This is a genomic window from Flavobacterium sp. FlaQc-57 (genome assembly GCF_044007395.1).
GTDB lineage: Bacteria > Bacteroidota > Bacteroidia > Flavobacteriales > Flavobacteriaceae > Flavobacterium.
On record NZ_JBIPDA010000002.1, the window covers coordinates 57,672 to 288,357 of the forward strand.

200 protein-coding genes and 2 tRNA genes (2 of these 202 only partly in view) are annotated in these 230,686 nt (G+C 33.5%); 97 read left to right on the plus strand and 105 right to left on the minus strand.

The window, feature by feature from the left end; all coding sequences use genetic code 11:
* Window positions 1-182: the 5' portion of a DUF3109 family protein gene (locus tag ACHRVZ_RS06215; protein ID WP_395421348.1), read on the minus strand. It extends 388 nt beyond the left edge of the window; only the first 182 of its 570 coding nucleotides appear in the window; the start codon lies at window positions 180-182; its stop codon lies off the left edge, out of view.
* A 362-nt stretch (window positions 183-544) separates the two neighbouring features.
* Here ACHRVZ_RS06215 and ACHRVZ_RS06220 point away from each other — a divergent pair, with 362 nt between their 5' ends.
* The 3 genes from ACHRVZ_RS06220 to ACHRVZ_RS06230 all read left to right on the plus strand — a co-directional run bounded on the left by ACHRVZ_RS06220 (window position 545) and on the right by ACHRVZ_RS06230 (window position 2,040).
* Window positions 545-1,123 carry a MarC family protein gene (locus ACHRVZ_RS06220; protein WP_173971421.1) on the plus strand — a complete coding sequence of 193 codons (579 nt, stop codon included), beginning with the start codon at window positions 545-547 and terminating at the stop codon, window positions 1,121-1,123.
* A 107-nt stretch (window positions 1,124-1,230) separates the two neighbouring features.
* Complete coding sequence (locus ACHRVZ_RS06225; RefSeq protein WP_017496183.1) at window positions 1,231-1,431, plus strand: hypothetical protein; 201 nt, start codon at window positions 1,231-1,233, stop codon at window positions 1,429-1,431.
* Between the two features lie 3 nt (window positions 1,432-1,434).
* The gene (locus ACHRVZ_RS06230) at window positions 1,435-2,040 is read left to right on the plus strand and encodes an FAD-dependent oxidoreductase (RefSeq protein ID WP_395421349.1); all 606 of its coding nucleotides are present in this window, start codon (window positions 1,435-1,437) and stop codon (window positions 2,038-2,040) included.
* A 101-nt stretch (window positions 2,041-2,141) separates the two neighbouring features.
* Here ACHRVZ_RS06230 and ACHRVZ_RS06235 read toward each other — a convergent pair whose 3' ends face one another.
* The 5 genes from ACHRVZ_RS06235 to ACHRVZ_RS06255 all read right to left on the minus strand — a co-directional run bounded on the left by ACHRVZ_RS06235 (window position 2,142) and on the right by ACHRVZ_RS06255 (window position 5,544).
* The gene (locus ACHRVZ_RS06235; protein ID WP_395421351.1) at window positions 2,142-2,453 is read right to left on the minus strand and encodes a hypothetical protein; all 312 of its coding nucleotides are present in this window, start codon (window positions 2,451-2,453) and stop codon (window positions 2,142-2,144) included.
* Window positions 2,454-2,552: 99 nt separating this feature from the next.
* A complete protein-coding gene (locus ACHRVZ_RS06240; protein WP_395421353.1) occupies window positions 2,553-2,918 on the minus strand; it encodes a nuclear transport factor 2 family protein in 366 nt (121 codons plus the stop codon).
* Between the two features lie 18 nt (window positions 2,919-2,936).
* On the minus strand, window positions 2,937-4,514 hold the full coding sequence (locus ACHRVZ_RS06245; protein ID WP_395421354.1) for a S41 family peptidase: 1,578 nt from the start codon (window positions 4,512-4,514) through the stop codon (window positions 2,937-2,939).
* Window positions 4,514-4,945, minus strand: a complete 432-nt coding sequence (locus ACHRVZ_RS06250; RefSeq protein WP_395421355.1) for a deoxycytidylate deaminase — start codon at window positions 4,943-4,945, stop codon at window positions 4,514-4,516. The genes ACHRVZ_RS06245 and ACHRVZ_RS06250 overlap by 1 nt, the downstream gene beginning before the upstream one ends.
* Window positions 4,946-4,950: 5 nt before the next feature.
* Window positions 4,951-5,544 carry a HupE/UreJ family protein gene (locus ACHRVZ_RS06255; RefSeq protein ID WP_395421356.1) on the minus strand — a complete coding sequence of 198 codons (594 nt, stop codon included), beginning with the start codon at window positions 5,542-5,544 and terminating at the stop codon, window positions 4,951-4,953.
* Between the two features lie 170 nt (window positions 5,545-5,714).
* Between ACHRVZ_RS06255 and ACHRVZ_RS06260 the strand changes: the two genes are divergently transcribed.
* Window positions 5,715-6,146 (plus strand): TerB family tellurite resistance protein, encoded by a 432-nt coding sequence (locus ACHRVZ_RS06260; RefSeq protein ID WP_395421357.1) that lies wholly within the window; start codon window positions 5,715-5,717, stop codon window positions 6,144-6,146.
* Between the two features lie 205 nt (window positions 6,147-6,351).
* Here ACHRVZ_RS06260 and ACHRVZ_RS06265 read toward each other — a convergent pair whose 3' ends face one another.
* A complete protein-coding gene (locus tag ACHRVZ_RS06265; RefSeq protein WP_395421358.1) occupies window positions 6,352-6,840 on the minus strand; it encodes a hypothetical protein in 489 nt (162 codons plus the stop codon).
* Window positions 6,841-6,983: 143 nt separating this feature from the next.
* Window positions 6,984-7,997, minus strand: a complete 1,014-nt coding sequence (fbp, locus tag ACHRVZ_RS06270; protein WP_395421359.1) for a class 1 fructose-bisphosphatase — start codon at window positions 7,995-7,997, stop codon at window positions 6,984-6,986.
* Between the two features lie 172 nt (window positions 7,998-8,169).
* Here fbp and ACHRVZ_RS06275 point away from each other — a divergent pair, with 172 nt between their 5' ends.
* Window positions 8,170-8,658 (plus strand): GNAT family N-acetyltransferase, encoded by a 489-nt coding sequence (locus tag ACHRVZ_RS06275; RefSeq protein ID WP_395421360.1) that lies wholly within the window; start codon window positions 8,170-8,172, stop codon window positions 8,656-8,658.
* A gap of 170 nt (window positions 8,659-8,828) precedes the next feature.
* Window positions 8,829-10,088, plus strand: coding sequence for an aspartate kinase (locus ACHRVZ_RS06280; RefSeq protein WP_395421361.1), 1,260 nt, complete (start codon window positions 8,829-8,831; stop codon window positions 10,086-10,088).
* A gap of 595 nt (window positions 10,089-10,683) precedes the next feature.
* Here the strand turns inward: ACHRVZ_RS06280 and ACHRVZ_RS06285 are convergent.
* Window positions 10,684-11,031, minus strand: coding sequence for a helix-turn-helix transcriptional regulator (locus ACHRVZ_RS06285; RefSeq protein WP_395421363.1), 348 nt, complete (start codon window positions 11,029-11,031; stop codon window positions 10,684-10,686).
* 367 nt (window positions 11,032-11,398) lie between these two features.
* Here ACHRVZ_RS06285 and ACHRVZ_RS06290 point away from each other — a divergent pair, with 367 nt between their 5' ends.
* The 4 genes from ACHRVZ_RS06290 to ACHRVZ_RS06305 all read left to right on the plus strand — a co-directional run bounded on the left by ACHRVZ_RS06290 (window position 11,399) and on the right by ACHRVZ_RS06305 (window position 17,280).
* Complete coding sequence (locus ACHRVZ_RS06290; protein ID WP_395421364.1) at window positions 11,399-11,626, plus strand: DUF5808 domain-containing protein; 228 nt, start codon at window positions 11,399-11,401, stop codon at window positions 11,624-11,626.
* 311 nt (window positions 11,627-11,937) lie between these two features.
* Window positions 11,938-15,369 carry a hypothetical protein gene (locus tag ACHRVZ_RS06295; protein WP_395421365.1) on the plus strand — a complete coding sequence of 1,144 codons (3,432 nt, stop codon included), beginning with the start codon at window positions 11,938-11,940 and terminating at the stop codon, window positions 15,367-15,369.
* 63 nt (window positions 15,370-15,432) lie between these two features.
* Window positions 15,433-15,987, plus strand: coding sequence for a hypothetical protein (locus ACHRVZ_RS06300; RefSeq protein ID WP_395421367.1), 555 nt, complete (start codon window positions 15,433-15,435; stop codon window positions 15,985-15,987).
* A gap of 222 nt (window positions 15,988-16,209) precedes the next feature.
* Window positions 16,210-17,280: a glycosyltransferase gene (locus ACHRVZ_RS06305; RefSeq protein ID WP_395421368.1), complete on the plus strand. Its 1,071-nt coding sequence runs from the start codon at window positions 16,210-16,212 to the stop codon at window positions 17,278-17,280.
* 2 nt (window positions 17,281-17,282) lie between these two features.
* On the opposite strand, the gene ACHRVZ_RS06310 is transcribed toward ACHRVZ_RS06305, so the two are convergent.
* The 3 genes from ACHRVZ_RS06310 to ACHRVZ_RS06320 form a co-directional block, all read right to left on the minus strand.
* Window positions 17,283-18,578, minus strand: a complete 1,296-nt coding sequence (locus tag ACHRVZ_RS06310; protein ID WP_395421370.1) for a porin — start codon at window positions 18,576-18,578, stop codon at window positions 17,283-17,285.
* Between the two features lie 169 nt (window positions 18,579-18,747).
* On the minus strand, window positions 18,748-19,827 hold the full coding sequence (locus ACHRVZ_RS06315; RefSeq protein WP_395421371.1) for a sensor histidine kinase: 1,080 nt from the start codon (window positions 19,825-19,827) through the stop codon (window positions 18,748-18,750).
* Window positions 19,828-20,049: 222 nt separating this feature from the next.
* Window positions 20,050-20,733 (minus strand): response regulator transcription factor, encoded by a 684-nt coding sequence (locus ACHRVZ_RS06320; protein WP_041518469.1) that lies wholly within the window; start codon window positions 20,731-20,733, stop codon window positions 20,050-20,052.
* 233 nt (window positions 20,734-20,966) lie between these two features.
* Between ACHRVZ_RS06320 and ACHRVZ_RS06325 the strand changes: the two genes are divergently transcribed.
* From ACHRVZ_RS06325 to ACHRVZ_RS06340, 4 genes are all read left to right on the plus strand, one after another.
* Complete coding sequence (locus ACHRVZ_RS06325; RefSeq protein ID WP_395421373.1) at window positions 20,967-23,765, plus strand: TonB-dependent receptor domain-containing protein; 2,799 nt, start codon at window positions 20,967-20,969, stop codon at window positions 23,763-23,765.
* A 191-nt stretch (window positions 23,766-23,956) separates the two neighbouring features.
* A complete protein-coding gene (locus tag ACHRVZ_RS06330; RefSeq protein WP_395421375.1) occupies window positions 23,957-25,369 on the plus strand; it encodes a hypothetical protein in 1,413 nt (470 codons plus the stop codon).
* Window positions 25,370-25,476: 107 nt separating this feature from the next.
* Window positions 25,477-25,815, plus strand: a complete 339-nt coding sequence (locus ACHRVZ_RS06335) for a T9SS type A sorting domain-containing protein (RefSeq protein WP_395421376.1) — start codon at window positions 25,477-25,479, stop codon at window positions 25,813-25,815.
* 153 nt (window positions 25,816-25,968) lie between these two features.
* Window positions 25,969-26,949 (plus strand): acyl transferase, encoded by a 981-nt coding sequence (locus tag ACHRVZ_RS06340; RefSeq protein WP_395421377.1) that lies wholly within the window; start codon window positions 25,969-25,971, stop codon window positions 26,947-26,949.
* Between the two features lie 56 nt (window positions 26,950-27,005).
* Here ACHRVZ_RS06340 and tyrS read toward each other — a convergent pair whose 3' ends face one another.
* Window positions 27,006-28,301 carry a tyrosine--tRNA ligase gene (tyrS, locus tag ACHRVZ_RS06345; RefSeq protein WP_395421378.1) on the minus strand — a complete coding sequence of 432 codons (1,296 nt, stop codon included), beginning with the start codon at window positions 28,299-28,301 and terminating at the stop codon, window positions 27,006-27,008.
* Between the two features lie 185 nt (window positions 28,302-28,486).
* Between tyrS and ACHRVZ_RS06350 the strand changes: the two genes are divergently transcribed.
* The gene (locus ACHRVZ_RS06350) at window positions 28,487-29,488 is read left to right on the plus strand and encodes an NAD-dependent epimerase/dehydratase family protein (protein WP_395421379.1); all 1,002 of its coding nucleotides are present in this window, start codon (window positions 28,487-28,489) and stop codon (window positions 29,486-29,488) included.
* A 2-nt stretch (window positions 29,489-29,490) separates the two neighbouring features.
* On the opposite strand, the gene ACHRVZ_RS06355 is transcribed toward ACHRVZ_RS06350, so the two are convergent.
* The 3 genes from ACHRVZ_RS06355 to ACHRVZ_RS06365 are packed head-to-tail and all read right to left on the minus strand — an operon-like array spanning window position 29,491 to window position 32,050.
* Window positions 29,491-29,964, minus strand: coding sequence for a DUF4296 domain-containing protein (locus tag ACHRVZ_RS06355; RefSeq protein ID WP_395421380.1), 474 nt, complete (start codon window positions 29,962-29,964; stop codon window positions 29,491-29,493).
* Window positions 29,965-29,973: 9 nt separating this feature from the next.
* The gene (locus ACHRVZ_RS06360; protein ID WP_395421381.1) at window positions 29,974-31,314 is read right to left on the minus strand and encodes a dihydroorotase; all 1,341 of its coding nucleotides are present in this window, start codon (window positions 31,312-31,314) and stop codon (window positions 29,974-29,976) included.
* 10 nt (window positions 31,315-31,324) lie between these two features.
* Window positions 31,325-32,050 carry a polyprenol monophosphomannose synthase gene (locus tag ACHRVZ_RS06365; protein ID WP_395422496.1) on the minus strand — a complete coding sequence of 242 codons (726 nt, stop codon included), beginning with the start codon at window positions 32,048-32,050 and terminating at the stop codon, window positions 31,325-31,327.
* A 105-nt stretch (window positions 32,051-32,155) separates the two neighbouring features.
* Here ACHRVZ_RS06365 and ACHRVZ_RS06370 point away from each other — a divergent pair, with 105 nt between their 5' ends.
* The 3 genes from ACHRVZ_RS06370 (at window position 32,156) to ACHRVZ_RS06380 (ending at window position 34,315) form a co-directional block, all read left to right on the plus strand.
* The gene (locus tag ACHRVZ_RS06370) at window positions 32,156-32,824 is read left to right on the plus strand and encodes a DUF4271 domain-containing protein (RefSeq protein WP_395421382.1); all 669 of its coding nucleotides are present in this window, start codon (window positions 32,156-32,158) and stop codon (window positions 32,822-32,824) included.
* 14 nt (window positions 32,825-32,838) lie between these two features.
* Window positions 32,839-33,588, plus strand: a complete 750-nt coding sequence (locus ACHRVZ_RS06375; protein ID WP_173965978.1) for a uroporphyrinogen-III synthase — start codon at window positions 32,839-32,841, stop codon at window positions 33,586-33,588.
* 256 nt (window positions 33,589-33,844) lie between these two features.
* Window positions 33,845-34,315 (plus strand): Lrp/AsnC family transcriptional regulator, encoded by a 471-nt coding sequence (locus ACHRVZ_RS06380; RefSeq protein ID WP_041518480.1) that lies wholly within the window; start codon window positions 33,845-33,847, stop codon window positions 34,313-34,315.
* A gap of 145 nt (window positions 34,316-34,460) precedes the next feature.
* On the opposite strand, the gene ACHRVZ_RS06385 is transcribed toward ACHRVZ_RS06380, so the two are convergent.
* A complete protein-coding gene (locus tag ACHRVZ_RS06385) occupies window positions 34,461-35,150 on the minus strand; it encodes a zinc metallopeptidase (RefSeq protein ID WP_395421384.1) in 690 nt (229 codons plus the stop codon).
* Between the two features lie 214 nt (window positions 35,151-35,364).
* Window positions 35,365-38,232 (minus strand): leucine--tRNA ligase, encoded by a 2,868-nt coding sequence (gene leuS, locus ACHRVZ_RS06390; RefSeq protein ID WP_395421385.1) that lies wholly within the window; start codon window positions 38,230-38,232, stop codon window positions 35,365-35,367.
* Between the two features lie 216 nt (window positions 38,233-38,448).
* On the opposite strand from leuS, the gene ACHRVZ_RS06395 reads away from it, so the two are divergent.
* The 4 genes from ACHRVZ_RS06395 (at window position 38,449) to truB (ending at window position 41,227) form a co-directional block, all read left to right on the plus strand.
* Entirely contained in the window at window positions 38,449-39,324 is an 876-nt protein-coding gene (locus ACHRVZ_RS06395; protein WP_395421386.1) for a cell division protein FtsX, read from the plus strand.
* A gap of 70 nt (window positions 39,325-39,394) precedes the next feature.
* Window positions 39,395-39,640, plus strand: a complete 246-nt coding sequence (locus ACHRVZ_RS06400; protein WP_395421387.1) for a DUF3098 domain-containing protein — start codon at window positions 39,395-39,397, stop codon at window positions 39,638-39,640.
* A gap of 100 nt (window positions 39,641-39,740) precedes the next feature.
* Complete coding sequence (locus ACHRVZ_RS06405; RefSeq protein WP_395421388.1) at window positions 39,741-40,538, plus strand: undecaprenyl-diphosphate phosphatase; 798 nt, start codon at window positions 39,741-39,743, stop codon at window positions 40,536-40,538.
* The gene (gene truB, locus ACHRVZ_RS06410; protein WP_395421389.1) at window positions 40,538-41,227 is read left to right on the plus strand and encodes a tRNA pseudouridine(55) synthase TruB; all 690 of its coding nucleotides are present in this window, start codon (window positions 40,538-40,540) and stop codon (window positions 41,225-41,227) included. Before ACHRVZ_RS06405 ends, truB begins: the two co-directional genes overlap by 1 nt.
* A gap of 353 nt (window positions 41,228-41,580) precedes the next feature.
* Here truB and ACHRVZ_RS06415 read toward each other — a convergent pair whose 3' ends face one another.
* Window positions 41,581-42,198 carry a thioredoxin family protein gene (locus ACHRVZ_RS06415; protein WP_395421390.1) on the minus strand — a complete coding sequence of 206 codons (618 nt, stop codon included), beginning with the start codon at window positions 42,196-42,198 and terminating at the stop codon, window positions 41,581-41,583.
* A gap of 193 nt (window positions 42,199-42,391) precedes the next feature.
* Between ACHRVZ_RS06415 and pyrH the strand changes: the two genes are divergently transcribed.
* The 3 genes from pyrH to ACHRVZ_RS06430 all read left to right on the plus strand — a co-directional run bounded on the left by pyrH (window position 42,392) and on the right by ACHRVZ_RS06430 (window position 46,460).
* Window positions 42,392-43,099: a UMP kinase gene (gene pyrH, locus ACHRVZ_RS06420; RefSeq protein WP_041518488.1), complete on the plus strand. Its 708-nt coding sequence runs from the start codon at window positions 42,392-42,394 to the stop codon at window positions 43,097-43,099.
* Between the two features lie 181 nt (window positions 43,100-43,280).
* Window positions 43,281-43,844: a ribosome recycling factor gene (frr, locus tag ACHRVZ_RS06425; RefSeq protein WP_395421391.1), complete on the plus strand. Its 564-nt coding sequence runs from the start codon at window positions 43,281-43,283 to the stop codon at window positions 43,842-43,844.
* A gap of 120 nt (window positions 43,845-43,964) precedes the next feature.
* On the plus strand, window positions 43,965-46,460 hold the full coding sequence (locus tag ACHRVZ_RS06430; RefSeq protein ID WP_395421392.1) for a DUF5686 family protein: 2,496 nt from the start codon (window positions 43,965-43,967) through the stop codon (window positions 46,458-46,460).
* A gap of 202 nt (window positions 46,461-46,662) precedes the next feature.
* On the opposite strand, the gene ACHRVZ_RS06435 is transcribed toward ACHRVZ_RS06430, so the two are convergent.
* The 4 genes from ACHRVZ_RS06435 to ACHRVZ_RS06450 form a co-directional block, all read right to left on the minus strand.
* The gene (locus ACHRVZ_RS06435) at window positions 46,663-48,933 is read right to left on the minus strand and encodes a cation:proton antiporter (protein ID WP_395421393.1); all 2,271 of its coding nucleotides are present in this window, start codon (window positions 48,931-48,933) and stop codon (window positions 46,663-46,665) included.
* Between the two features lie 213 nt (window positions 48,934-49,146).
* On the minus strand, window positions 49,147-49,866 hold the full coding sequence (locus tag ACHRVZ_RS06440; RefSeq protein ID WP_395421395.1) for a LytR/AlgR family response regulator transcription factor: 720 nt from the start codon (window positions 49,864-49,866) through the stop codon (window positions 49,147-49,149).
* Window positions 49,829-50,590 carry a sensor histidine kinase gene (locus ACHRVZ_RS06445; protein WP_395421396.1) on the minus strand — a complete coding sequence of 254 codons (762 nt, stop codon included), beginning with the start codon at window positions 50,588-50,590 and terminating at the stop codon, window positions 49,829-49,831. Before ACHRVZ_RS06445 ends, ACHRVZ_RS06440 begins: the two co-directional genes overlap by 38 nt.
* A gap of 119 nt (window positions 50,591-50,709) precedes the next feature.
* Entirely contained in the window at window positions 50,710-51,039 is a 330-nt protein-coding gene (locus ACHRVZ_RS06450) for a multidrug efflux SMR transporter (RefSeq protein WP_041518495.1), read from the minus strand.
* Between the two features lie 177 nt (window positions 51,040-51,216).
* Between ACHRVZ_RS06450 and ACHRVZ_RS06455 the strand changes: the two genes are divergently transcribed.
* From ACHRVZ_RS06455 to rpoN, 3 genes are all read left to right on the plus strand, one after another.
* On the plus strand, window positions 51,217-53,583 hold the full coding sequence (locus ACHRVZ_RS06455; protein WP_395421397.1) for an RND family transporter: 2,367 nt from the start codon (window positions 51,217-51,219) through the stop codon (window positions 53,581-53,583).
* Window positions 53,584-53,979: 396 nt separating this feature from the next.
* Window positions 53,980-55,428, plus strand: coding sequence for an asparagine--tRNA ligase (gene asnS, locus ACHRVZ_RS06460; protein WP_395421399.1), 1,449 nt, complete (start codon window positions 53,980-53,982; stop codon window positions 55,426-55,428).
* 149 nt (window positions 55,429-55,577) lie between these two features.
* Entirely contained in the window at window positions 55,578-57,038 is a 1,461-nt protein-coding gene (rpoN, locus tag ACHRVZ_RS06465) for an RNA polymerase factor sigma-54 (protein WP_395421401.1), read from the plus strand.
* Window positions 57,039-57,237: 199 nt separating this feature from the next.
* Here rpoN and ACHRVZ_RS06470 read toward each other — a convergent pair whose 3' ends face one another.
* A complete protein-coding gene (locus ACHRVZ_RS06470) occupies window positions 57,238-57,675 on the minus strand; it encodes a hypothetical protein (RefSeq protein ID WP_395421403.1) in 438 nt (145 codons plus the stop codon).
* Window positions 57,676-57,705: 30 nt separating this feature from the next.
* A complete protein-coding gene (locus tag ACHRVZ_RS06475) occupies window positions 57,706-58,296 on the minus strand; it encodes a thymidine kinase (protein ID WP_029270718.1) in 591 nt (196 codons plus the stop codon).
* Between the two features lie 236 nt (window positions 58,297-58,532).
* On the opposite strand from ACHRVZ_RS06475, the gene ACHRVZ_RS06480 reads away from it, so the two are divergent.
* From ACHRVZ_RS06480 to ACHRVZ_RS06515, 8 genes are all read left to right on the plus strand, one after another.
* Window positions 58,533-59,594: a hypothetical protein gene (locus tag ACHRVZ_RS06480; protein ID WP_395421404.1), complete on the plus strand. Its 1,062-nt coding sequence runs from the start codon at window positions 58,533-58,535 to the stop codon at window positions 59,592-59,594.
* Window positions 59,595-59,637: 43 nt separating this feature from the next.
* Window positions 59,638-60,372, plus strand: a complete 735-nt coding sequence (rsmI, locus tag ACHRVZ_RS06485) for a 16S rRNA (cytidine(1402)-2'-O)-methyltransferase (RefSeq protein ID WP_395421405.1) — start codon at window positions 59,638-59,640, stop codon at window positions 60,370-60,372.
* Between the two features lie 188 nt (window positions 60,373-60,560).
* Window positions 60,561-60,917, plus strand: a complete 357-nt coding sequence (locus ACHRVZ_RS06490) for a HopJ type III effector protein (RefSeq protein ID WP_395421407.1) — start codon at window positions 60,561-60,563, stop codon at window positions 60,915-60,917.
* A 191-nt stretch (window positions 60,918-61,108) separates the two neighbouring features.
* On the plus strand, window positions 61,109-62,809 hold the full coding sequence (gene recJ, locus ACHRVZ_RS06495) for a single-stranded-DNA-specific exonuclease RecJ (RefSeq protein ID WP_395421408.1): 1,701 nt from the start codon (window positions 61,109-61,111) through the stop codon (window positions 62,807-62,809).
* Window positions 62,799-64,079 carry an MFS transporter gene (locus ACHRVZ_RS06500; RefSeq protein ID WP_395421410.1) on the plus strand — a complete coding sequence of 427 codons (1,281 nt, stop codon included), beginning with the start codon at window positions 62,799-62,801 and terminating at the stop codon, window positions 64,077-64,079. Before recJ ends, ACHRVZ_RS06500 begins: the two co-directional genes overlap by 11 nt.
* On the plus strand, window positions 64,079-64,999 hold the full coding sequence (locus ACHRVZ_RS06505; protein WP_395421412.1) for an alpha/beta fold hydrolase: 921 nt from the start codon (window positions 64,079-64,081) through the stop codon (window positions 64,997-64,999). Before ACHRVZ_RS06500 ends, ACHRVZ_RS06505 begins: the two co-directional genes overlap by 1 nt.
* A gap of 152 nt (window positions 65,000-65,151) precedes the next feature.
* The gene (locus ACHRVZ_RS06510) at window positions 65,152-65,508 is read left to right on the plus strand and encodes a hypothetical protein (RefSeq protein ID WP_395421413.1); all 357 of its coding nucleotides are present in this window, start codon (window positions 65,152-65,154) and stop codon (window positions 65,506-65,508) included.
* Window positions 65,509-65,592: 84 nt separating this feature from the next.
* Window positions 65,593-66,804, plus strand: a complete 1,212-nt coding sequence (locus ACHRVZ_RS06515; protein WP_395421414.1) for a cytochrome c3 family protein — start codon at window positions 65,593-65,595, stop codon at window positions 66,802-66,804.
* Window positions 66,805-66,807: 3 nt separating this feature from the next.
* Here ACHRVZ_RS06515 and ACHRVZ_RS06520 read toward each other — a convergent pair whose 3' ends face one another.
* The 4 genes from ACHRVZ_RS06520 to ACHRVZ_RS06535 form a co-directional block, all read right to left on the minus strand.
* Window positions 66,808-67,548: a UDP-2,3-diacylglucosamine diphosphatase gene (locus tag ACHRVZ_RS06520; protein WP_395421416.1), complete on the minus strand. Its 741-nt coding sequence runs from the start codon at window positions 67,546-67,548 to the stop codon at window positions 66,808-66,810.
* Between the two features lie 64 nt (window positions 67,549-67,612).
* Window positions 67,613-68,065 carry a 6-carboxytetrahydropterin synthase gene (locus ACHRVZ_RS06525; RefSeq protein WP_041518509.1) on the minus strand — a complete coding sequence of 151 codons (453 nt, stop codon included), beginning with the start codon at window positions 68,063-68,065 and terminating at the stop codon, window positions 67,613-67,615.
* A gap of 31 nt (window positions 68,066-68,096) precedes the next feature.
* Window positions 68,097-68,273: a hypothetical protein gene (locus ACHRVZ_RS06530; protein WP_395421417.1), complete on the minus strand. Its 177-nt coding sequence runs from the start codon at window positions 68,271-68,273 to the stop codon at window positions 68,097-68,099.
* Between the two features lie 256 nt (window positions 68,274-68,529).
* Window positions 68,530-69,294: an enoyl-CoA hydratase/isomerase family protein gene (locus tag ACHRVZ_RS06535; protein WP_395421418.1), complete on the minus strand. Its 765-nt coding sequence runs from the start codon at window positions 69,292-69,294 to the stop codon at window positions 68,530-68,532.
* Window positions 69,295-69,398: 104 nt separating this feature from the next.
* Between ACHRVZ_RS06535 and ACHRVZ_RS06540 the strand changes: the two genes are divergently transcribed.
* From ACHRVZ_RS06540 to ACHRVZ_RS06550, 3 genes are all read left to right on the plus strand, one after another.
* Window positions 69,399-69,472 (plus strand) — tRNA-Ala (locus ACHRVZ_RS06540).
* Between the two features lie 227 nt (window positions 69,473-69,699).
* Window positions 69,700-70,839 carry a helix-turn-helix domain-containing protein gene (locus tag ACHRVZ_RS06545; protein WP_395421419.1) on the plus strand — a complete coding sequence of 380 codons (1,140 nt, stop codon included), beginning with the start codon at window positions 69,700-69,702 and terminating at the stop codon, window positions 70,837-70,839.
* Window positions 70,840-70,995: 156 nt separating this feature from the next.
* A complete protein-coding gene (locus ACHRVZ_RS06550) occupies window positions 70,996-72,465 on the plus strand; it encodes a serine hydrolase domain-containing protein (protein WP_395421420.1) in 1,470 nt (489 codons plus the stop codon).
* A gap of 66 nt (window positions 72,466-72,531) precedes the next feature.
* Here ACHRVZ_RS06550 and ACHRVZ_RS06555 read toward each other — a convergent pair whose 3' ends face one another.
* Window positions 72,532-72,711, minus strand: a complete 180-nt coding sequence (locus ACHRVZ_RS06555; protein ID WP_395421421.1) for a hypothetical protein — start codon at window positions 72,709-72,711, stop codon at window positions 72,532-72,534.
* 196 nt (window positions 72,712-72,907) lie between these two features.
* Here ACHRVZ_RS06555 and ACHRVZ_RS06560 point away from each other — a divergent pair, with 196 nt between their 5' ends.
* A complete protein-coding gene (locus tag ACHRVZ_RS06560; protein ID WP_395421423.1) occupies window positions 72,908-73,663 on the plus strand; it encodes a DUF2185 domain-containing protein in 756 nt (251 codons plus the stop codon).
* A 35-nt stretch (window positions 73,664-73,698) separates the two neighbouring features.
* On the opposite strand, the gene ACHRVZ_RS06565 is transcribed toward ACHRVZ_RS06560, so the two are convergent.
* Genes ACHRVZ_RS06565 through ACHRVZ_RS06575 form a run of 3 tightly spaced genes read right to left on the minus strand, consistent with a single transcriptional unit; the run spans window position 73,699 to window position 76,527 of the window.
* The gene (locus ACHRVZ_RS06565) at window positions 73,699-74,655 is read right to left on the minus strand and encodes a lipid A deacylase LpxR family protein (RefSeq protein ID WP_395421424.1); all 957 of its coding nucleotides are present in this window, start codon (window positions 74,653-74,655) and stop codon (window positions 73,699-73,701) included.
* Window positions 74,645-75,415: a monofunctional biosynthetic peptidoglycan transglycosylase gene (gene mtgA / locus ACHRVZ_RS06570; RefSeq protein ID WP_395421426.1), complete on the minus strand. Its 771-nt coding sequence runs from the start codon at window positions 75,413-75,415 to the stop codon at window positions 74,645-74,647. Before mtgA ends, ACHRVZ_RS06565 begins: the two co-directional genes overlap by 11 nt.
* Window positions 75,415-76,527: an NAD(P)/FAD-dependent oxidoreductase gene (locus tag ACHRVZ_RS06575; protein ID WP_395421427.1), complete on the minus strand. Its 1,113-nt coding sequence runs from the start codon at window positions 76,525-76,527 to the stop codon at window positions 75,415-75,417. Before ACHRVZ_RS06575 ends, mtgA begins: the two co-directional genes overlap by 1 nt.
* Window positions 76,528-76,755: 228 nt before the next feature.
* Between ACHRVZ_RS06575 and ACHRVZ_RS06580 the strand changes: the two genes are divergently transcribed.
* Both ACHRVZ_RS06580 and ACHRVZ_RS06585 read left to right on the plus strand, forming a co-directional pair.
* A complete protein-coding gene (locus ACHRVZ_RS06580; protein WP_395421428.1) occupies window positions 76,756-78,657 on the plus strand; it encodes an alpha/beta fold hydrolase in 1,902 nt (633 codons plus the stop codon).
* 176 nt (window positions 78,658-78,833) lie between these two features.
* Entirely contained in the window at window positions 78,834-81,275 is a 2,442-nt protein-coding gene (locus ACHRVZ_RS06585; protein WP_395421429.1) for a hybrid sensor histidine kinase/response regulator, read from the plus strand.
* A gap of 188 nt (window positions 81,276-81,463) precedes the next feature.
* Here ACHRVZ_RS06585 and ACHRVZ_RS06590 read toward each other — a convergent pair whose 3' ends face one another.
* The 12 genes from ACHRVZ_RS06590 to pdxA all read right to left on the minus strand — a co-directional run bounded on the left by ACHRVZ_RS06590 (window position 81,464) and on the right by pdxA (window position 89,883).
* On the minus strand, window positions 81,464-82,813 hold the full coding sequence (locus ACHRVZ_RS06590; protein ID WP_395421431.1) for a sigma-54-dependent transcriptional regulator: 1,350 nt from the start codon (window positions 82,811-82,813) through the stop codon (window positions 81,464-81,466).
* 128 nt (window positions 82,814-82,941) lie between these two features.
* On the minus strand, window positions 82,942-83,238 hold the full coding sequence (locus ACHRVZ_RS06595) for a hypothetical protein (RefSeq protein WP_395421433.1): 297 nt from the start codon (window positions 83,236-83,238) through the stop codon (window positions 82,942-82,944).
* An 18-nt stretch (window positions 83,239-83,256) separates the two neighbouring features.
* On the minus strand, window positions 83,257-83,553 hold the full coding sequence (locus ACHRVZ_RS06600; RefSeq protein ID WP_395421435.1) for a hypothetical protein: 297 nt from the start codon (window positions 83,551-83,553) through the stop codon (window positions 83,257-83,259).
* A gap of 29 nt (window positions 83,554-83,582) precedes the next feature.
* Entirely contained in the window at window positions 83,583-83,873 is a 291-nt protein-coding gene (locus ACHRVZ_RS06605; protein WP_395421437.1) for a hypothetical protein, read from the minus strand.
* 31 nt (window positions 83,874-83,904) lie between these two features.
* Window positions 83,905-84,201: a hypothetical protein gene (locus ACHRVZ_RS06610; RefSeq protein WP_395421438.1), complete on the minus strand. Its 297-nt coding sequence runs from the start codon at window positions 84,199-84,201 to the stop codon at window positions 83,905-83,907.
* 50 nt (window positions 84,202-84,251) lie between these two features.
* Window positions 84,252-84,548 carry a hypothetical protein gene (locus ACHRVZ_RS06615; RefSeq protein ID WP_395421440.1) on the minus strand — a complete coding sequence of 99 codons (297 nt, stop codon included), beginning with the start codon at window positions 84,546-84,548 and terminating at the stop codon, window positions 84,252-84,254.
* A gap of 301 nt (window positions 84,549-84,849) precedes the next feature.
* Window positions 84,850-86,199 carry an acetyl-CoA carboxylase biotin carboxylase subunit gene (gene accC / locus ACHRVZ_RS06620; RefSeq protein WP_395421442.1) on the minus strand — a complete coding sequence of 450 codons (1,350 nt, stop codon included), beginning with the start codon at window positions 86,197-86,199 and terminating at the stop codon, window positions 84,850-84,852.
* Between the two features lie 97 nt (window positions 86,200-86,296).
* Window positions 86,297-86,785, minus strand: coding sequence for an acetyl-CoA carboxylase biotin carboxyl carrier protein (gene accB / locus ACHRVZ_RS06625; protein ID WP_395421443.1), 489 nt, complete (start codon window positions 86,783-86,785; stop codon window positions 86,297-86,299).
* 23 nt (window positions 86,786-86,808) lie between these two features.
* Window positions 86,809-87,807: a beta-ketoacyl-ACP synthase III gene (locus tag ACHRVZ_RS06630; protein ID WP_395421445.1), complete on the minus strand. Its 999-nt coding sequence runs from the start codon at window positions 87,805-87,807 to the stop codon at window positions 86,809-86,811.
* Window positions 87,808-87,980: 173 nt separating this feature from the next.
* Window positions 87,981-88,175, minus strand: coding sequence for a 50S ribosomal protein L32 (gene rpmF, locus ACHRVZ_RS06635; protein WP_007137315.1), 195 nt, complete (start codon window positions 88,173-88,175; stop codon window positions 87,981-87,983).
* A 9-nt stretch (window positions 88,176-88,184) separates the two neighbouring features.
* A complete protein-coding gene (locus ACHRVZ_RS06640) occupies window positions 88,185-88,727 on the minus strand; it encodes a YceD family protein (RefSeq protein WP_395421447.1) in 543 nt (180 codons plus the stop codon).
* Window positions 88,728-88,833: 106 nt separating this feature from the next.
* Window positions 88,834-89,883, minus strand: a complete 1,050-nt coding sequence (pdxA, locus tag ACHRVZ_RS06645; protein WP_395421449.1) for a 4-hydroxythreonine-4-phosphate dehydrogenase PdxA — start codon at window positions 89,881-89,883, stop codon at window positions 88,834-88,836.
* Window positions 89,884-89,940: 57 nt separating this feature from the next.
* Between pdxA and ACHRVZ_RS06650 the strand changes: the two genes are divergently transcribed.
* Entirely contained in the window at window positions 89,941-90,531 is a 591-nt protein-coding gene (locus ACHRVZ_RS06650) for a riboflavin synthase (RefSeq protein ID WP_395421451.1), read from the plus strand.
* Window positions 90,532-90,566: 35 nt separating this feature from the next.
* Here the strand turns inward: ACHRVZ_RS06650 and ACHRVZ_RS06655 are convergent, their stop codons facing one another.
* The 5 genes from ACHRVZ_RS06655 to ACHRVZ_RS06675 all read right to left on the minus strand — a co-directional run bounded on the left by ACHRVZ_RS06655 (window position 90,567) and on the right by ACHRVZ_RS06675 (window position 94,915).
* Window positions 90,567-90,848 carry a hypothetical protein gene (locus ACHRVZ_RS06655; protein ID WP_395421453.1) on the minus strand — a complete coding sequence of 94 codons (282 nt, stop codon included), beginning with the start codon at window positions 90,846-90,848 and terminating at the stop codon, window positions 90,567-90,569.
* Between the two features lie 105 nt (window positions 90,849-90,953).
* Window positions 90,954-91,027 (minus strand) — tRNA-Ile (locus tag ACHRVZ_RS06660).
* 147 nt (window positions 91,028-91,174) lie between these two features.
* Complete coding sequence (mce, locus tag ACHRVZ_RS06665; protein ID WP_395421455.1) at window positions 91,175-91,579, minus strand: methylmalonyl-CoA epimerase; 405 nt, start codon at window positions 91,577-91,579, stop codon at window positions 91,175-91,177.
* A gap of 8 nt (window positions 91,580-91,587) precedes the next feature.
* The gene (locus tag ACHRVZ_RS06670; RefSeq protein ID WP_395421457.1) at window positions 91,588-93,951 is read right to left on the minus strand and encodes a hypothetical protein; all 2,364 of its coding nucleotides are present in this window, start codon (window positions 93,949-93,951) and stop codon (window positions 91,588-91,590) included.
* Window positions 93,911-94,915: a hypothetical protein gene (locus ACHRVZ_RS06675; protein ID WP_395421459.1), complete on the minus strand. Its 1,005-nt coding sequence runs from the start codon at window positions 94,913-94,915 to the stop codon at window positions 93,911-93,913. Before ACHRVZ_RS06675 ends, ACHRVZ_RS06670 begins: the two co-directional genes overlap by 41 nt.
* Window positions 94,916-95,088: 173 nt before the next feature.
* Between ACHRVZ_RS06675 and ACHRVZ_RS06680 the strand changes: the two genes are divergently transcribed.
* The gene (locus ACHRVZ_RS06680; RefSeq protein ID WP_395422497.1) at window positions 95,089-96,786 is read left to right on the plus strand and encodes an Ig-like domain-containing protein; all 1,698 of its coding nucleotides are present in this window, start codon (window positions 95,089-95,091) and stop codon (window positions 96,784-96,786) included.
* Here the strand turns inward: ACHRVZ_RS06680 and ACHRVZ_RS06685 are convergent.
* The 5 genes from ACHRVZ_RS06685 to ACHRVZ_RS06705 form a co-directional block, all read right to left on the minus strand.
* On the minus strand, window positions 96,783-97,550 hold the full coding sequence (locus ACHRVZ_RS06685; protein WP_395421461.1) for an amidohydrolase: 768 nt from the start codon (window positions 97,548-97,550) through the stop codon (window positions 96,783-96,785). The genes ACHRVZ_RS06680 and ACHRVZ_RS06685 overlap by 4 nt on opposite strands.
* A 24-nt stretch (window positions 97,551-97,574) precedes the next feature.
* Window positions 97,575-98,348 carry a DeoR/GlpR family DNA-binding transcription regulator gene (locus tag ACHRVZ_RS06690; protein WP_395421462.1) on the minus strand — a complete coding sequence of 258 codons (774 nt, stop codon included), beginning with the start codon at window positions 98,346-98,348 and terminating at the stop codon, window positions 97,575-97,577.
* 148 nt (window positions 98,349-98,496) lie between these two features.
* Window positions 98,497-99,243, minus strand: coding sequence for a succinate dehydrogenase/fumarate reductase iron-sulfur subunit (locus tag ACHRVZ_RS06695; RefSeq protein WP_140508310.1), 747 nt, complete (start codon window positions 99,241-99,243; stop codon window positions 98,497-98,499).
* A 46-nt stretch (window positions 99,244-99,289) separates the two neighbouring features.
* The gene (locus ACHRVZ_RS06700; RefSeq protein WP_395421464.1) at window positions 99,290-101,290 is read right to left on the minus strand and encodes a fumarate reductase/succinate dehydrogenase flavoprotein subunit; all 2,001 of its coding nucleotides are present in this window, start codon (window positions 101,288-101,290) and stop codon (window positions 99,290-99,292) included.
* 11 nt (window positions 101,291-101,301) lie between these two features.
* Entirely contained in the window at window positions 101,302-101,967 is a 666-nt protein-coding gene (locus ACHRVZ_RS06705) for a succinate dehydrogenase cytochrome b subunit (protein WP_041518550.1), read from the minus strand.
* Window positions 101,968-102,288: 321 nt separating this feature from the next.
* Between ACHRVZ_RS06705 and ACHRVZ_RS06710 the strand changes: the two genes are divergently transcribed.
* On the plus strand, window positions 102,289-103,650 hold the full coding sequence (locus tag ACHRVZ_RS06710) for a hydroxymethylglutaryl-CoA synthase family protein (protein WP_395421466.1): 1,362 nt from the start codon (window positions 102,289-102,291) through the stop codon (window positions 103,648-103,650).
* Between the two features lie 106 nt (window positions 103,651-103,756).
* On the opposite strand, the gene ACHRVZ_RS06715 is transcribed toward ACHRVZ_RS06710, so the two are convergent.
* The 7 genes from ACHRVZ_RS06715 to ACHRVZ_RS06745 all read right to left on the minus strand — a co-directional run bounded on the left by ACHRVZ_RS06715 (window position 103,757) and on the right by ACHRVZ_RS06745 (window position 108,237).
* Entirely contained in the window at window positions 103,757-103,936 is a 180-nt protein-coding gene (locus ACHRVZ_RS06715; protein ID WP_395421468.1) for a hypothetical protein, read from the minus strand.
* Between the two features lie 77 nt (window positions 103,937-104,013).
* Window positions 104,014-104,385 carry a hypothetical protein gene (locus tag ACHRVZ_RS06720; protein ID WP_395421470.1) on the minus strand — a complete coding sequence of 124 codons (372 nt, stop codon included), beginning with the start codon at window positions 104,383-104,385 and terminating at the stop codon, window positions 104,014-104,016.
* 77 nt (window positions 104,386-104,462) lie between these two features.
* Window positions 104,463-105,038, minus strand: a complete 576-nt coding sequence (locus ACHRVZ_RS06725; RefSeq protein ID WP_395421471.1) for a hypothetical protein — start codon at window positions 105,036-105,038, stop codon at window positions 104,463-104,465.
* Between the two features lie 105 nt (window positions 105,039-105,143).
* Window positions 105,144-105,878: a LytTR family DNA-binding domain-containing protein gene (locus tag ACHRVZ_RS06730; RefSeq protein WP_395421472.1), complete on the minus strand. Its 735-nt coding sequence runs from the start codon at window positions 105,876-105,878 to the stop codon at window positions 105,144-105,146.
* An 80-nt stretch (window positions 105,879-105,958) separates the two neighbouring features.
* Window positions 105,959-106,396, minus strand: a complete 438-nt coding sequence (locus tag ACHRVZ_RS06735) for a GNAT family N-acetyltransferase (RefSeq protein ID WP_395421473.1) — start codon at window positions 106,394-106,396, stop codon at window positions 105,959-105,961.
* A 17-nt stretch (window positions 106,397-106,413) separates the two neighbouring features.
* Window positions 106,414-107,769, minus strand: a complete 1,356-nt coding sequence (locus ACHRVZ_RS06740) for a polymer-forming cytoskeletal protein (RefSeq protein ID WP_395421475.1) — start codon at window positions 107,767-107,769, stop codon at window positions 106,414-106,416.
* A 15-nt stretch (window positions 107,770-107,784) separates the two neighbouring features.
* Window positions 107,785-108,237 (minus strand): GNAT family N-acetyltransferase, encoded by a 453-nt coding sequence (locus ACHRVZ_RS06745; RefSeq protein WP_395421476.1) that lies wholly within the window; start codon window positions 108,235-108,237, stop codon window positions 107,785-107,787.
* A 189-nt stretch (window positions 108,238-108,426) separates the two neighbouring features.
* On the opposite strand from ACHRVZ_RS06745, the gene ACHRVZ_RS06750 reads away from it, so the two are divergent.
* From ACHRVZ_RS06750 to ACHRVZ_RS06765, 4 genes are all read left to right on the plus strand, one after another.
* On the plus strand, window positions 108,427-108,834 hold the full coding sequence (locus tag ACHRVZ_RS06750) for a helix-turn-helix domain-containing protein (protein ID WP_395421477.1): 408 nt from the start codon (window positions 108,427-108,429) through the stop codon (window positions 108,832-108,834).
* A gap of 446 nt (window positions 108,835-109,280) precedes the next feature.
* A complete protein-coding gene (locus ACHRVZ_RS06755; protein WP_395421478.1) occupies window positions 109,281-110,573 on the plus strand; it encodes an aminopeptidase P family protein in 1,293 nt (430 codons plus the stop codon).
* Window positions 110,574-110,580: 7 nt separating this feature from the next.
* Window positions 110,581-111,480 carry an alpha/beta fold hydrolase gene (locus ACHRVZ_RS06760; protein WP_395421479.1) on the plus strand — a complete coding sequence of 300 codons (900 nt, stop codon included), beginning with the start codon at window positions 110,581-110,583 and terminating at the stop codon, window positions 111,478-111,480.
* Window positions 111,481-111,688: 208 nt separating this feature from the next.
* A complete protein-coding gene (locus ACHRVZ_RS06765) occupies window positions 111,689-112,465 on the plus strand; it encodes an alpha/beta fold hydrolase (RefSeq protein ID WP_395421480.1) in 777 nt (258 codons plus the stop codon).
* 7 nt (window positions 112,466-112,472) lie between these two features.
* On the opposite strand, the gene ACHRVZ_RS06770 is transcribed toward ACHRVZ_RS06765, so the two are convergent.
* The 7 genes from ACHRVZ_RS06770 to ACHRVZ_RS06800 all read right to left on the minus strand — a co-directional run bounded on the left by ACHRVZ_RS06770 (window position 112,473) and on the right by ACHRVZ_RS06800 (window position 123,349).
* Window positions 112,473-113,147, minus strand: a complete 675-nt coding sequence (locus tag ACHRVZ_RS06770) for an ATP-binding cassette domain-containing protein (protein ID WP_395421481.1) — start codon at window positions 113,145-113,147, stop codon at window positions 112,473-112,475.
* A gap of 285 nt (window positions 113,148-113,432) precedes the next feature.
* Complete coding sequence (locus ACHRVZ_RS06775) at window positions 113,433-116,201, minus strand: PD-(D/E)XK nuclease family protein (RefSeq protein WP_395421482.1); 2,769 nt, start codon at window positions 116,199-116,201, stop codon at window positions 113,433-113,435.
* 63 nt (window positions 116,202-116,264) lie between these two features.
* Window positions 116,265-117,716 carry an OmpA family protein gene (locus tag ACHRVZ_RS06780; protein WP_395421483.1) on the minus strand — a complete coding sequence of 484 codons (1,452 nt, stop codon included), beginning with the start codon at window positions 117,714-117,716 and terminating at the stop codon, window positions 116,265-116,267.
* A 113-nt stretch (window positions 117,717-117,829) separates the two neighbouring features.
* Window positions 117,830-119,023 (minus strand): glycine C-acetyltransferase, encoded by a 1,194-nt coding sequence (gene kbl, locus ACHRVZ_RS06785; protein WP_395421484.1) that lies wholly within the window; start codon window positions 119,021-119,023, stop codon window positions 117,830-117,832.
* An 80-nt stretch (window positions 119,024-119,103) separates the two neighbouring features.
* Entirely contained in the window at window positions 119,104-122,262 is a 3,159-nt protein-coding gene (locus ACHRVZ_RS06790; protein WP_395421486.1) for a UvrD-helicase domain-containing protein, read from the minus strand.
* 143 nt (window positions 122,263-122,405) lie between these two features.
* Window positions 122,406-123,014: a lipoprotein signal peptidase gene (locus ACHRVZ_RS06795; RefSeq protein WP_395421487.1), complete on the minus strand. Its 609-nt coding sequence runs from the start codon at window positions 123,012-123,014 to the stop codon at window positions 122,406-122,408.
* A 119-nt stretch (window positions 123,015-123,133) separates the two neighbouring features.
* Entirely contained in the window at window positions 123,134-123,349 is a 216-nt protein-coding gene (locus tag ACHRVZ_RS06800; protein WP_395421488.1) for a hypothetical protein, read from the minus strand.
* A gap of 180 nt (window positions 123,350-123,529) precedes the next feature.
* Between ACHRVZ_RS06800 and ACHRVZ_RS06805 the strand changes: the two genes are divergently transcribed.
* Both ACHRVZ_RS06805 and ACHRVZ_RS06810 read left to right on the plus strand, forming a co-directional pair.
* A complete protein-coding gene (locus tag ACHRVZ_RS06805) occupies window positions 123,530-123,886 on the plus strand; it encodes a roadblock/LC7 domain-containing protein (RefSeq protein WP_395421489.1) in 357 nt (118 codons plus the stop codon).
* Window positions 123,887-123,918: 32 nt separating this feature from the next.
* Window positions 123,919-124,299, plus strand: coding sequence for a hypothetical protein (locus tag ACHRVZ_RS06810; protein WP_395421490.1), 381 nt, complete (start codon window positions 123,919-123,921; stop codon window positions 124,297-124,299).
* Between the two features lie 244 nt (window positions 124,300-124,543).
* On the opposite strand, the gene ACHRVZ_RS06815 is transcribed toward ACHRVZ_RS06810, so the two are convergent.
* The 5 genes from ACHRVZ_RS06815 to gdhA all read right to left on the minus strand — a co-directional run bounded on the left by ACHRVZ_RS06815 (window position 124,544) and on the right by gdhA (window position 132,986).
* On the minus strand, window positions 124,544-124,924 hold the full coding sequence (locus ACHRVZ_RS06815) for a TraR/DksA C4-type zinc finger protein (RefSeq protein WP_007807070.1): 381 nt from the start codon (window positions 124,922-124,924) through the stop codon (window positions 124,544-124,546).
* Window positions 124,925-124,931: 7 nt separating this feature from the next.
* Entirely contained in the window at window positions 124,932-128,333 is a 3,402-nt protein-coding gene (ileS, locus tag ACHRVZ_RS06820) for an isoleucine--tRNA ligase (protein WP_395421491.1), read from the minus strand.
* 130 nt (window positions 128,334-128,463) lie between these two features.
* Window positions 128,464-129,177, minus strand: a complete 714-nt coding sequence (gene recO / locus ACHRVZ_RS06825; protein ID WP_395421492.1) for a DNA repair protein RecO — start codon at window positions 129,175-129,177, stop codon at window positions 128,464-128,466.
* A 48-nt stretch (window positions 129,178-129,225) separates the two neighbouring features.
* Window positions 129,226-131,508: a T9SS type A sorting domain-containing protein gene (locus tag ACHRVZ_RS06830; protein ID WP_395422498.1), complete on the minus strand. Its 2,283-nt coding sequence runs from the start codon at window positions 131,506-131,508 to the stop codon at window positions 129,226-129,228.
* Between the two features lie 134 nt (window positions 131,509-131,642).
* On the minus strand, window positions 131,643-132,986 hold the full coding sequence (gene gdhA / locus ACHRVZ_RS06835; protein WP_395421494.1) for an NADP-specific glutamate dehydrogenase: 1,344 nt from the start codon (window positions 132,984-132,986) through the stop codon (window positions 131,643-131,645).
* Window positions 132,987-133,268: 282 nt separating this feature from the next.
* On the opposite strand from gdhA, the gene ACHRVZ_RS06840 reads away from it, so the two are divergent.
* The gene (locus ACHRVZ_RS06840; RefSeq protein WP_395421496.1) at window positions 133,269-134,063 is read left to right on the plus strand and encodes a THC0290_0291 family protein; all 795 of its coding nucleotides are present in this window, start codon (window positions 133,269-133,271) and stop codon (window positions 134,061-134,063) included.
* A gap of 56 nt (window positions 134,064-134,119) precedes the next feature.
* Here ACHRVZ_RS06840 and ACHRVZ_RS06845 read toward each other — a convergent pair whose 3' ends face one another.
* Complete coding sequence (locus ACHRVZ_RS06845) at window positions 134,120-135,262, minus strand: cystathionine gamma-synthase (RefSeq protein WP_395421498.1); 1,143 nt, start codon at window positions 135,260-135,262, stop codon at window positions 134,120-134,122.
* Window positions 135,263-135,367: 105 nt separating this feature from the next.
* Here ACHRVZ_RS06845 and ACHRVZ_RS06850 point away from each other — a divergent pair, with 105 nt between their 5' ends.
* Window positions 135,368-136,111 carry a DUF3298 domain-containing protein gene (locus ACHRVZ_RS06850; RefSeq protein WP_395421499.1) on the plus strand — a complete coding sequence of 248 codons (744 nt, stop codon included), beginning with the start codon at window positions 135,368-135,370 and terminating at the stop codon, window positions 136,109-136,111.
* A gap of 174 nt (window positions 136,112-136,285) precedes the next feature.
* On the opposite strand, the gene ACHRVZ_RS06855 is transcribed toward ACHRVZ_RS06850, so the two are convergent.
* The 3 genes from ACHRVZ_RS06855 to ACHRVZ_RS06865 all read right to left on the minus strand — a co-directional run bounded on the left by ACHRVZ_RS06855 (window position 136,286) and on the right by ACHRVZ_RS06865 (window position 139,319).
* Window positions 136,286-137,437: an ATP-binding protein gene (locus ACHRVZ_RS06855; RefSeq protein WP_395421500.1), complete on the minus strand. Its 1,152-nt coding sequence runs from the start codon at window positions 137,435-137,437 to the stop codon at window positions 136,286-136,288.
* 115 nt (window positions 137,438-137,552) lie between these two features.
* Window positions 137,553-138,305 (minus strand): SDR family NAD(P)-dependent oxidoreductase, encoded by a 753-nt coding sequence (locus ACHRVZ_RS06860; protein WP_395421502.1) that lies wholly within the window; start codon window positions 138,303-138,305, stop codon window positions 137,553-137,555.
* Between the two features lie 141 nt (window positions 138,306-138,446).
* Complete coding sequence (locus tag ACHRVZ_RS06865; protein ID WP_395421503.1) at window positions 138,447-139,319, minus strand: aldo/keto reductase family oxidoreductase; 873 nt, start codon at window positions 139,317-139,319, stop codon at window positions 138,447-138,449.
* 224 nt (window positions 139,320-139,543) lie between these two features.
* Between ACHRVZ_RS06865 and ACHRVZ_RS06870 the strand changes: the two genes are divergently transcribed.
* From ACHRVZ_RS06870 to ACHRVZ_RS06905, 8 genes are all read left to right on the plus strand, one after another.
* A complete protein-coding gene (locus tag ACHRVZ_RS06870) occupies window positions 139,544-140,548 on the plus strand; it encodes a MoxR family ATPase (protein WP_072964260.1) in 1,005 nt (334 codons plus the stop codon).
* Window positions 140,549-140,628: 80 nt separating this feature from the next.
* Window positions 140,629-141,492, plus strand: a complete 864-nt coding sequence (locus ACHRVZ_RS06875; RefSeq protein WP_395421504.1) for a DUF58 domain-containing protein — start codon at window positions 140,629-140,631, stop codon at window positions 141,490-141,492.
* Window positions 141,493-141,658: 166 nt separating this feature from the next.
* Window positions 141,659-143,290 carry a hypothetical protein gene (locus tag ACHRVZ_RS06880; RefSeq protein ID WP_395421505.1) on the plus strand — a complete coding sequence of 544 codons (1,632 nt, stop codon included), beginning with the start codon at window positions 141,659-141,661 and terminating at the stop codon, window positions 143,288-143,290.
* Window positions 143,290-144,291: a VWA domain-containing protein gene (locus ACHRVZ_RS06885; protein WP_395421506.1), complete on the plus strand. Its 1,002-nt coding sequence runs from the start codon at window positions 143,290-143,292 to the stop codon at window positions 144,289-144,291. The genes ACHRVZ_RS06880 and ACHRVZ_RS06885 overlap by 1 nt, the downstream gene beginning before the upstream one ends.
* Window positions 144,292-144,367: 76 nt before the next feature.
* A complete protein-coding gene (locus ACHRVZ_RS06890; RefSeq protein WP_395421507.1) occupies window positions 144,368-145,402 on the plus strand; it encodes a VWA domain-containing protein in 1,035 nt (344 codons plus the stop codon).
* A gap of 43 nt (window positions 145,403-145,445) precedes the next feature.
* Entirely contained in the window at window positions 145,446-146,219 is a 774-nt protein-coding gene (locus ACHRVZ_RS06895; RefSeq protein ID WP_395421508.1) for a tetratricopeptide repeat protein, read from the plus strand.
* A 104-nt stretch (window positions 146,220-146,323) separates the two neighbouring features.
* Window positions 146,324-148,066, plus strand: a complete 1,743-nt coding sequence (locus ACHRVZ_RS06900) for a BatD family protein (protein ID WP_395421509.1) — start codon at window positions 146,324-146,326, stop codon at window positions 148,064-148,066.
* A gap of 92 nt (window positions 148,067-148,158) precedes the next feature.
* A complete protein-coding gene (locus ACHRVZ_RS06905) occupies window positions 148,159-148,905 on the plus strand; it encodes a tetratricopeptide repeat protein (RefSeq protein ID WP_395421511.1) in 747 nt (248 codons plus the stop codon).
* Between the two features lie 182 nt (window positions 148,906-149,087).
* Here the strand turns inward: ACHRVZ_RS06905 and ACHRVZ_RS06910 are convergent, their stop codons facing one another.
* Both ACHRVZ_RS06910 and ACHRVZ_RS06915 read right to left on the minus strand, forming a co-directional pair.
* The gene (locus tag ACHRVZ_RS06910; protein WP_395421512.1) at window positions 149,088-149,657 is read right to left on the minus strand and encodes a 5-formyltetrahydrofolate cyclo-ligase; all 570 of its coding nucleotides are present in this window, start codon (window positions 149,655-149,657) and stop codon (window positions 149,088-149,090) included.
* Complete coding sequence (locus ACHRVZ_RS06915) at window positions 149,644-150,624, minus strand: succinylglutamate desuccinylase/aspartoacylase family protein (RefSeq protein ID WP_395421513.1); 981 nt, start codon at window positions 150,622-150,624, stop codon at window positions 149,644-149,646. Before ACHRVZ_RS06915 ends, ACHRVZ_RS06910 begins: the two co-directional genes overlap by 14 nt.
* Window positions 150,625-150,759: 135 nt before the next feature.
* Between ACHRVZ_RS06915 and uvrC the strand changes: the two genes are divergently transcribed.
* From uvrC to ACHRVZ_RS06985, 14 genes are all read left to right on the plus strand, one after another.
* On the plus strand, window positions 150,760-152,553 hold the full coding sequence (gene uvrC / locus ACHRVZ_RS06920; RefSeq protein ID WP_395421515.1) for an excinuclease ABC subunit UvrC: 1,794 nt from the start codon (window positions 150,760-150,762) through the stop codon (window positions 152,551-152,553).
* 8 nt (window positions 152,554-152,561) lie between these two features.
* Window positions 152,562-154,853: a patatin-like phospholipase family protein gene (locus ACHRVZ_RS06925; protein ID WP_395421516.1), complete on the plus strand. Its 2,292-nt coding sequence runs from the start codon at window positions 152,562-152,564 to the stop codon at window positions 154,851-154,853.
* A 313-nt stretch (window positions 154,854-155,166) separates the two neighbouring features.
* Window positions 155,167-156,324: a homogentisate 1,2-dioxygenase gene (locus ACHRVZ_RS06930; protein ID WP_395421517.1), complete on the plus strand. Its 1,158-nt coding sequence runs from the start codon at window positions 155,167-155,169 to the stop codon at window positions 156,322-156,324.
* A 159-nt stretch (window positions 156,325-156,483) separates the two neighbouring features.
* Window positions 156,484-156,843: a four helix bundle protein gene (locus ACHRVZ_RS06935; RefSeq protein ID WP_395421518.1), complete on the plus strand. Its 360-nt coding sequence runs from the start codon at window positions 156,484-156,486 to the stop codon at window positions 156,841-156,843.
* 93 nt (window positions 156,844-156,936) lie between these two features.
* Window positions 156,937-158,097, plus strand: coding sequence for a 4-hydroxyphenylpyruvate dioxygenase (gene hppD, locus ACHRVZ_RS06940; protein ID WP_395421519.1), 1,161 nt, complete (start codon window positions 156,937-156,939; stop codon window positions 158,095-158,097).
* A 298-nt stretch (window positions 158,098-158,395) separates the two neighbouring features.
* Entirely contained in the window at window positions 158,396-159,166 is a 771-nt protein-coding gene (locus tag ACHRVZ_RS06945; RefSeq protein WP_395421520.1) for a DUF3108 domain-containing protein, read from the plus strand.
* On the plus strand, window positions 159,166-160,107 hold the full coding sequence (locus ACHRVZ_RS06950) for a tryptophan 2,3-dioxygenase family protein (RefSeq protein WP_395421521.1): 942 nt from the start codon (window positions 159,166-159,168) through the stop codon (window positions 160,105-160,107). Before ACHRVZ_RS06945 ends, ACHRVZ_RS06950 begins: the two co-directional genes overlap by 1 nt.
* Before the next feature lie 21 nt (window positions 160,108-160,128).
* Window positions 160,129-161,352 carry a peptidoglycan DD-metalloendopeptidase family protein gene (locus ACHRVZ_RS06955; protein WP_395421523.1) on the plus strand — a complete coding sequence of 408 codons (1,224 nt, stop codon included), beginning with the start codon at window positions 160,129-160,131 and terminating at the stop codon, window positions 161,350-161,352.
* 22 nt (window positions 161,353-161,374) lie between these two features.
* Entirely contained in the window at window positions 161,375-161,995 is a 621-nt protein-coding gene (locus tag ACHRVZ_RS06960; RefSeq protein ID WP_395421524.1) for a hypothetical protein, read from the plus strand.
* Between the two features lie 44 nt (window positions 161,996-162,039).
* Window positions 162,040-162,375 carry a hypothetical protein gene (locus ACHRVZ_RS06965; RefSeq protein ID WP_395421526.1) on the plus strand — a complete coding sequence of 112 codons (336 nt, stop codon included), beginning with the start codon at window positions 162,040-162,042 and terminating at the stop codon, window positions 162,373-162,375.
* A gap of 113 nt (window positions 162,376-162,488) precedes the next feature.
* Window positions 162,489-164,132 (plus strand): glucose-6-phosphate isomerase, encoded by a 1,644-nt coding sequence (pgi, locus tag ACHRVZ_RS06970; protein WP_395421527.1) that lies wholly within the window; start codon window positions 162,489-162,491, stop codon window positions 164,130-164,132.
* Between the two features lie 321 nt (window positions 164,133-164,453).
* Window positions 164,454-167,291, plus strand: coding sequence for a TonB-dependent receptor (locus tag ACHRVZ_RS06975; protein WP_395421528.1), 2,838 nt, complete (start codon window positions 164,454-164,456; stop codon window positions 167,289-167,291).
* A gap of 105 nt (window positions 167,292-167,396) precedes the next feature.
* Window positions 167,397-167,819: a hypothetical protein gene (locus ACHRVZ_RS06980; RefSeq protein ID WP_395421529.1), complete on the plus strand. Its 423-nt coding sequence runs from the start codon at window positions 167,397-167,399 to the stop codon at window positions 167,817-167,819.
* A 91-nt stretch (window positions 167,820-167,910) separates the two neighbouring features.
* Window positions 167,911-168,402: a septal ring lytic transglycosylase RlpA family protein gene (locus ACHRVZ_RS06985; RefSeq protein WP_395421531.1), complete on the plus strand. Its 492-nt coding sequence runs from the start codon at window positions 167,911-167,913 to the stop codon at window positions 168,400-168,402.
* A 41-nt stretch (window positions 168,403-168,443) separates the two neighbouring features.
* Here the strand turns inward: ACHRVZ_RS06985 and ACHRVZ_RS06990 are convergent, their stop codons facing one another.
* The gene (locus tag ACHRVZ_RS06990) at window positions 168,444-168,899 is read right to left on the minus strand and encodes a DinB family protein (protein ID WP_395421532.1); all 456 of its coding nucleotides are present in this window, start codon (window positions 168,897-168,899) and stop codon (window positions 168,444-168,446) included.
* A gap of 77 nt (window positions 168,900-168,976) precedes the next feature.
* Between ACHRVZ_RS06990 and ACHRVZ_RS06995 the strand changes: the two genes are divergently transcribed.
* The 6 genes from ACHRVZ_RS06995 to nadD all read left to right on the plus strand — a co-directional run bounded on the left by ACHRVZ_RS06995 (window position 168,977) and on the right by nadD (window position 172,759).
* Complete coding sequence (locus tag ACHRVZ_RS06995) at window positions 168,977-169,330, plus strand: arsenate reductase family protein (RefSeq protein WP_395421534.1); 354 nt, start codon at window positions 168,977-168,979, stop codon at window positions 169,328-169,330.
* Window positions 169,331-169,535: 205 nt separating this feature from the next.
* On the plus strand, window positions 169,536-170,396 hold the full coding sequence (locus ACHRVZ_RS07000; protein ID WP_041518608.1) for a YicC/YloC family endoribonuclease: 861 nt from the start codon (window positions 169,536-169,538) through the stop codon (window positions 170,394-170,396).
* Between the two features lie 16 nt (window positions 170,397-170,412).
* The gene (locus tag ACHRVZ_RS07005) at window positions 170,413-171,009 is read left to right on the plus strand and encodes a hypothetical protein (protein ID WP_395421536.1); all 597 of its coding nucleotides are present in this window, start codon (window positions 170,413-170,415) and stop codon (window positions 171,007-171,009) included.
* 25 nt (window positions 171,010-171,034) lie between these two features.
* Entirely contained in the window at window positions 171,035-171,610 is a 576-nt protein-coding gene (gmk, locus tag ACHRVZ_RS07010; RefSeq protein ID WP_395421537.1) for a guanylate kinase, read from the plus strand.
* A gap of 74 nt (window positions 171,611-171,684) precedes the next feature.
* Complete coding sequence (locus tag ACHRVZ_RS07015; protein WP_395421538.1) at window positions 171,685-172,107, plus strand: DoxX family protein; 423 nt, start codon at window positions 171,685-171,687, stop codon at window positions 172,105-172,107.
* 70 nt (window positions 172,108-172,177) lie between these two features.
* Window positions 172,178-172,759, plus strand: coding sequence for a nicotinate (nicotinamide) nucleotide adenylyltransferase (gene nadD, locus ACHRVZ_RS07020; protein ID WP_395421539.1), 582 nt, complete (start codon window positions 172,178-172,180; stop codon window positions 172,757-172,759).
* A 54-nt stretch (window positions 172,760-172,813) separates the two neighbouring features.
* On the opposite strand, the gene ACHRVZ_RS07025 is transcribed toward nadD, so the two are convergent.
* Window positions 172,814-173,185, minus strand: coding sequence for a PKD domain-containing protein (locus tag ACHRVZ_RS07025; RefSeq protein WP_395421541.1), 372 nt, complete (start codon window positions 173,183-173,185; stop codon window positions 172,814-172,816).
* Between the two features lie 87 nt (window positions 173,186-173,272).
* Window positions 173,273-174,178 (minus strand): LysR family transcriptional regulator, encoded by a 906-nt coding sequence (locus tag ACHRVZ_RS07030; protein ID WP_395421542.1) that lies wholly within the window; start codon window positions 174,176-174,178, stop codon window positions 173,273-173,275.
* An 85-nt stretch (window positions 174,179-174,263) separates the two neighbouring features.
* Here ACHRVZ_RS07030 and ACHRVZ_RS07035 point away from each other — a divergent pair, with 85 nt between their 5' ends.
* The 3 genes from ACHRVZ_RS07035 to ACHRVZ_RS07045 all read left to right on the plus strand — a co-directional run bounded on the left by ACHRVZ_RS07035 (window position 174,264) and on the right by ACHRVZ_RS07045 (window position 177,660).
* Window positions 174,264-175,025 (plus strand): type 1 glutamine amidotransferase domain-containing protein, encoded by a 762-nt coding sequence (locus tag ACHRVZ_RS07035; RefSeq protein ID WP_395421543.1) that lies wholly within the window; start codon window positions 174,264-174,266, stop codon window positions 175,023-175,025.
* Between the two features lie 166 nt (window positions 175,026-175,191).
* Window positions 175,192-176,349, plus strand: coding sequence for an iron-containing alcohol dehydrogenase (locus ACHRVZ_RS07040; RefSeq protein ID WP_395421545.1), 1,158 nt, complete (start codon window positions 175,192-175,194; stop codon window positions 176,347-176,349).
* Window positions 176,350-176,664: 315 nt separating this feature from the next.
* Window positions 176,665-177,660, plus strand: coding sequence for an NAD(P)H-dependent glycerol-3-phosphate dehydrogenase (locus ACHRVZ_RS07045; RefSeq protein ID WP_395421546.1), 996 nt, complete (start codon window positions 176,665-176,667; stop codon window positions 177,658-177,660).
* Window positions 177,661-177,846: 186 nt separating this feature from the next.
* Here the strand turns inward: ACHRVZ_RS07045 and ACHRVZ_RS07050 are convergent, their stop codons facing one another.
* From ACHRVZ_RS07050 to ACHRVZ_RS07060, 3 genes are all read right to left on the minus strand, one after another.
* Window positions 177,847-178,254: a hypothetical protein gene (locus ACHRVZ_RS07050; RefSeq protein WP_395421547.1), complete on the minus strand. Its 408-nt coding sequence runs from the start codon at window positions 178,252-178,254 to the stop codon at window positions 177,847-177,849.
* A gap of 97 nt (window positions 178,255-178,351) precedes the next feature.
* Entirely contained in the window at window positions 178,352-179,371 is a 1,020-nt protein-coding gene (gene pheS, locus ACHRVZ_RS07055; RefSeq protein WP_395421548.1) for a phenylalanine--tRNA ligase subunit alpha, read from the minus strand.
* A gap of 123 nt (window positions 179,372-179,494) precedes the next feature.
* A complete protein-coding gene (locus ACHRVZ_RS07060; protein ID WP_395421549.1) occupies window positions 179,495-179,851 on the minus strand; it encodes a hypothetical protein in 357 nt (118 codons plus the stop codon).
* 277 nt (window positions 179,852-180,128) lie between these two features.
* Between ACHRVZ_RS07060 and ACHRVZ_RS07065 the strand changes: the two genes are divergently transcribed.
* The gene (locus ACHRVZ_RS07065; protein ID WP_395421550.1) at window positions 180,129-180,680 is read left to right on the plus strand and encodes a CvpA family protein; all 552 of its coding nucleotides are present in this window, start codon (window positions 180,129-180,131) and stop codon (window positions 180,678-180,680) included.
* Between the two features lie 91 nt (window positions 180,681-180,771).
* Here the strand turns inward: ACHRVZ_RS07065 and ACHRVZ_RS07070 are convergent, their stop codons facing one another.
* From ACHRVZ_RS07070 to ACHRVZ_RS07120, 11 genes are all read right to left on the minus strand, one after another.
* Entirely contained in the window at window positions 180,772-183,180 is a 2,409-nt protein-coding gene (locus ACHRVZ_RS07070; RefSeq protein WP_395421551.1) for a glycosyl hydrolase family 95 catalytic domain-containing protein, read from the minus strand.
* Window positions 183,181-183,399: 219 nt separating this feature from the next.
* Window positions 183,400-185,349, minus strand: coding sequence for a sialate O-acetylesterase (locus ACHRVZ_RS07075; protein WP_395421552.1), 1,950 nt, complete (start codon window positions 185,347-185,349; stop codon window positions 183,400-183,402).
* A 105-nt stretch (window positions 185,350-185,454) separates the two neighbouring features.
* Window positions 185,455-186,966, minus strand: a complete 1,512-nt coding sequence (locus ACHRVZ_RS07080) for a cellulase family glycosylhydrolase (RefSeq protein ID WP_395421553.1) — start codon at window positions 186,964-186,966, stop codon at window positions 185,455-185,457.
* A 130-nt stretch (window positions 186,967-187,096) separates the two neighbouring features.
* Window positions 187,097-189,331 carry a glycoside hydrolase family 3 C-terminal domain-containing protein gene (locus ACHRVZ_RS07085; protein WP_395421555.1) on the minus strand — a complete coding sequence of 745 codons (2,235 nt, stop codon included), beginning with the start codon at window positions 189,329-189,331 and terminating at the stop codon, window positions 187,097-187,099.
* Window positions 189,332-189,375: 44 nt separating this feature from the next.
* The gene (locus tag ACHRVZ_RS07090) at window positions 189,376-190,956 is read right to left on the minus strand and encodes a glycoside hydrolase (RefSeq protein ID WP_395421556.1); all 1,581 of its coding nucleotides are present in this window, start codon (window positions 190,954-190,956) and stop codon (window positions 189,376-189,378) included.
* A gap of 81 nt (window positions 190,957-191,037) precedes the next feature.
* The gene (locus ACHRVZ_RS07095) at window positions 191,038-193,044 is read right to left on the minus strand and encodes a glycoside hydrolase family 97 protein (RefSeq protein ID WP_395421557.1); all 2,007 of its coding nucleotides are present in this window, start codon (window positions 193,042-193,044) and stop codon (window positions 191,038-191,040) included.
* 340 nt (window positions 193,045-193,384) lie between these two features.
* Window positions 193,385-195,784, minus strand: a complete 2,400-nt coding sequence (locus ACHRVZ_RS07100; RefSeq protein ID WP_395421559.1) for an alpha-xylosidase — start codon at window positions 195,782-195,784, stop codon at window positions 193,385-193,387.
* A 137-nt stretch (window positions 195,785-195,921) separates the two neighbouring features.
* On the minus strand, window positions 195,922-198,417 hold the full coding sequence (locus ACHRVZ_RS07105) for a glycoside hydrolase family 2 TIM barrel-domain containing protein (RefSeq protein ID WP_395421560.1): 2,496 nt from the start codon (window positions 198,415-198,417) through the stop codon (window positions 195,922-195,924).
* Between the two features lie 75 nt (window positions 198,418-198,492).
* A complete protein-coding gene (locus tag ACHRVZ_RS07110; protein WP_395421561.1) occupies window positions 198,493-199,863 on the minus strand; it encodes a hypothetical protein in 1,371 nt (456 codons plus the stop codon).
* Window positions 199,864-199,885: 22 nt separating this feature from the next.
* Complete coding sequence (locus ACHRVZ_RS07115; RefSeq protein ID WP_395421562.1) at window positions 199,886-201,460, minus strand: RagB/SusD family nutrient uptake outer membrane protein; 1,575 nt, start codon at window positions 201,458-201,460, stop codon at window positions 199,886-199,888.
* A gap of 11 nt (window positions 201,461-201,471) precedes the next feature.
* Window positions 201,472-204,603 carry a SusC/RagA family TonB-linked outer membrane protein gene (locus tag ACHRVZ_RS07120; protein ID WP_395421563.1) on the minus strand — a complete coding sequence of 1,044 codons (3,132 nt, stop codon included), beginning with the start codon at window positions 204,601-204,603 and terminating at the stop codon, window positions 201,472-201,474.
* Between the two features lie 530 nt (window positions 204,604-205,133).
* Here ACHRVZ_RS07120 and ACHRVZ_RS07125 point away from each other — a divergent pair.
* From ACHRVZ_RS07125 to ACHRVZ_RS07145, 5 genes are all read left to right on the plus strand, one after another.
* Window positions 205,134-205,850 carry an NUDIX hydrolase gene (locus ACHRVZ_RS07125; protein WP_395421565.1) on the plus strand — a complete coding sequence of 239 codons (717 nt, stop codon included), beginning with the start codon at window positions 205,134-205,136 and terminating at the stop codon, window positions 205,848-205,850.
* Between the two features lie 22 nt (window positions 205,851-205,872).
* Complete coding sequence (locus ACHRVZ_RS07130) at window positions 205,873-206,598, plus strand: NrtR DNA-binding winged helix domain-containing protein (protein ID WP_395421567.1); 726 nt, start codon at window positions 205,873-205,875, stop codon at window positions 206,596-206,598.
* A 163-nt stretch (window positions 206,599-206,761) separates the two neighbouring features.
* Window positions 206,762-208,558: a translation elongation factor 4 gene (lepA, locus tag ACHRVZ_RS07135; RefSeq protein ID WP_395421568.1), complete on the plus strand. Its 1,797-nt coding sequence runs from the start codon at window positions 206,762-206,764 to the stop codon at window positions 208,556-208,558.
* A 286-nt stretch (window positions 208,559-208,844) separates the two neighbouring features.
* The gene (locus ACHRVZ_RS07140; RefSeq protein WP_395421570.1) at window positions 208,845-209,459 is read left to right on the plus strand and encodes an outer membrane beta-barrel protein; all 615 of its coding nucleotides are present in this window, start codon (window positions 208,845-208,847) and stop codon (window positions 209,457-209,459) included.
* Between the two features lie 113 nt (window positions 209,460-209,572).
* Window positions 209,573-210,532: a helix-turn-helix transcriptional regulator gene (locus tag ACHRVZ_RS07145; protein WP_395422499.1), complete on the plus strand. Its 960-nt coding sequence runs from the start codon at window positions 209,573-209,575 to the stop codon at window positions 210,530-210,532.
* 52 nt (window positions 210,533-210,584) lie between these two features.
* Here the strand turns inward: ACHRVZ_RS07145 and ACHRVZ_RS07150 are convergent, their stop codons facing one another.
* On the minus strand, window positions 210,585-211,067 hold the full coding sequence (locus tag ACHRVZ_RS07150; protein WP_395421571.1) for a DinB family protein: 483 nt from the start codon (window positions 211,065-211,067) through the stop codon (window positions 210,585-210,587).
* A gap of 248 nt (window positions 211,068-211,315) precedes the next feature.
* Here ACHRVZ_RS07150 and ACHRVZ_RS07155 point away from each other — a divergent pair, with 248 nt between their 5' ends.
* Entirely contained in the window at window positions 211,316-215,374 is a 4,059-nt protein-coding gene (locus ACHRVZ_RS07155; protein ID WP_395421572.1) for a choice-of-anchor L domain-containing protein, read from the plus strand.
* Window positions 215,375-215,485: 111 nt separating this feature from the next.
* Window positions 215,486-216,532 (plus strand): thiamine-phosphate kinase, encoded by a 1,047-nt coding sequence (gene thiL / locus ACHRVZ_RS07160; protein ID WP_395421573.1) that lies wholly within the window; start codon window positions 215,486-215,488, stop codon window positions 216,530-216,532.
* 80 nt (window positions 216,533-216,612) lie between these two features.
* Here thiL and ACHRVZ_RS07165 read toward each other — a convergent pair whose 3' ends face one another.
* The 5 genes from ACHRVZ_RS07165 to ACHRVZ_RS07185 all read right to left on the minus strand — a co-directional run bounded on the left by ACHRVZ_RS07165 (window position 216,613) and on the right by ACHRVZ_RS07185 (window position 222,789).
* Window positions 216,613-217,311, minus strand: coding sequence for a response regulator transcription factor (locus tag ACHRVZ_RS07165; protein ID WP_395421574.1), 699 nt, complete (start codon window positions 217,309-217,311; stop codon window positions 216,613-216,615).
* On the minus strand, window positions 217,301-219,358 hold the full coding sequence (locus ACHRVZ_RS07170; protein ID WP_395421575.1) for a sensor histidine kinase: 2,058 nt from the start codon (window positions 219,356-219,358) through the stop codon (window positions 217,301-217,303). The genes ACHRVZ_RS07165 and ACHRVZ_RS07170 overlap by 11 nt, the downstream gene beginning before the upstream one ends.
* 159 nt (window positions 219,359-219,517) lie before the next feature.
* Window positions 219,518-219,997, minus strand: a complete 480-nt coding sequence (locus ACHRVZ_RS07175; RefSeq protein WP_395421576.1) for a hypothetical protein — start codon at window positions 219,995-219,997, stop codon at window positions 219,518-219,520.
* A 175-nt stretch (window positions 219,998-220,172) separates the two neighbouring features.
* Window positions 220,173-220,979, minus strand: a complete 807-nt coding sequence (locus ACHRVZ_RS07180; protein ID WP_395421577.1) for a LytR/AlgR family response regulator transcription factor — start codon at window positions 220,977-220,979, stop codon at window positions 220,173-220,175.
* A 271-nt stretch (window positions 220,980-221,250) separates the two neighbouring features.
* Window positions 221,251-222,789 (minus strand): glycine--tRNA ligase, encoded by a 1,539-nt coding sequence (locus ACHRVZ_RS07185; RefSeq protein ID WP_395421578.1) that lies wholly within the window; start codon window positions 222,787-222,789, stop codon window positions 221,251-221,253.
* A gap of 98 nt (window positions 222,790-222,887) precedes the next feature.
* Here ACHRVZ_RS07185 and ACHRVZ_RS07190 point away from each other — a divergent pair, with 98 nt between their 5' ends.
* Complete coding sequence (locus ACHRVZ_RS07190) at window positions 222,888-223,571, plus strand: ComF family protein (protein ID WP_395421579.1); 684 nt, start codon at window positions 222,888-222,890, stop codon at window positions 223,569-223,571.
* An 82-nt stretch (window positions 223,572-223,653) separates the two neighbouring features.
* Here the strand turns inward: ACHRVZ_RS07190 and ACHRVZ_RS07195 are convergent, their stop codons facing one another.
* On the minus strand, window positions 223,654-226,344 hold the full coding sequence (locus ACHRVZ_RS07195; RefSeq protein ID WP_395421580.1) for a reprolysin-like metallopeptidase: 2,691 nt from the start codon (window positions 226,342-226,344) through the stop codon (window positions 223,654-223,656).
* Window positions 226,345-226,540: 196 nt separating this feature from the next.
* On the opposite strand from ACHRVZ_RS07195, the gene ACHRVZ_RS07200 reads away from it, so the two are divergent.
* From ACHRVZ_RS07200 to ACHRVZ_RS07215, 4 genes are all read left to right on the plus strand, one after another.
* A complete protein-coding gene (locus tag ACHRVZ_RS07200) occupies window positions 226,541-227,470 on the plus strand; it encodes a bifunctional riboflavin kinase/FAD synthetase (RefSeq protein ID WP_395421581.1) in 930 nt (309 codons plus the stop codon).
* A 118-nt stretch (window positions 227,471-227,588) separates the two neighbouring features.
* Window positions 227,589-228,026 carry a hypothetical protein gene (locus ACHRVZ_RS07205; protein WP_395421582.1) on the plus strand — a complete coding sequence of 146 codons (438 nt, stop codon included), beginning with the start codon at window positions 227,589-227,591 and terminating at the stop codon, window positions 228,024-228,026.
* A 172-nt stretch (window positions 228,027-228,198) separates the two neighbouring features.
* The gene (gene bioB, locus ACHRVZ_RS07210) at window positions 228,199-229,287 is read left to right on the plus strand and encodes a biotin synthase BioB (RefSeq protein WP_395421583.1); all 1,089 of its coding nucleotides are present in this window, start codon (window positions 228,199-228,201) and stop codon (window positions 229,285-229,287) included.
* 80 nt (window positions 229,288-229,367) lie between these two features.
* Entirely contained in the window at window positions 229,368-230,234 is an 867-nt protein-coding gene (locus tag ACHRVZ_RS07215) for a cupin-like domain-containing protein (protein WP_395421584.1), read from the plus strand.
* A gap of 61 nt (window positions 230,235-230,295) precedes the next feature.
* On the opposite strand, the gene ACHRVZ_RS07220 is transcribed toward ACHRVZ_RS07215, so the two are convergent.
* On the minus strand, window positions 230,296-230,686 hold the end of the coding sequence (locus ACHRVZ_RS07220) for a fibronectin type III domain-containing protein (RefSeq protein ID WP_395421585.1). It continues 4,469 nt past the right edge of the window; the window shows 391 of its 4,860 coding nt (coding positions 4,470-4,860); its start codon lies off the right edge, out of view; its stop codon occupies window positions 230,296-230,298.

Below are 230,686 nucleotides of genomic sequence, written 5' to 3' on the forward strand. Positions count from 1 at the left end.
TCTTTACGTAAAAACGGTTTTACTTTAGGGTAAATTTCTTCCATAATCTTAGTTTCGGCTTCACTCAAAGGCGCACCAGCATCTCCATCAACACAGCAAGCTCCTTTACAAGCTGACAAGTTGCACACAAATTCTTTTTCAAGAATATCTTCCGAAATAATGGTTTTTCCTAATTGAAACATGATACTAAAATACTGTAATTTATAAAGTGCAAAGATAGTCAAAGAAAACAGATGAAATGAGATTAAATTTTACTGTACAGATTTGCAAAGTTTTTTCGCAAAGATTCGCAGAGTTCAACTTTGGATGTTTTTTTCTAAGTTCACAAGCTTTGAGATCTAACATTCATAAAACTGATTAAAAACTTTGTGCAACTCTGTGAAAAAACTTTGCGAATCTCTGTGGCAAAACTATCAATTGTTATAAATATCACTTTTTTAACCACTAAACCATGTTTTTATAACAAAAATACAATGTATTAAAAAAACACCTACCTTTATTATCTACCTTTGCAAAAATTTTAAACGCTTAAAATCAAAGTAATATGCTAGAAATCGACTTCAAAGAAATAATTACTGTTGGAATGGTGCTTTTTGCTGTAATTGATATTGTAGGTTCAATTCCGATCATTGTGAATTTAAGATCGAAAGTGGGACATATTGAATCTGAAAAAGCTTCAATTGTTGCCGGACTTATTATGATTGTTTTTCTTTTTGTTGGAGAAGGATTCCTAAGTCTTATTGGTATCGACGTACATTCTTTTGCAGTTGCAGGGTCTTTCGTTTTATTTTTTCTGGCTTTAGAAATGATTTTAGGAATTCGAATATACCGCGATGAAGAACCAGGATCAGCATCTATTGTACCATTAGCATTCCCGTTGATTGCCGGAGCCGGAACAATGACCACTTTACTATCACTTCGATCTCAATTTCACACTATCAATATTATTATTGCTATTGTACTGAATATCATACTAGTTTACATCGTTTTGAAATCTTCCAAAAAAATCGAAAATTTATTAGGAGAAAACGGACTTGGCGTGGTTCGCAAGACATTTGGAGTCATACTTTTAGCAATTGCTGTTAAATTATTTGCTGCTAATGTTAAAGGTTTGTTTGTCTAACATTTATTTTTATAAATTTACCCCATAAAATTTCTAAAATACAACTTTAAGATATTTTTCACATCTGAGGGTTTTACTTTATTATTTTAGACAAATAAACAACCATTATGAAAATCTTTACTTCAATCTTAGTGCTTCTGGCATTGGCTTTAATTGTTTTTAATATTACATTGCTAGACTTCAAGAATCCTTTTCAAGGAGACAGTGTAGTTGCTTTTATTGGAATCGCAGCTTCATTTTGTGCCGTTTTAATTCTTTTGATTTTTAGAATTTCTAAAAGAATTGAAGAAAAAACAAACGGACGATAATATATGTTTGACGTTTTAATTATCGGTGGAGGCGTTTCAGGCATGTCTTGTGCTCTCGTTTTAGGATCTGCCAAAAACAAAGCTTTTGTTACCGATAAAAAAATAGGAATATTTACACATCAAAAAAATTCTTCTTTACAAGAGGCAATTTTCTACAACGCTTACGGCATTACGCCAGGTAAATTGGGATCTGATTTGCTAATTGAAAGCACTCAGGATTTAGCAATGACTTATCCTCATATCACTCAAATAGCAAATGAAAAAGTAATAAAAGTAGAAGGATCTTTCCCCGAATTTACTGTTACTACAAACAAAAATTCATACAAAGCCAAAAACATTGTTATCGGGATTGGTTCTGCCAATACTTTTGACATTGAAGGTTTAATGCAATTTGTTGAGCCACACAAAAAAGCACTTCCGGAAAAACAGCGCATTCAGCTTAAAAACGACGACCATAAAGTAGCCGACGGTATTTATGTTATTGGAACTTTAGCAGGCTGGAGAAGCCAATTGGCTATTGCTGCAGGAAGCGGCGCAGCTGTCGCAACAGATATTCTCACTTTATGGAATAATGGTGTACAGACACATGCACACGATAGCATTCGATAAAAAATTCATTATAAAATTATTACAACTGCAAGTTATATAAGTATATTTAATTTATGCTTAAAGCTTTTATATTGACTTAGATAACTTATATGTTTTAATTTTTATTTCACAGAAACGATTTCTTTTACTTTTATATGTTTCTCAGTATCGGTTTTCCAGATTTCGCCTTTTAAAGAAACCTCATCGCCTTCTTTTAACTTCTTGTAGTTTTCAGGACCACCAACATTTACAATACTAATTGTCGCAAAATAAACTTCGTTTTTATCTGTTTTGATTTTGGCAGTATAACCATCTTTTCCGTTTTCAATAGACTCTACTTTTCCTGAAATCGCATTTTTATCTTTCATACAAGCACAAGAAATAACAAACATCATTAGAACTGCCAAAAAACTTATTCTTTTTAGATTTTTCATATTTATAGTTTAATTGCAAAGTTCTCAATCCCAAAACCCCGGGACACTCAAGGTTCGCTAATTTATATTTGAGTATATATTTAATTTTACTTTAAAACGCTACACCAGTTGTACACAACTTCCGGCAATTACTTTTAGGCTTTCGTCAAATTGTTTCCAAACTCTTAAATAACGAAACGAATTAGAGACAGTCTTATTGTCATAAACTCCTTTTAATAAAACATTCACACTAACAACAGCCGTATTATCAATTATTCTAATAATTTGATCTGAAGCTTCTAAAACTTCAATTTTGATTTTACCGGAACGATAATTTTCTAAATCAAACTCTTTAGCAATAACTTGTCCGTCTGGTAAATTAAAAAGCAAATCATCGTGCAACATTTTATCCAAAGTCGAAACATCGGCATTTTTAATCGCAGTTAGAAGTTCAATCTCAGCATTAACTATGGCGTCTATTTTCATTTCAATAAGAATTAAGAATTACTTTTTCGGATTCAAAATGGTCTTAATCATAGCGTCATCTTTCAAAATGACATCGTAGTAATAAAGTTCACCAAATAATTGTCTGGCAAATTCTGCAGTTATATAACGGTTCACTAAAGCTTTAGTTTTATCTAACTTTAGATCTAAACCTGTCATTAAAATATAGTTTCTAAACTTTTTAAAGTACACATCAGAGCTTTTCATTTTAACCAAAAATTCATTAAAATGAAGTCCTGCAAAGGCATCTCGATTTTTATCCAATTCTTCAAAAACAAAATGTCCTACAATTCCAGTTTGAAGTAAATAGGCAACATTCTCATTTCCGTGTTCTGCTTCTATCGGCACAAAAACATCCGGAACGATTCCGCCTCCACCATAGACAATTTTACCTTTTGGTGTTTTAAATTTTAATGAATCAGCTACTTTTATACTGTCTTTTGCATAAAGTTCTCCAGATTTTATACGCGCTTCTGATTCTTTAAAATACTCTTCATTACCTTTTTTATAAGGTTTCTGAATCGATCTGCCTGTTGGTGTGTAATAACGCGCTACAGTCAATCTAACCGCAGATCCGTCATTAAAATCCATTTCGCGTTGCACCAGGCCTTTTCCAAAAGAACGACGACCAACAATAGTTCCGCGGTCATTATCCTGAAGAGCTCCCGCCAGAATTTCACTTGCCGAAGCACTATTTTCATTAATTAAAATATAGACTTTTCCGGTTTCAAAACTTCCTGCTTTTGTCGCGTACGTTTTTTCGGTTGTTCCGTTTTTATTTTTTGTAAAAACGATTAATTGTTTGTCTTTCAAAAATTCATCGGCTATAGCAATCGCTTCTTCCATATAACCACCGCCATTATCGCGAAGATCAATTACAAGCGATTCAATGCCTTTTTGTTTCAATCTTGTTAACCCGGTTTTGAACTCATTAAAAGTAGTTTCAGCAAAACGATTGATTTTGATATATCCGGTTTTATTATCAAGCAATAAAGAGGCATCAACGCTTTTTATTGGAATAATATCTCTTTTAACTTTAATCTTTAATTTCTTTTGTTCTGATTTTCTAAAAACGGTTAACTCAATTTCAGAACCTTTTATTCCTTTTAATTTCGAAAATAAACTGTCTGAGGGCAGTTTTCGACCAAATAACTTTGTTTTTCCTGCAAATAAAATTCTATCTCCGGATTTTATTCCTGCTTTCGCCGAAGGTCCGTTTTCAATTGGTTTTATAATTGCAACAGAATCTTTATACATATAAAAATTAATTCCGATTCCAACGAAATCACCTTTCATACTTTCAGCAACTTCTGCTTGTTCGCTTGGCGGAATGTAAACGGAATGCGGGTCTAATTTTGACAGGATATTATCTACTGTAAGGTTCACAATAGAATCGGTATTGATACTATCAACATATTCGTTATTGATAAAATCAATGAGTTTATTCAATTTGGTTTTTGAATAATTTTTAGCCAAAAGCTGATCATCAACGGGAGCATTCATTAAGCTTCCGATGACAATTCCGATAGCTAAAGTAGCTCCGATTACAATTGGCAAATATTTAGAATTAAATTTCATTATTCTTCTAAAACAGGAATATGCTCTACTTCGATACCTGCTTTTATTAAAAATTGAATTCCGGAATCATCACGATATCCATCTTTGTACACCACTCTTTTTATCCCAGATTGATGTATCAATTTACTGCATTCTTTACAAGGCGAAAGTGTAATATATAAAGTAGCTCCTTCGCAGGATTGCGTTGACCTTGCTACTTTCAAAATTGCATTTGCCTCGGCATGAAGAACATCCCAACGGGTTAATCCGTCTTCGTCTTCACAGCAATTCTCAAAACCTGATGGCGTACCGTTGTATCCATCAGAAATAATCATTCGGTCTTTTACGATAATAGCGCCTACTTGTTTGCGTTTACAATAGGAAAGTGCTCCCCATTCTTTCGCAATTCTTAGATAAGCTTTATCATATTTATTTAATTTTTTTTCTTCCATTTATTTTATCTGTTCCAAATTGGGCTTTCAATAATCATAGGAACTACTACTCCAACAATAAAAGCCGACATTACAAGCGCCCAATCGCGTTTTGAAAAACGAAATACGGTCTGTACAATATATGATATAATCAAAACTACAAATACTACAACTAACTGAGCTGCTTCAATTCCGAGCGCAAACTCGCCTAAAGGTAGTAATTTTGAACTAGGTGATCCTCCTAAAATAGTCTTGAAATAATTGGAGAATCCAAGACCGTGTATAATTCCAAAAAATAGGGTTACAAAAAACACCAAATTTAAACCATCGCTTTTCGATGTTTTGCCTGCTGTAAAAAGATTAAAAATCGCCGTTATTAAGATGGTTATCGGGATTAAAAATTCAACTGTATTCACTTTTATTGCAATTATCCCATACACAGAAAGCAATAAAGCCAGCGTATGACCAATTGTAAAAACAGAAACTAACAGCAAAATGCGTTTCCAGTCTTTAAATAAATAAGGGGTTGTTAATGCGATTAAAAAAAGAACGTGATCGTAAGCGTTAATATCTAAAACATGCTTTAATCCTATTTGAAAATAAATCCAAAACTCTGACATACTAGTGGTACTATTAAATGATTAAGGGGTTGTAAACTTACGATTTATTTTGAAAATTAATCAAGTCCCATTTTAAAACAACTAATAAAAATTAAGTTAAATTTTATGAGAACTTTAAAATTAATAATTTAAAATAAAAATTATCTTTGTGAGATAAAAAACTTATAATTATGTCATTTTCAGATTTATTTGATAGCGAATTCAAACAAAGAAATAAAGGTCACTTTTCAGCTATTGTTCGTGTAGCATTAGCAGACGGAATTGTACACCCAGAAGAAAAGAATTTCTTAGATAAATTAGCTTCACGTTTAGAAATTTCAGAAACTGAATACGAAGAAATTCTTAACGATCCATTAAAATACCCAATCAACCCACCTTATTTACATGTTCAGCGTTTAGAGCGTTTATACGATTTAACAAGAATGGTGCATGTTGATCATCATCTTGAAGACCAACAAGAAGTAATGTTAAGAAAATTAGGTGTTGCTTTAGGATTTACACCTAGTAACGTAAACTATATCATTGCAAAAGCATTATCATTAGTAGATAAAAAAGTTGATGGCGATACTTTTGTATACGAAATGCAACACATGCATAAATAGTATTCAGTTTTCGTTGAAAATAGTCTGCAGTCGCAGATTTCAGTTTTCAGACTAAATATTATACAAAAAACAAACCCGACAGATTTTAAAAAATCTGTCGGGTTTTCTATTTTAAAGATAAAATTTAAATTGAATTCAAAATAAACTCAACAGGTTTTTAATAGGTTAACGCAAAACTTAAATAAAAAATCCAGTTGAGGATTTTCTATTTAACTTGTAATTCAAACTTTCCTTCAAGTCCTCCCTTAAAATTCACCTGATAGTTTTTGACAACATCTAAGACTTGCGAACCTACAAATTCAAACTTAAAATTATTACTTCCAAAATCTGTTACTTTTATTGAATGTCCACCAATATAATATCTTGTATTTGGGGTTACTAATTCACAAAATCCTAAAAGTTCGTTAGCAGATCCAGGCCCCAATGAATAAATCCCCGTCAAATTCGTTTGTGCAGAAGGAAACGAAAGATCAATATACAGGTTTTCACTTTTCTTCTCGTTCGTTACCAAAAAACGAACCCTCTTCTGCGAATCAAAACTTGCTGTTTGATTATAGTACACTCCCTTCGTTGGCACAAAGCTTACTCCATCTATAACAATTGACGAATTTAAGCGCGTTCCATTGTCAGAATCTGAAGAACACGAAGTTATAAAACCTAATACTAATAAAAAAATCGAAGCAAATTTCCTCATAAAAATATTTTTCTTAAATGTATAAAAAAATCCGTACAATTTCGATCAAAAAAAAATCGCCTTAAACTTCAAAGCAAAACCCGACAGGTTTTAAAAACCTGTCGGGTTTAACTGTGACTGAAAACCGAGACTGTGACTAAAAACTAAAGTACTTCCGCTTCCGCCATAAACTGCTCAGCTTTTTCTACCATATTATAGCTTCCACAGAAAAAAGGAACTCTTTCATGCAATTCTGTTGGCTGGATTTCCATAATTCTTCCAAAACCATCTGTTGCTTTTCCTCCAGCTTGTTCGGCAATAAAAGCCATCGGATTACATTCATATAATAAACGTAATTTTCCTTTTGGTGCTTTTGAACTGGTCGGATATAAATATATACCGCCTTTGATCATATTTCGATGAAAATCAGAAACCAAACTTCCTATATATCTGGAAGTATAAGGTCTGTCTTCTTCTTCACGTTGACAATATTTAATGTAATTTTTTACTCCTTGCGGAAAATGCACATAATTTCCTTCGTTTACAGAATAGATATGTCCGTCTTTTGGAAACTTCATATTCGGATGTGAAAGATAAAATGTTCCGATCGCCGGATTCAGTGTAAAACCATTTACACCATGACCTGTAGTATAAACCAACATTGTCGAAGTTCCATAAATTACGTAACCTGCTGCCACTTGATTGATTCCCGGTTGTAAAAAATCCTCGCTAGTTACCGGAGTTCCAATTGGTGTTATTCTTCTGAAAACAGAAAAAATAGTCCCTAAAGAAACATTTACATCAATGTTTGAAGATCCGTCAAGCGGATCCATTAAGATCACGTACTTGTTATTATTACTATTGTCGCTCCCTTTGACAGTAATAAATTCGTCGTTTTCTTCTGAAGCAATACCACAGACAATCTCACGGTTAATTAACGTCTGAATAAATACTTCGTTGGCATACACATCTAATTTTTGTTGGTCTTCGCCCTGAATATTCTGTTCGCCTGCGGCGCCAATAATATCCACCAATCCGGCTTTGTTTACCTTATAATTGACGACTTTGGCCGCCAAACGTATAGAGTTGATAATTCGGGAAAGCTCTCCCGACGAATACTGAAATGCTTTTTGGTTCTCAATAATAAACTCTCCCAGTGTTTTATTGCGTTCTTCCATTGCTATATCGTTATAGTTTTTGATTATAAGTCACAAATATCGCTTTTTTTGTGAGAATGATTCAAAAATTATTTTGTTAGTTTGCCACTATTGTATATTTGCTAATTAAAAGCATTAAGCACCGAATAAAAAAATGCTTTATTAAGGAATAAGTAGTTAATAATAAGAATATATGAATATTAGAAAAGGGAATTCTGAAGACATGAAATCGGTTTTAGAATTGATACGGGAATTGGCAATATTCGAAAATGAACCAGATGCAGTTATTATAACTGTTGATGATTTAATACGTGATGGCTTTGGCGAAAAACCATTATTTAATGTTTTTGTGGCAGAGATAGAAAATGATTCAAACGAAAAAGAAATTGTTGGAATTGCTTTATACTATTATCGTTATTCAACCTGGAAAGGAAAAACAATACACCTTGAAGATTTAATTGTAAAAGAAAAAATGCGCGGCACCGGTTTAGGATCTGCACTTTATTCTGAAATAATGAAACAAGGAAAGAGAGATAATGTTCGAAGAGTCGAATGGAATGTTTTGGATTGGAATACTCCGGCAGTTAAATTCTACGAAAATTCGGGAGCAAAAATCCTCAACGGATGGCAAGTTGTACAAATGGACGAAGCGGGAATTAATTCGTTTCTAGAAAAATTATAAGAAGTATAGTTTGCCACAGATTATTAAGATTTTAAAATCTGTGTGGGTTTGCCACGAATTTCACTAATTTTCACTAATTAATTTGCGCTAATTCGTGAAATTCGTAGCTAAAAAAATGTGTAAAAATCCTTTTAATCTGTGGCAGAAAAATTAAAAATCTAAAATTAAAGATGAGAGTATTTAAATTTGGTGGAGCATCAGTTAAAGATGCCGATGGAATTAAAAACGTATACGACGTTTTACAAAAAGTAGGTTATGAAGATGTAATTCTTGTAGTTTCGGCTATGGGAAAAACAACAAATGCTCTTGAAGTTGTAATCAAGAATTATTTTGACAAATCGTCAGAGTTGAATTCTTCTGTACAAGAAATAAAAAAATACCACAATCAAATCTTATTGGATTTGTTTGAAGATGAAAAACATGAAGTTTTTACTGCGGTTAAAGCATTATTCTCAGAATTAGAATATTTCCTTGCGCATAACAAATCACCAAATTACAATTTTGTTTACGATCAGATTGTGAGTTTTGGAGAATTAATTTCGACGACTATTTTAAGTCACTTTATGAATTACAAAGGCATTCAAACGCAATGGCTTGATGTTCGTAATTTTATTAAAACCGATGCGACTTACAGAGATGCAGAAGTAGATTGGGACGCAACTCAACAAAACATCAGCAAAAATGTAAAACGTAAAATATTAAACATCACACAAGGATTTTTAGGTGCTGACGAAAATAACTTTACTACTACATTAGGTCGTGAAGGTTCTGATTATACTGCGGGAATTTTTGCTTATTGCTTAAATGCTGAAAGTGTTACAATCTGGAAAGATGTTCCGGGAGTAATGAACGCCGATCCGCGTTATTTTGAAAATGCGAGTTTATTAAATCAGATTTCATATCGTGAAGCAATCGAATTGGCTTTTTACGGAGCAACGGTTATTCACCCAAAAACATTACAGCCTTTACAGAAAAAGGAAATTCCGTTGTATGTAAAATCGTTTATCAACCCATTATTAAAAGGAACTTGCGTTTCTAAAGGTGTTGACTTAGAGCCACAATATCCTTGTTTTATTGTAAAAAGAAATCAGCTTTTGATCTCGCTTTCGTCAATAGATTTTTCTTTTATAATGGAAGAAAACATCAGCGAGATTTTCGCTTTGTTTCATGAGTTTAAAATCAAAGTGAATTTGATTCAGAATTCAGCTATTAGTTTTTCTGTTTGTGTGGAAGATAAATTCGGAAATTTCAACGAATTGAACGCGATCCTTTCTAAAAAATTCAAAGTAGATTATAACGAGAATGTGACTTTATACACGATTCGTCATTTTACAGAACAAGCTGCTCAAACAGTTGAAGAAAATAAAGAGGTTTTACTAAAACAAGTAAGCCGCGAAACGATGCAAATTGTTACTAAAGAGATTGACTAAATCTTCTTTTTAAAGTTAATTATTTCAATTCAAAAATATCTAAAAAGGGTTTCACCAAAAGTGAAGCCTTTTTTGTTTTTAATTCTTATCCGTATTAAAATGTAAAATAACCGATTACCGAATAAGACTTTTTATTATTATTTAGTATTTTTATCTTTTAACAAAACACATTCAATGTCAAAATCCAGTAAATTATTTATAAGAATATACTTTATCGCTTGTATTTGCTATATAGGTTTTGGTGTTTACCAAGTTATATTTTTAGGAGTTTCTTCTACAAAAGAATTACTTATCAGAACATCTCCAATTATAGTTGGGTTCTGTTCTGCATGGATTGTTTACAACAGATTTTACAGGAGTAAAAGAAACTAAATATGCAAATTAAGACTTAAATACCCGATTTCCGAGTAAGAGCTATCTTGAATAAATATTAATTTTAATTTGAACTTAAAACAAAAAAAGATGACCAACGGATCAATAACAATAACGCTATTAATCATAATTATAGCTCTTGCACATAGGTATAAAGTTTACAAAGAAAAAAAAGGATAATTTTATGATGTTTTAAAATTATCCTACAAAGACGGTTCTTTTCTCATACTTTTAGCTCTTTTTTCAAATCCTTAATGGTTTTCTTTAGTTCTTTTATACGTTCGGCATATTGTTCAATAATTCCCTCAGACAATTGTGAAACATTAACCTCACCAGCTTTTTCTTTTCGAATTACTTTTCCCTGAATAGTATCAATCTTTAATAAATCCTCGGGAATTATATCAAAAATTGCACAGATTTTTAAAATATGATTTGCCCACGAATGACTTTCGCCGCTTTCCATTCGCGCATAAGCCGACTGTGAGATGTCTAAAAAGTCAGCCACTTCTTCTTGAGACATGTCTTTATTTTTTCTAAGAGTTTTGAGCTTATTCCCTACAATGATGTTCATGATCTATAAAGTTTTCCTTATAAAACAACAGAGGACACATTTATAAAAATATACTCACAAAAATTTCATTTATTTTAAAAGATAAAAAAGGCTCCACAAAAGACTATTTAAAATACCCGATAATCACATAATACATATACTTACAAATTGGTAATTTAGGCCTACAAAAAAAACAAACCAATAATTCCTCAAGAAATCAGAAACCAAATCTGATATGACCCCGACTTTAAAACTCAAAATTATGACTAATTCAGTAATATTTTTATCTCGACTTGTAGTAATAGTGGCGCTAGGATATCGATTTAGCAAAAAACGTGCATAAAAATCTTTATTGTGATTCATTAAAAAACAAAGAAAATTTAAACTCATGAATGCTAATATTGAGCCAAACCAGGAAACCCAAAACGAATGGAACAACGATCCTGACAATTGGATTTGGGGAATATTTTACTACAATCCGAAAGACAATAGATTGTTCCCTCCTAAAAGAATAAAAGAACTGGGTTGGACCATTAATTTTGCCAATCCAAATTCTGTATTTCTAGTTATCATTCTCATCACAATTCTTCTTATAATAGGAGAAAGCACAACATAATTAAATCAAAAAAACAAGTCGATACTTCTCGACTACTCCATTTATTACAAACATGAAATTCTTTATATTCAAATACAGTATAGCTATTATTAGCTGTCTTTATTTAGCTTACTTTTTTTACAATCCTGATCATACCGACAAAATGATAAAAACAGGAACATCTATTGTCTTAGCGCTTTTTTTTTCTATCTCGATGTTTACTCAAATAAATGGCCGAAAATAACTCGCGAATAAACATTAACTACCTGATTTACAGAATCAATATTTCCCAATTATAAATACTACTTTTGATTTTTTAGAGTTAAGTATTTATGTTGAAAAAATTACTGTTTTTAACGGTGCTATTTTGGTTTTCCGGGCTTCAGGCTCAGGAAACAGAATCATCGTATAAAACGAAAAAAGTAATTACCAGCCGCGATACTATTCGTCTTGAAGAAGTCAGCATTAACTCGAGTTTTTTTCAAATTTTAAATACTAAAAATGAACCTATTGATTCGAGTTTCTATACCATTAACTTCGAGAAGGGATTTTTACTTTTTAATGAGAAACTAGGTTCAGCTTCAGATACTTTAATTGTAAATTATTTAAAATATCCCGATTTTCTAACCAAAGAATATAGTCGTTACAAATCAGACCAAGTGGTTACAAACGATGTTGGCTCTGAAAAATTATATAAGATCGAAAATACAAACGCTAAAAAAGTGACTCCTTTTGATGGCTTGAATACATCTGGAAGCATCACGCGTGGTGTTACGGTTGGAAACAATCAAAACACGGTTCTAAATTCTAACCTGGATCTTCAGATTACGGGAAAAATATCTGATAAAATTAGTTTACGCGCTTCACTTCAAGACAACAATATTCCGTTGCAAGATGGCGGCTACTCGCAAAAACTGGATCAGTTCGACAATATTTTCATGGAACTTTTTAGTGATGACTGGAATATTCGCGCTGGTGATGTTTTTTTAGAAAATAGAAAAACTCAATTTTTAAATTTCAACAAAAAAGTTCAGGGATTGTCCGCAAGTTTCAATTTTAATACAGAAGAAAGTAAAACGAACATTTTTGCTTCGGTCGCTTTTGTTAAAGGCCAGTATGCGAAAAGTACTTTTACAGGTCAGGAAGGTAATCAGGGACCTTATAAATTAAAAGGTCAAAATGGCGAATTGTATGTTCTGGTCATTTCAGGATCTGAGCGCGTTTATGTTAATGGTGTTTTGCTAAAACGCGGTGAAAACAATGATTATGTGATTGATTATAATGCAGGGGAAATCACTTTTACATCGCTTTTTACGATTACGTCTGAAATGCGAATTAATATCGAATACCAATACTCTGAAAGAAATTACAACCGATTGGTCACTTACGCAGGCGCAACGCACGAAAACAAAAACTGGAGTTTTGGCGGTTATGTTTATTCAGAAAATGACATGAAAAACCAGCCTTTACAGCAAAATCTTTCTACAGAACAGGTTGAAATTTTAAGTCAGGCTGGAGATGATCCTAGTTTAATGAAAGCACCATCAGCGTACGTTGATAAATATGCCGACAACAAAATCTTATACAAAAAAACAATTGCCAATTCGGTCGAAATCTATGAATATTCGAACGACGCCAGCAATGTTTTATACAATGTGAAATTTAGTCTTGTTGGAAATAATCTTGGAAACTACATCATTCAGAACAACAACTCGGTAGAACGAATTTATGAATATGCCGCGCCTGTAAATGGCGTTTTACAGGGTAACTACGAACCCATTGTTCAACTCGTTGCTCCAATTAAACTTCAGGTCGCTACTTTTTTAGGAAAATACAATCCGAATGAAAAAACGCTGGTAGATTTTGAAATTGCTGTAAGTAACAACGATAAAAATTTATTCTCGAAGATTGATGATGGTAATAATGGCGGAATTGCACTTAAAACCAACATCAAAAAACGTCTTTTTACGCGAAATTGGACTTTAGATGCTTTTGCAAATTATCAATTTGTTCAGGAAGATTTTCGTTCTGTTGAGCGTTTGTATAACATTGAATTTAACCGTGATTGGAATTTAAATTCGACTCTTTATGGTAATCAAAGTTTACTGGTTACTGGTTTGAATTTTGATTTATTTGCTAAAAGAGAAACCTCTAACATTGGTTTACTAACCTACCAATTTGAAAAATTAGATTATTCTGAAAGTTATTCAGGATCCAGACATACAACGACAGCTTTGTTCAAATTAAGAAATTGGACTATCGAAAATCAAGGGAGTTTTTTGAATAGTGATGCCACAAATTCGACTTCTAAATTTATTAGAAATCAAACCCGAACTAAATATCATTTTGGTAAAAACTGGATTGGCGCAAGTATGCAAATCGAGGATAATCAGGAAAAAGAGAAAGTTACGAATCAGTTTTCGGCCTTGAGCCAAAGATTCTCAGAATACGGAGCTTTTATTGGTCGCGGAGACAGTACCAAAGTTTTTATTGAAATTGGCTATCTGCAACGTCGAAATGATAGTTTACAAAACGGATTACTGCAGCATGTAAACAACTCGCAAACTTATTTTCTAAAGTCGAAATTGATTCAGAATAAAAAAACAGATTTAGCAGTTTATGCGAGTTATCGTAATTTAGATTTTACAGATTCATCTCGAAAAAGTGAACCTTCGTTAAATTCAAGAATCTTGTACAACGACCGTTTTTTTAATCAATTGATGCAAATTGGAACGGCTTACGAAACCAGTTCAGGAACTATTGCGCAACAAGAATTCACTTATATTGAAGTTCCAACAGGACAAGGTGTTTATACATGGAATGATTATAATGGCAATGGAATTCAGGAATTAGAAGAATTTGAAATTGCTGCTTTTCCTGATCAGGCAAGGTTTATCCGAATCTTTTTGCCCAATCAGATTTATATCAAAACCAATCAAAATAAATTTTCGCAATCTGTAGCGTTGAATCCGCTGCAATGGCAAAACGGTACAGGTTTCAGAAAATTCATTTCTTATTTTTATAATCAAACTTCGTTCATTATGGATCGTAAGGTAAAAAGTAAGGGCGAACGTTTAGAGTTGAATCCGTTTGATTCTTCAGAAGAAAATATTTTAGGACTTAATTCGAGCTTTAGAAACAGTTTGTTTTTCAATAGAGGAAAGCAAAAAAATTCCGTAACTTATAATTATCTTATCAATAAAGGTAAAAATCTACTTTCGTTAGGATCCCAAAATATCAAAAACAGCTCACATCAATTACAATACACGCATTTATATCAAAAAAGCTGGCTGTTTAATTTCTTCACGAAAACTATTAAAACTACATTAGTTTCAGAAGATTTCGTCGAAAAAAATTACGATCTAAAAGGATATCAGGTTGCACCAAAAATCAGTTACTTATTTTCTAAAAACACAAGTTTAGATTTCTTTTATGAATTTCAAAACAAAGAAAACCAAATTGGAAATTTTGAAACTTTGGTTCAAAACAGGCTTGGTACTTCTTTTTCGTTTGCCGGAGAGAAAAAAATCACTCTAAATGGCGAGTTTTCGTTCTATCAAAATAAATTTAACGGAAATGAGTTTTCATCTGTCGGATTTCAAATGCTTGAAGGTCTTCAAGAAGGACAAAATTTAGTCTGGAAATTGCTTTTACAGAAGAATATAACACAATTTTTAGACATTAACCTCAACTATCAGGGCCGAAAAAGTGAGACAGGATCGGTTGTGCATACAGGCAACGTACAACTTCGTGCATATTTTTAACACTTAACGAAAAACATATTCATAAATTGATTAATTTTAATAGAAATTTAAATTTGTAACCTTATGAAAAAATTATTTTTAATCTGTTTTATAGTTGTTTTGTCTTCTAATTTTTATGCTCAGGACGCAACTACAAAAGCAGCAAAGAGCAAAACTGAAGCTGCTGCGAAAAAAGCAAAATCGGACGCTGATAAAGCTAAAGCTGATGCAAAAAAAGAAGCCGCTAAAGCTAAAAAATCTGCAGATAAAGCTAGCGATGTATCTGCTAAAGCAAAAAAAGAATCTGCAAGCGCTAAAAAAACAGCCGATAAAGCAAAAAGCGATGCTAAAAAAGCTACTGATGACGCAGCTAAAAAAACTGCTGACAAAGCCGCAAGCACAAAAGCTGACGTAAAGAAAACAGCAGCAAAAGCAGAGGAAGTCTCAAAAACAGCTAAAAAAGATGCCACAGCTACTAAAAAAACAGCTAGCAAAACATTAAAAGAAACTACTGAAAAGGCTCCAAAAGTTGCTGATAAAGTTACTGGAGAGTACAATGGTAAAAAAGTATATACAGGACCAAAAGGCGGTAAATACTACATCAATAAAAATGGTAACAAAACGTATATTCAGGATTAGGAAAAATACTGAGTCACTAAGATAATAAAGTACTAATATATGAGACTTTGAAGCCGAACTTACGTTCGGCTTTTTTATTTGTTACGCAAAAAAAATCTTAGAACCTAGGTTACTCAACATCTTAGCACCTTAAATAAAATATAGAGTTAATAATTTAGTAATACGTACGAAATAACACAAAAAACATATTTCTTTATCTTCGTTTTTAAAAAGCGTTAAACTATGAGCATTGACTATACTGCAAACAAAACAATTTTAGTTGCTCCATTAAACTGGGGGTTGGGTCACGCCACAAGATGCATCCCAATTATTAAAGCGCTTCAAGAAAATAATTTTATCCCGATAATAGCTTCTGACGGTATTGCGTTGGCATTATTACGAAAAGAGTTTCCATATATTCAAACTTTGGAACTGCCTTCTTATCATATTGAATATGCAAAGAATGCAAAAAACTTTAAGTGGAAGTTAATTAAAAACTTACCCAAAATGATCGTCGCCATTATGGATGAGAAGAAAATGGTAAAAGGATGGATCAAAAAACACGGAATTGACGGAATCATTTCTGACAACCGATTGGGTGTTTTCAGCAAAAAAATCCCTTCTGTTTTTATGACACATCAATTGAACGTAATGACTGGAAACACTACTTGGTTTACGAGTAAATGTCATCAATATATTATAAAAAAATATACAGAATGCTGGGTTCCTGATACCAATGAGAAAACAAATTTAACAGGAGAACTTGGCCATCTTAAAACGAATGATCTTAACATAAAATACATTGGTCCATTAAGCAGAATGCGCAAAAAGGAAACTCCAAAAGTCTATGACTTAATGATTATTCTATCTGGTCCAGAACCTCAACGTACTTTTTTAGATGAAAAATTACAAAAGGAAGTTATCAATTTTAAAGGTAAAGTTGTTTTTGTACAAGGTATTGTAGAAAAAACACAAACCAAATGGCAAGCAGGAAATGTTACTTATTATAATTTCATGAACTCTAAACAACTAGAACAGACTTTTAATGAAAGTGAATTTGTTTTATGTCGTTCCGGTTATACTACTGTAATGGATTTGGCAAAATTGGGTAAAAAAGCCTTTTTCATACCAACTCCCGGACAATATGAGCAAGAATATTTGGCGATAAAGCTTCAGGAAGAAAATTTGGTACCGTACGCAATGCAAGACGACTTTACCATTGAAGATCTTTCAAAAGTAAAGTCGTTTAAAGGTTTAACTCAATTTAACGATAATATAGATTGGGATTCTCTATTTAGTGTTTTTGAGGATTAATTTTAGAAGTTAAACTGCGCTTGCAATCGCAATAAATTTCCTTGTTGTCTATTAATTGGCAGTGCACTGTCTTCAAAAGTACGGTCAGCAATAACGTATTCTGCTGTAAGCTCGAAGGCTTTGATTGGCTGCCATTCTATACCAATTTCGTAATCTCTAACAACATAACTTCTGGCATCTTTTTCATATTTTTTCCCTCCGTCATAATATTGAAATTTTGCAAAAGGGTATATATGTTGCTTTTTTATATCTAATTTATAATTCAATAAAACATAACCTCCGTTTAAATCTGTTTCGTCAACGGTATTGGTTAGAGTATTATAACGAGGTCCTCTACCAATATTATATTCGGTTTGGATTCCAAAAGGTCTTGGATACAGTACAAATGTTGCTCCTACTCTCTGATCTTTTACATATTGCGGATCATCGACTTTTACTCCTGGTGAAATTTCGCCTGTAAAAGCCCATTTTCCTGTATACGCCTGAATTCCTGGTTCTATAATTTGACTACCAATAATGAACGGATATGTTGCTCTGGCTACAACATTTAAGTCTCTGTTTCCGTCTAGTTTATTAGCGATTTGTCCGTTATAAACACCAAAAGCAAAAACTCCATAGTCGCCTGAACCTTTGTAACCATCATTTACTAACATGGCGAAACGCTCTCTAATTTTGGCTGGAGCCCAATAAAAAAACATTCCTAAATCACGTTCGTTTAATATCGCACTATTCATCGCATCGTTACGATCTAATGCCAAACGTTGCGAACTGGATTGCATATTTTCGAAGCCATAAGGTATTTTACTTTGACCAATACGAACGCGATATTCTTTTTTCTTATCAAAAGAAAGATCAAAATACAAATCACGAATTTGAACAAAATTCTGGATTCCTGTACTTGGCGAACTGGCAAAATCCGGCTGAAAATAGAAAAACACATTTGGGTGAACTTGCCCTGAAAATACTAAACGCGCACGTCTTATAAAAAGTCCGTTGTTTGATTTTGCATCTGGCGCAGTTGAAGTTGTTCCCCAAGACTTATCACATTGCTCGCAGGAAACTTTATCGTTTGTCGAAAACAAACCATTATATCTAATTTGTGCATAACCTCTTAAAGAGATTCTATCGTACCAATGTTCGGCGGTACCTGCTCCAGATTGCGTATCTGGTAATTTTGCTTTGTTGATTGAATCAAGAAGACGAACTACTTCTTTTTTCACATCATCTTTACTTAACTCTTGCGCATTTGAAGCGCAAGTTATCAGCAATAAAACGGCTAATATTTTTCTTTTTATCATCCTTTCTGTAATTCCCTTAATTTCAAGGTGCAAAGATGACTCTCCTATGTTAAGAAATCATTAACAGGATGTTACTATAATAAAAATTTAATGTTATGAGGTCTTATCGCAGATTTAGTAATTGTTAAAACGCACTATTTTAAGGGTTTCAACATATGGCTGCTTACAATTATTTAACCTCTGCTTTTACTGTTTTATTTGCTTTTTCAAGCGTAAAAGAGAATTCAGAACCAATTCCGAACTCACTTTCTACATATACTTTCTCTTTATGAGCTTCAATAATATGTTTTACAATTGCTAATCCTAAACCAGAACCACCTTCTGAACGGGTTCCGCTTTTATCAACTCTGTAAAAACGTTCAAAAAGTCTGGGTATGTTTTGTTTTTCAACTCCTTCTCCATTATCGCTAATACGAATCAAGACTTTCTTCTTGGTTAGATTTACAACGCCAACTTCTGTTAATCCGTCTTCTTTACCATATTTAATAGAATTCACTATTAAGTTTTCAAGCACTTGCTGAATTCTGTCCTGATCTCCACGAATGATAACCGACTTAACATTTTTACTTTCAAAAGCCAATTTAATCTTCTTTTTGTCCGCTTTCATCTCAAGCAAATCAAAAACGTTCTGAATTAATTCGACAATATCAAAATCAGTCATATTTAAATCTAAATCACCAGATTCTAATTTGGTAATCATATCTAAATCTTCGACAATATAAATTAAGCGTTCTACACCTTTTTCAGCGCGTTTTAAGTATTTCTTTCTAATGTTTTTATCATCCATTGCTCCATCAAGCAAAGTAGAGACATAGCCCTGAACCGTAAACAAAGGTGTTTTAAGTTCGTGCGAAACGTTTCCTAAAAATTCTCTTCGGTATTGTTCCCGAATTTCCAGCATTTCGATTTCAAGTTTTTTATCAGTCGCAAATTTTTTCACTTCACGCGAAAGCGTTTCCATATCTGTAGTAATAGGCTGATTGATAAGAGTTGTCGATTCTAAAAGCGAAACCTCATCATAGATTTTCTTAACTCTTCTATAAATAAAACGCTCTACTCGATATTGTAAAACCAGAAAAGAGAAAATATAAATTGATATAAGAAAGATTATTCCAAATGCAATTTGATGATTTAATTGATTTTTATAAAATAAAGACATCAATATCAACACAAATCCTGTTGCAAAAAGACTTATATATAATGCCGACTTGACAGCAAATTTGTATGTTTTTTTAAAATTAATTTTCATTGATATAATTCAACCTTTAAAAAATTAAGAAAAATTAAGCTTTAACTCAAAAACCATATGAGAAATTGAAGATCATATAAATGTAATGAACTTCAATTTCTCATATGGTTTAAATCTATTGAATGTTTTTAAAACAATTTGATCTGTTTAAATCTTAACTAAAATACCATTGTGACTAAAGCCTTAGTAGCTCAGAACCTTAGTATATTAGTTACTTTAAAACTAAACTTCAAATTTATAACCAACACCTTTTATTGTTTTAAAAAGGTCTTCTCCTATTTTTTCGCGTAGTTTTCTAATGTGAACATCAATTGTTCTTCCTCCTACTACAACTTCATTACCCCAAACTTTATCCAGGATTTCGTCTCTTTTAAAAACTTTTCCAGGTTTTGAAGCTAATAAGTAAAACAATTCGAATTCTTTTCTCGGTAAAGCAATTTCAACATTGCCTTTGATGATCTTATATTCTTCACGGTTAATCTCTATTCCACCTACATTTAAGGTGTCGCTAACCACTTCTTGTTCTTTTAACCTTCTTAACAGCGCCTTTACTTTACTGACCAATAATTTTGGTTTTATTGGTTTTGTGATATAATCATCTGCACCTGCATCGAAACCAGCAACTTGCGAGTAATCTTCGCTTCTTGCTGTCAGAAATGTTATGATAACATTATTTAATTCCGGGATTTTTCTAATGTGTTCGCAAGCTTCCATACCGTCCATTTCCGCCATCATCACATCCATAATAATTAGGTCCGGCAATTCTTTTTGAGCTTTTGCAATAGCTTCTTTTCCGTTTGAAGCTGTTACAATTTGGTAGCCTTCCTGAGCAAGGTTATAGCCAACGATTTCTAAGATATCTGGTTCATCGTCAACTAATAAAATCTTGGTTTGTGTTTTTTTCATAAATAGCAAAAATTGAGATTTTTACATCAAATTTTATTCATTATACATTCGACGTTTTTTATTTCACTGCGTAAATATACTAACAAAACAGGCGTTAAAAAATGCGGTTAACGGTAATTTAATCTGGTAACAATTTGATAATCTACAAGACACAAAAACATAACAAGTGCCTAACATGAACTTTACACAGCGTTTCTTTCTTTGCACAAAAATAAATCAAACACAACACAAAAATGAAATTCAATTTAAAATTTCTATTTATTACATTATTCATCTGTACGATTTCGATCGCGCAAAACAAAGGTACGATTTCTGGTGTATTAACCGACAAAGAAACCAACAATGAAGTTTTACCTTTCGCAAATGTTTTACTAAAAGGGACTAACACAAGTGCGAACACTGACATTGACGGAAAATATTCGTTGAGCGTAAATCCGGGAGATTATATTATTATTTTTAGTTTCGTTGGATATGAATCTGTAGAAAAACCAGTAACGGTTAAAGCAAATGAAACAATCACAATTAATCAAGTGCTTTCATCAGGAAGTTTTACTCTTAAAGATGTAGTTGTAAAATCTACAGCAAACAGAGAAAAAGAAACCGCCTTATTACTAGACCAAAAAAATGCCGTTGTAATCAAACAAAGTATCGGCGCACAGGAAATGTCAAGAAAAGGTGTTAGCGATGTCGAAGAAGGTTTAACAAAAATTACCGGAATCACTAAGGTAGGATCAAGAGGTTTATTTGTTCGTGGACTGGAAGACAGATACAACAACTTATTGATTAATGATCTTGCCGCTCCAACAAACAATCCGTTTTTAAAAATCATTCCTTTGGATTTATTTTCTACTGACATTGTAGGTGTTATTGAAGTTTACAAAACATTTAGCCCAAATATATATGGTGACTTTGCTGGTGGAACATTTAATATTCAGACTTCAAAAAACACAAAAAGCATCACAAAAATTAACATCGGAACAAGCTATATTGCAAACAGTAACTTTAAAAGATTTTCACTTTCTAAAGATGCTGACTCCGCTGAAGGCTTTTTTGGAATGACTGGAGATAACAGAAAACTTCCTTCATTGCTAGGAGATACACCATCAAGTCATGTTTTTACTCCTGAAGAATCATTAAACAATTTTCAAAGTGGTTTTGATGTTTCATCAATCAGAACTCCACTTAATACAAGTATTGGATTTTTACACTCTGAAAAATTTGATTTGGGTAAAGACCGAAATTTCTCTTACATTTTTTCGATAAATGCTGAAAACAGTTACGGAATACAAGAAGGAGTAGAAAGAACTTTTGCTTATCAAAGTACCGGAATTAGCTACAAAACTGACTTTGTAACTACAGACAATCATTATAAAACTGCACTAACTGGATTGTTAGGTTTAAACTACAGCACTAACAGATTCAAATTATCGTACAACAGTCTTTTTATCAGAACCACAGATAATTTAATTAAAGATCAGTTTGGGGTTGCAAATGCCGAAACAGGAACAGGAACAAATAAAACCCTAATCCGTACGAACCAATTAGACCAATCAGACTATTGGAACAATCAATTGGTAGGGGAATATGCAATAAACGAAGACAAAAGCCAAACTATAAAAGTTGGAATCTCTTACGCAAAAACAAAATACAATCAACCTGACAGAAAAGCATTTTCGGGTGTTAAGACAGAGAATGACGGAATACTTGCTTCTATTGCAGGAAACAATTTTATTAAACAATACTTAGAAATTACCGGAAATTCATATTTCTCTGGTTTAACTGAATACAACTTAAAATTTGGATCAGAAAAAAACCACAGATTAACACTAGGATACAACGGAAATAAATCAGATATGGAGTCTTCTTATCGTTTTATTTCGCCAACTACAGGTCCAAATGTTAATGCTCCATTAAACAGCATTGACGATCAGTTGAACGGTTATATAGCGGGTGGTGCTTTTAACTACAGAGAAAGTTCTAATGCTACTTACAAAGCGATATTAAAAGAAGGTACAAACGCAGGATATGCAAATTTACTTTACAAATTCAATGAAAAACTTGAGGTTAATGGAGGAGTAAGATTAGAAAGCGCAAACAGAGAAACTAAATACAGACAACAAGGTTCTTTTAGTGACCCATTCGTGACTTTAAATTACGATAAAGTTTATGTACTACCTTCGCTTAATGCTAAATACAGTATTACTGAAAAAGCAAATATTCGTTTAGCAGGTGGTGTTACTTACACAAAACCAGTTATAATGGAAGCTTATCCTATCGAATATATTAACGCCGATGGAACTTCTATGAAAGGAAATCCATACTTAGTAAATAGTGATAATTACAATGTTGATTTAAAGTATGAATTTTTCCCAACAGCAAAAGAGATGTTTGCAGTAGGTCTTTTTGGTAAAAAAATGGACAATCCTATCGAGAGAACATTAACAGCAAATGCGGCAGGTTCTACAATCATTACTTATTTAAATTCAGACAATGCAGTTTTATATGGTGCAGAAATCGAATTCATTTATGACTTAGGAAGATTAACGGATAATTTTAAAGATTTCTCATTAGGATTCAATACTTCTTTAATGAGTACAAAGGCAGAAGTGAAACCTTTTATTACTAATCCTGACGGAACTACTACACAATCTATTGAAACTCATAAATCAAGAGAATTACAAGGTGCTTCAAAATGGTTAATCAATTCAGATCTAAAATACCAATTTAATGTCAACAAAAACTGGAGCAATACTGTTTCATTAGTTTACTCCGTATTTGGAAAAAGAATTTATGCCGTAGGAACAAATGGTTTAGATCATATTTATGAGCTACCTGTACAACAATTAGATTTTGTATGGACTAGTAAATTAAACGATCATTTTGATGTAAAATTCTCAGCAGACAACTTATTAGATCCTGCTCGTAAATTTGAAATTGGAGACAATAGTGTAACACCAGTTATTGGAGATCCTTTGACAAGAAGCTACAAAAAAAGCAGAGGATTTTCTTTAAGCCTAGGATACACATTCTAACATTACTCACCACTAAAAACACAAAGCCCTATTTCGATAGGGCTTTTTTTATTTTGCCTTATAAATCATCTTAACATTAAATTCACATTTAAGAGATTTTATAATAACGGTATTGTAATACTGAGCTAACACACAAGAAGGATTACCGCCCTACTTTTGTCTGCAAAGAAATAAACTATTAAAACACAACTATGAAAACTAAATTTTTCGCTTTAGCCCTTTCTATTGGCTTATTATTTTCATCATGTAGTAGCGACAATGATCCAGCTCCATTTACTGTAGCTCCTTTAACAGGAACCGAAAGTATTGTAGTAGGAGGAACTACAACTTTTAGCAGTACAACTACTGGCGGTACATATGTAAGTGCTACCCCAACTGTTGCAACTGTTGTGCCTGCAACTGGAGTTATCACAGCGGTTTCTGTTGGTACTTCTGTTATTACTTATACAGTACAATCTGTTTCTGTTACAAGAACTGTAACTGTAACTGCTTTACCTGTTGCAACTGGAGAAATCACTGGTACAATTACAGCTGATAAAACTTATGTATTAGGAAACTACACTATGAAAGGTATGGTAAAAATTAATGCAGGTGTAACTTTAACTTTCGAAGCTGGTTCAACTATTACTGTTGATAAAACTACTGGAGACAACGCTTTAGTTGTATTAAACGGTGGAAAATTAGTAATCAATGGTACTGCTGACAAACCAGTTGTATTTACTGAAAAATCTAAAATTGCAGGTTCTTGGGGAGGTATCATCATGTATGGTGATGCACCAATCAATGCAATCAACGGTGTAAAAACTTCTACTTCAGAAGATGGAAATGCTTTACCTTACGGTGGAACAAATGCTGCTCATAATGGTGGTTCATTAAAATATGTAAGAGTTGAGTACGCTGGTTCTAAACTAGCTGACGGATCAAAAGAATTAAACGGATTCTCTTTCTACTCTGTAGGATCAGGAACAACTTTAGATCACTTAGTATCTTACAAAGGTGCTGATGACGGATTTGAATTTTACGGAGGAACTGCAAGTTTAACAAATGCAATCTCTTATGACAATACAGATGATTCATTTGACTGGCAAGATGGATGGCAAGGTCAAGCCAATTCAAACTGGTACGCTCATCAAAATGCAAAAGGAAATTTCGGAATCGAAATCGAATCTTCTAAAAACAATAACGCTTATTTCCCTAAAGTTACAAACATTACTTTAAGAAGAATCGCTGGAACTACTCCAGAAGCTACTGGAGATGTACAAGTAGATGCATTCCAATTCAAAAATGAAGGAAATGGTGATTTCAGTAACATTATCATAGATGGTTACGGAGATTATACTGAAGCAGGAAAAGTATACACTGGAGCAGCAGTAAAAATTCAAGATGCTTCAACAAACACAAATCAAGTTAACGGTGGTAAAATTAAAATTACTAAAGTTAAAATCACTAATACTTCTAAAGATATCTTAGGTGTAGTAGTTGCTCCTTGGGATGGTGTTGTTGCATTCCCAGCTGGAAACTTCGTAATCGACGCTACTGCAACAGGAGCTTCATTGACTGGTGGTGCTTGGGCAACAGTAAATGGTGTTGATTTGACTAAATAAAAATTAAAAAGAATAAATGTTAAAAACATCCTAAAATATTAGGATGTTTTTTTTTGGCGTAGTTTTTGTAATTTTTTTTGTATATTTACTGTAATCAAAATCATGCGATGGCAAAAAACTACTTTTATATTACATTCTTATTGGCATTTTTCTTTACTATAAGTGTTTCGGCACAAGATAGTAAGCAACTACCAAAACCTCAAGAGGCAACTACCATTGAGGGTCTAAGCTTGTACCCTAATCCCGTTACTGGCGGAAAAGTATATATTTCGTCTAAAAATGATTTAGAGAAAGAAATCATCGTTTTTGATGTTTTAGGTAAAAAAGTATTACAAACACACATTACATCAAGAGAATTAAACGTTTCAGATTTAGTCCCTGGCGTTTATATCATCAAAATAAGCGAAGAAAATGCTTCCGCAACCCGAAAGCTTATCATTCGATAAAACACACAAAAAAAGCTCCTTTCCGGGAGCTTTTTTAGTTTTCAGTCTCAATTTTCAGTCTCAATTTTCAGTCACAGCTTACTTTGCAACTGAAAACTGAGACTGAGACTAAAAACTATTTACAATTATACTTACCTTTACACAAAAAAAGTTTTGATCACAGCCAACGATATATTTACCATTCCGAGTCAGAAACAATTTGAAAAAATAGCACTAAAAGTGTTTCGCTTTCAGCACGAGAATAATCAGGTATATCACGACTTCTGTGACTTTTTGAAAGTAAATCCGCAACAGGTAAAAACTTTAGAACAAATTCCATTTTTACCTATTCAATTTTTTAAGAGCCATAATGTTGTTTCAAATACAAACCCTGCACAAGTTACTTTTACCAGCAGCGGAACAACAGGAATGATTACAAGTCGTCATTTAGTGACCGATGTTTCCCTATATGAGGAAAGTTACCGCAGTGGGTTTTCTCAGTTTTACGGCAATATCGAAGATTACGTAGTTTTAGCTCTTTTACCATCTTATCTCGAACGCGATGGGTCTTCGCTTATTTATATGGTCGAAGACCTAATAAAACTATCCAATCAACCTGAAAGTGGGTTTTATTTACACAATCACGACGACTTAATTAAAAAACTAACCGAATTAGATCAATCTGGTCAAAATGTCATTTTAATTGGTGTCACATATGCTCTGCTAGATTTAATTGAAAAACATCAATTTCAACTTCAGAATACCATTATTATGGAAACTGGTGGAATGAAAGGCAAACGCAAAGAAATGATTCGTGAGGAATTACACGAACAGCTTTGCAAAGGCTTTGGAGTTTCTGCTATCCATTCAGAATATGGAATGACCGAACTTTTAGGTCAAGCATATTCTTTAGGCGAAGGTATTTTCGAATGTCCATCATGGATGAATATCCTGGTTCGTGATCCGGAAGATGCACTTACATACGTAAAAGACGGAAAAACTGGAGGAATCAACGTTATTGATTTGGCCAATATCAATTCATGCTCGTTTATTGCGACGCAAGATTTAGGCAAAAAATATCCCAACAACTCTTTCGAGGTATTGGGACGTTTTGATAATTCTGATATTCGTGGTTGCAACCTTATGGTTCTTTAGCATTTAATCAAATCGTTTAACCGTAATTTCGATTAAACAATTACACGATTAAACAGTTAAACCACTCTTATCACGAAATAATTCTTCTTTCCACTTTGTAATAACACAAACTGATTATTGATTAAATCATTTGCCGTTAAAACAAAATCTTCTTTTATTTTTTCTCTGTTTACAGAAATTGAATTTGCTGTTAAAGCACGTCTTGCTTCTCCGTTAGATTTAAAGAAACCTGATTTTTCGTTTAAAACAGTTACAATATCCAATCCGTTTTCTAAGTCCGCTTTTGCAATTTCAGCCTGAGGAACACCGTCAAAAACTTCTAAAAAAGTAGTTTCATCTAATTTTTTCAAATCTTCGGCTGTAGAATTTCCAAATAAAATATTCGAAGCCTGAATTGCTTTTTCTAATTCTTCTTCAGAATGTACAAAAATGGTAATTTCTTCAGCTAACTTTTTCTGTAAAACTCTTAAATGCGGAGCAGCTTTATGCTCTTCGATCAAAGCGTCAATGGTTTCTTTATCTAAAAAAGTAAAGATTTTAATATATTTTTCAGCATCAACGTCAGTAGCATTTACCCAAAATTGGTAAAATTTATACACAGATGTTTTATCAGCATCCAACCAAACATTTCCACCTTCAGATTTCCCGAATTTAGAACCGTCTGCTTTTGTAATCAAAGGCGTTGTCAAAGCATACGCTTTAGCATTTTCACCACCCATTCTACGGACTAATTCTGTACCCGTGGTAATGTTTCCCCATTGGTCAGAACCTCCCATTTGCAAAAGGCAGTTATTGTTTTTATATAAATGATAAAAATCGTATCCTTGAATTAATTGGTAGGTAAACTCTGTGAAAGACATTCCTTCACCTTCACCGTTGATTCTCTTTTTTACAGAATCCTTCGCCATCATATAATTTACCGTGATACGTTTTCCAACTTCACGTGCAAAATCAATAAACGAGAATTCTTTCATCCAATCATAGTTATTTACCATAACTGGAGCATTTGCTTCTTTTGAATTAAAGTCTAAGAAACGAGACAGAACACTTTTGATTCCTGCAACGTTTTTAGCCAAAGTTTCTTCGTTCAACAAATTTCTTTCGTCAGACTTTCCAGATGGATCACCAATCATACCGGTTGCACCACCTACTAAAGCAATGGCTTTATGACCGGTTCTATTTAAATGAACCAATAAAATAATCTGAACCATGCTGCCAATATGCAGCGAATCTGCCGTTGGATCAAAACCTATATATGCCGCAGTTACCTCTTTTAGCAATTGTTCTTCCGTTCCTGGCATGCTATCATGGTACAAACCGCGCCACTTTAATTCTTCAACTAGATTCTTCATTTTTAAAATATTTTGTGCAAATATAATCAATGGCAATGGCAATATCAAAAAGCAATTACAATACTAACAAAAAACAATACCTTAAAAATCTGTCGCTTTTAAAACTTGAACCTGTTAGAAAAAACCTTTGCAACTTTGAACCTTTGCTTCTTTGCCACTTTACAACAAAAAGTTATCTTTACAAAATGGTATTAGTAACTGGAGGAACAGGTTTAGTTGGCGCACATTTATTACTTCATTTAATTGAAAATGGACAAACCGTTCGGGCTATTTACCGAAATCAAACTAATATCCAAAAAACAAAATCGGTTTTTGAATTGTATAAAAAAGCTGATTTATTTGATAAAATCGATTGGCTTGAAGCCGACATTCTCGATGTTCCCTCTCTGGAAAGTGCTTTTATCGACATAGAATATGTATATCATTGCGCTGCATTAATTTCATTCGATCCCAAAGAGGAGGAGGCGCTCCGAAAGACAAATATTGAAGGAACTGCCAATATGATCAATTTCTCCATCGCAAAAGGCATCAAGAAATTCTGCTTCATAAGTTCTATTGCTGCATTAGGAGATTTGGCTCCGCACGAAACCTATATTACCGAAGAGACAGATTGGAATCCTGAAAAACCACACAGCGATTATGCCATTTCTAAATATGGTGCCGAAATGGAAGTTTGGCGCGGACTTCAAGAAGGCTTAGATGTAATTATCATAAATCCAGGAGTGATTCTGGGACCAATTCCGAAAACAAAAAAACACGAGCAAGGCAGTGGCGAAATCTATCAAAGAGTAGCCAACGGACTTTCTTTTTATACCTTAGGAAGTACAGGTTTTATTACTATAAACGATGTCGTAAAGATTGCTTTTGAACTAATGAAGAGCGATATTAAAAACGAACGTTTTACCTTAATTGCTGACAATATTGTTTTTAGAGATCTTTTAAACACAATTGCTGATACTCTAAAAGTGAAAAGACCAAGCATACATGCAAAGCCACTGTTCATGAATTTTCTTTGGATTGCCGATTTACTATTCTCTACTATATTCTTTCAGAAAAGAAGCATTACAAAAGCGACTGCAAAAGCATCTTACTCTACAAACTTGTATTCTAATGAAAAAATAAAAACCGCTCTGGGAACGGTTTTTTTAGATGTGCATCAGTACATAAAAGATGTTTCAAAATTATAGAACTATCTTTTAGACTGTATTATTTTTCGAATTGAGTCAACATTAACTTGTTGCTTCAAAGCGGTTTTAAGAGAGTCTTTATTAACCGCTTTTTCTTTTTTAACTTTTACTTTTAAAGCTTTCTTTTCCTCAATCTTTACAATTGAATCGATTGCACGCTGCTTTACTGCCAATCGTTTTCCAATTTGATCAAACATATCTTTATAGTTATCATAATCTGCAGCATAATACATATTGTTTTGCGCAAATTGTAAACTATCCACTTTGTATTTTTTCAAAATAAACTTCGTCGGATCGGTTTCACTAGAATCTACCGAAACCGGATTTTGATACTTCATCGCTTCCAAAAGAGAAAGATCGTACATAATATCAATCATTTTCTCTTTCTCAATAAGTTTTGCAGGTTGTTTGACCAACTCTTTTTTACAACTTACAGAAAGAAACAAAACCAATACTATAAATATCCAATTTTTCATTTCAGCTTTTTATCTATCAAACAATAATCGTTTTCCCGCGCGAATATCTTTTACTTTAAAATTATTGTAAACCATTTGGCCGTTTACAAAAGTATGTGTAATTCTTGATTTAAAAGTATAATTTTCGAAAGGAGACCATCCGCATTTCGCCAAAATATTCTCTGGTTTCACGCTCCATGGCAAACTTGGATTCACGATAACTAAATCAGCAAAATAACCTTCTTTAATAAAACCTCTTTTTTCTATTTTGAAAATTTTTGCCGGATTATGACACATCTTCTCCACAATTTTCTCTACAGAGATTTTTCCTTGATGATGCGCTTCAAACATTGCCACAACAGCATGCTGAACAAGCGGCCCACCAGAAGGCGCTTTTAAATACGACTGCATTTTCTCTTCTTTGGTATGTGGTGCATGATCTGTAGCAATTACATCAATACGTCCATCATTCAAAGCTTCCCAAAGCACTTTTCTATCATTTGCAGTTTTTACCGCAGGATTCCATTTAATGAAATTTCCTTTAGTTTTGTAATCTTCATCAGTAAACCAAAGGTGATGCACACAAACCTCAGCCGTAATTTTTTTATCTTCTAACGGAATTTTGTTAGTAAACAATTCCATTTCTTTCGCTGTCGAAAGATGAAAAATATGCAAACGAGCGCCCGTCTTTTTCGCTAAAGCTACTGCTTTTGAAGAAGACAAATAACACGCTTCTTCGCTACGAATTAAATGATGCGCGGTTACCGGAACATCGTCACCGTACTCTTCTTTAAACTTAGCGAGATTTTCCTGAATTGTACCTTCATCTTCACAGTGAACTGCAATTAACATTGGCGTACTAGAGAATATTTTTTCTAAAGTCGCTTCGTTATCAACCAACATATTTCCGGTTGATGAACCTAGAAAAATTTTGATTCCCGCAACATTCTTAGGGTTTGTTTTTAGAACTTCTTCTAAATTATCATTGGTTGCCCCCATCATAAACGAATAATTCGCAAATGATTTTACGCCTGCTATTTGATATTTATCTTCTAGTATTTCTTGAGTAACAGCATTTGGAACTGTATTTGGCTGTTCAATGAAAGACGTAATTCCTCCCGCAACCGCAGCTCTGGATTCTGACTCGATATCGCCTTTATGTGTTAATCCCGGTTCTCTAAAATGTACCTGATCATCGATTGCACCCGGAATTAAATAACTTCCTTCAGCGTCTATCACTTTACAATCAGATGTTTTTAAACTTATGCTGTCTGCTACTTCGACAATTAAGTCGTTTTCAATCAAAACATCACCTTCAAAAATAGATCCTTCGTTTACTATTTTAGCATTCTTTATTAAAATCCTGTTCATCGCCATGGCTTTATAATGTATTGACTAATTTTTTTAATCGGAGCGAAATCACACCAAGAATAGCTTCTTTAATAATCGCATTGCTCATTTTCGAAACTCCTTTGGTTCTATCTGTAAAGATAATAGGAACCTCTTTAATTTCAAATTTAGCGCAATAAGTCCTGTATTTCATTTCGATTTGAAAAGCGTAACCCACAAATTTTATTTTGTTAAGATTGATTTTTTCTAAAACCTCTCTTTTATAACAAACAAAACCTGCAGTAGCATCATGAATTTTCATCCCGGTAATAAACTTTACATAAACTGATGCAAAATAAGACATTAAAACACGACTTAAAGGCCAGTTTACGACATTTACACCAGTTACATAACGTGATCCAATAGCCAAATCTGCTCCACCAAAATGGCAAGCATCAAATAGTTTTTCAAGATCATTGGGGTTATGTGAAAAATCGGCATCCATTTCAAAAATGAAATCATATTTACGTTCCAAAGCCCATTTAAAACCATGAACATATGCAGTTCCTAAACCTGATTTTTTGGCTCTTTTTTCTAAAAACAACCTATCAGGAAATTCTTCCTGCAACGCAACCACTTTATTTGCGGTATGATCCGGCGAATTATCATCAATAATTAAAAGATGAAAAGGTTTGTGTTGCGAAAGTACAGCTCTAACTATACTTTCTATATTTTCAATTTCGTTATAAGTGGGGATTATGACAATACAATCATTCATTTTTCTGAGTAATTTCATCGCAAAAGTAAACTTTTTATAGCATTTGATTCATAATAAATATATAATAAAAGTATTGAGACAAAAAATTACTAATTTTGCATCGCTATGATTGAACAACTTCATCCCCGAATTCTGGAAAACAAAGACTGGGCTACGCTTTTATTTGTGTTGACCTTTGCTGTTGTTGCTATGACAAAATCAGCTTACGAAACTAGATTTAGCGAATTCAGCAAGCTAATTTTTTCAGACAAATACGCTAAAATTTATCGCGACAACAACCACCTAAAAAGCAGTTTTACTGTTGGTTTATTCTTTGTCCAAATTGTTTCTTATGCTTTTTTCATTCAATTGACAATGCATATTTTTGGATACGCTTCAAAAACTGACTGGGTTCTATTTATTCAGATCGCTACATTTTTGCTTTATTTTATTTTAGGAAAATTTTTAATTGAGAAAATTGTAGCAACTTCTTTTAATATTGATGAATTTGCAGATCTTTTTAACTTACAAAAAGTAACTTATAGAACATATATTGGCGTTTTAATCCTTCCTATTAATGCTGTTTTGTTTTATTATGACAATATTCCAAAAATAATACCCCTAGCAATTATAGGCATTTCGCTGTGTATAAGCCTCTACTCGTATTATATTTCAATAAAAACGTATCAAAATGCAATAATCAGTAAGTTATTTTATTTTATTTTATATCTTTGCGCTCTTGAAATAGCCCCTTATTATTTCATGTATTATTGGATTACAAAAGAGGTGGCTTAGTAAATGTTTATAATATGAAAGTGAAAACAATTTTGGTGTCACAGCCTGAACCTAAAGTGGAAAATTCTCCTTACTTTGAGCTCCAACAAAAACACAAAATAAAAATTGATTTCAGACCATTTATTCATGTGGAAGGGGTTAATGCAAAAGAGATTCGATTACAAAAAATCGACCTTAATCACTATACTGCGATAATTTTGACGAGCCGTAATGCGGTGGATCATTTTTTTAGAGTAGCTGATGAAATGCGTTATAAAGTTCCTGAAGGATTGAAATACTTTTGTCAATCTGAAGCAGTTGCTTTTTACCTGCAAAAATATGTAGTGTACAGAAAGCGTAAAATTTACGTGGGAGCAAAAGATTTTGCAGATTTATCTCCTCTTATCAAAAAATACAAAGACGAAAAATTCTTGTTGCCAGCATCTGATCAATTAAATGCTGACGCACCAATTACTTTAAACAATCTAAAAGTAGACTGGGCTCAAGCTGTTTTTTACAAAACCGTAATGAGTGACTTATCTGATTTAGCTGATGTTTATTATGATGTTTTAGCTTTTTTCAGTCCAACCGGAATAAAATCATTGTTTAAAAACTTCCCTGATTTTAAACAAAACGATACCCGAATTGCTGTTTTCGGAAGCACAACTCAAAAAGAAGCTCTTGATCATGGTTTAAGAATTGATATTCTTGCTCCAACTCCTGAAACTCCTTCGATGACAATGGCTTTAGAAAAATACATTAGCGAAGCTAACAAAGGAAAATAATCCTTTTAAGAAATAAGAATTTAGAAATTCCAAATTCCAACTTTACGGTTGAGATTTGGAATTTTTATTTTTAAATCAAATCCTTCCTCAATCTTTGTCATAGTTTTAAAACTTTGAGAAATCTCACGATGATTTTATCTACAGTTAGGAATTTGGAATTTTTAAAATTGGCATTTTCTTTTTAGCATCATTATCAGTACATTTGATTTCTAACTAAAACCCAATGAGCTAAAATTAGTTTCAAATTACAACTCAAATGAAAATCAACTCCCTAATAATTGAAATTGACGGTATCGATAAAGAAATCCTACGTTACTTAATGGATGATGCCCGAAAACCAATTTTACAAATCGCAAATAAAATAGGCATCTCTGGAGCTGCAATTCATCAGCGCTTAAAGAAATTGGAGCAATCCGGCGTTATTTCAGGCTCTAAATTTACTGTTAATCCAAAAGTTTTAGGATACAATACAATGGCATTCATTGGAGTTTATCTTGACAAAGCTTCCCGAAACTCTGAAGCCGTAAAGGATCTAAAGAAAATCCCCGAAGTTTTAGAATGTCATTATACAACAGGAAACTGGTCGGTTTTAATAAAAATCATCTGTCGCGATAACGAGCATTTAATGCAACTTTTAAACACTAAAATCCAAGCTATTGAAGGCGTTTCAAGAACAGAAACCTTTATTTCGCTAGATCAACAAATTGACAGACAGATTCAACTATAAATTAGAAAATGCGGCAATTTGATAATTAGATAATTTTGTGAATTCTCTAAAACAAAAAAACCCGACAGATTCAAAAAAAACTGTCGGGTTTTGTACAAAATTATCTAATTGACTAATTATCTCATTAACTAATTATCTCATTAAATTAATCTCTCCTACTACTTCCTGAATAAATCGAGATATAGTACAACAACGTTGCAATTGACCCAAGAGCCGCTACAAGATAAGTTCTTGCAGCCCATTTTAAAGCATCTTTTGCTCCAGCCTGCTCTTGTTGTGTTAACATGTGTTTATTTTCTAACCAAGCCAAAGCTCTATTACTTGCATCATATTCTACAGGCAAAGTTATAATTGAGAATAAAGTTGTTACTGCAAAAAGTATTATTCCAATTAACAACAATTGAGGAAATACCTGAATCATTAAGATTCCTGCTAACAAAATCCATTGCATAAAATTTGATGCAACGCTTACAATTGGCACTAGTTTAGAACGCATGATTAGCCACTCGTACCCAAGCGCATGCTGTACAGCGTGACCACACTCATGCGCCGCTACAGCTGCAGCCGCCGCATTACGATGATTATAAACAGCCTCACTTAAGTTAACCGTTTTATCTGCCGGATTATAATGATCCGTTAATCGCCCTGGAGTCGAAATCACACGAACATCTGTAATCCCATTATCGGCAAGCATTTTTTCTGCAATTTCAGCACCACTCATTCCGTTTCTCAATTGCAATTTAGAGTACAATTCAAATTTACTTTTCAGCTTAGCACTAACCATCCAGCTAAATAGCATGATTAGTCCAGCAATAATTATATATCCACTTCCCATATCTTTTGTTTTTTTTGATTGAATTTTAAAGTTACAAAACAAATCGCAATTTCTGAACCAAACTAAAAAAATGTCATTTTGTCACCTTTAAAGACAATTTTACATCAAAACCAGCTAAAAAAACACAGCAACAATTTTATATGAAACAAAAAAAATCCCAAACTCCAATTTTACGATTGGAATTTGGGATGTTTAATATTGGAATTCTATTAGGTTAACCAACCAAATTGATGATTTTTCCAGGAACAATAATTACTTTATTGGGAGTTCTTCCATCTAATTGTTTTTGGGTTCTTTCATCTTTCATAATGATTTCTTCGATTTGTGCTGCGGTTAAATCCAAAGGCAATTCGATTGTGAAACGCATTTTCCCGTTAAAAGAAACTGGATATTCCTTACTGCTTTCGATCAAATGTTTCGCATCAAAAACAGGAAAAGCAACCGTTGCTATAGAAGTTGTGTTTCCTAATTGTAACCATAATTCTTCTGCTATATGAGGCGCATAAGGCGAAACCAAAATTGCTAATGGCTCTAAGATTGCTCTTGAATGACAATTTTGAGCTGACAATTCATTCACACAAATCATAAATTGAGAAACTGATGTATTGAAAGAGAAACTCTCGATATCTTCAGCTACTTTTTTGATTGTTTTATGCAACGATTTCAAGTTGTCTTTTGTTGGCTCATCGTTGTTCACGATCAAACCATTATGCTCATCAAAATACAATCTCCATAATTTTTTCAAGAAACCAAATACTCCCGAAATACCAGCAGTATTCCAAGGTTTAGCTTGCTCTAACGGCCCTAAAAACATTTCGTACAAACGCAATGTATCAGCTCCATATTCATTACAAATATCATCTGGAGTTACTACATTATAATATGATTTAGACATCTTTTCAACCTCACGACCAACAACGTATTTCCCGTTTTCGTCTAAGATAAATTCTGCTGTATTAAAATCTTCTCTCCAGTTTTTAAACTTTTCGAGATCCAATTCATCGGAAGAATTCACGAAATGAACATCAACACGAATTGGCTGTACTTTTTGATCTCCAATTTTATTTTTAGACACAAAAGTGTTTGTACCTTCAAGTCGGTAAACGTAGGCAGTTGTACCCAAAATCATTCCCTGATTGATCAGTTTTTTGAATGGTTCTTCGGTAGGTGCAAAACCTTTGTCTTTAAGGAATTTATTCCAAAAACGAGAATACAGTAAGTGTCCGGTTGCATGCTCGCTTCCTCCAATATACAAATCGACACTTTCCCAATATGCCAAAGCTTCTTTGCTTGCAAATTCGGTTTCGTTGTGCGCGTCCATATAACGCATCCAATACCATGAACTTCCTGCCCAACCTGGCATTGTATTCAATTCTAAAGGAAAAATCGTTGCATGATCTACTAAATTTGTATTGACAACTTTATTATTTCTCGTATCCCAAGCCCAAACTGTTGCATTTCCTAACGGAGGCAAACCTTCTTCGGTTGGTAAATATTTTTCTACTTCAGGTAAAATGATTGGCAAATGCTGTGCATCGATCATTTTTGGCAAACCATTTACATAATATACCGGGAAAGGCTCTCCCCAATAACGCTGACGAGAGAAAACGGCATCGCGCAAACGGTAATTTGTTTTTCCGGTTCCTTGTCCTATTTTCTCTAAAGCTGTAATCGCAGCCTGAGTTGCTGTTTTATAATTTAATCCGTTTAAGAAATCAGAATTAGCAATTTCAACATTGTCTTTCGAACCATAAGCTGCTTCAGAAATATCAACATTTGCAAAAATATTTTTGATTTCCTGCATTCCTTGCGCTCCTTTAAAGAAATTCGCAAAAGCGTAATCTCTTTCGTCTCCGCAAGGAACCGCCATTACAGCACCAGTTCCGTAACCTGCTAAAACATAATCCCCAATCCAAACCGGAATTGCTTCTCTTGTAAAAGGATGCTCAGCATAAGCTCCTGTAAATACACCCGAAATAGTTTTCACATCGGCCATACGCTCACGCTCTGAACGTTTTGCGGTTTTTTCAATATATGCTTCAACAGCTGCTTTTTGTTCCGGAGTTGTAATTTTAGCAACCAAATCATGTTCTGGCGCCAAAGTCATAAAAGTTACTCCAAAAATAGTATCAGGTCTTGTAGTAAAAACGTCAATTACTTCATCGTGATTTTTTACATGAAAAGAAACCATCGCCCCAACTGATTTTCCAATCCAGTTTCTTTGAGATTCTTTTATAGATTCACTCCAATCAATATCATTCAAACCTTGAAGTAAACGTTCTGCATAAGCAGAAATTCGCATACTCCATTGCGTCATTTTTTTACGAATCACAGGATATCCTCCACGCTCAGAAACTCCGTTTACAATCTCATCATTTGCTAAAACAGTTCCTAAACCGGGACACCAGTTCACTTCAGTTTCAGCCAAATAAGTCATTCTGTATTGCAAAAGGATTTTTTCTTTTTGATCTTCAGAATACGAGTTCCATTCTTCTGCAGTAAAAATCGCAACATTATCATCGCAAACTGCTTCAACCAATTTATTCCCTTCTCCTTCAAAAACTTTTACAAGCTCCGAAATCTCAAATGCTTTTCCTTGTTTTTTGCAATACCAAGAATTAAACAATTGAATAAAAATCCATTGTGTATGTTTGTAATAATCAGGATTTGAAGTACGCACTTCACGACTCCAATCAAATGAAAACCCGATTTTATCTAATTGTTTTCTATAACCGGCAATTTGCTTCCCTTCTTTATCTACTCCACCGTCAATATTTACGCGTGTTGTATCTTCCGGACGCTGTCCTGTTTGTATTGCATATTGCTCTGCAGGCAAGCCGAAACTATCATAACCCATTGGATGCAAAACATTAAAACCTTGATGTCTCTTAAAACGAGAATACACATCTGAAGCGATATAACCCAGCGGATGCCCAACGTGTAATCCTGCTCCTGAAGGATAAGGAAACATATCTAAAACATAATGTTTAGGTTTATCAGAATTATTACTTGCTGCAAAAGTTTGGTTTTCAGCCCAATATTTTTGCCATTTTTCTTCGATTTCGTTCGGATTGTATTTCATTCCTTGTTTATATTTTTTCTTTTTAATGGAGTCATGCTTTCGCTTACTCAAGTCATTTTTAAGGTTCAGAGTTGCAAAGTGACAAAGGTTCAAAGATTTTATCACCAAATTAAGTCTGCAAATTTACATTTATTGTACGAAAGTTAAAACTTTGGTCGTTATTAACTTCAAATAAAGAAATTCTTTATTATTTTTACCACATAATTTAAGCAAACTATGAGTTCTAACTTTGATAAATTTCAAAAACGCAGGTTAATTTCTTCTTATTTTTCAGTTGTATTGAGTGTATTTCTGGTTTTATTCCTTTTGGGAGTACTAGGATTATTCATTATCAATTCTAAAAAACTGGCGAATGATTTTAAAGAAAAAATCGCCATGACGGTTTTCTTTAAAAATGAAGCTAATGATAGTGTAATAAAAGCATTCGACACCCAATTAAAAAGAGCTCCTTTTGCAAGATCTTATGTATACGTTACTAAAGAAAAAGCTGCAAAAGAACACACTGACATTATTGGAGAAGACTTTTTGACCTTTTTAGGAGAAAATCCTTTATTGAACTCATACGACATTCACTTAAAAGCTGATTACGTTGAAAGAGACAGCATCTCTAAAATCGAAAGCAGTTTGCGTCAAAACACCATGATCGAAGACATTGTTTACGACAAACAATTGGTGAACCTGGTAAATGACAACATCAAAAAAGTAAGTATGTGGATTTTGATTATCAGTGGTTTCCTTGCGATAATTGCTGTGTTATTAATCAATAGTTCCTTGCGTTTATCAATACATTCAAACCGTTTTATTATTAAAACGATGCAAATGGTTGGTGCAACAAAATCGTTTATTCGTAAACCTTTTGTAATGCGAAGTGTAAAACTAGGAATGTTAGGTGCAGGACTGGCTATTGTAGCTTTGATTGGACTTTTGTTTTATGTTGAAACCAATTTCCCAGGATTAGGCATTTTAGAAGACAAAGCCCTTATTGGATTAGTATTATTAGCCGTTTTTGGATTAGGAGTATTAATCACTTGGGTAAGCACGCATTTTGCAACACAACGTTTCCTGAACCTAAGAACTGACGATCTATACTAATTATTAATTTTAGACTTTAGATTTATAAAAAAACGCCTTCGACTTCGTTCAGGCTGATAAATAAACAAAAATGAAAAACAATACAGACCAACCACAAAAACAAGAATTCCTTTTTGACGGTATTAACTACAAAATTTTATTAATTGGAATTGGCGTTATCGCACTAGGCTTTATCTTAATGTCTGGCGGAGGAAGTAATGATCCTAACGTTTTTAATGAAGATGTTTTTAGTTTTAGACGTATTCGTTTAGCTCCAACGACTGTTTTAATTGGTTTTGGAATCACGATTTATTCAATCTTCAAAAAATCTAAATAGTTTTTTTTAGACTTTTTAGACATCTTAGACCTTAAGACTATTAGATTAAGCTGCAAATGGTCTAAAATCTAAAAAGCCTAACAATACAACAATCTAATAAATGAATACATTACAAGCTATTGTTCTTGCCATAATTGAAGGTATTACAGAATTTCTACCTGTTTCTTCAACTGGCCACATGATTATTGCCTCTTCTTTTTTTGGAATCGCTCATGATGATTTCACCAAACTTTTCACAATCGTAATTCAACTTGGCGCAATACTTTCGGTAGTAGTTCTATACTTTAAACGTTTTTTTCAAACACTTGATTTTTATTTTAAACTTTTAGTCGCTTTTATTCCGGCAGTAGTTTTAGGATTATTGTTGAGCGATTTTATTGACGGTTTATTAGAAAATCCAGTTACAGTAGCTATTTCACTTTTAATTGGAGGATTAATTTTACTGAAAGTTGACGAATGGTTCAACAAACCAAATGCAGCGGAGTCATCTCAAGAAATAACTTACTTACAAGCTTTTAAAATTGGCCTATTTCAATGCTTAGCCATGATTCCTGGAGTTTCACGAAGTGGAGCAAGTATTGTGGGAGGAATGTCTCAGAAACTAAGTAGAACAACAGCGGCCGAATTTTCATTCTTCTTAGCAGTTCCAACGATGCTAGGCGCAACAGTAAAAAAATGCTATGACTATTATAAAGCTGGTTTTGAATTATCACAAGATCAAACCAACTTATTAATTATTGGAAATGTTGTTGCTTTCATTGTAGCACTTTTAGCCATCAAAACCTTTATTGGTTTTTTAACTAAAAACGGCTTTAAAGTTTTTGGTTATTACAGAATTATTGCCGGAATCATTTTATTATTGATTCACTTTTTCATTCATCCTCTTACAATTATATAATGACACCTGAAGAATACCTAAACGGACAAGTTTTATTGATTGACAAACCTTTAAAATGGAGTTCGTTTCAAGCTGTCAATAAATTAAAATATCTTTTAATAAACAAAGTTGGACTTCCTAAAAAGTTCAAAATTGGTCATGCCGGAACTTTAGACCCTTTAGCGACTGGTTTATTATTGATTTGTACCGGAAAGTTCACCAAACGAATTTCTGAGTTACAAGGTCAGGCAAAAGAATATACAGGGACATTTTATATTGGAGCCACTACTCCGTCGTACGATTTAGAAACAGAAATAGACGAAACTTTTCCTACTTCTCATATCGACGAAGCTTTGATTCATGAGACTGTAAAACAATTTCTAGGCGAAATCGACCAAAAACCACCTATCTTCTCTGCTATTAAAAAAGATGGAGTTCGTTTATACGAGCACGCACGCGCTGGAGAAACAGTAGAAATCGCAAGTAGAAAAACTACAATTCACGAATTTGAAATTACAAGAATTGCTTTGCCTGAAATCGATTTTAGAGTAGTTTGCAGCAAAGGAACTTATATTCGTTCATTAGCCTTTGACTTTGGAAAAGCAATGAATTCAGGATCACATTTAACTGTTTTACGCCGAACTAAAATTGGTGATTATGATGTAAAAAATGCAATTGACATTACTTTATTTGAAAACAGCCTGAAGTAAGATAATAAATGAAAAAGCACATTACATTAAAACAATAGTAATGTGCCAACTTCTAAATTAAAGTAGTGCTATTCCATAATTTATCCTTGTGAGTTAATAATGAGGTACATTTTTTCCTCCAAACAATAAACCAGAAAAAAAATCATAAAACCTTTCGAACAACTTTTTCATAATAGTGTATTTTTTAATTGTTAAACATTAAATAAACACCAATAAAAAGAGTAAATCAAAAAGTAAATAATAGAAGTGGGATTACACCACTAATATACAAATTTTTTAATACATTTTAAAACTGTATACTATTTATTTTCAATAGATTACAAATACAAAGTAATCTAAACGACTTTGAAGAGTTAAAGTCTGTTGTACTTTATATTATCCATAATTTGCATGAGTTCTTCCTGAACCGAAATTCCTTTATCTGCCAAATACCATAATTGCAAATCAGTCTTGATCTTATCATCAATTACACCAAATTCTTTTTTATAATTATCCATCAATTCGGTAGCTCCTTTTGGTCTTGGTCCCCAATCGGCACGAACAATTCCGGCTTCTTTACAAATCACAATTACTTTTGGTATTGCTTTTCCGCCATTGGTCAAATATTGATTCATTAATTCCTCATTTTGATCTCTTAGAACAATTCGAAGATCAATCTTTTTATCTGACTCAACTGCCATTTTATTAATTATTGGAAGTATTTGAGCCGCATCGCCACACCAACCTTCAGAAATCACTAACCAGATATAATGGTTGTCTAAGTTTTGCAGTTTCGAAATCACATCTTCAGAAATTTTGATGGTTTTTTCAAGGCGATTCATTCGTGCCTCGTTCAAACGGGTGTAATTTACCAAACTTTCAGATTGTTCGTTACCTGTTGACTTTCCTTCTAACAATAAATCGGCAACTATTTTTCGATATTCGGCATACGAATAACTGTGAAATAATGCTTTGGCTACAGTGCTTTTCATACTTGTTTTGTTTTGAATACCATAAAAATACGAATTTTAGAAAGACGCAATAATGACTTTTATCATATTCAACTTAAATAAGTCATAAAAGTCTTTATAAACTTAAATACACAAAGAGCAATTAATTTTTTGCAAACATTATTTTTAAAAATAAGAATATGTCTATATTTGCACAAATTAACGCAACACACACATGAAATATAAAAGAATTCTTCTAAAACTTAGCGGCGAGGCATTAATGGGTGATTTACAATACGGAATCGACCCAAAAAGATTAGCTGAATATGCCGAAGAAATTAAGCAAATTCACAGTAAAGGAGTAGAAATTGCTATTGTTATTGGAGGAGGAAATATTTTTAGAGGCGTTGCTGGTGCAAGCGCGGGTATGGATAGAGTACAAGGCGATTATATGGGAATGCTTGCAACCGTGATTAACGGTATGGCATTGCAAGGCGCACTTGAAGACAAAGGAATGAAAACACGTTTGCAAACTGCTTTGAAAATGGAATCTATTGCAGAACCATATATCAAAAGAAGAGCAGATCGTCATCTTGAAAAAGGAAGAATTGTAATTTTTGGTGCCGGTACCGGAAATCCATATTTTACAACTGATACTGCAGCTGTTTTGAGAGGAATTGAAATCAATGCTGATGTTATCTTAAAAGGAACTCGCGTTGACGGAGTTTACGATTCTGATCCTGAGAAAAATGCTTCGGCAGTAAAATTTGATTTTATTTCTTTTGATGATGTAATCAAAAAGGGATTAAATGTAATGGATACAACTGCTTTCACTTTAAGTCAGGAAAATAAATTACCAATTCTTGTTTTTGATATGAACAAAATTGGAAATTTATTAAAAATCTGCGAAGGCGAAAACATAGGAACTGTAGTAAGTATCTAGATTATTTGACTTTTGAGTTATTATAGTTTTCTAAAAATTCAATAATTACCAAAAGTAGGATTCAAAAAAAATAAAAAAACCATATTAGTTAGTAAATTAGATGAATCAATTTTTAGAAATCTAAAAATCAATCAACTATCCTGTCCCGAAGTTTCGGGATCGGACAAAAAATCTAAAAAAAATGACGGAAGAAATAGAATTTATATTAGATAGTACGGAAGAATCAATGAATGGTTCGATTGCGCATTTAGAGAAAGAATTTCTTAACATTCGTGCAGGAAAAGCTTCTCCGGCAATGCTAGGAAGTGTTTTTGTAGATTACTACGGATCAGCAACACCGCTTTCGCAAGTAGCAAAAATAAGCGTTCCGGATGCAAGAACAATCACATTGCAGCCTTTCGAAAAAAACATGTTACAAGTTATCGAAAAAGCAATTATGGTTGCTAATATCGGTTTTAACCCAATGAACAACGGTGATGTTATTATTATCAGCGTTCCGCCTTTGACAGAAGATCGTCGTAGAGAATTGGCAAAACAAGCAAAATCTGAAGCAGAAGATGCGAAAATTGGTATTCGTAACGTACGTAAAGACGCTAATACCGATATCAAAAAATTAGAAAAAGAAGGTACTTCTGAAGACATTTGCAAATCTGCAGAAGAACAAGTTCAAAACTTAACAAATGCTTACATCAAAAAAATTGATGAATTATTGGCTGCAAAAGAAGCCGAAATCATGAAGGTGTAATTCTAAGTTTTTATAAAATAAAAAATCCGTTTAGTTAAATTGTACTAGACGGATTTTTTTATTCTTATTTTTGCATACCAAAATCATTTTGTTTACGTTTTTGAAACTATAATTCTCTCTATGAAGCTATTCTGTCTGTTGACTTTGTTTTTCACGCTTACTATTCAAGCGCAATTTCAAATAAACGGAATTGTAACCGATTCAAACAACAAACCGCTTCCTTTTGCTACCATTACAACTTCTGACAATAATAATACAATTACTGATGTTGACGGAAAATTTACACTAAACTCTTCGGTAAAAGCAAATCATTTTTTAGTTTCTTATATTGGTTTTCAAACTAAAACAATTGAAATACTTGATCAAAAAAAATTCTACTCTGTTTCGCTTTCACTAAAAACAGATGATTTAAAGGAAGTTATTGTTTCTAATGAGAATCCGGCTTTAACAATTATTCGAAAAGTAATTGCCAACAAAGACAAAAACAATCCGCAGAAAAAACTAAATAGCTTTCAATACAAAAGCTATAATAAACTGATTGTTACTGCTAATCCAGATTCTATTGACGGAAGAATTGATTCATCAGCAGCTTATAAAGATTTTGACAAAAAAAGAATCAATATTGATTCATCCGATTATAAATTCAAAGAGATAATCAGCAAACAACATTTGTTTCAAACTGAAAAAATTTCGCAGTATCAGTTTGGCAACAACAAACTTAAAGAAACAATTCTAGGTACTAAAATGGCCGGTTTTAAACAGCCAATTTACGAAGTCATTGCATTTAATCTCCAATCGATTTCTATTTATGGTGCTAAATATGAGCTGTTCGAAACTAAATATGAAAATCCAATTTCGAATGGCGCTCCGGCAAGTTACAATTACAAATTATTGGATACTGTAAACATAAAAGGCCGTGACACTTATATGATTTACTTTAAAAATAAGCAAAAAAGAAAATCATCAGGACTTGAAGGCGTCTTATACATTGACCAGGAAAACTTTGCAGTTGCAAAAGCCGTTATGCGCATTAAAGGCGTTTTGGATATTAGCGGAATTCATGAATTTGAATATGTCCCGAGCGAGAAAATATGGTTTCAGAGCAATACAACATTTAGAATTGTAAAAGGAAAAAACGACGATGATATAAAGATCTTAGGCGGAACCATTCAGTTTGACGGAGATGTTGAAGACAATTTTGAACCGAGGAAAAAATCGGCTTCAGATTTCACTTATTTACTTTCTGAAAGCAATAATTTTGACATTCATTACAATACAAAGGAGCCAATAAAAAACCCTGCTCTTTATATCGAAATTAAAGACGATGCCAGCAAAAAACCAGAAGAATTCTGGAATCAGTACAGAAAAGAAAGTCTTGATCTAAAAAGCCAAAAAACCTATCAATTACTGGATAGTATTTCCATTAAGAAAAGAATTGAAAATCGCTTGGGCCTTGGCCGAAAAATCATCAATGGCTACTTCCCTATTGGTCCTGTTGATTTGGATTTGAAGAAAATCATTAGTTTCAATAATTACGAAGGTTTTCGTTTAGGTCTTGGCGGTATTACAAATGATAAATTTTCCAAGAATTTTAGAATTGAAGGATATTCCGCTTACGGGACAAAAGATGGCGAAGTCAAATACAGCTTAGGAACCGGGGTTTTACTGGATAAAAACACCAATACATGGATCAACGGATATTATACAGATGATGTTCGTGAGATTGCGAGTACTGTTTTTGCTGTTGACAAACGTGTTTTTAAAATTTATGATCCGCGTCCAATCAATATTAGTACTTTTTACAAATACATTAGCTGGAAAGCGAATGTCCAGACTAAAATTATTCCTAAAACTGAGGCTGTTCTCGAACTGGCACGAACGTATGTACAACCGGAATTTGATTATCTTTTTAATTATAACGGACAATTGTACTCCAATTATGTAATGACAACAGCAATGGTTTCTATTGTTTGGGCACCTTTTAGCGATTTTATGCAAACGCCTACAGGCAGAAACGAAACTGACAAACAATTCCCTCGATTTACGTTTCAGTACACGCAATCGCTTCCGAATGTTTTAGAAAATGATTTTACTTTTGGAAAAATAGATTTTAAAACAGAGTACGAAAAGAAATATTTAAACGGTCAAAAAACAAGTTTACTTTTACAAGGAGGTTATGCTATGGGCGACGTACCGCTTACGCATCTATACAATACAATGCCTAACAATTTAACTAAAGAAACGGTTGTTCAGCGTATTACTTTTGCAGGAAGAAACAGTTTTGAAACGATGTTCTTTAACGAGTTTTTCTCGAGTCAATATATCTTTTTCCAGATCAAACACGGTTTCGACCGAATTAAAATACTTAAAAAAGTTCGCCCATCTCTTGTTCTTGTTACAAGAATGGCGTGGGGAAACATGGAAAATCCGGAACAACATGTTGGCCCAGCGTACAAAACTCTTGACAAAGGTTTCTTTGAATCCGGAATCGAATTGAACAAAATCTACAAAGGTTTTGGTTTAGGCGGATTCTATCGTTATGGCCCTAATCAATTATTGAAATTTGAAAATAATATAGCAGTTAAGATTTCTTACGTGTTGGATTTGGGATTGTAATATAAATTCTCTTTTTTACAAAGTATGTCATTTCGACGAAGGAGAAATCTCCATAAGCGGCCCGACAAAGATTAGCGATTTTGATTGTGGCTTTTCTAATATGATTTCTCCTTCGTCGAAATGACAAGAAAACGCAAAAAATCCCAAACTCCAATCAGTAAAAATTGGGATTTGAGATTTCTAAATTGTAATTTCTAGAAACTTATGGTTTCAAAATCAAAACAGATGGTGTATTGTTCAACCATGTGCTTTGAGATTCGATTAGCTTTTTCCAACTGTCTAAACTAATAATCATCATATTTTGGTTTTCCAAAAACTCCTTTTTAATTGTTCTGTCGTGCATAATCATAATATGATTTGGTGCAATTTGTTCAATTGACCGAATCGTTTCCTGAATATCGCGTGTACTTTTTACTTCACCGCTCGCATCCAGAACAGTAATTTGCGAACCATTATTGTTGATCAATTTTTTAGCATATTCAATCAGGAAAGCGTCTTCTTTACTAAAAATTGGTATAAAAACCTGATTGACTTCTTCTAAATCTTTATCAATAAAAATTCCGACTGGCATTTTACTTTTTGCAATAATATGTCGCGTTCTTTCGTCAAAAGGAGAATTTTCGAACAAACCTTCTTTTCCGGTAAATTTATCGATCAAACGATCCGGATTTACAATTCGGGTAGTGAAACCAAGAATTTTTCCGAGTAAAGTTCCTTCAAAAATAGATTGTCCCAATCCAACTAACAATAAGTCATATTCACCCTGATTTGCGGTATCAATAATATCGGTATCAATATCGTTTGTAACTTTAAAAACGCTGACCATATTTTGGTTCAATCTTTCTGATTCTTCAATAACCGGCACCAACATTTTACGCTCGTGATCTTTTACATCAAACGAATGTATTTCGGTACTCAATGACAAATGCATCGCGGTTACTATCGAATTATCAGCTTGTTTTTTTACTAAACTATTGGCAATTTTCAATAATTTCTTCCCTCTTTCAGGAGTCGCGAAAGAAAGTAATATTTTGTATTTGCTTTTATTTCCAATTTCCTGCGGAACTACGGTTGCTTTATCTTTAAAAATAAAACCAATAAAATCTAGTGCGGGACCAGTCATAAAAGTGGTTACCAAAGCCATAATTACCATCATGGTAAAAATCTCTGTAGACAAAACACCTAAGTCATAACCAATATTTAAAACCACCAGTTCCATCAAACCACGAGTATTCATAAGTGCTCCAATTGCAAGACTGTCTTTCCAGCTTTGTCCAACAAATTTTGCTGCAAACGCACTTCCTAAAAATTTACCTGCAACTGCAACAGCAATAATTAATCCTGTAATTTTCCATAAATAAGGATCATTTAAAAGACCAATTTGAGTACGTAAACCAGTAAAAACAAAGAACAAAGGCAATAAGACAATAATCGCTACATCTTCGACTTTTTCGATAAAGATATTTCTGAATTTATTGTTTTCCGGCATGATTGCTCCGGCTAAAAACGCACCAAATAAAGCATGAATTCCAATTAATTCAGCTGCATAAGCAGAAAACAAAAGCGTAAGGAAGAAAATGGCAACAACAGGTTTGTTCAAACTTTCTCGTGTTGAATTTAAATCTCCAACTCGTTTTAAGAACGGGCGAACAATTTTCAGCATCACAATTACGTATAAAATGGCCAAACCAATCACGTACAATGAACTTGTAAACGAACCTGCTTTTACAATTGCAATTACAACAGCCAAGATACACCAAGCGGTAATATCATCTGCAGCGGCGCAAGTAATGGCAATAGTTCCGAGTTTTGTTTTTTGCATTCCACGTTCCTGCACAATTCTGGCCAGAACCGGGAAAGCTGTTATACTCATCGCAATTCCCATGAATAAACCAAAAGATGCAAATTCTACGCCAACCGGTGCAAAAGTATGATAGATAAAATAAGCTAATGACAGACCCAGGGCAAAAGGGATAACGATACTTGCATGACTAATAACAACAGCATCATGCGCTTTATTTTTTAATACTTTCAGATCCAATTCCATACCGATAACGAACATGAAAAGAATCAAACCAATTTGACTTAAAAACTGAAGGTTTCCTAAAGATTCTTTTGGAAACAAAGCGGCGGAGAATTCAGGAAAATACATACCAACCAAAGAGGGTCCTAAAACAATACCTGCAATCATTTCTCCAATTACAGATGGCTGTCCTATTTTTCTAAAAACCCATCCAAACAAACGTGCTACCAAGATAATAGTTACAATTTGCGCCAATAAAATAGCTAAGGGATGTTGTAAATTTTCAACCATTGAGTGAAGAAAATCATTCCAATGATTACTTTCAATTTTTTTCTTAATAATTCCACGCCCCACTTCGAGTGATGCACCTTTTGAGATTACCCAATATATTAAAGCAGTGAAACCGCCAATAACAGTAACATAAAATAAGGAGTTTTTAATGTTATTCATAACTCATTTTTTTGATTTATTGCTGCAAATATCAGAACTGAAAACGAAGTGGAAGAGTAAATTTACGTCTAATTTTTAATGTATGTAACAAGTCGGAAAAACTTTGTAATAAGTTATGAAAAAGATTGTCATCCTGAGCAAACTCGAAGGCTTTATTATACAAAAAGGGCTTCGAGTTCGCTCAGGATGACATATGTCAACTTATTTTAAAATCTATAATTTAACCTTTTTTAGAAAGTCAGAACGATAGGTTTCGCTCAAGATTAAGCTTGCATTTTTATTGTTTTCTTCTAAATGATGCAAAACAATTTCGTTATGATTAAAAAACTTAATGGCTTTTACGGCTACAATTTCTTTTTTATTGACACGGCAAAAATCAGCTTCAGGTAATTCATTTAAAAGCGTATCGAATTTAACGTTTTTCAAATTCAAAAGACTTCCGTCTGAAAGTAAAACTGTTTTATCACGACTATCGCTAATCGCGGTTTTTATGTATTGAATTTGATTGAAATACAATAAAGTTTTTCCTTTATCTGTATTTAACTGAATGAATTTTTTAGCTGCGTCCGGTTTATGGAAACGTTCAAAAGCTTTTGAGATCGCTTTTTGTAAACGTTCCAGTTTTACAGGTTTTGTAATATAATCTACAGCATCAATATTAAAAGCGTCTGCAGCATATTCTTTATAAGCAGTGCAAAAAATTACCAATTTATTCTCCAGCATTTCTGCCAAATGCAAACCGTCGATTCCAGGCATTTCGATATCTGAAATTAATAAATCAAACTCGAGATTCGGAATATCGGCAAGGAGTTTTTCAGGATTATTAAATGTCTTTACAATTTCTACTTCGTCAATTTGTTCGCAAAGCATTTTTAAGTACATTAATCCAGGCAACTCATCGTCCAGAAGCAAGCATTTCAGTTTTGTATTCAAGTAGATCTATTTTTAGATGGGCAATATAAACATCATTTTCTATGAATCGATCGAGTTTGAAATTATTCTTATAAATGATTCTCAAACGATGTTCTAAAGTCGCGTGACCAAAACCGCTTCGTTCTTTTTTCAATACCTTTTTATCTGATATTTTATTCGAAACTGTCATAAAAAAAGCATTGTCTCTAAACTCAAAAACGACCGAAATAAAAGCATCGGCACTTTGCAAATCAGCGTGTTTAAAGGCATTTTCGATTAAATCGATCGAAATTAACGGCGCCAATAAAGGCTGATCGTATAATTTGTCTTCTTTATTGATATTGGTTTTTATCTTTAATTCGAAAAGCGGACTGATTTTGATTTTGTTGATTTCGATTAAATTCATCGCAAAATCAATTTCTTCTTTGGCTGTGACGAATTTCTTTTTGCTTTCGTAAAGAATATAATCCAAAACGTTGGCTAATTTATCTAAAGCAAAATAGGTTTGATACGCATGCGACTGAATCGAATTTAGAATATTCTTAAACAAATGCGGATTCAACTTTGATTCTAAAGTCTCTAACTGCAAATCATTCACTTTCATTTCGAGTGCATAAAAACTTTTTTCAGCATCATCTTTTGCTTTTCTTGCCTGCATTAGCTGATAAATCATAAAGCAAATGATAACAATAAGCAGTAATAAAATTGCCAAAAAGATAAAAGTGATGGTGTTGTTTTCTTGCATATTCCGAATGATTAAAGTTATTTTTTGCCACAGATTTTAAAGATTAAAAAAGATTTTTTTCTAAATAATTTAATAAAGAATTAATCTGTGAGAATCCTTAAAATCTGTGGCATCTATTCTTAATGGCTAGAAACAAACTTCAACCCAATAATAGAAGCGATTAAAGTCGAAAGGAAAAATATTCTCCAGAATGTTGCCGGTTCTTTAAAAACTAAAATCCCAACTAAAACAGTCCCAACGGCTCCAATTCCTGTCCAAACAGCATAAGCAGTTCCAATTGGTAAAACCTGAGTCGCTTTATAAAGCAATAACATACTAATTGAAAGACACACAAAAAAACCAACCATCCAATATGTCGAGATCATTCCTGTTGTTTCTTTGGCTTTTCCTAAGCAAGATGCAAATCCTACCTCAAAAAGTCCGGCAATTATTAATAAAATCCAATTCATTCTCTTCTCCTTTTTAAATTAAATGCAAATATGGGAAAAGCTAACGAGTAAATAGCAAAAAGAAAGAATTTTATCACAAATCGAAACTACAAATTGTGTTAACATTGCGTAAATTACAATCGAATATTTATGATTTCGAGCACTTTTCACTACATTTGCATCCATTTTACAAATTTTATGAAAAACGCTGTACAAGTTGGATTTTGGGAAAAACTAGCCCGAATCATACTTAAAAATAGAATTTCAATACTCGTTGGAGTTTCCCTATTAACAATTTTCCTTGGTTACCAATGGAAAAACCTTGCCATGACATATACTGAAGCAAACTTGCTTCCTAAAAATCATATTGCAAATAAAGATTACCAAAAATTCCTTTCAAAATTTGGTGAAGAAGGAAACCTTGTTGTTATTGGTTTTCAGGATCCAAAATTCTTCACTCCAAAAAATTATGCTGCCTGGAGTGAATTAATGACGGGCTTAAAAAACTCGAAAGAAGTGGATCTGGTTGTTTCTTTGAATGATTTAAAAAAATTAGAAAAAGATACTGTTAACGAAAAATTTGTTTTAACTCCTTTTATAGATCAAAAGAAAGCGCTTGACCCTGAATATTTAAAAAAGGTACAATATGATTTATTTCACAACCTGCCTTTTTACGAAGGATTACTTTTTAATAAAGAAAGCGGAAGTATCCGTTCAGCAGTTTATATCAATAAAGCGCTTGTAAACACAGCAGAAAGAAAAACTTTTATCCTTGAGAATCTGGTTCCTAAAATCGATAAATTCGAAAAAACTACCGGAATCGATTTGAAGGTTTCTGGAATGCCATATATCAGAACAATTAATGCCGACAATATGAAAGGCGAAATTGGACTTTTTATTGGCGCAGCTTTATTCACTGTTTCTCTGATTTTCTTTTTCTTTTTCCGTTCGTTCAGAGCAACATTTATTTCGATTTGTATTTTAATTGTTGGTGTAATCTGGTCTTTCGGGACATTAGGATTGTTTCATTATAAAATTACGATTCTAACGGCTATTATTCCGCCACTGATTATCGTTATCGGAATAACGAATTGCATATTCCTGATCAATAAATACCAGCAGGAAATAAAACTACATAATAATCAGGCAAAGGCTTTGCAGCGTATTATTTCGAAAATTGGAGTTTCGACTTTAATGACGAATTTAACAACGGCGATAGGTTTTGCAACATTCATGATTACAGGCAACGACTTACTTTTTGAGTTTGGTTTGGTAACTTCTATTAATGTGATTTCTGTTTATTTACTAACACTTTTAATTGTGCCAATTGTATACAGTTTCATGTCAGTTCCGGGAGAAAAACATTTGTACCATTTGACTAAAACCTACATTTCGACTTTATTAGATTTTGTGGAGAATGTGGTAAAGAACAAACGAAAAGTAATTTACACGATTTACGGATTGCTTTTGGTTTTTAGTGTGATTGGAGTTGCGCAAATGAAAGTTTCAGGAAGTTTGATTGGTGAAATGCCAAAAAGCGCTTCGTTTTTTAAAGATATATTATTCTACGAAAAAGAATTTAACGGTGTAATGCCGCTTGAAATCATGATTGACACCAAACATAAAAAAGGTGTTATGAAATTATCTACAATGAAAAAAATGGACGAATTGCAAAATACAATTGCAAGTCTTCCTGAATTATCAAAACCTGTTTCGGTAGTAAACTTGGTTAAATATTCTAAACAGGCTTACTATAACGGAAATCCTGAATATTATCAGTTACCAACCTCTCAGGAACAGACTTTTATTTTGTCGTATGCTAAAAATGCAACCAAAAACAGCAAAGATAATTTGATGAAAGCTTATGTTGATTCGACCGGACAATATGCCCGAATCACAACTTTTATGAAAGATATTGGTACGGATGAGATGGCAAAAGTGGAGAAAAAATTACATTCAAAAATTGATGAAATTTTCCCGAAAGACCGTTATGAAGTTACTGTTACCGGAAAAGCATTGGTTTTCCAGAAAGGAACCTCTTATTTGGTTGACAACTTAATTGAATCGTTAATCTTTGCAATTTTAGTAATTGCGGTATTGATGCTGTATTTATTCAGATCGTTTAAAATGGTATTTGCATCGGTAATTACTAATATTTTACCACTTTGTATTACTTCCGGATTAATGGGTTATTTCGGAATTCCGTTAAAACCATCTACAATTTTAGTATTTAGTATTGCGTTTGGTATTTCGGTCGATAATGCGATTCAGTTTATGGCAAAATACAAACATGATTTATTACAAAATAACGGGAAGGTCAAAAAATCTGTTTTTAGTGCTTTAAGAGAAACCGGAATCAGTACTTTTTACACCTCTGTAGTTTTGATTTTAGGCTTTGCTACTTTCACGCTTTCTAGCTTTAGCGGAACAATCGCACTGGGTGGATTAATTTCTTGTACATTGGCGTTTGCGATGTTTGCGAATTTATTGGTTTTACCTGCTTTGGTTTTAACTTTTGAGAAGAAGAAGGCGAAGAAAGAGGATTTGGAAAATTTGGAAGGGTAATTTTTTTTTGCCACGAATTTCACGAATGAGCACGAATTTATAGCTCAAAATCTTTGACAAAGTTTACATACAGTTTGTCATTCCAAGGAACGAGGAAGCTCCGCACCGAGAATCGTTAATCTTTGTAGAGCTACTTGCGGAGATTCCTCGTTCCTCGGAATGACAAAAATGAGAGAAATAGTAATTTCACAAGAAATAATTGGTCTTATAAAAACAATTGCCCTAGCCCTGATAACAGCGGTATCCTTTTTAGGCAATCAGGAATATCTTGTTTACCGTAAACGATCTGCCTAAAAGATATAGCGGATAGCAGGAACAGCTTCTAATTTTAATAATTATCGTTTATATTTGCAGTTATTACACAACAAATAATTTAATTTCAATATTATATATAAAATGAAACACACAAAAGTTAAAGACTTATTAAACAGTACGACGACGCTTCAGGAGGTTAATGCAAAAGGATGGGTGAGAACTTTTAGAAATAATCAGTTCATCGCGCTTAATGACGGTTCTACCATTAATAATATACAATGTGTTGTTGATTTTGAAAATACACCTGACGAAACTTTAAAAAGAATCACTACTGGTGCTGCAATTTCTGTAATTGGTACTTTGATCGAAAGTAAAGGTGCTGGTCAGAAATATGAAATTCAGGTGAACAAATTGGAAATCTTAGGTGATTCTGATGCAGAGAAATTCCCGATACAGCCAAAAAACAAACCTAGTTTAGATTTCTTACGTGAAAATGCACATTTACGTGTGCGTACTAATATGTTTGGTGCAATTATGCGTGTGCGTTCGGTATTGTCGTTTGCGGTTCACAACTATTTTCAACAAAAAGGTTTTGTATATGTAAATACACCTATTATTACTGGTTCTGATGCTGAAGGTGCTGGAGAAATGTTTAAAGTTACTGCTTTACCTTTTGACAACACACCAAGAACTGAAGACGGAAAAGTAAATTATAAAGAAGATTTCTTCGAAAAAGAAACCAACTTAACGGTTTCGGGACAATTAGAAGGTGAAACGTATGCGATGGCTTTGGGTCAGATTTATACTTTTGGTCCAACTTTTAGAGCTGAAAACTCAAATACTTCTCGTCACCTTGCAGAATTTTGGATGATCGAGCCGGAAGTTGCTTTCAACAATCTTGATGATAATATGGATTTGGCTGAAGATTTTATTCAGTACGTAATTAAATATGCTTTAGAGAATTGTCAGGATGATTTGAAGTTTTTAGAAGGAAGACTTTTAGACGAAGAAAAATCGAAACCTCAGGCAGAAAGAAGCGAAATGGCTTTGTTAGATAAATTAAACTTCGTATTGGAGAACAACTTCAAACGTGTTTCTTATACTGAAGCAATTGACATTTTGAGAGATTCTACTCCAAACAAAAAGAAAAAATTTCAATATATCATCAACGAATGGGGTGCTGATTTACAATCGGAACACGAGCGTTACCTGGTTGAAAAACACTTTAAATGTCCGGTAATCTTGTTTGATTACCCAGCAAATATTAAAGCGTTTTACATGCGTTTGAACGACAACACTGAACCTGGAAGAGAAACAGTTCGTGCAATGGACATCCTTTTCCCTGGAATTGGAGAAATCGTTGGTGGTTCTGAAAGAGAAGAGCGTTACGATGTTTTGGTTGAAAAAATGAAAGCATTAGAAATCGACGAAGAAGAATTATCTTGGTATTTAGACACCAGAAGATTTGGATCAGCAACTCACGCAGGTTTCGGACTTGGATTTGAGCGTTTGGTATTGTTTGTAACTGGAATGACAAACATTAGAGACGTAATTCCTTTCCCGAGAACTCCTGGAAATGCTGAGTTTTAATCGGCTTAGTTAAAAAAGGTTTCAAGTTTCAGGTTTCAAGTTATTGAAGTTTGAACTAAAATAATAATATTTGTTTCAAGTTTCAAGTTTCAAATTGTGGCACGTTCTGCAACCTGAAACTTGAAACTTGAAACTTTTAACAAAATCAAATGCTAAAGCAATTTTTAAATTTAAAATTATCTCAAAAATTATCTCCACAGCAAATTCAGCTGATGAAGTTAATTCAATTGCCTACGCAAGCTTTTGAACAACGTTTATTAGAAGAAATGAACGAGAATCCGGCTCTGGAAGCTGGAAAGGAAGATGAATACGAAGCGGACGAATTCGCTAATGAAGAATACGACGATTATGATGATGCAGAAGGGGACAGAATCGAAGCGGACGATATTAATATTGACGAATATTTAAGTGACGACGATACTCCTGATTATAAAACTCAGGTGAATAATTATAGTGAAGACGAAGAAAGAGAAACTCCTTTTGCTTCTCCAATTAGTTTTCATCAGGATTTAATCAATCAATTGAATACTTTTATTTTGAATGATGAAGAGCGCGAAATCGCTGAATTCCTTGTTGGAAGTATTGATGATATGGGTTACATCCGCAGGAGCGTTCCGGATATTGTAGACGATATGGCTTTTACTCAGGGTATTTATACTGATGAAGCAATGGTCGAAAAAATGTTGCATGTTATTCATGAACTTGAACCATCTGGAGTTGGAGCGCGTGATTTACAGGAATGTTTATTATTGCAATTGAAACATAAAACACCAACGGAATATGTTGATTTAGCGATTGATATTATCGAAAATCAGTTTGATGCTTTTACAAAAAAACATTACGATAAGTTACTACAAAAATACGGTGTTTCGAACGAGCAGCTTAAAAAAGCGATTCATGAAATTGAAAGACTAAACCCGAAACCGGGCGGATCTTATACCGGAAACAATAAAGTAACAGAAAATGTAGTTCCAGATTTCGCCATCAGAATTATTGATGGAGAACTAGAACTGACTTTAAACGGAAGAAATGCACCGTCATTGCACGTTTCTAAAGATTATCAGGAAATGATGCAGACGTATAAAGATTCTCGTGATAAATCGTCGGCTCAAAAAGATGCTGTTCAGTTTATCAAACAGAAACTGGACTCTGCGAAATGGTTTATCGATGCGATTAGACAACGTCAGGAAACTCTTTTTGTAACCATGAATGCGATTATGCATTATCAGGAAGAATATTTCTTAGATGGTGACGAAACCAAACTAAAACCAATGATCTTAAAAGATATTGCTGATATGGTTGGATTGGACATTTCGACAATTTCGCGTGTTGCCAACAGTAAATATGTTGAAACACCATACGGAACAAAACTAATTAAGGAATTCTTCTCTGAAGCTATGAAAAACGATCAGGGTGAAGATGTTTCGACTTTAGAAATCAAAAAAATTCTTCAGAACACGATTGAAGAAGAAGATAAAAAGAAGCCTCTACCAGATGATCAATTGGCTGAAATCTTAAAAGAAAAAGGATATCCGATTGCCAGAAGAACGATTGCAAAATACCGTGAACAATTAGACATACCGGTTGCGAGAATGAGAAAGAAGATTTAATGTAATAGCAATTCATATTAAACCGGCCTAAAATCCGCCCACACAATATTGTTCGAGCCGAAGACTCATCTATAGTTCCAAAGGAACGAATTATATTGTAGAGCTGGACTTCAGTCCAGTTTAAAAGCGATATATACAAAAACAATAAACCCGACAAATTTAAAATCTGTCGGGTTTTATTTTATCTCACAATATCGAATTATTTATATTGATCCGGCAATATCTTTACCTGAAATAAGAAAGTTTTCTTTTTGTCACTATAACTATAAATCAGCGTATAATCATTATCTCTAAAAACCTGAAGTCCCGGATTTGCTTTAGCGGTACTTATCAGACTTTTTTGAATTTCATCCTGTATTACACTAATCTCTGCCGTTTCGTTTGCGACATTCAATAATGTCAAATTGTACTGAACAACACTGCGTTCAGGTAAACTAACACTATCTAAGCGAATGCCTTCCTGAATTGTCAAAGGGCAATTTTTATTGTATTTCTCAACCAGTTCTTTAATTTCAATTTTTACTTCGCTCGTACTTTTAGAAAGATAAAATTGAAAAAAAACAGCCAAAGCTATCGCAATTCCAATTACAACTAACAATACAATATTTTGTTTTCTTTTACTTTCCTTTTCTTGCATAGCTTACTGAAACTTAAATGAGATTAAAATCTATTTTTCCTGACTCTTTTTCATTGCATTATAATAAGCTGCGCGACTAAGCGGCTCATATTCTTCGGTTTCCCCCAACATCACCAATTTATCGTTATCGGTTTTTCTGAAACTATAATTAGCCAAATTCCCCGTTCTGGTACAAACAGCATGAACTTTAGTTACATATTCTGCAGTTGCCATAAGTGCCGGCATTGGCCCGAAAGGATTCCCTTTAAAATCCATATCAAGTCCTGCAACTATCACACGAATTCCCTGATTAGCCAAATCATTACACACTGTAACAATCTCATCATCAAAAAATTGCGCTTCGTCAATTCCTATTACATCGCAACCTTGAGCCAAGATAGCAATATTAGCAGCAGCAGGAACCGGTGTTGAGCGAATTTCGTTGGCGTCATGCGACACAACCATTTCGTCATGATAGCGGGTATCAATAGCGGGTTTAAAAATTTCGACTCTTTGTTTGGCAAATTGGGCGCGTTTTAATCTGCGGATTAACTCCTCGGTTTTACCCGAAAACATTGATCCACAAATAACTTCAATCCAACCAAATTGTTCTTTGTGATTTACTGTATTTTCGAGAAACATTTTGTATTTTTCTACCTTTAAAAATGAATAGTTTTTATTACTTTGTACTGGTAATAAATCGATGTGAAAAATAGCAATTTTTCAGTTTTTCAAAAGTAGAAAATTTTTATCAAATCGGAGATTCGCAAACGCTTATTAACAGAAATAAAAAAATATCTTTCAGATTTCTACCAGGAATAAAGACATTCAAATACAAAATATATTAAAATACCCTATTCACTATAATTTCAACAGTTATGAAAAAAAAATTGGAAGCCGATTTAATCAGCATTGCACATCGAATTTTAAAGCTTAAAAACAAATCCGATATCAATCAATTGTATCTTGAGACGCAGAAATTATATGAAAAACTAGCGGTTTTAAAGTTTGTAGAGGAGAATTTCGACACTTTAAAGCCAACAATTGGTCACAGCGAGATTACTGCTCAAATTGAATCAATTTTTGATAAAGAAGAAGTAACTCCAACAGAAGCAAAAATTGAAACCCCAATTGCGGCTGAAGAAACTCCAATTGAAACAACAGCTGAACCAGAAATTACGGAGGAAATCAAAACTGAGGAAGCAGAAGAGGAAATCGTTTCAGAAACTACCGAAGTAGAGGAAGAAATTAAAGCAGAAGAAGCTCAGGAAGAAATCATCGCAGAAGTTCCAGAAGAAGTAATTCCGGAACCAATCATTGAAACCATCCCTGAACCTGTTGCTGAAGTTATTGAAGAAACTATTATTGAAAAATCTGAGCAATTATCTTTTACAACAATAAGCGATTTAAACCCAATTGCAGATTTCAAGCCTGCTTTTGAATTAGAAGAAATTGAAGAAGAAAAAGAATCAATAAAAGAAGAACCAAAAGTAGAAACTTCGTCAAAAGCTGCTCCTGTTCATATTTCTTTTGAAGATATTTTAGGCGTAAATTATGCTGATGCTCATTTTGTAAAAGTAGACAGTTTTGAAAATGTAACTTCTACTCCAACTCCTTCAATTAGCGAATTTAAAGAACAAATAATTATTGAAACTGCTGTTTTAGAAACGCCTGCAGAACCAAAAACGGTAACTTTAAATGAAAAACTAGCAAAAGGGTTTCATGTTGATTTGAATGACAGAATTGCTTTTACTAAGAACCTTTTCGGAAATAGTTCTGAAGATTACAGCCGTGTTTTAAATCAGTTATTGACTTTTGACACTTACGGTGAAGCTCAGGAGTTTATAGAAAATATGGTAAAACCAGATTATAATAATTGGGAAGGAAAAGACGATTACGCCGAGCGTTTCTTGGCAATTGTAGAGAAAAAATTTTCTTAATCCTTTTTCACATCTCACATTTTACATTTCACAATACTAAACTATGTCCAAATTATATATCGTTCCAACGCCAATTGGCAATCTTGAAGACATGACTTTTCGTGCCATTCGGATTCTAAAAGAAGTCGATTTGATTTTGGCCGAAGACACCAGAACCAGCGGAAAATTGTTGAAGCATTTTGAAATTGGCACGCACATGCACAGCCATCATATGCACAACGAACACAAAACAACTGAGAATTTGATTGCGCGTTTGAAAGCCGGCGAAACTATCGCTTTAATTTCTGACGCAGGAACTCCGGCGATTTCTGATCCAGGTTTTTTATTGACTCGTGCCTGTGTCGAAAATAAAATCGAAGTGGAATGTTTACCCGGAGCAACAGCTTTTGTTCCAGCACTTGTAAACAGCGGATTACCGAATGATAAATTTATTTTTGAAGGTTTCTTACCTGATAAAAAAGGACGTCAGACTCGATTTTTGGCTTTAGCCGAAGAAACCCGAACAATGATTTTATACGTTTCTCCACATAAACTCGTTAAAACTTTAGCTGAATTTATTCAATATTTTGGAGAAGATAGACAAGTTTGTGTTTCTCGTGAATTATCAAAATTACACGAAGAAAATGTTCGCGGAACTGCAAGAGAAGTTTTAACCCATTTTGAAAAAACTGCACCGCGCGGCGAAATTGTCGTTGTAGTTGCCGGAAAAACGATAATAAAAGAACCTAAGAAAAGTAAGTTTTCGAAGGATGAAACAGAAGAAGACGAAGAAGATTAAAATATTTATGCCACAGATCAAAAAAAGTTCGCCACGACCCGAGCGATAGTGAACAGGCGAAGCAATTACACAAATTTCCACTAATTAAATTTGTGATAATTTGTGTAATTCGTGGCAAAAAAAATCATCCTAATCATTTTAATCTGTGGCAAGAAAACCTAACTGCAAAGTAGAAAACAACACAAATTATGAGCATACATGCCTTTTTAGAAAAACTAAAACAAACTCCAACCGAAATAACATTCCCTGAAACTATTGCAGTAATTGAAGAAAACTACAACTTTACACCAACTGCTTTTCAAAACGGAACACAACATAATGCAGCCGGAGAAAACTCTGGTTCTTGCAAATTATTTTCTTTCGCAAAACTGCAAAATTTAAGCAAAGAAGAAACTTTGGCTTGCTTTGGCGCTTTTTACTTTGAAGAAGTTTTAAAAGATCCAAACGGAACCAATCATCAAAACATTAGAAATTTCATCAACTTAGGCTGGGACGGAATTCAGTTTGAAGGAAATGCTTTGGAATTGAAGGAAACGATTAGCTAAACCTAATCATAAAATATTTTTTGCCACAGATTTCGCAGATTAACACAGATTAAAAAAAAATCCTTTGAAATCATTTAATCTGTGGCATTAGAAAAAAAAATCACCTTTCCGATTAAACGATTTTCGATTTCTACAATCTAAAGTCAATCCCGTCCCGAAGTTTCTGGATCGGACTAAAATCTACGATAAAAATGCGTTGGACAATAAAACCAAAACCTTCCGAAGATAAAATCAAACATTTGGCGCAAGCCTTAAATGTAGAAGATTTTGTAGCAACGCTTTTGATTCAGCGTGGCATTGAAACTTTTGAAGATGCCAAAAATTTCTTTCGCCCTTCGTTAGAGCATCTTCATGATCCGTACTTGATGAAAGATATGGATAAAGCCGTTTCCCGAATCGAATTGGCAATTGAAAATCAGGAAAACATTCTTGTTTTTGGCGATTATGATGTCGACGGAACAACAGCAGTTTCTTTGGTTTCTTCTTATTTAAAATCGCATTATCCAAATATCGCAACTTATATCCCGGATCGTTATGCAGAAGGTTACGGAATTTCTTTTAAAGGAATTGACTTCGCTGATGATAACGGATTTTCGTTAATTATCGCTTTAGATTGTGGAATTAAATCTATTGATCATATCGCTTACGCGAAAGAAAAAAACATCGATTTTATCATTTGCGACCACCACAGACCTGGAGAATTTCTTCCGGACGCTGTTGCAATTCTAGATCCAAAAAGAGAAGATTGTACTTATCCGTACGACGAATTGTGTGGTTGTGGTGTAGGTTTTAAATTGATTCAGGCTTTAGGCCAAAATCGAAATGAGACTATTGAAGATCTTGTTCCATATCTGGATTTGGTCGCTACTGCAATTGCCGCAGATATTGTTCCAATTACGGGAGAAAACAGAGTTTTGGCGTATTTTGGATTACAAGTTATCAACTCAGATCCAAGACCCGGAATAAAAGCTTTGGTTCATCAGGTAAAAAAGAAAACTCTGGACATTACTGATGTTGTTTTTATTGTTTCTCCGAGAATTAATGCTGCCGGAAGAATTAAGCACGGTAATCATGCAGTTGAATTATTAACTGAATTTGATTTTGATCAGGCACAGCAATTTGCCTCAGAAATTGAACAATACAACGCAGATCGAAAAGATCTTGATAAAAAAATCACTAAAGAAGCTTTTCAGCAAATTCATGACAGTAACGAAATCGAAAGATTTTCGACCGTTGTTTTTCAAGAAGACTGGCATAAAGGTGTTATCGGAATTGTCGCTTCAAGATTAATCGAAACGTATTATCGACCAACTTTGGTTTTTACCAAAAGTGGCGACAAATATGCAGCATCTGCAAGATCTGTAAAAGGTTTTGATGTTTATAATGCTCTAGATGCTTGCTCAGAACATTTGGAACAATTTGGAGGACATATGTATGCAGCCGGAATGACTTTGAAAGCCGAAAATTATAAAACTTTTAAAGATGCTTTCGAAAAACAAGTCGAGGAAACGATTTTACCCGAAATGCGAACTCCGGAAATAGAAGTCGATGCTGAAATTGACTTTTCAGACATAACTCCAAAACTAGTCCGAATTTTAAAACAATTCGAACCTTTTGGACCTTTAAACATGACGCCTGTTTTTATGACTAAAAATGTAAAAGACACAGGTTACGCCAAAACTTTAGGCTCAGAAGATGAACATTTGAGACTTTTTGTAAAACAATCAGGAACGGAAGGGATTGCCGCAATTGGTTTTGGTCTTGGAAAAAAAATTGATATCGTAAAAAATCAGAATCCTTTTCAACTAGCTTATTCATTGGCTGAAAATGAGTGGAACGGAACTGTTTCTACTCAACTTATTCTTAAAGATATTAGAACAAATGAAAACTAAAACAACCAAACAAGATCCTTATCAAGCGCTGCGTTACAGAGAATTTAATGTGTTTTTAATATTGCGCTTTGCGATGGTTTTTGCCTGGTCGATGCAATTTATTGTTATTGAATGGGAAGTTTATAGTATAACTAAAAATCCGCTTTCGTTAGGACTAATTGGTTTAATGGAAGTAATACCTGCAGTTGGAATGGCATTATTTGCCGGACACATGGTGGATCAAAGAGAGAAAAAAGGATTATTGGTAAAATGTATTCTTGGATTTTCAGTAATTAGTTTTGGATTGTTTTTGCTTACCTGGCCAAAAGTAGTTGGCGGCTGGTCTACAAATGCAATTTTATACTCTATATACTTTTTAGTTTTTCTTGGCGGATTGGTTCGTGCCTTTCTTGGCCCAACAATATTTTCACTTTTATCTTTAATTGTACCTAAAAAAGCATATCCAAATGCAGCAACCTGGAGCAGTTCGGTTTGGCAAATTGGCTCGGTTTTAGGTCCTGCGATTGCAGGGTTTTCAATTAATTACATTGGCGTTCACTGGTCAATGTGTTCCGTTTTTGCCTGCTCTCTTTTTGCACTAATCGCGTTATCACAAATCAGCAAAAAACCAATATTGAATCCAAAAATTGGCGAGCCGGTAATGGAAAGCCTTAAAGAAGGATTGAAATTTGTTTTTAATAACAGAACTATTTTAGGTGTTCTTTCGCTTGATATGGTTGCAGTACTTTTTGGAGGAGCAGTTGCTTTGCTGCCTGTTTTTGCTCAGGATATTCTAAAAGTTGGTCCTGAAGGTTTTGGAGTTTTAAGAGCTGCTCCGGCAGTTGGAGCTTTCATTACAATGTTAGTATCTGCTTACGTTCCGCTATACAAAAAAGCCGGATTGAAACTTTTGGGAGCAATTTTCGTTTTCGGATTATCAATTATTCTTTTTGGAGTTTCGACTATTTTCTGGGTTTCTGTGGTAGCATTATTTTTAAGCGGCCTTGCTGATGGAATTTCGGTTGTAATTCGTCAAACGATTTTACAACTTAAAACTCCTGATCATATGCGTGGGCGTGTTGCTGCTGTAAACTCAATGTTTGTTGGTTCATCAAACGAATTAGGTGCTTTTGAAAGCGGCTTAACTGCTAAATTGATGGGAACTGTAGTTTCGGTAGTTTTTGGCGGAAGTATGACACTTTTAACCGTTATAGGATTCGGTTTAAAATCACCAACATTTAGAAATTTAGATCTTCGCAAAGACATGGAAGATCATCATAATATGGAGTAATGAAACAATTTTTACTGATTATCTTCTTTGTAACATCCATTCTAGCAAACGGACAAAATCGCTACATCAAAACGTACGGGAACGAAAAGGACAAAACCATCATTTTTATTCATGGCGGCCCAAGTGGTAATGCAACTTTATTTGAAGGTACCACAGCGCAAAAACTGGCTGACTTAGGCTTTTATGTAATTGCTTACGATCGAAGAGGTGAAGGAAGATCTGCAGATCCTAATGCAACATTTACTTATGCTGAAGCTTTTCAGGATCTAAATGACATTTACAAAAAATACCATCTCAAAAAAGCGATACTTCTGTCACACAGTTTTGGTGGTTTGGTAGCAACACTTTATACCGAGAAATATCCTCAAAAAGTCAATGCTCTAGTATTGGCCGGTGCTTTATTTTCGCAACAGGAAACCTACGACTATATTTTAAACTCGGTTACAAAAACAGCTTCGAATAAAGGCGATTCCGTTCAATTAAATAAAATAGCTACAATTGAAAAACTGAATAAAAATTCGGCAGAATATAGAAAAGCATGTTTTGATTTAGCTGGCGAAAATGGATATTTTAAAATGCCCAATCCAACTGAAGCATCAAAAAAATTATATGCTGATTACGAAGCAAGTGACTTTTTCAAAACCAATATCCGAAACAAAAATGCTCCGTTACTTTTCTATCAAAACGAAAAACAAAATAACATAGATACGAGATCATCTTTAAAAAAGATAAAAACCGAAGGCATTTCTATCTATGCAATTTATGGTAAAGAAGATGGTATTTTTTCATCGGCACAAATTACTTCGATCAAAGATTTGGTTGGTAAAAATCACTTTGCACTTCTGAATAACTGTTCTCACTATCTTTTTGTAGATCAGCAAAACGAGTTCCTATCCCAAATTGCAAAATGGCTTAAATAAATATTTTTAAAGTTGTACAAAAAGTTTAAGACTAACTTTATTAAATAAACTTAGCTCACTTAAACGGTAAATAATTTTTCTAAACTTTATGAATTTTTTATTTAGAATTAATATAAATAATATTTATATTTGTTGAAATAAAAGGATTTGTAATGAGAGAAATAGAACAATTATACCATAACAATTTTGGAATCGCTTTTTACTGGAAAAAAGAAAACGAAACAATAACTGATAAAGTACAGTTGGTTTTTAAAGAAACCGGATTTTATTTTACAGTTCAGGAATTAAATCTCTTTTGCGATTTGATCGAAGACAGTATGATTGAAAATGCTTGTTGTGAAGCTTGTGAACTAAAAAACTCATGCCACAAGTTTTTACTAAAAACGCCCTGTGCAGCAATAGATTTAGCCGTTTCTGTAAAAGAATTAAAATCAATAAAAGACTTGGTTGAAGGATCATTATTCCGAATCGAATTAGACGAATATGTGTATGGAGTTGGCCTAAACTAATCAATATTACCATTTATTTAACAACAATTTTTTCATTATCTAAATATATTTTGATTTTCTTTAAAAAAAAGTATATTTACAACAATGAAAAAAAGCCGAATTCTTTTTACTATTGTTGTTTTAGTAGCTTTTTTAACAAGCTGCAAGAACGAATCTGATGAATATTTTGACCCACGAGGAACCGATTATGCTGGTTCTGAGAGCTGTATTCAATGTCATCAAACACAATATGACATGGCTTTAAAAAGTTCGCACTTTAAAGCAACTGCCCCCGCTATTTCAGGAAATGTTTTAGGAGATTTCGACAAAGGAAATCATATTTTCATCTATGACAAAAACACCAAATTAGTCATGGAAAAACGCAACGACAGTTTGTATCAGGTTTTATATAAAAACGGAAAAGAGGTTGAAGCGCACCGATTTGAAATCGTTTTTGGAACCAAACATGCACAAACTTCTGTTTACTGGCGTGATCATAATACTTATGAGTTACCAGTTTCTTACTACAATTCTATACATAATTGGGCAACAAGTCCGGGATTTCCAGCCGACAAACCTTATTTTGACAGAATCGTGGTTAAAGACTGTTATTCGTGTCACAGCTCTAATATTAGCAGTCGAAATATAAACCAAACCTCACAGGATAAAAACTTTCTTTCGATGGAAGTTGAAGATGTTATCGATAAAAAAACAATCGTTTACGGTATTGATTGCGAACGTTGCCATGGGCCTGCCAAGAAACATGCCGAATTTCATTTAAAAAATCCTGACGTTAAAATAGCTAATAGCATAACAAGCTTTAAAACCTTAAACAGACAACAGAAATTAGATGCTTGCGCTTTATGTCATGCTGGAAATGATGGAATGAAAATGAAATCTCGCTTTGATTTTAAACCCGGAGATAATTTATCTGATTTTTACAGAAACACAAGAAGTATAACAGATACAGCACAATTTGACGTTCACGGAAATCAATTCCGCTTAATGTCGCAAAGTAAATGTTTCATTAAGAGTGAGAAAATGGATTGCATTACGTGTCATAATCCTCATGAAAATGCGTCTAAAAATCTAGCTTCCTATTCTAAAATCTGTATGAGTTGTCATCAAGGATTAAAACACAACGAAACTACACTAAAAACAATGTCCGGAAGTTCATTAACAAGTAATTGTGTAGAATGTCATATGCCTAAAAAATCGTCCGGTGCGATTAAATTCCAACTTTCTGACAGTAAACAATTATCTGATTACATTTTGCGCACGCACAAAATTGGAATCTACACGAACAATAAAAAGTAGTTATTATTCGAATTTTTTAAGTTCAAAGGTTTCTCCGTCAAAAACTCCATACGTAAAGTAACCAATCCAGTCTCCAAGATTGACGTATTTAGCATCTTCACCTACAGGAATAATCATTGGTAAATGGCGATGTCCGAAAATAAAATAATTATAATGTTTGGTTTCGAGTTTACGTTTGGCGTATAAAACTAACCATTCGTTTTCCTCACCTAAAAATTTGACATCTTCATCTCCAGAAATCAATTTGTTTTTAACTGATAAATATTGTGCTAAACTTACACCAATATCTGGGTGCAACCATCTGAAAAGCCATTTTGAAAACGGATTTGTAAAAACCTTTTTCATTCGTTTATATCCTTTATCACCAGGACCTTTTCCGTCGCCGTGACCAATTAAGAATGTTTTTCCGTTAAAAGTAAATTCTTTATTATCATGATAAACCGGAATATTTAATTCGGTCTCAAAATAATCATTCATCCATAAATCGTGATTCCCTACAAAAAAGTAAATCGGAATTCCACTATCACGAATTTCAGCTAATTTACCAAGAATTCGAACAAATCCTTTTGGTACAACAGTCTTGTATTCGAACCAAAAATCGAATAAATCTCCCAATAAAAAAATAGCTTCCGCATCTTCTTTTACCTCATCTAACCACGCAACAAATTTCTTTTCACGCGGTAAACTCAACTCAGGCGTTGGAGCACCAAAATGCTGATCAGAAGCGAAATATACTTTTTTCATGTATTGTGAGATGTGATTTGTGAGATGTGAAACGTTTTACATTTCAAAATTTACTTTTTACTATTTACAGATTATCGCTCGCATACCATTCGGCAAACGAAGATTCTGTTTCTTGAAGTTTAAGTGAAAAAAGAGAAATATCAGCTGGCAGGCGCGCAATGATTCTATCTGCAAAATCAACTACCATATTTTCACTGGTTGGCTGATAATCAACTAAAATAACGTGGTGACCACGATTTTTCAGTTCATTTGCCAATTCGATATGTGGAGTTGTTTCGTTAAAAACTGTTGCGTGATCAAATTGATCGACGATTTCTTCTTTTACAATTTTCTTTAGATCCGAAAAATCGATTACCATTCCGAATTTCACATTCGATCGATCCGTAATTGGCGAACCAATAACTGTTACCGATAATTTATAACTGTGTCCGTGAACGTTTTTACATTTTCCGTCATAACCGTACAAAGCGTGTCCGGTTTCGAAACTAAATTGTTTTGTAATTCTGATATTACTCATCGATTTGAATTTTAGGTTGCAAATTTACGAATTAATAACCGTTTTCATCTCTTTTTTTGGCTCTGTTATACATCCAATATGCAATTCCGACAAGAATAACGAACGGAATAAACGATCCTATGATAACTCCAATCTGATAACTGCCATCAGGAGCTGTTTTAATTTTCTCTGCAACATCTACTTGCTGCAATAATGAAATGATATACATTTTACTAAAATTTAAATTATTAGATGTAGAAACACAAAATTCTACATCTTCTATACATTAAACGTTTAAATCATTTAAATCTTTCGAATCGGTGGCAAAAAATTAAACACATAGAAACATAGATTTTATACACCTGAAGAAGAATCAAAAAAAGCTAGCTTTTACGCAAAGTCTATTGTGATTTAATACAAAAGTGAAACGCCTTTTTTAAAACACACCAAATTATGTTTCTATGTGTTTAAATCATTAGCACTTATTACTTTTTAAATTGTGTCAAAGCATTTTTACTAAAATCAGACAAAACTAATTTTCCTGTAATTGCTGCACGTTCGATAAGCAAGGATTCCCAATGTTCTGTTCCTTCCCAAATAATCTTTTTCATTTCTGATAAAGCTTCAGGATTGTATGAACTTAATTTTTGCGCAAAATTTGTTACCGCATTATCCAGATTTTCTGCCGAATGAATCTCAGAAAAAAGTTTATTATTTAAAGCCCATTCTGCCGATTTCCATTCGTGAGCGGCCAAAGTCATTTCGGACATTGCTGCTTTTCCAATTTTACGCGAAACAGCCGGTTCAATCACAAAAGGTCCAATTCCGATTGCTAATTCTGATAATTTCACGGCACTTTCCGGTGTTGCCAAAGCATAATCACAGACCGAAATTATACCAACACCACCGCCAACTGCTTTTCCCTGAATACGACCTATTATAAGTTTAGAACAATTTCGCATTGCATTTAGCAAATGAGCAAAACCTGAGAAAAACTCTGCGCCTTGTTCTTCATTTTCTACCGCCAGAAGCTCATCAAACGAAGCTCCAGAACAAAAAACTTTTGGGCCCTCGCTTTGTAAAACTATAACAGATACCGTTTTATTAAAACTCAAAGAATTGATTTCAGCAGTTAATCGATCCAATAATTCGCGCGGAAAAGAGTTACTCGCCGGATGACCAAATTGCACCGTTGCAACTGTATTATTAAAAATAGTTTGTAATGAACCGTTTTGAATCGTTGTACTCATAAAAATAGATTTGAACGTAAAGTTACGGTTTTGCAACTATTTTCAGTTGATGGCATTTGAAATTTGTTTTTTGTCAATTAATTGACTTTATTTGCTAACGCTTTGGGGGATTAGCTCATTTGGCTAGAGTACTTGCCTGGCAGGCAAGGGGTGACCGGTTCGAATCCGGTATTCTCCACAAAACAAAAAAAGCCTATAAATATGATGTTTATAGGCTTTTTTGTCTCTTCTAAAATCTGCTTTAACAGATTTATTCGATTAATTTTATCGGATATTTTTTAATTCTAAACCTTCCTAAACAATTTTCATAATCAAAAAATATTTTACTATTTTTGATTCGATTACCGTCCCAAAATTTAGGGAGAACCAATTGCAAACCATAACAATACCAAAAGAATATACTGAATGGATAAGATTAATTTATTAATTATTGTGATCGTTATTACTTTATTCATCTCATTATTTCTCGCCTTTTTTCTCTTTACCGTCAAGACAAAACATAAGATAAGTAATTCTCTTTTTGCCATTTTTCTGCTTCTGACTGCATTAGACAGCATTGATCCTTTATTGAGCCTGGTGGTTAAAAACCCTTCAAATCTTGGAATGCTTAGAACCACGTTTGCTTTCTTGCAAATTCCAGTTTTTTACCTTTACGTACTATCTGTTTGTTATTCTGATTTTAAACTTAAACCAAAATACCTCATACACATACTTCCATTTTTGATTGTAAATCTAATTTTATTACCTCGCTTTTACGCAGTAGATCTTGCCTCTAAAATTAGTTTTCTTCAAAATCGTCAAAATATGATAGAGCTTCAGCTTATACATATTCTATTTCATGTTCAAATAGTTGTATATATTACTGCCGTTTTTGTGTTATTAAAAAGAACCAAAAAACTATATCTCGAAAATCACTCTGGCACAAGTATAAATTCTTATAATTGGTTGTTTCAATTTACCACTGTACTGACTATTTTATATTTGATTGCTCTTGTAAAGAATATTTTTAAATTTTCAGATTACCCATACATATCTGAATGGGTAAAAATTGGAATTGTACCATTTCAGCTCATTATTATATGCTGGTATTTATACAAAGCACTAAATCATCCGGATTTATTCAGAAACATAGATTCTAAATTAAAACTCGTACAGGATATTATTTCTGAAGAAAAAAATAGTGAGCAAAAAAACACAAACGAAAAACAATACAATCAGGAGTTAATTAAGTTACAGCAATATATGGTTGAGGAAAAACCTTTCCTTAATCCTTCCTTGACGATTCAAGATGTTTCGGCCGCGATCCAAATTCCTGTTCGTGACTTATCGCTTTTAATTAATCATAAGTTAGAACAGCATTTTTATGACTTCGTGAATACGTATCGTATCGAAAATGCAATGAATATTTTAAAAGATGTTACAAAAAGCAAAGTAACTATTTTAGAAATTTTGTACGATGTAGGTTTTAATTCGAAATCTTCTTTTAATACTGCCTTTAAAAAACACACCGGAAACACACCAACAACTTACCGCAAAAGCCTTTAAAACAAGACTTTGTAATTACTCGTACTTCTAGATTTACGCATTCGTACTAGTTTTTAAAAACAAATGCGTTCGAATATTTTTATTCGGTCGCGTAGGTTTAATTTCTCTCACATCTTTGTATCGAAATAAATTTCTAACCTTAAAATTTACGATACCATGAAAAACGCTATTTATTTATTACTTCTAATAGTAACAGTCGCAAGTGCTCAAACAAACAAAAAAGCAGTATTAAAAGAAAGAGATTATAGCTTTCTTACAGACAGCTTAAATATTGACAAACAATTAGAGAAATATAAACTTGCAGGATTTAGTCTTGTTGTTTTTCAAAACTACGAGATTGTGTACACGAACCAATTTGGTGTAAAATCAATAGATTCAAAAGAGAAAATAGATCAAAACACCGCTTTTTCTACAGCTTCAATTTCAAAACCAATTACAGCGTTACTTTGTTTTATACTTGAAGAAAAAGGATTGATTAATTTAGACGCCCCAATAGATGGTTATCTAAAACGCTGGCATTTACCAAAAAGTAAGTTTACCGAAAATAACAGCCCAACATGGAGACAATTTCTTAATCATACGGCTGGTACAACCCAAAGCGGATTTGCCGATTATTATGAAGGTGATACAATACCAACAATAAAAGAAAGTCTTTTAGGTAAGATTCCGCGATATGATAAAGAAATTGATTTCTTGTTCACACCAGGAACTGGTTGGGCTTACAGTGGCGGTGGTTATGTAATTGTTCAAATGGCATTAGAAGATACTTTTAAAAAACCTATTGGAGAACTTGCCGCAGCGTATATTTTCTCGCCTCTTGGACTAAAAAACACTACAATGATACAACCTGATGAAAAAGGATTCCCAAAAAATGTAGCACTGGTTCACGACGAAAACGAAAAGGTTATTAGAACTGGTTTGCCAATTACACCGCAAGTTGGAGCATCTGGAATGTGGTCTACTCCTACTGATTTAGCCAAAATTGCTATTGAAATGCAAAATGCTTTACGCAATAAAAACAACAAAGTGATTTCTCATAACGTTGCCAAAAAAGTAACAGAAGTTACTGCTCTAAAAGATGCTGTTGGCGGATGGAGCTACGGATGGCAAAAGTCCTTTGGCTATAATAACTACGATTGGTTTATATGCAATGGTTCGAATACAGGAGTTGGCGGAAGTATTTTTGCAACGATGACAGATGGAAATGGCTTTACGTTTTTAACTAATGGCGAAAAACCGAATCGTTTTCCTGTAATGGGAAATACTCAAAAAACGCTATTAAAATTGATGAATTGGGATAACAAGACATCAACTGACGAAACTCAGGAAATGCCTTCAAGCCTAAAAGAAAAACTAGTAGGTACTTATGATGATTTTCTATATGCACAAGGTGTAGAAACCAAAATTGTAGAAAAAAACAATCGCCTTTATGTTCAATCTATGCTATTGGATCATTTTAAAGGGAAAAATGATAATGAGTTGGTATATCTAAAAAGCGGATATTTTAAAATCGTAGATTACCCAAACTTATTAAAATTCGATTTTGTCAATGGGAAAGCAGATTCTGTAACCTTAATGAGAGATAATCTTACTACTAAAGTTGACTTAACGAAAAAAGTAAAATAAACCCAGATTAAAAACAAAAAGCTGTAGTACTCCAATTGTATTACGGCTTTTTGTTTTAAACAAAAACTATAATCGTTCATTTGCGTTATCCTCAAAATCAACTCTTTCTTTCTCCGTTTTTTTGAAGTCATTATTTAGATGATTCGTTAACTTCTTTTTCTCTTTCTGATTTTTTTTAATTGTTAAAACAACCAAAATGATAATCAATAATACTACAACTCCTATTACAACCCAATTAATTCCCATAGCTTTAATTTTTTAAATAAAAATAGAACTTAAAACTATTCAATACATTATCAAAAGGTTAAGTGTTTACATTAAACTTATTATAATACATTCATGACTTTTACATGGCAATTATACTATTCAAAAAGTATTCTTTTGTTATAAATTAAATAAAAAAATCACTTAATTTTATTCACATATAATTAAAACTAACTATATGAAATTTTTCAAAAAGAAAGAAAAAAATTTTGAGGACTTCCCACCAATTGGAGGACTTATGGTTTCTAAAATGGTTGTTGATAAAAATATTAAACCTGGATTTTTATATCGTGAAAAAAGAACAAGACCCGAAGATAGTGGCTGGAGAATTTTTACAGGATTTGAATCAGAAGAATACACTGATAACTCCGCGAATGCAGGAATATATGATCCTTCAACTATTCTAAAAATTGATCCTTCAATTAAAGATATTTTGTTAAAAGGAGTTGGTTCTGTTTACGAACGAACAAAAGATAATTCTGAATGGTATAAAGTCACTGATTTTGATCTGGAAGATGACTATATGACTACTCAAAGACTAACTGAAAAATGGACGATTGAAATCAACAATCTCTTTGAACGAACAATTGAAGAAGATGGAACTTTATATTATACTACAGGAGACAAATCTATTCGATTAATTGTATGGAATTCAGAAAAAAACAAAGAAGAATTATATGAAGAGCATAAACAAGATCTTGATAATCGAGATCAGACAAAATCTAAAACATTAAACAAATTTGAATTTTCTGATAATGAAGCTTCAAGAATAGGTTATTTAATAGAAGAAAATGACGAGCAAAAAGTATATAATGTACTTTTTGGATTTTCTATAATTGATAAAGAAGTTATTCAAGCTGCATTCTACTTTGATGAAAAAGCAGATTTCGACTGGGCAATAAATACTTGGAAAAGCATAAGACTGAAAGCATAAAAACTACGTATCCCATTACTGTCAAAAAAGCTTTCTTACCTTAACAAAAACCCAAATCGGATACTTCCATAAAAATAACCTGAATTGGTATTTGTAAGCGGATCGTTTAATTCTCTTCCTCTATAAATAAAAGAATACGACATATTGAAGTTGTTGTGGCGGTATTTTAAACCAAATTCGGCGTTGAAACGAAGCGGTTCTAAATCGAAAGTTACCGGACTTGTATTGCTAAACATGCTGCCCTCGATCGTTGCATCATAAAATTGATAATTGACGCTTGGCATTGCATAAAAATAAAATTCACGAATATTATATTGCGGTGTTGCACTTATAGAAGCGTCGTGCAAATTAGAATCATAAATAGGAAGTAATTTCTTGAAACCAATTCTAGTTAAGAATCCTGTAGAAACTCCCGTAAAAATAGTCCCTAAATTAGCTTCGGACTGAAAATGAAGATCTATAAAATCATTGTGTTTGGTTGGAAACAATTTCTTCGAATACATTACATGAACTTGCACCGCCAGAGCATTATGCAGTTGATTTTCCCAGCCATAGACTTTTTTATAGCCAATAACATGATGAAAACTTTCCTGCGTTTCTCTACCCAAAGCGTTCAGCCCCATGAAACCCAACTGAAAATCGGTTTTTAAAACAGATTCACTATTATAAAAAAAACTTCGTCCGGCTTCGGCAAAAAGATAACCTGTAAACGGACGATCATTTATATCGACAGCCGTTTCATTTATAAATCTAGGATTATAAATGTATTGTCCAATTCGAAATTCGGTAATCTGTTTGCTTATTTTTTCGTTATTATTTTTCGATAAAAAGCGATAAAAAAACTCTAAGCCGTTGGTATAATACATATCATTTTTAGACGATGTGTATAAATCGTTGTCGGTAATCAAACCAATTTCTGTCATTTTTCCCTGTCCAAAAGCCCAAGCCGATGTCAGTAATAAAAACGCATAAAAGGCTTTTTTACTTCGCATTATAATTTATTTTTCCAACCGCGCGCATTTCACGAACAATTCGTTCTTTACGACGATTGATATAACTTGAAGATCCTGTTGCTTTAAATTTTCTTGGATTGGGCAAAATCGCTGCAATTCCTGCCGCTTGCATTGGCGTTAAACTCGAAGCATCGCGACGGTACCAATGTTCGGTCGCAGCATAAGCGCCATAAACTCCATCACCCATTTCGATACTGTTCAAATACACTTCCATAATGCGTTCTTTACCCCAAATTAGCTCAATTAAAACGGTAAAATAAGCTTCTAAACCTTTACGCAAATAACTTTTCCCTTGCCACAAAAATACATTTTTGGCGGTTTGTTGCGAGATTGTACTTCCGCCACGAATTCTACGTCCGCGTTCGTTACTTTTATATGCTTTTTGAAGTGCTTTAAAATCAAAACCATTGTGCTTTAAAAAAGTTCCGTCTTCACTGGCGATTACAGCCTTTTGCAAATTCATAGAAATCTTTTCAATAGGCTCCCAATCGTGATCAAAATAAACTTCTTTTCCTGCTAATTTGTTTTCAATAGCCCTAATAACCATTAAAGGTGTAAAAGGCACCGGAATATATTTGAAGATAACTACCGATGCAATTGAAACTCCAAAAAACCACAAACACAATTTGATGAAAAACCATTTCACTTTTTCGCCAAAAGAGCGATTGCCCTTTTTGGGTGTCGGTTTTGGTTTATTTGCTGTTGTCTTTTTTGGTGCCGGTTTTTTCGCTACTGCCATTATATTAAATCTGCTAATTCTGTTCCTATTAAACTCCCAATTGCCACGCCCATTCCACCTAAACGCACTCCACAAAACACGTTTTCAGACAGTTGCGCAACAACAGGATTTTTACTATTTCCAATTCCCATAATGCCGCTCCAACGATGTGCAATCTGGAAATCCTGATTCGGTAAAATTACATTTTTAAGTAAATCTTCCAATTTATTTTGTACAATTTTCGTTTGACCAAATTCAGTTGTCGTTTCGGTTTCAAAATCAAGATTTCGTCCGCCGCCCAACAAGATTCTATCGCCTATATTTCTAAAATAATAATAACCGCGATCTAAATGAAAAGTACCTTTTATGGCCAAATTTTCGATTGGCTCTGTAATTAACACTTGCGCTCTTGCTGGCTGCACTGCTCCTTTTGTTATTGCATTTGCAAAACCATTAGTTGCAAAAAGCATTTTTCTTGATTTAAAACTAAAATCATTCAGTACAATTTCGACTTGATTTCTTAAATCAGAATAAGCGGTAACGGTTTGTTGATTTAAGATTAAAATGTTTTCAGAAACCGCTTGTCTCAGTAATTCCTGCATCATATTTCCTGTATCAATTTGAGCCTCAAACGGATTAAAAACCAAATATTCCTGAATGTTTTCAAATCCAAATCGGTCTAAATCTTTAGAAAAAACATCGGCCTTAAAAAGTGGTTTCAAAATTTCATTGACAAAAGGCAATTTCGAAATACAATCATTAAATCCGTTTTCATCTTCTTTCAAAAACAATTCATAACCGCCGTAAGGTTTAAAATCGATTGCCGCATCTCCCAATCTTTTACGGAGTAATTGCAAACCTTTCCAACGTTTTTCGATCAGTTTTATTACATCTTCTTCTGAATGTGTTTTGAGATCTTCCATAATTTCAGAAAGACTTCCGAAGCAGGCAAAACCAGCATTTTTGGTACTGGCACCTTGTGGTAACATTCCTTTTTCTAAAACAAGAATCTTTGCCGTTGGAAATCTATCGCGTAAGCGCAATGCGGCGTGCAAACCAACAATACCACTACCTACGATGGTATAATCAACATTTGTAAACCAATTTTTAAGCTCCCAATAACTTAATTCCATTTGTCAATTTTTTATAAAAATAATGATTTTTTCGAACCATATAATTGATATAAGGTCATTTAATCCGTTTTGTCAAGCTGAGCGATCCTGATGTTTCGGAAGAAGCTATTTTACTGTGCGCTCTTAGACTCCGCTCAGAGTGACAATTGAACATAAATGTCCCAAACTTTAACAAAAATTGGAATTTAAATGTTGTATTTTTAACCCCACGAATATTAGAATTTTATTATGAAAAAAGTATTATTTACAACCTTAATAATGATGAGTTTAAACGCTATCGGACAGAATGTAATGTCTCCGGAATTGTTATGGAAATTAGGAAGAGTGAGTGCGCTTGGTCTTTCAAAAGATGCAAAAAACGTTGTTTTTAAGGTTTCAACTCCTTCAGTTGAAGAAAACAAATCGTCTTCTAAATTTTTTATTGTACCGGTAAATGGTGGAAATGCAACAGAAATTAAAGACACTAAGGAAATTTTGGCAGACAAAAATATTTCGCCTGACGGAAAATTTTTAGTTTACAATGAAGAAGTGAAAATTGACAAAGTTTTAGGTAAAGATTTTTATCCGAAACTTGAAAAATCTGACGCTCAAATTTATGATGGTTTAGATTATCGTCATTGGGACACTTGGAATGAAGGTAAATTCAACCATGTTTTTTACAAAGAAAACAAAGATGGAGCAACAGGAATTGACATCTTAAAAGGTGAAAATTTTGACTCTCCTCAAAAACCTTTTGGCGGTGACGAAGATTATATCTGGTCTCCTGACTCAAAAAGCATTTTGTATGTTTGCAAGAAAAAAGCAGGAACTCAATATGCGATTTCTACTAATACAGATATTTATGAGTACAACTTAGAAACTCAAAAAACAACCAACAGAACTGAAGGTAATTTAGGTTACGACACAGCTCCACAATTTTCTCCAACAGGAAATTTAACTTGGCTGCAAATGAAACGTGACGGCTATGAAGCGGATAAAAACGACATTATTGTTGAATTTAAAGGAATCAAAACCAACTTAACTGCAAATTGGGACGGAACTGTAGATAATTTTATCTGGAGTAAAGATGGTAAGAATGTATTTTTTGTAGCTCCTGTTGATGGAACAAAACAACTTTTTACGGTAAACTTTCCAGGTTTAACCAGAATTGCAATTACAGTTCGTCAATTAACGAATGGTGATTTTGATGTTAATGATTTAGTTGGATTTGCTGGTGACGATATTATCGTAACAAGAAACGACATGAATCATGCTCCGGAGATTTTTTCTTTTAATTTGAAGAAAAATACTTGGAAACAATTGTCTAATGTAAATACTGAAACTTACAAAACATTAACGCTTAGCAAAACTGAGAAACGTTACGTTACGACAACTGACGGTAAAAAAATGTTGGTTTGGGTAATTTTACCTCCAAATTTTGATGCTTCAAAAAAATATCCAACTTTATTATTTTGCCAAGGTGGGCCACAATCGGCGTTGACACAATCGTATTCTTTCCGTTGGAATTTTTCTTTAATGGCTGCAAAAGGTTATGTTGTTGTTGCACCAAACCGTCGCGGAATGCCTGGACATGGTGTTGAATGGAACGAACAAATTAGTAAAGACTGGGGCGGACAAGTTATGGACGATTACCTTTCGGCAATTGACAACGTTTCTAAAGAAAATTATGTTGACAAATCTCGTTTAGGTTGTGTTGGCGCGAGCTACGGAGGATATTCTGTGTTTTACTTGGCTGGAATTCACAAAAACCGTTTCAAAACATTTATTGCTCACGATGGTGTTTTCAATACGGTTAGTATGTTAGGAACGACCGAAGAGGTTTTCTTTAACAACTGGGATTTTGGTGGTGCTTACTGGGAAAAAGACAATGCTGTTGCTCAAAAAGCCTACACTACTTTTAACCCTGCAACTTTGGTTCAAAACTGGAACAAACCAATTTTAATTTTCCAAGGTGGAAAAGATTACCGTGTACCAATTGGACAAGGACAAGAAGCTTTTCAGGCTGCTCAATTAAGAGGAATCAAAAGTAGATTTGTTTATTTTCCAGATGAAAATCACTGGGTTTTAAAACCACAAAATGCTCAGGTTTGGCAAGGTGAATTTTTTAAATGGTTGAAAGAAACACTTTAATCAAATAATTCAAATATAAAAATAGCCGCAGATTACATAAATCTGCGGCTATTTTGTTTTTCAGATCTGTGAATTATGTAAAACATTAGCATTTATTTATATTCCTAAAACAGAAATTTTAAATAAATTGCAGTTATTTCCAATATAAAACCCACAAATCTCAACAACAACATTCTATGGAGAGTAAAAAAAGTTACATGCCTATTAAAGTCCTTTTCAGTTATGTTGCATTACTGGCTTTGGTTGTTACGGTAGGATGGTTTTTATATTCTGAAAATGTAGTTTATAATAAATTAGAAAATAAAATTGCACTCGAAAAAACCAAGATTCTTAAAGTAAGTAAATTGTTTTCGAATGTTTATAAAACAGAAAGTTTAGCCCGAAAAACAATTCAAAACAATTCTGAGGAAGATTTTAAAAATTATCTGATTGAAACAGATTCTTTGAAATCGAGAATTGATACTTTAAAGCAAATTGTTTCAACACAATATCAAAAAACTTTACTCGATAGCGTTACGTATTTGTTGTCTGAAAAGACGAAAAATATCAGACAGTTAAAGACTATAAAAAACAAAGCCGAAGACGAAGTTTCGGTAAATACCGCTATTGACGAAATCACTAAAATGGAGTTTAAACTTCGAAAACTGGAACTTCAGGATTTCAATAAAAACCCAAATCAATTAGGAAGTTATCAGCGAAATGTACTTCAAAAATATGTCGATTATCTTAATCAGAATATCCCGGATGACAGTACAAACACACTTAGTAAACAAGCTTCTGATTCGATTTTAGCCAATTCGAAAAAACTGCTAAGCAATGTAAAACTGAAGGCTGAGAAGAAAAAGGAATCACTGAATTTTGAAGAAAATAAACTGCTAAAAAATGAAATTGCCATTTCAGATCAGCTTAGGAAAGTACTTCGAATTATCGAAAGAGAAATTATTATTAACTCGATAAAAAACAATTCACTTAAAGAAAAATCGCTTAAAAAAGTCAACGAAATTGTAACTGCATCAGCTATTACTGGTTTAATCTTGACATTGTTTTTCTCGATCTTAATTGTGAGCGATTACTCTAAATCGCAAGTCTATAAAAAACAACTTGAAATTGCCAATTTCAAAACTAAGAATCTACTCAAGAGCCGCGAACAATTGATATCAACAGTTAGTCACGATTTAAAAACGCCTTTGAGTACAATTGTTGGCTATTCTGAACTTTTGGGCAATTCTGATGTGAATACCAAACAATCGTATTTCATTAAAAACATTAAAAACTCATCAGAATATATCACGCAATTGGTACAGGATTTATTGGATTTTTCTCAAATTGAAGCGGGAAAAATTACAATAGAAAAAGTTCCGTTTTTGCTGCCTGAAATTATTGATGAAGTTGCTAAAAGTATTCAAACCGTTTACAAACAAAAAGAGATCGACCTTATTATAAATGTTGACGAGAAGCTTAATACCAGAATTGTTGGCGATCCGTTTCGATTGAAACAAATTTTAAGTAATATTATTGGAAATGCTTATAAGTTTACGGCCGAGGGTTTTATTAAAATTAGCGCATATGTATCTGAGAACAACGAAAATTTCGTTATTTCTATTCAGGATTCCGGAATTGGAATTGAAAAAGGAAATCAGAAATTAGTTTTTGAAGAATTTGCTCAAGCAAATGAAAACATCGAAAAACAATATGGAGGAACTGGTTTAGGCTTGTCTATTTGCCAGAAAATAATTTCTATTTTAGGTGGGAATTTAGCTCTTGAAAGCACTTTTGGAAAAGGAAGTACTTTTAAAATTGAACTTCCGTTGTTGTTTGATCACAGCCAAACCTCTACTGTTGAAGTAAAAAAACCAGTGTTTTTTAGCACTAAAAAACAAACTTTTATCGTTATTGATGACGATATTAATCTCCTGAATTTGACTAGTGGCGTTTTAAGGCAGGAAAAACATGAGGTTTTATCTTTCAACAGTGCTGCAAAAGCTTTAGAGGCGATTCAAAACACTAATTTTGATTTTGTGATAACTGATATACAAATGCCGGAAATGGACGGTTTTACGTTTCTGAAAAAACTAAAAAATTCAGGGTATTCAACTTATAAAAACCAACCTGTAATTGCTTTAACCGGACGAACTGATTTGGATTCTAAGGTTTATGCCGATGCCGGTTTTACAACTGTGATTAAAAAGCCTTATTCGCCTAAAATATTATTAGAAACTATTCAGCTTATTTTAGAGAATGATACTTTGCCGAATGTTGAAATTACTGAAGATGAAGAAAAAACATCATCACAATTGTACTCACTGGAAACCTTAAAAGAGTTTTTAGGCAATGACGATGAAGCTTTGAAAGAGGTCTTGAAATCGTTTATTAAAAGTAGTACTGAAAACATGGCTTCTTTAGAAAATGCAATAATCGAAAAGAATACTGCCGAAATTAATTCAATTGCTCACAGAATTGCTCCAATGTTCAAGCAAATTCAGACAGGTGAGATTAGTGAAATTTTAAAATTTTTAGAAACGAAAGATCTCGAAAATTCTGATTTGACAGCGCTTTACAACTCTCTAAAATCAAAAACAGATTTGCTTTTTGAAGCTTTGAACAAAGAAATTGCTTAATCTATAACCGTTTGGTGCAATTAGTAAAAAAAATCTAACACATAGAATCATAGATTTTAGACTGGGTAAAGAATGTAAAAACGAAATTAGTTTCTTACACATAGTTCTATGTTTGTTAATACAAGTGAAACGCCTAATGAGTAGCACAAAACTATGTTTCTATGTGTTTAAAAATTACACTCAGCGAGTTAATCTATATTGTATTGTTTTAGCTTATTGTAAAGTGTTTTTCTAGTGATCTTAAGTAATTTTGCAGCTTCAGATTTATTGTTTTGTGCCTTTGACAAAGCATGAATAATAGCTTCTTTTTCGTTTTCTGATAATGAAAAACTTCCATTGGCAGTTGGTTGTTTTTGAATCTGAAAAAATTCTGCAGGCAACACTTCACTTTCTATAAAATCGCCTTTTGACAAAAGAGTGGCACGTTTAACGCAATTTTGCAATTCACGTAAATTTCCTGGCCAGCTGTAATTTTGAAAAATCGAAACTACTTCTGGCGAAAATCCGATAATGTCTTTATTTAATTGTTGATTGGCTTTCTCCAGAAAAAAATCTGCAAAAACCATTAAATCTTCGTCTCTGTCTTTTAATGATGGCGACTGAATGGAGAATTCATTGATTCTGTGATATAAATCTTCTCTAAAATCACCATTTTTTACTGCTTCACGCAAATCTTCGTTCGTAGCCGTAATAATGCGTATATCGACGTTTATTTCTTTATTACTTCCAACAGGTTTTATTTTTCGTTCCTGAAGCGCTCTCAATAACTGAATTTGATTTTCATACGAAAGATTTCCTATTTCATCCAGAAAAAGAGTTCCTCCATTTGCTGCTTCAAAATAACCCATTTTATCGTTGATTGCACCAGTGAAAGATCCTTTTAAATGTCCGAAGAATTCACTAGCTGCTAATTCTTTAGGAATCGCTCCACAATCGACCGCAATAAAATTATTATTCTTTCGTAAACTTTGCTGATGAATGCTTTTGGCAATAATTTCTTTACCTGTTCCGCTTTCGCCAATAATCAAAACTGACATATCTGTTGGACTCACCAATTGAATATGATCTAGTAATTTTTTAGATGCGACAGAGATTCCTTTTACAAATTCATTATCTGCAGTAGCTTTCTTCTTTACAGTTTTCTTTTCCTTTGCGGGAATTTCTTCTGTTTCAGTTTCTGAAGCCTTTAATGCATTTGTTATTACTAATAAAACCTCGTCAGGATTGAATGGTTTTGAGATGTAATCTGCGGCACCATTTTTAATTGCTTTTACAGCGGTATTCACATCAGAGTAACCCGTCATTAGTATAACAGGAACCTGAGGATAAGATGTTTTTATTTCAGCCATTAATCCAATACCGTCAGAATCAGGCAAACGAAGATCTGTCAAAATCAAATCAAATGATTCTTTTTTGATTGCTAGTCTTGCCTCTGCAGCAGAGAAAGCAATAGTTACATCGTATGCTTTTTTTATTAGAAACTTCTCTAATAATTTACAAAACGAAATATCGTCTTCGATCAATAATATCTTTGGCATTTGTTTTTAGGGACTTTTTTGCTAAAATAAGACTATTAAAATTGTCTTTTCACAAAATTATGCAAAAAAAAAGAGATTGCGTATCGCAATCTCTTTTTCACCAAAAATCTAAATCTAAATTCACCTAATTATATCTTCAACCAGTTGCCATTGACATCTGAAAAAACAGTAGCCTTCTGGTCACCAACCGATATTTCAAGTTTATATTCTTTCTTTTCGTTTACAAACGCTTTGTCCAGTTTTGCACCCGGATAAGCAGTTTGAAGTGCTGTTTTCACAGCAGCTGGTACAGCATCTGCACTAACTTCTGTATATTCAGTTTGAATAGAAACAGTTATTTTAGCCTGTTCCGGAGTTGTCGCATTACTTGCATAAATTGACAAACCGCCCAAAACGATTGCTGCTGATAAGATTAACTTTTTCATAGTGCGCTCTTTTAATAATTATTTTTTAATGATGTTACCCGAAGCATCTGTATAAACAGTATACTTTTTGTCACCACTTGAAATTTCTAGTTTGTATTCATTCTTTTCGCTTTTATAGGCTTTTTCAAGCTTTGTATTTGGAAAAGATTTTTCGATTGTTGATTTTACAGCTGCAGGAACTGCATCTGCGCCAATCTCTGTAAATTCATCCTGAACAATTACAGATTGAATTGTTGAAGTTTTAACTACAGAGTTAGCTGCCTGAACTGACAAACCTACAAGTACAATTGCTGCTGATAAGATTAACTTTTTCATAATAAATAGTTTTTATGGGTTATTAATAGTTATTTTTTAAGAATGTTACCAGAAGCATCTGTATAAACAGTAGATTTTTCGCCTCTTACGGTGATCTCTATTTTATACTCTTTCTTCTCGTTTACATATGCTTTCTCCAATTTTACACCTGGATAAGCATTGTCTAACGCTGTTTTAATTGCAGCCGGAACGGCATCAATTTCTTTATATTCGTCTTGAATGTTTACTGATTGCACCATTGAACTGGTCACGACAACATTTCCTGCTTGCATTGACAACCCTCCTAACAGGATAGCTGCCGATAAAATTAACTTTTTCATAGTGATAGTTTTTATACGGTTATTTGATTAATTATTTTTTTACCCAAGATCCATCTGCATTAGCATAAAGAGCACCAACTTTGTCTCCTACTGTAATCTCTAATTTATATTGAGAAGCAGTGTTTTTGTATGCTTTGTTAAGCACTGCATCTGGATACGCTTTTTTTAGAGCTTCCGTTACCGCACCTGGCACTTCTTCTACTTTAATTTCTGTGTACTCGTCCTGAATTGAAACTGTTTTTACGATTGTATTTGTGATTGGAGAAGTTGAAGCAAATGATGTTAAACTTCCCAAAACGATTGCGGCTGATAAAAATAAATTTTTCATAGTGTGTATATATTTAAAGTTTGAATAATTAATCTTAAACGATTAAAGAATTATTTTTTAATCCAAGTTCCGTCTGCATTAGCAAAAAGATTTCCAACTTTTTCACCAACTGTTACGTCCAACTTGTATTCTGATTTTTCGTTTTTATATGCTTTTGTAATTACCGCATCTGGATATGCTTTTTTCAAAGCTTCAGTAATAGGAGCTGGCAATTCTTCTAATTTTATTTCTGTGTACTCGTCTGCGATAGAAATCGTTTTTACGATTGTATTTGTGATTGGAGAAGTTGAAGCGAATGATGTTAAACTTCCTAAAACAATTGCGGCTGATAAGAATAAATTTTTCATAATGTGTATATTTTAATTATTTAATAGTTGTTTACGCTTTAGATAATGAAATTATTATGCCGTAAACAAAAATCCCTATGCCAAACTATACAAACTCCCATATTTAAAGGGATTACACAAAAAACAACTAAAAACTCAAACTGTAAAAAAGTGTATACTATTCTAAATCAGTGTGTAAAAAGTAAACACAAAAAGTGTTTACTTGCTAAAAAACAGCAAACCCAACAGGCAAAAAAAACATGTCGGGTTAAATATGATAGAAAATAAAAAGGCTGTCAAAAATTGACAGCCTTCATAAATATTATTCTTCTATAGGATTCATTTTAAAAGTATCCATAAATGCAGTTGTATAATCTCCTGCAATATATCTTGGATCATCCATTAATTGTCTATGGAAAGGTATTGTAGTTTTCACACCTTCGATAACAAATTCATCCAAAGCTCTTCGCATTTTGCTAATTGCTTCTTCACGAGATTGTGCAGTTGTAATTAACTTAGCAATCATTGAGTCGTAATTTGGCGGAATAGTATAACCAGAATATACGTGAGTATCTAAACGTACTCCGTGACCTCCCGGCATATGAAGCGTAGTAATTTTTCCTGGTGAAGGGCGGAAATCATTATATGGATCTTCAGCATTAATACGACATTCAATAGCATGTAATTCCGGCAAATAGTTTTTTCCTGAAATTGGAATTCCAGCTGCAACCATAATTTGCTCACGAATTAAATCATAATCAATAACTTGTTCCGTAATTGGGTGCTCTACCTGAATACGAGTATTCATTTCCATGAAGTAGAAGTTTCTGTGTTTGTCCACTAAAAATTCTACTGTTCCAGCTCCTTCGTATTTAATGAATTCAGCAGCTTTTACAGCAGCTTCTCCCATTGCAGCACGCAATTCGTCTGTCATGAATGGTGAAGGCGTTTCTTCAGTTAATTTTTGGTGACGACGTTGAACAGAACAATCTCTTTCAGAAAGGTGACATGCTTTTCCGTATGAATCACCAACAACTTGAATTTCGATATGACGTGGTTCTTCAATAAGTTTCTCCATGTACATTCCGTCATTTCCAAATGCAGCAGCAGCTTCCTGACGTGCACTTTCCCAAGCTTTCAATAACTCATCTTCTTTCCAAACAGCACGCATTCCTTTTCCACCACCACCAGCAGTTGCTTTAAGCATAACTGGGTAACCAAATTCTTTAGCTAATTGTTGTGTTTGTTCGAAAGATTCTAATAATCCGTCAGAACCTGGTACACATGGAACTCCTGCAGCTTTCATTGTAGCTTTAGCAGAAGCTTTATCTCCCATTTTATCAATCATTTCAGGAGCAGCACCAATAAATTTGATTCCGTGCTCTTGACAAATTTTTGAGAATTTAGCATTCTCAGAAAGAAAACCATATCCTGGATGTATTGCGTCTGCGTTAGTAATTTCGGCAGCAGCAATAATATTTGACATTTTTAAATACGATAAGTTACTTGGAGGGGGACCAATACAAACCGCTTCATCAGCAAACTTAACATGTAAACTTTCTGCATCAGCTGTAGAGTAAACTGCTACAGTTTTAATTCCCATTTCCTTACATGTACGAATTACACGAAGTGCAATTTCTCCTCTATTCGCAATTAATATTTTTTTAAACATCTTTTTAAAATTAGATAATTAGACAATTTGATAATTGGATTATTAGATTTCAGTTACTTTTAAGCATTTCAAAATCTAACAATCTAACGATCTAAAATTAAGATGGATCTACTAAGAATAAAGGTTGATCAAATTCTACCGGAGACATATCATCAACAAGAATTTTCACAATTTTACCTGAAACTTCAGATTCGATTTCATTGAACAATTTCATTGCTTCAATTACACAAAGAACATCACCTTTTGCAATAGTGCTTCCAACTTCAGTGAAAACTGGTTTGTCTGGAGATGGCTTTCTGTAAAAAGTTCCAATAATTGGAGATTTAATAGTAATGAATTTAGAATCTTCAGCCGGAGCCGGAGCATCAGTATTTACGTTTACAACTACTGGTGCTGCTTGTTGAGGAGCAACCGCTTGTGGCAATGCCGCCTGAGCAGGTAATTGTTGTACATAAGTAGTCTCAGTTACATTCCCTTCTAAAGTTGTTCTGATGGTGATTTTTACGTCATCCATTTCTAACTTCACTTCTGCAACTCCCGAATTTGCTACAAATTTGATTAGGTTTTGAATTTCTTTTAAATCCATAATGATTCGTTTTTAGTTTTGATTTATTTTTTATCGTAAGCCCATTTTAGGTAAATAGATCCCCAAGTGAATCCACCACCAAAAGCGGCAAAAATAATATTATCTCCTTTTTTGAATAGGTGTTCAAAGTCGTTTATTACTAAAGGCAAAGTTGCTGAAGTTGTATTACCATATTTTTCAATATTCATTAATACTTTCGAATCATCAAGATTCATTCTGCTTGCAGTTGCGTCAATAATACGTTTATTTGCTTGATGCGGTACTAACCAGTTTACATCTTCGTTAGTCAAATTGTTTCTTTGTACAATCAATTCGCTAGCATCAGCCATATTAGTTACAGCATATTTAAAAACGGTTTTTCCGTCTTGAATAATATTATGTTGTCTGTTTTTTACGGTCTCTTCTGTAGTTGGAATTAGAGAACCTCCGGCAGGAATTTTAAGAAAATCGCGTCCTACACCATCGCTTCGTAAGTATTCATCTTGTAAGCCTAGGCCTTCATAATTTGGTTCGAATAAAACAGCTCCTGCTCCATCTCCAAAAATAATACAAGTTGATCTGTCTGTGTAATCTACAATTGATGACATTTTATCTGCACCAATTAACAACACTTTTTTGTAACGCCCTGACTGTACATAAGCTGCAGCAGTTGACATTCCGTATAAAAAACTTGAACACGCTGCTTGCAAATCATATGCAAATGCATTTGTAGCTCCAATTTCTGTTGCAACATAAACTCCTGTAGAAGCCACCGGCATATCTGCAGTAGCTGTTGCCATAATAACCATATCAATTTCTAACGGATCAATATTAGCTTTTGCTATTAAATCTTGTGCTGCTTTTATGGCAAGAAACGAAGTTCCTTTATCAGCATCTTTAAGAATTCTTCTTTCTTTAATTCCGGTACGAGTAGTAATCCACTCATCATTAGTATCGACCATTGTTTCCAGTACTTTGTTCGAAAGTACAAAATCAGGAACATAGGCTCCAACAGCGGTAATTGCGGCTGTGATTGTATTCATTATATTCTATTATTTCGTTTCAAATACAGTGTATTTGAAAAATTTTTAAAAGACTTGAAAATTACAAAAAAAAACGAAATTAATTTGTAGATATTTTCTTAAAAAAAGAAAATTATAACCAACAAAAAAAACTCTCACTATGTGAGAGTTCTAGTATCATTTACGAAAACGTATTAAGCAACCGCTACAGATTTATCGATAACAACTTGCCCTCTGTAATACATTTTACCTTCATGCCAGTAAGCTCTGTGGTATAAATGTGCTTCTCCAGTAATAGGACATGTAGCGATTTGAGCTACAGTAGCTTTATAATGTGTTCTTCTCTTATCTCTTCTTGTTTTCGAGATTTTTCTCTTAGGATGTGCCATTTTACTATATTATTTATCCGTTAATAGTTGCTTTAATTTGTCCCAACGCGGGTCAATATCTTCTTCTTGTTTACTCTCTTTTTTCTCTTCTTTGATAGTTAGTTCATTCAATTTAGTAAGGGCTTCCGTTTGCAAACTTCCATCTTTTACTCCTGGGTGAACTCGTTTTAACGGCACCGAAAGTGCAATCATTTCATAAATATATTGTGCTACATCTACTTCATGCTCTCCGTGCGGCAAGATCAACAACTCTTCATTATCATTATTGAATTCATCTCCAAAACGAACTATTAATTTCATTTTACCCTTTAGAGGCAAATCAAAATCTTCGCTTGTTAGATCACACGGCACATTTACTGTTCCTTTGTGTTTGAACTCCAACTCTAACATGTTGCTCTTCTTATCTAAAACTAAACCTACTTTGATATCCGAACTTTGAAATTCGTCGTAATCAAAGTTCTCAAAGAACGCGTTACTTATTTGATACTCAAAATGGTGTTTTCCTAGTTTTAATCCTATGAAAGGAATTAAAAATTCTTTTGTTTTGCTCATTTCAACATCAATTTGACCAATTCATATCTAAAACTCAGATACCTGAATTGGGGTGCAAAGATATAAAATTATTATAAAACTAATAATCTTATTCACCTTTTTTTGTTTATAACTGTTTTTCTTTTATTTTAAGAGGTTTTTCGGTAATCTCTTCGTACTGATTACGCGAACGAAAAATATCTATTGCTAGATAAACCGCCTCTTTGAATGAGTTGAAATCTGCCATGTCTTTCCCAGCAATATCATATGCTGTACCATGATCTGGCGATGTTCTAACTCTATTTAAACCTGCTGTATAATTCACTCCTTTTCCGAAAGATAATGTTTTGAACGGAATTAATCCCTGATCGTGATATGTCGCCACAATCGCATCATATTTTTCGTATTGACCACTTCCAAAAAAGCCATCAGCAGGAAATGGACCAAAAACCATTGTTCCGGCATCGAAAATTTTCTTTAAAGTCGGCTTTAAAACCAGATCATCTTCCTTCCCTATAACCCCACCATCTCCTGCATGAGGATTTAATCCTAAAACTGCAATTTTTGGCTTTACTATACTAAAATCCTGAATCAAAGACTTTCTGATTGTTTCAATCTTTCTTGTAATTAATTCTTCTGTCAAATGAGAAGAAACCTCACTTAAAGGCACATGATCGGTCAATAAACCTACTCTTAAATTATCCTGTACCATCATCATAAGAGCATTCCCTTCTAATTCCTGATCCAAATAATCTGTATGTCCCGGAAATTTAAAATCTTCTGACTGGATATTATATTTATTTATTGGCGCTGTTACTAAAACATCAATCACACCTTCTTTCAGAGCTTTGGTTGCCGCAACAAATGATTTTATAGCATACTCGCCAATTTTTTCATCATTTGTTCCCAAATTAATATCAACTCCTTCTCTCCATAAATTAAAGACATTTACTTTTCCTGGTAAAACCTGATCTAATTTATCAACTCCATGAAATTGAACTGTAGATGTAAAACTCTTTTTAACGAATGAAAGTATCTTTGCATTAGCAAAAATAACGGGCGTGCACATCTCCAACATGCGAGAATCTTCGAATGTTTTCAATATAACTTCGCTTCCAATACCGTTTAAATCTCCAATTGAAATTCCAACAATTATATTTTCTGCTCTTTTATTCATGTGCTCAGGTTATTTATTACTAATTTTGATGTGCAAATTTAGTAAAATAAAACAACAATGTTTACAGGAATTATAGAAACCCTAGGAAGAATCCACGAAATACGAAAAGACCAAAATAATCTTCACATTACAGTAGACTCTTCAATCACAAATGAATTAAAAATAGATCAAAGTGTTTCACACAACGGTATCTGCTTAACAGTTGTCGCGATAAAAGACTCATTTTACACCGTTACTGCTATTGACGAAACGATTTTAAAAACAAATATTAGCGACTGGAAAGAAGGCGAAATTGTAAATCTTGAAAGAGGAATGAAGCTTGGAGACCGCCTTGACGGACATATTGTTCAAGGCCACGTTGACCAAACCGGAACCTGCATTAAGATCGAGGAAGCACACGGAAGTTGGAATTACACTTTTGAATACGATAAGAATCTAAGCAATATCACCATCGAAAAAGGATCTATTACGGTGAATGGAGTAAGTCTTACAGTTGTAAACTCTAAAACAAATGAATTTAGCGTTTCGATTATCCCGTATACTTTTGAGAATACAAATTTTAAAAATTTCAAAGTTGGAACAAAAATAAACCTGGAATTTGATGTTGTCGGAAAATACATCTCTCGACTTTATTCAATAAACAAATAATTTTTCAAAATCAATTTCATAAAAAAAGCTTCAATTTACATTGAAGCTTTTTTTATTCTATTTCTGTAAATGACTGCAATTCCTAAAACAACAGCTAATACTACTAAAAACACAATTTGATTATCAATTGGCAATTCTTCTCTTGGCGGTAGTAATGGATCATCAATTTCCGGTGGATCCTCCGCAAGAAGAGTTGAAAAATTTAAAAAAGTAAAAATAAACGCAAAAAAAACAGTCTTTAATCTCTTCATAATTTCAACACGCTGCATCACAGCAAGGTAGGTTATTGATTTTACTCGGCTTAATATAATTCTCACAAAAACAAGGCTTTACAGCTGCTTCTCTGACAAATGTATAAGATTTCCACATAAAAACAATTTTTGACATAAAAAAAGCCTCATAAAAAATATGAGGCTTTTCTGTGGTCCCACCTGGGCTCGAACCAGGGACCACCTGATTATGAGTCAGGTGCTCTAACCAGCTGAGCTATAGGACCGGTTTGAGGATGCAATATTACTACTATTTTTTATTCACTCCAAATATTTTGGGATATGATTTCTATTTAATTTCAAATAACTACATCACTCTTTTAAAACTCAATTGATTTTCAATATCTTATTTAAAATAATTAAAAGAGATTTTTTTATTTAATTTCCTGACAAAGCTCTACTAAAACTCCATTTGTGTTTTTGGGATGCAGAAAAACGACCAATTTATTATCCGCTCCTTTCTTCGGAACTTCATTTATCAATACAAAACCTTCATTTTTAAGCCGAATAATTTCTGCATAAATATCTTCTACATCAAAAGCGATATGATGAATTCCCTCTCCTTTTTTGTCGAGAAATTTAGCAATTGGGCTTTCTGGATTCGTCGCCATCAACAGTTCAATCTTATTGGTTCCAGTCTGAAAAAAAGAAGTCAAAACCCCCTCACTTTCTACTGATTCCATTTTGTACGACGCAACACCTAATAACTTCTCAAACAATACATTTGCATCATTCATATCCTTCACCGCAATACCAATATGTTCTATTTTATTTACCATTTCATTAATTATTGGTTGACATATGTATTAAAATAACCACATTCAGCTATTACATCTTGATAGTATTTTGTATCTGAATAGTCTTTTTTCAGAGTTTTAAAACCGTTCCACGCGATAAAATTAATCTTATCATCATTTGCTTCCCACCAATTTTTCAAATTATCGTACTTATAGTTATAGTACTCATTACGTTCACATTTCGCCAACATATAAATACATTTTGCTTTTTGTTCTTTTGTCGTCGCTGCTTCAAAAGCCTTTTGATAATACATTTTTGGCAAACTACAATTAGTAATCATATTTTTCATCGAACCTCTAAATGAATACGGGCTCGAACCATAACCTACTATACTTATTTCATAAAAGGTTCTTCCGTTTCCAAAATGTGTAATATTATAGAATGCATTCCCTAATAATAAACTATTCGTATAAACATCTTCCTTTTGAGCAAGTTTATCTTGCATAGCTTTTATTGTATTAAGAAATTCAATTTGCGAATATTTCTTCTTTTGATATGCTGCATGATCACAATCATGACAATCTTTAATATTTCCGTTAAACGGATTACCTAAAAAAGTATAAGACTGAACTGAATCCGTTTGCTGAATAAAAGCAATTGCATCTGAAATCTTATTCTTGAATGTTGCCTGAACTGCCTGGAAATTATTAATATCTTTTAATTTCAGCCTATAAATCCCCGCTCCAATTTTTTCTATTTCAGTTTTATTTGACTTAGCCAAAAATGCTTTCATATCAAGTAAATTCTTTTCATCATCATAAAAAGCATTTCCACCTCCCCAATAATAAGAATTAGATTGAGAATCTCCCCCAAATAATTCTACCATTACAGGATTGGACTTTGCCCTATAAAGTGTCGCCAAGTAATTTTTACTCCATTGAGCTGCATTTTGATAACGAAATTCTTGCTCTTTATATGTCTTTGGAAGTTCTTGGTACAACCAATTCAAATCAGCCAAAATTGTTTTTTCATTTTTATCTGTAAGCTTATCAATCTTACTCATATTATTCACAAAACGCAGCAATCTTAATTGATAACCTGACAATTCTGTTTTTGGCATTGTCTTTTCAGCTTTATTAAAATTACCGTCTGCAGCAGCATAATCTCCTTTTAAAGTCTGCAAATAACCCAAAGATATATCCCACAAATATGGCTTTTCTGTATTTCCGCCTGCTGCAATTTTAGAAACCAAATCAAAAGCTTTAGCATTAATTTTACTTTGATTTGCCACTTTGTTTTCAGCAACTGTTTGCTTTTTCACAGGAACATTCTCCTTTACATTTTCCTCAAATGAATTATTTATATCCTGTTCTTGTTTATTAACCAATCGAGTTAACAAATAATTCAAATGCTCACTTTTAGGATCCAATTCATAGATTTTGCCTATCGCCTGCGCTTCATCTTTATAAAAACCATGAATCGCCCAAAGCGCCGCTTTATCTTTACTATTCTTTGCCATTGCCAACGATTTATTCCAATCTACATCGTTTTGCGGACGAAAACTGTATGCCGTAACAATTCTTAATTCCGGATATTTATCAAATACTTGCGCATATAAATAATTGGATGTTGCATATTTTTTTTGCTGATGATTTATTCCGGCAACATACGCAAGAGCACGATAATACAACACATTTTTAACAACAGAAGCTTCGGTTTTATTAAAAAATTCGATCGCTTTCTTCTTATTACTACTATAAAAATAAGCTTTCATGGTAAGAAACCAATATCTGTTTTTCAAAAACGAGTCTGAAGTTGTATTATAAACATTTTCTATTGACTGAATCATTTTTAAATCACCAAAAGTCTTAGCAACAACAGGATCATAACTCCAATAATCCTCTCCTATCGATACAGTTTCTATTTTTTGAGCCAAATATAAAAACTCAACAAAGTTTTTAACTTTTGCATCTTTCAAATTTATCTTTTTACCCCATTTTAACGAAGTTTGATTTTCTTTTTTATTCTTATAGAAAACATGAAGCTGCGTAATATCAACTTTATTTTGAGATGTCTTTTTATCAGAAGAATATCGTGGTGTTTCATCACCAATTAAAAAATAATTTACTGTGGCGGCATCTACTTTTCCTTTTAAATAACCTTCCCAATCTGATTTTATATCATTATTGAACCTCGAATTATGTTGCGTATCAAAACCAATTCCGTAAAAAATATCCCCCGACAAAAAAAGAGGCGAATATGATTTATCCGTAAACGTTTCAGGCGTAAAATTTGAATTATAACCAAAATAATCCCAATCATCACCACCGCCACACGCGTAAATTATTCCGTATGCAAAAAGTAAAACAGCACTAGAAACAAGAAACAACTTGTTCAAAAATATTCTTTTCATAGTTTTTAATATTGAATTCGTCTAAATCGTAAAATATAATTTCTCTTGGAGCCTGAGCTAAATTTCCATCTAAATCTTTTGCCATTTCTATTAAATCTCCAGAGGAAATCGCTTCTATTTTAAGCAAATCATTTTTTTCGTAAAAAGTTCCATTTTTATAATTTGACCTTTTTACTTTAAAAAATATAGTTCCGATTTTTTCAAAATTAGCATCATTTTTAAGTTCACTTACATTCAGTTTTGAGCGTAAACCTATTACTTTTTGATTCCTGATATGAACTGCCCACGAATATATTGGCAATGCCAAATCAAGATGCAATGGGTATTTTTTTAAACTTTCCAGATATCTTTCTGCAACTTTTTTGCTGTAAATAGAATTCAATGAGTCTGGCGAAATCGTTCCCATATTATAATACATCAAAACTCCGGAATCGACACTTGGGATTTTTGTTTTCTTAAAATATTTTACTTGATGTAAGCGAATAGTTGCGGAAAGTTTCTTTTTTGAAAGCTTTTTAAATCGTTCAATAAATTTCAAATAATTCTCTTTACTCTTTAATGTCCAATCGCAATCAATTTGAATTTCCTGACAATTGATTTTGTTTTTAGTATTTATTTCTTCTATCAAATGAATTGTTTTTTGAGCCAAATCGTCAATATTTAGATTCGGCATCAACATGACTTTATTTTGTATAAAAACCACAGGAACTATACCAAAATTATTGATGTTTTCTTGAAAATGAATTGGACTAACCGGAATTGGCTCTTGTGATACAGGATTCAAGCCAATATCAAAATACCGAACATAAAGCTTACTAACGTCGTTATCACGAAGAATCTCTTTTTCGGTCTCAGAAAACCGCAAGATGGTTTTCCAATAATAAAAAGCAATTATTGGCTTTTCATTTTTACCGCATGAAAACAGCAAACAAACCAACAAACCAATCAAAAATCTTTTTAGCAAAACTTAAGAAAAATTACAATTTAACCCAAAAGTAAGAAATTATATATTCTTGATGATTTGAAATTCAAAAAAAACAGGAAAAGCTCAAAGTTGCAAATCCTAATAAATGGATAAAAAATTTCAATTAAAGCAAATATAATCGTTATTTTGTGCAATCAAATTCAGAAACCGTTATGTTGAAAAACAACTTCAGATATATTGCATTTTTATTGGTATTTTTAATGTTGAGTTGCGCCAAAAGAGGCAGCATTACCGGCGGACTAAAAGATACTTTGGCCCCAGTTTTAAAATACAGCTCACCCGAAAACTACAGTACTGATTTTAAAGGAAATGAAATCATCTTAGGTTTTGATGAATATGTTAAGCTTAAAAACCTTAACAAGCAGCTTATTATTTCTCCTCCAATGAAACATGAGCCGCTGATTTTACCCACAAATGCAAGTAAAGTAATAACAATAAAAATAAAAGACACTTTACAGCCAAATACAACTTACAGTTTTAATTTCGGGCAAAGTATCGCAGACAACAACGAAGGAAACGCGATTAATCAATTCAAATATATATTTTCGACAGGATCCTACATAGATTCACTTTCAATTAGCGGAAGAATTAAAGATGCTTACGAAAAAAACGTAGATAATTTTGTTTCCGTAATGCTATATGAAGTCAATGACACTTTTAAAGATTCTGTGATTTACAAACAAAATCCAAGATATATCACAAGCACTTTGGATAGTTTACGAACTTTTAAATTAGAGAATTTAAAGGCTGGAAAATACCTTTTAATGGCCCTGAAAGACAAAGGAGCCAATAACCGATTCAACCCAAAAGATGATAAAATAGGTTTTATCAAACATTTTATTACGGTACCTAATGATACTATTTTTGAGATAGAATTATTTAAAGAAACAGTTCCACTAAAAGCATTAAAACCAATTCAGGCATCAGGAAACAGATTATTACTTCCTTATGAAGGGAAACAAAACTTCAAAATTTCTAAACCAAAAATCACACTAAAACACAACGGTGAGACTCTTGAATCTATTGTTACTGCTTTTCCTAAAAAAGACTCTTTACAAGTTTGGTTCAAACCATTTAAAATAGACAAAACCGATTCATTGTCGATGGATGTAAAAGCAGACCATTTTGATAAAAAATTCAATTTTAAGATTAAAGACCAAAAGAAAGATACTTTGAATATTACACCTGTTCAAAGTGGAATTTTGAATTTTAGAGAGCGATTCACATTAGAATCGGCAACTCCATTGGTTAAGTTCGACAAATCAAAAATAAAATTGATCAATAAAGATTCTCTTGCTGTAGCTTTCACCACTGAATACGATGAATTTGAGCAAAAACTCTATTTCGATTTCAAAAAAGAACCAATGGAAAAATATGACATTACCTTTTTCCCAGGCGCTTTGACTGATTTCTACGAAAAATCAAACGATACTTTGTCTTATAAATTAGGCACTAAAGAATATGCTGACTATGGAAATCTGGTCTTGAATTTACAAAATGTAAAACGTTTCCCGATAATTGTTGAAGCTACCAATGCAAAGGGAGATGTTGTATATGCCAGTGATTATTCTGAAGGCAAAACAAAACTTGAATTTAATTTGTTAGTTCCTGACAAATTCACAATTCGAATAATCTATGACGATAACAAAAACAAAGTCTACGACTCAGGAAGTTATTTAAACAAAACCTACGCCGAAGAAGTCTTTTACTATCAAACAAGTGTAGATGTGCGAATGAATTGGGATGTGGATCAAGCAATTGATTTGAGCGTTCCATTTAATCCTGAAGTAGAGAAAAAACAAGAGGAGAAAAAGAGAAAAGAGGATGCGAAAAAGAGTAAAGCGTTCTAAATTTTAATCTCAAAATCGTCTTTATCATTCAAGAAGTTGAGCCTTTTTCGCATTTCTATCATCGCATTTTTGTCGAGCTCAGCCACAAAAACACCTTCAGTTTCTTGTGGCTCTACAATATAATTGCCCCAAAAGTCAATTAATTGTGAGTGTCCAATATGTTCAAAATTATTATCATCAAGACCAATTCTGTTTACAGCGGCAACATAACTTAAATTTTCGATTGCGCGCGCTTTCAACAAAGCATCCCAAGCATTAGTTCGTACTTTGGGCCAATTGGCAACATATAAAATCAAATCGTAATTTTCAACATTTCGTGCAAAAACCGGAAATCGCAAATCGTAACAAATTTGCAAGCAGATTTTCCAATCTAAATAATCTACAATCACTTTTTGTGTTCCTGCAGTATAAAAAAGGTCTTCTCCCGCTAACGAAAACAAATGACGCTTGTCATAATATTGAATTTCGCCTGACGGATAAACAAATAACATTCTGTTATAATATTGGTTATTATCGAAAATAATTAAACTTCCTGTTATAGCACAATCTTTTTGTTTTGCCATTGATTGCATCCACAGAATAGTTTCTCCTTGCATACTTTCAGCAACTGCCGACGCATTCATGGTAAAACCAGTAGAAAACATTTCAGGAAGTACAATCAGATTAACACTCGAATCGATTTGATTTATTTTCGATTCGAAGTTAATTCTATTTTTAAGAGCGTCTTCCCAATACAAATCTGTTTGAATAAGTGCTATTTTCATATTGACAATCTTTTAAACATAAGATTAAATAAGAACTAAATCAGGGAAAGCCGTTTTATAAGACTTTAATTTCGCGTCTTTAGGATCCACTTCTGTAACAATATAATCAACCTCAGACAGGCTCGCAATTTTCATTTTAAGCACCGTATTAAGCTTTTCGGTAATAGTTATAATCGCAGTCTTTTTAGAAGCCTTAATCATCGCTTTTTTCACCTGTACAGTTTCCCAATCAGAATCAGAATATCCACCGTCAATATCTAATGCATTTGTTCCTAAAATCAGCAAATCAGCTTTTATATTCGCCAATTGATGATATACTTCGCCACTTACACACATTTGACTGTAAGACGATATACTGCCACCAATCATAATAACTTTAATATTGGGTTTATCTAAAAGCTGCACCGCCGTTACTACTGTAATAGTAAAAACAGTCAGATTCAAATCATTTGGAATTAATTGGATAAACTCTCTAATAGTTGTTCCTCCATCAAGTAATAAAACCATACCATCATGCAGCAAACTAACCGTTTTCTGAGCAATGATCTTTTTCGATTCGACTTCATAAGTTTGGTTCGACGAAGAATAATGATATGCTTTGGTCATCGCACCGCCTTTGACTTTAATCAATAACGACTCTGATTCGAGCTCATTAATATCTCTTCTTACCGTATCTTCAGAAACGCCTAACTTAGCCGAGAGGGTTTCGAAACTCACACGAGTATGCAGGTTAATCTCTTTTAGAATATGATTTTTTCGTTCTTCCTTGGTATAATTTATTAATTCACTCTCATTCATTAGAATTCATTTTTATAAATACAAATGTAAAACAATTAGCGCAATTTTATAATTAATCAATTTGACAGCAAACCTCCGGACTAGATAAAAAGCAAAAAACGCATTCAACTTAATGAATGCGTTTTTCTATTTAAAACTAAATGTATTACTATCCTTTTAAGCTTGCTGATAAATACTCACGATTCATACGTGCAATATTCTCAAGAGAAATTCCTTTAGGACACTCTACCTCACAAGCTCCAGTATTGGTACAGTTACCAAAACCTTCGTGATCCATTTGATGCACCATGTTTAAAACACGATCAACAGCTTCGATTTGACCTTGTGGCAATAAAGCATATTGAGATACTTTTGCCGCAACGAATAACATTGCCGATGAGTTTTTACAAGTTGCAACACAAGCTCCACAACCAATACAAGCAGCAGCATCAAATGATTTATCTGCATCATGTTTGTTGATCGGAATTGTATTTGCATCGATTGTATTTCCTGAAGTGTTTACAGAAATAAATCCTCCTGCATGTTGAATTCTGTCAAAAGAACTTCTATCAACAACTAAATCTTTAATTACAGGGAAAGCTTTTGCTCTAAATGGCTCGATAAAAATCGTATCACCATCTTTAAACATACGCATGTGTAATTGACAAGTTGTTACTCCTCTGTCTGGTCCGTGCGCTTCTCCGTTGATAAATAATGAACACATACCGCAGATTCCTTCACGACAATCGTGGTCAAATGCAACTGGTTCTTCTCCTTTGTTGATTAATTGTTCGTTAAGAACATCAAGCATTTCAAGGAAAGACATATCTGGTTCGATTCCGTCGATTGGGTAATCAACAATTCCCCCTTTATCTTGGGCGTTTTTCTGACGCCATATTTTTAATGTAAGTTTCATTTTGTATAAGTTTTAAGTATTAAAAAGTATATCAACTTTTTAAATACTATTTGTAGCTTCTTTGAACTAATTTAATATTTTCGTAAACTAGAGGTTCTTTGTGTAATACAGCATCACTTGGTTTTCCTTTGTATTCCCAAGCTGCAACGTATGCAAAGTTTTCATCATCACGAAGTGCTTCTCCTTCTTCTGTTTGGTATTCTTCACGGAAGTGACCTCCACAAGACTCATTACGGTGCAATGCATCTTTCGCGAACAATTCTCCTAACTCTAAGAAATCGGCAACACGTGTCGCTTTCTCTAATTCCTGATTAAATTCGTTAGCGCTTCCAGGAACTTTTACATCTTTATAAAACTCTTCACGTAAAGCAGCAATCTCGACAATAGCCTCAGACAATCCTTTAGCATTACGAGCCATACCTACTTTATCCCACATGATTTTTCCTAATTTCTTGTGGAAATAATCTACAGAATGAGTTCCTTTATTATTGATAAATCTATCGATTTGATCTTTTACTTCTTTTTCTGCTGCTACGAATTCTGGTAAATCTGTAGAAATTTCTCCCATTTTAATATCCGGAGCTAAATAATCTCCAATAGTATAAGGCAATACGAAATATCCATCAGCCAAACCTTGCATTAAAGCAGAAGCTCCAAGTCTGTTTGCTCCGTGATCAGAGAAGTTAGATTCTCCAATTGAGAAACATCCAGGAATTGTAGTCATTAAGTTATAATCAACCCAAGTTCCACCCATTGTGTAGTGAACCGCTGGGTAAATCATCATTGGTGTAGTATAAGGATCTTCGTCAACGATTTTGTAATACATTTGGAATAAGTTTCCGTATTTACTTTTCACGATTTCAGCTCCTAATTTAGTTACCAATGTAGCATCATTAGCATCTAAACCTTTTACAAATGCTTCTTCAGTTCCGTAACGTTTGATCGCTGCTGCGAAATCTAAGTAAACAGCTTCTCCGGTTTTGTTAACACCAAAACCAGCATCACATCTTTCTTTTGCAGCACGAGACGCAACGTCACGAGGTACTAAGTTACCAAAAGCAGGATATCTTCTTTCTAAGAAATAATCTCTCTCAGCTTCAGATAAATCAGTTGCTTTTTTCTTTCCTTCACGGATTGCTTTAGCATCTTCTTGTTTTGCAGGAACCCAAATACGACCATCATTACGTAAAGATTCAGACATCAAAGTCAATTTTGACTGGTGATCTCCTGAAACCGGAATACAAGTTGGGTGAATTTGTGTGTAACAAGGATTTGCGAAAAACGCTCCTTTTTTATGTATTTTCCAAGCTGCTGTTGCGTTACTTCCCATAGCATTTGTTGAAAGGAAAAATACGTTTCCGTATCCTCCAGAACCAACTACTACCGCGTGAGCAGAATGTCTTTCTATTTCTCCAGTGATTAAGTTACGAGCGATAATACCTCTCGCTTTTCCGTTCACGATAACAATGTCCAGCATTTCGTGACGGTTGTACATTTTTACTTTTCCACGACCAATCTGACGGTTCATTGCAGAATAAGCTCCTAACAATAATTGTTGTCCGGTTTGTCCTTGTGCGTAAAAAGTACGAGAAACTAATGTTCCTCCAAAAGAACGGTTATCTAAAAGTCCACCATATTCACGAGCCAATGGCACCCCTTGAGCCACACATTGGTCAATAATATTAGCAGAGACTTCAGCCAAACGGTGAACGTTTGCCTCACGTGCACGGTAGTCACCACCTTTTACAGTATCGTAGAACAATCTGTAAACTGAGTCACCATCACCTTTATAATTTTTTGCTGCATTGATACCACCTTGTGCTGCAATAGAGTGCGCACGACGAGGTGAATCTTGAAAACAGAAAGCTTTTACGTTATACCCTTGCTCAGCCAAAGTAGCCGCAGCTGAACCTCCAGCCAAACCAGTACCAACAATGATAATATCTAAATTACGTTTGTTTGCAGGGTTTACTAAATTAATATGATCTTTATAATCTGTCCATTTGTCCGATATTGGGCCGTGTGGAATTTTTGAATCTAATGCCATTATAATTTATATTAATTATTGAAATGATGAAATAATGCGATTATGACGAAAAGTGCTGGTACTACTACCGCAAAGCCATAACCGATTTTACTTAAAAATCTAGAATATTTATTGTTCATTCCTACTGATTGAAGAGAAGAACTGAATCCGTGCCAAAGGTGAAACCCTAATAACACAAATGAAATACAATAAATACCTGTACGAATTGGATCATGAAATTTATGAACTAATTCTCCATAATACCTTGTGGCATCTGGTGCTGTACCTGCAATATATTTATAGGTAACTTCAGGAAACCAAAAATCATAGAAATGCAATCCTAAGAAAGCCAAAATAACCAACCCAGAAATAATCATATTTCTTGAGCTCCAAGAAGCATTCGCTGCTCCATTGTATTTTGCATAAGCAATTGGTCTTGCAGCGCTATTTTGAGCAGTCAAAACAAATCCCATTACGAAATGGAAAATTACTCCGATTGCTAAAACTGGTTGCATTACATATTGAATCAGCGGATTGTATCCCATAAAGTGAGATGCTTCGTTAAAAACATTTTCACTAATAATAGAAATAAAATTTAAGGAAACATGCAGCGCTAAAAACGTGATTAAGAATATTCCCGAAAGAGCCATAGCCACTTTCTTTAAGATGGAAGCATTCAATAGTGCAGATTGTGCCATAATTGTTTAAGTAGTTTGTTTTAAAAAATTATACAAAAATAAAGCAATTAGACATGAACTACAACCATTTCGTTGTTATTTATAATGATTTTAAAGAGCTTTCTTCGATAATTCTACAAATTATTTAAAAACAATAAACTAGGGTTTATTACAAAGCTATTTTAACAGAATCTTGGTTTTTATATAATTACCAAATTGTTATTTTTTACTGCTTTTTGACTTCTTTTCCTCAAAAATAAAGTCATCATGAATTTTAATGACCGAAAACAAGTGAATTTTAATAGCATAATTTTACCTTTATCGGCTTCAAAAAAAATGAGAATGAAAACAGGAATTGATGCTATCTCTTTTGATGTAGCCAACATACATTTACCCATAAAGACTTTGGCAATTGCCAGAAATATTGAACCCGAAAAACTAGAAAAAGGACTCGGATTAATTAAAATGACTTTGCCTGACGTTCATCAGGATGCTGTAGTTTTTGGAGCAAACGCTTTAACAAAACTAATTCTTGAAAACGAAATAAACCTAAACGAGATAAGCCGGATTTATGTTGGAACTGAAAGCGGAATTGACAGCTCTAAACCAATTAGTTCTTTTTTAATTAGTTTAATGGAACAAAAATTTGGCGAAGATTCTTTAACCGAATGCGATGTGGTTGATTTTACTTTTGCCTGTATTGGCGGTGTTGATGCGCTACAAAACTGCATCGATTTTGTAAAATTAAATCCAACTAAAAAAGCAATTGTCGTTACAACTGATTTTGCCAAATACGACTTAAATTCAACCGGAGAATACACTCAAGGTGCTGGAGCCTTGGCAATGCTTGTAACATCGAATCCTAGAATTATTGCTTTTGATGACAATTGGGCAATAAGCACAAAAGGTGTTTTTGATTTCTTTAAACCTTACAGAAGCATCTCAAAAGCTGCGATTACACAAAACGAAAATAACGATACTTGGTTCGACAATTTAGAAGCCGAGATTGAAATTCATAAAGACCAACCGGTTTTTGACGGACAATATTCGAATCAATGTTATATGGATCGTACGCGTAATGCTTACTTTTCATTCAAGAAATTAAAAAACACTACCGAAACTTTATACAATACCTGGAACAGCATTATCATGCATCTTCCGTATTCTTTTCAGGGACGCAGAATGTTGTCTGAGATCTATGCTTTAGATCACGCTGATAAAATTATTGCAGAAAATATCGAACCAGCAGATTATCAAACTAAAATTAAAGAAGTTGGAAAATCTGATGAGTACAGAAAATTTGTAACCGACAAATTGCAACCTGCAGAATTGGCTTCATCGCTAATTGGGAATCTATATACGGGTTCTATTTTCATGGGATTATTATCGACTTTGGCTCATTATTATGATACAAAACAAGAAGTTGCCGGAACTAAATTTGGATTCCTTGCTTACGGAAGCGGATCGAAATCGAAAGTTTTTGAAGGAACGATTCAACCGGAATGGCAATCGGCTTTAGCCAAAACAAAGCTTTTTGAAAACTTAGAAGAAAGCACAGAAATTGGTTTTGAAGCTTACGAAAGCCTTCATAAAAAAGAACAAAAACAAAGCATTAGAACTCCTAAAAACGAATGGGTTTTAGATCGAATCGAAAAAGAAATTCCTAATTTAATTGGTGCGCGCTATTACAAATGGATCGATTAAATTAATTGAAAACCGAAGCAAATTGCTTCGGTTTTTTTTATGCCAAAGTCTAAAAGTCAAAAGAATTTTCTAATTATATCATTGACTTATTTTCTAATTAGAAAAATCAATCCTTCTTATGCTGTTCAGTATAATTTTGATTTCCTTTTAATGCTTGATCCTGCACATTCATTCCGTTTGCCATACCTAACATAAAGGCCGTCATAATTAAAATTATTTTTCTTTTCAACCAATGAAGTGGTCGCTTAGATTGCTCTAAACGTGTTTTATTTTTGTGTTTATACATTTTGAAAATGATAAATGATTAGACATTATTTTATCATCTTATGCTTTAAATAGCATAAATACTTAGAAAAGAATACTCTAAGCCGTGTATAAACTTTTATAGCAATTATTTGAAGTGATTATTTCATTTACAAAAACAGACTGATTTATAAATGGCTTTATATTTTGACGTAGTACTTTCTGCAATTTGAAAACTATTGCAATTTGAAAACTAAAAACATCTTCAACCTTAAGATAATTTAAAACAATTGAGAATATTGTTTTTACACTAGAAGTTGATTGACTGAATTTGTATAAACGAGAAGTTTTAAAATCTAATTCTCTCTTCGCAATTACATATGAAGACTGATAATAATCGGCTGATTTTGATGGAGAATCTAGCGTACCATCGTTCGCAATCATGGCAAAAACCAGAAAGAGCGAGATTAGGTATTTTAGACGTTTATTCAATTTATTTACTTTGAATTAGTGTTTTTCAGCCAAACGAAAATACAAATTAAATTAAGAGCTTTGATTCTAGCACAATACTATTTACGAACTTCTTCATTAATCAATACTTGTTCACTTTCTTTTCTATAAAGCAACAAAGCTAATCCCGCAACAAAAATTACACAAAATAGCAACATGTAAATTCCGTCTTTCAGTACAAAAAAAGAAAAACCAATTGCAGGCGTGGCAAGAATAACCATTAAAGCACTTGCCAAATTAGTTTTTATAAAGTTTAAAGCGTGCACTGACAAACCAATAAAAAGTAACGACGGACCAACCACAATAAACGGATAAAAAATAGATGCCGTATTACGAATCTGATTACTCAATTCAGCTTTAGCAAAATCATTATTCCCAAAACTCGACATTATTAAGTCGATTGTACAAAGCCCAATATGAGCAATAACTCCTAAAGCAGTAATGAAAGAAGCAACAGAATTTAATCTATTTTCAGGAAATACGCGATTAAATGACAATAATAAACATGCTCCAACTAAGTTAAACCAATGCGCAAAATCGATTGGTTTTTGAAAGTTGGGCAAAACTTTAGAAAAGAATAAATAACTGATCAGGAAAAATAATAATCCGAGGAGACAAATGTGTTTTGTTTTCATAATTAATTTAAAATTGATGAGACAAAACTAAAATGAAAAACCTTCGTAAATCCCTATTTTGTAGGCTTTGGTACAAAACCATCGTTTTTAGGTACGAAATTAAAGCTATAGCAAAGTTGCTTTATAATTTTTAGAAACCGGAAGTTCAATTTGAGTTAAAATAATTGTGTTTTGACTTCTCCACGACTTAAAATGCATCGGATTTATTAAATGAGAACGATGTATTTGTATTAAAAAATCAAAATCTTCCTGAATTTTTTTAAGTGAAGTCCGAATTAACTTTGAAGTGAGTTTTCCGTTTTCAGTATAAAAAATCTCGACATAATTTTGAGCGTTTGAAACACAGACCAAATCAGATTTATTGATTCTCAAAACATCTAATTTATTTTCTCCTCTAATATCTAAAACATCGTCTTTTATAGGAATCAATTTAATCAAATATCTTCTTGCAAGAATAATTACGGGAGCTAAAACAAAACCGACTTTGATAAATATAATAACGAAAAAATCTCCAAAACTGTAACCTCCATTTAAAATTGGACTTTTATAATAGGCGTAAACACTAATTAAATAGATAAAATGAAAGAAAACAATACTTCCTATTTCTAATCCCACATTCCATTTTGATATTTTTTCATAGACGCATTTTTGAATTACAGCAAGAATTGCATAACACAAAAATGCCAATAGACTAAAACCAACGCTAATTAAAAACCAAGATCGAAAATTTACAGTTCCGTCATCAAAAGGTCTTATTATAAAAGCAAAAATAAAAATCCATAAACCAAGAAGCAAACCTACTATTAGATTCTGTTTTATAGATGTGTTTAGTTGTTTCATTTGATCGGGTTTTATTAATCGTAATTTCTTGTCATTTCGACCGAAGGGAGAAATCACAAATCAAACCAATTTGCTTATTATTACTTATAAATAGTAAACTTATTATGCGTTAAATCAAAACCAAGATTTTCATAAATCAACACATTTTCTACTCGCCTTTTATTTGTAGTAACTTCAATACTTTTTAGGTTATTCTGATCTGCATATTGCTTTATCTTTTCGATTAATTGTCTTCCAATTCCTTTTCCTCTATGCTTTTGATGAATAAAAAACTCTTGAATTTCACCCACTAATCCGCAATGATGCAAAAGGTTTTGTGTATGAAAACTAATAAACCCGACACCTTCATTCTCAATTTCTGCCAACAAATAAAGATTCTTAGGATTCGAAATATTTTCGTTGAAAATATCTTTGAAAATTTCGAAATCTAAAGTTTCATTTTCAAGTTCGCATATTGCTTTGTAGACAAAATCCAGGTCTTGTTTTTCGACTTTTCTTATTTCAACTTGTGATTTCATAATCTGATTTAGCAAGTTTAGAAATATTCATTCAACCCAAGACGTTCAAATTTAACCTTATATTTTTGAATGTAATTTTTCCATTCGTTTTTAAATTCTTCATTATCATAAACAAACGCAGCATAATCAACAACTTCTTTACTGAAATGATTCCCAAAAACAGCATCAGTATTTTTTATTCCGGAATCAATAACTCGTTTTAAAACAACCAATTTATCTATTTCATTTTCTTTGCACGCTTTGTCGAGCCATAAACCTTTACCTATTTTTACATATTCTTCGAGTAAACTTTCAGTAATAAATTCAGAAGGAACATCATTTATACTGGGTTCGTGTTTACCGTTTTTGAATGTTATTAAAATCAGTTCTTCAGAATAAAATTTACGTGGAATAAGCGAAATTAATGTTCCACTTTGAGCCGCTTTTAAGCAAAGTTCTTCTGTTATAAATTCGTCTGGTATTTTCTGAATCGCAAATCCATCTTTATCAACCAATCTTTGGCAAAGCTCTCGTGTAATAAACTCCCGATTAACATATTGCAATGCATGAAATGTAGTTTTTAATGCCAGCTCACACAATTCGCGAGTTTTGTATTGTGGCGGAACTACTTTTAAATCTCTATAATTTGAGGACACTCTATTTTCCCAATATTCATAAGGTTTAGAAGGCGGATTATTTTGTTTTAAAACCAATTCTCCATTTTCTAATTCACGTTTAAGCTCTTCAAAAGTTTCTATTAACGGATTTTCAAGATGTTTGCGCAATTCAATTGATAGAATATCTTCGTCAGTTTCGTCGTCAAATTCGCAATCATTTTTAGCCTCAAAGTCATTTGCCCTGTCATTGTAATAAAACAAGTCATTTTTTCGCTCTTTAAAAGTTGTATTATGATCTTCGACCATAAAAACCGGAGCTTCAATAATACCAGAACATTTAAAATTTCCGTGATTATAAGATGTCATTACAACTTCTTTGGCTTTTACATTCCCTTTTATTTCAACATACGAACCGCCTAATAACATACTCTGGCAAGTAACATTCCCGTTAATAAAAACATACGGTCCATAATCGCCTTCGGCATTTATAATAGTTCCGTTTGTAGAGAAATTTCCATTTATTAAAACCCCTTCAATTCGTATTTTTTCAATTTCTTTTATTGACATATTTAGAATGCTCGAAAGCCATTTTTTCTCTTTCACTTCATAAAGGTCCAGATAGAAATCACCTTCAAAACTTACCTCTTGATTTGCTACAAGAAAGAAATCCTGATCTTCCCATTCGTCAAAATAATCAAATCCTTCATGATCTATTAAAAACGGAAATTGCGATTTGACTTCTTTTATTGTTACTAATTTAAAACTTGAATTCTGCATTTTTTATTTCTTCAACTATTTAATTTTCAATTCCATAATTGGCATAAACCTATTTTTTATTGAGGTTTCGAATTCACCAATTTTCACAAATCCCATTTTTGAATAAAAACTTTCAGCATTTGGTTCTGAATCCAGGGTTATTTTTCTGATTTGATTTTCTTTCATTCTATTCAAAAAATCAGTCATTAAATATTTCCCTAATCCTTTTCCAATATAATCCGGCAGTACAAATAAGTTATCAAGTATTACATTCTTTTCTTCTTCAATAATATAAGAGTAGTAACCAACAATTTTATTGTCATTTATTAGTTTAAAAACGTCATTATCTTTTAAGTAATCTTGGGTAATTGTTAGATTATTACTCCATTTTAAAATTTGCTCTTCAGAATATCCCCAATAAGCTTTTGACTTTTTGGTTATTTCAGTAAGTATTTCGTGGTCTTTTGTACTTGCTTTTTCTACTATCATAACTTCTAGTTATTTCTAAAAACAATATTACACAATATTGTCATTACTTCACAATCTTCTTATTTTCGCTATAGTAAGAAAAGTTGTATTTTTACACAATGAAAATAATTTGCAAAATGTATCTCACAAACAAAGACTTGTTTTCTACCAAAACCAAAAAGGTAAAAGAATTTTAAATATCTTTGAACTATGAGCACAGAAATAAAACCAAGACATATCGGTCGCAACATTAGCCGAATTAGAGAATTAAGAGATATGAAACAGGAAGCTCTTGCGCAAGCAATTGGTACTACACAGCAATCTATCTCGATTATTGAAGGAAGCGAAAGTGTTGACGACGAAAAACTAAAAGCAATTGCCGATGCTTTGGGCGTGCCTGCCGAAGTGATAAGAAACTTTTCTGAAGAAGCGGTTTTTAATATTATTGGGAATACTTATCATAATGATTCTGCTTCAATAAAAAATAACAACTGTACTTTTAATCCATTAGATAAACTTCTAGAATCTATCGAACAGAATACTAAACTTTATGAAAGATTGCTTCAGTCTGAAAAAGATAAATCTGCTCTTTTAGAGAAGTTACTTGATAAGAAATAATTTTTTAGAAAGATATATTTATAGAAAAACCGAAGTTTTATGGCTTCGGTTTTTTTGTGGACACAATTTAGCATCGACAGACCTGACAGGTTTACTCAACATTGTCATTTCGACGCAAGGAGAAATCGAACTCGTTGTTCTGCAAAGAGAATCGCCAATCTTTGTCGAGTTTCTAGTGTGATTTCTCCTCCGTCGAAATGACAGAACTTTGCGCTTATCAATCTTTATCAAGCTACTTACAAAGATTTCGATCCCGAAGCTTCGGGATCGAAATGGCAAAGATTACGATTAAAACACAATAAAATAAAAAGAATAAATCTGCTTAATCTGCCTAATCTCCGAGAGAAAAAATCTTGTACAAATAAGAAAACTTTAATAATTCAATTTTGTGTTACTTCTTCAAAAATCACTAATTTTGAAATTCGAAGTTCAAAACTCACATTATTATGAAATATCATCAAATAAACAGCGCTCTTTTTGTAAAAAACCGCAAAAAATTCACGGCAGAAATGAAACCTAATTCTGTTGCCGTTTTCAATTCAAATGACATTTACCCAGTTAGCGCCGACAGTACTTTGCCGTTTGCACAACATAGAGATATTTTTTATCTAAGCGGTGTTGATCAGGAAGAAAGTATTTTGCTTTTATTTCCGGATGCGCCTTATGAGAATCAAAAAGAAATGCTTTTCCTTAAAGAAACCAACGATCATATTGCCGTTTGGGAAGGTGAAAAACTAACTAAAGAACGTGCTTTTCAGGTTTCTGGAATTAGAACTGTTTATTGGTTGCAAGATTTTCATAAAATTTTGAACGAAATGATGACGTATGCAGACACGATGTACATTAATACCAACGAACATTACCGCGCAACTGTTGAAACTGAAACGCGTGAAGCTCGTTTTGTAAAATGGTGGAAAGAGCGTTATCCTGCTCATCAAGTTGCCAAAAGCAACCCAATTTTGCAACGTATTCGTTCTATAAAAGAAAGCGAAGAAATCGATTTGATTCAACAAGCTTGCGATATTACGGAAAAAGGTTTCCGCAGATTATTGTCGTTTGTAAAACCAAATGTTACCGAATATGAAATCGAGGCCGAATTGGCTCACGAATTTATTCGTAACCGTTCTAAAGGTTTTGCTTACACGCCAATTATTGCTTCTGGAAACAATGCAAACGTTTTACATTATATCGAAAACAACCAACAATGTAAAGCTGGAGATTTAATTTTGTTAGATGTTGCTGCCGAATATGCAAATTATTCCAGCGATATGACAAGAACAATTCCGGTTTCAGGAAGATATTCTGACAGACAAAAGGCGGTTTATAATGCTGTTTTAAGAGTGAAAAACGAAGCGACAAAAATGTTGACTCCAGGAACGCTTTGGAAACAATATCATTTTGAAGTGGGTAAAATTATGACTTCTGAATTACTAGGTTTAGGTTTACTTGATAAAGCCGATGTTCAGAACGAAAATCCGGAATGGCCTGCTTACAAAAAATATTTCATGCACGGAACGTCTCACCACATGGGTCTTGACACGCACGATTACGGATTGCTTCACGAACCAATGAAAGCCAATATGGTTTTTACGGTTGAACCAGGAATTTATATTCCAGATGAAAAATTCGGAATTCGTTTAGAAGATAATGTTGTGGTTCAGGAAAAAGGAGAACCTTTTAACTTGATGCGCAATATTCCGGTTGAAGTGGATGAAATCGAAAGTTTAATGAACTCATAATTCTGAGATGAAAAAGATTTTTCTATTGGTCTTTTTGATGGTTTTAGGAAATACTTTCGCTCAAACCGAAGGTTATTCTACAAACAGCGATTCCAGCAAAACCTATTATAAAACATTCGGAAAAGGCGAACCGCTTTTGATCATCAATGGTGGCCCGGGAATGAATAGTAATGGTTTTGAAGATATGGCTAAAACTCTGGCAGAAAATCAAGAAACGATTATCTACGATCAAAGAGGTACCGGAAAATCGAAGTTGAAAGATCTGAATTCTAAAACTATTTCGATGAAAATAATGGCTGATGATATTGAGTCGTTAAGAAAACATCTGAAAATTAAAAAGTGGAATATTCTGGGTCATTCTTTTGGCGGAATGTTAGCGTCTTATTACGCAACGATTTATCCAAATAGTATCGATAAATTAGTTTTTTCATCGTCTGGAGGAATTGATTTGACTTTATTAAAAACAGAAAATCTTATCGAAAGAAACCTAACTAAAGCCGAAAAAGATTCACTGAATTACTGGAATGCTAAAATTGAAAAAGGCGACACTTCGCACGAAACGCGTTTAGGACGCGGAAGAGCCTTGGCGCCAGCCTATGTTTACGATCAAAAATATGTTCCTATAATTGCTGAAAGATTAACTCAGGGAAATTCTAAAATAAACGGATTACTTTGGGATGATATGCAAAAGATTCATTTTGATTGCAAAACCAAATTGAAAACTTTTAAAAATCAGGTTTTAATTATTCAGGGAAAACAGGATGTTATTAGTAATCAAATTGGAGAATTGGCTCATAAAACGCTTCCAAATTCAAAACTAATTCTGCTCGAAAACTGCAGACATTACGGATGGCTGGATGCTAAAGAAAAATATTTCTCGGAAATAAATTCCTTTTTAAAATCATAAAACTAAACGGCTTTCAGAAATGAAGGCCGTTTTTTTTACTAAAAATGTTGCCACAAATTGCACAAATTTTCACTAATTATTCTTTCTGTAAATTGTGCGAATAAGTAAAATTCGTGTAATTCTATTTTTGAAGTTGATTTGATTCGTGTAAATTTGTGAAATTCGTGGCAAAAATTTCAGTTTACGTCAATAAATTTAAAACATCATTTTGAAAACTCTTTTATATAAAAACACCACAATCTCTTATACAGATTCAGGCGCAGGAACTACGATCGTACTGCTTCACGGCTTTCTGGAAAACAAAAAAATGTGGCAGGATTATGTTCCTTTTTTTTCAGAAAAACATCGCATAATCACAATTGATTTATTGGGCCATGGCAAATCTGACTCTCTGGGATATGTGCATTCTATGGAAGAAAATGCAACTGCCGTTCATGAAGTTTTAAAACATTTAAAAATTGAAAAAACTACTATTCTAGGTCATTCTATGGGTGGTTATGTCGGTTTGGCTTTCGCCGAATTATTTCCAAAAAGTATTCAAAAATTAGTTTTACTCAATTCGACTTCCAGAGAAGACAGCGCCGAGAAAAAATTGAATAGAACTCGCGCTATAAAAGCCGTAAAACAAAATTACGTGAGTTTTGTTAGCTTAGCAATTGCCAATTTATTCAGCGAAAACAACAGAGCAAGATTAGCTGATAAAATTGAAAATGTAAAAACAGAAGCTTTAAAAACACCTTTACAAGGAATTATAGCTTCTCTCGAAGGAATGAAAATTAGAAAAGACAGAGAAGAACTTTTACAACAAAATCTATTTCCGGTATTATTAATTTTAGGAAAAAAAGATCCTGTTTTAAACTACGAAGATAGTATCTCACAAATTGAAGACACAACTGCCGAGTTGGTTTCGTTCGAAGATGGACATATGAGTCACATCGAAAACAAAGAAGAACTCAAAACCATTTTATTAGATTTTTTCGAATAAAAAAATGCTATAAAAAAGACAAACTTGTCAAATAGCCCTTCTCAACAAGTTCAGAACTATTTTTAATAGTGTGTGTTCTTCCTTCTTTAATCAGAATAATTCGAGATGAAATCCTAATAACATTTTGATAATTATGATCGGTGATAATAATTCCTTTTTTATTCGAATTGGCTTTAATCATTTCATTTACTTTATCTACCATCAAAGGCGAAAGACCATTGTAAGGCTCATCGAGCAAAACAAACTTTGAGGGATTCGAGAGAACAATTTTAATTTCGAGATAACGTAATTCACCGCCGGAAAGATGACTTATTTTTTTCTTCAAAAGCGGTTTAATAAATTCATCTTCGCAAAAAGCTTCACTATTTTCTTTATCGATCGATAATGAAATCGCTTTTTGTACCGTCAAATAATTCGGAATGAATTGTTCTTGCGACAAATAACTGATTTCATTCAGCAAAACATTTTTATCGTTTTTCGAAACTGAATCAATACGAATACATTTATCCGCCGCTGATTCGATCCCGAAAATAATCCTGAGCAAAGTCGATTTTCCGGAACCATTTCTTCCTAACAAACCAATAATTTCAGACGTTTCACATTTCAGATACACATCAGAAAGTACAACTCTTTCATTAAATTTCTTTCGAATTCCGTCAACTTCCAGAATGTGTTTTTTCAAAATATTTTTTTGATTAAAAATGTAAGTAAACCAATTAAAACCGTCGTACAAAAAGTTAGAAAATAACTTAAAATTAAAAGATTCATTTTTGAAATTCCGTTATTCGAATAAAAAAGATAGTCGTTTTTTCGGTATAATTCTTTAAATCCAATACTCATCAAAAAACCAAAACTTAAAAACATGATAAAGAAATAATCAAAACCACCAAACAACACAGCAATTGCGCAAATTGCCAAATTAACAACCAACGTCGTTTTAAAAAATTCGAATATGTTTGATAGCTTTCTAATCATTTATTTTTTCTTCAAAAGGAATATTTACATCAAAAATTTCGTTTAACAGCAATACAATTTCTTCCAGATAATTTCTTAAAATCTCATTTGTAACTGTAATATCTAATTCTTTATCTTCCTTAAATCCAAAAGGCAAAAAGCCGGATTTTAGATTCTTAAATGAAATAATTCCAACCTCAATCGGAATATCGCCAGCTTCTTTTTCAAACATAAAAGCATATGCTAATACCTGAATGATTTTGTCGTTTTTAAGCTCTTGTGTCAATCCATTCCATGATTTCAGTATAACATTGGCCTTTTCGACTTTTCCGGTCTTATAATCAATAATTCTAATCTTTCCGTTGCGCAATTCAATTCGATCGACATTCCCTTTAATTAAAACAGGAAATGGCAAATTCGGATGATTCAATTCACGTCCGTACGTTTCTTCTAAAGCAATAATTTTAACAGCGTCACCATTTTTAATTAACTCTAATTCCATTCTTAGAAAATTAGAAACATTACGTTTCGCTACTTCAAATGCCAAAAGATTGCGCCCTTTCTTGATTTCACCTTCTTTATAAACCAACTTAAATTGTTTTAAAACCTCGCCGTCTAACAGTTTGAAACAATTTTCAAGATCAGGTTCTGAAATAAATTTACCAATAAACGGTTCGTACAAAGCTTTTAAAGTTTCATGAATTATAGTCCCAAGAGTATTTAATGCGATATTCTCCTCCACTTCTTCAACTTCCCGAATTCGGAGTATTTTTTGAAAATAAAAATCAATTGGATTTCTGATATAACTCGTTAAAGCCGAAGGAGAAAAACCAACAGTAGCAATTTCTCTCAAACGTTCCATTACGGCCTCAGATTTTGGAACCACCATTGGAGCATAAGCGGTCGTTGGTAAAACCGGATTGTAAATATCAAAAGTTAAATTGTGTTTTCTCTGTTTTTCAACTTCTAACTGCGTGATAAAACGACTACGTTCGCCGGCATCCAAACCATCATTTTCTGTATTATATATCAAATAAATATTTTTTGCTCTTTGCAACAAATGATAAAAGTGATAGGTATAAATGGCGTCTTTTTCTTTAAAAGTCGGTAGACCTAATTCTCTTTTAACATCATAAGGAATAAAGGAATTCTGAGATTTTCCAGCCGGAAATTTACCTTCATTCATAGAAGTTACAATTACAGTGTCAAAATCAAGAACACGACTCTCAAGAACTCCCATAATCTGTAATCCTCGCAAAGGCTCACCCTCAAACGAGACTTCTGCAACATCTATAATTTGCTTATAAATTGCATGTAAAGTATCAATATTATCAATATGATTATGTTGTGAGTAATAATTAATCAGCTTATTAATTACTTTGAAAACTGCAAAAACAAAAGCCTTCGCAATTTTCTCTTCTTCATTATCATTACTAAAGTTCTCTTTTATTAAAAGCAAAATCGCCGAAACATTTTCAAGAACTGCAATTGATCCGTTTTCCCATTTCTGAAAAAGCATTTGAAATAATTGTGACGGATTTGAATTAAGCTCTGTAATTCGATTGTGAGTAATAAAAGTATAGTTATTCTCTTTGATAATCCGAACCAATTTATTGGCATTTGCATAAGGCTCAACCAACGGATGGGTTAATATATCTAAAACATCTTTATAATAAAAAACATAACTTTCTCCTTTACGCGAGAGCGCATTGGTGTGCATTTTAAATAATTTGGCAATCAATATCTGAGACGGATTATTCTTTCCTGAATATCCCATCGTGATGTTTAAACTTCCAACTGAAGAAGGTAACGAATACAAAACCGGCATTAGTAAATTTTCTTCACCAAGAACAATAGCCACTTTATCAAGAGCCGTTGTTGGATTTTCTGAAATTATATTTTCAATTATACTACCTGCTAATTTTGCTTGTCCAATAGTTTTAGGAGTTCCTATTACCTGGATATTTTTAGACTGTGAAAAATCGTCTACAATCCACTCAAACGGATTAGTTTTATAGTGCTTCCAGTTTTCTTTAAAACGTCGCACAAAAAGCCCTGCATCATGATATGGATCATTTAAAAAAGTCTGATCTACATCCCAATAGATTTTAGCCTGATCTAAAGCTATAAGATGCTGCACAATCTTTTCTTCGGCGGCATTTAAAGCATTAAATCCAGCAAAAATAAAAGTCCTATTTGAAATTGTATTCGAAAAGTGATTTAGATTATTTACAGCTTCTCTATAAATTAATCCCTGATATCCAATAGATTTATTTAGCAAATGATTGTATAAGGCATCATAATACAATGGCAAAAGTTTCCAAAAATCAATATAATTTTCTAAAAGCTTTGTTTTATTCTCGACTTCAATTCCCCACTTTTTAATGTCTTCAATATCTTTCAAATACGACAACACATGCGATGGATCTAAAAGATAGCGATCAATTTCATTAAAATCTTGCAAAAGTGTTTTTGCCCAATTGGCAAATAATTCAAATGATTGTTGATTCTGCTTTTCAGTCACTGATAAATAAACCTCATAGAACTCAAACAAAAGCTCAATAGAATCTATAGATCTAATTGACGCAACATCTTGTACAAAATCCTCAATACTGATAATTTCCGGACAAAGAATCGTTTCTTTTGTTTCATTCTTCAAAGCTTCAATTAAAAAAACTTTAGCTCTTTTATTAGGTAAGACAATAGTAGTTTCAGCAAGTTTGGCTGAATAATCCTGAATTACAACAGTTGCAATTTTTCCGAGAAAAGAAGTATTTATCATTTGATAAAAATAAAAAAAGCCATTCAATTAAGAATGGCTTTTAGTATTTATTTAGAAAGTAAATTAGATTTTACCTTGGTATTTAGAACCAATGTGTCTAATTTCTGTTCTTCTGTTTTGTGCTTTACCTGCAGCAGTTTTGTTACTTGCAACTGGAACAGAAGCTCCAAATCCTTTAGAAACTAAGTTCTCTGGATTAACTCCTCTTTCAATTAAAGCATTCATTACAGCAGCAGCTCTATCTTCAGAAAGTTTTTGATTCAATTTAGCAGAACCTGTACTATCTGTGTGACCTTCAATAGAGAATTTCGCGTTTGGATAGTTTTTAAGGATTTCTTTAATTGCATCTAATCTAGCTGGAGTTTCTTTGTCTCCTGCTTTGAAAGTAGCTTTACCTGAATTAAAGTAAACTGCTCTTGCTTGAACTTTAAGATCTTCTAAAGCTTCGTTAGTTACTTCAGGACATCCTCTGTTTGAAGCAGGACCGTAAACTGTAGGACAATCGTCATCTTTATCAGCAACACCATCTTTATCAGCGTCTAAGAAAGGACAACCACCATTTTCTCTTGGACCAGCAACAGTAGGACATTTGTCATCTTTGTCAGCAATTCCGTCTCCGTCAGTATCAGGACAACCTTTTAAAGCAGCTAAACCAGCAACATCTGGACAAGCATCATCTTTATCAGCAATTCCGTCTCCGTCAGTATCAGGACATCCGTTTAATGCAGCTAAACCAAATACATCTGGACAAGCATCACTAGCGTCAACGATTCCGTCTCCGTCAGTATCAGGACATCCGTTGAATTGTTTTAAACCAGCAACATCTGGACAAGCATCATCTTTATCGTAGATTCCGTCTCCGTCAGTATCTTTACCTCCGAATTTGAAAACTAGACCAGCAGTGTGTTGAAAAACAGATCTGTCTCCCACTTTAGTTTCGTTAGGAGATACAACCCATTTATATTTTGTACCTAACTCAAGACCAATAGCATCAGTAAACCAAAAAGTTACTCCAGCACCTGGGTTAACTGTTCCGAAACTACTATCTCCAAAGAAAGTGTAACCTCCACCAACAGATAATGAAGGATCAATTACTTTAGATTTGATTAATTCTTGGAAGCTATATTTAATAGTAGCATCAATTCCATAATACATCAAATCTCCAGGATTAGTAACAACGTTACCTCTTGAATCATGTCCAGCCGCAGTTGGAGCGAAAGTAACTAATTTATCAATTTTGTTTACAGAACCTTGTAAACCAACTGAGAATCCACTACCTACATATCTATTCACACCAATGTAAGATAAAGATGGAAGAATGTTCCAGTTGTCTTTTACAGCGAATGGCTGAGAAAAGTGTTGATCAAAGAAACCATTTCCTCCACCAGCACTAGTCCTAGTGTCAACGGCATTAACTCCAAAAGAGATAGCCCATGGATTGTTACTGTCTTGTGCGTGAGAACTTAAACCCATCACCATCATCACAGCAACTAAAAGTTTGTTAAGATGTTTCATACTTAATTTTTTTAATTACAATTTAGTTAATTACAAGCAAAAGTAACACCAAATTTTTTAAATACAAAATGAAATGTTAAAAAAAACCTACAAAAATTTTAGCAAAGTGGGAATTATATAACTTTTAACATTTTTCCAACTGAAATAAACGCCTCTATTGCTATATCTAAGTGCTCTTTAGTATGTGCAGCTGACAATTGAACTCTAATTCTCGCTTTTTCTTTTGGCACAACCGGAAAGAAGAATCCGATTACATAAATCCCTTGTTTTAAAAGCTCATTAGCCATAGTTTGAGATAATTTCGCATCATATAACATTACTGGTACAATTGCAGAATCACCATCTATAATATCAAAACCAGCTTTTTTCATTCCTTCTTTAAAATAGTTAGTATTCCATTCTAATTTATCCCTCAAAGAAGTATCTTTTTCTAACAATTCAAAAACCTTAATAGATGCCCCTACAATAGCAGGCGCTAATGAATTTGAAAACAAATAAGGTCTTGAACGTTGACGTAATAATTCAACAATTTCCTTTTTGGCAGTAGTATAACCTCCCATCGCACCTCCTAAGGCTTTACCCAATGTACCGGTAATAATATCAACTCTTCCCATTACTCCTTTTGCCTCAAGCGTACCTTTACCAGTAGCACCAATAAATCCAGCAGCATGACACTCATCAACCATTACCATTGCATCGTATTTATCGGCCAAGTCACAAATCTTATCTAAAGGCGCAACCAAACCGTCCATAGAGAAAACACCATCTGTAACAATTAATTTAAAGCGGGCTCCGGCTTCGTTTGCCTTAATTAACTGCTGCTCCAAATCTTCCATGTTACTATTCTCATAACGATAACGTGCTGCTTTACACAAACGAACACCATCTATAATAGAAGCATGATTTAAACTGTCTGAAATAATAGCATCATTTTCTCCTAGCAAAGGCTCAAAAACACCACCATTAGCATCAAAAGCTGCTGCATAGAGAATAGTATCTTCAGTTCCATAAAAATCGGCGATTTTTTTCTCTAAAGTTTTATGAATATCCTGAGTCCCACAAATAAAACGCACAGACGACATTCCGAAACCATGTGTGTCCATTGCGTCTTTGGCTGCCTGAACAACTTCAGGATGAGAAGAAAGACCTAAATAATTGTTCGCACAGAAGTTTAAAACTTTTTCCCCTGTCGAAATAGTAATTTCTGCATCTTGCGCTGAAGTAATTATACGTTCTTTTTTAAAAATTCCGTTTTCTTCAATAGTTTGCAACTCACTTTGCAAATGTTCTTTTATTTTACCGTACATTTTTATTTATTTAAAACGTTAAATATTAACATTTTAGATCATTTTAGACCTTGCTAATCCTTAACATCTGATTAATTTTTTCACAAATTTACTACATCGATTTCTGTTCCTATATATACCAATGCCTTTTTTAACACTTTATAACCCAAATCTTCAATTGCATCTTGATATTCCTGAATTTGCTTCGCATATTTCGAATTTATCGCTCCGGTTTTATAATCCAAAAGATACGCTTCTTTATTCTGAGTCAAAACAACGCGATCCGGTTTTAATATTCGCCCTTCTTTCTGAACAATTGTCTGCTCGTTCAAAACATTATATTTTCCATCAAAACAAACACTTAATTCAGGATGATTGACAATTTCCTGTAACGACTTCGAAACCAAATCTACCTGATCAACCTTAATTAAACCATTCTCAATCGCCTTTGTTATCGCCAAACCAACATCTGATTTATCTTTTACAAAAGCTAAAATCTCATGAACTATATTTCCGTAAGCAATTGCCTCTTGTTGATGCGTACCCCACATTAAAGCCTCTCGTTGCGCAATTTTTATATTTTTAGGCTTTAAAACTTCTGCGACAACCGGTATCGTTTTAACCAAATTCACCGACTTAGTTACTTTCGAAAGCCTAACACGATTTCCAAATTCATATTCAAGCTTCTCTACCTCATAAACACCTTCATGAATTAAAAACTTAATAAAAAAAGAGGCCATATTACTAGGGAATTCACCATCTTTTCGCTCTTTTAAAGATTGCGAAATAACATATAATTGTTCTTCTGCACGCGTTAACGCCACATACAAGACATTAATATTATCAAGCAGCTCTTCTTGTTTTTTCGAATTAAAAACTGCAGAAGCATTTTCCCCAAAACCTTCAACTGCACTACTATTATCAATCAAAGCTTTAGGAACACCTAAATCAATATCTTCTCCATCAAGCCATAATTTATCTTTTGGCTTTCGATTATAATCTTCCTCAGCAAAAGGCATAATTACTACCGAAAACTCCAAACCTTTTGATTTATGAATGGTCATAATACGAACTGCATTATTTCCTTCCGGAGACGGAATACTAAATTTATCTCCATTTTTATCCCAGTAACTCAAAAAATCCGCAATTCCTGCTTGATTTCTAATATCTCTCTCTAAGACAATATCCAGAAAAAACTGCACATAAGCATTTCCTTCAGAAGGGAGAACAAATTTTGATATTATAATTTCTACCGCTTCATACAAAGATTTTTTACGAACATCTTCAAAAGAAAGAGAAACATCAAAACTTAAAAGCCATTTTTCAAAATCACTTTCGAGTTTTTGCGCCATTCCCTGCGCGATAAAATCATGAATCGGCATTTCAATTACGGTATTTGAAGCCAAAAAATGCAAGAAATTAGCCTTTGACTCTAAATCAGCACTATTGTTTAAATATTTAAGCAAATGAACAATCAACCGAACTTCTGTAGCATTCTGAATCATCAAGGTTTCTGATGATAACAGAGGAATGTTTTGCTCTGTTAAATAATTTGCAATCGCAATTCCCTGATCTCGTTTTCGAGTCAAAATCACAATATCTTTATATTCAAAACCTTCACCAACTACTTTCCGAATTGTATTTAAGGTGGCTAAAACATACAAATCTGACTTCTCTACAACATCTTCATCATCTGCAAAATCAGATTTTTCAATTATTGGAAGAAAAGAAATATTAACATAACCGCCTTTTTTAGAATTTGAATTTTGAAAACTATGATTCTCATACAAATCTTTATAATCTTCATTTGAAAATTCAGTCGAAATCAATTTAAAAAAAGCATTATTAAAATCAATTACTTCGCTATAACTTCTATAATTCGTATTTAGATGCTTAATTTCCTTATCAGGATTATTAAACGGATTTACATTTTTACTTAATTCTATGAATTGTTCAGCCTTTCCTCCTCTCCAGCGATAAATTGATTGTTTTGGATCACCCACAATCATCAATGTTCCTTTATTTCCATGATCATCCAGACCAGAAAGGGAATTATCGATTAAAGGAATCAGATTTTGCCACTGCATTTCAGAAGTATCCTGAAACTCATCAATAAAAAAATGACGATATCGCTCTCCTAATCTTTCATATATAAAAGGCGCTGGCTGATTCTGAATTTCACGATGAATAATCGCATTGAACTCAGAAATCGACAAAACATTTTGCTCCGATTGAATTTTCGCCAACTCATTACTAACTGTATTCAGTAAAGAAAGTGGCGTAATATTTTTCAAGAATGCTTTATAGAAATCCCTCTTTTCAAAATTCTTATATATCTTCTCTAAAGTTTTAAGCAGATCAGGAATTAAATTTTCGATCAGCGCTTTGTCTTTCGCTGTTTTATTGATTGCAATATCATCAAATTCATGAAAAGTTTTATTTCGAGGATTAAACTTCCCATCACGAATACTTTCCAGATGATTAGGAAAAGTTCCTCTTGAAAAAGATTTTAGATCAATACCATTTTTACCGATTAACTCAAGCACCTCAACAGCCAACTTTTCATTTTCAGATTCAAGCTCTTTACAAAGAACCAACATCTTCTTTTTTATCTCGACGAACTCCTCGATAGATTTATCCTGGAAATGCAAAATCTCATTTCGATTATTTTCATTCAAAACTAATCGCCCTGTTTCAAGAATTTCACGCGAAACATCCCAACTTTTATCGTCGTCAGTCTTTTCCATCGTAAAATCAATCAACAACTTTGTCAGCGTTTCATCTTGACCGGCTTGCGCAATAATCGCATCAACCGCTTCTATCAACAAATTCTCTGTATCTAAAGTAACCTCGAAAGTCATTGGCAAATTCAAGTCATGCGCAAAAGCACGAATTACTTTGTGCGTAAACTTATCAATTGTAGAAATATCAAAAGCAGCATAATTATGAATAAGATGTTTGATAATATTTTGCGATTTTGTTTTGATTTTAATAACCGAAAGCCCCGTTTCCTGCGACAAATCTTCCATCAAATCAAGCGCTTTCGCAGAAGGTTCCTCTTTTGCAAACTCAGACAAACTTCCCACAATACGACTTTTCATTTCATGAACCGCTTTGTTCGTAAAAGTTATAGCCAGAATATTACGATAAGCATCATTTTTAGTAGAAGAAAGAATAATTTTAAGATATTCTTTAACTAAAGTATAGGTCTTTCCTGAACCTGCAGACGCATCATAAATTGAGAAAGACGGACTTTGCATAAGTTTGATTATTTTGTAGGGTAAAAATAACACATTAAATATTAAATCCCAATAATGCAAAAAACCAAATTCCAATACCCGATACGTTTATCACGCACAGTTATTGGAATTTGGCATTTAATTTTTCAGACTTTTTAAAATAGTTATGCGGTTTTAGGAAAAGCTCTCTTATTGAATACAAGTAAAATTCCAACACCTGTAGATATTGCCATATCAGCAACATTAAAAATAGCATTAAAAAAAGAAACCTCTTCACCTCCCCAAATAGGAAACCAGGTTGGCAAAACGCCTTTCCAAATCGGAAAATAGAACATGTCAACTACCAAACCATGAAACCAAGTACCATAAGGCTCCGGTGAAAAAATCGTTGCTAACTTACCGTGACTGTCATCGAATATAACCCCATAAAAAACGGAATCAATTATATTTCCTGCCGCACCTGCAAAAATTAATGCAATTGCTACAATCAGATAAGTAGAATGACGCCTCTTCACTGAATCAGCTAACCAAAATCCGATTCCGACTACAGCAAAAATTCTAAAAACGGTCAGAATCAATTTTCCGTATTCACCCGGTATTTTTGTTCCCCACGCCATTCCTTCATTTTCAATAAAATGAATTCTGAACCAATCAAAAATTTTAACTTCATTACTTCCATAATCTAATGTAAAGTTTGTTTTTACATAGATTTTTGAAAGCTGATCAACAATTAAAACTAAAAATATAAGGAAATACGCTTTTCGTAATGACATTTTAATAAATTTTGATCGCAAAAATAGTAATTTAATCAAAAAAAACGCTCCCTATGGAGCGTTAATTCTATTGTAATTAAACTAAACCAATTATAATTAAGGTTTAAGTTAAACAAAAACTATTTTTTTGCAACCGGCCTGGCAGAATTTTTAGGAGGATCACTAAAAAACTCTGAGATTGACTTAAACAGACCTTTCCCTTCTTTTCCGGGATTTGCCTTTTTCATCTCATTCTTTTTCACATCAGCCTTCAATTTAATACGAATTTTTTCAAAATCTTTCATTCTATTCTCGACATCTGAGTTTACTTCTTTGAACTTCAATACTTTAGCCATTCTGTAAGTTTTTTATAGTAAATAAATAAAATTATTAACGTTTTGGTATTACAATGATACATAATTTAATTTATATTTGTTAATAAAAATTAACACTTGTTTAGACAAAAAACCAAGATTTCCTATCAATACAACACTAAAGTGAAACGATTTTAACAACTTCATCAAATCCTACAAAATATGAATGAAATCACAACTACTCTAAACGACTTTCTGGTTAACACCAAATCTTCCTCGGCATTAATACTAAATGGAAAAGGAAAACTAATTACATCATTACACTTAGACTATGGAGATAGTGTTGCAGCTATGAGTGCTGCGATATTATCAATGAGCGAAAAATTCTTATCAGACTTAGACAAAGGCACCTTAAAACAACTTTTCTTAAAAACCACAGAAGGAGTTGTTATTGGAAATAAAATCAGCGGCTCAAACTTTATAATTGCATTTTCAAAAGACGGCAGCAATTTGGGATTATTAATGCGCTCAACTGACGAAGTTTCTAACGAGCTAAGCAAGAATTCACTATTAAAATAACATAAATCTATTAACACCAAATACCACAAACTATGAGTAATGACTTTTTAAACGTGTTTCTTAACGAAATGAAAACCAACGTAAACGGCTTTATAGCAGTTGCTGTAACTGAAATTGAATCAGGATTAAGCTATGGCAACTTGACAATCGACCCAGGTTTTGACCCCGAACTTGCAGCCGCATACAATCTTGAAGTTGTAAAAGCCAAATTAAGCGCAGTAAAAGCCCTAAATCTAAATCAGGAAATCGAAGATATTTTGATTACTCTTTCAAATCAAATTCACATTATCGACATTTCACCAAACAAAAAATTCATGATCTATCTTGCTGCAGATGCAACTAAAGCAAATTTAGGAATGACGAGAGCCGTTTTAAGAAAACACAAATTAGAGTTAGAAAAAAACCTGGCTTAATCTCAAGGTTATTTAATTAGAACTGTCCTTAATCCGGACAGTTCTAATTAAAATACAATTATCACCGCCCCAAATCAGACTCTTTTACATTCTTACAAAAAATAAAACCCTTTTTACGGGCTCATTTTTAAAAATTATAATCGAATTCTTTCAAAAGAATCCGCGACTACCCAGCTACACTTCAGCAAAACATTAAACAAAAAAAACGCCCCTAAAAGGAGCGCTTATTTAATCAAATATTATCTTATCGTTGCAAGTTCTTCGCTTCAATACTCATTGTTGCATGAGGAACGATTTTTAGCCTTTCTTTGCCAATTAACTTACCTGTTACTTTACAAATACCGTATGTTTTATTCTCAACACGGAATAATGCATTTTTAAGATCGCGTATAAACTTTTCTTGTCTGATAGCCAACTGTGAGTTCGCTTCTTTAGACATCGTTTCGCTTCCTTCTTCAAATGCTTTAAAAGTTGGAGAAGTATCATCTGTTCCATTATTCAAATCGTTCATGTAAGCACTTTTTATTAAGTCCAAATCGGCTTGTGCTTTTTGTATTTTATTTTGAATTATTTCTTTGAACTCTGCTAAATCAGCATCAGAGTATCTTGTAATTTCATCTATCATTTTATACTTATTTTGAAATTAATATCATTGTTTTAATATCATCAAATTCAATTTCTGTGCCGTTTTCTAAAGCATCCACAAAAACCAAATCATCTGTTAATGTCTCAGACTTGATATAGTCTTCATTTTTAAGAATTGCATCTTCTAAAAGACCGCTTCTTTTTATTTGAACTTTAATTTTATCGGTAACTTCAAATCCAGAATCTTTACGGATATTTTGAATTCTGTTTACCAACTCTCTTGCGATTCCTTCGTTTTTTAATTCGTCAGAGATTGTAATATCAAGCGCAACTGTAATTCCGTTTGAGTTTGCAACCAACCAACCTTCGATATCTTGCGATGTTATTTCGACGTCTTCTAGTGATAAAGTTACATTATTTCCAGCAATAACAATATCTAGCGTTCCTTGCTTGTCTAACTGGTTAATCTGATCTGCAGAAAAAGACTGTATTTCTTTGGAAATCAGACCCATATCTTTTCCAAAGCGCGGACCTAAAGCTTTAAAATTAGGCTTTATTTGTTTCACCAAAATACCTGAAGCATCATCTAAAAGTGTAATTTCTTTAACATTTACCTCTGCTTTTATAAGATCAGAAATAGCTTCAATTTCAGCTCTCTGATTCTCGTCAAGTACTGGAATCATTACCTTTTGCAACGGCTGACGCACCTTAATCATTTCCTTTTTACGAAGCGATAAAACCAATGATGAGATGGTTTGCGCTTTCTGCATTTTGCTTTCTAACGTTTTATTAACAAAGTTTTCGACAAATTTTGGAAACTCAGCCAAGTGAACACTGCTATATTGCTCAGATCCTGTAGAACCTGTCAAATCTCGGTACAATTTATCCATGAAAAAAGGAGCAATTGGAGCGCTTAATTTACTTATAGTTAATAGGCAAGTGTAAAGCGTTTGGTAAGCTGCAATTTTATCATGCGCATATTCACCTTTCCAGAAACGGCGACGACATAAACGAACATACCAGTTACTTAAGTTTTCCTGAACGAAGTCAGAAATAGCTCTTGCAGCTTTAGTTGGTTCATAATCTTCATAACATTCATCAACAAATTTTATTAATGTATGTAATTCTGAAATAATCCATTGATCGATTTCCGGTCTTTCGTTTAACGGAATTTCCTCTTCAGCATATTTAAAACCATCAATATTAGCATATAAACTAAAGAATGAATACGTATTATATAATGTACCAAAGAATTTACGACGAACCTCTGCAATTCCTTCAATATCAAATTTCAGGTTATCCCAAGGATTTGCGTTTGAAATCATATACCAACGCGTGGCATCTGGACCGTATTCTGCAATTGTTTCAAAAGGATCTGTTGCATTCCCTAAACGTTTCGACATTTTTTGTCCGTTTTTATCCAAAACCAAACCATTCGAAACTACATTTTTATAGGCTACTTTATCAAAAACTAATGTTCCGATTGCGTGTAAAGTATAAAACCATCCACGAGTCTGATCGACACCTTCGGCGATAAAATTCGCAGGAAAATCTTTATTCTCGTCAATTTTATCTTTATTCTCAAAAGGATAATGCCATTGTGCATAAGGCATTGCTCCAGAATCAAACCAAACATCAATTAAATCGCTTTCACGTTTCATTGGTTGGCCTGAAGCCGAAACTAAAGTAATTTCATCAACTACATTTTTGTGTAAGTCAATTAAATCATAATTAGATTCAGACATATTTCCGATTTCAAAACCTTTAAACGGATTTTCTTTTTGAAAACCTGCTTCAATAGATTTCTCAATCGCATTGTATAATTCTTCTACAGAACCAATAAGAACTTCTTCTTTTTTGTCTTCAGTTCTCCAAATTGGCAACGGAATTCCCCAATATCTAGAACGAGATAAGTTCCAGTCGTTAGCATTTTTAAGCCAATTTCCAAAACGTCCTTCACCAGTAGACTTAGGCTTCCAATTGATAGTTTCGTTCAGGTCGAACATTCTATCTTTTACATCGGTTACTTTTATGAACCAAGAGTCTAGCGGATAATATAATAACGGCTCATCAGTTCTCCAACTGTGTGGATAACTATGTACGTATTTTTCAACCTTAAAGGCTTTATTTTCTTCTTTTAATCGAATAGCAATTTCTACATCCACAGAACGCTCTGGCGCCTGACCTGCATCATAATATTCGTTTTTAACATATTTACCGGCAAATTCACCCATGTGCGAAGTAAATTTCCCTTGTAAATCTACTAAAGGAACTGCTGTTCCGTTTTCGTCCAAAACCAACATTGGCGGAACTTCCGGTTTTGCTTCTTTTGCTACTTTAGCATCATCAGCACCAAAAGTTGGAGCGGTATGTACAACTCCTGTTCCGTCTTCTGTAGTTACGAAATCTCCAGCAATTACTCTAAATGCATTTTCAGGATTTTGATATGGCAATACGTACGGCAATAATTGCTCGTAACGAATCTCAACTAGATCAGCTCCTTTTCCTTCTGTCAAAATTTTATACGGAAGTTCCTTGTCGCCATTTTTAACTTTGTCAAAATCAGCATCATCTTCGCTTGCAAAAAATCCTTTTCCGAATTGTTTTCCAACTAAATTTTTAGCTAAAACAACATTGATTGGTTCAAAAGTATATTGATTGAATGTTTTTACTAAAACGTAATCGATTTTTGGTCCAACTGTCAAAGCTGTATTCGATGGCAATGTCCAAGGAGTTGTTGTCCATGCCAAGATGTGAATATCTCCAAAACCTTGTAAAAAGCTTGGCAAAGTTTCCGGCAAAGTCTTGAATTGTGCTACAATCGTAGTATCTGTAACATCTCGATAAGCTCCAGGCTGATTTACTTCGTGAGAAGATAATCCTGTTCCGGCTTTTGGAGAATACGGCTGAATCGTGTATCCTTTGTACAACAAACCTTTATCGTAGATTTGTTTCAAAAGCCACCAAACAGATTCCATGTATTTTGGTTTATAAGTCACATATGGATCTTCCATATCTACCCAATATCCCATTTTTTCGGTCAAATCATTCCATACGTCTGTATAACGCATAACGGTCTTTTTACACGCTTCGTTATATTCTTCGATAGAAATGGTTTTACCAATATCTTCTTTTGTAATTCCAAGTTCTTTCTCAGTTCCTAATTCTACAGGTAATCCGTGGGTATCCCATCCGGCTTTTCTTTTTACCTGAAAACCTTTTTGAGTTTTATATCTGCAAAAAATATCTTTAATCGCACGCGCCATCACGTGGTGAATTCCAGGTAATCCGTTTGCTGAAGGCGGACCTTCAAAAAATACGTAAGGCTCAGCACCTTCGCGAGTTGTTACACTCTTTTCAAATATATTTTCTTTCTTCCAAAAATCAAGTACTTCAGACGCTACCGTTGGCAAGTCAAGTCCTTTGTATTCAGTAAATTTTGTGCTCATTTTATCCTTTTCTTAAACGAGGTGCGAAAGTAAGGAATTTTGAGGAAAATAGATAAAAGATGACGTAAAAAAGACCGATCTCTGGAAATTTCAAGTATATTCCGCAAAAAATCTTCTTCTTTTTGAAAATTTAAGAGAAAACCTCCTTTAAAACCTCTAAAGATTTAGGCTTTTTAAATCCGTCTAAATGAAAACTATAATAATCTATAAGAATTTTCAGCAGAATTTGTCGTTCAATCACGTGAAAAATCTTCTGATCGTTTTCAAATCTTAAATTAATAAGCTTTTTAAACAGATTTGTTTCATGTTCTGTTAACGCACTTGATCCATGAAAAAGTGTAAAGACGCCTTCATTCATTTCAAAATAAGGCAAATCAATTTCTGATATATCAGGATAAAATCCTAAATATTTTGTGCTTTCTAAAAGTAAAATAAGATGAAAATTAGAGATTTCATCGTGATGATCCAACCAAGTCAACGCCGCTTCTAAAAACACAAAAAATGATTCATTTTTTTCTTCTTCCTGAATCGAATGATGCAGCATTTCAGACAAAAACATTACCATTGTACTTTTTACCAGATCGGTATGAATACTTTGAAACGGAACTGCGGTTTTTATTTCTTTGAAGTTTTCTAAAGTCCCTTTGTTTTTATGAACGGCCTCAATTTCTAAAATCGAAAGAGGTTGAAAGTATGCTATTTTTTGACTTGCTTTTCGACTTGAAAATGCATCGCGGACAAAATAAGATTTCAAGCCGTTTGAAAATGTAAAACATTTTACAATCAAACTCTTCTCCTGAAATTTTAATGCCGAAATTACAATTGCTTTGGTTTTTACTAGCAAAATTGGATTTTTAGATATTTTGACTTCTTAGATATTTTGACTTTCAGACTAACGAATAATCATGACTTTTTTAACCTTGGTTTCGCTTCCGTCTTGGGCTGAAATAAAAATCATATAAACGCCGGAAGCTACTTTATATCTTCCAAATGCTGTTGTATCCCATTCTATTGTTCCGCCTTCTGAAGTTGTTTCATAAACTAAATTACCTTCGATATCTGTAATTTTAATATTAGCCTTATCGATCAATCCAGCCACTTTTACAGTTCCAAAATACGTTGGACGAACGGGATTTGGATAAACATAAACATTATTAAGATTTTCATTCGCATCCGTTGCAATTCCTTTAAAAGAAACCATTCCTTTTGTTGTTGCAATAAAAACTTCTCCGGTTGTGCTATTAATTTTAATTTCATTTATTGCATTACTTGGTAATGGCGAATTGTCTATCGTAAAATGATATTTTGTTTCCTGTCCGTTTGAAGACACCATAAAAACTCCTGAATCTGCGGTTCCAATCCACTTATTATTTGCTCCGTCTACTGCAATTGAAGTTATAAATTGCTCGTACAATAATTCCTGAGCTAAATTATCTTCCATAATAATAATCGGATTTGCTTTTAACTGGCTATCATTCTGAAAACTGCCAACACTCGATAAAACTCGCAACCCTTTTGTTGTTCCAATCCACAATTGATTTTTATTATCTACAACTACAGACCTTACATCTGTAGTGGGCAAATTTCCGACATCAGCGCCAAAAGTCATTTTTTTGAATGTATTAGTACTTTCGTTAAACCCAACAACACCATCTTTATTGGTTGCGATCCATTTTGTTCCATTTTTATCTATTGTAAGATTTGCATAACTGGAAGCTTCCGCGTTATCAAGAATAGTTGTCATGGAATAGCTTCCCCATTCTCCATTCGCTTTCAAGACTTTTAAACCATTTTTAATCCTACTATTGGTAATCCACAAATTTCCTAATTTATCAAAAGCAGTTCCATTGATACGAACATCAATATAATTTGGTCCTTCGTAGGTCAAAGTTTCTAAACCACTATTTTTCTCGTTATATAAAATAGTTGGTACATCTTGTTCTAATTTTAATAAACCCGAAAAAAATGAACTTGCATAAACTTGCTTTTCATTTTTTGGATTCACAATAATTCTGGTCATTGACTGTGCTCCAAAAACATCTTTATAAGGAATATTTGACCATCCGGAAGTAGTATATTTACTCACTCCATAACTATCTAATGGATAGGGATTATAAGAAACATCATAATCTCCATAAACCGCCCAAAGCACATTTGGCGTCACATCAAAAGAAAAAATATTATTACGTGCTGGTCCTGATGGCGTATTATTTTCAAAAATTGACGCATTTAAAAGTGTCGATGTAAACAATCCTTTGTCTTTAGTCCCAATGTATAATAAATCTCCAATAGCTGTCGCGCAAGTAAAACTCAAAGTATTATCTGCAACCTGAGTATTTGCGATTTGACGAATCAAAATCATTTGATTATTATAAATAAAAACTGTATTTGGCGTTGTTACAAACAAATTATGATTGGCCGCACGCATGTCTGTTGATGACTGCGGAAGTTGCGAAAACCCCGCAAATGCATTTCCGTTATATCGATGAATGTTCCCTCCCGAATTTATCGCAATAAGTTCATTATCTAAAGTTTCAACACTAGACCAATCACCGGAATTCACAACAGCCCATTGATTAAAATCGATCAGATTGGCATTTGTAATATTTGCTTTTCTAATTCCGCTTGAAGTAGCAGCATAAATAAAACCATTAAAATAAGCGGTTTGTTTTACACTAATTTCAGCGCCATTATCTCCAATAAAATAGGTGTCTCCAAACTGAGAGGTATTTAAATTGAACTGTACTATTCCGAAATCGCAAGAAACATAAACCAAACCATTATACTCCATAAAATGGTTGATTTTTTTAAGATTTGCCGGCAGTTGTTTATTTATAATATCAACTTTTTTCAGGATACTGCCATCTTTTTCATTAACAACAATCATTAAACCATTTTCGTAACCAATAATTGTTTTCTTAAATGCTTCGGAATGATATAATGACGAAATAGTTTGCCCCGAAAGACCATCAACTGTAGTAATCGTTTTGATGCTATTTGTGGCTGCATCTTTTGAAAACAATGCATTTTCTGAAGCAGTAAATACGGTTGTTGAAGATTGTGAAATATCTTTTATTTCGTTGAACGAAAAATAGCCTTGCCATGACAATTTATTTTGCGCAAAACTAAATTGTATCGATAATAAAAACAATATATACAGAAACCTTCTTTTCATCATTTAATGTATTCGGATAGACAAATATACTACAAACGAAAGTATTTGATTTTGCTTCTTTTCCAAATAAAAAAATGCCTTCGATTCATCTTTTTGAAAGATAAATGAAGACATTCTAAAATTGTAACTAAAAACTATACTACACCTTGTGCAAGCATAGCATCGGCAACTTTCACAAATCCAGCAATATTGGCTCCTTTTACGTAGTCAACAAAACCTGATTTATCTGAACCGTATTGTACACATGAAGTATGAATTGCCAACATGATTCCTTTTAATTTTTCATCAACTTCTTCAGCCGTCCAGCTTAAACGCAATGAATTTTGCGACATTTCAAGACCTGAAGTAGCAACACCTCCTGCATTAGAAGCTTTTCCCGGAGCAAATAATATTTTAGCATTTAAAAAAGCTGTAACTGCTTCTGGTGTAGATGGCATATTAGCTCCTTCGGCAACTGCGATACATCCGTTTGCAACTAAAATTTTTGCTTCTTCACCATCTAATTCGTTCTGAGTCGCACATGGTAAAGCCACATCACATTTCACTTCCCATGGACGTTTCCCTGCTACATACTTAGCATTTGGATATTTCGTCACATATTCACTAATTCTTCCTCTTAGTTCATTTTTCAGTTCCATAACAAAAGCCAATTTCTCCGCGTCGATTCCGTCTGCATCATAAATGTATCCATTAGAATCAGATAAAGTAACCACTTTAGCTCCTAATTGATTTGCTTTTTCAACCGCATATTGTGATACGTTTCCTGAACCAGAAACTACAACTGTCTTACCTTTAAAACTATCACCTTTTGTTTCCAACATACTTTGAGCAAAATAAACCGTTCCGTAACCTGTAGCTTCCGGACGAATTAATGATCCTCCAAAAGAAATTCCTTTTCCGGTTAAAACTCCAGTAAATTCATTTCTTAATCTTTTGTATTGACCAAACATATAACCAACTTCTCTCCCTCCAACACCAATATCTCCGGCAGGAACATCTGTATCTGCACCAATATGTTTTGAAAGTTCAGTCATAAAACTTTGACAGAACTTCATAATTTCGTTATCTGATTTTCCTTTTGGATCAAAATCAGAACCACCTTTTCCACCACCCATTGGCAATGTAGTTAAGCTATTTTTGAATGTTTGCTCGAAAGCTAAAAATTTTAAAATACTTAAATTAACAGAAGGGTGAAAACGTAAACCACCTTTATATGGTCCTATCGCAGAATTCATCTGAATACGATATCCTCTATTAACTTGAATTTCACCTTTATCATTTAGCCAGTTTACTCTAAACATTATAACACGTTCAGGTTCAACCATGCGCTCTAAAAGCATTTTGTTGTGGTATTTTTTATTTTCTTCAATAAAAGGAATTACCGTTTCGGCAACTTCTAAAACTGCTTGTAAAAACTCTGATTCATTCGGGTTTTTTGCGCTAACCGAATCCATAAAAGCGGTAATACTTTGTGACATGATTATTAGATTATTAACATTTAAGAAAACGTTTTCGTTATTCACCACAAAGGTAATCTAATTTGATATTTGTTAAATATATTTTTGAGAAACCGTTAACACTTTTATCTATTATACAGTTAATCTTTAAAAAACATATTTCAACTTTTGCAATTTTCAGTAAATTACTACTCAAATATTCAATATTTTAATATTTTTAACAAATATTCATCAATAGAACCCTATAACCTTTTAAGTTAATCTTGTTTTTATATATTTGCCAAGATTTGAAAGCCCAAAACCATGCTCAAACCCATAATATTCACGATATTCGCCATTTTTGGTATTACTTCAATATCGACTGCACAATCTAGTTTAGCGCAAGAAGTAGGAATAATATTCGGCCCAGTAACATTTCAATCTGATTTTGGCGAAAGAAACAATTTTGACACTAATATAGGCAACACCGGATTTGGCTTAGGAATTGTACATTTTATAAATTTTTCTTCCAACAGTAATAGAGAAAGCTTTTTTACTGAACACTTTAAAGTTAGATCAGAGCTTTCATTTACTAAAACGAACTTAAAGAACTACGGTGAATGGGTTGATAAAAAACCAGCAACACTTGGCGTTTTACAGCTTCAAGCCATGAAAGGAAGTACTACTTTATTAAATCTTGGTTTTCAATTAGAATTTTCACCTTTTATGAAAATCCATGATTATGAGAATACAATTGGTAGTTTTAGTCCGTACGGAAGTTTAGGTTTTCAAGCGAGTTATTATTCTACAAATGTTACCTCTTCACTTGGTCCGTTGGGAACACCAGCCACAACGTTTCCAAAATATTTAACTCCTTCTGATGGTCGCCAACATGGTTTTTCTAGTGAAACCGGCGTGGTTTTATCAGCGGTAGCAGGAGTTGGAGTACATTACAAGTTAAGCGAAATGAGCGATTTAATGTTCGAATGTCGTTATCAAGCTTTTAGCTCTGATTGGGTAGACGGCTTAAATCCGAACAAAGCTTTATATAAAGAAAACAAATCAAAAGATTCGCAAATTTGGTTTAATCTAGGATACATTTTTTACTTGGATTTTTAACCAATTAAAAAAGACAAATAAAAACCCCAATTCTCTCGAGTTGGGGTTTTCTATTTTTAAGCTAAAGCTTGTTCTAAATCTGCAATCAAATCTTCGGCATCTTCGATACCTACGCTTAATCGAACTAAATCATCAGTTATACCAACTTCAGCTCTTTTATCTGCCGGTATAGAAGCGTGTGTCATTAAAGCAGGATGATTTGCCAATGATTCCACTCCTCCTAAAGATTCTGCCAAAGTAAAAACTTTCAGTTTTTCTAAAAACGCAATAGAATCTTCTTTTTTACCTGATTTAAAAGTAAAAGAAACCATTCCGCCAAAAGCCTTCATTTGCTTTTTAGCAATTTCATGAAACGGATGACTTTTTAATCCCGGATAATAAACGGTATTAATTTTTGGGTGATTACTTAAATACTCAACAACTTTTTCTCCGTTTTCGCAGTGTCTTTGTACTCTTAACGAAAGTGTTTTGATTCCTCTTAAAACCAAAAAACTGTCCATTGGTCCTAATGTCGCTCCGGTTGCAAATTGCTGAAAATGCAATTGTTCTCCTAAAGCTTCATCTTTTACGATCAAAGCGCCAGCAATAACATCAGAATGTCCGCCAAGGTATTTTGTCGCCGAATGCATCACGATATCAGCTCCTAAATCAAGAGGCTTTTGCAAATAAGGTGTTGCGAAAGTATTATCTACTGCAAATAAAATTTTATGTTCTTTGGTAATTTTTGCTACTTCTGCAATATCGGCTAATTTCATTAACGGATTTGTTGGTGTTTCAACCCAAATCAGTTTTGTGTTTTCGTTGATTAATGATTTCAATTTCTCGATATCAGTCATATCAACAAAATGAAACTTAATTCCTGAATCTTTATAAATCCTAGAGAACATTCTGTACGTTCCTCCATACAAATCATCCATTGCGATAATTTCATCGCCAGCCTTAAACGATCTTAAAACACAATCAGTAGCTGCCAAACCTGACGAAAATGCTAAACCACGAGTACCATTTTCTATACTTGCCAAAGCATTTTCTAAGGCAGTACGAGTTGGATTTGATGCTCTACTATATTCGTAATCTGCCAAAGGTTTTCCCGGACTAGTTTGAATAAATGTCGAAGTTTGATAAACCGGGGGCATAACTGCTCCTGTACTTGGATCATGATGTTGGCCACCATGTATTACTTTAGTATTGAATTTCATATAGTTACAAATTTTAAATGCTTAATTCTTCTACAAATTTACCTCTAAATTTATTCTAATCCTGATACATCTCCTTACCTTTGTATATAATTAACACTTTTTGATATGAAACATTATACTTTTCTAGTCTTTTTGTTTTTGATATTTACTAGTTGTAACAAAGAGCTCTCTTTTGAAAATGAGACGTTTGAAAAAGAATCTAATATACCCTGCAAAAGTGACTGTCCTAAAATCACGATTGAAGTTCCAATTGCAAAAAATATTGCTATTGTAGCAGATAGTATCAACAAAAAAGTTTTTACGGTAGTTCGAGAGATTGTTTATTTTGATGAAGATCCTCTCAAAGCAACCGATTACAAAACTTTAACTGCAGCTTTCATAACTTCTTATGAAGAAATGCATAAAAAATTTCCTGATGACACTTTTGGCTGGGAAGGAAAAATCAAAGGAAATGTCGAATATGAATCTGATCAGATTATCAATATAAAAATTGATCATTATACATTTACCGGAGGAGCACATGGTTATCAAGGTTTTCGTTCCCTGTTATTTAATCCAAAAACAGGAAAAACCATTTTTAACAATCAATTATTCAAAAACGAGAAAGAGTTTAAGGCTTTCGCCGAAAAAGAATTTCGAGCCAAATATCATATTCCAGCCAAATCAAATATAAATGCAACGGGATTAATGTTCGAAAATGATAAATTTCAATTACCGCAGAATATTTTTTACACTCCAGAAGGACTGCTTTTATATTACAATTCATATGAAGCTGCCTCATATGCAGACGGCCCTAAAGAAATCTTTTTCCCGTATGAAAAGGTTAGTAAATTTTTAAACTTTAAATAATTATTTCCTCAACGAGAGCTAAATAATTTGGCTAAAGCCAATAAAAAAGGCTCCGTGTTAATCTCCAGCTAAAGCTTTAGGCAATTCAAAAAATCTAACTCTTTAAATTAGACGCACTGCTGTGCATCTCTACAGAAAAACCTTTGAACCTTTACAACTCTGAACCTTCGTCCTCTATTTAGCCCCTTCCTGAAAATCATATTTCATTTTACGTAGAATTCGAAGGGCTTCTTTAAAAGATAAATAAATATTTCCGAAAGGCTTTAGAAGTATTTTTGCGTCAATTAATTTTTGTTTGGCATCATCAAAACCATTTAAATAACAAATCATAAAAGTCGACGGGAGATTTTCCAGATCTTTTAGCTCTCGTTCTGACAAAGCAATTCCCCTTTGCAGTTTTTGAAGCAATGCCATATTCGAATTATAAATATGATATAACATTTTACGATTAAACTCTGGAGGCTGAAAGAGCATTTCACGATCAATTTTATAATATCCGTTGTCGAAAAAATGTATTGTTTGCTTCTCTAAAGGATAATAACTCGTTTTATCATTTAACCCGAGCGGAACATATTCTGTAATGGTAAAACTATCATCATCAAAAACAATAGTGACAACATCCTGTGCCGAATAAAAAAGCTTAATCTGTTCATTAATCAACTCAATGTCTACGCGGGACAAAAAGGTTTTATCACGTGATCTTTTAGGAACTCCAGCCCAGCAAATCACAAACAGTTCTTTAAAAACATGATATTTGGGTGACATATCTTTATGGCGGAAATTCATAAAATCAATAACACCGTCTAAAGTATATTGAATACTATTCCGAGAACTGTTTTCGATTCCGATAACGGTCTCTGTATTTTGGTAATTTTTTTCAATTTCACCTTCAACAGGAACCGAATTACTGCCACGTCTCACAAAAACGCTATTTGCAAGAATAGTGTGAATTCCTTTTTTGAAATAGGAGATTTTACTTTTGGGTTTAATAGTAACCAATCCAATTACTTTATCTTTTGGAAGATTAGGAAAAGGTACATTCTCGTATTGAATTTTAGGAGGATTTTCTAAAAAAGCATTGACAAGATTTTGAATTCGGCTGTCATCAAAAAAATCATCACCAACAATTTCGTTATCCTGATCTTCAACTCCAACTACTATATAAGAATTATTTGTTGGATTAGAATTTGATAACGCGCAAATGTGTTTCAGAAACTTTCCTTTTCCTTCACGCGAATGCAAATTCAACTGCCTTTTTTTATCATAAAAACTGCTCTCATCATTATGAGCAAGTAGATTTTTTATTAAAAGGCGCTTGTTAATCATTTGTTTTAGACTTCTTAAATTTTAGATTATTAGATTCCTTAGACATTAGACTCCTTAGACATTAGACTCCTTAGACATTCATTCCAAGAAGTCTAAGTTAGTCTAAAAATCTAAGTTAATCCCTTTTAACAATTGTTGCCGAAGCCTGAGCTGTTGGCAGAACAATTAAATCAGAAACATTTACGTGATATTTTCTTGAAACTACAAAATGAATAATATCTGCAATATCTTCAGCTTGTAATGCATCTAGACCATTATATACAGAAGAGGCTCTTTCAGCATCTCCTTTAAAGCGTACTTCGCTAAACTCCGTTTCTACCATTCCGGGATGAATTGCTCCAACTCTAATTCCAAACGGATTCAAATCCATTCTCATTCCATTACTAATTGCATCAACAGCATGTTTTGAAGCACAGTATACATTTCCGTTTGGGTAAACTTCTTTTGCCGCAATTGAACCAATATTGATAATATGTCCCGATTTTCTTTCGACCATCTGCGGAATTATAGCTTTAGAAACGTACAAAAGTCCTTTTACATTGATGTCAATCATCGCATCCCAATCATCCACATTTCCTGTTTGGATTGGATCTAAACCATGTGCATTTCCTGCATTATTGATTAAAACATCAATTACCGAAAATTCTTCAGGTAAATTATGAATACTATCAAAAGCTGCATTTTTATCGCGAACATCAAAAGACAAAGAATGCACTTCTGTAAAAGCTGAAAGCTCTTTCTCCAGTTCCTGTAAACGATCTATTCTTCTTCCGCAAAGGACAACTTTATAATTGTTTTTTGCCAAAATTTGCGCGGTTGCTTTTCCAATTCCGCTAGTTGCTCCAGTAATTAGGGCTGTTTTTTTCATTCTATATTTTTATTTTTTTAGCCACAGATTAAAAGGATTTAAATGATTTTTCTAATCTATGTGAATTACTTTAATCTGTGGCAAATATTTTTTTGACCATCTTTAGCTGAATACTAAAAACTGTAAACTGAACACTAAAATTTAAAGCACTTCTTCCCCCATACTTTCTGTCCAGATCGCGAACCAGTCTTCTTTGTCCATTTCTAATTCGGCGGCTTTCACCAAAGATTGAATTCTGGCAATATTTACAGTTCCAGCGATCGGAATTACTTTTGCAGGATGTTTCAAAATCCAGGCAAGTAAAAGTGTATCTGATCCAAAGCCATATTTTTTAACCAACTCTGCAAGTAATTTTTTTAAACGACGTGTCTTTCTCGTATCTTCTCTAAAAACAGTCCCCAGCGGATTCCATGACAACGGTCGAATTCCGTGTGTTTGCATATAATCGAAACTTCCGTCAACCATTGGTTCAAAATTGGTTGCCGAAAATTGTACCTGATTAAAGCTTACTTCTGTTTTCTGACGGATTAATTCAGTTTGAGAACTTGTAAAATTCGAAAGTCCAAAATCGATAATTTTTCCTTCAGATTTTAATTTTTCTACCGCTTCAGCAATTTCATCTGCTTGCATTAAAGGACTTGGTCTGTGCAATAAAAAAACATCCACATAATCTGTTTTTAATTTCTTTAATGACTCTTCAACAGACCAAATAATATATTCTTTTGAATATTCGTAATGTTTGACTTTATTTTCGCGGCTTTCAGCAATCATCTGAATTCCGCATTTGGTAATTAATTGTAATTTCTCACGTGAAATTTTGCTGGCCTGAAATGCTTTTCCAAAATCAGCTTCCGTAGTATACGAGCCATAAATGTCGGCGTGATCAAAAGTGGTAATTTTGTTTTCGATACAGATTTGTATCATGTTTTCCATTTCTTTTGGCGTTAAGCTTTTGTCCCAAACACCCCAATTCATAGTACCCGAAATTATAGGCGATAATGTTGTTTTACTCATGGTTTTATTGCGTTATTTTTGGTAATAAATATGCTTTTCTAAAGCATAATCATCAAAGTTCTTAAAAATATAAAAATAGATTCACAATTAGTCCTTAAAATTAGGTCTTTGGTCGAAGTTTTAACCATTCTTTAACATCTTACTTCTCAAAAAATATTCAATTTGCACTACTCAAAAGAAGGGCATAAAAATCAAGGTATTAAAAAGGCATTAAAAATATTTATATGGAAGAAAATACAACAACTTTAGACATTAGAGCGATAAATGAAAAAATTGAAAGAGAAAGTGCTTTTATAGACCTTCTTACAATGGAAATGAACAAAGTTATTGTGGGCCAGAAACATATGGTCGAGCGTTTATTGATTGGTCTTTTAGGACAAGGACATATTTTACTTGAAGGTGTTCCTGGTTTGGCCAAAACTTTAGCGATAAATACTTTGTCGCAAGCAGTGCAAGGTTCGTTCAGCCGTATCCAGTTTACACCCGACTTATTACCTGCCGATGTTGTCGGGACGATGATTTACAACATCAAAGCAAACGAGTTCTCTATTAAAAAAGGACCAATTTTTGCCAATTTCGTACTTGCCGATGAGATTAACCGTGCTCCTGCTAAGGTTCAATCTGCACTTTTAGAGGCGATGCAGGAAAAACAAGTTACTATTGGCGACACCACTTTTAAACTTGATCGTCCGTTTTTAGTACTTGCAACTCAAAACCCGGTTGAGCAAGAAGGAACATACCAACTTCCTGAAGCACAAGTTGACCGTTTTATGCTAAAAACTGTAATTGACTATCCAAAAATTGATGAAGAGCGTTTTGTAATTCGTCAAAACTTAAAAGGAAGTTACGAAAAAGTAAATGCAGTAGTTTCTGTAGAACAAATTTTGCGTGCGCAAGAAGCAGTTCGTGAAGTATACATGGACGAAAAAATCGAAAAATACATCTTAGATATCATCTTTGCTACTCGTTACCCAGAGAAATACAAACTTGCGGACTTAAAACCTCTTATCAGCTTTGGAGCATCTCCACGTGGAAGTATCAATTTAGCTGTTGCAGCAAAATGTTACGCTTTTATCAAACGTCGTGGATATGTAATTCCGGAAGATGTTCGTGCAGTTGTACACGACGTTTTGCGTCACAGAGTTGGGATAACATATGAGGCAGAAGCCGAAAATATTACTTCTGTAGACATTATCAACAAAATCGTAAACGAGATTGAAGTACCTTAAAAATTTGTTTAACGTTTCAAGTTTCAGGTTGTTGTAAAGCAAACTTGAAACTTGAAACTTTTAAACTTTAAACAAATAAAATGGATACAAAAGAGCTTTTAAAAAAAGTACGGAAAATAGAAATCAAAACCAAAAGACTGAGCAATCATATCTTTTCGGGAGAATACCACTCATCATTTAAAGGGCGAGGGATGACTTTTAGCGAAGTTCGTCAATACCAATATGGCGATGATATTCGTAACATCGATTGGAACGTAACCGCGCGCTACAATGAAGCTCACGTAAAAGTTTTTGAAGAAGAACGCGAATTAACCATGGTTTTAATGGTTGACATCTCCGGTTCTGAAGGGTTTGGTTCAAAAAGTCAATTTAAAAAAGACATCGTCACCGAAATTGCGGCAACGATGGCTTTTTCGGCTACACAAAACAACGACAAGATTGGGTTAATACTATTTTCTGACAACGTCGAATTATATATTCCTCCAAAAAAAGGTCGTTCTCACGTTTTAAGAATCATTCGCGAATTGATCGAATTTGAACCAAAAAGCCAAAAAACAGATGTTGGCGCTGCTTTAAAATTTTTATCAGGAACACAGAAAAAGAAAGCCATTGTTTTTATGATTTCAGATTTTATGTCTGAAAATTATGAGCAAACATTAAAAATTGCTTCTAAGAAACATGATATTACAGGCGTTCGGGTTTATGATATTCGTGAAGAAAAAATCCCAAATTTAGGAATGGTAACAATGCTTGATGCCGAAACCGGAAAAATTCAATTGGTCGATACAGGTTCAAAAACAGTAAGAATGAATTACGAAAAACATTATCACGAAAGAGTTAATTATTTCAAAGAAATCTTCAGTAAATCTGGTGCCGGAGTTGTAAACACAAGAGTCGATGAAAATTATGTAACCAAATTGCTTGGTTATTTTAAATCAAGATAATCTTAGATTGTTAGAATATTAGATTTTAAACAAGATTGAAGAACAATAACATCAAATAAAAAATCCGCTTACACGAGCGCTAGCGAACTGGCGAAGCAAATAAGTGTCGTCCGCGTGCCTTAATTAAGCATTCATTTTAGAATAAAATCTGAAATCAAAAAATCAAATGAAATTAAAATTTTACATATTTTTATTTTTACTTTCCTCCTCTATTTTTGCTCAGCAAAAACAAGTAGAGACGAGCATTGATACTACAAAAAATAAAATTGGTGCCGAGTTTAAGTTAACTCTTAAAACGGTTGTCAGCTCAAAATCGAAAGTTGTTTTTCCTAAACTAAAAACGATTGGACCTTTAGAGGTTATTCAATCTTACCCTATTGATACCGTAAAAAAAGATGGCAATTACGAATTAATCAAAAAATACGGACTGACTCAATTTGATTCCGGAAAATATACAATTCCGAGCATCAAAATTTTAATTGATAAAAAAGCTTATTTATCAGATTCTATTCGTGTTGAAGTTGCCAATGTAAAAGTGGATACTTTACAGCAAAAAATGTATGATATAAAAGATATTTCAAGCGCCGAAAGTAATAACGATTGGTGGATTTATCTTTTGATTTTGCTTGTAATTATCGGAATTGGTGCATTTGTATATTGGTTCATTAAAAAACGTCAACAGAAAAAAATTACAGAGGAAGTTTATAAAACGCCTATAGAAAAAGCGACAAGTTTACTTAATAACTTAGAGCAAAAAGAACTTGTTCAGAAAGGCGAAATAAAAGAATATTATAGTGAACTTACTGATATTGCACGTAACTATATTGAAGAAGCTATTCATATTCCAGCAATGGAAAGCACAACTTCTGAATTAATTCAGGCAATCAGAACGGCTTCTACTAAAAAGAAAATGACTTTAACGCCAGAAACTGTTGAGAATTTAGAACGCGTTTTACGTCAGGCGGATTTAGTAAAATTTGCAAAATCTAAACCTCTTGATTTTGAAATTACTGAAGATCGAAATAAAATTCAGAAAGTAATTTTAACCCTTGATAACGCTATTCCAACTGAAGTTCCTGAAGAAGAAGAGGATCAATTACTGAATGAAGCTCAAAAGCAAAAACAAATTAAACTTCAATTACTAAAAAAACGCAACAAACGTATTGCAATAGCAGTAGGAACAGTTTTGTTTTTATTAATTGCTACCACTGCATTTTTTATCGTTACGAAAGGTTTCAAATATGTAAAAGATAATGTTATTGGACATCCAACTAAAGAATTACTGGAAGGTCAATGGGTGAAAAGTGAATACGGTAATCCTGGTGTTTTAATTGAAACTCCAAAAGTTTTAAAACGAATGGATACTCAAAAAGTATTACCTAAAGAAGCAATGGCTTTGATTAAGGAAATGCAGCTTTTTACATACGGTAGTATGATCGATAATTTTTATGTTACGGTCTCAACCAGCAAATTTAAAAACCCTACAGATATTGATTTAGCGAAAGCTTTAGAGGGAACCTTAAAAATAATTGAAGCTCAGGGAGGACAAAATATCATTGTAAAACAAGAAGATTTTCAAACCGGACAAGGTATTCAGGGATTAAAAGGATATGGAACAATGACAGTTCTAAATCCTGTTGATAAGACAAGTGAAAAAGCATATTACGAAATTTTACTTTTCAAACAAGATCAGGGATTACAACAAATTATGATTTTACACGAAGAAGGCGACACGTATTCGAATGATATTACAACTCGAATTTTAAATTCTGTTGAACTTAGAAAAGCAAGCAACTAATGAATAAAATAACTTTTTTAAATCCAGAATTTTTTTGGTTGTTTCTATTGATTCCAATTGCAATTGCTTGGTTTTTCTGGAAACGCAATCAACAAACCGCTACTTTAAAGATGAGTTCAACTCAAGGTTTTAAAAATAGCGAATCGCTGTTGACAAAACTAAAACCTTGTTTGTATGTTTTTAGAATTATTGCTTTGAGTTCATTAATTATTGCTCTGGCAAGACCAAGAACTGTCGATATTAGCAACCAAACCAAAACGACTAAAGGAATTGATATTGTTATGGCAATTGACGTTTCCGGGAGTATGCTTGCTAAGGATTTAAAGCCAAACCGTATGGAAGCTTTAAAGAAAGTTGCTGCTGAATTTGTGGAAGAAAGACCAAATGACAGAGTTGGTTTGGTTTTGTATGCCTCTGAAGCTTATACAAAAACGCCTGTAACAAGTGATAAAGCTATTATTTTAGAAGCTATTAAAGACATTAAATACGATACTGCATTACAAGACGGAACTGGAATTGGAATGGGCTTAGCAACTGCTGTAAATCGTCTTAAAGATAGTAAAGCAAAAAGCAAAGTAATTATTCTAATGACAGACGGTGTTAATAATGCCGGTTTTATTGAGCCTGAAACGGCAGCTGATATTGCAAAACAATATGGAATAAAAGTATACACGATTGGAATTGGGACTAACGGAATGGCACCTTCTCCATATGCGTATGCACCAAACGGTGGGTTTTTATTTAAAATGCAAAAAGTAGAAATCGACGAACAATTAATGAAAAGTATTGCTCGAAAAACTGATGGAACTTATTTTAGAGCAACAAGTAATGATAGATTGTCTGAGATATATAAAGCAATCAACAAGTTAGAAACTACCGAAATTCAGGAATTAAAGTTCTATGATTATGACGAAAAATACAGAGGATTTGTATTACTTGCAGCCTTTTTATTATTGTTAGAAGTAGGTCTGCGAAATACGGTTTACAGAAGCTTTATTTAAAACATTTTAGTATCAGTCTCAGTACTCAGTAAACCACTGAAAACGGTGACCGGAAACTAAAAACTAGAATTAAAAAATGGAATTAGACGAAAAAAAATATTTATACCTTTTATTCTTACTCCCAATCGTGGTGTGTGTTTTTCTATTCAATATGTATTGGAAAAGAAAAAAACAACTTGAATTTGGTGATCTTGAAATGGTAAAAAAACTGAGTCCAGAGCGCTCTGTTTTTAAACCTGTACTAAAAATATCAGTGTTCCTTTTAGCGCTTGCTTTTTTAATAATCGGATTAGTAAATCCGAAGATTGGAACTAAAATGGAAACCGTAAAACGTGAAGGTATTGATATTGTTTTTGCCGTTGACGTTTCTAAAAGTATGCTTGCGGAAGATGTTGCACCAAGCCGTTTGGAGAAAAGTAAACAATTGGTTTCGCAAATCATCAATAACCTAGGAAGTGACCGAATTGGAATTGTGGCTTATGCAGGAAGCGCATTCCCGGTTTTGCCAATTACTTCTGATTATAGTGTTGCTAAAATGTTCTTGCAAAGCATGACTCCGGATATGGTTTCATCACAAGGAACTTCGCTTGACGAAGCCATTCGTTTATCATCGACTTATTTCGATGAAAAGAGCAAAACCAGCAAATTATTGATTTTAATTTCTGATGGAGAAGATCATTCTGAAGGAGCTGCAGCCGCAGCTGAAGAAGCTAACAAAATGGGAATGAAAATCATAACCATTGGTGTTGGAACAGAAAAAGGAGGTACAATTCCGTTAAAAGAAAATGGTGTAGTCAAAAGTTATCAAAAAGACCAAAATGGAGAAACTGTTACTACAAAACTTAATCAAGAAGGGCTAAAAACTATTGCAAAAGCTACAAAAGGAGGTTACGTATATGGCGGAAATACGAAAGAAGTTCTGGAATATGTAAAAAATGCTTTAAACAACATTCAGAAAACTGAATTTGAAGCCACACAAATGGCCGATTTTCAATCACAATTTCAATGGTTCATTGGCTTCGCTTTCTTGTTATTGTTTATTGATATTTTTCTTTTAGAAAGAAAAACAAACTGGATAAAAGAGTTGAATTTATTTAACGAAAAGAAATAATTGTTTCACTAAAGATTCGAAACAAAAAAATAAAAAAATTAGAATGAAAAATTTACTTCTTTATATTTTACTAACGTTTTCTTTAGCAGTTTCAGCTCAGGAAAAAGACAAGACATTGCCTGATGCCAATGAAGAATATAAGCAGAATAAATTTGCAGATGCTGAAGCTAATTACAGAATTTCAGAATCAAAATTTCCAAAACGTGCAACTGCTCCTTATAATTTAGGAAACACAATTTACAAACAAAATCAGACTTCAGAAGCCAAATATGCTTACGCAAAAGCAATAAAAAATGCTAAAACAAGACCTGAAAAACATAAAGCATTTCACAATTTAGGAAATGTTTTCATGAAAGAGAAAGACTATACGCAAGCCGTTGAAGCTTATAAAGAAGCGCTACGCAATGACCCAACTGATGACGAAACGCGTTATAATTATGCTTTAGCAAAACAAAAATTAAAAGAAAATCCTCCGAAAAACGATAAAAACAAAGACAAGGATAAAAAGGACAAAGACAAAGATAAAAACAAAGATAAAGATAAGGACAAGGACAAAAATAAAGATAAAGACAAGGATAAGGACAAGAAAGACGACAAAGGTGATAAGGACAAAGATAAAAAGGATGGAAAAAATGATCCTAAAAAAGATGACAAGTCTGACAACAAAGGAGAACCAAAACCACAGCCTGGAGGGATTTCAAAAGAAAGAGTCCAAAACTTATTAGATGCGGTAAACAACGAAGAAAAGAAAATTCAGGATAAAGTTAACGCTCAAAAAGTAAAAGGGAATCCTAGAAAAACAGAAAAAGACTGGTAAAATAAAGTTGAATCGTTTAATTGTTAATTTGTTTATTTGCACAAAAATTAAACATTCAGAAACGATTGAACAATAAAACATTCAAAACAACGATTAAACATTAAATGAAAAGATATTTAATTCTATTACTATTCACTTTTCAAGGGCTTATGGCTCAAGTTCAATTTGAAGCCAGAGTAAGCAAAAACACGCTTGGAGTAAACGAAAGACTTCGTATTGACTTTATCATGAATGTTGATGGAGACAACTTTGACCAACCTGCATTTGAAGGTTTCAAAATAGTAGCAGGACCTAGCCAGCAGATAAGCCAGTCTTGGGTAAATGGGAGAAGTTCTTTTCAGAAAATTTACTCTTATATTTTACAACCAGACAAAAAGGGAACTGTCACTATTAAGCAGGCAGCAATTGAGTATAATGGTCAGGTTTATAAAACAGCGCCTATAAAAATCGTTGTTACTAATGCAGTTGCGCAAGAAAGAGATCCTAACGACAGACCTCAAGGATCAGGAAATGAGATGCTAAATCTTGTTGCCGAAATTTCAAAAACTTCTCCTTATTTAAATGAGCCAATTACTGTTGTATACAAATTATACTTTAACAATATTAATGTAACAGGTTTCAAAGAACTTGCAAAACCTAAATACAATGATTTCTGGAATCAGAACATTGATATTAAGCAATTATCAGTTGAAGAAGGAAATTACCAAGGGCAAAGATGTTATTTTGTTATCTTAAAAAAGACCATTTTATATCCTCAAAAAGCAGGAAGACTTACGATTGAGCCACTTTCTTTAGACATTGGTGTACAATTGCCTACTAATCGCCGAGATATGTTTGGCCAAATGATTATTACGGATGATAATAAGGTAGTTTCTGCCGGCGCTAAGACAATCAATGTAAGACCGCTTCCGGAATCTAACAAACCTGTAGATTTTAGTGGAGCTGTTGGTAAATTTGATTTTACTGTTACACCTTCTAAAACGACTCTGAAAAACGGAGAAAGTTTAGAATTAATTGTTAGTGCGTCAGGAACCGGAAACATGAAGTTGTTTACTTTGCCAAAACCAGTTGTTCCAAATGCATTAGAAATGTATGATCCTGTTCATGATGAAAACGTAACGACTTCGCTTGCGGGAATGTCCGGAAAAATTACAGACAAGTACACTATAATCCCACAATACAAAGGAAAGTATGCTATAAAACCAATGCAGTTTTCTTATTTCGATTTGAATTCCGGTTCTTATAAAACGATAACTTCTAAGGAAATTATGATTGACGTTTTAGATGGTCCGGTACAAGCAGAAACAAATGCAACTGCCTCTAAAAATGTAATTTCTAAAACGGAGCAATTTAAATACATCAAGCCAAAAACCACTTTAGTTTCGATAGCTAAAAATGATTTTTACGGTTCAAATTTGTATTACACTTTACTTTTCTTGCCTTTCGTAATTCTACCAATTATTATTTTAGCCAAGAAGAAAAAAGAAGCAATTGATGGCGATGTTACAGGAAACCGAATCAGAATGAACAATAAATTGGCGAAGAAATATTTATCTCAAGCCAAGAAACAAATCAACAATAAAGAAGCTTTTTATATTGCATTAGAAAAAGCAATGCACAATTTCTTAAAAGCGAAATTGCACATTGAAACCTCAGAAATGAGTAAAGACAATATTCAAGAATTGTTGCTGTCCAGAAATGCGAATCCGGAACAGGTTCTAAGTTTCATTAATTTGACAGAGAACTGCGAATTTGCTCGTTATGCTCCGGCATCGAGCGCTTCGATTCAACAAGATTACGATAAAGCTGTATTGATTATTTCGGCATTAGAAAAACAAATCGTTTAGTTTTTTAACCGCAAAGTTCGCTAAGTAAGTCGATTTAGATTGCGTTTAAATTTAAGTTCGCAAAGTTGGAAATGTTATTACACATCTAGAAAATGAAAAATATAGTATATCTCTTTTTATTAATCTCTCAGGTTTTCTTTGCTCAAAGCAGCTTTGAGAAAGGAAATGCGTTGTACCAAAAAGGACAATATCAGCAGGCTGTTGATGCATATGAAAGTATTATTAAAGAAGACAAACAACAATCGGCCGAATTGTATTTCAACTTAGGAAACAGTTATTATAAGCTTAATAAAGTTGCTCCTTCGATTTATAATTATGAGAAAGCCTTGGTTTTAAAACCTCACGATCCAGATGTTTTAAATAACTTAAAGTTTGCCAAAAAGCTTACTATTGACGAAATCAAAGAAGTACCGAAAGTAGGTTTTGCAAAACTGATTCAGAACTTTACCGGTATTTTCAATTATAACACTTGGGCAAAGATTTCAGTAGGAATCGCATTTGCCTTTTTATTGGCTTTTATCGGATATTACTTTTCACAACTTACACTTTCAAAAAGAATCTACTTCATTGGAATGTTTGTTCTTTTAGTTGCTTTACTTTTGAGTGTTTCAGCTGGAATGTCTCAGAAAAATCATTTTGACAATGATCGCCCAGCTATCGTTTTTGCCGAATTAAGTGAAGTACACAGTGAACCAAGAAAAGCAGGTTCGGCTATTTTATTACTGCATGAAGGCGCTAAAGTTTACGTTAAAGAAACTATAGGCCAATGGAAGAAAATTGAATTAACAGACGGAACAGAAGGCTGGATTGATGGCTCTACTATTAAGGAAGTGAAATAAAATTTCTATAATTTAAAAATAAAAAAATCCCAAATTCCAATTATCACACTAATTGGGAATTTGGGATTTTCAATTTTATAATTTTGCAAAATTAAGTTTTACGATCATAAATGATATAAGTAAACACCAATTCAATTTGTTTAAAACTTAAATTTACTTATATCATTTATCTATTTTAAAATCTAAAAAGTATAAACTTTCTCAGGTGTAATACAATAATCCAGCTTCACATCAGATTCAAAAACATCTTCAATTTGATCTTCGGCTTCAAAAAAAGAAAGTCCAATTTTGATCGTTTCAGTTTTGCATTCTGATAGAAATTTATCGTAGAAACCTTTTCCGTATCCAACTCGATTTCCTAAAGTATCAAAAGCTAAAAGCGGCACAAAAACAACTTCTATCGTTTCTGATGGAACAGGCAAACCGTTTACAGGTTCAGGAATATTATATTCATTTTTCTTGATTTTGGTATTATCGGTTAACAAAAAATGCGTCATTCCGCGAGTTTCAAAATCACTTTTAGAGATCACAATTTCTTTATCTTTTCCTGAAAGCAAATGCAGAACATATTCCGTGTTTACTTCTTTTTGTTCTTCGATAGGAAGAAAAACATGATAATACAATTTATCCCAAATAGACAATTTGATTAAGTTATTGGCAATCGCTAAACTCTTTTCTTCAATTTGATCTTCTGAAAGTTGTTTTCGAAGATTTTTATATTGCAAGCGTAATTCTTTTTTATTCGTCGGCATGATCTGGGCTATTTTTGGACATATGATAAATCGCATCACCTTCGTAAACAATTGGCGAATGATTGGCATTGATTACAAAGCCATCGTGAGGCGCTTTTACTTTTTGCTCAAATTTACCAAACGGATCTGTAATAATGGCTAAAATCGTTCCTTTGGTTACGAACCTTCCAATCATATTGAAATCGTGTAATAATCCTGAACATTTGGCACGCATCCAAACCGAGTGTTTAATGTAAATAGATGGATCTTCGGCCTCTTCAACTACTTGTTTTGGGTCAAGCATTTTTAAATAATGCAACAAACGCTTCACTCCCATTACACCTTCATTTGCAATTTCGTTATTGATATCTAATGACTTTCCACCTTCAAAAAGCAACATTTTTACATTGGCTTTTTCAGAGGTATTTCTAAAAGATCCATTAATATTTTTAGAATATAATGTAAATGGTGCATTAAAAACATCTGCTAAAAGTTTTAACTCAGGATTATTCTCCGTGATTCTAATTTGCGGCGCATTAAATCGACTTGCACCTCCGGCATGAAAGTCGACTGCATAATCGATAATTGGCAAAACTTCTGCAACGATATGATAGGCGAATCGGCTTGCGAGAGAACCTTTTTTACTTCCTGGGAAAACTCTATTCAAATCTCGTCCATCAGGAAACTCGCGCGACTTGTTTACAAAACCGTACATATTGATAATCGGAATACAAATAATAGTTCCGCGCAAAGGACGATTTATTTTCTTACTGATAATCTGACGAACGATCTCAACCCCATTAATTTCATCACCATGAATTCCGGCAGAAAACAAAACCACAGGACCTTCTATTTTAGAACGTCGCACAATAACAGGAATATTAAGCTTTGTAGTAGTGTGTAACCTCGCAATTTCGACGTTTATCGTTTTACTTTCTCCTGGCAGAATTGACTCGCCAAAAATAACCAAGGGTGTATTATTTTTCATATGAAATTATAAAATCTAAATATAGAAATTATTCTTTTGATTTCGTAAATTTGAAACTAAATCAATGTTAAGCTTTTTCAATAAAATCGAGATGATTTTATTGAAGTGTTTCAAGTACCTTCAGAAAATAACAGAATGCAAAAACCGTCCTTAGATCTTCAAATCCAAACCTTGCCAGACAATCCTGGTGTGTATCAATATTATGATAAAGACGGAAAGATTTTATACGTTGGAAAAGCCAAAAACTTAAAAAAAAGGGTTTCTTCTTATTTCAATAAAATTCACGATACAGCCAAAACCAATGTTTTGGTTAAGAAAATTGTAACTATAAAACACATCGTCGTTCCCACAGAAACCGATGCGCTCTTACTAGAAAACAATCTAATCAAAACATTACAGCCGCGCTATAATGTATTACTTCGTGATGACAAAAGTTATCCATGGATTTGTATTAAAAAAGAACCTTTTTCGCGAATTTTTTCGACTAGACGAATGGTCAAAGACGGCTCAGAGTATTTTGGTCCGTATACCAGTTTTAAAACTGTGCATACAATTTTAGATTTAATCAAAGAATTGTATCCGTTACGAACTTGTAATTACGATTTAAGTAAATCTAATATCGATTCGGGCAAATTTAAAGTTTGTTTAGAATATCACATCGGTAACTGTAAAGGTCCTTGCGAAGGTTTAGAATCTTTAGAAGATTATCAGAAACAAGTTGATGCGATCCGCGAAATCCTTAAAGGGAATTTTAAAGAAAGTATGAAAGATTTTAAACGTTTAATGACGCAATATGCGCAGGATTTACGTTTTGAAGAAGCTCAGAAAATAAAAGAAAAAATAGAAGTTCTTGAAAATTATCAATCGAGATCAACCATCGTAAATCCGAAGATTACCAATATTGATGTTTTCTCCATTGTTTCTGACGAAAGTGCTGCATATGTCAACTTTTTACAAATCTCACACGGATCAATTATTCGTTCGCATACTTTAGAAATAAAGAAAAAGCTAGACGAGTCTGACGAAGAATTATTAGAACTTGCCATTATTGAATTACGTGAACGTTTTCAATTATTATCAAAAGAAATCATAGTTCCGTTCGAAATGGATTTGGGAGAAAATATTAAAACAACAGTTCCTCAACTCGGAGACAAAAAACAAATATTAGAGTTATCGATTCGAAATGCTAAGTTTTATAGAATCGAACAACTCAAGCAATTGCAAATTGTAGATCCGGATCGACATACCAATCGAATTATGGCGCAAATGCAAAAAGATTTGCGATTACCGGTCGAACCCAGACATATAGAATGTTTTGATAACTCGAACATTCAGGGAACAAATCCGGTTGCAGCTTGTGTCGTTTTCAAAGACGGAAAACCAAGCAAAAAAGATTATCGCCATTTTAACGTAAAAACGGTTGAAGGTCCAGACGATTTTGCTTCGATGACTGAAATTGTGTACCGTCGCTATAAAAGATTATTGGACGAAAACGAACCTTTGCCACAATTAATTATTATTGATGGAGGAAAAGGACAATTATCGGCCGCATTAAAAAGCATTGATGCACTAGAATTACGAGGTAAAATTGCCATTATCGGAATCGCAAAACGTCTTGAAGAATTGTTTTATCCCGGAGATTCAATTCCGTTATACTTGGACAAAAAGTCTGAAACATTAAAAGTGATTCAACAATTACGAAACGAAGCGCATAGATTCGGAATCACCTTTCATCGCGACAAACGTAGTAAAGCGGCATTAAATTCTTCAGTAGAAAGCATTCCCGGAATTGGCGAAAAAACGATGCTAACGTTAATACAACATTTCAAAAGTGTTAAAAGATTGAAACTGGCCACTGAAAAAGAAATTTCGGATGTTATCGGAGTATCAAAAGCCAAAAAAATTGTCGACTTTTACAAAACCAACTAGCTACTTTTATGCGCCCTAATCAGCTGTCTATTTTAAACACCCGGTTACAAGGATTTTTCTCCTCCCAGATAACCATTACAAGCTGGAGCATAATTACGCTTCTAATCTTACTTTTGTGTAATCCAGAGAAATCTTTTTCTCAGGAACAAAAAAAAGATAGTGTGAAGCGCCCAAAAATTGGTTTGGTTTTAAGTGGCGGCGGAGCAAAAGGATTCGCACATATTGGAGTTTTAAAAGTTCTGGAAGAAGCCGGAATCAAAATTGACTATATCGGCGGTACAAGTATGGGATCAATTATTGGAGGACTCTATGCTTCCGGATATAATGCCTCACAAATTGATTCGATTTTTAAAAGAACCAACTTCGACGAATTAATAAACGATTACATTCCGCGTTCATCAAAAAACTTTTACGGCAAAAAGAATGATGAATTGTATGCTTTGGTTTTACCCTTCAGTAATTTTAAAGTTGGAATTCCTGAAGCACTTTCAAAAGGAATGTACAATTATAATTTATTGAGCAGTTTAACCAGAAACGTTCGTCATGTTCGTGATTTTAATCAGCTTCCAACTCCGTTTTTATGTATCGGTACAAATATTGAAACTGGCGAAGAAGTACTTTTGAATAAAGGAAACCTCGTTCAGGCAATGATGGCCAGCGCTGCTTTCCCATCCTTATTTACGCCTGTCGAAATTGATGGAAAACTTTTGGTTGATGGCGGAGTTGTCAATAATTATCCTATAAAAGAAGTTCGTAATCTTGGTGCTGATATTATTATTGGAGTCGATGTTCAAGATGATTTACTGAATCGAAAAAGTCTAAAGAATGCCACAAGAATTTTGGTTCAAATTACCAATCTACAATCGATTGATAAAATGAAAAACAAAATAAAGGATACTGATGTTTACATCAAACCAGACATTCGTGATTATGGCGTTATTTCATTTGATAAAGGCGAAGAAATAATCAGAAAAGGGGAAGAAGCTGCTTTTGCTGTTTACGAAAAAATCAAAACACTGAGCAATGAAGATAATTTTTATAAAAAACCAAAATTAAAAATTAGCACTGATACTCTTGAAATACAAAATATTAATAACGATAAACTTGACAATTACACCAAAGAATATATTCGAGGAAAACTTCGTTTTAAACCTGGAAGCACAATAACATACAACGATCTAAAAGCCGGAATAAACAATTTAAATGCCACTCAAAACTTTAGTGCCATTTCTTACTGTCTTGAGCCTGATGAAAAAGGAGATGATCTTGATCTTGTATTGCAAGAAAATCCAACCCAAACTTTTTTAAAGCTTGGTTTACATTACGACGGACTTTACAAAAGCGGCGTTCTGCTGAATCTTACTCATAAAAAAACCTTTCTAAAAAATGATGTTACTTCGATCGATATTATTTTAGGTGATAATTTCAGATACGACTTTAACTATTATGTTGAAAATGGCTTTAATATTAGTTTTGGATTCCGCTCGAGATTAAATCAGTTTAACCGAAATGTTACGACGAACATAAGCACTTTAACTACCCAAAATCCAAATGTAAATTTGATAAACGTTGATTTTCTAGACATTACAAATCAAGCTTATTTTCAAACTATTTTTGTACAAAAGTTTTTAATGGGCGGAGGTCTCGAATACAAATACTTAAAAATAAATTCGCCAACACTTGCTAACACAGAGAATATTATCGAAAAAAGTAATTATTTCAGTCTTTTTGGCTATTTAAAGTATGACTCTTTCGATAACAAAAACTTTCCACATTCAGGATTGTATTTTTCATCAGATTTACAAACGTATCTGGCTTCATCTGATTACACCAATAATTTTAAGCCGTTTTCAATTGCAAAAGCCGAGGTTGCTTTCGCTAAAACTTTATTCAAAAAAGCTACAATAAAAATTGGAGCAGATGCCGGTTTTAATATTGGCAGCGACAGTGTTCCTTTTTTCGATTTTATTTTAGGAGGCTACGGCTACAACAAAATCAACAATTTCAATTACTTCTATGGATATGACTTTTTAAGTATTGCCGGAAATAGTTTTATAAAAACAGAAATCACTTTAGATTATGAAATTTTCAAAAAAAACCACGTTAATCTTTCTGCAAATTTCGCAAACTTAGGCGATGACATATTTACTACAGTCGACTGGATTTCGATGCCTAAATATTCCGGATACGCTGTTGGCTACGGATTAGAAACTATTATTGGCCCAATTGAAGTCAAACAATCGTGGTCACCAGAAATGTCAAAAAGCTTTACATGGTTTAGTATTGGGTTCTCATTTTAATATAGTTTCAATCAATAATTCAATAAAAAGACGCAATTTTTATACTCTCCAAAATTTATATCAAAAAAACTGGAAGATTTCCTGTTTATAAATAATATAATTTATAATTTTACTCAATAAAAATTACGACATTTGTTATAATGAAAACAAAATGGACAGGTTTATTAGAGTATCTTCAATTCCTTATCAAGAGAAATCCTGAATAAAACTACCGAATTGAGATGATTGGTCAATTATAAATTGAGCTGATTATCTGTTCACACAATTCAAATTTTTCGAATTATCTAATTTAAAATTATCTAATTGAAAAGCCATGCCATTATATCATAAACTTGGAGATTTTCCTCAAAAAAGACACACCCAATTCGAAAAGCCAAACGGAGGTTTTTACTACGAACAATTGTTTGGTACCGAAGGTTTTCACGGGCATTCGTCATTATCTTATCATGTTCACAGACCAACTCAGGTAAAAGAAATTATAAAATCTTATTCGGTTGAGCCAAAAATTGCAATCGGAAAAAACATAAAATCATTACTTTTCAAAGGTTTCGAACTAAAACCTGAAAACGACTTTTTAGACAGCCGAAAAGCAATGCTCGTCAATAAAGACTGCATTATAGGATTGGCAGCTCCTAAAGAATCTCTTCGAAATTATTTCTACAAAAATGCCGATGCCGATGAAATGCTTTTCATCCACAGAGGAAAAGGAAAATTAAGAACCATGCTTGGGAATATTCCGTTTGAGTACGGAGATTATTTAATTATTCCGAGAGGTATTATTTATCAAATCGATTTTGAGACTGAAGAAAACCGACTTTTTTATGTCGAATCTTATTCTCCTTTTTATACTCCAAAACGTTACAAAAACCAATCAGGTCAACATTTAGAACATTCTCCATTTTGCGAACGCGATTTCATTTTGCCAAACGAACTGGAAACACATGACGAAAAAGGTGATTTTTTAATTAAAATCAAAAAAGAAGGCATGATACACGAAGTCGTTTATGCCACACATCCTTTTGACGTTGTGGGTTGGGACGGATATAATTTCCCATATGGATTTTCAATTCACAACTTTGAACCTATAACGGGACGCGTTCACCAACCGCCACCGGTACACCAAACATTTGAAACGGCCACTTTTGTCGTTTGTTCATTCTGCCCGAGACTTTACGATTATCATCCAAAAGCAATTCCGGCGCCATACAATCACAGTAATATAGATTCAGACGAAGTACTTTATTATGTTGATGGCGATTTTATGAGCCGTAATAATATCGAGCAAGGTCATATCACTTTACACCCAAAAGGAATTCCGCACGGTCCCGCTCCGGGCGCAATGGAACGCAGTATTGGTCATAAAGAAACCCACGAATTAGCCGTTATGGTTGATACTTTCAGACCATTAATGGTTACGGAAGAAGCAATGGGACTGGATGATGGGCAGTATTATAAATCCTGGACTGAATAATTAGTCAATGTGGCAATTAGATAATTAGAAAATGTTTTTGAAACCGCATAAATTAGTTAATGTGTATTTTATAATCAGACTTCATTTATTAATTTGTAACTTTAAACTTACAGTATAAATTATCTCATTATCATATTTTCTAATTAACTAATTCAAAAAATGACTTTTAACGAAAAATATAAAGACAACGCTCTTTTAATTAAAACATTCAATTTCGCATTAAACATAATTAATTTCACTAGCGAACTTCAAGAACAAAAGAAGTTCGTAATTACAAATCAGCTATTAAAAAGCGGCACATCAATTGGAGCAAACTCAAAAGAATCACAAAACGCAGAAAGCAAAGCAGATTTTATTCATAAATTAAAAATTGCAATTAAAGAAGCAGACGAAACAGAATATTGGTTGTTTTTATGTGATGCCCATAGAGAATATCCTAATTGTACAGGTCTATTAAACGATCTTTCAGAAATTTTAAAAATTCTAAACAAAATAATATCAACATCTAAGAGGAATTAGAAAATTAGAAAATGTGTCAATTAGAAAATTATTTTTAATTATTAGCATTTCAAAAATTATCTCATTTTCTCATTATCAAATTATCTAATTATCATGAGCAAAGAAGTAAAATCAGTAGAATACGGATTAGAAAAAATCTTTGAAGGAGCACAAGATTTCCTTCCATTACTAGGAACTGACTATGTAGAATTCTACGTAGGTAACGCAAAACAATCTGCACATTATTATAAGACGGCTTTCGGATATCAATCATTAGCATACGCCGGATTAGAAACCGGAGTAAAAGACAAAGCATCGTATGTTTTGAAGCAAGACAAAATCAGAATTGTTTTAACAACTCCTTTAACTCAAGATTCTCCAATTCACGCGCATCTTCAAAAACATGGAGACGGTGTAAAAGTTGCAGCACTTTGGGTTGAAGATGCCAGAAGCGCTTATGAAGAAACGATGAAACGCGGCGCTCGTTCATTCATGGAACCAACTGTTGAAAAAGATGAGTTTGGTGAAGTTGTTCGTTCCGGAATTTACACTTACGGAGAAACTGTTCACATTTTTGTAGAGAGAAAAAACTATAATGGTGTTTTCTTGCCAGGCTATAAAGAGTGGAAATCAGACTACAATCCGACACCAACCGGATTAAAATATATCGACCACATGGTTGGAAATGTAGGTTGGAATGAAATGAATACTTGGGTAAAATTCTACGAAGACGTTATGGGATTCGTAAACTTTTTATCATTTGATGACAAACAGATCAATACAGAATATTCGGCTTTGATGAGTAAAGTAATGTCGAACGGAAACGGAAGAATTAAATTCCCAATTAACGAACCAGCCGAAGGAAAGAAAAAATCACAAATCGAAGAATATTTAGATTTTTATGGCGGACCTGGAATTCAGCACATCGCAATTGCAACTGATGATATCATCAAAACTGTATCTGAATTAAAAGCGAGAGGCGTCGATTTTTTATCGGCACCACCGCACACCTATTATCAGGCAATTCCTGAAAGATTAGGCGTTCATATGGATATGATGAAAGAAGATTTAAACGAAATTGAAAAATTAGCCATTATGGTCGATGCCGATGAAGATGGTTACTTATTACAGATATTTACAAAGCCGGTTCAAGACAGACCGACACTGTTTTTTGAAATTATTCAACGAATGGGAGCAAAAGGATTTGGCGCAGGGAACTTTAAAGCACTTTTTGAGTCAATTGAGAGAGAGCAAGAATTGAGAGGAACATTGTAAAATCGCATTATTTTTACATTATACAGAAAAATTCTCTGTAAAACGATGATTTTTATGCAAATGTTATGTTAAACTTGCCTTTTGCTATTTCTTTTTTGAACTTTCTGTATATCTTTGCACTCGCAAATCAAGAAGGGGTGGTTTCCTTCTGAATTGATATAAATTTCATAATTTATAGTTTTTTGGTTAGTTAATAGCATAAAAACTCAGTCATTCCTTGACTGAGTTTTTTTGTTTTGGTACATTTGGAATAGAATTTGCATTTATATATCTTTATCTAAAATGTAAAAATTGTACTATGAAAAAACTAGTCTTTATAATATTAATATTCTCTACACTAAGTTTTGATACTCAAAGAGAAGATGCATTTGACACTGGAGAATACTTTAAGTTCAGAATCCATTACGGAATTATAAATGCAGGTTACGCAACTCTTGAAATTAAGGACGCTACTATAAATAACAAAAAAGTATTTCATGCTGTTGGTAAAGGTTATACTACCGGAATGTCAAAATTCTTTTTCAAAGTAGAAGATTTATACGAAAGTTATTTTGACAAAATAACCGGAAAACCATATCGTTATGTCAGAAAAATTGACGAAGGCGGGTACACCAAAAATCAGGAAGGCATATTTAACCAAAACGAAAACAGGGTTTTAGTAAAAGATTACAAACGAAAAACAGAAAAAACAATTGTCATTACTGATGAAGTGCAGGACATTATATCTTCTTTTTATTATTTAAGAAATCATCCAAATATAGATAAACTCAAAACAGGTGAAGCGATCACAATTGACATGTTTTTTGATGACGAAATCACAAAATTTAAGTTAAAATATGTAGGCCGTCAAGATATTACAACTAAATTTGGAACCGTTTCTACAATGATGTTCAAACCATTGGTACAAACAGGGCGGGTTTTTAAAGAAAAAGAAAGCGTAACTCTTTGGATAACAGACGACGACAACAAAGTTCCGGTTAGAATTAAAGCAGAACTTGCCGTTGGATCACTTAAAGCAGACCTTGACGAATATAAAGGATTAAAAAATCCATTTAAAGTAAAAAAATAATGAACCTTACTGATAATTCAGAATCAATTTTAAAAGAAATTGACCTTAAATACCAAGCTATAAATCAAAAAACTGATGTTCAGTTAGAAGGATTACTTTGGTCAAAACCAATCACATATTGGGATTATATTCAAACAGATGCTCTTTTAAACTTACAGATACAACGTACTACATTACCAGACGAAATGGTTTTTATCATGTATCATCAGGTAAACGAATTAATTTTTAAAATGATTTTGTGGGAAATTGATCAAATTGCTGACACACAAAACATTCAAGTCGATTTTTTCAGCGAAAGATTATCAAGAATTACCCGTTATTTTGACATGCTTACCAATTCATTCAGCATTATGGAGAACGGAATGGAAGTGGATCAATATATGAAATTCAGAAACACTTTGACTCCCGCAAGCGGTTTTCAAAGTGCACAATATAGATTAATTGAATTTGCCTCAACAGATGTTATCAATTTAACAGATCGCAGGTACAAAGCAAACTTTGATGAAAATACAGATTTAGAAACCAGTTTCGAACATTTGTACTGGCAAGCTGCCGGAAAAGATTATCATACCGGAGAGAAATCATATTTACTTCAGGAATTCGAAAACAAATATAAAGATCAGTTTTTGAAACAAATGTCTACTTTTAAGACAAAGAATATCTGGCAAAAATTCACCCAATTACCTCTGGAAGATCAACAAAACAAGGAATTAATTGAAGCAATGCGCCATTATGATAAAACCGTAAATATTACTTGGGTAATGCAGCATCTTAATACTGCAAGAAAATACATACTGGAAAGCGGCAAAGGAAATGGTGAGGCTACAGGCGGCAGCGACTGGCAAAAATATATGCACCCAAAATACCAAAGACGCATCTTTTTTCCTAAATTGTGGACCGAAGATGAATTGTCGAATTGGGGAAATGAAACCATCTCATAATTTCCTTAAAAATTTAAAAGTTTGAAAAAAGCACTCCTAATTATAATAGCATTATTTTCAATAATTTCATGCAATAAAACCAATGAAAAAATTGAAACTAAAATTAGCTCCAAACCAAAAACCAAAAAAGTAGAATTTGGCTTTAATTATGCTGACTTTAATATTGTAAATGACACTATAAAAAAAGGAGATTCTTTTGGATCTATCATTCAAAGGCAAAATATTGGAGACAAAAAGGTCTACGATATTGTTGAACAGGTAAAAGATTCATTTAATGTAAAAACAATTAGATACAACAAACCTTATACACTTCTTCGTTCTAAAAACAAAACAAATAAATTACAAGTTTTTATTTATCAGCCGGATGCACTTTCTTATTATGTAATTGATCTGAGAGACAGCATTGCAAAAGCTTATAAAAAAATAAAACCGGTCACACTTAAACGTAAAATTATTGGCGGTGTTTTAAAAAGCTCATTATCTGAAACTTTAGGAAATGAAAGTGTCGAAACAGCACTTGCCAGCAGAATCACCAAAGTATTCTCTTGGTCAATTGATTTCTTCAAACTTAAAAAAGGAGATCGTTATGGATTAATCTTCACTGAACGATTCATTAACGGAAAAACTTATGATGGCGTTGAAGATCTTGAAGCAGCATTTTTTGAATATAAAGGCAAAATTATTTATGCCTTTCCGTTTGAAAGAGATACTACTTCAGGAAAAGTTGAATATTATGATGATGAAGGAAAAACGTTAAAGAATTTCTTTTTAAAAACACCTATTAAATTCAGCCGAATCACTTCGAGATTTACTGCAAATAGATTTCACCCGGTACAACATACCTGGAAAGCTCATAAAGGAACAGATTATGCGGCCCCTACCGGAACACCAATTTCAACTACTGCTTCCGGAGTTGTGGAGGCAACCGGATATACTGCAGGAAATGGAAATTTTGTAAAGGTAAAACACAACGGAACCTACTCTACTCAATACTTACACATGTCCAGAATTTTGGTTCGCCGCGGGCAACGTGTTACACAAGGACAAACCATTGGATTAGTCGGAAGTACAGGACTTGCAACAGGCCCTCATGTTTGTTACCGTTTCTGGAAAAATGGCGTTCAGGTTGACGCACTTAGACTTAACTTACCAACTGGAGAATCTTTGACCGGAAGTGACAGAACACGTTTCATGAAACAAATTGAACCTTTGAAAAGAGAATTGGATAGTATTGGGAATTTGTAAACATCTGAAATAGAATATCAAAATGAAAAATTCACGTCTTAAAGCGATTTACAATGAAACTTTTTCAGATTTAAAACTATTTTACAGAGATACCAATTTATCAGACGATTTAATTTCAAATTATAAAATTGGACAAATCATTCAGGAAAAAGGCTTCACTGACATGACTTCTATCGGCGGAGGTCTTTCGGGTAATGTGAGATATTTGATCGCTAGTGCTCACCCAAAAGATTTATCAAAATTTAATCCTGACTCAGCAAAAATTGGACACTTTCTTTTGGATTCTATTACTTATTTTAAAGTATTGGATATTCAGAAAATTGAAAACAAAACTCAGGTTTTCCTTTTAAACATTCCGGACAACTCGATTACACTTTTCAAAAATTCATCTTCAAACTTAGAAGAAGAAATCACAGAAAATGCAAGAAAGAAGTTCGTTAAAAAAATCAATTTGCCATTAGTCCCAGAATTACAGACTGAAAACTGGAAAGAACGAACTAAAGCTCCAATTGGAATGAATGATAATGGCGAACTCTTTTTTGATGATTCGAAGATTAAAATTGAATCACCAAAAAGAATAGAAATTAACACCGAAAAGAAAACCATTGCAATTAATAAAAAACCGTGGTGGAAGATTTGGTAAAAACTTTTATTCAAACCAACATTTCAATTCATCTACATCAATTAATGAAACGAGCTTTATTAATCTTTTCGTCAACCTTACTTTTTGGATGCACTAATCCGCATGTTTTTGTTTTGAATGACACCAAGAAAAATAAATACTTTGTCTCAGAAACCATCAACAAAGCTTTTGAGGAAGATCAAATTGACAAATCTCCTTTAATTGTAATAAACGGCATTCCTTTTAAATACAACAAAGAACAAGACACAATCTTATTGCCTCTAAAAAAATCTGACATCATAAGTTTAGACTTTTTAAATAAAAACAGTAGCCGCATCATTTATAATGAGAAAGAAAATGATGGCGCAATTATAATAACTTCAAGAATTCAAAACAAATAATCTTATAAATCGTTTTCGTAACTATTTGTTATATAATTGTGAAGCATTAAGGTATTAAAAGTTATTTCAGTATTTTTGTTTTTTATAACCACATTCTCAATTAAACAAAAAAAATGGCTTTAAACACAACAAACCCAACCGGGACTGAAGCGTGGAAAAATCTGCAAAACCACTATAACGCAATTCACGAAACAACGATACAAGAATTATTTCAGCAAGATAGTACTCGTGTTGAAAAATTCAACTTACAATGGAATGACTTTTTAGTAGATTATTCTAAAAACAATATAAGTCAGGAAACTATTTCTCTTTTATTAGAATTAGCAAATACAATTGGATTAAAAGATGCTATTTCACAATATTTTGGAGGAGAAATCATCAATCAAACTGAAAACCGCGCCGTTTTACATACTGCTTTACGCGCACCAGAATCTGCAATTATTACAGTTGACGGTGAAAATGTTATTCCGGAAGTTTATGAAGTAAAGAATAAAATCAAAAAATTCACAAGCGAAGTAATTTCGGGAGAACGAAAAGGTTTTACAGGAAAAGCTTTTACAGACATTGTAAATATCGGAATTGGAGGTTCAGATCTTGGTCCGGTTATGGCAGTTGAAGCTTTACAGTTTTACAAAAACCACCTTAAAACTCATTTCGTTTCGAATGTTGATGGCGATCACGTAAACGAGGTAATCAAAAAATTAAATCCTGAAACAACATTATTTTTAATCGTTTCTAAAACTTTTACAACTCAGGAAACTTTATCGAACTCTGAAACTATTAAAGAATGGTTTTTGAAATCGGCTTCTCAAGAAGATATTGCAAAACACTTTGTAGCGGTTTCAACAAACATTCAAAAAGTAACTGAATTTGGAATTAATCCTGACAATGTTTTCCCGATGTGGGATTGGGTTGGAGGAAGATTTTCTTTATGGAGTGCTGTTGGTTTGAGTATTGCGTTGGCAATTGGTTTTGATAATTATAATGATTTATTGAAAGGCGCTAATGAAATGGACGAACATTTCAAATCGGCAGAATTTGACGAAAATATTCCGGTGATTTTGGCTTTGCTAAGTGTTTGGTACAACAATTTCTTTGGTGCCGAAAGTGAAGCTTTGATTCCGTACACACAATATTTATCAAAATTAGCTCCTTACTTGCAACAGGCAACTATGGAAAGTAATGGAAAAAGCGTTGGCCGTGACGGAAAACCGGTAAACTATCAAACCGGAACTATTATTTGGGGAGAACCGGGAACAAACTCACAACATGCCTTTTTTCAATTGATTCATCAGGGAACAAAATTAATTCCAACTGATTTTATCGGATTCGTTAAACCATTATACGGAAACGAAGATCATCATGATAAATTGATGTCTAACTTTTTTGCACAAACCGAAGCTTTGATGAACGGAAAAACTGCAGCACAAGTTCAGGCTGAATTTGACAAACAAGGACTTTCTGCAGAAAAAGCTTCTTACTTACTGCCTTTCAAAGTGTTTACCGGAAACAAACCAACCAATACAATTTTAATTGAAAAATTAACTCCAAAGTCTTTAGGTTCGTTAATTGCATTGTATGAGCACAAAATATTTGTTCAGGGAGTCATCTGGAATATTTTTAGTTTTGATCAATGGGGAGTAGAATTAGGAAAGCAATTAGCAAATTCTATTTTAGATGAAATTAACACCAAAACTGTAAAAAATCACGACAGTTCAACCTCATTTTTGTTAAATCACTTTTTGAAGAACAAATAGATTCATAGATTTTAAAAATCACAACTAACTGAAACGCCTTAATTTAATAAAAATTAAGGCGTTTTTTCGTATGAAAATAGCCTAAAAACACCCTAAACGCCTGATTATTGCAAGTTTAGCATTACAAGACAATGAGAATCATTACGATTTTAACAAAATATGTGCTCAAAAATTCAAAAAAATGTTATTTTATTTAACGAAATAAGAAAAAATCATTTTAATGCGCAACACATTAGATAAAACTTATTTTTCTTAACATTTTGATAACACTATCTGATTTAATTGTTATAATTTTGCCAAAAACAATAAACTAAATAACAAATGAAGACAATGAAAAATTGGTTACTCACTGGACTATTGTTCATGATAGTTTCAACCGCATTTTCTCAAGGAAAAATTACAGGTACAATTACCGACGGTAGTGGTTCATTACCGGGAGCAAACGTAGTGATCAAAGGATCTACAACTGCTACTTCTACAGATTTTGACGGTAAATTCATTCTGAATGCAACAACAAGTACAGGAGAAATCGTTATTTCTTTTTTAGGTTACGAAAACAAAACTGTAAAATTTTCAGTTTCTGGTGGTTCAACTACCAACTTAGGAACAATCGTTTTAACTTCTAATTCAAACGAATTAAGCGAAATTGTTGTAAAAAGTTCAGTTGTCGATATTGCAAAGGACAGAAAAACTCCTGTAGCAGTTTCTACAATTAAAGCTGCTGAAATTCAGGAAAAATTAGGAACTCAGGAATTTCCGGAGATCTTAAGAAACACTCCTTCAGTATATGTTACTAAATCAGGTGGTGGTTTTGGAGATTCAAGAATTAACATTCGTGGATTCAACCAAAACAACATCGCAGTTATGATCAACGGTATGCCGGTAAACGACATGGAAAACGGCTCTGTTTACTGGAGTAACTGGGCAGGTTTATCTGATGTAACATCTGCTATGCAGGTTCAAAGAGGTTTAGGAGCATCTAAACTTGCAACTCCATCAGTTGGAGGAACCATTAACATTGTAACAAAATCTTCTGACAAAAAAGAAGGTGGATCTTTCTCTTCTGGTTTTGGAAACGGTAGAAACTTCAAAATTCAAGGTTCATACAATACTGGAAAATTAGCTAATGGTCTTTCTGCTTCTGTTTTATTATCTCAAACAATGGGAGATGGTTACGTTGACGGAACTCAATTTGAAGGTTCTAACTATTATGTAGCTTTAGGATACGCTAACAAAAGTGGTAAACATGACTTTCAACTTACTGTAACAGGTGCTCCACAATGGCACAACCAAAGATCTACAATATCTACAATTGCTACTTACCAACAATATGGACATAATGGAGATCCAAATATCAAATACAATGCTGATAATGGTTATTTGAATGGTGCAGAATATAACATCAAGAAAAATTATTACCATAAACCTGTTGCTTCTTTCAACTGGGATTATAAAATCAACGAAACAACAAAACTTTCTTCTGTTCTTTATGCTTCTATGGGGCGTGGTGCTGGAACTAGTGGAACTGGAGGAATTAAAGGAAAAGGATACAATGATCTTGTAGCTTTCAGAACTGCTGATGGTGCAGTTGATTACGACAAAATCGTAGCTTACAACTCAGGTCAGCCAGTTACTATCGCTGGTTTGAATGGACTACAAACAAGACAAAAAATTGGTGGAGTTTACCAAAACAGTTCTTACTTTAATGCAAATTCAGCTATAGTTGACTACAACCCACAAACAAATATCAATACTTCTGGTATCTCACAAACTTCATCTATCAACTCTCATGACTGGTTTGGTGCAGTAATCAACTTGAACAAAAAACTATCTAATACATTGACTTTAGATTTTGGTTTTGACGGAAGAACTTACAAAGGGTATCACTATACAGTTTTAAATAACTTATTAGGTGGAAATGAGTATTATGATAATTTTATTGCTGACCAAAAACCAACTGGTAGACATTTAACAACTACTTACGACACAAATGTTCAATGGAATGTTTTTCAAAACAAAGACTATGAAAAAATCTCTTTTAATAGTACTGGTAACGTAAAATGGTATGGTTTATTTACTCAATTAGAATACTCTAAAGATAATTTAACAGCATTCGTTCAAGGAGCTGTATCACAACAAGGATACAAAAGAGAAGATGATTTTGTTTACAAAACGACTGATCCGTTATCTTCTACTCCTTACAAAAATCTAACTGGTGGAAACGTAAAAGGTGGAGCTAACTACAATATCAACGAGAAACACAATGTTTATATTAATGCTGGATACTACTCAAGACAACCGTTCTTTAACTCAGTTTATCCAAACAACAAATCTACAGTAAACCCTAACCTTACTAATGAGAAAATCACTGGATTTGAAGCTGGTTATGGTTTCCGTTCTAGATTCTTTAATGCTACGGTAAACCTTTACAATACAACTTGGAATGACAGATACTTAAAAGGTAATGCACTTACTGCAACACCAACTATTCCTGCAAACTCAACTTATACAGAATTCGTAGGTCTTAATGAGGTTCACTCTGGAATTGAATTTGAAGGTAGCTCAAATATTACTGACAGGTTCAAAGTTACAGGTATGTTCTCTTACGGAATCTGGGAATATAAAGGAAATGCTACTGTAAATGCTTACAATCAATCAGACAACACACCAGTTGTTGGATACACTGCTGCAACTGTATACATGGATAAAGTAAAAGTAGGTGATGCTGCACAGCTTACTGCATCTTTAGGAGCTTCTTACGAAGTTGTTACGAGAGTAACGCTTGATGCTAACTACAATTACAATGGTAATTTATACGCTGGATTAAACCCTGTAAACTTTACATCTCCAACAAACAAAGGAGCCTTAGAATTACCTTCTTACGGATTGATGGATGCTGGTTTCTCTTACAAAATGTTAACTGGTAAAAACAAAGACAAATCTGTAAACTTTAGATTAAACGTAAATAACGTTCTTGACAAAATCTACATTGCTGAGGCAAGAACTAATATTTTCGCTAGTGATAACGTAAGTTCAACAAATCCTGCTTTAGGAACTTATGCTTCTAATAACAGACTTTACAATGGAGTTGCTAACGCAAACACTGTATTCTTCGGATTTGGAAGAACATGGAACTTTACATTACGTTACGATTTCTAATATTTAGAATCTAAATAAATACCAAAAACGGCATTGACTTTTAGTCTAATGCCGTTTTTTTTATGCCGTTTTTTGCTATATTTGTTTTAACAAAAAATATTATTTATGTACCATTTTTTACAAAAATTCCATTCGGGCTGGGCGTATTTAGCGCTATTGCTTTTATTTATTGCAGTTATAAATGCCATCATTGGCTTCAATTCTAAAAAAGATTTCACAGCTAAAGATCGTAAAATTGCATTATTTGCCTTAATCGGAACTCATACTCAATTATTGATTGGTTTAATTCTTTATTTTGTTTCTCCATTAGGAAAAGCAGCATTCGGACAGATGTCGAATGCAGAACTAAGATTAACTTCATTAGAACACCCACTAATAAACATTATAGCGATCATTCTAATTACTATTGGATGGTCTAAACATAAAAAATTAATTAATAGTGAAGCAAAATTTAAAACATTTGCTATTTTTTACGGATTAGGATTGCTGCTTATATTAAGTAGAATTCCTTGGAACCTTTGGTTCTAAAAAACCCATTAAAAGCCCTTTCGAAATAGGGCTTTTTTTATCTCGGCATATTATTTGTACAAACTCCCCCAAGTCTGAAAAAAAATAAAAAATGAGAAATAAAAAACATATTATACTCACAACACTTACTATAACTTTTTTAAGTTGTTTCACTTACGTTATAAGTCAAACAAAACCAGTAATTGAATCTAAAATCACACAAGATACTGTCAAAAGCAACAGGCCAAATCTAATTGCAATTCCAACTGACTCTGTTTTTACAGACAAAGGCTTAAAATTAAAACCTTACAAGAAAAACGCACACGCCTCTTATTATGCTGATCGTTTTAATGGTAAAAAAACAGCCAATGGAAGCAGATTCAGTAACAGCGCATATACTGCAGCACATAAAAAACTTCCATTTGGAACAAGAATAAAAGTAACAAATGAAGCTAATGGAAAATTCGTAATCGTAAAAGTAACAGATCGAGGTCCGTTTGTAAGAACAAGAGAACTTGATTTATCTAAAAGAGCTTTTATGGAAATTACCAAAAACAAAGGAAGCGGTGCTATGAAGGTAACAATTGAAACTATAGTAGAATAAAAAAATCCCGTCAGGCAAATGTGTCAGACGGGATTTCTTTTTTAAACGAATTTTCGAATACTCATTATAATTCCGGTATGAATACCCTCGTGATAATTATTAAAACTTAACGCACCATCTATATTTTTAAGCACGAAGCCTAAACTCGTTGGATACTCTGTATAATTAACAAAGATATTATTGGCAAAATCTTTCTGAACCTGATCTAATGTTGATGAAAGCAAAATTCTAATTTCATCTACTTCAGCTTGCGAAACATCGCCCTCCGGCTTAGTCCCTTTTTTGTATTTCGTAATAAATTCATCAGAAGCCATAGTTGGTAATCCTGATAATTTATAAATCAAAACTTGTTGTGATGAAACACAATGCGCAATATTCCAAATCAAATTATTACTAAATCCCTGAGGGATTTTATTCAACTGTTCTAAAGAATGATTATCTAAAACCTTCAATAGAATTTCTCTAATGGTCTTTTGTACTTCAAAAACTGAATTCATAATTTTATTTTTTTTCTAAAATTAGGCATTTTTCAGTTTTAAATGAATTTTCTTTGTAGTCTCTTAAATTATAAATCATGAACAAAATATATTACCTCGCTTCTTGTGACACTTGTCGAAAAATCATTAAAAGTTTACCAAAAGACAACAATCTTGTTTTTCACGACATAAAACAAAACCCGATTACCGAAGAAGAGCTTGAAGAAATGCACAAGCTTGCTGGTAGTTATGAAGCTTTATTCAGCAAAAAAGCACAGTTATACAAATCAATGGATTTGAAAAATAAGTCTTTGACTGAGGCCGATTATAAAAAATACATTTTAGAACATTATACATTCATCAGTCGTCCGGTTTTTATTATTGATGAAAAGATTTATATTGGTAATACACAACCTGTAACATTGCAGGTTCAGAAAGCTTTAGAGAAATAACAAACTTAAAGTTGTAATGAATCTGGGTTCGCGTTAGGGACAGAAGTGGAAATCCTTTTTTTGAGCTTTTTCTGCTCAAAAAAAGATTGAAACGGATAGCCCGGCCGAAGGCAACGCCCAAAAAAATATTAAAATTTTGGCGCTAAAAAACTAGAAACCATCACTGTGAAATTTTTAGTATCTTTGCGCCTTTATACTCAATTATATGATACAATCTATGACAGGGTTTGGCAAAGCTTCTTTGCAATTGCCTACAAAAAAAATTACCGTTGAAGTAAAATCCTTAAATAGTAAAGGTTTAGATCTAAACGTAAGAATGCCGTCGCTTTATCGCGAAATGGAATTAGGTTTAAGAACTCAAATCTCAACAAAACTAGAAAGAGGAAAGATTGATTTCGGGATTTACATCGAAAGCACTTCTGAACAAACTTCAACTAAAGTAAATGTTCCTGTTGTAAAAAATTATATCGCTCAGCTGAAAGAGGTTTATCCTGATGCTGATGAAACCGAGTTGATGAAAATGGCCGTTCGTATGCCTGATACGTTAAAAACGGAACGTGAAGAAATCGACGAAAACGACTGGGAGCAAATCCAGGTTATCATCGAAGAAGCTTTACAAAACATCCTGACTTTTAGAAAAGACGAAGGGGAATCTCTTGAAAAAGAATTCAACTTAAGAATTGGAAATATTCGTCAATACATGAACGATGCTTTAGCTCTTGATCCAGAACGTGTTCAAGCAATAAAAGACCGTTTGCAAACTGCAATCTCAGAATTGAAAGTTAATGTAGACGAAAATCGTTTTGAGCAAGAATTGATTTACTATTTAGAGAAACTTGATATTACCGAGGAAAAGGTTCGCTTAACAAACCATTTAGACTACTTTTTAGAAACAATAAAAGGAACTGAAGCAAATGGTCGCAAATTAGGTTTTATTACTCAGGAAATGGGTCGTGAAATCAATACAATGGGTTCTAAGTCGAATCATGCGCAAATGCAGAAATTGGTCGTGATGATGAAGGATGAATTGGAAAAGATTAAAGAGCAGGTTTTGAATGTTTTGTAAATTGCAATAATCAATTATGAAATATTATTTCATTTTTTTCTTTTTCATAATTTTCAATTGTTTTGGACAACAAGTATCTGAAATAAATAAAATTTTAAGAATACCAAACGCATTAGAATTTGAAAAAGAAATTCGTATCTATAAAGATTATTCTACATCAGAAACGATCAAAATATTGCGAATGTATGACGAAGGAAAAAACAATTGGATTGTACAAATATTTTGGTATTCGAAAAGTTTTAACAGCGTAACCAAGATTGATCAAATACAATTTCCTAAAGAGAATCTAGGAAAATTAATAGCAAAAGATGCAAACTTAATATGGTTGAATTTACTTTTGACCAATATTGAATTTCTTCCAAGTATGGAAAGTATAGAATACAAATTAAATACTCCATATATAGATTTAGAAAAGGGAGAACAAATAATTGCCAGAAGAAAGACGAGTATTATTGACGGAAATGGATATCAGGTTTATATCAGAAACGGAAAAATTAAGAATAACTTTTCTTTTGATAACGCTGAATCTTATTTAAAATATTTTCCAAAAGTTGATGAATTAGTCTCATATAATGAATTATTATCAATCTTTAAAAAAGAGTTTAACCTCTAGAAGATTGATCACATATAAATAAAGAATGAACAAAGGAAAATTAATTGTTTTCTCTGCACCCTCAGGATCAGGAAAAACAACTATAGTAAGACATTTACTCGGGAAAGAAGATTTAAATTTAGAATTTTCGATCTCAGCAGCCTCACGCGAGCCACGCGGAGAAGAAGTTAACGGAAAAGATTATTATTTTATTTCGTTAGAAGAATTCAAAAAACACATTAAAGCCGAAGATTTCCTGGAATGGGAAGAAGTTTATCGCGATAATTTTTACGGTACTTTAAAATCAGAAATTGAAAGAATCTGGGCTCTAGGAAAAAATGTAATTTTTGATATTGATGTTGCTGGAGGATTGCGTATCAAACACAAATTTCCGGAACAAACTTTGGCTGTTTTTGTTAAACCTCCAAGTGTCGACGAACTGAAACGTCGATTAAAGCAACGCTCTACCGAAAGTGATGACAAAATAAACATGCGAATTGCAAAAGCTTCGGTTGAGTTAGCAACTGCTCCTCAATTTGATACCATCATCAAAAATTACGATTTAGATACCGCCAAAGAAGAAGCGTATCAATTGGTTAAAGCTTTTGTAAACAAAGACTAGAAACTTCGTAAACCAATACTTTTTTACAATAAGAGCCGTTAGCATTGATGTAAACCGCTATTAATATTTGTATTATGATTAATTTATTTGAAATAAAAAGAAACGAGAATTATCTGAGCATTATTATTCTTATCATTAGAATAGCTATTGCAACATTGATGATTTCACATGGATTATCTAAACTGAATATGCTTTTAGCCGGAGGAGAAATTCAATTTCCTGATCCGCTTGGAGTAGGAAAAACAGCATCTTTAACTCTTGCTGTTTTTGCAGAAGTAATATGTTCTTCCTTTATTTTTATTGGCCTTGCCACAAGACTAGCTACTTTACCACTAATTATTACCATGTTGGTCGCTGTATTTGTTATTCATGGCACTGACCCAATTGATGTTAAAGAAATGGGAATTCTATATTTGTTGTTTTATGTACTTCTTTTAGTAACCGGAAGCGGTAAATTCTCTGTTGACTATTTAATTTCAAAAAAGAATCGTTACTAAGCTATTTTTAAATACCACAGATTAATTTGAATGTAATAATTACTATTTAAATTATGAAAAAAACTCTTTTATGAAGATAGGCCTTTATTTCGGAACTTATAATCCCATTCATGTTGGCCATTTAATCATTGCCAACCATATGGCTGAGTTTGCCGATTTAGATCAAATTTGGATGGTCGTTACGCCACATAATCCATTAAAGAAGAAAGCTACTTTATTAGACGATCATCAACGTTTAGAAATGGTTTTTTTGGCAACAGAAGATTATCCAAAAATTAAACCTTCGGATATTGAATTCAAATTGCCGCAGCCTAATTATACCGTAAATACATTGGTTCATTTGCATGAAAAATATCCAACTCATGACTTTTCATTAATTATGGGCGAAGACAATTTGAAAACGCTTCATAAATGGAAAAACTACGAAGTACTTTTAGATCATTATGATATTTATGTATATCCAAGAATTTCTGACGAAGAGGAAAACATAGAATTAAAATCGCATCCTAAAGTTCATGTTATTGATGCACCAATTGTTGAAATTTCATCTACTTTTATCCGAAACAGTATTAAAGAAGGCAAAAACATTCAACCTCTTTTACCTCCAAAAGTCTGGGATTATATCGATCATAATAATTTCTATAAGAAATAAAAAAAGCCTGAATTATTAAATTCAGGCTTTTTTTATTTCTTATAATTTTCCATTTTAATTCACCGTAATACTTTTCTTCGGGCTAACCGTACAACTACTTCCAGATTTAGAAATAGATACTTCGGCTTTTACTTCAAATGTTCCTGCAGCAGCATAAGTATGCGATACGGCGCCAGTCGCAGTACTTATTGTTTGAGAAGGAGTTCCGTCGCCAAAAGTCCATTTTACAGCAGTCACAGTATTACTTCCACTATATTGAATGGAATAATTAATAACTTTAGAATTAGTTCCATCAACCGAATGTTTTAATTCTGTCAAAATCGAATCTCCAAAACAATCCACTATTGCTTCATCATCATGTTTACTACAAGATACGCCAATAAAAACTGCAGTAAATAGCACTAAAATTCTCAAAACATTCCTCATAACTTGCTAATTTTATGTTCATTAAACAAATATAAAATTTAATATTTACGCAAAAAATTAAAAAAACAAGAATTTACATCTAAATTATTACAATCTATTACCAAAAAACAATTTCAGTTCTTTAGAAATAATCTCAAAAAATGAATTTAAATTATTGTTTTTAGAAGACAACAAATAAACAAACTCTTCAGGAACATGAAAACTATTCCACAGCAATTGCAATTTATTTTCTTTGATATAATTTCTGGCATTACAATTCCAGGTTACAGCTACTCCTTGATTTTTAGACAAAAGCCTGAGCATTTCAGATTCTGAAGGAATGATATAGTTAGGAACCATCGAGGGTCTTTTTTTATTAAAAGCGTACAGCCAAAATAGTTTTATATGTGGAATTCGGGCATCATGACTGTACCACTTTTGCTCGTTGAGCCATTTTTCAATTTCGGTAAAATTATCAGCTTTTAGTATCTGGCGAAAATCTGTTGCATCTAAACTTGTTGGAGCGACCATTATCAGTTTGATCTTCCCTACAATTTCATAAGTCGTGTCAAAAGTATCAAACCTCTTGGTAGTAATTGCAAAATCAAGTTTTTTTGAATCGACTAATTCAAAAAGCTCATCATTTTCTGCGAAAGTAAAATCGATTAAATCAAACTTAGTAATTAAAAGATTTCCAATGCAATCAAAAAGATGTTTCGAAATTCCAACAGAAATTAATCGATTGGCATCTTGCGCTTTTGCACGAAAACCTGCTTCGACACTTTCGAGCCGATCAAGTGCGTCAATAATTAAATTATTGAGTAACTTGGCGTATTCAGTTGGTTCAACACCTTTTGATTTTCGATTAAATAATTTATTACCTACATGTGCCTCCAACATTGATATTTGCTGACTAACAGCAGGTTGACTCATAAATAACTCTTTTGCCGCGATCGAAAAATTACCATTTTTATAAACCGCTTTAAATGTTCTGTACCATTCGAGATTTACCATGACATAAATTTATTTATAACAAACATAGTTTATTTTATTTTTACTAATATCACTTTAGCCGTAAATTTGATCAAAATTAAAACTTATGAAAAAAATAGCATTACTTACGATTATAGCATTCACAGCTTTTAGCACATCAGCTTCAGCTCAAAAATCAACTAAAAAAGGTATGAAAAAAGTATTATTTGTTGTTACCAGTAACGATAAACTGGGCAATACAGGAGAAAAAACAGGATTCTGGTCAGAAGAATTTGCTGCACCATATTATGAGTTATTAGATCAGGGAGTCGAAATTACAATTGCTTCTCCGCTTGGAGGTCAGCCGCCAATTGACCCAAAAAGTGCTGATCCTGCTTCTGCGACTGAAGACACAAAACGTTTTGACGCCGATAAAACATTACAGGAAAAATTAAAAAACACTCTTAAACTTTCGACCATCAATCAAAAAGATTACGATGCCGTTTTTTATCCTGGAGGCCATGGTCCGCTTTGGGATTTAGTTGAAGATAAAAACTCAATTGCTTTAATTGAATCTTTTTACAACCATAAAAAACCAGTCGCTTTTGTTTGTCACGCTCCGGCGGTTTTGAAAAACGTGAAAGTGAACGGTGAATATTTAGTAAAAGGTAAAAAGGTAACCGGTTTTACAAATGATGAAGAAGAAGCGGTGGGTTTAACCAAAGTCGTTCCATTTTTATTACAAGATGCATTAACTCAAAACGGAGGTTTGTTTTCAAAAGGTCCAAACTGGCAACCATATGCTGTTGAAGACGGACTTTTAATTACAGGACAAAACCCAGCTTCATCTAAATTGGTAGCCAGTAAATTATTGCAAAAATTGAAATAAAAAAGGCTCTAAGGCACTGAGTTATTAAGTTACTAAGATTGGAATATCTTTAAAGAAAACTTAAAACTTAGTATACCAATAAATATTAATAAAAAGATATCGAGTTGCCAGGATCAAAAAAACTTAGAACCTTAGCAACTTAGTATCTCAGAAACTTAAAAAAATCATGTTAAACTTTGAATTATACAATCCGACGAATTTAATCTTCGGAAAAGGACAAATAGAAAAACTTTCGACATTAGTTCCAAAAGATGCTAAAATTCTTTTGGCTTATGGCGGCGGAAGTATCTTTAAAAACGGAATTCACGAACAAGTAATCAACAACTTAAAAGGTTTTTATATTGTAGAATTTGGTGGAATTGAACCCAATCCACATTTTGAAACTTTAATGAAAGCTGTTGAAGTTATTAAAGCTGAGAAAATCGATTTCATCTTAGCTGTTGGCGGCGGATCTGTAATTGATGGTGTGAAGTTTATTTCGGCTGCAGTAAACTTTGAAGGAAATCCGATTGACATTTTACAAAAACGTTTGCTGATCAAAGAAAACGCAATGCCTTTTGGAACTGTTTTGACTTTACCTGCGACAGGAAGCGAAATGAATTCGGGAGCTGTTGTCACGATTCAATCAACACAGGAAAAACTGGCATTTGGCGGAAGCGCAATGTTTCCAAAATTCTCAATTTGCGATCCTACAGTAATTGCATCTTTACCCAAAAGACAACTGCAAAATGGTGTTGTAGACGCTTACACACACGTAATGGAACAATATCTTACTTATCCGCATGAAGGTTATTTACAAGACCGAATTGCCGAAGGAATTTTACAGACTTTAATTGAAGTGGGGCCAAAAGTTGTAGAAAACCCAACAGATTACGCTTTGGCTTCGAATTTTATGTGGAGTTGTACAATGGCGCTAAACGGATTGATTCAAAAAGGAGTTCCATCAGATTGGGCAACACATATGATTGGTCATGAATTAACAGCATTATACGGCATCGATCACGCCAGAACTTTAGCCATTATTGGCCCAAGTCTATACAATGTGATGTTTGATACTAAAAAAGAGAAGTTAGCACAATACGGAAGACGTATTTTTAATTTATCAGGTTCTGACGATGAAGTCGCTAAAGAAGCAATTAACAAAACTGTTGAATTTTTCCATACAATGGGAATGGACACAAAATTATCTCAATATACCGATGATTACAGCAAAACAGCCGATTTTATAGTAAAACGTTTTGATGAAAGAGGATGGAAAGGTTTAGGTGAAAAACAACTTATTACTTTAGACAAAGTAAAATCTATTGTTGAAATGAGTTATTAATACACAGTTTCAGTATTTAGTCTCAGTTAAAAACTGAAAACTAAAAAAAAGGCGTTCTTATCTATTTAGGAACGCCTTTTTACAATACTAAAACAAAACTAACTAACTCAATTCTTGCTAAACTCATTAAATTCTAATTTATAAGTAGTTACAACGTAACGATTCAATTTTTATTGTGTAAATAGTAAAATATTTTTATTTTATTTTCAAACCTCCTGAAAACCATTGCTTTTAAAGGCGATTTCTAAATTTCTTAAATCAGTTTTTGTATTATTACTACATTATTAAGTACTTTTGTTTTAAATTATTAAAATAATGAGCGAAAATTTAAAATTTGCAGTAATTGGAGGCGGAAGCTGGGCAACGGCAATTGCAAAAATGCTATGCGTAAATAAACCTGAAATTGCGTGGTATATGCGTAACGATGCTGCAATCGAGCACATTCAAAAATACAAACACAATCCAAATTATTTAAGTTCGGTAGAATTTGACACCCAAAAACTTAAATTAACCAACAATATAAACGAAGCAATTGAATATGCGGATTATGTAATATTTGCTATTCCATCAGCCTTTTTAGACGCTGAATTAAAAAACTTAACGGTTTCTTTAGCTGATAAAATCATCTTCTCAGCCATTAAAGGAATTGTCCCGGAAACGAGTTTAATCGTTGGAGAACACTTCCATATTCAATACGACATTCCATATTACAATATTGGAGTTATTACAGGTCCATGTCACGCAGAAGAAGTTGCTTTAGAAAGACTTTCGTACCTAACAATCGCTTGCGGAGATCCTGAAAAGGCATGTATTGTAGCTAAATCTCTTTCAGGCAATTATATTAAAGCAAAAATATCTGATGATATTATTGGTACTGAATATGCTGCTATGCTTAAAAACATTTACGCAATTGCTGCCGGAATTGCTCACGGTTTAGGTTACGGAGACAATTTTCAATCGGTTATGATGAGTAACGGAATTCGTGAGATGAAAAAATTCATCAGAAAAGTACACAAAATGAAACGTAACATTAATGATTCGGCTTATTTGGGCGATTTATTAGTTACAGGATATTCCGTTTTTTCGAGAAACAGGATGTTCGGAAACATGATTGGAAAAGGTTACACGGTAAAAAGCGCGATGATGGAAATGAGCATGGTTGCCGAAGGTTATTATGCCACAAAAAGCGCTTATAAACTAAATCAGGGTTATGGTGCTAAAACGCCAATTATTGATGCCGTTTATGCAGTTTTATACGAAGGAAAAGATGCTAAATCGGTTTTCAAAAAATTAACTGAATATTTAGATTAGTTTTTTTGAAGGAAGAAATAAGAGGAAAGAAGCTAGAGAATAGACTTTCTCATACATGACATAAAAAAAAGAGTAAAGACGAAATAGATTAGTCTTTACTCTTTTTTTTTATGTCCTATTCTCTAATATCTTGCTTCTTTCCTCTTGCCTCTATTCTCTAGCTTCTATTCTCTAGCTTCTCACCACCTATTTCACCATAACTCCTTCAACAAAAAGAATCGGAACTTCTTCAGTATCATTTTCGTTGATTAGGTTTGATTTGAAGATGAATTTCTTGTCGTATAAAGTATTCCCTATGAAGAAAGTCACTGAAAATTCATTATTTAAAACCAATAGACTCTTTTCGATCATTTCAATTTTCACAACCGAAACAGAAGGAACCTCAACAAATGCGTGACGCAAAATCGATGTTTTTTTCATTTCACCATCAATAGTTCCAAATGCTTTTGAAACGACCATAACGCTGTCTATATTAAAATCGCTGTCATTTACAAGATAAGCGTACCACACTTTTTCCATAAAATCGTCGCTCCATTCCTGAACAGCAGCTAGAAATACATTTTCTACTTCTGGTATTGTTATATCTTTTTTCATATGTATCAAAAATTAAAAGTAAAAGTCATAAAATCGAAAGTTATAAAGCCATTAAAATGGGACCTTCAACTTTCGATTTTATGACTTTCGACTTAAATTAAATATTTGCTTTGAATTGCTCTAAGAAACGAACATCATTTTCGTAAAACATACGGATATCTCCAATTTGATACAGTAACATCGCAATACGCTCTACTCCCATTCCGAAAGCAAAACCATTGAAATCATCAGGATTAATGTCACAGTTTTTAAGAACATTTGGGTCTACCATTCCGCAACCTCCAATTTCTAACCAACCAGTTCCTTTTGTGATACGATAATCTGTTTCGGTTTTTAAACCCCAGTAGATATCAATCTCAGCACTTGGTTCTGTAAACGGGAAATATGACGGACGCAAACGAATCTTAGATTTACCGAACATTTCTTTGGTGAAATAAAGCAATGTTTGTTTTAAATCTGCGAACGATACGTCTTTGTCAATGTATAATCCTTCCACTTGATGAAAAATACAGTGTGAACGAGACGAAATAGCTTCATTACGAAACACACGTCCTGGAGAAATAGTACGAATTGGCGGTTTATGATTTTCCATGTAACGCACCTGAACAGATGATGTATGCGTACGCAATAACACATCAGGATTGGTCTGAATGAAAAATGTATCCTGCATATCACGTGCCGGATGGTATTCTGGCAAATTCAATGCAGTAAAATTATGCCAGTCGTCTTCGATTTCAGGCCCTTCAGAAACGTTGAAACCGATGTTAGCAAAAATATCTATAATTTGATTTTTAACGATCGAAATCGGGTGACGCGAACCAATAATAACCGGTTCTGCCGCACGCGTTAAATCACCAAAAATCCCTTTTGTTTCTTGTTTACTTTCTAATGCTTCGACAATTGTTTTTACTTTATCTTCAGCAGCTGTTTTTAAAGCATTTATAACTTGTCCGAATTCTTTTTTCTGATCGTTTGGTACGTTTTTAAACTCAGCGAAAAAATCATTTAAAACTCCTTTTTTACCTAAGAATTTTATACGAAATGCTTCTAACTCCGATGCGTTTTCTGTTGAAAAAGCTTGCGCTTCACCAATATAATCTTTTATCTTATCTATCATTTTCATTCAATAATTGAGAATACAAATTTACATATTTTAGTTGAAATTCTTTAGTCGCAGTCGCAGTTTTCAGTGCTCAATTAAGTTAATTCTGAAAACTCTGACTCTAACTGGAACTAAAAACTACTCTATAAGTTCTCTTTCTAAAAAATAACTCACAATGGCTTCTTTCATTAAAACCGATTGTTCTCCCGCTTTTAATGACGGTAATTCTTCTTTTACTTTGTAATGTGGCCATCCTTCAGCATCGAAAAAGTCGAATTCATAAAAACCGTAAGGCTCTAATAATCGGCAAATAGCGATGTGCATCAGGTTTAATTTTTCGTCTTTTTTGAATTCACGGTGTACTTTTCCAAGTTCCTGAACTCCAATAAGGTAAATTATGGCATCTAAATCTAAGTCTTCTCCTTGCGAGAACTGATTAGATAATATATCGACGAGCTTTTCCCAGCGCTCTTTTAGTTGTGTATCTCTTGACATTTTTATATTAGATTTTAAATTTTAGACTTTAGATTGAACAATGATTTAACGATTATTTAAATCTAAAATCAACAATCTGAACTCTAAAATTTTTATTGCAAAGATACGGACTTCAAATACAAAGACCTTAAAAAATATAGACATAGAAAAGTTGCTAAGATACGGAGGAACTAAGGGACTATTTTTTTTACCTAAAAAAACCTCTGAACCTTCGCAACTCTGAACCTCTGAACCTAAAAAAGATATATATTTGCGCCTCAATAAAACAGTAGAAAACATGAGTTTTTTAGATATTATTTTGGGAGCACTTCTAGCTTTTAGTTTGTACAAAGGTGTTAAAAATGGTCTTTTTGTCGAAGTTGCTTCTTTTGTTTCTTTATTGCTGGGAATTTATTTAGCGATAAAATTTTCTTCTTTAATGAAAGATATCATTATGAAACACGTTTCCTGGAATCCAAATACAATTCAGGTTACTGCTTTTATTCTGACCTTTATTTTAGTTGTAATAGGCGTTTATTTCTTAGCAAAAATCCTCACCGGAATTGCCGATTTTGCTTTCTTGGGTTGGGCGAATAAGCTTGGTGGAGGTTTTTTCAGGGTTCTGAAAACAATTTTGATCTTAAGCGTTATTATTGTTCTTTTTGAGAAAATAAACTTCAACAATATGCTGGCAAAAAAGGAAACACTAGACAAATCTATTTTCTACAATCCGATAAAAAAAGTAGCTGCATTTGTTTATCCTTCTATTGAGAAATGGTACGAGAACTTTAAAGAAGAACACGCTAAAGTTTCTGAAGAAAAGACTAAAGAGACTTCTGAAAAAGAGTAGCTCCTGCAACGAATAAACCCGACAGGTTTTAGTCCCGAGGCTTCGGGACTAAAACCTGTCGGGTTTGACAAAGATTGCGTTTAGAACTATTCTACCAATTTATTTCCAGCGTTTCTCCCTTTTTCAAAGTTATATTTTGCTTTTTATCTCCGAAAATCAATGTTGTTTTTCCTTCTATTTTAGAATAAACTACAACTTTCCCTAACTTTTTATTGTTCCAATTCATTTCAATTTCAAATCCTCCTCTGGCACAAATTCCTTTTACATTTCCTGTTTCCCAAGCATCTGGTAAAGCTGGCAATAATCTGATTTCATTTTCATTAGATTGAACTAACATCTCGGCAACGGCCGCAGCTCCACCAAAATTCCCATCGATTTGAAATGGCGGATGCGCATCAAACAAATTCGGATAGGTTCCTCCGCCTCTTCTTGGCTTTTCGGTCTTTTTTCCGTCCGGATCAACATATCTTAATAATTCCCTGTACATTTTGTAGGCACGATTTCCGTCCCAAAGTCTCGCCCAAAGATTTATGCGCCACCCTTTTGACCAACCTGTTGTTTCATCTCCCTTTATTTCGAGTGTTTTCTTAGCTGCTACGGCTAAATCCGGAGTTTTCAATGGCGTTATTTGGTCGCCGGGAAACAACCCAAACAAATGCGATTGATGACGATGCTGTGACTCTTCATCATTCCAGTCAAAATACCATTCTTGTAAATTTCCTTTTTTACCAATTTGATACGGATGGAATTTAGAAAGCGCGTTTTCGAGCTTTCCTCTAAATTCAGTATCAATATTTAAAACTTTTGAAGCTTTAATTGTATTCTCGAAACACTCTCTAATCATGGCTAGATCTGCAGTTCCGCCGTACATTGTTGCTCCAATAAAACCATCTGGTGTAATGTATTTATTTTCTGGAGAGGTTGATGGCGATGTAATTAAATTTCCCTTTTTATCTGTAACCATCCATCCTAAAAAGAATTGTGATGCGCCTTTCATAATTGGGTAACCTTCCTTTTTTAGGTAATTTTTATCTTGTGTAAAAACATAATGTTCCCAAATATGCGTACTTAACCAAGCTCCAGACAATGGCCAGCAGGCCCAACTCGGATCTTCTTTTCCGAAGTTTCCAACAGGATTTGTCATTGCCCAAATATCTGAATTGTGTGCCGATGCCCAGCCTTGATTTACTCCATAGAAGGTTTTTGCAGTTACTTTTCCGGTAACAGAAAGATTTTTAATAAAGCTTAAAAGAGGCAAATGCATTTCTGAAAGATTGGTGTTTTCGGCCAACCAGTAATTTTCTTCCAAATTGATATTCATAGTGTAATTACTACTCCAGGGCGGATTTAGATATGGATTCCAAAGTCCTTGCAAGTTGGCTGGAACTCCTAAAGTTCTTGAACTGCTTATCAATAAATATCGTCCGAAATTGAAGTACAGAATCTCTAAATTTTTATCTTCTTTTCCATCAGCATATCTCAATAAACGCTCATCTGTTGGTAAATCTGGTGCGGTTGTTTTTCCTAAATCTAAAGTTACTCTGTTGTAAAATTTCTGATAATCGGCAACGTGAGTTTCTTTTAATTCATTGAATGGTTTTGCATAAGCTTTATTCAGGTTTTGCAATGCAATTGATACGTCATCTAGCCCTTCAATTGCCGGATTTTTATCAAATCCGTTAAAACTTGTAGCAACTGACACATAAACAATGGCTTCCGTGGCATCTTTTAAGATTAACGATTCTCTGGAACTTGTAACTTTTCCATCTGTTTTTTTAATTTGGATTAAAGTTGTAAATCTTGTTCCTCTTTCTTTTACTACCACGTATTTTGGCAAAACTGTATATCCAGGGTTTTCATGAATTGGAGCAACTCCGGTCATTACCAAAATATTATTTCTTACTTCAACATTTGATTTTAATAAGCTTTTTAAATTAATATCAAAATTTAAACCTCCTTTTACGTTACTTGTCATTTTGATTGCCATAATTTGATCTGGTGCCGACACAAAATATTCACGGGTAAATTTTATACCGTTCATTTCGTAACTCACCTTTGATACTGCATTCGAAATGTCTAATTCTCTATGGTAATTGACTGCTTTTCCTTTCTCGGAATTATTGATCTCTAATGTTCCCAGAGGCGAATACGATTCGGAGTTTTTACCTTCAAGTTTTTTATTTAATTCTTCGGCTAGTTTGTAGTTTTCGTTTTTAAGGGCTTCACGAATTGCCGGAAGATTTTTGTATGCTTCTGGGTTCATATTGGCATTTACGGGTTCACCCGACCAAAGCGTAATGTCATTCAGATAAATTTTATCTGAGTTTGCACCGCCAAAAACGGTTGCTCCCATTTTTCCGTTTCCTAAAACCAGACTTTCTTCAAAAAATTCTGCTGGTTGATTGTACCACAAAACCTGCTTAGATTGAGCAGTTATGTTTGCGTAGAAAAAGGAGAAAACAAAAACAAAAAGTGCTTTTTTTATGAAGTTTGAATTCATATCGATATGTTGTTTTTAAATTTTGAACTAACCCAGAAACTTGGGATATTTCCACAATATTAATTTGTTATTGCGAAACATAACACAAATACCCTCCAGTTTTTTTTTCACGAGATTAAAATTGATAGTTAAAATATAATCCTGATTTACATCTTTGTCATTAACGGTTTTTATCCTAACAGGTTTTTTCAACCTGTTAGAAAATCTAATCTCTTACTATTATTTACTCACTTTGTATTTTTCGTTGGCTGTAATCATTTCCCAGTTATCGGTTCTGAAAGGCGATGCTGGAAATTTTTCTTTGTTATAAAGATTAATCTCTGTGTCATCGTCTGCCCAACCATAATGTACCGCGACTGGATTTTTTACGTTTTCGCTTGAAACTATAATTGTGTTGTTCTTGATTATCGCTTTCGCGGAATGAAAAACTTTATCGGCTCCTGCTATTTCAAATCCTTTTACGTTTTCTGAATTATCTGAGGTTGATAATCCGCTACCAATATTATCAAAAGTCAGAATAATTTTATCTCCTTCTACTTTCTGAGCTTTATAAGTTGGTCCGCTGTAGATTTGCTTTTTACCGTAAACATTATTCAGCGCAATTGCAGCCAAACGTAAACCAACGTCTTGTTTGTTTGTTGGATGAATGTCTTTGGCATTACCTATATCTGTGGTAACGGCCATTCCTGTATTTGGCAATTTTAGGGTTTCGGCTTGTGCTTCTCGAAGTTCTGCCCAACGGCTTCCTACCTTACTGTTTCCGTTCTGTTCATTGAAAGTTGATAGTTGAACGAAATAAAAAGGGAAATCGCCTTGCTTGAATTTTGTTCGCCAATCTGTAATCATCAACGGAAATGCTTTTTTGTATTGATTAGCTCTCCAAACATTTGCTTCGCCCTGATACCATAAAACGCCTTGAATTGCATATGGAACTAACGGATTTACCATGGCATTGTACAATAATGACGGATAGCTATTTGGCGATAATGACGTTTTTACTACAATAACTTTGTATTTCCATTTTCCGTCAAGCGGAATTATTTTTGTTCCTAGAGTTAATTTTAAATCGGCTACATCGCCATAAATTCCGCCGCCGCCGCTGTTGTCAACAATTCTTATTGCAATTGTATTTGTTCCTTCTTTTAGGATATTTGCTGGAATTTCATAAACTCGTTTGGCATCCCATTGTATATTTTTACCTACTTCGATTCCGTTTACATACGTTATGTCTTCGTCGTCAATTTTTGAAAGGCTTAAAACCGCTTTGTTTTTAATGTCTTCTGCCGAAAGGTTTATTGTTTTTCGCATCCAGACTACGCCATCTAAATCGTCCAAAGATTGATTTTCCCATAATCCGGGAACATTGAGTTCGCCCCAAGAGGAATCATTAAATGATGATTCTTTAAACGAAATTTCATTTGCTGTACTTACTGGTGTTCCCTGAATTTTTTCGACTCTTTCTTTCATTGATTTTGCATACAATTTTGAAATAGAATCGATATTTAATGTTGGAACTTCGGCAATCATGGTTTTAAAATCATCGCTTTTTTGAAATGCTTCTCGGCTTGTCCAGGTTTCTACATTGGTTCCGCCCCAAGATGTGTTGATGATTCCAATTGGAATTTTTAATTCGGCATATAATTTCTTAGCAAAAAAATACCCGACTGCTGTAAAATTTCCAACAGTTTCTTTACTTGAAATTTCCCATTTTCCCGCTTTTAAATCGTCTTTTGGTTTTCCGTTTAAATCCTGAGCCACTCCAAAATGACGAATCATTGGGTAATTAGAATCGGCTATCTCTTTTTCGGCATTTTTCGTTTTAAAAACCTGAAATTCCATATTAGATTGTCCGCTACAAATCCAGACTTCACCAACCAAAACATCTTTTATAATGATTTTATTTGTTCCTGTAATGATTAATTCAAAAGGTCCTCCGGCTTTTTCGGGAGCTAATTTAATTATCCACTTTCCGGTTTTATCAGCCTGTACAGTTTTAATTTGTTTGTTAAAATGAATCTCAACTTTTTCATTGGCATCGGCCCAACCCCAAACCGGAATTTCTTTGTTGCGTTGCAAAACCATTCCGTCAGCAAAGATTAAAGGCATTTTGACATTAGCATTTGACATTATGCTAACCATCAAAAAAAGAAAGATTAGATTTTTCTTCATTTTGTTTATGGTTTAAACCACATAAGTGATATAAGAAAATTTAAGCTTTGAACATCCTCTGTACTTATTTTTTCTTATATCACTTATATGGTAAATTTATTTATTTTACAGTAATCCGTCTTTTAAAGCATTTAATGCCTGAGTATCAAAAACTGTATTATCACTTCGTTTAAAAATTCCGAAACCTTCGTTTCCAAGATTTCCTTCGTCCCAATAAAAAGGCAATAAACCGTTTGCTTTAGCTGTTTTAACAACTGTTTTTAAATAATAGGCTCTTGATGCTAAATGTAAAGTTAAAGCATCTCCGGTTAATGCAGTACGACGAATTGCACCAAACTCTCCTAACAAAACTGGAATTCCTTTATCGACAAATTGGGTTTTCATTAATTTGAAACTTTTCTCTAAATCTGTTTCTTCACCATAAGTTGCATTTCGGTCTGTATCTGTTGTTGAGTGGTAATTTGCTCCCCAGTAATAAAACATTTTCCCCCAAGATTCATCTTTGGTTAATCCGCCAAAATTCCATGGTGAATAATAATGTACTTCGACCATCATACGGTTTGTTGCTGTATCTGTTGGTAAAGTAGTCATCAATTTATTTGTTTTATCAATATCAGTCGTTGGTCCCTGAACCACTAATGTACGATATGCATTTTTTCCTCCTGTAGAACGAACTGCATCGATAAATGTTTGGTGATAAGAGGTTAAAACTGCCATTTGTGCCGCATCTTCAACTGCTGGTTCGTTGGCACTTGCAAAAAGTAAATGCTCGTCGAAACCGCGTAAACTTGTTGCAATTTGCTCCCAAAAAGCTTTTTGTTTTGCATTTACTTCTACTTTTTTGGCTTCGGTAATATTGTTTTCCAGCCAACCGCCGTCCCAGTGAATATTTACTACTACATACATATCATTATCTACACAATATTGTACCACTTCTTTTACGCGATTCAACCATGCGGTTTGAATTTGTGCTGTAGCTGCGTTTGCCAAATTTTGATTCCATGAACAAGGAATTCTAACGGCATTGAATCCATTTGCTTTTACAGCATCGATTAAGACTTTGGTAACTTTTGGATTTCCCCAAGCGGTTTCGCCACCTGTTGCTTCTAAAGTATTCCCAATGTTCCATCCTAATTTTATTTTTGCAGCTAATTGCACAGCTGTGCTCGACATTCCGGACTGATCTGCTGCAATTGGGTTTGTATTGTAACTTGGATATAATCCTGTACTTACTGCGCCTACTTGAGAAACGGTTATTTTTACCGAAGCTCCTTCGCTTGAACTAATTGTAACTACGGCTGTTCTTGTTACAGCAGTTGTGTTTTCTAAAGCTGTAATTGTTACTGTTGTTCTCCCTGAAACTCCTGTAATTGGCGTAAATTTTAGCCAAGCTGCATCTGCTGCACTAACTGTCCATGCTGTGGTATTTGTTCCAACAATAACATCTGCGCTGTTTCCTTTGTTTTGAAAATCAATTTTATTGATGTCAACCGTAAGGTTTTTAACGATCGGATCTGTGGGATCTATAATTTCTTTATCAGAACTGCAGGCCCAAATACTAATACATGATAAACACAAAAGTGCTCTTAAAATGTAATGGTCAATTATTTTCTTCATTTCATTTGGTTGTTTTGGTTAGTGTAAGTTGTTTTATTTTAAACATCATTAAATGTGTCTGAGAAAATAACTCGTCAAGTAGTACTTGCCATTCTAAAGTCATTAAAAACACCTACAGTTAATGTGAAATTTATTTGATTGTCACTGTAATTTCTTTTTTAATATCTCTTGAAGAATTTCCTAATTTCAACGTATACTTTCCTGGTTCTACTGTCCATTTTTTTGTAGCTACATCATAATAAGCTAATTCTTTTACCGGAACTTTAATTGTAATTGTACTTGAACCGCCTGCTTTTACCAATGTTTTTTGGAAGCCTTTTAATTCTTGTGCAGCTCGAGTTATTTTTGAATCTGATTTAGATGCATATAACTGAACTACTTCTTTACCGTCAACTTTTCCAGTGTTCTTAACTTCTACAGAAACTGAGATTGTTTCGTTTTGTGCGTATGAAGTTTTATCGGTTTTTGCATTATCGAAAGCAAAAGTGGTGTACGACAATCCGTACCCGAAAGGATATAATGGTGTTATTTTTTTAGTGTCAAACCAACGGTATCCAACCAAAATTCCTTCAGCATAATTAACGGTTTTTCCACCTGGAAAACTGTTTGTTGCATGTGCTGGAGAATCCATGATTTGTTTTGGCATAGTCCAAGGTAACTTTCCTGACGGATTTACTTTTCCTAAGATTACATCGGCCAAAGCGTTTCCTCCTTCTGAACCATTAAACCAACTCCAAACTAATGCTGAAGTTTTTTTGCTCACTGCATCGATATCAAAAGGTGCTCCTGCGATCATTACGACAATTGTTCTTGGATTTACGGCCAATACTTTCTGAATTAATTCTTCTTGTCCGAATGGTAAATGTAAATCTCTACGATCTGATGCTTCTGTTTCGTAATCACGGTTTGAACCTGCAAATATGATGGCAACATCTGATTTTTTAGCTGCTTCGACTGCTTCTAATACTTTTGCAGGATCTAATTGATCGATTGTTACAGGACCATTTGAGGTTATGTTTCCTAAATTCCCTTTGTTTTTTTCATCATAACGCTCTAAGTATCCTTCGGCATAATTGATTTTTATTGAAGATGGCAATCTGTTTTTTAAACCTTCAAGTGGCGTAATTTCTCTTTTGGTTTTTACTCCTGCGCCAAATCCGCCAAGAGCGTTTTTCTTAGTTGCATTGTTTCCAATTACGGCGATTGATTTTACTCCGTCTAATTTTAATGGTAATGCATTGTTTTCATTTTTCAATAAAACGATATCTTCTGCTGCAATTTTATAAGCGTCCTGGTAATGTGCTTCGGTTGCTATGCTTCCTTTTACACGATCTTTTGCGCCCATTGCTTTTACTTGAAATAAAGTACGCAGGATTCTTTTTACGTGAACATCTATTTCTGCTTCTGAAATCTCTTTGTTTTTTGCAGCAGCGACTAATTTATCGGCAAGGAAAAATTCATTGAATGGTTTTGGTGTTCCCATTTCAATATCTAATCCGCTTTTAAGTGATTTTACTGTTGAATGAACCGCAGCCCAATCTGACACTACAACTCCTTTAAATCCCCATTCGTCACGAAGAATTTTATTCAACATATAATCATTCTCACACAAATATTCTCCTCTAAATTTATTGTAAGCGCCCATTACACTATAAGCGTGACCTTCTTTTATTGAAGCTTCGAATGCTGGTAAGTAAATTTCGCGAAGTGTACGTTCGTCAATTTGCACATCGACAAAATCTCGGTTGGTTTCCTGATTGTTTGCTGCAAAGTGTTTTACGCAAGCCATAACATCGTTGTCTTGTAAACCAACAATTAACGGCACAGCTATTTTTTTATTCAAAAATGGATCTTCAGACATGTATTCGTATGTTCTTCCTCCAAGTGGTGTTCTGACGATATTTATAGCAGGCGAAAGTAACATGTCTTTATCTCTGGCGCGTAATTCTTGTCCAACACTGTTTCCAAATGTATACGCCATTTCCTGATTCCAGGTTGCAGCAAGACCACCTCCGGCTGGATAATAAGTTGCAAAATCATTGGTTAATCCTGCGGGAGCCCAATTGTCACGCGAAATTTCTTCACGAACTCCAAGTGGACCATCTGCCATTTTTAATTCTGGAATTCCTAAACGTTTTACGCCACCAGAAGTAAACATACTGTTACCGTGCAGCATTCCAATTTTTTCCTCAAGCGTCATTTGAGAAACCAACTTATCGATTTCTGCATCGTGCTCCGAGCTTATTTCTTTTCCTGTATATTCTTTCTGAACTTCAGCCGAATCAGAACTTTTTGCGTCGTTTTTACATGATGTAAATATTGCTAAAGTCAATGCCACTGAGAGGTATATGATTTTATTTTTCATGCTTAATAAATTTATTTTTAGTTTTTAGATAGTTTTTTTGACAATTATTGTTTGACCAAATTCAATAAGAAAACATCATTTTCGTTTATTTTTATACTCTTAGTGAATGTCCCATTTGAATCAATTGTAACTTTTTCTGATGCGATCAAAGCTCCATTATTTTTCTTTTTGAGGATTTCAACTTGTTGTTTTGAAAGTTGAGAAGGTTTTCCCATCGCTAAATAATCTGCGTAAGCGTCGTTCGTTTTATAACCAACTTTATAGGTTTCTAAAGTGTAATTTCCTTTTTGCAAACCGTCAACTTCAACTTTTACGGTTCCTTTTGATTTTGATGGTAAATCTTTTATATAATAGGTTTGATTGTTCATCGAATCTCCGGGATGTGTATTGGTAAAATCCCAAAACAATACTTGAACATTTCCTTTTGAATTTTTAGTTACCCATGAAGAGGTATCTTTATTTTGAAGCTCTGTTTCACCTAATTTATTTAAAAAGGAATAGGAAAAATAAGCCGGTTTTTTGATTCCTTGCGTATTCAACAATCCGAAACCGCCATGAAAAGGTGTAAATCTTGGTCCTGCTTCTTCAAAAATATCGGTAAAAACCCAATACGACATGGAGTTTGCGGCATTACCAACTTGTTTTAGTTTTTGAAGTATGTAGGCTGCCGAATGATAACTGTCATGAACGGGATCTGCGGGAGTATATGATGTGCTCCATTCTGTATAATGTAATTCGAGATTTGGCTTAGCCGAATTTGTAATTTGTTTTCGTGAGTTTATCACATCTCCACTTATACTTGATTCGTCTTTATTCAATATCGTCCCCGATGTTCCAAATTCATCCAGAAATCCTTGTTTTACTCCGTAAGTATGTGTTGAAATAAAATCTAACGGAACATTATTTTTAGTACAAAACTCAATTGTTTCCGGAACCCAAGCTGCTCCTGCTGTTGCGGGACCTCCAACTTTGTATGCCGGATTTACACTTTTTATTCCGCGAGCGGCGTAATCGTATAACTTAAAGTATTCTTGTTGCGTTCCTGTCCAGAATCCGGGTGATAAATTGGGTTCGTTCCACACTTCAAAATACCATGTTTTTACTTCTTCGTCTCCATAACGTTCTTTGAAATGTTGAGTTAGGTTTCGAATTAAATCTTCCCACTTTTTATAATCTTTTGGAGGTGTTACATTGCCGCGCCACCAAAAAATGGTTTCTTTTCCGCTCGCTAAAGCCGATGGCATAAAACCTAATTCTACAAAAGGTTTCATTTTAATACTCAATATAAAATCATACAAAGCATCGATATATTGGTAATTGTATTCGGGATTTCCTTTTGAATCTTCTCGATAAACTGCCATATCATCAGACAATAAACCGTGCATTCGGATGTATTTAAAATCGCATTCTTTTTTGGTCATTGCCAATTGTTGTTGCCAGTCGGCGCGTAAACCTTCGTTTGCTCTTCCTGCTCCAATGCATTCTTTGAACATGGTGTTCAGTTTTCCTGCTGTTTTGTTGTAATTGACTTTTATGATTCTGTTTTCAGCAGTAGCATTTTGTCCAAACAAATTAATATTGATTAGAAGTAAGGAAAGAAATAGTATTGCTGATTTTATTTTCATCTGGAAATTTTTCAATTGTTTCGTTAAGTAAACCCGACAGGTTTTAATCCCGATGCATCGGGAGACAATCTGTCTCTATAATTACAATTTTTTAAACCTAACTGCTGCTCCGCCAGCGCCTCCTAAATGTAATTTTAGAGAATCTGACGCTTTTACGGTTTTCTTAGAAATTGCTATTTCTGCCGGATTATGGGTTTCATCTGTTCCAACGGCATCTGCATAAATCTGAGCTTCGTAGGTTGCTTTTGGATCTAAAAATGATAGTGAAACATTTACGTCTCTTTCATTTTCGTTTGTAATTGTTCCTAAAAACCAATCGTTACTGTTTCTGTCTTTACGAGCTGTTGTAATATATGCTCCAATTTTTCCTTCTAATACCTTAGTGTCTTCCCAATCTGTTGGAACATCTTTTAAGAACTGTAATGCTGGTTTTCCTTCGTAATTTTCAGGAAGATCTGCCATCATTTGTATTGGTGCGTAAATGGTTACGTACAATGCTAATTGTTGCGCTGCTGTTCCGTGAACTCTTTTTCCAGGATAACCTTGTTTTACCTCAACATCAAAAATTCCCGGGGTATAATCCATAGGTCCTGATAGCAATCTTGTAAACGGAAGAATCGTTAAGTGATTTGGCGGATTTCCTTCGCTCCAAGCGTTATATTCTTGTCCACGCGCCGCTTCTCTCGAAACCATGTTTGGGAAAGTTCTACGCTCTCCTGTATCTTTTATTGATTCGTGGTATAAAACTGCTAAATCATATTGTGCAGCTTTTTCAAGAATGTATCTGAAATAATTTACTCCAAATTGTCCGAAGTGCATTTCTTTCATGTTCAGTTTAGAACCTACGTGACCAATTTTAACGGAATGAATTCCTAGTTTTTTGTACAATGCAAAACCTTCATCAACTTGTTTTAAATAGTTAATTAAGTTTGAGCCTGTTTCGTGGTATCCAATAAGTTCTACGTCTTTTTTCTTTCCGTATTCCACTACTTTTTCTAAGTCGAAATTATCTGCACTTTTAGTGAAGCTAAACATGTGCATATGGTTTTCGTACCAAGCAGGTGTCCAACCTTTGTTCCAGCCTTCGATCAATAAATGATGAAATCCTTCTTTGGCTGTAAAGTCGATATATTCTTCAGCGTGTTTGGTCGTTGCGCCTTGTTTGTCGCTTTCCCAAAAAGTATATTTACCAATGTGCATTCCCCACCAAATTCCGAAGTATTTGTATGGTTTAAAATAACTTGCGGTATTTTTTAATTTGTTTGGATCGTTTAGATTTAAAATTAAATAAGACGTAATTAAATCTGATGGATTTTCACCAATCTGTAATGTTCTCCATGAAGAGGTAAACGTATCTTTTACACGAACTTTTACTCCATCTGCCCACGGCACTAAATCTGATTTAAGCTGTGTTCCGGTTGTGTTTACCAAAGTCATACTAGCAAAATCAACTAAGTTTGCTTCGTGAAAACTTAAGGCTAATCCGCTTTTACTTTCGATTGTAAGTGGCGTTAAAACGGTATCTAAAGTACTTACGGGAGCATCTTTAAAAAGATACTCGTCGCGGTTTTCTCTGTTGGCAGGAATCCACCATGCTTTTCCATCTTCTTTCAAGTTAAAAGTCGTTTTTTCATCCATAATGAAAATACTGTCTTTTACATTTTGTTTTGGATATACATATCTAAAAGCAATTCCGTCATCGAAAGCGCGAAACTGAATTTCCAATTTTCGTTTGTTTCCGCTTTTTTGCTGTAATTCAACTGAAAGCTGATTGTAATGATTTCTTATATTTTTCTTTTCTCCCCAAACTTGTGTCCAAGTTTCATCGAAAATGGTGTTTTTTACGTTTTTGATTTCAAAATCAGTACTTAAGTTTTCGTTTCCTTTTAATAAAAATCCCATATCTGATGGTGTTATCACTTCGGTTTTTCCGTGCGAAACAGCATATTTTGGAGCATTTTTTACTAACTCGAATTTGATTTTGTTTTGCCCGTTTGGCGATGCCAGTTCGTAAGCATTTTTGTTTTTCTGACTGTATCCAATCGAAATTGAAAGTAATAAAGCGGGAAGAATGAGGTAATTTTTCATGATATTTTTCTTAATTCATTTTTTAATAAATCGGGTGTCGCGCGGGCTTCACCCGATTTAAAAACTCAACAAAAACTTATTTTTTATCCTCGTTAGGATTATTTTTTTGCCACAGATTTAAAGGATTATATGGATTTTAAATCTGTGGCAATATTTTTTAAACACATAGAATCATAGCTTATTGGAAAACTTAAAAAGGCGTTTCACTAGCTTAAACAAACATAGTTTCTATGTGTTTATTTTTTTGCCACGAATTGCACGAATTATCGCGAATTTAATTGGTGTAAATTAGTATAATTGCTTCGCCTGTTCGCTATCGCTCGAGTCGTGGCAAACTTTTTTATTTTATCCACTCGGTTTTAAAAGTGGTTTTTCCGTTTAATGCATTTGGTGCAACTTCAAAATTATTTCCTTTTTTAGTCACTGTTATTTCCTGAACGGAATCTCCATCAGGTAAAAAGACTTTGGCTGTAGCCGATGTTGTTTTATCACTTGCGTAAACTTTCAACGTCAATTTACTCCAATCCATATCTTTTGTAGATTGTGCTAATGCGATGTGAGGCAAAGCGGTTCCGTCTTTAACTAAAACTATGATTGGAACTTCGCCCGCTTTAATTTTATGCCATCCGGATTGGTATACTTTTTTGGTTTGGTAATCAATCCAGGTTCCTTCCGGAAGATAAACGTCTCTTTCTGTAACTTCTTCAAAAAGCGGAGCAACCAACATACTTGAACCAAATAAATATTCATTGTCTACCAACCAAGCACCCGGATCATTTGGATATTCTACAAATAAAGCACGCATCATTGGTAATCCTTTTTGTGAACTTTCTTTTGCCTGAGCGTAGATGTAAGGCATTAATTCGTAACGCATATTGTCTGCTTTTCTAAATCCTTCCAAGAAATCTTTGCTGTACAACCAAGGTTCACGCGGAGGTTCTCCGTGGCTTCTTACGTGTGAAGTAAACATTCCGAAAGGCGCCCATCTTCTATATAAATTCTCTGGAGATTTTGTTGCAAATCCTCCTACGTCATGACTCCAAAAACTGAATCCGCTTAATCCTAATGAAAGTCCACCGCGTAATTCTGCCGACATTGCTCCGTTTGAAGTTTCGGCATCGCCACCCCAATGTAACGGATAACGTTGACTTCCTGCCCATGTACTTCTTGCCCAGATTAAAGTGTATCCTTTTTCTTTTTGAGTAATTTCGGCTACAGCTTTATTGTATCTTAATGGATATAAGTTGTGTTCATAAAAACCTGTTCTTCCTGAATGGTAAATTCCGTCTGGCGGAGCTGCTTCTCCAAAATCTACTTTGAAAACTGAAACGCCCTGATCGAATAAATGTTTTAGTTTTGCCTGATACCAAGTTACGGTTTCGGGATTTGAGAAATCTAAAACAGCATCTTCGTATGGAAGATTTCCTTTGCGATCTCTAACTGCCAGATTTTTGTCCATTATTTCAGGGAACAATGTATTCTTTGGTGAGAAATAGGGTAATTGCCATAGACAAACGTGGAAGCCGTCGTCTTTTAAATCTGACATCATTTTTTGAGCATCAGGAAAACGTTCTTTAGAAAACTCATAATTGTTTCTCCAATCTACATCAAACCAACCTGTATCGAAGTGAATTACGTCTGTTGGAATTTTATATTTACGCAAATCTTTGGCTACTTCGCGACCTTCTTTTTCTGTGAAATAAGTGATTCGGCTCATCCAGAAACCAAATGACCAAAGTGGTGGCATTGCTGCTTTTCCGGTTAAATCCGTGTATTGGTCTAAAATGTCTTTTGGTTCTCCGATAAAGAAGAATAAATCGGCTTCGTCGTCTCCAATGTACATTTCGTTAGCACTTCCAAAATATTTCCCAAAGTCAACTGTTATTGGTGTTGAATGATGCATGAAAACTCCGTAACCACGGCTACTCATATAAAACGGAACGGGTTTGTACATCGTTTCATTTTGGATTCCGTTGGCGTCATCTGTCCATAAAACAACTTTTTGTCCGCGTTTGTTGAATTGTGTGAAAGATTCTCCACAACCAAATATTTTTTCGTCCGGTTCTAAGCTGAAAGCAGCTCCCATACTTCTTGAATAATCGCTGTTTCTGCGTACATACGAAAACGGAAGTGTTGGTGTATAGGTATTTTTAAAATCAGTATCGTGAAGTGTACTTGTTAATAATTTTCCTTTTTCGTCATAAATTTTTACATGCCAAGGTTTTGTCAAAATTTCAACTCTTCCGTGTTTGCTTGTATAACTGTGACCGCCTTCGATTTTAGCATATTTCCATAATTCAGGATGATTTGGCGCAACACCGTTAATCAACATTAGGGATTCTTTTTCGGGATGAAATTGTGGCCCTGAAGTGGTTTTGATTCTAATGGTTCTATCTGAAACAAATTGAATTTGGAATGGCAAAACAGGAGATTCTGCATATTCTGTTGTTGGAAATTCGTTTGCTTTTTCTACATCAGGCTTCATCATCATGTTGTTGAATGCCTGACGCGTTTTATAATTATATCTCAAATATTTGATCGTTCCTTTTGCTGTTGCAGGATCAAAAGAAGCCAATTCATCTGCAAAATAAAAGGTGTTCAGATAATTCTGAAAATCCTTGCTGATGTCTATTGGAGCATTCAGTACATCTGCATTCTGGATTTGAGCTGAGGCATTTGGAATTGTAAGAAGTCCAAAAGCGCAAATCGAAAACAAGGTTTTTAAATGTGATTTTTTCATTAGTTATTTTTTTTATTTTTTTGCCACAGATTAAAAGGATTCGAAAGGATTTTTTTCTTTTCTCTTTTCTCTCGCAGATTTAAATCTTTTTAATCCTTTAATCTGTGGCTATACTTAAATTTCAAAAATTAGAAAACTTATTCTGCTGTAATTACAATTGTAGCTTGTTTTAGTCCATTCGCTTTTGCGGTCAATTCTAATCTTCCTGTTTTATTTTCGGATTGCACAATAACCAAACATTTTCCAGCCAAAGCTGTATGTTTACTTCCTTTATACGGTTCGTGGCTAACTGGATCACCGCTACAAACGCCTACGATTTTTCCGTTTCCTTTTAAAGAGAAATTGATTTCGTTATTCGCATTTGGAGCTAAAGCTCCTTTATCATCTAAAATATCTACGGTTACAAATGACAAATCATTTCCATCGGCTTTTATTGTACTTCTGTCTGCTGTTGCTTTTAGTTGTGATGGATTTCCGGCTGTTTTGATTTCTTTTTCTAAAACCACTTTTCCATCTTTACGGGAAACTGCTTTTAGTGTTCCTGCTTCAAAAGGAATTCGCCACATTACGTGTAAATCGTCTCCTTTTTTACTTCGAACGCCTACTGATTTTCCGTTTACGAAAAGCTCTACCTCATCTGCTTTATTATAATATGCCCAAACGTCTACGATTTGTCCTGCTTTCCAGTTCCAATGTGGAAAAATATGCAGCACGGTTTTATCCGTCCATTCGCTTTGATACATATAATAAACGTCTTTTGGGAAACCTGCTAAATCTACAATTCCAAAATAAGAACTTACAGACGGCCACTCGTAAGGTGTTGGTTCTCCGATGTAATCGAAACCTGTCCAAATATACATTCCTGAAAGATAATCATGTTTTTTGATAATTTTCCAAGTCGCTTCGTGTGTCGAACCCCAAGGTGTTTGTACCTGATCATATGCTGAAACGGTGTTTCCGGGATTTCCATCAGTAAATTTTAAATCCCATCGTACTGGCCATTTTTTATTGACATCTGAAACTGCATCATAATATCCGCGAGTTTGTAAACCCGAAGTAGTTTCGGTTGCGATAAAAGGTGTATTTGGGAAATTCTTTTGATGATGTTCATAGGTTTGATGTGCATAATTATATCCTATTAAATCTAAAATACCTGATGCAGCAAGCGGATTAATTTGAACATTATTTTTTTTGAATTGTAATGTTACGTCGTCAATATTCATATTTACCGGCGGATTCATCGCTGCGGTTAACGGACGTGTTTTATCGTATTGACGTGTTATTGCTGCCAATTCTTTTGCGATTGTTACGCCGGTTTCACTCCATTGTTCTGGAATTTCATTTCCAATACTCCATATAAAAATACTTGGATGATTACGGTCGCGAAGCAATTGATCTACTAAATCTTTTTTGTGCCATTTATCCCAATCGTTTCCGTAATCGTATTTGGTTTTGGTCTGTTTCCACATATCAAAAGCTTCATCCATGACAATGAAACCCATTTTGTCGCATAAGTCTAAAAGTTCCGGAGCGGGCGGATTGTGTGAAGTTCTAATTCCGTTTACACCCATTTCTTTCAAGATCTCTAACTGTCTTGCAATAGCACGCGTATTGATTGCTGCACCTAATGGTCCTAAATCGTGATGCATACAAACTCCTTTTATTTTAACTTGTTTTCCGTTTAAAATAAAACCTTTGTTTAAATCGAATTTAAAATTTCTGATTCCGAATTTCGTTTTATATTCATCTACAACTTTATCGTCAATCGAAATTTCCGTAACTGCTGTATACAATTCTGGTTTTTCAACCGACCATAAAACAGGATTCGGCACTTCAATTTGTTCTTTGATAATTTGATTGGTATTTGCACCAATTGTTATATTTTGATTAGTCGATTTTATTCTTCTAAGATCACTTCCGACACCATAAAAAATAGTTGTTGTTACGGTTGCTTTTTTTGAATCTGAATTCTGATTTTGAATTGTGGTTTCAAAATTTACCGAAGCATTTTCGGCCGTAACTTTTGGTGTTGTCACACAGGTTCCCCATTGTGCAACGTGTAATTTATCTGTGGTTTCGATCCAGACGTTTCTAAAAATTCCTGATCCCGAATACCAACGTGAATTGGGTTGTTTTGAATTGTTAACCTTTACAATTATTTCGTTGTTTTTATCTCCGTAATTTAAGTATGAGGAGATTTCATATTGAAAACCTATATATCCGTTTGGACGTTTTCCTAAATAATGTCCGTTTACCCAAACTTCACTGTCTTTGTAAACGCCATCAAAAGTAATTGAAGTTACTTTACTGCTATCCGCAGCAGCGACTTTAAATGTTTTTTTGTACCAGCCTAATCCTCCGTTTAATGATCCTCCGCCATATCCGGCAGGGCTTTTTTCATCAAATTTTCCTTCGATACTCCAATCATGAGGAACATTTAGTGTTCGCCATTGTGTTGAAGCGCCAATAGTATCTTTGTCTTTTATACTATCATTTAAGTGAAAACTCCAATCTGAATTAAAAGAAACTTTTCGATTATTAAATTTTTCATCACTTGATGTTTTGCATCCTGTTAGTACCAGAAAGCAGGCAAAAAGTAATCCTATTTTTTTATATAAAGTAAGCTGAAACATAGTATTAGAGATTTTAAAACAACCTGAAAGAAGGTAAACTGCTTTCAGGTTATTGTTAAACTAAAAATGTATAATTTAAGGAATTATGTAATGGAAAACGAACCATTCATCTTTAGATGTATCATACGATGTTCCTAACCAAATACCTTTTTGCAAATAATCTTTATTATATGCTTTAACTACTTTAATAACATTTACGGTTGGATTCATCCAGCTAGTTGAATTTTGAAGAAGTGTTTCTCCTCCTAAATCAATTTCATTGGTTGCTGCTTTGATAGTAAAAATTCCTGAAGTTACCACTCCATTTTGACTGCGGGTATAATTAAGTTTACCGCCCCATTGATCAAAACGAATCCAAGAATTACCTGAGATTGCTGTCCAATCATCATTCCATCCCCAATTGTAAGAGCTGGAAGCACCAGTTGTCCAACCAATTCCTTTTCCAACCCAGTCAACCGGATTTCCTTTTCCGTCCAGATTCCAAACTCTTCCTGCACCTGTTCCTCCTGTTAACATGGTTAACAATTCGCCCGGAGCAAAAGTAGGATTAAAGCCTTCGTCAAGAACTGGATCTGTTACTACAGGAACATATTTGTCTGCATAATCTTTAGAAACAAAGTTCCAAATATACCACCATTGACCTTCACTATTGGTTCTAAGTACTGCTATTCTTAACTGATTTTCAGTAAGTGTTAGTACTTTTAAACTGTTGTTCCAGTTACTTGCATTTGCAATATAATTATCTGGTCTTAGAATAGTTGCTCCGGTTGTGGTTAACGTATGCGCATTGATATCTAAGAAATATGATCCGTTTTGGATTGTTGTTCCATCAGCTTCATGAACTGTCATGAAAGGTCCTCCGTCAAGGCTAAAGGTCATGTATCTTCCCCAATGCATATCTGCATCTGAACTTGAATTTGCATTTCCTGCAGGTTCCCAGTTTGGAGTAAATTTATTCCACTCAACTACTGTACTCGGATCTGCATAAGACATGGCACCTTGAGCTAAACCGTATTTACCATTGTCTGCTATCCACGATTTCTTTTTACCAACTCCACCAGATAATGCAGTCCAAAGAGGATCGTTTACATAACTTAAATTATCCTTGGTTACTGTAATTGTTACTGGATCTAGCTCAACAATTCCGCCGCCTGTTACGGCAGTAATCTTGATTGTGTAATTTCCTTTAAAAGCATATTTTACAGTTTCTGTTGCTTTGCTGGATTTTCCTGTAACGTAATCCCAAGTAAGCACAACTCCCGGAGTTGTGTTTTTCAGTATAACTGTATTTCCTCCCGGGTCTACTACAAAATCCTGAGTTATTTCGTAGTGTATATCCGATTTAGCCAACGGTTCGTCCAAAGAAAAGGTTTCTGGGGAACAAGATGATACTAGCATTAATGCTAACATCAAAAATGATGTAATTACTAATTTTATATTTTTCATTTTTTCCATTTTTTAGTTAAAATTACCAACCAGCATTTTGCTTTAAAACTCCTCCGGACAATGTGATCTGTGTATTTGGAATTTGTTGCAATCCTTTTGTTGCCTGAATTTTTGCAGCCGAAATTGTTTTTGTTCCTGCAACTCCACCGCTTAACAATGTTGTAGTTTCTGCAATACTTGTAGAAGCTTTTCCAATTCCCTGACGTAATAAATCGTAATATCTAATACCTTCAAGAGCAAACTCTAAATGTCTTTCGTTCATGATATTATCGAAATTTACAGGTAGAGAAACAAAATTCTCTTTGTAAGCTCTTTTTCTAACATCATCAAAATAAGCCTGAGCATTTCCACTTCCTAACTCGGCAGCCATTAGTAAAACATCTGAATATCTTAAGACTACATAATCCTGAAGTTGACTTATATCCCAAAACTGACTTCCCATAGTAAGCGGAAGATCTTTTCCGTCTTTGTCTACCATTGGCGAATATTTTTTGTTGTAATAACCTGTATATTCTCTTTGGCTGTTTAGTTTGTCGAATTTTATTTTTTCTTCATCGATTCCAATCATTGTAGCTACACGTCTTGTGTCTGTAGCAGTGTAAGCTTTCCATAATTTAGAATTTACAGTAACTCCCCATCCACGTCCGTAAGGGTACGATGAGAATTCTCTCATTCCGAACATTACTAACCAATGGTTACCATCTGTATTTCCGTTATAATCACTTGTGTAAGTATATTTTATAGAGAACACGTTTTCTTTGTTGTTTTCTCCTGCATATTTATCCACTGATGCTGCTGGCCATAAAGTAGAAAAATCAGCTACTAAACCATGTCCGCTAGTTGCAATAACATCTTCTAAGTGTCCTAATGCTTGTGTTTTAGTTACGACTCCGGCTAAATCTGCTTTTCCGTAATATCCTGTGTAATATAAATATACACGTCCAAGCAACGATTTTGCAGCCCATTTTGTAATACGTCCGCTAGTTGTAGAAGTATAGGCACCGCTTGGTAAGTTGTTTGCAGCAAATACTAAATCTTGTGCGATTACTTTATAGATTTCTTCTGGTGCTGCTTGCGGAATATTTTCAGTAGAAGGCGCTGTTAACAATGGCACACTTCCCCACAAACGTACCATTTCGAAATAAAGATAGGCTCTGATAAATTTCGTTTCTGACTCATAAGTATTCTTTAAAACGGTATTTCCTTTCCAGTCAATTTGATCCATTTTGGATAAGAAAACATTACAACGAAAGAGTGCTTTGTAATAAGCAATCCAGTTATTGTTAAGCAAATCAACATCTGAAGGAGATCGGGTGATATCAAACTCATCAATTGCCGCATAACTGTATCCATCTGAATTTCCGGTTCCTCCAAAACAGTCATCAGACATTACTTCGCTAATTACAGGAATTCCTAATCCTCCTGCACCAGTTGCTACTTGCATTCCGTCATAACAACCTACTAATGCTGCATAAGCATCGTCTGTTGTTTTATAAAAATTCGTATCTGTTTGTTGTACTAAAGGTTCTGTTTCTAAACTGCAAGAACCCAGCGACAATAAACTCAAACAGAAAATATATAGATATGTATTTTTCATCTTTTTATTTATTAAAGTTTAACATTTAATCCCAACATGAATGTTCTTGGTCTTGGGTAATACCCAACATCTACACCTGATGAAAACTTTTGATCATCATTTGAAGAACCAAATCCAATTTCAGGATCCATACCATTGTATTTTGTAAAAGTGTAAAGGTTCAATACTGAAAAGTAAACTCTGAACTGGCTTGCAAAAAATGGTTTTGATTGTTTCATTTTGGCTAAATCAAATCCTAATGTAACAGTACTGATTCTTAAGAAATCTCCGTTCTGAACATACAAATCTGAAAATTGTGTAAAGTTTCTATTGTCTTCTGTTACTCTTGGTATAGTGTTCGAAGATCCTTCTCCATGCCAACGATCTAATATTGCAGAGGTATAATTGCCATAAGCGCCTGCTTGATTTCTATACGATTGTACAAGTTGATTTCCTGCTACACCATTTGCCATTAATGAAAAATCGAATGCTTTGTAACTTGCAGACAATGAGAAACCATATGTAAAGTCCGGATTTGGATTTCCAATATTGGTTTTGTCAGTTGTATCTATCTTATCATCACCGTTTGTATTTACATATATAATGTCTCCCGGAGCTGCATTTGGCTGTAATACTACACCATTTGCTGATTTATAATTGTCGATTTGTGCCTGATTCTGAAAAACACCTCCTGTTTTATATCCCCAGAAATAACCTAAAGGCTGTCCGTTTTCTGCTCTGTAAAACTCACCGGCATTGTCATAAAGTTCATTGTTTAATCCGTGAATAAGACCGTCTACAGTTGGTATTTTACCAACTTCATTTTTATTATAAGCACCGTTTGCACTAATGCTATAATTAAAATCGCCAATTTTATTTTGATAATTTAAACTTAACTCGACTCCTTTATTTACAACATCTCCACCGTTAATAAATGGAGCATCAGCACCGGCAGTAGCTAAAATTGGCGCTAGAACTAACCAATTTTTGTTTGTTTTTTGATACACATCAAAAGTTACATTCAATGCATTGTTTAAAAATCTTGCATCTAAACCAAGGTCAATTTGCTCTGAAGTTTCCCATTTTACATTGGTATTTGATATGTTTTGCGGATAAGCACCAGGCGTTAAAATACCTTCTTCATTTCCAAAATTATAGTTCGTATTATTTGATTTAATTAATGCCAAATACTGAAACGATCTAATGCTTTGGTTACCAACTTGTCCCCAACTCGCTCTTAATTTAAGGAAGTTGAATACTTTTGAATCTCTTAAAAAATCTTCGTTTGAAGCTACCCAACCTCCAGATACTGAAGGGAAATAACCCCATTGGTTACCCTGAGCAAATTTAGACGATCCATCAGCTCTTAGAGTTGCATTTAATAAGTAGGTTTCTTTATAGTTGTAATTAAATCTTCCAAAATAAGACATTAACTTATTTTCTTCTTTTTTACCTTTAATAGCAATTTTAGCCCCGTCTTTATTCGTAGTATTATCGATCCAGGCATGTTCTAAATCATTAAAAACAGAATCTGCATTTGTAACTTCTACCGAAGTTGCATCGTAATTAATAAACGATGTACCAACCATTGTTTCAAAATGGTGATTTTCGGCAGCATTAAATTTATAAGACACTAAGTTATCCCATGTAATGCTTTTATTTTTGCTCATGTTTTGATTTACTTTATCAAAAGCAGTGTTTGCATAAATTGACAATTGATATTTAGGAGTGTACGAATGTCCTTCAGAAACATAATAATCAAGTCCCAAAGTAGTTTTAAATGTCAAGTTTTTTATAGGTTCAATTTGCAAATAAACATTCCCTAATAATTTTTGATTATTACTTTCATTTTGATTCGTGTACTCCATTAAAGCATAAGGATTTGCTGTACCGGCTATCCACGGTTCTGTACTGTTTGTAGTGTCAAAATAATTTCCGTTTGAATCGTACATTGGCAATAAAGGCGAAACCTGAAAAGCACTTCTTAGTGCATTGTTATACTGATTTCCTACACCAATACCGTTTTTATCTACATAAGCAAAACTTAAATTTTGACCAATTGTTACGACGTCTTTATATAGTTTATGTTCTGAATTGAATCTGAAATTATAACGTCCATAATTCGATAAATCTTTACCTCCAACAACTCCTTCTTGTCCTAAATAAGACAATGATGTAGAATATACTGAAGTATCTGAACCACCCGAAGCACCAAAAGAGAAGTTTTTCGTTGCAGCATTATCTGTCAACATTTTATCCATCCAATTGGTTCCTTTTCCTAAACCAGCAATTTGGCTATTGGTAAAATAAGGATTTTTACCAGAGTTAACTGCTGCTTCGTTTAATATTGTAGCATATTCTGTGGCATCTAATAAATCTACTTTTCTGGCTACAGATTGTACTCCGTAATATTGATCGAAAGTAATTTTTCCCGGAGCTCCTCTTTTTCCTTTTTTAGTAGTTACCAAAACAACTCCATTTGCCGCTTGAGAACCGTAGATTGCTGCTGAAGCAGCATCTTTAAGTACAGAAATAGATTCGATATCAGAGTTACTTAAATAAGAAATATCACCAGTAAGAATTCCGTCAACTACATACAGCGGGCTACTCCCAGCTACTGAACCGACTCCTCTTATCACTACTTTCAAAGCTTCTCCCGGTTGCCCTGAAGTAGAAGTAATTTGAAGTCCGGCAGCTTGTCCCTGAAGTGCCTGCAATGCATTTGTAGTATTGGTTTTAGCAAGATTATCACCGCTAACCTGCGTAACAGCGTTGGTTACAAGTGTTTTCTTTTGAGAACCATAACCTATCACGACAACTTCTTTTAAGTCTGCCGCTTCTGTTTGTAAAGTAACATTAATCGTTTTTTGTGCACCAACAGTGATACGTTGTGTTTTAAATCCCATAAAACTGATTACAATCACGTTGCCCGTTTTTGCGTCCAGTTTGAAATTCCCGTCAAAATCTGTTGATGTTGCCGTCTTGGTTCCTTCAATTGCGACAGAAGCACCTGGGATCCCCATACCATCATCTGCTGATTTTACATTTCCGCTTACAAACTGGGATTGTTCCTGCGCAAAACCAGACTGCATTGCAAAGACGCTTAGCAGCAGCGCCATACAAAACGGAAGCATTGTTGTTTTTATACAATATTTGCTTTTCATAATAATTAAGAATTTGGTTAAATTTATAGTTAGTTGTATTTAAGTTGATTCATTCTTATTCAAGAAATCCGGTTGGCTAAATATTTTTTCCTGCGAAAATCATAACCTCACACACCCTTGACATTCTCAAAAATAGCTTTACAATTACTTTCTCAAGTGAGAAGAATTTGTTCATTCAAAAACTTATAGTCAATTTGAATTTATCTTATGGTTATTTTGACTACAAGTGTAAAACATTTTTTCTATATTAGCAAAATATTAAGTGTATTATTTTGTTTTTCAAATTAAAGAGAGTCAACTATTATCAAAACGATAAAATATTAAACAAAACAGGATAAAAAAATATCAAAAAAATAAAGAATTAATCATTTAGCAATCAGACATTTAAGAATTATCATTTGAAAACACATTTTTTAACAGAATTACAAATGATTGATTGTCAGAAAATTGGTCCTTTAAAAAAAATATAAAGCTTTTGCGCAGGCAACGAGTCATTTAATTTATTTAATTTGTCAAAATTTTAATAACATATGGTCAAAAATGTATCCGACGATTCAGCCCTAAAAAGCGAGCAAACCGCAATGAACGCGATCACAATTGACTGTGTTATATTTGGTTTTGATAAAGGAAGTCTGGAAGTACTTTTGGTAGAACACGGGGAAGGAATTAGTAAAGGGAAATGGGGACTTCCGGGAGGTTGGATCTATAAAAAAGAAAGTACAGATGCTGCCGCGCATCGTTTATTGAATGAACTTACAGGACTTGACAATATTTATCTGGAACAGCTAAAAGCGTTTGGTGATCCGGATCGTTTTCCATTGCGACGTGTTATCACTATCGGATATTATGCTTTGGTAAAAAGAGAAGATTATAACATTAAAGCCGGTTTTACCGCATCTGATGCTAAATGGTATAAAATCAATAGTATTCCGAGTTTAATTTACGATCACAACGAGATTTTATCTTACAGTCTACAGCATCTTCGCAATCGAGTACGTCAGGCTCCTTTAGGATTCAATCTTTTGCCTGAAAAATTTACACTATTACAATTGATGCATTTGTACGAAGAAATTTTAGGAATTGAAATGGATAAGTCAAATTTCAGACGCAAAATTTTACACATGAAATTATTGGTAGCACTTGATGAAAAACAACAAGACGTTTCGCACAGAGCTGCAAAATTGTATCAATTTGATCCGACGATCTATAAAAAACTAACTGAAAAAGGGTTCAATTTTGAATTTTAATATTTGCTTATAATCTTAAAAAATGACAATCTCATCTTCTAAAAACAATACTGAAACTGATCTTAATAATACTTCTCCCGCAATTGACGGAATCACGATTGACTGTGTAATTTTTAGTTTTAATAAAGAAAGTCTCGAAGTACTATTAGTACAACATGCCGAAGGAGAAAGTATTGGAAAATGGGGACTTCTTGGTGGATACATGAAAAAAACAGAAAGCGCTGATGATGCCGCGCACCGTATTGTATACGAACTAACAAGTCTGGACAATATCTATTTGGAGCAGTTAAAAGCTTTCACCAATCCTAATCGTGTACCTGAAAGAAGAGTTGTAACTATAGGTTATTATACATTAGTAAATCGAGAAGACTACAACATCAAGGCCAGTTTAATGGTAAGAGAATGCAAATGGCATAAAATTAATGAGATTCCGAATTTAATTTTTGATCACAACGAAATTCTTAATTTTAGTTTGATGCAATTGCGAAACAGAGTTCAACAGGCACCAATTGGTTTTAATCTTTTGCCCGAAAAATTTACTCTTTTACAATTAATGCATCTTTATGAAGAAATATTAGGTATCGAATTGGATAAATCAAACTTTCGCAGAAAAATATTGCACATGAAATTGCTGGTTGCGCTCGACGAAAAACAACAAGATGTCTCGCACAGAGCTGCAAAACTGTACAAATTCGATCAGGATATCTACAAGAAATTAACAGAAAAAGGGTTTAATTTTGAATTTTAGAGCTCGTTTTAAATCTTAGAACCCAACTATCGTACATCTACATTCCAGAATCCAAAACTTTGCGCTATCTTTGCGCCTTAATAACATGCTCTAAGGCAATTGCTCTAGCGCAAATTTATACCCGGAAATTACTTAAACTCGTTTAGAGAATTGACATATTAAAATGAAGAAGATACGTAACTTTTGCATTATTGCACACATTGACCACGGTAAAAGTACACTGGCAGACCGATTATTGGGCGCTACACAAACCGTTACAGCTCGTGAAGAAAAAGCACAATTGCTTGACAACATGGACCTGGAGCGCGAGCGTGGAATCACCATTAAGAGTCATGCCATTCAAATGGAATACACTTACAAAGGCGAGGAATATATTTTAAATTTAATTGATACTCCTGGTCACGTTGACTTTTCATACGAAGTTTCACGTTCAATCGCTGCCTGTGAAGGTGCGCTTTTGATTGTTGATGCTGCACAAAGTATTCAGGCACAGACTATTTCTAACTTATATTTGGCTCTTGAGAATGATCTTGAAATTATTCCGGTTTTGAATAAAGTTGATTTACCAAGTGCGAATCCTGAAGAGGTTAGTGATGATATTATCGATTTATTAGGTTGTAAATTAGAAGATATTATCCATGCATCTGGAAAAACAGGTTTTGGTGTTGAGAATATCTTGGCTGCCATTATCGAAAAAATTCCACCTCCGTCAGGAAATGTTGATGAGCCATTACAAGCTTTGATTTTTGATTCACACTACAATCCCTTTCGTGGAATTGAAGTAATCTTCAGGGTTGTAAATGGAGAAATCAGAAAAGGTCAAAAAATTAAATTCATGGCTACCGGCAATGAATATTTTGCTGACGAAATTGGAACTTTGAAATTAAATCAGGTTCCTAAAAATGTAATTTCTGCTGGTGATGTTGGTTATTTAATTTCTGGAATTAAGGAAGCCAAAGAGGTTAAAGTTGGAGATACTCTAACAGATGCCAAAACACCAACTACTAATATGATTACTGGTTTTGAAGATGTAAAACCAATGGTATTTGCCGGAATTTATCCTGTTGATACGGAAGATTATGAAGATTTACGTTCTTCTATGGAGAAATTGCAATTGAATGATGCTTCGTTAGTTTTTACACCTGAAAGCTCTGCAGCGTTAGGATTTGGTTTCCGTTGCGGATTCTTAGGAATGCTTCACATGGAAATTATCCAGGAACGTTTAGAGCGTGAGTTCGATATGACTGTAATTACTACAGTTCCTAACGTTTCGTATTTGGCTTACACCAAAAAAGAACCAGAAGTTCCTTTCGTAGTAAACAATCCTTCTGACTTACCTGAGCCTTCTCGTTTAGACAGAGTTGAAGAACCATATATTAAAGCAACAATCATTACAAAAGCTGACTTTGTTGGAAACGTAATGAGTTTGTGTATCGAAAAACGTGGTCAAATTACCAATCAAACGTATTTGACAACAGAACGTGTTGAATTGAATTTTGATATGCCTTTGGCCGAAATTGTATTCGATTTTTATGATCGTTTAAAAACAGTTTCTAAAGGTTATGCTTCTTTTGACTATTCTCCTATTGGAATGAGAACTTCAAAATTAGTTAAACTGGATGTTCTTTTGAATGCACAAACTGTTGATGCACTCTCTGCATTAATTCACGAAGACAACGCTTACAACATCGGTAAAAAAATGACCGAGAAATTACGCGAATTGATTCCGAGACAACAATTTGACATTCCGATTCAAGCTGCAATTGGAGCAAAAATTATTGCTCGTGAAACTATTAAAGCACTTCGTAAAGACGTTACCGCAAAATGTTACGGTGGAGATATTTCGCGTAAGCGTAAATTACTGGAAAAACAGAAAAAAGGTAAAAAACGTATGCGTCAGGTAGGAAACGTTGAGATTCCACAAGAAGCATTTATGGCTGTTTTGAAATTGAATGATTAGATCTTGTTTTAGAAAATAGAATAAAGAGCAAAGAATATAGATTTAACCCGATAACTTACGTTATCGGGTTTTTTGTTTTTATAAATTTCCCTTATCCTCACTATTTTTATGTAATGCACTGACTACAAATTAACTACAATATTTCACCTTAAAAACATAAGGTAATTACTTACAAAACAAAAAATAAGTGTGTAATAAGCTGATTTTTAACTCATTTTAGTCAAAACAATATAAATTTTAACACAAAAAATATAACTTTAATCTTACAACTATAAAACCAAATATTATGAAAACGAGATTTTTGATTATTTTATCGATGTTAACATTTTCAGTTGCAAATGCTCAGCAAGAACAAGTTGAGTCAGAAATGAACACTGCAAAAGGAATCACTTTTGCTCATGGTGATATGTTTATAGAAGGTTCTATACAAATTACTACTGGCGGCGATGAAGACTTTTATGCTTTCAATCCAAAATTTGGCTACTTTCTTAGTGATAAATTTGCGGTTGGAGGGCAACTAAACTTTTCAAGCGACAAATTTGAATCTACGAACACTAAAACTAATGTCTTTGGAATTGGCGGATTCGCACGATACTATGTCTTAGAGTTAGACAAAAAACGCTTTAAAGCATATGGTGAAGCTGGCTTGGGATATGGCAGAAATAAGGTCGAAAACAATGCAGGTTCTAACGACACTAACAGTCTAACCGCCAATATTAACGTTGGATTGAATTATTTTTTAACCAGAAATATTGCTGTTACTTTTACTCTTGCCAACATTTTATCTTACAATAGTGTTTCTCCTGAAAATGGCCCTTCTTCAAATACGTTTCAATTAAACGTGAATTTATTTGAAAACATTTTTGATCAGCCAAAATTTGGACTGCTTTATAAATTTTAATTCGTTTTAACGATTTACTCCAGAAAGCTGTCCCAATTTGGGACAGCTTTCTTGTTTTTACAAACTTTAAACCTTTGTATCTTTGAACCTCAAAACCTTTGACTCTAGAAAAAATGCTTGACGAAACTCCAAAACGATTTGACCGAATTGTCGCTATTCTTATTCAATTGCAATCTAAAAAAATTGTAAAAGCACAGGAATTAGCCGATCGTTTTGATGTTAGTTTAAGAACTATCTACAGAGATATTCGAACGCTTGAAGCATCTGGCGTTCCTATCTATAGTGAAGCCGGAGTTGGTTACGCCTTGATGGATGGTTATAGATTACCGCCCGTTATGTTCACTCGCGAAGAAGTAAGCAGTTTTATTGCTGCCGAAAAATTGATGCAAAAATTTACAGATCCGTCTTTAGGAAATCATTATGCTGCGGCAATGTTTAAACTGAAATCGGTATTGAAAAGTACAGACAAAGATTGGCTTTCGAATATTGAATCAAGGGTAGTTATGCAAACTGCCGAGCCAATGTTTAATGATAATTCGCCAAATACTTTGGCACTGCTTTTTGAAAGTATTGCAGAGAAAAAACAAATTCTTTTATCATACAAAACCGTCGAAGCAGACGAAGTAAGCAACAGAAACATTGAACCTGTAGGCGTTTTTCATGATCACAATAACTGGTATTTTTTAGGCTATTGTCATTTACGAAAAGATTATCGTCAATTTAGAACAGACAGAATTCAAGGAATAAAAAAAACAGATTGTGATTTCACTATTGAGCACGATTCTCTCGAAACTTATTTAAAAAAAACAGAAACAATTCCGACTACAAAAGTTCGGCTTTTAATTGATAAAAAAATTGCACGATATTTATCGACCGAAAAAAAATATCACGGTTATATTTCTGAAAAAGAAATCGACGGAAAAATAGAAATGACTTTTATGTGCCGCGATATCGAAAGTGGTTTTCCGCGTTGGTTTTTAATGTTTGGAGATTACGCCACAATCTTAGAGCCCGAAAGATTAAAAACGCGAGCTCTTGAATTACTAGAAATCAACCGAAAAAGACTTTTGTAAAAAAACTCCTGAAAATAATTTTCAGGAGTTTTTTTATAAAATGTTCAAGATTTTATCTTTCCCAGAAAAAAGGAGGCTGAATTCCTAAGGCTCTTAAGTATACATATCCTTGTCCGCGGTGGTGCACTTCGTTATCAATAAAATATAAAATATTCTGATTTACTGGAAATTCGTATTGACCAAAAAGATTAAAAGTCTCATTAAAATCTTCAATAGATAATTTTTCCCAATACTTATTTATTTCCGCTGTTGCTTCATCCCATTTTTCAAGATATTGCGCTTTAAAAATCAACTTTTCTGTTGCTTTTTCGCTAAATGGCTCCACTTCTCTATTTACGATTCCTTTAAGTCCAGGAACTGCTATGGCTAAAAGCTCACTAATTAATTGGGCAAACGGCCTCATCCCTCCGATTGAAAATTCAAAAAAATCTTTCTCAGGAAAAGCTTCAATTGTATGGCGTGTTAAATTACGATGACCTTGCCAGTGCTTCAACAAATCTTCAGGAGTAATTACTTGGGCTGCTAATGTTTTCATGGTTTTAAAGTTTTAATTGTTTTATACTTCAAAAGTATCGAGGGTCGGTGACAACAGTTTGTCAGCAGGAAAAAAAATATTCAAATTATTTTCATCTGACTTAAATCCAAACCAATAATATATTAAAATTAGGGCCGCCACGAACTATTATAAATTAACAGATCAAAAACTCACAAAATACTGATTTTCACTAAATTAAAAACAAATCCTTCGTACCTTTAAACTCCCCAATAAATAAAATCAGGATTATGAGACTATCTCTACTTCTATTTTTTTTATTTTTTTCGACTATATCTTTGTCGCAGGGAGTTATAGTAGACACCACAACTTTGGGCATTCCTGAACTAGTTCGTGAAGAATTAATGCAAAATGCTTGCGCTAATGAGAACAATTTTAAATTTTCGTCGCATCAGGGCATTGGTAAATTCACAAGCAATTCTCCCAATTTCCCAATCTCAAACGGAATCATTATTCGAAACGGAATCGCCAAATATACCGAAGGTGCTTATACGGGTGCAAATGAAAGCAGCCAATTGAATAATACTTCTGATAGTGATCTGCAAAATATCAGTGACAGTAATGGGCAAATTGTACCTATTCGGGACGTAAGTTTTATTCAGTTTGATTTCACACCTTTATCGAGTAACTTTAGTTTTGATTTTCTATTTGCTTCCAATGAATATGGCGAATTTCAATGCGGTTTCAGTGATGTTTTTGCTTTTATATTAACTGATTTGACTACCGGAATTTCCAAGAATCTTGCTGTACTTCCTGGTACAGACACGCCCGTTTCGGTTAAGAACATCAGAGATCAGCAATACAATTCATCCTGTTTATCTGCCAATGCCAATTTATTTGATCATTATAATGTAACTAATTCCGGAACGTCTGCTATTAATATGAGAGGTGAAACTAAGGTTTTAACTGCTTCATCAACTGTGATTCCTAATAGAACTTATAGCATAAAGTTGGCAATTGGTGATTACAACGACAGCAATTATGATTCGGCAGTTTTTATAAAAGGCGGCAGTTTTATGACTACAATGGATTTGGGCCCGGACAGAACCATTTGTGAAGGTGAACAAATAATCCTTCAATCAGGGTTAGTAGGCAATTATACATATGAATGGACTCTTGATGGCGTCGTAATTCCAAATGAAACAAGCAGTTCTTTAACACTAAATAAAGCAGGGCTTTATGGCGTTACGGCCACACTTTCGGGCTGTGTTATAAAAGATGAAGTAGTCGTGAACGATTTGGTTATTAAACCTCCCAAAAATTTAACTGCTTGTTATACTGTAAATGGAATTTATCAATACGATTTAACTCGGAACAACTTAGATGCATTAGGACTTAATCCGGCCGAATATATGCTCTATTATTTTGAATCTTTGGCTGCAGCCAATGCAAACGGACCAAGTATACCCGAAATTCAATTAAACTCTTTCACCAGTGTTGGCAATAAAAAAATATACATAAAGGCAGTACCACTTTACAATAAAACTTTTTATTGCAACAATTTACTCTCTTTTGATTTGCTGGTAACTCCGTCAATCAACATTACAAAACCACCAGATTTGAATGCCTGTAATACTGATTCAGGAAGAATTTCAGTTGATTTAACTGTGCAAGAAACAAGTATTCTTAACGGATTAGATCCTTCCGATTATAAAATTAGTTATTACACCAGTCAAGCAGGAGCAACAAGTGGCAGCAATAGCATTCCAAATCCACAATCTTTAATAACTTCTTTATCGCAATCGCCTCAAACCATTTGGGTACGAATTGAAAGTGCCGCAAGTTCACTTTGTTTCACTACAACCAATTTTAATATCATAATCTATTCGCTTCCTGTTGTAGACGAACATCCGGATGTTGTTGCCTGTGACAGTTATGTATTACCTCCAATAACATTTGGTAATTATTATACTGCGCCAAATGGAACAGGAACGAAATTGAATGCAGGGGATATTATCACTAAAGGTGGAGTCTACTATATTTACAATGGCTCAACAGCTCCTAACATTTGCTCGAATGAAAATTATTTTAATGTAATTTTAATTAAGGAACTTCAATTTGAAAAAGAAGCTTGTGGCGCTTACATTGTGCCGCGTGTAATTGCGGGTGGCTTTTTTACAGAATCTGGAGGGCAAGGAGATTCTATTCCGGCCGGAACATCTTTTACAACCAGTCAAACTATTTATTATTACGCAGTCATTAATGGAATTGTCTGTCGCGACGAACCGGTACCTTTTATTGTTTATCCTTTACCATTAATTGACAAACCCAATGATGTGGTTACATGCGATTTGTACACTTTACCTCCTTTGACAAATGGAAATTATTACGCTTTATCAGGCGGTTCAGGAAATCAGTTAAATGCTGGAGACCAAATAACTTCAAGTCAAACACTGTTTGTTTTTGCCAATGATGGAAGATGTTCAAATGAACATTCTTTTAAAATTGATATTATTAATTCTTCGAATTTTATTCAAATTTCGCAATGCGGAAGTTTTACTTTACCTCCAATCGAAGTAGGCGGTTATTATGACAGCCCAAATGGTCAGGGCAAAAATATTACTGCCGAAACGGTTATTACTGCATCACAAATTATTTATTATTACGCTGATACTACAACTTTTCCTAATTGCACTAATAATTTAAAATACGAGATCACAATAAAACCATTGCCATTAGTAGATACACCTAACGATAGAGTTGAATGTGAAAATTATATTTTACCACCATTAACAAATGGTAACTATTTTACCGATCCTAATGGCGGAGGACTTCTGCTAAAAGCTGGAGATATAATTACCGAAACTCAAAAAATTTACATCTATGCTGTAGGAGCTGAGTGCGCAAACGAGCATAATTTTGTTGTCGAAATAAGACCACTTCCGCCAATTGATAGTTTTACGGATATTATGACTTGTACAGATTTTGTACTCCCACCATTAAAAAGCGGGCAATATTATACCGCAACCGGAGGTCCGCATGGTTTAGGAAGTCAACTTAATGAAGGAACCACCATAAATACAAACCAAACGATATACATTTATAACGAATGGACTGATTTTGCGAAATGCAGTAATGAGACTTTTTTCAATATTAATATCAACGGAATAGATGTTGGCGATTTTGTCGATATAAATGTTTGCGATAGTTACACATTGCCAACTTTAAAATTAGGCAATTATTATTCGCAACCGCAAGGACAAGGTCCTATTATTCCCGTTGGAACTTTAATAACAACTTCTCAAACCCTTTATGTTTACGCTACCGCAGGGAATCGATCGACATGCTCCAGCGAAAAGAGTTTTTTGGTTACGATTTCTAAAACTCCTTTATTGATTAGCACTCCCGATATTGCTATTTGTCACAGCTATATTTTACCAGCCTTAGCGGTTGGAGATTATTACAGTGAACCAAATGGAACGGGAACAAAATATTTGGCAGGAGAATCTGTAAATACGAGCCAAAGAATATATATCTATGCAATGTCGACTACAAATTCTGATTGCACTTCTCAAGATGACTTTGCTATTACTATTTATCGTTTGAAAGATTTGCAGTTAAAAAACGGAGTAATTTGTGTCGATTATCAAACGAATGCATTACTTAGCCCTGCGCTTTTGAGTTCAGGACTCGATTCCAATAATTATACGGTTGATTGGTTTTTAGATGGCAGCAAAATAAGCACAGGTTCAACTTACTCAGCGACTAAAGAAGGAACTTATACAGTTGTTCCAACAAAAACTACAAGTAGTATTGGTGATGATTGCGGTTACAATCCCACTACAGTTAATGTCGAAAAATCAAGTCCGGCGATTGCGACCGTAACCGTAACTGATGCTTTTGAAGATAAGATCGATATTATCGTTAATTTAACTCATGGGCTTGGAATTTATGAATATCAACTAGACGATGGCAATTTCCAGTCTCAGAATATTTTTCATGATGTCGCTTCAGGGCAGCACACAATTGCCATAGTTGACGTAATGGGAAATTGCGACAATCAGGTTTTAATTGCTAATGTGCTGAAATACCCGAAATTTTTTACGCCAAACAATGATGGTTTCAATGACACATGGAACATTACTGATCTCGCTTTTCAGTCCGATGCGATTATTAATATCTTCGATCGTTATGGAAAACTTATAAAACAGTTAAGTCCTTCCGGTCCTGGCTGGGATGGTAATTACAACGGTGGCCCACTTCCCTCTTCTGATTACTGGTTTCAAACATTTTATACTCAAAATGGTATTTCTCAAGTATTCAAATCCCATTTTAGTTTAAAACGATAAGTCCTTTGATTTGCTCCAAAATCTAAAAACAGTCCTAATCTTTTTTAATAATAGTTATTAAATTATCAACTTCGTACCTTTGCAGCTTAATAACATTGGAACATAGAAAAAATGATCGAAGATAAAAATCCGCAACGTACCAGTATAGCGCAATTAGGCGAGTTTGGCTTAATTGAACATTTAACCAAAAATTTTGATGTTACTCAGGAATCTACTTTAAAAAGTATAGGTGATGACGCTGCAGTTCTTGACTTTAAGGATAAAAAAGTAGTTGTTTCTACCGATTTATTGATTGAAGGCGTACATTTTGATTTGGCTTACATGCCTCTAAAACATCTTGGCTACAAATCTGTTGTTGTAAATCTATCTGATATTTGTGCAATGAATGCCAAACCAACGCAAATAACAGTTTCTGTAGCCGTTTCTAATCGATTTCCGCTAGAAGCCTTAGAAGAACTATTTGAAGGGATTACACACGCTGCAAAAGAATATAAAGTTGATGTTATTGGTGGTGACACTACCTCATCGCAAAAAGGATTAATTATAAGCATTACAGCAATTGGTGAAGCTGATGAAGAGGAAATTGTTTATAGAAATGGTGCAAAACAAACTGACCTTCTTGTAGTAACCGGCGACATTGGCGCTGCGTATATGGGATTACAGGTTTTAGAACGCGAAAAACAAGTTTTTCAGGTTAACCCAAATAGTCAGCCTGATTTAGATATGTATAGTTATTTAATCGAGCGCCAGTTAAAGCCTGAAGCAAGAAAAGATGTTAGAACTTTATTACATGCACTTGAAATTAAACCAACTTCTATGATTGATATTTCAGACGGATTATCTTCTGAAATTATTCATTTATGCAAACAGTCTAAAGTGGGTTGTGATTTATATGAAGATAAACTGCCTTTAGATCCGCAGTTTATTTCGACTTGTGAAGAGTTTAATATCGACAGTACAACAGTTGCAATTAATGGCGGTGAAGATTACGAACTTCTATTTACCATTGATATAAATGATTTTGATAAGATTAAAGGCAATCCAAACTTCTCTATCATTGGACATATGGCTGACGAAAGCGAAGGAATACATTTAGTTACGCGCGCAAATACCAAAATTGCTTTAAAAGCTCGTGGTTGGGATGCTTTGAGTGAATAAATTTTAAAAACTCTAAATAAAAAACTCCAAATTCCAGTAATATTATTGGAATTTGGAGTTTTTTATTTAGTGGTTTATTTTTAGAAAAGCCCTTTACTTTTTGCCTCTTTCACTAATTCTTCGTTAGTACCCGATTTCACTTTAAGTAATTCTTTTAGACTGAGTTTACGTTTTTTAATCGCATTCAAAGAAATCGGAATATATTGTGGCATATCTTCTATTAGTGTTCCTTTTGACAAATGAAACAAAATTTGCTTATCGAACTCATCTATTTCAAGTGAATTGTGAGTAGACTGATTCAGCATTTTCTGAACTGACTGACTGTAGTATTTATCATTTTTCATCACTTTATCAAATGCAAAAAGCAATTCATCAAAAGTGAGATCATTTTTAATTATTAAACCATTTGGACTTATGGTTCTAATGATTGTCTTAATCTTTAGCAATTCTGTATACATTGTTAAAAGAATAACTTTGCAATTTGGCATTTTTTTCAAAATGAGTTTTGCCAGATCTTCGCCAGAAAAAATATCCTTTTCTTCATAAGCCGGCATACTGATATCTAAAAATGCTACATCAAAATTTGGCGTTTGCTCGTCTTCAATTAAATCGTGTCCCGACTTGCAATCGTGAGCCTGCGAAATAAGAAACTCATATTCTTTAGGATGGTAGCGAGTTATCGCGTTTTTGTATCCTTCTATAATAAAAGGATGATCATCGACAATTAAAATATTTCGTTTAATTAATTCCGGAATAGTATTTTGTGATTCAATTGTCATTGTTGTGCAGGTTAATTTTTTGATCGATTGGAACTTTTATTATTAGAAGAGTTCCCTCTCCTTTGGCAGATTTTATGGTAGCTGTACCTTTACATTCTGCAGCTCTGTATTGAATATTATGTATTCCTATACCGTTTTTCGTTCTTTTGACGTTAAATCCAACGCCGTCATCAAAAATGGATAGAAACAAATAATCAATTTCACTTTTAAATTCAATTCTAATTGTATTTGCGTTTGCATATTTATTACAATTTTGAAGAGCTTCTTGTACAATTCTATACAAATTAATTTTGACGGTATTGCTTACTAATTCCCATTTGATATGAGGATCAAAATAGGTTATCAATTTTGACTCGTAAATATTCTGTTGGTTTTCAAACAACTTGTTTAAAATCGCAACAAAATTATTAATTAACTCTGATTTTTCTCTGTTCAAATCATGCGAAATTTCGCGAATATCTTCTTCTATATGCTTAAGTTCTGTTAAATATTTTTTCCTTTTTGGAGCCGCTTGTGCTTCATCTATTTTATCCAAACTGTCCAAGCTTATCCGCACACCAAACATTCGGCCTAAAACCCCGTCATGCAGTTCCTGTGCTACTTTTTTCTTTTCTTTTATACGCGTTAATTCAATATCATTTTGCTGAGAAATCATCAAATTATAAATGTCTTCATTTGCAATTTGTTGCTGCTGCTTAAACAGTAATTCTCTGTTTTTTGCTTGCTGCGTTTTATAAACATAAAAAAACAAACCAACTAAAGTACAAATACTAAAAATATAAACTAGAGTTTTATTTTTTTCCTGCAAGTTTGAGTTTTGATCTTTTATCTCATTGGTTTCGTACTCAATACGCGAAAACTTTTCACCCATTTTTCGCTCGGCCTTTTGCAGTTTTTCATTAATCTGAATATACTCTTTAGAATAAACTGGTGCATTTTTGGGGTCAACTACAGTAATTTGCTTTAACGCTTCTAACGTGTTTCTTAGTTTTTTTGAACTTCTGGATAAAAGTAAAGCCTGCCTTGAAAATTGAGCTGCTCTAACAGTATCTTTTTTAAAGGCATAATATTCAGACAAATGTATTTTATTTAATATAATACCTGAAGTCAATTTTAAACTATCTCTAATTTCTAACGCTTCAAAAAATTGATCCGGAAGTCCTTGTGACTCTCTCAGTTTAAATTTAGAATATGCAAGATTATCCAGTAACATGGCATATAAAGTAGGATCAAACTTGAACAAATTCTTTTGTTCCAATCCATCTTTAAAATGTTTTTTTGCTTTTGCAAAATCATGCATATTCAAATAAACAAATCCAATATTATTTAAAGAACTAGCCTTCAGCTGAAATTCTTCCGGTATTGTTTTATCATTGAGAGCGGTCAATGCGTTGTTATGATACTCTAAGGCTTTGCCATACTCTTCGCGCTCATTGTACAATATCCCTAAAAGATTGTAGCAATCGTATAGCTGATTATTAACATTTTTCTGTTGTTTTAAAAGTCGTAATGCCTTGAAAACTGTTAATTCACTTTCAAAAAGATCGCCTTCAACAAATTGCAATTGTGCTTTGCTTAAAAATGTTTTAGCAAGATTAAATTTATCGTTTATATGTGAGTATATTTTCTCAGCATTAAAATAGCTCATAAATGCGCTATCAGAAATTACCTGCGAACGATAAAAATCTCCTAAATAAATATAAGCTTTAGCTGTATTAGCAGAATCTTTACTGAGTTTTGAGTTTTGCAGAATGAGTTTTGCTGTACTTTGGTATCCTTTCCAATCGTTCATATTGTAATATCGATTGGCAACCTTGAATAAATTAGCTCGATTAAGTGAATCATTCTCCTGATCTACAATTACATCAAATGCTTTTTTATTGTATTTCTGTCTTAAGTCAAAAGGCAAATCATCATCATTTGCCAATGATAAATAACTCTTTAGACTATCTTCAGGCAAGAGTATATTGTTAAATTCCTTGTCTTTCCTGGTACAACCAAAAAAGACAACAAATAAAAGCAATAATATAGTGTACTTATTTTTCAATATCTTTTTTGAATTTCATCAAAAATACTAAAACTATACATACAAAAAAAGGCTGCCAAAAAAATGGTAGCCTTTTCCTTTTATTCTATTTCTCTCTTAATAAAGTTTCTCAATCGTAAGATTACACTGATTATCAGCGCAAAAACTTTTTAATTAAGCTTATATTGAAAAATCGTCAGTTTTTCTTCTGTCATTTCCTCTTTGTCCACCGTCGATATCTGTTGCCATTGCAATATCATCTGTTTTTCTTCTGTCATTTCCTCTTTGACCACCATCAATATCTGCTGTCATTGCGATATCATCTGTTTTTCTTCTGTCATTTCCTCTTTGACCACCGTCAATATCTGCTGTCATTGCGAAGTCATCAGTTTTTCTTCTGTCATTTCCTCTTTGTCCACCGTCGATATCTGCTGACATTGCGAAATCATCCGTTTTTCTTCTGTCATTTCCTCTTTGTCCTCCATCAATATCTGCTGACATTGTAATATCATCAGTTTTTCTTCTGTCGTTTCCTCTTTGTCCTCCATCAATATCCATTGAAGTATTTGAATAAGAAGTTGAAACTGTTTGTGGAGTTACAAATGAAGTTGCTACCATTACTAAAGAAAATAATCCGAATGTTAAAGCTGTTTTTTTCATGATTTGAGGTTTTTATGTTTGATTTTTTTTTAAGGGTTCAAATGATTGCTTGCTGCTAATCATGGTGTAAAACTAATTCTACATTTGAAAAAAATTTATACGAAAAAACCGGTTTATGGTAAATCATACCCAATTGGTAGTCAATGGATATCAAATCAATGTAAATGTCTAATTTTTAGACTTCTAAGTAATTACCTTCTGTAAATGCCGTAATAATTAGATCGACATTTGACTTGTAAGTTTTGGAGAAAGGTATTTTTTTTGGAGAATTTTTTATGTAACAAACTGAGCTTCCGTTATGAATTCTCGAAATGTAATTTTTATTGATGATATAACTGTTGTGAATTCGAATAAACGGATGAGACAAAATACTCTCAAAATGCTTTAATGTTTTAAAAGCCGTTATCATATCACCGGAATTCAAGTAAATATCTGTCGAGTTATTATCGGCTTGAAAATAGCATATATCAGTCGAATTTATGTATCGATAATCTCCATATGACTTAATGCATATTATAAGTGGAGTTTCGACATTTTTTTGCGTTTGCACAAACGGAAGTGTACACGGAATTTCTTTATGTATTTCAACAGACTCTGTTTCAAAGATCGTTTTCTCCAATTTTAGGATAGCCTTCATCAAATCTATTGATTGAACAGGCTTTAATACATAATCGAAAACACCATATTGAATTGCCTCAAAAGCCAATTCCTTTTTTGTTGTGGTTATAATTATTTTAGGAAGAAAAGATAAGAACCTATATAATTCATTTATAAAAGCAAGTGATAGATTGCTCGAAATTTCGTTAGGATCTATTTCTAAAAAAACAACGCACGGTCTATGTTCTAAAACCAAATTTAAACCTTGTTGGTAATTCGTAGCCGATGCCACAAAAGTCAATTCCGAAAAACCTTCTGCAATTGTTCTGGTTTTCAAAATACTCTCAGCATCATCATCAATAATAATATACGAATACTTTTTCAATTTTAGTTTTCTGTTGATTTTTCAAGAATCCCCGACAACTTCTCTCTAGCTTCATCAATACTTTTGAAAAAATTTGGTTCTTGGCATTTTATTCGCATTTAAAAATACGAATTTCGATTATTCTACTATTTCATTGTTAATACATTGCGATCAAATGTTAACACATAAAGATGAAATGCAAAAAAGTCCGATGAAATACATTAATTTAAAATTGAAAAAATCCCAAACTCCGTTAAGGAATTTGGGATTTTTATAATATAAATTGAGAAAACTACATTTTCATCAACCAGTTTTTCATAGAAACTTCGTTTTCGATAATATCTTTTAATTCAGAAATTTTCACACGATCTTGTTTCATTGTATCTCTATGACGAATTGTTACTGTCTCGTCTTCGATTGTTTGATGATCTACTGTGATACAAAACGGAGTTCCAAGAGCATCTTGTCTTCTGTAACGACGTCCTACTGCATCTTTCTCATCATATGCAACATTGAAATCCCATTTTAAATCTTCGATGATTTTTTTAGAAATTTCAGGTAATCCGTCTTTCTTAACCAATGGTAAAACGGCTGCCTTTGTTGGTGCTAACACAGCTGGTAATTTTAAAACTGTTCTTGTTGAACCGTCTTCTAAAACTTCTTCTTTTAATGAAGTTGCAAAAACAGCCAGGAACATACGATCTAAACCAACTGAAGTCTCCACTACATAAGGCACATAGTTTTGATTCAATTCAGCATCAAAATATTGTAATTTTCTTCCTGAGAATTGTTCGTGTGCTTTTAAATCAAAATCTGTACGAGAGTGAATTCCTTCTAATTCTTTGAATCCGAATGGGAAGTTAAATTCAATATCTGCTGCAGCATTTGCATAGTGCGCTAATTTTTCGTGATCGTGAAAACGGTAATTTTCTTTTCCTAACCCTAAAGATAAGTGCCAATTTAAACGAGCTTCTTTCCAGTGGTGGTACCATTTCATTTCTTCACCCGGACGAACGAAAAATTGCATTTCCATTTGTTCGAATTCTCGCATACGGAAAATAAATTGTCTTGCAACGATTTCATTTCTAAATGCCTTACCTGTTTGAGCAATTCCAAAAGGAACTTTCATACGACCCGATTTCTGAACGTTCAGGAAATTCACAAAAATACCTTGTGCCGTTTCCGGACGTAAATATAAATCCATTGCAGAATCTGCAGAAGCACCTAATTTAGTTCCGAACATCAAGTTGAATTGCTTAACATCTGTCCAGTTTCTTGAACCTGTTTCCGGATCTGCAATTTCTAATTCTTCGATTAACGCTTTTACATCCTGAAGATCTTCGCTCATACCTTTTGCAAGTCTTTCCAGAATTTCTCTTTCTTTAGCCAAATATTCAACTACACGAGCATTTGTTGTAATAAATTCTTGTTCGTTGAATGCATCGCCAAAACGAGCTTTTGCTTTTTCGATTTCTTTTTTAGCTTTTAGATTTAACTTTTCAGCATAATCTTCAACTAAAACGTCAGCTCTATATCTTTTTTTCGAATCTTTATTATCAATTAACGGATCATTGAAAGCATCAACGTGGCCTGAAGCTTTCCAAGTCGTTGGATGCATTAATATTGCAGCATCTAAACCTACAATATTCTCGTTCATTTGAACCATTGATTTCCACCAATATTCACGGATATTCTTTTTTAACTCGACACCATTTTGTGCATAATCATACACTGCACTCAATCCATCGTATACTTCGCTTGACGGAAAAATAAATCCGTACTCTTTTGCGTGCGAAACCACATTCTTAAATATATCTTCTTGTTTTGCCATAGTGATGCAAAAATATAAAAAGTACGTTTAAAAAAAAGAAAAAAAACAAAGATTGAAGCATTGATTTGATTAATTTTGTAACTAAATTCTTTCTATTTGTGTTTAATTTCATAATCAACCTCTTTTTTCCTAAAGTTTGCAGCGGATGTCGCGCAATTTTGGTTACCAACGAAACTGTTTTGTGCACAAGTTGTCGCCATGAAATGCCTCTTACTCAATATCATTTAGATCCAAAAAATGAAGCTGTAAAGAAATTTTACGGTAAAATTGATATTGAATACGCATCGGCATTACTCTATTTTAATAAAAAAGGAATCGTTCAGGAATTGATTCACAACCTAAAATACAAAGGCCACGAAGAAATCGGCACTGTTTTAGGAAGTTGGTATATCGAAGATTTAAAAGAATTAAAATTAGCGCATCCTTTTGATATTATAATTCCGGTTCCATTACATCCCAGAAAACTTAAGGAACGAGGTTACAATCAAGTTGCAACTTTTGGAAAAACTTTAGCAAATGGTTTAAATCTAAAATATGAAGACAGTATTTTATTCCGAAAGAAATATTCAAAAACACAATCAAAAAAGAATTTATTGGGAAGATCTGAAAACATCGAAAATATATTTGATGTTAATTCGTCAGAAGAAAGTCTAAACAAACATTTTTTAATTGTGGATGATGTTCTGACCACCGGCGCCACACTTGAAGCTTGTTCTCGGGCTTTATTAAAAATTCCGGGAGCAAAAATTAGTATTGTTTGCATGGCAATGGCAAACTCATAAAAGACAAATTCTAAATTCTTAGCCGAAAAAATATTCCCAACAAGTACTTAAAAACACAGATAGAATCAAAACCTATAACATTCTAATTCACAATTATTTTCTTCACAGTTCTTCGTTCACCATCAACAACTGTAACAAGGTAAATCCCGGCAGACACATCTGACAACTGAATATTTTGATTAAAATAAACGGTATTATCAAACGAGTTAGAATATACTTGTTTACCTAAAATATCGTGTACAAAAATCTGAACTCTATCGATAGAATCACTCTTAAATTGAATGGTAAAATTTCCTTTATTTGGATTTGGATATAACGTAAAAGCTACATTTTCAAGATCAGGATTTCCCAGAGTAAAAGTTTGATTACAAATATTAACCGAAGCTGAATTTATTGTTCCAAACCTACCTGTAACCGCATCTCGAACTCTAAAAGTCCAAGTTCCTTGCGGGTTTTGGCCATTAAAAACACTTAACAAATTCACCGGAATTACAATTTGACTGGTTACTTTTGAACAATCTAAATCGACTCCTGCATCATCATATTGAAGTATTAAAGTACTTTGTATTCCTCCACAGCTTTTATTATACAAATTTACAATGGTTCCTTGCGGATTTATGATTTGAATCTCGACATCAGAAATTCGCTCATGTGTAAAATTCACCATAACATTTACATCTGAAACCGTTCCTGTAGAAGAAGCTGGCACGTTTACTGTTTTTGTGGTAAAAGCAGCTCCAAAGGGAATATCGAAAGAATTTCCGAAACTATACGAATCACAAGTTGTAGTTGACGTGTATCCAACAGAAAAAACTTTGCTGTTTACGGCATAATAAATATTTCCTGTTGGCTCAATCATAATCCTGCAATTTGTCGAGGCTTCTATATTTGCAGGAACCTGAACTAGCTCTGAACCATCATTTGCAGTATTTGAAGCTAAAATTATCGGAAAGGTCAAACCTCCGTCTGTAGACAACTTAATATTCACATTTGAAGAACCTTGCAAACTATTGGTATTATTTACACTCCAGGTTACAGTTTGATTTGATCCTTTTTGCCAGCTAATATCATTGGTATTTTGAGAAGTAACCGTAAATGGTCCTGCGGTAGCAACTACATTTACAATCATTACATCTGAATTGGTTTGTGCAGCTCCCTGAGCTGCATTATCTCTTCCTGTTAATGTAAAATGCAATGTTCTTGCAATAGACGAAACAGACTCCCAAGTTGTGGTTAATTTATTTTGAAGTACTGTGCTCAGACTTGGCATATAGCGAATTAGGGAACTACTTGGCAGCACAGATCTAAACAGCGGCCCATCTGGTTTTGTTGGATATGCAATACTTGTCGAGAAAGAGGTCGTTATTGCACTATCATATTGTTCCCAATTATATGTAACCGTATCACCATCAGGATCTGAACCTGTTCCTTTTAAAACAAATGGAGTGCTTATCGGAATAGTATAATCGATTCCTGCGTCGATCGTTGGAGGATTATTTGTTATCGGAGTATTAACCGGACAGCTTTTTCCGGCAAGATTATTCTGAATTTGAACAATACTCGCATAAGCGAAATAATCATCAGAAAAACTCTGAATATCATAATCTTTTGTAATACCGGCATAACCCATAATAGTAGAACCACTTCCTGGCTCAACATTTACATTGGTTCTTTCTTGTGAATTATACGAAAAAGTATGAGCAGCTCCTAACTGGTGTCCCATTTCATGCGCTACATAATCAATATCAAAACTATCTCCTTGCGGTTTTCCGTCAGAAGGCGATGTATATGCACTTCCTTTACCTATCACATCTGATGCCGTTGGACTAACGCAAACACACCCGATACATCCCGCATTCCCTCCACCACCTGAACCTCCAAATAAATGCCCGATGTCATAGTTCACTTCTCCAATTACGCTTGTAAGTGTACTTTGAACTTCTTTACTCCAAAAATCATTTCCGTCTGTCTTGTCAATTGAAGTTCCTACACTGGCAATAGAATATGGATCTGTTGCCGGATCAGTATAAATCACATCGTCATTATTGGCAATTAAAACCACTTTTACGGCGAGGTCTTTATTAAAAACACCATTTACCCTTGACAAAGAAGCATTCATTCCTGCCAAAGCACCACTTTTTGTTCCGCCAAAATAAGCTGCATATTCTCCTGTACATGAAAGGGCTAAGCGAAACGTTTTGAAAACTTTATTATTTGCAGCAGGTTTTGCCGTTTTACTTGTTGAACTGTTATCACTCAAAACATCTTTAACACCGCAAACCATTCGGGAAGAAGAGTTAAGAGTGTTTTTAGTAAATAAAACGTAAGAAGATTTATCGTCTGGAATTTGTTCAATATATTCTGACGGCTTATTAGCACGAAATACCATTGTTTGCATTCCGATTGGCGCAACACTAAAATAGATTTTAGCCGATTTATCATCTAAACCGTTTCCTTCATATGCTCTTATTTCAGGGTATTTTGCTTGTAATTCCGGTTCAAAATTTGAAGATTCCCAAACTGCAAATCGCTCTAAAACACCATTTGAATTTGGAATTGTAATTTCTGACTTAACAGCTGACTTATTTTTTGCAGCCGAAAGCTTAGCTTTTAAAAAATCAACATTAAGTTTATAATAAAGTGTTTCTGAACCTGATGAATTTATTCTTTTATTTAAAGAACCTAAGCTCACTTTTTGCCACAGGTCGTCACTTTGAGCGTGAATAGTCGCACAACAAAAAAATAAAAATAAAAAAAGTAATTTTTCTTTCATATTCCAAACACAATTGAATAATCAAAATTACGCGAATTAAATCAAATTCTTACATAAACACGACAATTATTGCTTTTTGGTCGACCAGTTGGCTTGTTTTCACAAAAAGAAACAAGTTGCAATCAAAAAATCAATAAAGCTTAGTATTAAATTCAAAATAGATAGTATAAATTTGCACCATCTTAAATTATTTGTTTTGAAGCTCTTTCATTCTATAAACGATTTTCAGTCAACCAAGAAAACAATTTTAACTCTTGGTACCTTTGACGGCGTACATATTGGACATAAAAAAATTCTGGAGCGAATTACTCAAAACACAGAAAATGGAAAATACGAAAGTTTAGTACTTACATTTTTTCCACATCCAAGAATGGTATTGCAGGAAAAATCAGAAATAAAACTTTTAAATACTATCGCTGAAAAAACAAAACTTCTGGAAGCAACCGGAATAGAAAATCTTGTTATTCATCCGTTTAACGAAAGTTTCTCAAGATTAACTGCCGAAGAGTTTGTGCATTCTATTTTAGTTGAGCAATTTCATATTCAAAAAATTATTATTGGACACGATCATCGTTTTGGAAGAAACAGAACGGCTAATATTGACGATTTAATTGCTTTTGGTATCGAATATGGTTTTGAGGTTGAACAAATTTCAGCACAAGAAATTCAGGATGTTTCAGTAAGTTCTACAAAAATCAGAAAAGCGCTGAACGAGGGAAATATGGATTTAGCCAATGATTATTTGGGTTACGATTATTTTTTGTCTGGCGAGGTTGTGAAAGGAAAACAATTAGGACGAACTATTGGTTTTCCAACCGCAAACATCCAAATTGAAGAAGATTACAAGCTGATTCCTAGAAATGGTGTTTATGTCGTTAAAGCCATTGTCGATCAAAAAGAAGTTTTCGGAATGATGAATATTGGTTTTAATCCGACTGTAAACGGACAAAAACAAACTATCGAAGTAAATCTTTTTGAATTTGATGCTGATATTTACGGTCAAAGAATCGAAGTTACATTATTACAATATCTTAGAGAAGAACAAAAATTTGGTTCGATAGACTTACTTATTACCCAATTAAATCAAGATAAAAAAGAGGCTTTAGCTTTTATTGAACAGCTTTAGAACAAACCACAACATACTTTTTGCCTTTTTTAAATCATCGTAGTTATTTTTTTAGTAAATTTGATATAGAACTCTGTTTATCAAATATTTACTATTAACTTCTTTAAAAATAACCACTATGAAACTACCTAAAGAAATAACCAATGGTTTTTTAATATTCCTTGGTATAGGCATTTATTTTTTATTGATGAACGTTTTAGGTTTAGCTCACTTATTTTATTTACGTGTCCTGAATGTATTTTTTATATTTTATGGTGTAAATAAAACAATGCGAATGAATCTTCGTGAAGGTGAAACCAATTTTGTGTCAAATGCTGTTTCTGCGATGGCAACTTCTGTAGTTGGTGTGGCATTAAGTGTTTTTGGATTATTGGTTTATAGTTATGCGAGAGGTGGAGACGCTTATGTAAGAACACTATCAGAAACTTTTATGTTTGGAGGAAACCCTTCAGTACCAACATATTGTATTTGTTTATTATTTGAAGGAGTTGCCTCTTCGGTCATCGTGACTTTGATGATGATGTTATATTGGAATAACAAATATGTAGCCGATTAATTTTTCAAAATAAATCAAACTTTTTAGCACTCTAAAATCATAAAAAATTACAATTATATGATTTTAGAGTGTTTCTTTTTTGAAAATAACTGTCAAATATTCATTTACAGGATTCGGCATTGGTTGATTAGAACAATTTAACTACTTTTGAGGCTTCAAAAACAATGTATCGATGAGCATTACAAAACACAATTGGACAAAAGACGAAATAATCGCCATATATAATAAACCTATGATGGACTTGCTGTATGAAGCAGCAACAATTCATAGAGAAAAGCATGATCCGAACGTAGTTCAGGTATCAACTTTACTTTCTATCAAAACTGGAGGTTGTCCGGAAGATTGCGGTTATTGCCCGCAAGCCGCTCGTTACAACACGGGAGTTGAAGGAAATGATTTAATGAGTGTAAGTCAGGTAAAAGCACAAGCTTTACGTGCTAAATCTAGCGGATCATCTCGTGTATGCATGGGAGCAGCCTGGAGAAACGTTAAAGATGGTGAAGAATTTGATCAGGTTTTAGAAATGGTTCGTACCATTAACAAACTTGACATGGAGGTTTGCTGTACTTTAGGTATGATTACCGAAAATCAAGCGCAACGTTTGGCAGAAGCAGGTTTATATGCTTACAATCACAATTTAGATACTTCTGAAGAATATTATAAAGATGTAATTTCTACACGTGGTTTCGAAGATCGTTTGCAAACTATCGAAAATGTTCGTAAAACGAATGTTACGGTTTGTAGCGGAGGAATTATCGGAATGGGAGAAAGTATAGAAGACAGAGCCGGAATGCTTGTTGCACTTTCGACTTTAAATCCACAACCGGAATCTGTGCCAATTAATGCCTTAGTTGCTGTTGAAGGTACTCCGATGGAAGAAGAAAAACCAGTTGAAATTTGGGAAATGATTCGAATGGTAGCAACCACAAGAATTATAATGCCAGAAACTCAAGTTCGTTTATCTGCAGGAAGAACCAGTATGAGCCGCGAAGGACAAGCGATGTGCTTTTTTGCAGGTGCAAATTCAATTTTTGCAGGAGATAAATTACTTACTACTCCAAATCCGGACGTACACGAAGACATGAAAATGTTTGAAATGTTAGGATTGGTTCCACAAAAGCCTTTTATTAAAGTTTCGCAACCACAAACGGTTGAAGCAGCTGATTCTCAATTTGCTTCATTAGGAGAAAAACCTAAATGGTCGAGACCAGGACACACAATAGAAAAAAATCTAGAAGCTTCTGCTAAATCAAAAATTTAATTACTAGAAGTAATAAATCTCGATAAATATTTTTAAATTGCTTATGACTCAGAGTTATAAGCAATTTTTTATTTAAAGAGATGAAGGTAAAACAAATCGAAAGGGTAAAAAAAATCTCAAAAGCTGATTTTATTTCCCAATATGTAAAAAAACAAATTCCAGTTGTAATTGAAGAGCTAACCGAAGATTGGCCCGCTTATCATAAATGGAAATTATCTTATATCAACGAAATCGCCGGCGACACTATCGTTCCTTTATACGATAACAGACCCGTAAATCATAAAGATGGCTTCAATGAAGCACATACCACAATGAAAATGAGCGATTACATTAATCTCTTACAGTCCAAGCCAACAAATTATCGCATTTTTCTCTACAATTTAATGAAAGAAGTGCCTTTGCTTAAAGAGGATTTTTTATGGCCTGATATTGGCTTAAAATTAGTCAAGCAAATGCCAATGCTGTTTTTTGGTGGAGAAAATTCAAAAGTGTTTATGCATTATGATATTGATTATTCAAATATTCTGCATTTTCATTTTCATGGAGAGAAACAATGTATGCTTTTTGCTCCCGATCAATCCAAGTATATGTATAAAGTTCCGCATGCGTTGATTTCGAGAGAAGACATTGATTTTGACAATCCTGATTACGAAAAATTTCCTGCGCTTAAAAATGCCGAAGGTTATATTACGAATCTGAAACATGGCGAAACACTGTATATGCCTGAAGGATACTGGCATTACATGAAGTATTTGACTCCGGGATTTTCAATGAGTTTAAGGGCTTTTCCCAAGAACATTACCCATTTATCAAAAGCAGTTTATAATGTTTTCATTATGCGCCATTTTGATATTATAATGCGAAAATTTAAAGGCCAAAAATGGATTGATTATAAAAATGAAAAGGCAATTCAGAATACCAATGAAAATTTACAAAAGACTTTTTAAAATAAATTTATCTAAATAAAAAGCAGCTATAGTTTTAAGATCTATAGCTGCTTTTTATTCTTTAATTAAATATAACTTTCTTGGTTGTTGTGAAATCATTTTCTAAGGTCACTTTTATCAACAATACCTGATCACCTGATTGTAAATTTGGTATTTGTAATTCTGTGTTTCCAACTTTCTTTTTATTGTAAAGCAATTTTCCGGATATATCAAAAACAGCTACTTCTTTGATATTTTCTTTGGATGATAATACATTGATTACTTTGTTTTTCACTGAAACTGAAATACCATTTTCAAGATTTTCAAAATCTCCCGTTCCTAACGTTTTTCCGGTGTAACGCAAAACTAAACGATCCAGAAAAGTTCCTATCTCAGTTTTAAAAGTATAATTACTCGCTCTTAAATCATGTATTTCTCCTGTTGTTTTATCTTCTATATAAATAGCTTGATTA

Coding starts and splice junctions, on each gene's coding strand:
- ACHRVZ_RS07195 (WP_395421580.1), bottom strand. CDS start 226,344: ATGAAAGAAAAATTACTTTTTTTATTTTTATTTTTTTGTTGTGCGACT.
- pgi (WP_395421527.1), top strand. CDS start 162,489: ATGGCTTTAAACACAACAAACCCAACCGGGACTGAAGCGTGGAAAAAT.
- ACHRVZ_RS06575 (WP_395421427.1), bottom strand. CDS start 76,527: ATGGAATTAAGTTATTGGGAGCTTAAAAATTGGTTTACAAATGTTGAT.
- ACHRVZ_RS06900 (WP_395421509.1), top strand. CDS start 146,324: ATGAAAAGATATTTAATTCTATTACTATTCACTTTTCAAGGGCTTATG.
- ACHRVZ_RS07015 (WP_395421538.1), top strand. CDS start 171,685: ATGATTAATTTATTTGAAATAAAAAGAAACGAGAATTATCTGAGCATT.
- ACHRVZ_RS06795 (WP_395421487.1), bottom strand. CDS start 123,014: ATGTCATTACGAAAAGCGTATTTCCTTATATTTTTAGTTTTAATTGTT.
- ACHRVZ_RS06810 (WP_395421490.1), top strand. CDS start 123,919: ATGAGTAATGACTTTTTAAACGTGTTTCTTAACGAAATGAAAACCAAC.
- ACHRVZ_RS06845 (WP_395421498.1), bottom strand. CDS start 135,262: ATGAAATTCAATACTAAAGTAATACATGGTGGCCAACATCATGATCCA.
- pdxA (WP_395421449.1), bottom strand. CDS start 89,883: ATGAATAAAAGAGCAGAAAATATAATTGTTGGAATTTCAATTGGAGAT.
- ACHRVZ_RS06995 (WP_395421534.1), top strand. CDS start 168,977: ATGAACAAAATATATTACCTCGCTTCTTGTGACACTTGTCGAAAAATC.
- ACHRVZ_RS07120 (WP_395421563.1), bottom strand. CDS start 204,603: ATGAAAAGCAAATATTGTATAAAAACAACAATGCTTCCGTTTTGTATG.
- ACHRVZ_RS06790 (WP_395421486.1), bottom strand. CDS start 122,262: ATGCAAAGTCCGTCTTTCTCAATTTATGATGCGTCTGCAGGTTCAGGA.
- fbp (WP_395421359.1), bottom strand. CDS start 7,997: ATGGAAGAACGCAATAAAACACTGGGAGAGTTTATTATTGAGAACCAA.
- ACHRVZ_RS06990 (WP_395421532.1), bottom strand. CDS start 168,899: ATGAATTCAGTTTTTGAAGTACAAAAGACCATTAGAGAAATTCTATTG.
- ACHRVZ_RS06830 (WP_395422498.1), bottom strand. CDS start 131,508: ATGAAAAGAAGGTTTCTGTATATATTGTTTTTATTATCGATACAATTT.
- uvrC (WP_395421515.1), top strand. CDS start 150,760: ATGCAAAAACCGTCCTTAGATCTTCAAATCCAAACCTTGCCAGACAAT.
- ACHRVZ_RS06925 (WP_395421516.1), top strand. CDS start 152,562: ATGCGCCCTAATCAGCTGTCTATTTTAAACACCCGGTTACAAGGATTT.
- ACHRVZ_RS06710 (WP_395421466.1), top strand. CDS start 102,289: ATGAAAACAGGAATTGATGCTATCTCTTTTGATGTAGCCAACATACAT.
- ACHRVZ_RS07075 (WP_395421552.1), bottom strand. CDS start 185,349: ATGAAGAAAAATCTAATCTTTCTTTTTTTGATGGTTAGCATAATGTCA.
- ACHRVZ_RS06310 (WP_395421370.1), bottom strand. CDS start 18,578: ATGATAAAAAGAAAAATATTAGCCGTTTTATTGCTGATAACTTGCGCT.
- ACHRVZ_RS06690 (WP_395421462.1), bottom strand. CDS start 98,348: ATGAATGAGAGTGAATTAATAAATTATACCAAGGAAGAACGAAAAAAT.
- ACHRVZ_RS06505 (WP_395421412.1), top strand. CDS start 64,079: ATGAAACAATTTTTACTGATTATCTTCTTTGTAACATCCATTCTAGCA.
- ACHRVZ_RS06945 (WP_395421520.1), top strand. CDS start 158,396: ATGAAAAAACTAGTCTTTATAATATTAATATTCTCTACACTAAGTTTT.
- ACHRVZ_RS06400 (WP_395421387.1), top strand. CDS start 39,395: ATGAAAAACAATACAGACCAACCACAAAAACAAGAATTCCTTTTTGAC.
- ACHRVZ_RS07090 (WP_395421556.1), bottom strand. CDS start 190,956: ATGAAAATAAAATCAGCAATACTATTTCTTTCCTTACTTCTAATCAAT.
- ACHRVZ_RS07175 (WP_395421576.1), bottom strand. CDS start 219,997: ATGAAAAAAACAGCTTTAACATTCGGATTATTTTCTTTAGTAATGGTA.
- ACHRVZ_RS07095 (WP_395421557.1), bottom strand. CDS start 193,044: ATGAAAAATTACCTCATTCTTCCCGCTTTATTACTTTCAATTTCGATT.
- ACHRVZ_RS06700 (WP_395421464.1), bottom strand. CDS start 101,290: ATGGCATTAGATTCAAAAATTCCACACGGCCCAATATCGGACAAATGG.
- ACHRVZ_RS06650 (WP_395421451.1), top strand. CDS start 89,941: ATGTTTACAGGAATTATAGAAACCCTAGGAAGAATCCACGAAATACGA.
- ACHRVZ_RS06350 (WP_395421379.1), top strand. CDS start 28,487: ATGGTATTAGTAACTGGAGGAACAGGTTTAGTTGGCGCACATTTATTA.
- ACHRVZ_RS06265 (WP_395421358.1), bottom strand. CDS start 6,840: ATGAGGAAATTTGCTTCGATTTTTTTATTAGTATTAGGTTTTATAACT.
- ACHRVZ_RS06255 (WP_395421356.1), bottom strand. CDS start 5,544: ATGTCAGAGTTTTGGATTTATTTTCAAATAGGATTAAAGCATGTTTTA.
- ACHRVZ_RS07155 (WP_395421572.1), top strand. CDS start 211,316: ATGAGACTATCTCTACTTCTATTTTTTTTATTTTTTTCGACTATATCT.
- thiL (WP_395421573.1), top strand. CDS start 215,486: ATGATCGAAGATAAAAATCCGCAACGTACCAGTATAGCGCAATTAGGC.
- ACHRVZ_RS06750 (WP_395421477.1), top strand. CDS start 108,427: ATGAGCACAGAAATAAAACCAAGACATATCGGTCGCAACATTAGCCGA.
- ACHRVZ_RS06735 (WP_395421473.1), bottom strand. CDS start 106,396: ATGAAATCACAAGTTGAAATAAGAAAAGTCGAAAAACAAGACCTGGAT.
- ACHRVZ_RS06320 (WP_041518469.1), bottom strand. CDS start 20,733: ATGAAAAAAACACAAACCAAGATTTTATTAGTTGACGATGAACCAGAT.
- ACHRVZ_RS07035 (WP_395421543.1), top strand. CDS start 174,264: ATGAAAAAAATAGCATTACTTACGATTATAGCATTCACAGCTTTTAGC.
- ACHRVZ_RS06930 (WP_395421517.1), top strand. CDS start 155,167: ATGCCATTATATCATAAACTTGGAGATTTTCCTCAAAAAAGACACACC.
- ACHRVZ_RS06685 (WP_395421461.1), bottom strand. CDS start 97,550: ATGAAAATAGCACTTATTCAAACAGATTTGTATTGGGAAGACGCTCTT.
- ACHRVZ_RS06535 (WP_395421418.1), bottom strand. CDS start 69,294: ATGAGTACAACGATTCAAAACGGTTCATTACAAACTATTTTTAATAAT.
- pyrH (WP_041518488.1), top strand. CDS start 42,392: ATGAAATATAAAAGAATTCTTCTAAAACTTAGCGGCGAGGCATTAATG.
- ACHRVZ_RS06715 (WP_395421468.1), bottom strand. CDS start 103,936: ATGTATAAACACAAAAATAAAACACGTTTAGAGCAATCTAAGCGACCA.
- ACHRVZ_RS06725 (WP_395421471.1), bottom strand. CDS start 105,038: ATGAAAACAAAACACATTTGTCTCCTCGGATTATTATTTTTCCTGATC.
- ACHRVZ_RS06605 (WP_395421437.1), bottom strand. CDS start 83,873: ATGAAAAAGTTAATTTTATCGGCAGCTATCCTGTTAGGAGGGTTGTCA.
- ACHRVZ_RS06360 (WP_395421381.1), bottom strand. CDS start 31,314: ATGAACAGGATTTTAATAAAGAATGCTAAAATAGTAAACGAAGGATCT.
- tyrS (WP_395421378.1), bottom strand. CDS start 28,301: ATGAAGAATCTAGTTGAAGAATTAAAGTGGCGCGGTTTGTACCATGAT.
- ACHRVZ_RS07080 (WP_395421553.1), bottom strand. CDS start 186,966: ATGAAGAAAATAATTGACCATTACATTTTAAGAGCACTTTTGTGTTTA.
- ACHRVZ_RS06595 (WP_395421433.1), bottom strand. CDS start 83,238: ATGAAAAAGTTAATCTTATCAGCAGCAATCGTTTTGGGCGGTTTGTCA.
- ACHRVZ_RS06905 (WP_395421511.1), top strand. CDS start 148,159: ATGAAAAATATAGTATATCTCTTTTTATTAATCTCTCAGGTTTTCTTT.
- rpmF (WP_007137315.1), bottom strand. CDS start 88,175: ATGGCACATCCTAAGAGAAAAATCTCGAAAACAAGAAGAGATAAGAGA.
- ACHRVZ_RS06385 (WP_395421384.1), bottom strand. CDS start 35,150: ATGGGAAGTGGATATATAATTATTGCTGGACTAATCATGCTATTTAGC.
- ACHRVZ_RS06630 (WP_395421445.1), bottom strand. CDS start 87,807: ATGAATACAATCACAGCCGCAATTACCGCTGTTGGAGCCTATGTTCCT.
- ACHRVZ_RS06850 (WP_395421499.1), top strand. CDS start 135,368: ATGAAACATTATACTTTTCTAGTCTTTTTGTTTTTGATATTTACTAGT.
- ACHRVZ_RS07140 (WP_395421570.1), top strand. CDS start 208,845: ATGAAAACGAGATTTTTGATTATTTTATCGATGTTAACATTTTCAGTT.
- ACHRVZ_RS06300 (WP_395421367.1), top strand. CDS start 15,433: ATGAAAAAATTATTTTTAATCTGTTTTATAGTTGTTTTGTCTTCTAAT.
- ACHRVZ_RS06455 (WP_395421397.1), top strand. CDS start 51,217: ATGAAAAACGCTGTACAAGTTGGATTTTGGGAAAAACTAGCCCGAATC.
- ACHRVZ_RS06355 (WP_395421380.1), bottom strand. CDS start 29,964: ATGAAAAATTGGATATTTATAGTATTGGTTTTGTTTCTTTCTGTAAGT.
- ACHRVZ_RS07205 (WP_395421582.1), top strand. CDS start 227,589: ATGAAACTACCTAAAGAAATAACCAATGGTTTTTTAATATTCCTTGGT.
- ACHRVZ_RS06525 (WP_041518509.1), bottom strand. CDS start 68,065: ATGAGTAATATCAGAATTACAAAACAATTTAGTTTCGAAACCGGACAC.
- ACHRVZ_RS06510 (WP_395421413.1), top strand. CDS start 65,152: ATGAGAGAAATAGAACAATTATACCATAACAATTTTGGAATCGCTTTT.
- ACHRVZ_RS06815 (WP_007807070.1), bottom strand. CDS start 124,924: ATGATAGATGAAATTACAAGATACTCTGATGCTGATTTAGCAGAGTTC.
- ACHRVZ_RS06545 (WP_395421419.1), top strand. CDS start 69,700: ATGGATAAGATTAATTTATTAATTATTGTGATCGTTATTACTTTATTC.
- ACHRVZ_RS06280 (WP_395421361.1), top strand. CDS start 8,829: ATGAGAGTATTTAAATTTGGTGGAGCATCAGTTAAAGATGCCGATGGA.
- ACHRVZ_RS06915 (WP_395421513.1), bottom strand. CDS start 150,624: ATGAAAAATAATACACCCTTGGTTATTTTTGGCGAGTCAATTCTGCCA.
- ACHRVZ_RS06490 (WP_395421407.1), top strand. CDS start 60,561: ATGAGCATACATGCCTTTTTAGAAAAACTAAAACAAACTCCAACCGAA.
- ACHRVZ_RS06585 (WP_395421429.1), top strand. CDS start 78,834: ATGGAGAGTAAAAAAAGTTACATGCCTATTAAAGTCCTTTTCAGTTAT.
- ACHRVZ_RS06260 (WP_395421357.1), top strand. CDS start 5,715: ATGTCATTTTCAGATTTATTTGATAGCGAATTCAAACAAAGAAATAAA.
- ACHRVZ_RS07145 (WP_395422499.1), top strand. CDS start 209,573: ATGCTTGACGAAACTCCAAAACGATTTGACCGAATTGTCGCTATTCTT.
- ACHRVZ_RS06775 (WP_395421482.1), bottom strand. CDS start 116,201: ATGATAAATACTTCTTTTCTCGGAAAAATTGCAACTGTTGTAATTCAG.
- accB (WP_395421443.1), bottom strand. CDS start 86,785: ATGGATTTAAAAGAAATTCAAAACCTAATCAAATTTGTAGCAAATTCG.
- ACHRVZ_RS06705 (WP_041518550.1), bottom strand. CDS start 101,967: ATGGCACAATCTGCACTATTGAATGCTTCCATCTTAAAGAAAGTGGCT.
- ACHRVZ_RS06560 (WP_395421423.1), top strand. CDS start 72,908: ATGAAATTTTTCAAAAAGAAAGAAAAAAATTTTGAGGACTTCCCACCA.
- ACHRVZ_RS06520 (WP_395421416.1), bottom strand. CDS start 67,548: ATGAAAAAAGTATATTTCGCTTCTGATCAGCATTTTGGTGCTCCAACG.
- ACHRVZ_RS06515 (WP_395421414.1), top strand. CDS start 65,593: ATGAAAAAAAGCCGAATTCTTTTTACTATTGTTGTTTTAGTAGCTTTT.
- ACHRVZ_RS07115 (WP_395421562.1), bottom strand. CDS start 201,460: ATGAAAAATACATATCTATATATTTTCTGTTTGAGTTTATTGTCGCTG.
- ACHRVZ_RS06695 (WP_140508310.1), bottom strand. CDS start 99,243: ATGAAACTTACATTAAAAATATGGCGTCAGAAAAACGCCCAAGATAAA.
- ACHRVZ_RS06880 (WP_395421505.1), top strand. CDS start 141,659: ATGAAATTAAAATTTTACATATTTTTATTTTTACTTTCCTCCTCTATT.
- ACHRVZ_RS06935 (WP_395421518.1), top strand. CDS start 156,484: ATGACTTTTAACGAAAAATATAAAGACAACGCTCTTTTAATTAAAACA.
- ACHRVZ_RS06600 (WP_395421435.1), bottom strand. CDS start 83,553: ATGAAAAAGTTAATCTTATCAGCAGCAATTGTACTTGTAGGTTTGTCA.
- frr (WP_395421391.1), top strand. CDS start 43,281: ATGACGGAAGAAATAGAATTTATATTAGATAGTACGGAAGAATCAATG.
- ACHRVZ_RS07060 (WP_395421549.1), bottom strand. CDS start 179,851: ATGTCAAGAGATACACAACTAAAAGAGCGCTGGGAAAAGCTCGTCGAT.
- ACHRVZ_RS07005 (WP_395421536.1), top strand. CDS start 170,413: ATGAAATATTATTTCATTTTTTTCTTTTTCATAATTTTCAATTGTTTT.
- ACHRVZ_RS06780 (WP_395421483.1), bottom strand. CDS start 117,716: ATGAAACATCTTAACAAACTTTTAGTTGCTGTGATGATGGTGATGGGT.
- ACHRVZ_RS07165 (WP_395421574.1), bottom strand. CDS start 217,311: ATGACAATTGAATCACAAAATACTATTCCGGAATTAATTAAACGAAAT.
- ACHRVZ_RS06610 (WP_395421438.1), bottom strand. CDS start 84,201: ATGAAAAATTTATTTTTATCAGCCGCAATCGTTTTGGGAAGTTTAACA.
- ACHRVZ_RS07100 (WP_395421559.1), bottom strand. CDS start 195,784: ATGAAAAAATCACATTTAAAAACCTTGTTTTCGATTTGCGCTTTTGGA.
- ACHRVZ_RS06330 (WP_395421375.1), top strand. CDS start 23,957: ATGAAAACTAAATTTTTCGCTTTAGCCCTTTCTATTGGCTTATTATTT.
- ACHRVZ_RS06225 (WP_017496183.1), top strand. CDS start 1,231: ATGAAAATCTTTACTTCAATCTTAGTGCTTCTGGCATTGGCTTTAATT.
- ACHRVZ_RS06640 (WP_395421447.1), bottom strand. CDS start 88,727: ATGAGCAAAACAAAAGAATTTTTAATTCCTTTCATAGGATTAAAACTA.
- ACHRVZ_RS06230 (WP_395421349.1), top strand. CDS start 1,435: ATGTTTGACGTTTTAATTATCGGTGGAGGCGTTTCAGGCATGTCTTGT.
- ACHRVZ_RS06590 (WP_395421431.1), bottom strand. CDS start 82,813: ATGCCAAAGATATTATTGATCGAAGACGATATTTCGTTTTGTAAATTA.
- ACHRVZ_RS07105 (WP_395421560.1), bottom strand. CDS start 198,417: ATGTTTCAGCTTACTTTATATAAAAAAATAGGATTACTTTTTGCCTGC.
- ACHRVZ_RS06760 (WP_395421479.1), top strand. CDS start 110,581: ATGAAAAAGATTTTTCTATTGGTCTTTTTGATGGTTTTAGGAAATACT.
- ACHRVZ_RS06335 (WP_395421376.1), top strand. CDS start 25,477: ATGGCAAAAAACTACTTTTATATTACATTCTTATTGGCATTTTTCTTT.
- ACHRVZ_RS06565 (WP_395421424.1), bottom strand. CDS start 74,655: ATGCGAAGTAAAAAAGCCTTTTATGCGTTTTTATTACTGACATCGGCT.
- ACHRVZ_RS07150 (WP_395421571.1), bottom strand. CDS start 211,067: ATGAAAACATTAGCAGCCCAAGTAATTACTCCTGAAGATTTGTTGAAG.
- ACHRVZ_RS06415 (WP_395421390.1), bottom strand. CDS start 42,198: ATGAAAAGCACTGTAGCCAAAGCATTATTTCACAGTTATTCGTATGCC.
- ACHRVZ_RS06680 (WP_395422497.1), top strand. CDS start 95,089: ATGTTGAAAAACAACTTCAGATATATTGCATTTTTATTGGTATTTTTA.
- ACHRVZ_RS06890 (WP_395421507.1), top strand. CDS start 144,368: ATGGAATTAGACGAAAAAAAATATTTATACCTTTTATTCTTACTCCCA.
- gdhA (WP_395421494.1), bottom strand. CDS start 132,986: ATGTCACAAAGTATTACCGCTTTTATGGATTCGGTTAGCGCAAAAAAC.
- ACHRVZ_RS06315 (WP_395421371.1), bottom strand. CDS start 19,827: ATGAAAATTAATTTTAAAAAAACATACAAATTTGCTGTCAAGTCGGCA.
- hppD (WP_395421519.1), top strand. CDS start 156,937: ATGAGCAAAGAAGTAAAATCAGTAGAATACGGATTAGAAAAAATCTTT.
- ACHRVZ_RS06550 (WP_395421420.1), top strand. CDS start 70,996: ATGAAAAACGCTATTTATTTATTACTTCTAATAGTAACAGTCGCAAGT.
- ACHRVZ_RS06975 (WP_395421528.1), top strand. CDS start 164,454: ATGAAGACAATGAAAAATTGGTTACTCACTGGACTATTGTTCATGATA.
- ACHRVZ_RS06615 (WP_395421440.1), bottom strand. CDS start 84,548: ATGAAAAATTTATTCTTATCAGCCGCAATTGTTTTAGGAAGTTTAACA.
- ACHRVZ_RS06730 (WP_395421472.1), bottom strand. CDS start 105,878: ATGAAACAACTAAACACATCTATAAAACAGAATCTAATAGTAGGTTTG.
- ACHRVZ_RS07045 (WP_395421546.1), top strand. CDS start 176,665: ATGAGCGAAAATTTAAAATTTGCAGTAATTGGAGGCGGAAGCTGGGCA.
- ACHRVZ_RS06450 (WP_041518495.1), bottom strand. CDS start 51,039: ATGAATTGGATTTTATTAATAATTGCCGGACTTTTTGAGGTAGGATTT.
- ACHRVZ_RS06380 (WP_041518480.1), top strand. CDS start 33,845: ATGAAAATCAACTCCCTAATAATTGAAATTGACGGTATCGATAAAGAA.
- ACHRVZ_RS07065 (WP_395421550.1), top strand. CDS start 180,129: ATGAGTTTTTTAGATATTATTTTGGGAGCACTTCTAGCTTTTAGTTTG.
- truB (WP_395421389.1), top strand. CDS start 40,538: ATGACACCTGAAGAATACCTAAACGGACAAGTTTTATTGATTGACAAA.
- ACHRVZ_RS07040 (WP_395421545.1), top strand. CDS start 175,192: ATGTTAAACTTTGAATTATACAATCCGACGAATTTAATCTTCGGAAAA.
- ileS (WP_395421491.1), bottom strand. CDS start 128,333: ATGAGCACAAAATTTACTGAATACAAAGGACTTGACTTGCCAACGGTA.
- ACHRVZ_RS06870 (WP_072964260.1), top strand. CDS start 139,544: ATGGAAGAAAATACAACAACTTTAGACATTAGAGCGATAAATGAAAAA.
- ACHRVZ_RS06530 (WP_395421417.1), bottom strand. CDS start 68,273: ATGTATATCATTTCATTATTGCAGCAAGTAGATGTTGCAGAGAAAATT.
- ACHRVZ_RS06435 (WP_395421393.1), bottom strand. CDS start 48,933: ATGAATAACATTAAAAACTCCTTATTTTATGTTACTGTTATTGGCGGT.
- ACHRVZ_RS06755 (WP_395421478.1), top strand. CDS start 109,281: ATGAAATATCATCAAATAAACAGCGCTCTTTTTGTAAAAAACCGCAAA.
- ACHRVZ_RS07085 (WP_395421555.1), bottom strand. CDS start 189,331: ATGAAAAATAAAATCATATACCTCTCAGTGGCATTGACTTTAGCAATA.
- ACHRVZ_RS06580 (WP_395421428.1), top strand. CDS start 76,756: ATGAAAAAAGTATTATTTACAACCTTAATAATGATGAGTTTAAACGCT.
- asnS (WP_395421399.1), top strand. CDS start 53,980: ATGAAACACACAAAAGTTAAAGACTTATTAAACAGTACGACGACGCTT.
- ACHRVZ_RS06960 (WP_395421524.1), top strand. CDS start 161,375: ATGAAAAATTCACGTCTTAAAGCGATTTACAATGAAACTTTTTCAGAT.
- ACHRVZ_RS06895 (WP_395421508.1), top strand. CDS start 145,446: ATGAAAAATTTACTTCTTTATATTTTACTAACGTTTTCTTTAGCAGTT.
- ACHRVZ_RS07030 (WP_395421542.1), bottom strand. CDS start 174,178: ATGGTAAATCTCGAATGGTACAGAACATTTAAAGCGGTTTATAAAAAT.
- ACHRVZ_RS07000 (WP_041518608.1), top strand. CDS start 169,536: ATGATACAATCTATGACAGGGTTTGGCAAAGCTTCTTTGCAATTGCCT.
- ACHRVZ_RS06275 (WP_395421360.1), top strand. CDS start 8,170: ATGAATATTAGAAAAGGGAATTCTGAAGACATGAAATCGGTTTTAGAA.
- ACHRVZ_RS06395 (WP_395421386.1), top strand. CDS start 38,449: ATGAGTTCTAACTTTGATAAATTTCAAAAACGCAGGTTAATTTCTTCT.
- ACHRVZ_RS06285 (WP_395421363.1), bottom strand. CDS start 11,031: ATGAACATCATTGTAGGGAATAAGCTCAAAACTCTTAGAAAAAATAAA.
- pheS (WP_395421548.1), bottom strand. CDS start 179,371: ATGATAGATAAGATAAAAGATTATATTGGTGAAGCGCAAGCTTTTTCA.
- ACHRVZ_RS06305 (WP_395421368.1), top strand. CDS start 16,210: ATGAGCATTGACTATACTGCAAACAAAACAATTTTAGTTGCTCCATTA.
- accC (WP_395421442.1), bottom strand. CDS start 86,199: ATGTTTAAAAAAATATTAATTGCGAATAGAGGAGAAATTGCACTTCGT.
- ACHRVZ_RS07125 (WP_395421565.1), top strand. CDS start 205,134: ATGGTCAAAAATGTATCCGACGATTCAGCCCTAAAAAGCGAGCAAACC.
- ACHRVZ_RS06250 (WP_395421355.1), bottom strand. CDS start 4,945: ATGGAAGAAAAAAAATTAAATAAATATGATAAAGCTTATCTAAGAATT.
- ACHRVZ_RS06885 (WP_395421506.1), top strand. CDS start 143,290: ATGAATAAAATAACTTTTTTAAATCCAGAATTTTTTTGGTTGTTTCTA.
- ACHRVZ_RS07050 (WP_395421547.1), bottom strand. CDS start 178,254: ATGAAAAAAGATATAACAATACCAGAAGTAGAAAATGTATTTCTAGCT.
- ACHRVZ_RS06445 (WP_395421396.1), bottom strand. CDS start 50,590: ATGCAAGAAAACAACACCATCACTTTTATCTTTTTGGCAATTTTATTA.
- ACHRVZ_RS06840 (WP_395421496.1), top strand. CDS start 133,269: ATGCTCAAACCCATAATATTCACGATATTCGCCATTTTTGGTATTACT.
- ACHRVZ_RS07185 (WP_395421578.1), bottom strand. CDS start 222,789: ATGGCAAAACAAGAAGATATATTTAAGAATGTGGTTTCGCACGCAAAA.
- ACHRVZ_RS06290 (WP_395421364.1), top strand. CDS start 11,399: ATGAATGCTAATATTGAGCCAAACCAGGAAACCCAAAACGAATGGAAC.
- mtgA (WP_395421426.1), bottom strand. CDS start 75,415: ATGGCAGTAGCGAAAAAACCGGCACCAAAAAAGACAACAGCAAATAAA.
- ACHRVZ_RS06475 (WP_029270718.1), bottom strand. CDS start 58,296: ATGTTTCTCGAAAATACAGTAAATCACAAAGAACAATTTGGTTGGATT.
- ACHRVZ_RS07215 (WP_395421584.1), top strand. CDS start 229,368: ATGAAGGTAAAACAAATCGAAAGGGTAAAAAAAATCTCAAAAGCTGAT.
- ACHRVZ_RS06325 (WP_395421373.1), top strand. CDS start 20,967: ATGAAATTCAATTTAAAATTTCTATTTATTACATTATTCATCTGTACG.
- ACHRVZ_RS06405 (WP_395421388.1), top strand. CDS start 39,741: ATGAATACATTACAAGCTATTGTTCTTGCCATAATTGAAGGTATTACA.
- ACHRVZ_RS07130 (WP_395421567.1), top strand. CDS start 205,873: ATGACAATCTCATCTTCTAAAAACAATACTGAAACTGATCTTAATAAT.
- mce (WP_395421455.1), bottom strand. CDS start 91,579: ATGGTAAATAAAATAGAACATATTGGTATTGCGGTGAAGGATATGAAT.
- ACHRVZ_RS06875 (WP_395421504.1), top strand. CDS start 140,629: ATGGATACAAAAGAGCTTTTAAAAAAAGTACGGAAAATAGAAATCAAA.
- ACHRVZ_RS06480 (WP_395421404.1), top strand. CDS start 58,533: ATGAAAAAAAAATTGGAAGCCGATTTAATCAGCATTGCACATCGAATT.
- ACHRVZ_RS07070 (WP_395421551.1), bottom strand. CDS start 183,180: ATGAATTCAAACTTCATAAAAAAAGCACTTTTTGTTTTTGTTTTCTCC.
- ACHRVZ_RS06910 (WP_395421512.1), bottom strand. CDS start 149,657: ATGCCGACGAATAAAAAAGAATTACGCTTGCAATATAAAAATCTTCGA.
- ACHRVZ_RS06985 (WP_395421531.1), top strand. CDS start 167,911: ATGAGAAATAAAAAACATATTATACTCACAACACTTACTATAACTTTT.
- gmk (WP_395421537.1), top strand. CDS start 171,035: ATGAACAAAGGAAAATTAATTGTTTTCTCTGCACCCTCAGGATCAGGA.
- ACHRVZ_RS06240 (WP_395421353.1), bottom strand. CDS start 2,918: ATGAAAATAGACGCCATAGTTAATGCTGAGATTGAACTTCTAACTGCG.
- ACHRVZ_RS06555 (WP_395421421.1), bottom strand. CDS start 72,711: ATGGGAATTAATTGGGTTGTAATAGGAGTTGTAGTATTATTGATTATC.
- ACHRVZ_RS06745 (WP_395421476.1), bottom strand. CDS start 108,237: ATGATAGTAGAAAAAGCAAGTACAAAAGACCACGAAATACTTACTGAA.
- ACHRVZ_RS06865 (WP_395421503.1), bottom strand. CDS start 139,319: ATGAGTAAAACAACATTATCGCCTATAATTTCGGGTACTATGAATTGG.
- ACHRVZ_RS07025 (WP_395421541.1), bottom strand. CDS start 173,185: ATGAGGAATGTTTTGAGAATTTTAGTGCTATTTACTGCAGTTTTTATT.
- kbl (WP_395421484.1), bottom strand. CDS start 119,023: ATGTACGGTAAAATAAAAGAACATTTGCAAAGTGAGTTGCAAACTATT.
- ACHRVZ_RS06860 (WP_395421502.1), bottom strand. CDS start 138,305: ATGAAAAAAACAGCCCTAATTACTGGAGCAACTAGCGGAATTGGAAAA.
- ACHRVZ_RS06245 (WP_395421354.1), bottom strand. CDS start 4,514: ATGAAATTTAATTCTAAATATTTGCCAATTGTAATCGGAGCTACTTTA.
- ACHRVZ_RS06375 (WP_173965978.1), top strand. CDS start 32,839: ATGAAAGTGAAAACAATTTTGGTGTCACAGCCTGAACCTAAAGTGGAA.
- nadD (WP_395421539.1), top strand. CDS start 172,178: ATGAAGATAGGCCTTTATTTCGGAACTTATAATCCCATTCATGTTGGC.
- ACHRVZ_RS07110 (WP_395421561.1), bottom strand. CDS start 199,863: ATGAAAAATATAAAATTAGTAATTACATCATTTTTGATGTTAGCATTA.
- rsmI (WP_395421405.1), top strand. CDS start 59,638: ATGTCCAAATTATATATCGTTCCAACGCCAATTGGCAATCTTGAAGAC.
- ACHRVZ_RS06965 (WP_395421526.1), top strand. CDS start 162,040: ATGAAACGAGCTTTATTAATCTTTTCGTCAACCTTACTTTTTGGATGC.
- ACHRVZ_RS06295 (WP_395421365.1), top strand. CDS start 11,938: ATGTTGAAAAAATTACTGTTTTTAACGGTGCTATTTTGGTTTTCCGGG.
- ACHRVZ_RS06980 (WP_395421529.1), top strand. CDS start 167,397: ATGTACCATTTTTTACAAAAATTCCATTCGGGCTGGGCGTATTTAGCG.
- ACHRVZ_RS06855 (WP_395421500.1), bottom strand. CDS start 137,437: ATGATTAACAAGCGCCTTTTAATAAAAAATCTACTTGCTCATAATGAT.
- leuS (WP_395421385.1), bottom strand. CDS start 38,232: ATGAAATACAATCCGAACGAAATCGAAGAAAAATGGCAAAAATATTGG.
- ACHRVZ_RS06365 (WP_395422496.1), bottom strand. CDS start 32,050: ATGAATGATTGTATTGTCATAATCCCCACTTATAACGAAATTGAAAAT.
- lepA (WP_395421568.1), top strand. CDS start 206,762: ATGAAGAAGATACGTAACTTTTGCATTATTGCACACATTGACCACGGT.
- ACHRVZ_RS06740 (WP_395421475.1), bottom strand. CDS start 107,769: ATGCAGAATTCAAGTTTTAAATTAGTAACAATAAAAGAAGTCAAATCG.
- ACHRVZ_RS06220 (WP_173971421.1), top strand. CDS start 545: ATGCTAGAAATCGACTTCAAAGAAATAATTACTGTTGGAATGGTGCTT.
- ACHRVZ_RS06430 (WP_395421392.1), top strand. CDS start 43,965: ATGAAGCTATTCTGTCTGTTGACTTTGTTTTTCACGCTTACTATTCAA.
- ACHRVZ_RS06470 (WP_395421403.1), bottom strand. CDS start 57,675: ATGCAAGAAAAGGAAAGTAAAAGAAAACAAAATATTGTATTGTTAGTT.
- ACHRVZ_RS06800 (WP_395421488.1), bottom strand. CDS start 123,349: ATGGCTAAAGTATTGAAGTTCAAAGAAGTAAACTCAGATGTCGAGAAT.
- ACHRVZ_RS06950 (WP_395421521.1), top strand. CDS start 159,166: ATGAACCTTACTGATAATTCAGAATCAATTTTAAAAGAAATTGACCTT.
- ACHRVZ_RS06670 (WP_395421457.1), bottom strand. CDS start 93,951: ATGAAAAGAATATTTTTGAACAAGTTGTTTCTTGTTTCTAGTGCTGTT.
- recJ (WP_395421408.1), top strand. CDS start 61,109: ATGCGTTGGACAATAAAACCAAAACCTTCCGAAGATAAAATCAAACAT.
- ACHRVZ_RS06370 (WP_395421382.1), top strand. CDS start 32,156: ATGATTGAACAACTTCATCCCCGAATTCTGGAAAACAAAGACTGGGCT.
- ACHRVZ_RS06500 (WP_395421410.1), top strand. CDS start 62,799: ATGAAAACTAAAACAACCAAACAAGATCCTTATCAAGCGCTGCGTTAC.
- bioB (WP_395421583.1), top strand. CDS start 228,199: ATGAGCATTACAAAACACAATTGGACAAAAGACGAAATAATCGCCATA.
- ACHRVZ_RS06805 (WP_395421489.1), top strand. CDS start 123,530: ATGAATGAAATCACAACTACTCTAAACGACTTTCTGGTTAACACCAAA.
- ACHRVZ_RS06235 (WP_395421351.1), bottom strand. CDS start 2,453: ATGAAAAATCTAAAAAGAATAAGTTTTTTGGCAGTTCTAATGATGTTT.
- rpoN (WP_395421401.1), top strand. CDS start 55,578: ATGCTAAAGCAATTTTTAAATTTAAAATTATCTCAAAAATTATCTCCA.